The sequence below is a fragment of the Polaromonas vacuolata genome (assembly GCF_012584515.1).
Lineage (GTDB): Bacteria > Pseudomonadota > Gammaproteobacteria > Burkholderiales > Burkholderiaceae_C > Polaromonas > Polaromonas vacuolata.
On sequence record NZ_CP051461.1, the window covers coordinates 1721711 to 1952396 of the forward strand.

Genomic DNA, 230686 nt, shown 5'->3' on the forward strand with positions numbered 1-230686 from the left:
CCCAATACTTAACTATCAACATTGGGTCAGCTTAACTTTAGCGTTAAAGCATCAAGCTCGCCGGCCAGCGGGATCTAGCGATAAGCGGCGATTTCAAATTTCAGTCTTTAGCAACTTGTAAGACCAGTTTTCCAAAGTTCTCGCCGTTAAAAAGTTTTAGCAATGCGTCCGGAAATGATTCAAGCCCCATGACGATGTCTTCTCGACTCTTCATGCGTCCCTCTTTAAGGTAGCCGGACATTTCAGCGATAGCTACGGGGTAATTTTCTGCATAGTCAAACACCACAATGCCTTGCATGCGTGCGCGGTTCACCAGCAAGGAGAGATAGTTGGCAGGGCCTTTAATAGCCGTTGTATTGTTGTATTGGCTGATAGCACCGCAGATGATGATGCGTGCACCACGTGTGATTTTTGTCAGCACTAGGTCAAGAATTTCACCGCCTACATTGTCAAAATAAATATCTACGCCATCTGGACAATGCTGCTTAAGACCTTCGCGGACATCTTCATTTTTGTAGTCTATACAGGCATCAAAACCTAGCTCTTTAACTACCCAGTCACATTTGGCTTTGCCACCAGCGATACCGACCACGCGGCAGCCTTTTAACATCGCCATTTGACCCACTGTTTGGCCGACAGCTCCTGCTGCACCTGAGACTACGACGGTCTCGCCTGGCTTTGGTTGGCCGACTTCGAGTAAGCCAAAATAGCCCGTCATGCCGGGCATGCCCAGCACATTAAGCCAAGTCGTCAAGCCTAGACTGGGGTCTATCTTGAAGATGCCGCTGCGCTTGATATTGGCTTTTTCAATCAAGCAGTATTCCTGCGCGCCCAGACCTGCATTGACGTAATCGCCAACTGCAAAAAGCGGATTTTCAGAAGCGATGACTCGACCGACTCCGCCGGCGCGCATCACCTCGCCAATCTGCACCGGTTCAATATAGCTTTTGCCGGCATTCATCCAACCGCGCATAGCCGGGTCCATAGACAGACATAAAGTCTTGATCAGCAAACCGCCGGCTTGGATATTGCCTACGGGCTCGCTTGCAAAATGCCAGTTCTCTTGTGTCGGCATGCCGCTAGGGCGGCTGGCTAGCCGGACTTGATGATTCATCAAGGCTTTTATTTCACTCATGTTTTGTCTCCAATATTTGTTTGCCTCAATCCTAATGCCGTGGGCTGGCTTTGACAGTCTCTTAAGCGATTGCTCTTTAGCTCTCCTCGACGTTTGAGTGTTTAATTTCGGTTTATGCTTGATTGATGATTTTTAAAATTAATCGTCTTTGCTTCGCAGCGAGTGCCTCAACCAAGATCGCTGCGCGCAGCTTGCCAACATGCTAGGCGAAGATTGGCTAAGACCCGAATGGCCAGCGCCGAAACAGGTCAAAGCTCTTTTTACCAGCCGTCATGAAGGCGCATCAGCGCCTCCATTTGATAGTCTTAACTTGGCAGAGCATGTTGGTGATGACCCGCACAGCGTTGCCATTAACCGCAATCGCTTGGCACAAGTGGTGGGTGCCAAGCCGGTTTTTTTGCATCAAGTGCACGGCATTACTGCGTTGGCTTTAAATCAACACACGCCGCACGGCCAACACGCTGACGCTTGCTTTACCGCTGAGCGCCAGCTCGCTTGCACCATCATGGTGGCTGACTGTTTGCCAGTGCTGCTGTGCCGAATGGATGGCTCTTTGGTGGCTGCAGCGCATGCGGGTTGGCGTGGGCTAGCCAATGGCGTGTTGACTGCGGCAGTTGAGTGTTTTAATGCTAAACCCTACGCGTTAAAAGCGCGTGAAAATAATCTACTCAGTGTGCCAAGTTCAGAGCGAATCATTGCTTGGCTGGGTCCTTGTATAGGCCCAGCAGAATTCGAAGTTGGCCCCGAGGTCAAAGCCGCATTTGCCGCAATGACTTTTTTAGGTTCACAGACCGCTAGTTGCTTTAAGGCCGGCGTTAGCGGGAAATATTTGGCCGATTTGCAAAGTCTTGCGCGTTTGCAACTCGCAGCCTTAGGTGTTGAGCAGGTGTATGGAAATGATGGCAGCGATAGCTGGTGTACGGTTAAGCAGGCCTCAAGGTATTTTTCCCACCGGCGCGATACGGGTGTCAAAAAGCTTGCCAGCACTGGGCGTATGGCCGCTTGCATCTGGATTGACTAAGGCAGTTGCTTGCTTATTAGAACGCGGATTCAAGTCTGAAGTGCAACTTTGAAATTAACCGTACGGGTGGGTGAGATGTGAGAGCATCCAAGCTTCCCGACTACCAAGTCAAAGTTGCCCAGAATGATTTACACACACCTCACCCGTGACGAACGTTACCAGATTGCAATCCTCGTCAAAGCAAACTTCAATCAAAGTGAAATTGCAAAAATGATGGACCGTGATAAATCGAGCATCAGCCGTGAGTTGCGTCGTAACCGCGGTCTACGAGGCTATCGCCCTAAGCAGGCAAATGACAAAGCCCAAGAACGTAGACTTGCCTGCGCCAATAGTCCTAGAGTTGCTGACTCGACATGGGCTGTAGTGGAGGAAAAGTTGGCTGAGGCTTGGAGCCCCGAGCAAATCAGCGGCCACCTCGAAGCTAGCCACCAACCCGGTGTTAGCTATGAGAGCATTTACCAGTACATCTACGCTGACAAACGCGCGGGCGGCACCTTGCATAAAACACTGCGTTGCCAGAAGACGCGAAAAAAACGCAGCAGTGGCCGTGAACGGCGCGGCACCATCTCTCGCCAGGTCTCAATAGAACTGCGACCCGACATCGTGCTTGAGCGTGCGCGCTTTGGCGACTGGGAGGCTGATCTGGTGATTGGTGCCGGGCAGAAGCAAGCACTAGTGACGATTAATGAGCGTGTCTCTCGCTATTCAATAATTTTCCACGTGCCATTCAAAACAGCGCAAGCCGTAGGGGACGCGTTAATCACTTTACTCAAACCGTTCGCTCATTGCGTGCACACTCTCACGACTGATAACGGCAAGGAATTTGCCCAGCATGAACGAATAGCTTCTGCGCTGAGTGCAGATTTCTTTTTCGCCCATCCATACGCCTCGTGGGAGCGTGGGGCGAACGAGAATATGAACGGTTTGATTCGCCAGTTTTTCCCAAAGGGGATGCGCTTTAATTGCATCACCGACGATGACATTGCTTTAGCGATGCACAGGCTCAATCATCGTCCTAGAAAATGTTTAGGGTATCGAACGCCGCATCAGGTTTTTATGGAACAGTTAGAGTCCTATCAGCATACGGTTGCACTTCAAGCTTGAATCCGCCGAAGCAAAAATGCGTTCTATTTTTTTGTTATGTCATTTTTTATAATCAGCGCCTTGCGCACTTTTATTTGGCTCAGCTTGAATTTTTAGCGCTAAAGCTTGATTTTGCGCATGCTCCGCTGCCGCTCGCGCTTTGATGGCTTTATTACGCGCTGGCGCTCGCATTAAATAAACCACGATTGAAATCGGCAGCATGCCATAGAGAATAAAAGTAACCAAAGCACCGAGCACGGTGCCGGTGCTGTTAGTCGCTTCAGCCACGCTCATCATCAACACGACATATAGCCAAGCAATTACAACCAAATACATAAAAATACTCTGATTAAGTCCGATACCCATAAAGTGGGTCAGTATGGTGAAAATGTTAAATAGCGTATTTTTTTTATACGCTATTTGTTCAAATTTCGACAACTTGCTGTGTATCGGGTTAGTGTTGGTAAATCTCTACGATACTGTTACTGCAATTAAACAGAATCATCTAGGGAGACAATGTGAATTCTGACGCAAACTGGACTAAAGCCGCCCAACAAATGCAAGAGACCTTTGCTGCCGGTATGCGACAAGCTTTGGATGCTATGGGCGCTACAGGATCGTCGGCAAACAAAGTAGTGCCGGCTACTGCGGGTTCAATTGATGCAAGCCACGCATCCACGCTCTCGCATGATCCGTCCCACACTCCCTTAAGCTTTTATCCGCAAATGTTGCAACGAATCCAGCAGGACTACTTGCAAAAATCGGTGCAGCTGTGGAATCAAAGTCTGCCCACCAGTGATTCACCAGCGCCAACCGCAGATAAAGTCGATAAGCGCTTTGCGGCCCCGGCGTGGAATGAAAACCCTGTCTCCAAGTTTGCTGCCGCAGCCTATCTGCTCAATTCCAGTGCACTAATGGGTATGGCTGATGCTGCGCAAGGCGATGAGAAAACCCGTGCCCGCTTGCGCTTTGCTGTCGAGCAATGGATGGCGGCTTCTGCCCCGAGTAATTTTCTGGCTCTGAATGCTGATGCGCAGAAAAAAGCCATAGAAACACAGGGACAAAGCATTGGCCAAGGCATGCAAAACTTGCTCCATGATATGCAGCAAGGCCATGTGTCTATGACCGATGAAAGTTTGTTCGAGGTAGGGAAAAACGTCGCCACAACAGAGGGCGCGGTGGTATTTGAAAATGAATATTTCCAACTCTTGGAATATCGTCCGCTGACCGCAAAAGTTTATGCCAAGCCCTTCTTATTGGTCCCGCCCTGTATTAATAAATTTTATATTCTTGACTTGCAGCCAGAAAACTTGGACCTAGTCAAAAAAGTAGACAAAGAGTTCCTCTAAAGGTTTAAATCAAACCTTGAAAAGGAAATTCATGAGCAAACATCACAGTGAACAGTTCAGGCAGCAAGCAGTCGAACACGTTTTAAATCACCCAGGGCAGTCCGTTGCGAACACAGCCAAGCTGCTTGGCGTTGGCTACTCCACGTTAGACAAGTGGATGCGTGTACACCGCACTAGCATCGGCGTTACCGCCAGCGCGGCCTTATCGATAGATCAACAACGACTTCGTACGCTTGAGCGTGAGAACGCGCACTTACGAGAGGTCAACGACATACTAAAAAAAGCGCACGTGTACTTCGTGAAAAATCCAAGTCTGCCAAGTACACGTTTATGAAATCTCACTTGGACGCCTACCGCATGGCCGCTCTGTGCGCGGCTTTGTCGGTTAGCCGCTCGGGCTACTACGCATGGCTTGCCCGCCCACAGCGAGCAACTGATCTGCACGATGCCATTCGTGCCTGCCACACAGCGCATAAAGCAAGAGTGGGCGCACCCAGCATCCACGCCGAGCTCGTTGGTAGCGGCTTAAACGCTTGCGCGCGCACCGTCGGTAGGCATATGCATTATTTGGGATTACGCGCTAAAGGAAGTCAGAAATTTAAACGCACCACTGACTCTAATCACGGCAAATTAGCCTCGCCTAACTTGCTGGAGCGCCAGTTCGAAGTGTGCGCACCTAATCAGGTTTGGGTTGGAGACATTACTTATATACGCACTGCGCAGGGTTGGCTGTATTTGGCCACGGTGATCGACTTGTACAGTCGCGCTGTTGTAGGCTGGCAGATGAGCGGGCGAATTGATAGCAAGTTAGTGTGCGATGCATTGCAAGCGGCCATTCTCACCAGAGGAAAACCTACTGGCGTGATGGTTCACACCGATCAGGGATCGCAATACGTGTCGAACGCGTACCGCAAAATGCTCAGGGAAAGTTTACTTATTCAAAGCATGAGTAGGCGCGGAAATTGTTGGGATAACGCCGTAGCAGAATCGTTCTTCGCCACACTGAAAAAGCAAGCTATTCACGGTGAATACTTTGCAACCCGAGAGCTAGCTAAGCAGGCAGTCTTTGAATACATAGAGGCTTATTACAATCGCATTCGCAGGCATTCAACCGTTGGCTGGCTAAGCCCACTTAACTTTGAAAATCTGTATTACCAATCTTTAGAGGACTCTGCTGTCCATTAATCTGACTAGGTTCAACTCCCTGATTCGTTACGCCGCAGCACAAGGCCATCGAACTTTTGTCCTGAGTTGGCGCAACCCGGATCAATCCATGGCGGATAAAACTTGGGACGATTACATAGAGCATACGGTGATTAAAGCCATTGCCGTGGTGCAAGACTTGACTGGCGCGAAGACACTGAACACGCTGGGTTTTTGTGTCGGTGGCACGTTATTGGCGACGGCTTTGTCGGTTCTCGCTGCTAGAGGCGAAAAGCCTGCTGCTAGCATGACCTTGCTGACCTCCTTTTTAGACTTTAGCGACACCGGTATTCTTGACATCTTTATTGATGAAGAAACCGTCACCAAGCGCGAGCAAGAAATGGGCAAAGGTGGCTTGCTCAAAGGCCAAGAATTAGCCTCAACCTTTAGTTTTTTACGTCCCAACGATTTAGTTTGGAATTACGTAGTCGGCAACTACCTCAAAGGTGAGACACCACCGCCTTTTGATTTGCTCTACTGGAACAGCGACTCGACCAACTTACCCGGCCCTTTTTATGCTTGGTATTTGCGCAACACTTATTTTGAAAACCGTCTGATCCAGCCAGACCAAGCCCAAGTTTGCGGTCAAGGCATTGATTTGCGCCGGCTCGATATGCCGGTCTACCTCTACGGTTCGCGTGAAGACCACATCGTGCCGATTGGCGGCGCTTATGCATCAACCCATTACCTGCCGGGCCCTAAACGCTTTGTGATGGGCGCATCCGGTCACATCGCCGGTGTGATCAATCCACCGGCTAAAAATAAGCGTAGTTTTTGGACGCACGATGGTTTGCTCGATCAGCCTTTTCCTGCTACCCAGCCCGAGTGGTTGCAAGGCGCAACCGAGCGGCCTGGCAGCTGGTGGACTGATTGGTCAGACTGGCTCAAAACACATGCCGGTAAACAGATAGCCGCACCTTCCAATTACGGTAGTGCTAAGTATCCGGCGATTGAACCAGCACCTGGGCGATATGTTTTAGCCAAGGCTTGAGGGTTAATTTTTTAGTTTGGTAACCACAGAAAGAGATTGCATTATGGAAGACATCGTTATCGTTGCAGCTGGCCGTACAGCAGTCGGAAAATTTGGCGGCGCGCTCGCAAAAACACCTGCTACTGAACTAGGCGCTGCTGTTGTCAAGGCTGTACTAGAGCGCTCAGGTCTGCCGGTAGACCTGATTGGCGAGATCATCATGGGTCAGGTATTGACCGCCGGTGTGGGCCAGAATCCAGCGCGTCAGACGGTGCTGAAAGCCGGCTTTCCCCATGGCATTCCGGGTTTGACGATTAACGCGGTTTGCGGCTCTGGCTTAAAGGCCGTGATGCTGGCCGCGCAAGCCGTTGCCACTGGTGACAGTGAAGTGGTGATCGCCGGTGGTCAAGAGAGCATGAGCTTGTCACCTCACGTGCTTAACGGTTCACGCGACGGCCAGCGCATGGGTGACTGGAAGATGGTCGATTCCATGATTGTCGACGGTTTATTGGATGTCTATAACCAGTACCACATGGGCATTACCGCTGAGAACGTGGCGAAAAAGTATGGCATCAGTCGCGAGGCCCAGGACGCGCTGGCGTTAGCTAGTCAGACCAAAGCTGCTGCGGCGCAAGATGCTGGTAAGTTCAAAGACGAGATCGTGCCTTTCTCTATTGCCCAGAAAAAAGGCGATCCGATTATTTTCTCTAACGACGAATTCATTAACCGTAAATCGACTGCCGAAATTCTCGCCGGTCTACGTCCTGCGTTTGACAAAGCTGGTGGTGTGACTGCTGGCAATGCTTCAGGCCTGAATGACGGCGCTGCCGCGGTGATGGTGATGACGGCTAAAAAAGCTGCCGCACTGGGTTTGACACCACTGGCGCGGATTGCGAGCTACGCAACTTCTGGCCTAGATCCTGCATACATGGGTATGGGCCCAGTTCCTGCTTCGACCAAAGCCTTAGCCCGTGCGGGTTGGAAGGCTCAAGATTTGGACTTGTTAGAAATTAACGAAGCCTTTGCAGCCCAAGCGTGTGCGGTGAATCAGGAAATGGGCTGGGACACCAGCAAAGTTAACGTCAACGGCGGCGCGATTGCGATTGGTCACCCGATAGGCGCGTCTGGTTGCCGAATTTTAGTTACCTTACTGCATGAGATGGTGCGCCGCGATGCTAAAAAAGGGATTGCTAGCTTGTGCATTGGTGGCGGAATGGGCGTTGCGCTTACTTTAGAGCGTTAAATTGCAGTTAATATTTAATCGCTGATTTAAAACAAAACATATTAAAAAATAACTTGGTTTATTGCTAAGTAGCTATTAATTTAATACTACTCAGTGGTCGATTTTCATAGTTTTCAAGCGCGTAAAAACGATTTTTTTATAATTAACGGAGATAAGAAAATGATTGGAAAAGTAGCTTATGTGACCGGCGGTATGGGCGGCATTGGAACGGCCATTTGTCAGCGATTGTCAAAAGACGGTTTCACTGTAGTGGCTGGTTGTGGCCCAACACGCAACTTCGCTAAATGGATTGATGAGCAAAAAGAGTTGGGCTACAGTTTTCACGCTTCGGCTGGAAACGTGGGTGAGTGGGATTCGACGGTGGCTGCGTTTGACAAGGTCAAGGCCGAGATCGGCCCAGTCAGCGTGTTGGTCAATAACGCCGGCATCACCCGCGACGGTCAGTTCCGCAAGATGAGCAAGGCCGATTGGGATGCCGTGATCTCGACCAATTTAGACAGTATGTTTAATGTGACCAAACAAGTCATTGAAGACATGGTTCAAGCCGGTTTTGGCCGAATTATCAACATCTCATCTGTGAACGGTCAAAAAGGCCAATTTGGTCAAGTGAACTACTCAACTGCCAAGGCTGGTCTGCATGGCTTTACTATGGCTTTGGCACAAGAAGTTGCGTCCAAAGGTGTGACTGTCAACACCGTCAGTCCTGGTTATATTGGGACTGACATGGTCAAGGCGATTCGTCCCGATGTATTAGAGAAAATTGTCTCTGGTGTGCCGGCTAAGCGGCTTGGTCAACCAGAAGAAATCGCTTCCATTATTTCTTGGATTGCGTCGTCTGAAGGCGGTTACGCAACCGGCGCAGATTTCTCGCTCAATGGTGGCCTGCACATGGGTTGAGCTTGATTAAAGATTGACTAGTCATTTAGTTGTCATCGATTTTCAAAACCCCGCTTTGGCGGGGTTTTTTTATGGGCGACGATTAGGTTTTCTAAGCATGCTTATCATTAGCCTGGATTTATCCCCATCTTTAATCGGCAAACTTCTCTGATAACGCATGAAACGCTGGCTACTACTTACCTCTATCGCCTTAACCGCCGCCATCATGGCCGGTTGTGCCACGCTTGATGAACAGCAGCGCAGTTGGATTTTTCAACCAAGTGCTAAAAGCTGGGGCGGCAGCTCACAACTGGCGAGCAGTATGACGGACACGTGGATTGAGTTTGACTCCACTATTACTGATGAGTCGGTCAAACTGCATGGGCTTTGGTGGCCAGCAGATAAAGAGGCTGCTTTTTTACCGACCCTGCAAACTGCTTTACCAAACAATTCTTTGCCGCCCTTGCTGCTTTATCTGCATGGTGCGCGCTGGAATGTTGAAGGCTCTGCCGCCCGAATTGCCCGCATGCAGAGTTTGGGCTTTTCAGTGCTGGCCATTGATTACCGGGGTTTTGGCAAAAGTTCAGCCGGCCTTCCATCTGAAAAAATCGCTCTGGAAGACGCTCGCGCTGCTTGGGATTGGTTGGCCAAACAGTACCCGGGACGACCACGCTACATTTTTGGTCATTCGCTAGGCGGCGCCATTGCAATAGAGCTGGCTGCCAGTGTTGATGATGAAGCCGGCACCATCGTCGAAGGAACATTCACGTCTATTGCGGATGTGCTTGGCACGACAAAGTGGGGTTGGTTGCCGCTAAAGCTGCTTATTACCCAGCCTTTTGACTCTATCGACAAAGTTGCCAATATTGGCTCACCGTTATTGGTGGTTCATGGCTCGAATGACCAACTCATCTTGCCGTCTTTAGGTCGCAAGTTGTACGATGCAGCGGCTCAGCCAAAGGCTTTTGTTTTGGTAGAAGGCGGCTCTCACCACAACACCAACGCACTGGGTATGAACCAGTACCGACAAGCATTGACCAGTCTTTTTGGCGGCGCTACGTCAAGCGCTTATCCAGAGGTTGCGGCAGGACCGGTGGCGACTCAATAAAAATAGCCGACTTTCGGCTCAAACCTTTAAACCCAGCCAAACCAACCCAGCAAGGCGCCTGCGCCTAGCAGCCACAGTAGATGAATTCGCGTCTGCCAGAGCACCAAGCTTGTTGTGACAGTGAGCAGCCACAATGGCCAGTCTTGAAAAGTAGTTTTGGCTGCACTGCTGTTGCTGCTAGCGAGTATCCAGCCGGTGGCAATTAGCAGAGCCACTACCAGCGGTGCCATGCCTTGTTTAAAAGCACGTACCGCCAATTTTTCACGATTGCTGTAACACCATTGGGCGGCTACATAAGTCAACACAGTGCTGGGTAGCAAGCTGCCCAGCAGGCTTAAGCTCAAACCCAAATAAGGCGCAACTATGCTGCCGGTGTTGAGTCCTACATTCCAACCTAAAAGCGCGACAAACAATACGTTGGGACCCGGCGCGGCTTGAGCGATGGCGATGGATGCATTGAACTGTGCATCGCTAAGCCAATGCTGTTCAGTGACTAAAAATCGGTGCATTTCAGGTGCTGTCGCAATCGCCCCGCCTATCGATAGCAACGAGAGCGACAGGAAATGAAAAAACAGCGACAGCCATTGCGTGAGGCCAAATAAAAGCTCGGGTGTGTTGATCATGGCCTTGGTTTTCTGGCCAACTTGGCATACGCCAGTAAAACCGCTAGCGGCCCTAAAACTAACAACACATACACCAACGGCCAGCGCAAAAGCGCAATGCTGACAAAGCAAACTACGGCTAAGGTTGCGGCCAAGCCAATGCCGAGAATGTTTGTTTTCAACGCTGGTAATAGCTTTATTCCGGTTGCAGCGATCAGCCCCGCTGCCACTGCGCCCATGCCTTTGAGCGCGCCGATTACACCCGCATGACTTGAGAATTTTGCGTAAATTAAGGCTAACAAAAGCACAATGAACAGTGGCGCTGCTAACAGGCCGGTCATTGCTGCCAAAGCGCCCTTTAGACCAAAGTAACGGCTGCCTATGATGAGAGATAAATTGATCACGTTTGGGCCGGGCATGATTTGCGCCACGGTCCAATCCTCTATGAACTCATCGCGCGTGAGCCAGCGTTTTTTCTCGACCAATTCACGCTGCACTACACCGACTACGCCGCCAAACCCTTGTAACGCCAGCAGCGTAAAAGATATAAATAAGTCCGTCGGTGATTCGGGTGGCGGATAAGCTTTGTCTGTTGGAGCGGTCATTTTTTGAGATTATCGCTTTGATCGCTGCGTCGTTGCAGAGCCATATTGCCTTTGGCTGCGCAGGTCTTCGCATGTAGGCAAAATGAAATCTATTAGTGACTGATTTCGCTTCTCAATTATTAAAGGACAAAAACTTTGCGCACTAAACTCAAAATCGATTTTGTCTCTGACGTTTCCTGCCCTTGGTGCGTGATTGGTCTTAGAGCACTTGATCAGGCATTGGCGAATGTATCTGATGATATTGAGGTTGAGCTGTACTTCCAGCCCTTTGAGCTCAATCCAAAAATGGCGCCTGAAGGTCAAGAAATTACTGAGCACATTACTCAAAAATATGGCATCACACCGGCGCAAGCACATGACAACCGAGAAAATATACGCCTGCGTGGCGAAGCCCTAGGCTTTAAGTTTAGTCGTGCAGAAGAGCCGGGCGGTGGTCGCGGCCGCATCTACAATACCTTCGATGCACATCGACTTCTGCACTGGGCGCAGACACAAGGGCAAAGCCAGCAACGCGCACTCAAGGAAGCCTTGTTCACGGCTTATTTCACTGAGGGGAAAAATCCTGGCTCACATGAATTGCTAGTACGACTTGCCGGACTTGCAGGACTTGACGTAGTCGAGGCCGATGCTATTTTGGCTTCTGACCGTTATGCGCAAGAGGTGCGTGAGCAAGAGAATTTTTACCTAGAGCAGGGCGTGCATGCCGTGCCAGCTGTCATCATTAATGACAAGCATTTGATCTCGGGAGGCCAACCGGTTGAGACCTTTGAGCAGGCGCTGCGCCAGATTGCCGCGGCTACTTAATGAGCCGTGCTTGCAGCTTGACTTGATCTCAAGGGTTTTTAATTGACCTTGGCGGTGATTTTTATTCGCCGCAGTTAATATCTTGATTTGTTACTACTCACAAGCCAGCATCTTCTGGCGTGTAGTGGCAATCAAAATTTTTACACCAAGGAAAATTAATATGTTGACTCGCCCCCAAGCTTCTCGTCTTTCCCTTGCCGCTTTAAGTCTTGCTGCCGTCGCTGCCCTCAGCGCCTGCGGCGTGATGAGTCCTACCGACTCCAATATGGTGGCGCTCAACACCCAGTTGCGCGGTGCTAATGAAATACCTGCTATTACCGGTTCAGGCTACGGCACTGTCGACGCTGCTTTTAACAAAACCACCAACGTACTGAGCTGGAAAGTGAATTACTCCGCACTGACCGGCCCCGCAAAAGCAGGTCACTTTCACGGTCCTGCCGCGAACGGTGCGAATGCTGGCGTAGCACTGGGTTGGACCAATCCTATCAGCAGCCCAATGGAAGGCAGTGCGACCTTGACAGCCGCTCAAGCGGCTGATCTGTTGGCGGGCCGTTGGTATGCCAACATTCATACCGCTGCTAATCCGGGCGGCGAGATTCGTGGCCAAATGATGGTTGTGTCTAAATAAGCTGAGTCTCCTATTTCGCTGATGTCTAAGTCGCTATGTTTAGGCATCTGCATTGAAATTTATGTAGCACTCAAATGACTGATTCATCAGACGGTCTTTGGGTGTGTTTCCCATAACGCCATGGCGGCCATGTTCAATGGGTTGGTTGACCGCACCAGCCGTATCGCTACATCAACACGCCACTTTTCTGTGCCTGCCATTTGCAAGCGGCCTAGCGCCAGTTCTTCTTGAACCAAACTTTGTGGCAGCCAAGCAATACCGCGACCTTCAAGTGCTAATGTTTTTAGCAACACGGCATGGTGAGCTGTAAACACCCGTTTAAACCTTGCGGCGCTCAGCGCTATACCCAACTGCGCCTGCACAATCTGCCCAAGTCCCGATTCCAAGCTGTAAGCCAGTATTGAAACTTGCTCTGACTCAAGCTGATGAAGCAGATGACCTTGGCTGTTAGTTGCGCTGACTGGCACTAGTTTGTCATCGCCCAAGTGAAGAAATTCAAACTCCGGCCCACGTAGCTTTGAAGGCAGAGCAGGGTGATCGTGATAGAGCAAAAACTGCACGCCTTGCTGCAAAAATAAATCTTCGCAAGCCCGGTAACTGTCCGAGACCATAAAGATGGCACCGAGTTTTAATTTTTGCTCTATGCCTTGCAGCCAACGCGGGAAAAAATTCAGTGACAAAGCATGCGTAGCTGCAAATTGCAAACGGCTATTGGATTGCGATTGCGCTTCATGGGCTTGGGTTCGCGCCAGCACTAGGCTAGCCAGCACAGTTTTAGCGCTGAGCAAAAACACTTCGCCAGCTGGCGTTGTCGTCGCTGGATGACGGCTACGGTCAACCAGTTCTACACCCACCCATTCTTCGAGCGCCCGAATATGTCGGCTCAATGCGGGTTGCGCAATTGAGCGCGCCTGCGCAGCACGTGAGAAGTTGCCGCTGTCGACCAAGGCTAAAAAATCCTCTAACCATTCGAGCTCTAGCGGTCGGTTTATCGGGCCCATCTTTCTCCTTGCAAATACATGTATGTGATTCGGGTATTGGACTGTGTGCGACCCAACGCCGATGATGGCGCATGTTAACTTGCTCACTTACCCTATTTGTCCTATGAAAATTATTGACATCATTGAATCGACTCGGCCGATTAAGTCCGACATCCGTAACGCCTACATAGATTTCTCTAAGATGACGCTCAGCCTTGTAGCGGTTGTCACTGATGTGATCCGGGACGGTAAACCCGTCGTTGGTTACGGCTTTAACTCCAACGGCCGTTATGGCCAAGGTCAGTTAATTCGTGAACGCTTTCGTCCACGTTTGCTGGCAGCTACTCCCGATTCTCTGGTCGACGCGAGTGGCGAGAACCTCGATCCGCACAAGATTTGGGATTGCATGATGACTAACGAAAAACCGGGCGGTCATGGCGAGCGCTCGGTTGCCGTTGGCACCATAGACATGGCGGTGTGGGATGCGGTGGCCAAAATAGCCGACCAGCCACTGCACGATTTGCTGGCCTGCCGTTACGGCAACGGCGTGGCCAATCCTAAAGTGTTTGTCTATGCCGCTGGTGGTTACTATCATCCTGGCAAAGGCCTACAAGGCTTATTGGGCGAGATGCAAAGCTATCTTGACCGCGGTTATTCGGTTGTCAAAATGAAAATTGGTGGCGCTAGTTTGGCTGAGGATCAGGCACGCATTGAAGCGGTGCTCAAAATGTTAAAGCCCGGCCAGCAATTAGCGGTGGACGCCAACGGCCGTTTTGATCTGGCCACCGCTGTGGCTTATGGCAAAGCGATGGCACAGTATCCACTGTTTTGGTATGAGGAAGCCGGAGACCCGCTTGACTACGAACTGCAAGCTCGGCTTAGCGAAAGCTATAGCGGCCCTATGGCCACGGGCGAGAATTTGTTTTCCATGCAAGACGCGCGCAATTTAATTCGCTACGGCGGCATGAATCCTGAGCGCGATTATTTGCAGTTTGATTGCGCGCTGAGTTACGGTTTGGTCGAGTATTTGCGCACGCTAGAAATGCTCAAAGCCCACGGCTGGTCACCGACGCGCTGCGTGCCCCACGGCGGCCATCAGATGTCGCTGGCGATAGCAGCGGGCCTGGGTTTGGGTGGCAACGAGTCTTATCCTGACTTATTCCAGCCCTACGGCGGTTTCCCCGACGGTGTGCGCGTCGAAAATGGTTATGTCTCGCTACCGTCTCTGCCCGGCATAGGCTTTGAAGGCAAAGCTGATTTGTTTGCCGAGATGAAGGCTTTGAGCGAGTGAGCCTGTAAAAAGTAGTCGATTACTTTTATAGCGACTGCGCATCGTCTCAGAAAACAAGAAAAAACATTGGCTAGTTATCTGATGCTTTTTGCACGCTAAGGTCTGCAAAAAGCTCTGGTGAGTAGTCGAATTTGTTCAGCCCTTATCTGCGCTTAGATGCGTTCAACTACTTTTCCATGGGCTCAATAGGACACGGAAAAAGTCTGCTCTTTGAATTTGAGTAAGGCCGAATTTTGCCGTATTTGTTCCAGTCTTAAACCCGGTGCAGGTTGGCTGCCTTCCCGGAAAATCTCATCATTAATGATGAGCATTCGCAGAACCGGATTGTCTGAATAAGTTGAGCCGTTAATCATTAGATTTGGAAACGCGATTTTTAAATCCATGGGCAGTTGAACCGTCGTGGCTTTGGTTAAGCCGCTGGGCGCAGCCTGAACCGGCTCAATTGGCTTTGCTGCGTCAATGACAGCGGGCGCCAAAACACCTTTTTCGCTCGGTTGCTTGGGTGCTGCTTGCAGCGCTGCTGGCTGGCTTGCTCTACCCGTAGCCGCGCTACTAGTCGTTTGGCTTGACGTTGCAGTCTGTGTGTTTTCCGCTGCGTCGGCTCTAGGGGCAGTCGCTGCAATACTGGCTTTTGTGTCGTTGTTTGTTGCGGTGTTGACAGGGGCAGTACTGATTGGCCTGGCGAGAACGACTGGTGCTTGCAACCAGCGCCAGAGCAGCGCGCAAAGCACAAGCAGTGCAACGCCGGCAAGCGACCAAACGATTTTGTTCGTCGCGCCTTTGGCTGATGGGGCTGCTACAACAGGAGTGTGCAGGCCCGGTAAGTTACCACGGGCGCGTTCGATTTCAGCTTTTTTGAGCGCTTCAAGAATGTATGACATTTACGGCTGTGGTTTGTTGTGGCTTAGCTGTGGCTCTTTTAGGCCTGTCGCGCGGTTTAGTTGCATCAGTGTTAATGCACCGACCTGACCATCGGACTTCAGACCTTGTAGTACTTGGAATGTTTGTATGGCTTCACGCAGTCGAGGCGTTTGCTGCGTTAAGTTTGCGGTCAAGCCTATCTCTGCGAGTGAGTCAATGCCCGCAACTTGGCTCAGTTGTGCGATTAGCCAAGCGTTGTTTAGTCTGGCGCCAACCTTGTTTTCACCAGACGCACTGGGCGCGCGGCGCAGGGTTGAGTAGTCTCCTCGCCACGACTTAGCCAGCACTGCCAGTGGCAGTTTGTAGCTAGCGCCGCTCAGCACTAACGTAGCGTTTTGGGCATCAAGCCCGGTTAGCAAGGCGTAGTTGCTGCGTCGGTCTGGGCCAATCAGCGTGAGTATGCCGGGCCGGTCCAGCTGGCGTATCAAAGTCAGACTGGTTTGTTCATTGCTAAAGCAGTGTGTTTGCTGGCGCGAAGCCGACTCGCAAGGCTGAGCCGCGTCTAGCTCTAAATCCCAAGCCAAACCCAAGGCCTGCCAAGCTTGGTTCTCGCTTAGTTGATTGGCTTGCATTAGATTTTTAAAATCTGCTTCTGACAGCAACTTGTCGTTGCCGCTGTTTGCGATATTTGACTTTAACGCTGAAGCCTCAATGGACGATATTTGAGCCGTCTCCGGTGAGGGCTGCGTCTGCTCGGATTGAGTTCTTGTCGTCGATATTGACCATGCCCAAAGTCCAGCGCCTAGCAACGCAGCGCTGAGTAAAACCCCCGGTAGTCGAGTTTGTAGCGATGTACTTATGGAATTTTTGTCTGAATTTTGATAAGTGTTTGATTTAACGGTTGGGCCAAAAACTTCTGCTGCTGCGCGCACGACTGTGCGTTTGTCCACCACCGCCAAGCCTTGCGCATAAGCGCCTAGCAATGCGCGGCCACAGAGTAGGTTAATGCGCCGCGGTACGCCGCGTGATAAATGATGTATGCGGCGCAGGACTTTGGCATTAAAGGGTGAGGTAGTTTTTGCATTTGACTGACTGGCTACTGCCAGCCTATGGGCAATGTATTGGCTAGTTTCTGATTCACTTAAAGCGGCTAGATGAAAGCGTGCAATCACGCGTTGGGCTAATTGCTCAAGTTCAGGTCGCGCCAATATATGCCGCAACTCGCTTTGGCCAATCAAGACTATTTGCAGTAACTTGCGCTCGTTGGTTTCTAAGTTGGTTAAAAGGCGTAGCTGCTCCAGTACGTCGACTGACAGGTTTTGCGCTTCGTCAATGATGAGCACATTGTTTTTACCTTCTGCATGGGCATTGAGTAAAAAAGTGTTCAGACTGTCTGTGTAGTTTTTGGAACTGCTAGAGCCATCGAGGGTTGGAATGTGAAACTCATCACAAATAGACGCTAGTAACTCAGGCACTGTGAGCTTTGGGTTAAAAATGTAAGCGACGTTGCAGTTATCTGGTATTTGTTCTAAAAAGCAGCGGCAGACCGTGGTCTTACCTGTTCCAACCTCACCGCTAAGTAATACAAAACCGCCGCCACCGTCCAAACCATAGAGCAGATGAGCCAGCGCTTCGCGATGACGCTCGCTCATGAAAAGGTAGTGGGGATCGGGCGCGATGGAAAAAGGGTCTTGGCTCAAGCCGAAGAATTGGGCATACATAGGCGTCTAGGATACGGGCAAACTAGCTGAGCTTATGCTTTGCTTGCTGACAGGATTTTGAAATGTCCCGCTTAAAAGGCGTGCATTGTATAAAACCGTACACTAGAGCGTTAGGCAGAAACCCATGAACGCACCTCTAGACGTATCCTTTTTCAATCGTGCCGCCAAGCCGATCTCCAGTTACCGCAAATACTGGGCCGCCCGCTTCGGCACCGCCAAATTTTTACCCACCACCCGCGCCGAAATGGATGCGTTGGGTTGGGATAGCTGCGACATCATCATAGTCACCGGCGATGCCTACGTGGACCACCCTAGCTTTGGCATGGCTGTGATTGGCCGTATGCTGGAAGTGCAGGGTTTTAGGGTCGGCATCATCGCCCAACCAGATTGGCAAAGTGCAGACCCTTTCAAGGTTCTGGGTAAACCTAATTTGTTTTATGGCGTCACCGCTGGCAATATGGATTCCATGATCAACCGCTATACGGCTGATCACAAAATTCGTCACGACGATGCCTACACACCCGGCGACTTGGGCGGTAAACGGCCAGACCGCGCGGCCTTGGTGTATTCGCAGCGCTGCCGCGAAGCCTATAAAGAAGTACCAATTATTTTAGGTGGCATCGAAGGCTCGCTGCGCCGCATTGCGCATTACGACTACTGGTCTGACAAAGTCAGGCGCTCAGTGGTGGTCGACTCCAAGTGCGATTTACTGCTGTATGGCAATGCCGAGCGTGCGATTGTTGAAATCGCGCACCGTCTTGCCGCTCGTGAGCCAATCGCCAACATGACGGATATACGCGGCACAGCCTTCATACGTCGCAGTGGTGACGAGACTGCCAACGGTTGGTTTGAGATTGACTCGACCAGCGTTGACGAAGTCGGCCGCGTCGAGGCCCATGTGAATCCGTATTTAATGATTTCCGACGTTGCCAAAGAGCAGGGCGTTACTTGCGCCCGCGAAGACGAGGCAGAAGCGACGGCCACTGCGGCTGAGCAAGCCAGTGGCGCAATTAACATTGTTGTGCAGAAAATGCCCGCCAAGGCAGCGCTTGCCGCCGTCGATTTAGGCAAGAACATCAAGCCTTTGACTTTTGTGCCAAACCCTAGTTTGCCGTCTATGCAAGGCCGCATCAAAGTACCGCCGCGCGACCGTTCTGTGATTCGTTTGCCGTCTTATGAACAGGTCAAAAGCGACCCTGTGCTGTATGCCCACGCCAACCGTGTGCTGCACCTTGAGACCAATCCTGGCAACGCACGTGCACTGGTTCAAGCCCACGGCACTGGCGTGACAGCACGTGATGTGTGGATCACCCCACCACCGATTCCACTGACCACAGCCGAGATGGATTACGTGTTTGACCTGCCTTATGCCAGATCACCACATCCAAGCTACGCAGACGAAAACGGTAGCCACGACCACAGCACCAAAATTCCGGCTTGGGAGATGATTCGCTTTAGCGTGAACATCATGCGCGGCTGTTTTGGTGGTTGTACTTTCTGCTCTATTACCGAGCATGAAGGCCGCATTATTCAAAGCCGTTCAGAAGACTCGGTGATTCGTGAGATTGAAGCCATACGCGATACCGTCAAAGGTTTTACCGGTGCCATTTCTGATCTAGGTGGACCAACTGCCAATATGTACCGCATAGGTTGTAAGTCGCCAGAGATAGAAGCGGCTTGCCGCAAACCGTCTTGTGTTTATCCGGGTATTTGCTCTAATCTCAACACCGACCACAATCCGCTGATCAAGATGTACCGACGGGCGCGTGCGCTCAAAGGTGTGAAAAAGATATTGATCAGTTCTGGTCTGCGCTATGACTTAGCGGTGCAAAGCCCTGAGTACGTCAAAGAACTGGTGACCCATCATGTGGGCGGTTATCTCAAAATTGCACCAGAGCATACCGAGCAAGGCCCGCTGACAAAGATGATGAAGCCGGGTATTGGCAGCTACGACAAGTTCAAACAGCTGTTTGAAAAGTTCAGCTTAGAAGCCGGTAAGAAACAATATTTGATTCCATACTTCATCGCCGCCCATCCAGGCACTAGCGATGATGACATGATGAATTTGGCGATTTGGCTAAAGAAAAATGGTTTTCGTGCCGATCAAGTCCAGACCTTTTACCCTAGCCCAATGGCTTCTGCCACGGCCATGTATCACAGCAACAAAAACCCGCTGCGCAAAGTCACGCGCGACAGCGAAACGGTTGATATTGTGCGCGGTGAACGTCGTCGCCGGTTGCATAAAGCATTTTTGCGTTATCACGATTCCAAGAATTGGCCGTTGCTGCGCGAAGCCCTAAAAGCTATGGGCCGAGCTGATTTGATTGGCAATGGAAAACACCATTTAATACCCACGTTTCAGCCCATCGCTGACGGTGGTTATCAAAGTGCAAGACGCAAGAACTCGACTACAACTGCCTCAAGCCCAGTGACTAAAGGCCGTTTGTTGACCCAGCATACCGGTTTGCCGCCGCGTGATAACGGATCAGCTAAGCCGGCTAAACCGGTTGCAGCATCTGGCAAGCCTGCATCAAACCAAGTGCGAAAAAGTGTCAAACCGGTGCTTGGACAGCGTTAAATTTTGAATTAAGTGGGTCGGGTAAAACGAGTGGTTTTGTAGTCAAAACGCGTTTATTTCGAACTTTAAACGGGCTGCACAATCATTTTGTTCAGCTCGTTTTGCTGTGAGGTGTATTAAAAATTTTTCATATAAGACGCTGTGGCTTACAACGTGTGATTCGCGTCACGCGGGGCCATCAATATTAGCTAAGAAATCCGCTAAGTTATTGGCTGAATCTCCAAAGTGCTCATCGAACAGATCTAATTCTGGGTGGGTAAAGTAGTCTTGCAACTTATTCTCAAGCCTTACTCTGTGAGAGATTCTGTGCACGTCTGCTCGCTCTTTTTGCGAGATAAGCAGGTAACCGCGCTCGGCATCGATCAAGGTATCAATTTTTTTTGCTGGTAGCAAAGAAAGAGCCCTGCCTATATTGGGCAAAATATGTTCTGTTGAGCGCTCGATAACTGGGATTATTCTTTTGGCTTCTTTCACTTGCGCAGGAAAAACGATGATCAGCATATCTTTGATCAGACTGTCTCTGATGTGCCTATATTCTTGAAAGATTGATTTTCTAAATGATTCAGAAATAGAAAATTTATTTGTCCCGAGTGAAGAATGCTTTTGAACAAAGCGTAACGCAGCTTTTTCTATGTCTTCAAACCTGTTTGTTGCATCCTGTGATTTGACTGATTTTGCAAACGATTCCAGCATTGGGTGCAGATCATAAATAGCATTTTCACGGAGTAATTTTTTGTAGTCGATTATTTTTTTAAGCTCTTCGACGGAACTGATAATTTGCGGTATTTCTTTTGGTAATTCAGTATTCCATCTGACTACTCTAGCGGCCTTAATTTCTTTTTTCAAATTTTGATGCACTATCACCGTATATGCATTTTTATAAACTAACGCTTTTCTGTCTTTAAATTGGTCGTAGGTAGGTTTAATTTTTAAACTTGATGTTGATACGGATATCGTTTTAAAAATTGAAACAGAACTATCGATTACTTTTGCAGACTCGTCGATAAGAGATAAAACTTGATATTTCGTCACCACATTTTTTCTCATATCTTTCATCCTGTCTTGATGGTTTAGTGAGACGCGGATTCAAGTCTGAAGTGCAACTTTGAAATTAACCGTACGGGTGGGTGAGATGTGAGAGCATCCAAGCTTCCCGACTACCAAGTCAAAGTTGCCCAGAATGATTTACACACACCTCACCCGTGACGAACGTTACCAGATTGCAATCCTCGTCAAAGCAAACTTCAATCAAAGTGAAATTGCAAAAATGATGGACCGTGATAAATCGAGCATCAGCCGTGAGTTGCGTCGTAACCGCGGTCTACGAGGCTATCGCCCTAAGCAGGCAAATGACAAAGCCCAAGAACGTAGACTTGCCTGCGCCAATAGTCCTAGAGTTGCTGACTCGACATGGGCTGTAGTGGAGGAAAAGTTGGCTGAGGCTTGGAGCCCCGAGCAAATCAGCGGCCACCTCGAAGCTAGCCACCAACCCGGTGTTAGCTATGAGAGCATTTACCAGTACATCTACGCTGACAAACGCGCGGGCGGCACCTTGCATAAAACACTGCGTTGCCAGAAGACGCGAAAAAAACGCAGCAGTGGCCGTGAACGGCGCGGCACCATCTCTCACCAGGTCTCAATAGAACTGCGACCCGACATCGTGCTTGAGCGTGCGCGCTTTGGCGACTGGGAGGCTGATCTGGTGATTGGTGCCGGGCAGAAGCAAGCACTAGTGACGATTAATGAGCGTGTCTCTCGCTATTCAATAATTTTCCACGTGCCATTCAAAACAGCGCAAGCCGTAGGGGACGCGTTAATCACTTTACTCAAACCGTTCGCTCATTGCGTGCACACTCTCACGACTGATAACGGCAAGGAATTTGCCCAGCATGAACGAATAGCTTCTGCGCTGAGTGCAGATTTCTTTTTCGCCCATCCATACGCCTCGTGGGAGCGTGGGGCGAACGAGAATATGAACGGTTTGATTCGCCAGTTTTTCCCAAAGGGGATGCGCTTTAATTGCATCACCGACGATGACATTGCTTTAGCGATGCACAGGCTCAATCATCGTCCTAGAAAATGTTTAGGGTATCGAACGCCGCATCAGGTTTTTATGGAACAGTTAGAGTCCTATCAGCATACGGTTGCACTTCAAGCTTGAATCCGCCAGATTATTTTTTCTAGTACTGGCCCTAGTTTTTTGAGTTGCTCTTGCGCTATTTTTTGACCGTTTACATGGCTAAGCGCCCGAAGTTGCGTTGCTGATACAGACTCAACCTTATAGTCGGCTTGTGCTAACTCCTGCCGCTTTAATTGGCTTAAGTAAGATAATTTAAGCCGCAATTGTTGCAGCGGGTTGATTTTTTCACTGCTTTGTATGAATAAGCTCAAGCTGTGCTTACACATCATTTCCTTAATGAAGCTCATACTAATATTTTGCTGATTAATTTTTACCGGCAAGCCTTCAAGAAAAGTCTCGGTCTTTTCAAAGTATTTGGCATTAAGCAGTAGGTTTTGTATTTTTTTTTCTAATATGGAAAACTTTTTTTCAGCACTTGGAGGATTTGTACTTTGTAAAAATTCTTTCAAGCTGGCTAAACATTTATCGTCGTTTATAAGGCTTCTACCCAGAAGAACTTTTGCTGAACTTAGCACCAGAGCTGGACGCTGCTTCAGGCTCGTTAATGCTTCGTTGATGACTTGAAGATTAAAACGTAGTTCATCAGATAAATCCTTATTACCCAGCATTTTTTGTGCACCGAGTAAGGCATTGCTGCTTTACTTTTGTTCCAGTGGCATTGTGCCAATGCGTGCACGAAGAATCTCATCGAAATTGATTTCGCCATATTTCATCAATGGTGCGGCTGCTGTTTGTGCACGATCTATGGCTTCAATGAGATCGTCTTTGTTGTCTGTTTCCAGAGTTTGAAGATTTTCGATCAAGCTATGCACATGCTCGCTGCTGCGTTGCAAACTTTGTCTAGAGATGGCGATAGCTCTGGCTGGAGTGGGGTAGATGCTTAGCGCAGTACGCAGCGCTAACAATTTAATTCCGTGATTTGCGTTGCTGACTAATTGAGAGACTGGATCGTAACAATTAGTTTGAATGGTTGAGCAGCAGCGGGCACTTAAATTTGTGTGCGCTTGTTGAACTTCTCTGGAGTTGAGTGTGCCAGTTGCTGTAGTGGTTCTGAAGACGGTATCTAGTTGTACGTATTTATTAACGTCAGCGCTATAGCGTGAATTCATGACCTGCCAAAATAAAATATTGTGCTTTTTATTCGTAACTTTGGCCTCGCTGATGTTCCGCTTTACTGCCTTCAGTTGTGTGCAGAAGTAACGGGCTCGGCACTCGATTTTTGATTTTTAAATCCGTATCGGATGAGCGTCGATATTTATCTTTTCGATGGCGTTATCGTGCCATTACTACTTTGGCAAAGTTTGCAGCGGTATGTCGTGCTCAATCGCTAATGCGTTGAGCATCTCGCAGGTTTTTTGCAGTAACCACTTAGCAATCGCTTGGTGCGTAGAGGCTTCAAACATAGTGTTGACGTGGGGCCTCTCCAAACCTGCAACCTTGCACAGTCTAGCGGCGAAATGCGGCTCTAACGCTGCAAGCGCAACCCGTCCGTCTTTGCAGGCATAGAGCTTGTAACCTGCATGGCCACCGCCCACAGGCGCGCCGGTCGCGCTCAAACCCCAGGCCCGTGGCAGTGCTAAATAGCTTGCGGCGTCAGCAAGTGCCACCTCCATAAAGACGGCTTTACCTCCCCGCTGCATCAGCGCGAGCAGCATGGCTTCGCTGGCCATGAGTGAGCCTGCCATGTCTGCATACAAGGTGGCTGGTAAGTTAAGACCGGTGAGTAAATCGGTTTGCGCAAGGTAAGTCAGGTCATGACCTGGCTCTTCTGCGCCAGCGCCAGGCGCGCCCACGATTGCGACCTGGCTTAGCTGAGGATGGGTTTTGTGTAGCGATTTCCAGTCCAGACCGAGCTTGCGCAAGGCCGACGGTCTAAAGGATGTGAGCAGCAAGTCGGCCTTGCTCAGTTCGCGGTGCAATCGTTGCTGGCCCTTGTCACTTTTTAAATCGGCAGTGAGTACGCGCACGCCAAGATGAAGTTGTGTGTAAGCCTGCGGGTTGTAGCTGCTCATTGGGTCACCACTGATGCCGGGTGTTGCGCCAGTTGGTGTAGGTGGTTCAATTTTGATACAGCTGGCGCCCATGGCTTGGCAGCGCATTAGCGCGGCTGGTCCGGGTAGGTTGAGCGCAAGGCTCACTATACGCATGCCTTTTAGGAACTTTATTTGTCTCTTTGAGGTCACGGGCAAAGAGGAGGGGGTCTGGCTAGGTTTGGATGGCATGTATTGGATCATGCCGGGTTTTTTCACTGAGCTAGTGCTTTACTACTTTCTAGTAATTATATTTTGCGCGGTAATAATTTTTAATTAGCGCTACTCACGGTGAAGAAAAATGTGGCCCCACAGTCAGGTTTTGACTCAGCCCAGATTCTTCCACCGTGTCGGCTAATCACACGCGCAGCAGATGCAAGACCCACACCAAAGCCTGCATAACCTTGGGCTGAAGGCAGACGCTCAAAATCAGTGAACAACTCCCGAGCATGCAGCATGTCAAAACCAACGCCGTTATCTTTGACAAAGAACGCTTGTTGCTTGTCACAAAAGCCGATTTCGATATGGCTGCTCTCCTGTTTTTCGCTGAATTTCCAGGCATTTTCAATCAGGTTTTGCATTACCGATTGCAGTAGCCGGCTGTCGCCTCGAACAATTAAATTGTCTTTTACTTTTAATCTGACTTGTCGTTGGGGACTTTGTCTTTGCAGGCTTTCTAGTATGGCGTTGCTGATTTGGCTAAGGTCAGTCGTTTCAGTATGTAGTTGTGTTGGTGTGTGCATGGCCAAGGACAGCATGCCATCGATCAAGCCACTCATCTGTGTCACGCCAGAATGTATACGCGCAAGACACTGCTGAACTTTGTTGTTTTGCTCACCTGTTATCTCTTTAGCTAACAGCCGACTAAAGCCGTCTATTACGTTTAGGGGAGAGCGTAAATCGTGGGATACGGAGTGCGAAAATGTTTTAAGTGCTACGTTCGATAGATTCAACTCACGCATTTGTGACAACAAATTAAAGTTATTTAACGCGCCGGCGGCGAGTTGTGCTAATTCAATTGCGAAATACTCATCTTTGGTGTTAAATTCGCCATCCAACTTTTCTGAAAGTTGTAGCAAGCCAATATTGACGCCGTCTTTATCTAGGACTGGCACACCCAACCAGCCGAGTTCGCAATGACTGCTCTTGTCATCTGCCGGCACGTCAACGTAAGTATCATTTCTGCCCAAACGTATTGGCCTTCCATACTGAGCAACACTCATCTCCAAGTCATGATGAGTCTTTAGGCTTGAGCTTGATGACGATTTATCAGAATTTTCAGGCGAATCAGTAGCAATAGCGTTGAAATGGCGTATGCCATCGAAATCTAAAGTCAAACTCAGCTGAGACATTTGCGCGCCAATGATGCTAAGGGCTTGATTGACAACTTCTTGCATCATGCTGGTCAAGGTTTTTTGACCAATGATGGAGACTGCAGCTTCGGAGGTGATGAGTAAATGATGCAGCTGCGTTTGATCTTCTTTTTTCGCCGTGGCGCGCAAACTGCTGCTCACATCGGTTTGTAACTGCCAACCGGTTTGCGCTTGTTTGAGCGCATCAATGTCAGTTAGCGTGCCATACCAAGAAACGATGTTGCCTTGCGTATCGTGATTCGGTACTGCACGTGCGAGTTGCCAGCGGTAAACGCCTGGTTTGCAGAAAAGTCTATATTCCTCAGAGAAAATTACACCGGCTAAATATCTTTTACTTTGAAAAGCAAGTATTTTTGCCTGTCATCCGGATGCACCAGATCAGCCAGCCCATGCTTTAGAGCCAGAACCACCGGTTGGCCTGTGATGTTCGTCCATTGCTCGTTGATGAAATTAATGCTGCCATTCGCGTTAGCCACATACACGATGTGCGGCATGGCTTGCGCTAACTGTTCGAAATCAAGATGGGACGGATAGGTTAGTTTCAGCGGCCACATTTTCAAGGTGACACTGCTGCGCCGAAAATGTTTGAACATACAAGCCTTTGACGGGATTTCCGAGGCCTTCACTTTGTTTCTAGGCCTTTTCCATCCTTGATTATTTGTAACAAAACTGCAACGAATATTTGTAATTTGTAGTTACATTCTGCACAAATATTTGTCAAATATCTATTCAACGAAAGTACTCAAACACCTAAATATTGCTGCAATATTTCAGGCTTTGCGTTGATTTCTTGCGAGCTGCCTTGAAAAACGATCTCGCCCCTGATCAGTATCAGGTTGTGGTCAGTAATGCGGCTGACATGTTTCCAGTTCTTATCCACGATGATGCTGCTAATGCCACTTTGCTTGACTAGCTCGCAAATGCGCCAGATGTCGTGCGCAATCAGAGGCGCCAGCCCTTCAGTGGCTTCGTCTAGGATTAATACATCGGGATTCGTCATCAGCGCCCGGCCTATGGTGAGCATTTGCTGTTCACCGCCGCTGAGTTGCTGGCCACCATGCTTTAGCCTTTGTGCGAGACGCGGAAAAGTTTCAAGCACGCGCTCATAAGTCCAGTCGCGTTGCCCTTGCGTGCCAGCACGGGCCGCCATTTTGAGGTTTTCCATCACATTCAGATTGCCAAATATCCCGCGACCTTCGGGGACATAGGCTAGCCCGCGTCGGGCAATTTCAAACGGCGCAGCACCGGTCATATCGCGTCCCGCAATCGCCACCGAGCCATGCCTTGGTTTAACCAAACCCATAATGCTTTTAAGCAAGGTGCTTTTGCCCATGCCATTGCGACCCATCAACCCTATGGTCTGGCCACGAGTTACCGAAAAATCGATGCCATGCAAGATATGACTGGCGCCGTAGTAGCTGTGCAGGCCGCGCACGTCTATCAAAAAATCTTCGCTGGTAGATAGACTCATCAGGAATCCTCTCCCAAATAGGCTGCTTGCACGCGTGCATCGGCGCGAATTTCTGTTGGCGTGCCGCTGGCAATTACCTGACCGTTGACCATGACGGTGAGTTTGTCTGCTAGGGCAAACACAGCGTCCATATCGTGCTCGACTAACAGCATGGCGTGGTCTCTTTTTATCTTTAGCAGTAATGCCACCATAGTTTGCGCTTCCGCCGCGCCCATGCCCGCGAGCGGCTCATCGAGTAATAGCACCTGCGGCTCGGTGGCTAAGGTCATGGCGATTTCTAATTGGCGTTGCTCACCGTGGCTCATGGTGCTGGCAATGCTTGAGCGGCGGTATGCCAGTCCTGTCATTTCAAGTGCTTGTTCGGCGCGTTCGTTGATAGCGGAAAAATCTTGGGCGCGGCTAAGCCGTGAGTCGTGTTGTTGGCGTGATTGGGCCGCCAGTCGGATATTTTCCCAAACACTGAAAGACAAAAATATATTTGTTTTTTGATAGCTGCGGCCTAGGCCTTTAGCCGATATTTTCTCGGGTTTCCAGCCCGTCACATCACGCCCGCCAAGCATTACCGTGCCAGAGGTGGGCGGGGTATCGCCCGAGAGCAAATTGGTCAGTGTCGATTTACCCGCACCGTTAGGGCCAATCACCGCGTGAATTTGGTTGCGTACTAAGTCAATCGAGACATCCTCAACCGCCGCCAACCCACCAAAGCGTTTAGTCAGATTTTTTGCGCTAAGCAACACATCACTCATGGCTGGCTTTCATTGCTTAGCTTCTTTTTACTTGAGAATTTCTCTACCAAGCCGAGAATGCCGCGCGGCGCAAACAGCACCAACAAGACAATAAAAAGCCCCATCCACAGCTGCCAATGCTTGCCTAAATTGACGCTACCGATTTGCGGTAAATCTTTAAATACATGGAGCAAATATTCAAATGCGAACGCGCCCACTATTGCACCTGCAAAATTACCCATACCGCCCAAAATCACCATCATGATGGCGTGTGCGCTCATCTGAAAACCCATAAGTTCTGGGTTCATATAGCCGCTTTGCGCCGCCCACAAATAGCCTGCCAAGCCGGCTAATGCGCCGGCCAGTGTGAAGGCGCGCAGCTTATAACTCAAGCTGGCAAAGCCCATGGCGCGCATGCGGTGCTCGTTCACGCGAATGCCGGCCATGGCACGACCAAACGGACTCCAGAGCAAGCGGCGCAAAAATGCGTAGACGCCCAGCATGGCAGCGAGGGTAAAGAAATACATGCTGCGTTTGTTGTCGAGATCAAACGGCACCCAATTAAATACAGCGGCGCTGGGTTTGAAGTTGATATAAAGCCCGTCCGAGCCGCCTAACAACTTGTTATCAAAAAACAGATAAAACACCATTTGCGAAAACGCCAAGGTCACCATAATGAAATAAATTCCGTGCGTTCTGACGACGAAAAAACCAATGATGAATGCCGCTAAGCCAGAGGCTATGACTGCTGTTGGCAGCGTCCACCAAAGGCTAATCACTTCGCTTTGAGGTGTCATAAAAGCCAGTGCATAACCGGCTAGACCAAAGTAAGCGGAATGACCTAACGAGACCATGCCGCTCACGCCTTGGAGCAAGTCCAAGCTCATCGCAAAAATCGCCATGATCATCATGCGTGTCAGCATGTCGGTGTAGTAGCTGCTGCTGACAAAGGGAAAGGCCAGCAAGGCCAATAGCGCTAGCGTGAGCGCTATTTGGATGCCGCGCGGCAGTATTTCGAGGTTGGCTTTCATTGCTTAAACAATCCTTCGGGTTTGAACAGCAGCACAGCAGCCATTAGCATGTAGACCAACATGCCAGACACACTGGGCAGCAAAACCTTGCCAAAGGTATCGACCAAACCAACCATCAAGGCGGCAATCATTGCGCCGCGTACCGAACCTATGCCGCCAATGACAACCACGACAAAACACATGATTAGCACTTGTGAGCCCATGTTCGGGTAGACGCTGGCAACCGGTGCGGCAAGCATGCCGGCGACTGCTGCAAGACCTACGCCGAGTGCAAAAACTAGTGAGTGGATCAGTTTGATATTGACGCCCAGCGATTCAGCCATATCGCGATTAAATGCACCCGCGCGAATTTTCATGCCTAACCGAGTTTTAGAAATCAATAGATAAAGCCCGCAAGCTAGCGCAATACAAACTACCGACATGAAGATTCGATAAATCGGATAAGACAGCGTATCGGTTAGTGGAATCGAGCCTTTAAGCAGCGCAGGGATCACCACCCCGTGCACATCATCGCCCCAAATGATGGAGCGCATTTCTTCAAAGATATAAATCAGCCCAAAGGTAAGCAATACCTGATCGAGGTGATCGCGTTGATAAAAATGCCTAAACAGTAGCCACTCCAACGCCAAGCCAAATGCAATGGAAAGGGCTGCACCAACCACAATAGCCAGCGCCAAGCTGTCAAATTGCACGCTTAACGACCATGCCAGATAAGCGCCCAACATGTAAAAACTACCATGCGCTAAATTGACTACGCCCATGATGCCGAAGATCAAGGTAAGACCTGCGGCGAGCATAAATAACAACAATCCGTATTGGACGCTGTTGAGAAGTTGAATCAGGAAATTGGCCAAGTCCATAAGATCTGGACCTTTTGAAGGTCGCTTTTAAAAGTAGCAAAGGTGGTTTAAAACGGCCGTGCGCTTAGGCACTGGCCGATTAAAGTCAAACAGAGTTAATTTAGATCTAGGCTTAAACCATCTTGCAGCCAGCACCGCTGTCGGCCAGCGCTTTGGCCGCTATACCAATCACCTTGTTCTCGTTTTTCTCGACGACGCGCAGATAAATATCTTGCACTGGGTTGTGCGCCGGGCTCATAGTCCACTTGCCGCGTGGGCTGTCGATAGTGGCAGTTTCCATGGCTTTATAGAGTGCGGGCTTGCTGCTTAAATCACCTTTGACAGCGTTCGCGCCGTGGATCAGCAGCAGGCCGGTGTCGTAGCCTTGAACCGCATAGACGTCAGGTTGCGTACGAAAATTTTTCGCGTAGGCTAAACGAAATTGAGTGTTGCGCGGCGTAGCCAAAGCGTCGCTGTAATGCAAAGCCGTCGTGATGCCGTTAGCCGCTGGCCCCGCAGCGTCCAGCACTCCTTCGGTCAGAAAGCCGGATCCATACAGCGGTATCTTGTCTTTCAAACCCGCAGCGGCATAGTCACGAATAAATTTCGCCGCACCGCCACCGGCAAAAAAGCAAGCCACTGCATCGGGTTTAAGGGCTGCGATTTCAGTCAGTAAAGCTTGAAACTCAACTTGCGGAAACGGCAGGCTTAACTCTTTGATGATGTTGCCGCCGCCAGCGGTATAGCTTTGCTTAAAGCCTTCAAATGATTCATCGCCGGCCGCGTATTTCCAGCTGATCCAGACGGTTTTTTTGACGCCGCGTTCAGCCATCACTTTGCCCAGTGCTTGTGTTGCCTGCGCATTGCTAAACGAGGTGCGAAACACATTCGGCGCGCAAAGCGCGCGGGTTGCTGTATTCACGCCGGCATTCGGTATCAAGCAGAGCACACCACTGTCACGTGCGACTTTTTGTATGCCCATTTGAACGCCCGAGTGAACCGTGCCGACCAACACGTCGACCTTGTCACGCTGCACCAGTTTGCTGGCGTTTTCGATTGCTTTGGATGGATCGGACTCATCGTCGACTTTAAAAAACTCTATCTCTCTGCCGCCTAGCTTTCCGCCTTGCTCGTTAATCGCCATGCGAAAACCATTTTCAATCGCCACGCCGAGCTGTGCATAAGTTCCGGTATAGGGCAACATCAAGCCGACCTTTAGTTTTGCGGCTTGCGCATTAGCCAATTGCGGCAAATAAAGACCGGTGGAAGCCGCGCCAAAAAGGGCGGCGCTGCGGGTCAGAACGAGGCGGCGTGAGGTCATTAAAAACTCCAATAATGCATAGGTGCGTTGCGCAGAAATAGTACCCTAGCCAGAGCGGCTGTGAACTAGTGAGTAACCCGAAATCTGAATTGAAAAAAACCGTTGAAATCTAAATTAAATTTGACCTAAAGGCGGTGTGATTTTCAAGCTTATATGGGCTACTTTTGATCTGACTGTCGCAGTTTGAAACGTTGAATTTTCCCCGTTGCCGTTTTCGGTAACTTACTTAAAAACTCAATCCAGCGCGGATATTTATACGGCGCGAGTTGCTGTTTAACGTGCAGCTTGAGTTCTTCTTGGCTGGCGCTATGACCAGACTTTAAAACCACATAAGCCTTAGGTTTGATTAATTGGTCTTTATCCATCACTCCGATCACCGCAGCTTCTAAAATTGCGCTGTGTGTCATTAAGCAGGCTTCAACTTCAAACGGCGAGACATAAATGCCGCCAACTTTAAGCATGTCATCACTGCGCCCGCCATAGGTGTAGTAGCCGTCTGCGCTGCGCGTGTATTTATCGCCACTGCGAGTCCATTCGCCAGCAAATGTGGTCTTGGTTTTTTCGCGGTTATTCCAATACATCAAGGCCGCGCTGGGTCCATTAATTTGCAATTCACCAATCTCGCCATCGGCGCATTCCAAACCATCATCACCAACTATTCGCAAGCGATAACCTGGCACGGCTTGGCCGGTACTGCCGTAGCGTACTCGGCCGGGGGTATTGCTTAAAAAGATATGCAGCATCTCTGTCGAGCCAATGCCGTCAAGAATGTCGCAGTCAAATTGAGCGCGCCATTTTTTGCCTATTTCTGCTGGTAAGGGCTCACCGGCGCTGGCGCAAAGTCGCAGCTTGAGCTGATTGCTTAGGGGTTTATTCGGCTCGGCCAGCAAACTGGCGTAAAGCGTGGGAACACCGTAGAAAATACTCGGTTGGTATTTCTCTAGCAACTGAAAAACTTGCTGCGCCGTAGGCCGGCCCGGTAGCAGCAGGGTTGTTGCGCCCACGCTCATGGGAAAGCTCAAACCATTTCCCAGTCCATAGGCAAAAAACAGTTTGGCAGCTGAATAGGTGACATCGCTCTCGCCTATGCCCAGCACTCCGCGTCCATAAAGTTCTGCTGTTTGCAACATGTGGCTGTGCAGATGCAGTGTGCCCTTGGGCGCGCCGGTCGAGCCGCTGGAGTAAAGCCAAAAGCAGACGTCGTCAGCGCAACTGTCGTTGACCAGTTTTTCGCCAGATGGACTTTTTAAGATAGTTTCTAAGCTGCTGTGCGCGTCATTTCGGTCGGCTTCAACGTTGTCCGCGACTATCACGGCACGCAGTGGCGGCAAATTTTTCATGGGTATTTCAAACGCTGCAAGCAAGCTGTTTGAAACCACCAGTCCTTGTGCGCGGGAGTCGCGCAGCATGTACTCGAACTCTGAGCTGGTGAGCATGGTGTTGACTGCTACGGGCACAACACCGGCGAGTATGCAGCCGAGAAAAACGACAGGCCACTGCGGCGTGTCCAGCATGGCCAGCATGACTCGGCTCTCGGGCATAAAGCCGTGACTGCGCAAGTAAGTGGCAAAAATATGGGCTTGTTGGTCTAACTCTGAAAAGCTTAGTTTGTCGCCGTTGCTGGCATTGATGAATGCAGTTTTATTCGGTCTATCCAGATTCCGCATGAGTAAATCATGGGCCGCGTTGTAGTGGCGCGGTATGGTAACTAGAGGCGGCTTGACGCTATGGTCTGCTGTGCTTGTTTGCATTGGCTTGTCTCCAACTATTTATTTTGTAGGATCGGTTGCAATGTTTGCTGCGGTTTTTTTTGTTTTTTTGCCAGCCGCTTTTACCGAGTTAAATTTTTTATCAGGTGGCGGATTGCGGCTGCGCTTGCAAGGCCAGTTGCAACCACTCCCGGCACCAGTCAGTGCCTAGTGACTCTGGCATGGTGCCTTCACTCGCATCATGGCACCAGACTTCGCCGATCCGCTTGGCGCCCAAGTCTTGCAGGCGCTCATCAAATTTTTTGCCACCAAAACAATAGGTTTGCAAATAGGTACGGTCACCCAAAGCAATCACGCCATAGCGTACATGGCCTAGGAATTGGGGTTGGCTGTCCATTGAGTCATATAAAGCTCTGGCATTGTCAGGTACATCCCCAGAGCCATAGGTAGAGGTGCATATGAGATAAAGTGCATCTTCTGCTTTGTCCGTGTTAAACACGTTGATGTCCAGATCATCCATCTGCAAGATGGCTATTTCGTCAACTAAATCGCTGCAATCCATCTGAATAGCTTGAGCAACATAGTCGGCTGTACTAGTCATAGTGCCGACTAGGATAGTGAGCTTCATAAATAAATCCCTTGAGATAAGATGCAGTAAACTGCTTGACAACTAAGTTTAGTGAAGCATACTTCAATTAATTTCAGATTCAACGCTAATCAGCGTGCCATGAGATTAAACCGCGTAATCACCTAGACCTTTGGAGCTGTAGTCAGTGAAAACCTTGTCAGATCAAGAGAGTAAAGAAACCTTGGCCGAGATGGGTAGCCGTATCCGCGCTTGGCGTGCGCGCCGCGGTATGACGCGTAAAACGCTAGCCTCCGATTCCGGTTTAAGCGAGCGTTTTCTGGCGGATGTCGAGTCTGGCAAAGGCAATGCGTCAGTCAATTCCTTAGCCGCTATTGCGCATGCTCTAAACATTTCTTTTTTGGAGTTGCTGCAAGACTCCGCAAGACCCGCTCTGGCTAGAGTTCAAGGATTGCTAGGGCGGCTGAGCGACCAAGAACTCGATAAGGCGTATCTTCTTTTTGCTGACAGCTTTGGTTTGGCAAATTCTCTCGGGCGGGATCAACGTATTGCTTTAATCGGTTTACGCGGCGCTGGTAAATCAAGTCTTGGCCTTAAGTTGGCTGCTGATCGCGGTCTGCCGTTTGTCGAGTTAGACCGAGAAATCGAACGCGAAGCCGGCACCAGCATGAACGAGATTTTGTTGCTGCACGGCCAAGCCGGCTACCGTCGTTACGAGCGCCGCGCACTGAGTCGGATTGCGCAAGAACACGCCAATGGCGTGGTCATGACCACCGGCGGCAGCATCGTCAGCGAGCGCGAAACCTTTGATTTACTGCAAAGCCATTTTTACTGTGTTTGGATTAAAGCCAGCCCCGAAGAGCATATGGCGCGCGTCGTCGCCCAAGGCGATATGCGTCCATTTGCGGCCGGCCGCGATCCAAGTGCTAATAAATCGCCTCTGGCTACCAACGGCGCTATGGTCCAAGCGATGGAAGATATACGTCGGATCTTGGCCAGTCGGCAAGCTCTTTACGCCAGTGCCGATGCGGTGGTTGACACTGCTGCGCGCAGTCTTTCGCAAAGCTTCTTAGACCTCAAAAAAGCCGTGCCAGCGCTTGAAAATACCATGGAGACAATGCAATGAACGCTATGACTGAGACACTTTTGTTCACTCAAATGTTGGACGGCGAGGCCCGCGAGTTAGTGCGTTTTTCTACCCATCCCGATCAATACCAGCATTGGACTTTATCGGTAGATGGCGATGTTGCCCGCTTATTGCTAAATATCAACGAGGACGGCGGTATCAAGCCGGGCTACAAGCTAAAGCTCAACAGCTATGACTTGGGTGTGGATATTGAGCTGCATGACGCGCTCAATAGAATTCGTTTTGAACATCCTGCTGTCAAGGTGGTGGTGTTTGAGTCGGGTAAAGAAAAAATTTGGTGCTCGGGCGCAAACATTTATATGTTGGGTTTGTCCACCCACGGCTGGAAAGTAAACTTTTGCAAGTTCACAAACGAGACGCGTAACGGATTAGAAGACTCCTCGCGCCATGACGGCTTAAAGTCTATTGCCTCTGTGACCGGCGCTTGCGCGGGCGGTGGTTATGAGTTGGCGCTGGCCTGCGACCGCATCATCATGGTGGACGACAGAAGCTCAACTGTCAGCTTGCCAGAAGTGCCACTACTCGGTGTCTTGCCCGGCACGGGCGGCTTGACCCGTTTGAGCGACAAGCGAAAAGTTAGGCGTGACTTGGCGGATATTTTTTGTACCACTGCCGAAGGCGTGCGTGCAGACCGCGCCAAAGATTGGAAGCTAATCGATGCACATGCCAAGCCGCAACAATTTTCTGCACTGCTCACGTCTGAGATAGACGCCTTGCGCCAGACCTCTTGCCGCGAAGCAAATGCGCAAGGTATTGCGCTCACCGCCATCAAGCCGTTGATAGACGCCAGCGGTTATCACTACAGCCTTGTCGATGTACAGATTGACAGAACTAGCCGGATTGCCACTTTTACAGTCAACGCGCCAGCGACTGAAATTGAATCCTTGCTAGACGCAATAGTCGCTGCCGGTGCAAATTGGTATCCACTCAAGCTGCAACGCGAGCTTGACGACGCGATTTTGAACCTGCGCAGCAATGAGGCCGAGATCGGCACTTGGGTGATTAAAACGGCTGGTGATGCAGCGCAAATCCTCAAGATGGATGAGATTTTGACTCTGCATGCCGAGCATTGGTTGGTCAAAGAAACCACCGGTGCACTGCGCCGCACGCTAGCCCGCCTAGACGTGACCAGCCGTTCATTGATAGCGTTAATCGACAGTGGCTCATGCTTTGCAGGTAGTTTTTTCGAGTTGGCTTTGGCCTGCGATCGCATTTATATGTTGGATTTACCAGACGCACCGGAGCTGGCGCCAACGCTGCAGTTGACGGCTGCAAACTTTGGTCGCTTTCCGGCGGTTAATGGTTTGAGTCGTTTGCAGACCCGTTTTTGTGAAGACGCTCAAAGCATGGCGGAACTCGAAAAAGTAGTCGGCACTGCACTACACGCCGCTCAAGCTTTGGCGCTGGGTTTGGTGACCGTCGCGCCCGACGATATCGACTGGGAGGGCGAAATCCGCATCATGCTTGAAGAGCGTGCCAGTATGTCGCCGGATGCCATGACGGGGCTTGAGGCGTCGCTTCGTTTTCCCGGCCGGGAGACCATGGAGACAAGAATTTTTGCACGTCTGTCTGCTTGGCAAAACTGGATTTTCATCCGGCCCAATGCGGTGGGTGAAGACGGCGCATTAAAGCTTTTTGGCAGCGGTAAAAAAGCCAAGTTCGACTGGAAAAGAATTTAAAACTAGTTTTAATTAAAAGAGTATTTGATCTCAACCCAAGGAAATCGCATGAGCAATATAGACCTGCAAGCCCTGATTCCGAACAACGTCAATCTGGGCGAAAACCGTCAACTACAACGCGCGCTAGAGCATTGGCAGCCGGCTTTTTTGAACTGGTGGGACGAGATGGGACCGAGCGATTTCAAGGCCAAAGAAGTCTATCTGCGCACGGCTGTTGGCGTTGATGCTTCGGGTTGGGCCAGCTACGGCTACACGCCTATGCCAGACTACCGTTGGGGTATTTTTCTGGCTGATCAGCAAGCCAATCGCAAGATTGGTTTTGGCGACCATATGGGTGAGGATGTTTGGCAAGAAGTGCCGGGCGAGTATCGCTCTAGCTTTCGCCGTTTGATTGTGACTCAGGGCGATACCGAGCCAGCCTCGGTCGAGCAGCAGCGCATGTTGGGCCACACCGCACCGTCGCTGTACGACTTGCGCAATCTGTTTCAAGTCAATGTAGAAGAGGGCCGCCACCTCTGGGCCATGGTTTATTTGTTGCATGCACACTTTGGCCGTGATGGTCGTGAAGAAGCTGAAGAGCTACTCATGCGCCACAGCGGGGACGCGGATAAGCCGCGTATCTTGGGCACATTTAACGAGCCTATGGATAACTGGTTGAGCTTTTTCATGTTCACTTATTTCACCGACCGCGATGGTAAGTTTCAGCTCAAGAGTTTTGCCGAATCCGCTTTTGATCCACTGGCCCGCACCACGCGTTTTATGTTGACTGAAGAAGCGCACCACATGTTTGTTGGTGAAACCGGGATTGGCCGGGTGATTCGCCGCACCTTGGAGGTGATGAAAGAGTTGGACACGCAAGATGTGGCGACGCTGCGCAATGCGGGCGTGATTGATTTGCCAACGGTGCAAAAATTCATGAATTTTTGGTTCACTTCTTCACTCGATTTGTTCGGTTCTGAGTCATCGAGCAATGCGGCGAGTTATTTTGCCAATGGCATCAAGGGCCGACCAGATGAAAGCAAGTTTGCCGACCATTTAGAACTCGACAGCGAGATCAATATTCAAGTGCCAGACGGCAAAGGCGGAATGACTTCCGAGAATATCGCCACGCGTATTGGTATGAATGAAATCACCCGTCTTGAATACGTCAAGGACTGCAATATCGGCCTGGTGCGCTGGAATATGGGCATTAAACGCGCCGGTGTTGCGTTTGAATTTGTACTGCCATCGACACGCTTTCGCCGCAGCGTAGGTGTCTGGTCTGGCGCACATACCAACCCCCAAGGTCACCCGATTTCAGCGGCTGAGTTTGAGGCAAAAAAAGACGATTGGCTGCCAACAGCTGCCGACACCGCTTTTGTTAAAAGCCTAATGCACCGCGTGACAGAACCCGGCAAGATGGCGGGCTGGATTGCGCCGCCAGAGCGTGGCATCAATGCCAACCCGGTGCAGTACGAATACGTGGTGCTTTGATTTTGCCGCAGCAATGCTTGGCATCTTATTGAGCGGTGGGTTAGGGTGCTGACATCTCTCGCATTTGGCGTTCAACCTCTGCGTCGGTCATGGGCTCTAGGTTGCTGTTAGTTGTGGGCGCAGCATCTAGCCAATGCACGGTTTGCGGAAATGCAAACACTGCCGTGGTGATCACTATTTGCGCCAATAGCATAGGCCATAACTCATAGATAAGTTGGCGTGTCGTCAGCGCCGGAAAGCGCCCGCGTGCCATCATCACGGCGTAACCCATAGGCGGCACTAAAAAACTCAGCTGCAGCATGAGTAGCAGCAGCACAGCGGCCTGCTGCGCGTCGCCAAGATGCACGATTAATACGGGCGCGACCAGTGGAATGATGACGAAAATCATCTCAAAAGCGTCCAGCACCCAAGCACACAGTCCAACCAAAACAAGTACAATCGCCGCGCCCATAATCGGCGTGAGGCTGGAACCGAGTAGCCAACTGTTAAGCAGTCTGTCCGTGCCAAAGAGTCGAAACACCAGGCTAAAAGTGGTTGCGCCAACAAGTAGGGCGAACAATGCGCCGCTAAGGCTTAAGGCCTGCATGCAGACCTCACGCCAGGCAGCAAAATTCAAGGCGCGCGTCGCAAAACTAAACAGCAGCATCAATACAGCGCCAGTCGCAGCGGCTTCTACCGCATACAGCCTGCCTGTGAAGACGCCTGCGAGCAGCAGCACAATGGTGCTGGCTGTTATCAAGCCAGTGATGCACTGGCCGTTGGAGACTTTTACTTTGGTTTGCAGAGTTTTTAAGCGCCGACTTTTCACGCATGCAATGACGGCCCAAAGGAGTAGTACGCCAACGGCTGGCAACAAGGCGGCGTGCATCACGTCCCGAGTGTTGATGATGGTTTGGCTGGTTTGCACATAGCCCGGTAATCGGCTAGCTTCTAAATGGGCCGATAACATGGCGTCGCCCAGCAGCAGTAAAACCAGTGAGGGCGGCACCACCACGCCAATCGTGGCGGCAACGCTCATCACAGACACGGACTGCGCAGCACCCAGATGTGCCAGTCGCGGCGCTATTAGCCTTGAGAGCAGAGCCGAACTAGCTGCAACCGAGCCGTTGGTAGGTGCTAATAGGGTGCCGAGTCCAAAGGCGGCCAGCACCGGCGCTCCAGCAAAGGGGCTGAGCAACCGCAACAAGCAAGCGTACAAAGCATCGGCTAGAGTCAGTCGCTGCAGCAGCACACCCATGAGCACGTATAAGGGCATGGCTTGAAGTAAATCGTTTTCAAGCAGGCCTATCGTTCGCACGGGCAAGGCTTGTAATATTCGACTATCGAACAAGCCTGCGGCCAGACCTGCCGCTGCGAAAAAACTCGAAACGCCGAGTAATAAAGCCCAGACTGGCAAGCCGCTGCGTAAAACTAAAAATCCTAATAAAAGCAACATCCACAAGCCGCCCAGTTGGCTGACTACGGTCATGATTTATCGCTCAGTTTGGGTATGTAACTTGTCGCGACTTCAAGCAGTGCTTGGAGTAAAACTAACAGCAGTAATACCGGTAAGGCCAGTTTGACTAAAAAATATCCCGGTGTATTGGTCTCGGCAAAGTGTTCTAGTCCAGCGACAGAATTCATCAGCAGCGGCCAGCTAGCCCAAAGCATAAAGAGTGCCCAAGGCGCGGTGCAAAGCAGTAAAGCCCAGCTTCGCCAGCGCGTTGTTGACGAGTCCATGGCATTTGTTTGTGGCCTGCAAGCCAAGTGAGATTGACTACGGCTAGCCGCCGTGACGGCGACCGCTACATAAATTGCAAAAACGATTTGCGCCATGTCATTAACCTGTCTTGACCAAGCCTGAATCAGGTCGCGCAGCGGCCACTGTGCGAATAGCAAAAAAGCTAGCGGCAGGGTTAGAAAACTGATGCCTATCAGCAGGTAATAAAGGCTTTGACTGAGTAATTTATGTGGACTGGCAAGTAAATGGTGAGTCATGCGCGGCATGCAATTCTTTCGAGGTATTGACAAATACTTTGGCTTGTTTTGAGGAAGTGTATCCGGGCTGCTATATACTATGAGACTAGTCGGAGTGTGGCGCAGCCTGGTAGCGCACCTGGTTTGGGACCAGGGGGTCCAAGGTTCGAATCCTTGTACTCCGACCACTTGAATTTATTCAAGCCCCATTATTAGAAGCTCAAAAAAATTGAGCTTTTCTAGTTTTTGATTGATTGCTTTAGATTTATTTATAAATTTATTTCAGTTTCTCATGAGTTTTTCGGAGTGTGGCGCAGCCTGGTAGCGCACCTGGTTTGGGACCAGGGGGTCCAAGGTTCGAATCCTTGTACTCCGACCAAAAGCAAAAAAAAGCCCGCTGATGTGGGCTTTTTTTTCGTCTCTCTAGGTTAATATTGAGAGTCACCGCCTGTCGTTCAACGGATAGGACTTCGCTCTTCTAAAGCGACCATGGGGGTTCGATTCCCTCCGGGCGGACCAATTTTATAAAATCTGTATGCATTTTTTGCGTACAGATTTTTTTTCGTTTTGCGATCGAGCTTTAAGACTCCCAAACATCAGGACGCGTTTGGTTGTTAATGCTGGGCGGCACTGACTTTTCCATTTGACGCGCGCGGAACAAGCTGGCGCGCATTAAAAAGATGGTTGAAATCGGTACTGTGATGCTCATGAAGATGGCTATCACTATTGGAAAGATAGTTAAGCTGCCTTCCTTGACCGAGAAAAACACAATGCTTGCCAACACCATGCACCAGCATCCCAACGTGCCGGTGATGGCTGGCAAGTGAACGCGTTCGAAAAAATGGCGTAATCGCATCAAGCCTGCAGAGCACACCAAGGCAATGCTTGCGCTTAGAAATACCAGTGTGCCAACCGTAATTTCTGCCCAAAGGGGTAGCTCGACAACTGTCATTCAATCACCTCGCCGCGAAGTAAAAATTTAGCCATGGCCGCTGTGCCCACAAATCCAAGCAGTGCAATTAAAAGCGCAGCTTCAAAATATAGACTGTCTGCATAGATAAGACTGAGCACCATCATGGCCAACATGGCGTTGAGATACATGCAGTCAAGCGCCAACACACGGTCTTGCGCAGTCGGCCCTTTGATAAGTCTTGGCAAGGTGCACGCCATGGCCAATACCAAGATAAAAAGGGCTAAGGACAAAGCCAAAAAAAAAATGCTCATGATTGAAAAATCTCCATCAGCGGCACTTCGTATCTGGCTTTGATAGCAGCCGCCAAACTCGTGCCATCGCTCACTTCCATCGCATGCAGCAATAAGGTACTGCTGTCCAACGAGAGTTCAATCCAAGCGGTGCCCGGTGTAAGACAGACGATGAGGGCCAGCATGGCCAATGCGTTAGGGTCGCGCATCTCTAGGTGCACGTAAATAAATCCAGCGCTGTGTTTGCGCCGGCTTGGTTGAATTAAAAGCACTAGAACCGAGAGGCTAGAAATGATCGAGTCGATAGTCACACAGCCGATTAGGCGCAGCACAGTCAACGGTTTTCGAATGCACACCCGTACCGGTCTAAGTCCAGCCGTCATCACTGGTATTGCCAATGCCAGCAGCAGTGCCAATAGCAGTTGGTCAATTCCGAGGCTGCGGTTAAGTAGCAGCCAAAACAAAAACAGCGCCACCGAAAGCAAGGGGGAGGGCAGTAGTTTTTTCATAACGTTGGCTTTTGCGTTGCTTGCTTAGCCGGCATGGACGGTATTGGTTTAGCGGTCAGAACGAACTGTACATACTCACTGGGGTTGTGCAGTGAAAACGCCGTATTTTGCATGAACCGCATCACTGGCCCGGCTTGCACCGTCATGATGACGCAAAGCATTAACAGGCCGGCAATCGGTAAGCCCTCCATGACTCTTACCTGTATGGAGGCACGGTCGTAAGTGGCCCAGAAATGCAAAATACCAATTCGTGTCAGCGCGATCAAAGCGACTATGCCCGAGCCAATTAACAAGCCTACCAACAGCCAGACCATCAGCCCCGGTATTTGCCCAGCAGATGCGCCCAATCCGAGTGGGTTTAATAAGGCCGATAGCATGGCAAACTTACCAATAAAGCCTGAGAGCGGCGGCATGCCGGTGATGACCAAGGTGCAGGCCATAAACGCCAAGCCAAGTAGGGCGACTGCGGCTGGAATCACTCTGCCAGTGACGGCTTCTTGATCGTCATCTAAGTTCATGCCTTTGACGGGTCTGAGGTCTGGACTTAGAAAAGGTGCGGCATCTTTGTTGTAAGACGCTAGTGTCGCACCGTCATTGCGCCAGCGTTCCACCAAGTCGGCGATTAAAAATAGCGCGCAAATCGCAAGTGTTGAACTAGGCAGGTAGTAAAGAAGACCTGCGGTCAGACTGGTTTGACCAAAACCAATGGCAGCTAAGACACTGCCAGAAGACAAAATAGCAGCAAACCCAGCCAGATAAGCCAGCCGCTGTGAACCCAGCATGCCGATGGCGCCAAACACCATGGTCAGCAAGCCACCCACAATCAGCCATAAACCACCAAAACTAGCTGAAGGCCCGGCTAGCACGCCAAACAGCAGCAGCCACAGGCGCAAAATAACGTAAATACCAACTTTAGTCATGATGGCGAACAGCGCGCCGACTGGCGCAGTTGCAGAACTGTAGGCCGGCACCAGCCAGAAGTTGAGCGGCCAGACCGCTGCCTTGATTAAAAACGCAGTTGCCAATATGCCGGCGGCAGCGTGCAGCAGGCCACGGTTTACATCTATCACTAGTGGTATGCGCTGCGCTAAGTCAGCCATATTCAGCGTGCCGGTAATGCCGTAAAGCATGGAAGCACCGATCAGAAACAGTGAAGACGCAGCCAAGTTAATCGCAATAAAGTGCAGACCTGCTTGCACCCTAGCGCGGCCAGAGCCGTGTAGTAAAAGGCCGTAGGAAGCGGCCAGCATAATCTCGAAAAATACGAAGAGGCTGAATAAATCACCGGTTAAAAAAGCGCCGCATAAACCCATAAGCTGGAGCTGAAACAGCGGATGAAAGTGAATTCCCGCACGATGCCAGCGGGCGGCTGCAAATAACGCCGCTGCCATGGCCACGCAGCTGGTGAGCACCAGCATCATGGCCGAGAGTCGGTCTAGTACCAGCACAATACCCCAAGGCGCGGACCAGTTTCCCGCTAAATAGACGGCCATGTTGTTAGGCGCGGTATCTACCCACAGCAGCAAATTGACAGAGATAATTAACCCGAGCAGCGTCGAGACCAAATTGGCAAAGAGTTTGATGTGCAGCTTGTCCTCACCGATTAGCAGCATCAGCGCAGCCGTTAGCAGCGGCAGCAAAATCGGCGCAATCATCAGGTGCGGCATCAGGGACGCCATGAGTTGACTAAGGCTCATACTCATAGTGGTCCCGCAACGTCATCGTTTTTACTGCCGTCAACATGGTCGGTTCCCGTCATGCCGCGAGAAGCCAGTAACACCACTAAAAACAACGCTGTCATCGCAAAACCAATCACGATAGCGGTGAGTGTGAGGGCTTGCGGCATGGGGTCTGAGTAGTTAACCAAGGTTTGCTCAACACCGGCTTTGAGTACTGGCGAGCGGCCTAGCGCTAGGCCGAGTCTGCCCATGCTAAAAATGAATAAATTGACTGAGTAAGACAGCAGAGCCAGTCCAATAATGACTTGAAAACTGCGTGGTCGCAGCATCAGCCAGACCCCAGAGCCGGCTAGCACGCCTATGGCTAAAGCCAAAATTATTTCCATTACGTGCCCAGCTTAGATTTTGCCGCTAGTTCTTCGGCCATTCTTGCGTGATAACGATGGCCGCGCACCGATTGGTGGGCAATTGAGGTCAGTATCAACAGCGTAGAGCCGATCACCAAGATAAAAACGCCGAAGTCAAAAAACGTCGCGCTGGCCAGATGAATAGTGCCTATCAACGGCAGATCTAAAGCGGCTGTGTGACTGGTTAAAAACGGGTAACCCCAGAACAGCGGTGCTAAGCCGGTGACCAAGACGGTGAGCAAACCCATGGAGATCCATTTTCTGAGCTTGAGCGGCATATGCGACTCCACCCACTGCGTGCCCGAGATCATGTACTGCACTATCAGTCCAATCGACAACACCAAGCCAGCCACAAAGCCACCGCCGGGTTGGTTATGACCGCGTAAAAACAAAAAGATGGCGGTCATCACGAAAAACGGTAGCAGCAGTCGCGCCAGCACGGCGGGCACCATAAGGTAGCCGACTGCCGTGTCTTTGGACAGGCGCGGGTTTAGCAAGTCGGTGGCAATTTCCGGTGCAATGACGCGCTGTTGCTCAGGCAAGTCCATAGTCTCTAGCGCTGGGCGAAACCGCCGCAGCAGGGCGTAGACCGTCAACGCCACAATGCCCAACACGACGATTTCACCAAAGGTATCGAACCCACGAAAGTCCACCAGCATCACATTGACCACATTGGTGCCGCCGCCTTCGCTCAATGCGCGTTCCAGGAAAAAGGTTGAGGTGCTTTCAGGAAACGGTCGACTCATCATGGCCCAAGCCAGCGCCGACATGCCGCCGCCCGCCAGTATGGCGAGTATCAAATCGCGTAGACGACGAACGCGCTTGCTATTGCGCCAGTATTTACCGGGCGGGCTAAGGCTTTCTTGACGCTTTGGCAGCCAGCGCAGGCCAAGCAATATCAGCACTGTCGTGACGCTTTCTACGACTAGCTGAGTCAAGGCAAGATCTGGCGCTGAAAACCATAAAAAAGTCACACAAGTGCACAGGCCGGCACCGCCCATTAGCGCTAACGAAGCCATGCGGTGGTATTTGGCCTGCCAAGCAGCGCTCATAGCGCAGAAGCCACCCACCAGCCACATCAGCGCAAAGCTAGGTGAGAACGGCAGACCGGTACGCACGCCTACGTTTAAGCCTTGATTCCAAAGTGGCAGTGCGCCAGCCAGAAGTGCAGCACACACCAACCACAAAATTTGCCATTGCAAGCGGCTGGTATCGAGCAAGTTGCGGCCGATTCTTCCGATGCGGGTAATCACAGTCATAGAGGCTTCGAATAAGCGCTTGGCGTTGATATGCCGCATCAAAATCGGTTTGTCTATGCGTCCGTGCGCGCGCAAGTAGCGCAGCAATAGGTAAATACCAATGCCGCCCAGCATGGCCACAATACTCATCACAAACGGCGTGTTAAAGCCATGCCACAAGGACAAGCTGTATTCCGGTAACGCACCACCCACTACGGGAAGAGCGGCAGCGTTAAGAAATTTGCCGACGGTCCAGCTAGGAGCAACACCAACCACCAAGCAGGCCAGCACCAGTAGCTCGACGGGCACCCGCATCCAGTGGGGTGGCTCGTGGGGTTTGCTGGGTAAGTCGGTAGGGGCAGGGCCAAAAAATACATCGACCGTCAAGCGCAGTGCATAGGCGACGCTAAACATGCCTGCTAGCGTTGCAGCGACTGGCAACAGCATTGACATGATGGGCGTACTGTCTATAAAAACGGTTTCCGCAAAAAACATTTCTTTGGATAAAAATCCGTTTAAAAGAGGCACGCCTGCCATCGCCGCACTGGCCACCATAGCCAGTGTGGCGGTCACCGGCATCATCTTTCGCATGCCGGACAGCCAGCGTATATCGCGTGTACCGCTCTCATGGTCAACAATGCCTGCCGCCATAAAGAGCGACGCCTTAAACGTAGCGTGGTTGATGATGTGGAAAACCGCCGCTACAGCAGCCAGTGGACTATTTAAACCCAGTAGCAATGTGATCAGGCCTAGATGGGAAATAGTTGAATAGGCCAGCAAACCCTTTAAGTCATTTTGGAACATGGCGGCATAGCCGCCAATCAGTAGTGTTAACAGTCCTGAGCCGCCGACTAACCAAAACCAAGCCTCAGTACCACCCATGACTGGCCACATGCGGGCGAGCAAAAAGACACCGGCTTTGACCATAGTGGCCGAGTGCAAATAAGCCGATACCGGCGTGGGCGCAGACATGGCGTGTGGCAGCCAAAAGTGGAAGGGAAACTGCACGCTCTTTGTCAGCGCACCGAGTAGCACCAGCACTAAAGCGGTGAGGTAAAGCGGCGAGGCGCGAATCACATCGCCTGCGCCCAGCACCACATCGAGGTCATAACTGCCCACAATATGGCCAATAATTAGCATGCCTACCAGCATGCAAAGTCCACCCGTGCCGGTCACCGTTAGCGCCATACGAGCACCGCGCCGCGCATCTTTGCGGTGGTGCCAGTACCCAATTAACAGAAAAGAAAAAAGGCTGGTGAGTTCCCAGAAAAAGGCCAACTGAATGATATTGCCGGACAACACAATACCCATCATGGAGCCCATAAAGGCTAAGAAGAAGGCGAAAAAGCGCGGTACTGGGTCGCTTGGAGACATGTAGTAGCGGGCATATAAAACTACTAAGGAGCCTATCCCTAAGACCAGCATGCAAAACATCCAGGCAAATCCGTCTAGCCGAATTACTAAATTCAGACTCAGCGCGGGTAACCACTCAATGTCTTGACGCAACACGCCACCGTCAGCAATCTGCGGGAAATAAAGTGCGGCTTGAACCGTACAAAAAAGTGCAATCAAACCAGCCAGCGTGGACTCTGCATTGCGCGCGTTAGCGGGCAACAAGGCAGCCAGAAGGCTACCAAGTAAGGGGAGGAGTATGAGAAAAAGCAATTGCATGCGCGAATTATTTTACTGTTTGTGCATCGCCTAATTGGCCACCTTTTCCTTGTTTTTCTGGCTTTTACGAATTTATTTACTCTGATTTTTAAGTCTTTTGAACAGGGCTATTTGTATCAATAGCAATGCTTAATAAACGCCCTTTAATCTTAAAGCTGCGTAACTTGGCGCATACAGGGTTTAATTAAAGAAGGCGGATTCAAGCTTGAAGTGCAACCGTATGCTGATAGGACTCTAACTGTTCCATAAAAACCTGATGCGGCGTTCGATACCCTAAACATTTTCTAGGACGATGATTGAGCCTGTGCATCGCTAAAGCAATGTCATCGTCGGTGATGCAATTAAAGCGCATCCCCTTTGGGAAAAACTGGCGAATCAAACCGTTCATATTCTCGTTCGCCCCACGCTCCCACGAGGCGTATGGATGGGCGAAAAAGAAATCTGCACTCAGCGCAGAAGCTATTCGTTCATGCTGGGCAAATTCCTTGCCGTTATCAGTCGTGAGAGTGTGCACGCAATGAGCGAACGGTTTGAGTAAAGTGATTAACGCGTCCCCTACGGCTTGCGCTGTTTTGAATGGCACGTGGAAAATTATTGAATAGCGAGAGACACGCTCATTAATCGTCACTAGTGCTTGCTTCTGCCCGGCACCAATCACCAGATCAGCCTCCCAGTCGCCAAAGCGCGCACGCTCAAGCACGATGTCGGGTCGCAGTTCTATTGAGACCTGGTGAGAGATGGTGCCGCGCCGTTCACGGCCACTGCTGCGTTTTTTTCGCGTCTTCTGGCAACGCAGTGTTTTATGCAAGGTGCCGCCCGCGCGTTTGTCAGCGTAGATGTACTGGTAAATGCTCTCATAGCTAACACCGGGTTGGTGGCTAGCTTCGAGGTGGCCGCTGATTTGCTCGGGGCTCCAAGCCTCAGCCAACTTTTCCTCCACTACAGCCCATGTCGAGTCAGCAACTCTAGGACTATTGGCGCAGGCAAGTCTACGTTCTTGGGCTTTGTCATTTGCCTGCTTAGGGCGATAGCCTCGTAGACCGCGGTTACGACGCAACTCACGGCTGATGCTCGATTTATCACGGTCCATCATTTTTGCAATTTCACTTTGATTGAAGTTTGCTTTGACGAGGATTGCAATCTGGTAACGTTCGTCACGGGTGAGGTGTGTGTAAATCATTCTGGGCAACTTTGACTTGGTAGTCGGGAAGCTTGGATGCTCTCACATCTCACCCACCCGTACGGTTAATTTCAAAGTTGCACTTCAGACTTGAATCCGCGGAAGTAAAAAAAACAATCGAAACCTAAAAAGGAGCTTCATGAGCTTGATCCAAGCCTTGCCTGAGGGCCCACTCGATATCGTGGGCGATATACACGGCGAGTTGCAGGCGCTTTGCGACCTTTTAAAACATCTCGGATACGACTCCTTAGGGTTTCATCCCGAAGGCCGTACCTTGGTGTTTGTTGGCGACTTTTGTGACCGTGGACCTGATAGTCCGGGGGTGTTGGCGTTGGTGCAGTCGCTGGTTCAGTCCAAGCGTGCAGTGGCGATTCTGGGTAATCACGAAATCAATTTATTGCGCGGTGATGTCAAAGACGGTTCGGGCTGGTTTTTTGATGATCGTGTGGCACAAGACAACGAGAAATACGCGCCCTATCAAAGGCCGGATGCAACGGCACGCACCCGCATCGTGGATTTTTTATCCCTTTTGCCTATCGGTCTCGAAAGGGCGGATCTTCGAGTCATCCACGCAGCGTGGCAACCAGAGCAGGTCGCTGCGGCCAGGCGACTGCCCATGGGCAGCGTGCGCCAGCATTACGATGCTTGGGAGAGCGCTGCGTTTGAAGAGGCCGCTAGAAGCGAGCTAGAGCAAGGCATCGCTGCAGAACTGGAGAGTTGGACACATAGCCTAGAAAATCAGAGCCATATGCCACCCTTTTTCGAGGCCCATGCCGAAATGGAGACGGTTAAGCAAATGCACAACCCGCTTAAAGTTTTGACCTCAGGTGTCGAGAGTCGGGGCGAGGTACCTTTTTACGCCAGCGGTAAATGGCGTTTTGTGAACCGGGTGCAGTGGTGGGACGACTACGCCGACAGCATACCGGTGGTGATAGGTCATTACTGGCGCCGCTTTCATCACAATTCGTTAGCGCAGCCGGCTCGTGGAATAGTGAACTTATTTGAGAACACCTCGCCACTAGAGTGGCATGGCAAGTTGAGCAATGTGTTTTGTATTGATTTTTCAGTCGGTGGGCGATGGAGTGCACGCAAAAATGGTTCTGGCTTAGAGCAACAGTTCAAGCTCGCTGCTTTGCGCTGGCCAGAGCGCACGCTACAGTTTGATGACGGTCATACGGCTAGCACTTACTAGAAAATTTTTCACCTTAGATTTTTCTCTAATTTTCACTTTATCGGATTTTTAATGCTTTTAGATAGTTTGACAGGACCCTTGGATTACTTGCAGCGCATGACTCGCCATGTAGATGATTATTTTCAGACCGTGATTGATTTCCCCGAGGTGCGGGCTAATGAATTTTTGCAATTGCGCGACTTTGCGCGTCTACCTAGTGCGACATCGACGACCTTGCAGGTATTGGAAGTTCCCGCCGAAGGACCAATTTTAGAGCGGCTCTTACCGGATGCAAAAATAAGCCGCGCTGATTTTCTTAAAGTACGTCTGCCCGAGTATGTCGACAAAATCAGTGTGACCGATTGGGATTTAAACGGCATTGACGCTAATTCTTTTGATGCGGTTCTCTCTATAGTACCCATACATCACGCCAGCACAGAGCAAAAACAGGCTTATATTGACGCCGCTTTTAGGGTCTTAAAGCCGGGTGGTCGGCTGGCATTTGCAGAAGTCGAAATGGGCAGTCGGGTGCAAATTTTTCTCGATGAATTCGTAGACCGAAATACTGTGACTGGCCACCGCGGCGAGTACCCGGGTGAGACTTTTTGCGATAACTTTGCGCGGTCTGGTTTTGTAGATGTACAAAGTCAAATGCTGGCCTGTCCTTGGCGTTTTGAAAGCCGGCAGATGGCGCAAGACTATGTGCCGCGATTGTTTGCACTCAATCCTATGCCGGCCGATGTCCTGCACGCTGCGCTTGATCGCTATTTAGGCTTTAACGAGAGCAGCGGCCAGTTGTGGATGAACTGGTCGCTGCGTTACTTTTGCGGCACCAAGCCTGCATGTCTCAGCTAAGCAGAGGTGGAATGATTACCCGCGCGTGACCGGCATCTCGACTTCACCGGGCATGAGTAAATGCTTGGCAAATTCGAGCTTGGCAATCGAAGCACGGTGCACTTCGTCCGGGCCATCGGCCAAACGCAAGGTACGCTGATGCGCGTAGGCGTAAGCCAGTGGGAAGTCGCCCGACACACCACCGCCACCATGGGCTTGGATTGCCCAGTCAATAATTTGGCAAGCCATATTCGGCGCGACAACTTTAATCATGGCAATCTCGGCTTTGGCGACTTTGTTGCCAACCGTGTCCATCATGAAAGCGGCTCTGAGCGTGAGCAGGCGGGCTTGTTCAATCATGCAGCGTGACTCAGCAATGCGTTCTTGCCAGACCGACTGGCGCGCAATCGGTTTGCCAAACGCCACGCGGGTGTTCAGGCGTTTGCACATCAATTCCAGCGCCCGTTCTGCGACGCCAATCGAGCGCATGCAGTGGTGTATGCGTCCGGGGCCAAGCCGACCTTGGGCGATTTCAAAGCCGCGGCCTTCGCCAAGCAGCATGTTCGTGACTGGCACGCGCACATTGGTGAGCCTAACTTCCATGTGGCCGTGCGGTGCATCGTCGTAACCAAATACGCTAAGCGGACGTATTACTTCTATACCTGGCGTATTGGCCGGTACCAAAATCATCGATTGCTGCTCGTGGCGACTCGCATCGGGATTGGTTTTACCCATCACGATATAGATGGCGCAGCGTGGATCGCCCGCACCTGAGGACCACCATTTCAAACCGTTGATGACGTACTCGTCGCCATCACGCTCTATTCGGCAAGCAATATTGGTGGCGTCTGAAGATGCCACTTCTGGCTCGGTCATCAAAAATGCTGAGCGTATCTCGCCTTTGAGCAAGGGCTCTAGCCAATAGTCTTTGTTTTCTTCTGAACCATAGCGGGCAATAGTTTCCATATTGCCAGTGTCGGGTGCGGAGCAGTTAAAGACTTCGGCGGCAAAGGGAACACGACCCATGATCTCGCACAGCGGTGCGTATTCCAGGTTCGACAGGCCTTGCGGCGCACGCGGTGAATGCGGCAAAAATAAATTCCATAAGCCTGCGGCTTGGGCTTTAGGTTTTAATTCTTCGACTATTTTTGTTGGTATCCAGGCATTACCCTTAGCCCTGTTCTCAGCGATTTCGCTAAAAAAACGTGCTTCATTTGGATAGATGTGCTCGTCCATAAAGCTGAGCAGGCGAGCCTGAAGCTCGATTACTTTTGGGGTGAAATTAAAGTCCATGTCATCTCCTTTTGGGTTTTAGATTGGTTACTCAGTCTGGCAGCTGCTGAGCTGCACGGTGCTGACTTTTTTGTACGAAGTCCCAGGCCATTTTTGCCAATATGGGTGCGCCTGCGGCGGATTTGACCGCCTGCTCGCTAGACGCAGTTCCGGCTTGTACGCGCTTTGCAATGCCTTGCAAAATCGCGGCCAAGCGAAATAAGTTGTAGGCTATGTAGAAGTCCCAGTCGGGCAACAACGCCTCAGGCGTGGTTAAGCCGGTACGCTCGCAGTAGAGCCGTATGTATTCGGCTTCGCTGGGTATGCCAGTGCCGTTAAGGTCTAGTCCACCCAGACCGCGAAAAGCACCTGGCGCAATGTGCCATGCCATGCAGTGGTAACTAAAGTCAGCCAGGGCGTGACCGAGTGTGGAGAGTTCCCAATCGAGTATGGCCAGAACGCGCGGCTCTGTCGGATGGAACATTAAATTGTCTAAGCGGAAGTCCCCGTGGACTATCGACACCATGCTGTCATCTCTGGCGCTGGCGGGAATATTCGCCGGCAGCCATTCAATGAGCCAGTCCATCTCGGGAATTGGTGTGGTGATGGATGCCGCGTATTGCTTGCTCCAGCGGCCAATTTGGCGCTCAAAGTAATTACCCGGTTTGCCATAATCAGCCAAACCACATTCGGCGAATTTGACTTTGTGCAACGTCGAGATGACGCGGTTCATCTCATCGTAAATTTCTGCGCGTTGCTCGCTAGTCATGCCGGGTAGAGACTGGTCCCAAAGCACACGGCCTTGGACAAACTCCATGATGTAGAAGGCGCGGCCAATAATCGATTCGTCTTCGCACAAGCAGTGCATCTTGGCGACTGGAACGCCGCTTCCGGCGAGTCCCTTCATGACTTTAAACTCGCGCTCAACAGCGTGTGCTGAAGGCAGCAACTTAGCGACTGGGCCGGGCTTGGCGCGCATCACATAAGAAGCTTGAGGGGTAATCAGTTTATAGGTTGGGTTGGATTGACCACCATTAAAAATCTCAACCGTTAGCGGTCCAACAAAACCGGGCATTTCACGGCTTAGGTAAGTGACTAGGGCGTTGGTGTCAAAGCTGTGTTGACCGGTGACTTCTCTAGTGCCTATAAAGTGATCGAAATTGCTCATTGTGCGTTTGTCTCTCTGATTTAATTTTTCTGGCAATCGGTGCGCTGCTTATGGGCTTATGGGCTTATGGGCTTATTTTTCTACTTCAGCCTCGGAGATACGCAGCAGTGATTCACGGCTTCGTACCACCAGGCCGCCCGGCTCTATGCGAATAGCGTTCTCGCGCTCCATGGACTTGAGTTCTTGGTTTACACGTTGCCGCGACGCACCCAGCAGCTGTGCCAGTTCTTCCTGCGCCAGTTGCAGACCAATTCGCACCTCGGTGCTGCACGACAAACTTGGCACGCCGTAGCTACGCGAGAGATGGAGTAATTGCTTGGCTAAGCGGGCACGCAGCGGCAAAGTATTCAGGTCTTCGACCAGCCCAAACAGCTGCCGTAGACGGCGCGCATGCAGCCTGAGTAGGGCTTCATAGAGCTCAACATGCAGGTTGAGTATTTTGCGTAAATCTATACGCGAGACGCAAACAATCGTGGTCTGCCCGTGTGAGTAAGAGTCATGGGTGCGGCGTTCACCGTCAAAAATTGACACGTCGCCCATCCATATTCCTGGCTCTACATAGGTCAGAGTGACTAACTTGCCGGTAATTGACGTTGAACTCACCCGAACCGCACCGCGTGCGCAGCAGATCCATTCTTCCGACGCGTCGCCGCGTGCAGAGATGAGTTCGCCGTCTTTGTAACGTTTGACGTAAGCGCATCGAAATATGTCATGCCTCAGAGACGGGGACAGTGAAGAGAACCAGCGACCTCCGTTGATTGCTGAGCGTTCTTCTATCGTAAGAATTGGATCGTCCATAGCCTGTCTTTTGTGTGACTAACAAGTCAAACATTGTCACCTAAGCGACGAGTTAGCTTTTGTAACACTGTCGCTTGGGCGTCGTTTCACACTTTTTAGGCGGGACGGTAGCTGGGTTTGCGTTTTTCCAAAAATGCGCTGATGCCTTCTGCGCCGTTGACATGGTGCAAGTTGCGCACGAAGTGCTGGCGCTCACTGGTCAATTGTTGATCAAGGCTGTTGTTGGCTGATTCATTAATCAATTCTTTGATGCTCTCCAAAGCGTTGGGTGCGCGAGCATTCAGGCCTTGGGCCATCTCAATGGCCGCAGCCAGTGCACTACCCGCAGGCACTAGCCGATTGATAACGCCTAGCGCAAACAGGCGCTCTGCTGGCACACGATCACCGCACATCAACAGTTCGGTGACCAACTGGCGCGGTAAGGCGCGGCTTAGGTGCCAGCTTGCGCCGCCATCAGGAGACAGTGCGATGTTGCTATATGCCATTACGAAAACGGCATTGTTGGCAGAAACAATCATGTCGCAGGCCAGCGCCAGCGAAAAACCAGCACCGGCAGCAGCACCTTCAACGGCGGCAATAATCGGTTTCGGAAAGGCGCGCAGTGAGTCAATCCAGTTGTGTAACTCGTCAATACTTTGGGCTTGAACCGCATGCTCTTGACTGCGGTTAGCTTGTAGTCTTTGCAAATTGCCACCAGCACAAAACATGCTGCCTTCACCGGTCAGAATAACGCTGCGTATTTCTGGATTATTTTCGGCCGCATTGAGCGCTTCGACACCGGCGCTGTAGATGTCTGGGCTGAGCGCATTCCTAAATTCAGGGTTGCTCAATGTCAGCACCATTGAGCTGCCTTCAGTAGTACTTTTAAGAGTGCCGGCCATTAAGGGGTGCTCCGTGTTTGACAGTCTGGACTGAAGTGGCTACTAAGTTTTTGCATATCAGCTCTCAACATGCGTCAGGCTTAGGCCGATAGCACCACGGCGGCGCAGCCACGGCGAGGGACGATAGCGCTGATCACCATAGACGGTCTGCATATTAAACAGCACTTCTAAAATATTGGTGGGTCCGTAACGGTCACCCATGGCCAGCGGGCCGGCTGGATAGCCCAAGCCTAGCGTGACTGCAAGCTCTAAATCTTTGGGGCTGCAAATGCCTTGCTGGCATATATCGCTGGCGATATTAATGATGGTGGCCACTACGCGTTGACTCACAAAGCCACCGCTGTCGCGTATCACGCTGACGGCTTTGCCATCGCGTGCAAACAATGCGTGCGCAGCATCGCGCATGTCTATGCGGGTCGCAGGATTGGTAGCGAGTACACGGCGCTTGGTTGTGGCATCGTCCATCAGCATGTCAATACCTATGGTGCGCGCCGGGTCTAGCCGTTCGACCACCGCTACCGTGGTGATGTCAAAGCCTAGTGGTGCGACCAGCATCAGGGCTTGAGGAGAGGCTGAGGCGCCGGTCTCTATAACTGCGCCGAGATTTTTTAATAATTGCAACAACTCTGAGCGACGTGACGCCCGCGGCGAGACCCATACTGGCGGCATAACCAATACTTCAGGCACCGCAGCTTCAGTCGGCACTTGCATAACACCGTCCACATAAGCGTAAAAACCAGCACCGCTTTTTTTACCCAGCAATCCGCCGGCCAAGCGCTGTGCGGTGATGACGCTAGGGCGGTAGCGCGCTTCCTCGTAATATTGTTTGTAAATCGCTTCCATAACCGGATGCGAGACGTCTAGTGCGGTCAGATCCATTAGCTCGAAGGGGCCGAGTTTAAAACCTAGTTGGTCGCGCAAAATGCGGTCTATGGTGGCGAAGTCTGCAATGCCTTCGCTGATGATTCGTAGCGCTTCTGTGCCGTAGCCTCGTCCGGCATGGTTGACGATAAAGCCCGGTGTGTCCTGTGCTAATACGGCCGTGTGTCCGATTTGACGCGCGTAGTCTGAAAGTTTGTGGCAAACATCAGCGTCTGTGCGAATGCCGGCAATGACTTCTACCACTTTCATCAACGGGACTGGGTTAAAAAAGTGAAAACCGGCAAAGCGTTCTGGACACTTCAATACAGAAGCAATAGCGGTGATCGAGAGAGAAGATGTATTGCTAGCAAAAACGGTTTCTTCAGATACCAGTGCCTCGAGCTCAGTGAACAGTGACTGTTTGACATCTAGACGTTCGACCACAGCCTCAATAATTAGGTCACAGTCAGACAGGTCGAACAGGTTTTCCACACACACTACCCGCTCTTTATTGGCCTGAGCTGTCTCTAACGTTATTCTGTCTTTCGCCAGCAATTTGTCCCACTGATCGGCGAGTGCCGCTTTGGCCTTGGTGCTGGCTTGGGGCTGCATGTCAAAGAGTTTGACAATGCTGCCACTTTGAGCAGCTATTTGCGCAATTCCGCGCCCCATGGCGCCAGCGCCAACGATTCCTGTAGTTTTAAAAATTGGTTTCATGAAATGTATTATTGCGTAGCATTCGATGCGCGGTGTCAGAGAAAAGTGATTTAAGCAACTACGGGCAAAAAGCACACTATTTCCATGCACTTGCAGCGCAAAATTCTGCGCGTAGTAATTTCAAGTAAGGCTATTCGCCAGAGATATTACAGATGCATTTGTTTTGATTTTCGAGGCCGTATTTGACCTAATCGGGCGAAGTGTGTCGGTCTCAAACGATTCGCTAAATTGCAGCACTAATAAGTCTCAAAAGCCCTTGATAGCTATTGATAGCGGTAAATAGCGTTTACAGCCACCAAAATGGCTAACTCATAAAAATGTTGTCTGATTTTTTGGTGTCTGTCGCAAACGCTTAAGGATGACACATCAAAAACGCTAGTTTTGTGAGTACTTGAATGCTGCGCTTAGGATCACATAAGGCTTAGTTTGGCGCGTATCTGCGCTTGCGAAAAATGAATTTTGAATCTAATGTCAACTCAACTTAAGCGCTGGACTTGCAGGGCACTGGGGTTAACGATGTTGGTCGGCTTGCCATTGATGAAATTAAGCACATTATCAAATGCAGAGCTAAAGTACATTTCGTAGCTGTCTTGCTCCACGTAGCCTATGTGAGGCGTGCAAATGCAATTTTCTAGCCTCAGTAATGCGTGGCCTTGCATGATGGGTTCGGTCTCAAATACGTCGACAGCAGCAAGACCTGGACGTCCTCGATTGAGTGCGGAAATCAAACTCTCGGCTTCTATGAGCTCAGCACGTGAGGTGTTCACTAGCAAAGCAGTTGATTTCATCAGCGAGAGGTCTTCTAGTTTGATGATGGCGCGGGTTTCATTGCTCAGACGCAGATGTAGGCTTAGCACATCACATTGCTCAAAAAATTCAGCTTTTGTTGCAGCAACTTCAAAGCCGTCGTCCTGAGCGCGCGCGCGCGTGGATTCACTGCCCCAGACAACAACGCGCATCCCAAATGCACGGCCATACCCAGCTACGAGTTGGCCGATTTTGCCGTAACTCCAAATCCCCAGTGTTTTGCCCTTAAGGGTTGAACCTATGCCGAAATTAGTTGGCATTGACGCAGCCTTAAGTCCCGCTTGCTGCCAAGCACCATGTTTGAGGTTTGAAATGTAATGCGGCAGGCGGCGCATCGCAGCCATGATCAATGCCCAGGTTAGTTCTGCGGCTGCTGTAGGTGAGCCTGTGCCTTCAGACACGGCTATGCCACGTTCTGTGCAGGCTGCAATATCAACGTGACTGCCCAGTTTGCCGGTCTGAGCAATCATTTTAAGTTTCGGTAACTTTTCGATTAGCTGTCGATTGAGTTGAGTGCGTTCCCGAATCAACACTATGACATCAGCATCCTTGAGCCTGACCGACAATTGACCAATGCCTTTGATGGTGTTGGTGTAGACCTTGGCAGGGAAAGCATCGAGTTTTGCGGCGCAGTCTAATTTACGAACTGCATCTTGATAATCGTCCAGTATCACTATATTCATCACTATATTGTGCCTGCAACTCTTTGATCCTTTGTTTCACACAAGTGCCATAACGTAATTAATTGACCAAGAGTTTTTGTCTATGACCTGCACTGCGTTTCTCCATTCGATCTAGTTCGGCGCAGACATCTGCCATTCTTCCAGATATCAGCATGCGTCCTGCGCATGAGGCGCTATCGCCGGGTTCAAGCAAGCGGACTATTTTCAGTCGGCTTTGCTTAGTTGTGTTGCCGCAAACAATGCTTTGCCCGCTTGCTACCGGCTCAAAAGTTATTGGTGCATGATAAGCTGGCTTGATCTCTTTTGAAGATTCCCGCAAAAGTTGACTGTTGGAGCTCGCCACCAATGATTTGGTGTGTTTATGAATTTCCAACGATTCGAGGTTGGCTGAGCTGGACGCAGCTATCAAAGATGATAGTTGCGGCATAAAGGCAAGACGAAATGAAAAACTGAGAATTCCCATGATGAACTTCCTTATCAAGAGGTTTACATAGGTAGGATTTTTAAAGACGCCAAGGCCACTGCTGCAGGGTGTTGATCATTGACTGACCAAACGCCCACCACCTGTTGCAGTACCATTTTTTACATGAAAACGCTGCTGCGTATTAGTCCAACTGCCAAGCCTTCGATTTCGAAAGACTCGCCTGGCTGCACAACTATGATTTGAAAATCGGGATTTTCTGGCAGCAGCTCAATCATTCCTTTGGTACGGCGAAAGCGTTTGACTGTGACTTCATCGCCAATACGGGCCACGACAATTTGACCGTTAACCGCTTCTTTAGCCTGTTTGACCGCCAGTAAATCACCATCCAAGATGCCGACGTCTCGCATACTCATGCCGCGCACTTTAAGGAGGTAGTCGGGTTGTTTGGCGAACAGACTGCTTTCAAGGTGATAGGTCTGTTCAATATGCTCTTGTGCCAGTATGGGGCTGCCAGCAGCCACACGACCTATTAGCGGCAACACCATCTGGGCCAAGCTTTGCAGTGGGAGAGTAAATTGCTGCATGCGCGACTCATTGACTGAGCGCAGGGTGTCTCCGCGCAAGCGGATGCCACGAGATGTACCACTGATCAGATCTATGACCCCTTTGCGGGCCAAGGCTTGAAGATGTTCTTCGGCGGCGTTAGCGGATTTAAATCCGAGCGTAACGGCGATTTCTGCTCGCGTGGGAGGCGCGCCTGTGTTGGCGATAGCGGCTTTAATCAGTTCGAGAATTTGCTGCTGACGCGCTGTGAGCTTTGGGCTGACCGTGACCGAGTTTGTGCTCATGTTGCTGAGCTTGTTGAAAGTATTCATGGTGCTAACTCCTAGGCGATATTGGCGTTGTGGGCAGTAAATACGGTCTTACGAATGTCATGTCTCTGGCAAAAAGCTGCGGGCAAAAGGATTAAAAATGCTGGCAGTAACAATGATTGAACTATTGCGATTAGTTACTTGGCACTAAAGTGCTTGGATTGCCAATTCGCACACAATTGAAAAATCAAATTTGTGTTCATCCAGTCAGTTGTTATTCTTCCATTCGCTTACAGGACTGTTTTAATAAACAGTAGCTGTATTTTTATCCAGTTCTTTTTTAAAAGCAAGTTAATTCACCATGCAGACAAAGAAAATCGTCATCTTGGGCACCGGCGGCACTATCGCGGGCACGGCGGCTAGTAGTTCGGACAACATTGGCTACACAGCAGCAGAACTCGGTGTAGATCAATTGGTGCAAGCGATTCCAAGTTTGAGCAGCCTTGCCAACATACACACAGAACAGGTCGCCCAACTCGACAGCAAGGACATGAGTTTTACGGTTTGGGCCAAGCTGGCGGATCGGATTCAGCACTACTTGGATGATTCGACTGTTGACGGTATTGTTATCACCCACGGAACCGATACGCTTGAGGAGACCGCTTACTTTCTTCAAGTTCTCCTCAATCCAGGTAAGCCGGTAGTTATGACATGCGCCATGCGTCCGGCTAGCTCTTTAGCGCCTGATGGACCGCAAAATGTGCTCGACGCTGCGTCAGTTGCACTGCACACGGGTGCGTTTGGCGTCATGGTGGTTTGTTCCGGTGTGGTCCACAGTGCATTAGAGGTGCAAAAAGTACATACCTACCAGCTCGACGCCTTTAGTTCTGGCGATGCTGGGCCGCTGGGCTATGTAGAGGAGGGCGCTGTGCGGCAGCTGCGCGCTTGGCCTTTAAGCCAGCGTAGTAACAGCACCGCGTTGAGAGAAAATATCAGCGCAGCAGCTTTAACTAGCGTCTGGCCCAGAATTGAAATTTTGATGAATTACACCGGTGCCGATGGTCTATTGGTGCAGGCTTTGTGTCAGCTTGGTGTGGCTGGACTGGTGATTGCTGGCACTGGTAATGGAACCATACACCATGCGTTGGAAGCGGCTTTGCTGAATGCCCGGGATCAGGGCGTATTGATCATGCGAGCAACGCGCTGTGTGAATGGTCGGGTTCTGGCGAGAGCCGATGATGCGCTGGAAGACTCGCACGGCCTGAGTCCAGTAAAAGCCAGGATAGAACTCTGGTTACGCCTGCTGAGCTAAAACGCAACAGACAGCGATTTTGCGGCGAACATAAAAAAACCGCCACGGTGTTGCGACCGCGGCGGTTTTTATTGCGCTATTTGCTGCTAAAGCTAATTTTTAGGCTTTAGCTTCAAGCGCCATGAATGCCCTGCTGGTGATGTCTTCGACACTGCCCATACCGCTGATGACGCGGTAAGCCGGCGCATCAGTTGAGGATTGCTCGGCCCATTTTGCGTAATAGTCGACCAGTGGTCGAGTCTGTGCGTCATACACCTCAAGCCGGGTGCGCACGGTTTCTTCTTTGTCGTCGGCGCGCTGTATCAGTGGCTCACCAGTGACATCGTCCAGTCCTTCAACTTTTGGCGCGTTGTACTTGAGGTGGTAGGTTCTACCTGACGCGGCGTGTGAACGGCGACCACTCATGCGTTCGATGATGGCCTCAAAAGGGACATCGATTTCCAAAACGTAATCGATCTTGACGCCTGCCGCTTTCATTGCATCGGCTTGGGGAATAGTGCGTGGGAAACCATCAAATAAAAATCCCTGTTCGCAGTCGAGATGAGTGATGCGATCTTTCACAAGATTAATGATCAATTCATCACTGACCAAACCGCCGGCATCCATGATTTTTTTTGCTTCTAAGCCCAGCGGTGTTCCAGCTTTAACCGCCGCACGCAACATATCACCAGTGGATATTTGGGGAATCTTGTATTTATGGCAAATAAAAGTCGCTTGCGTACCTTTGCCTGCACCGGGTGCACCTAACAAAATCAGTCTCATTAATATCCTCGAATTTTTGTTATTTCAGTTATTTATCGCCCGGCTCTCCAATTGGCGGCCGGTTAGTTCGGTGTTGCTTTACAGCGCCGCTATGCATGCTTTTGACTGATACGGCAGGTCCGTTCGAGCATTTGTCCGACCCAGAGGATAGCATGCAGGCCCTTGCGTCAACTTACATAGCGTTTCGGGGGTGTCGCTACTGCTTTTTCAGTGCGTTTTGATGACTCGACAATCAGGAGAAATATTGCCGCGCCAGCGCTAAATCTTCGGGCGTATCCACACCCGGACCCGGATTTCCCTGACTGATGTGCACGGCAATTCGATAGCCATGCCACAAGGCGCGCAATTGCTCAAGCGCTTCCAGTTGTTCAAGAGGGGCTTGGTCAAGCTTGGGAAACAGCCTGAGGAAACCGACGCGGTAAGCATATAAGCCCACATGCCGCAACGGTCTTGGCAAAGTGCTGTCAGTCCACCACGGTTGAGCGCCAAAATCCCGCGCGGCAGGAATCGGCGAGCGGCTGAAATAAAGTGCCGTTTGCCGCGCATCTAAAACGGTTTTGACAATATTGGGATTGAGTAAATCTTCGTATTTATCAATCGGATAGGCGGCCGTGCTCATGTCGCAATCAGGCCGATTGGCCAGCAAGCTGGCGACCGAATTAATTAGGTCAGGGTCAATCAAAGGCTCATCGCCTTGAACGTTGAGGACGACTTCGTTGTCCTTTAAGCCTAGCAATATGCAAGCTTCAGCCAGACGGTCGCTGCCGCTGGGGTGATTGCTTTGTGTCAAAACACTGCGTACGGAGAACTCAGTGCAGCGCTCTATTACCTCGCGACTGTCGGTCGCTACAACAACCGCGCTGGCTTGGCTTTTAAGGGCTTGCTGTGCGACACGCACAACCATTGGTATGCCGCCTAAATCAGCCAGCGGTTTGTTGGGCAATCGGGTGGAAGCGAGACGGGCGGGAATGAGGACGGTAAAAGACATGCAGGACTAGGGTTTAAATACCCAGCTCTTTGTCGCTCATGGTGCGAGCTTCGCTTTCCAGCATTACCGGCAAACCATCTCGTACCGGGTAGGCTAGGCGCGCACTATGTGAGGTCAGTTCCTGCTTTTCGCGGTCATATTCCAATGGGCCCTTGGTGACCGGGCAAACCAATAATTCGAGAAGTTTTATATCCATAGCTTGATGTTAATTGAGAAAGTGTGAATGCTTAACGCCCTAGCTGTTTGTCCAGTAAGGCGTCAAAGGCTTGCATGAAAGCCGGCTCGGGTTCAAACACCAGCGCCACCGATAACAGGCGAAAATTAGCTGATTGCGGCAATTCAAAAAGTTTAATGGCGTCTTTTTCAGTGCAAAGCACCGTGCTGCCTGCCGCTATAAACGGCAGTCCAGCAGAAAAATCGTGGTGATCATCCAGTGGAATGCGGTGTTCTAGCTTGAGACCGGTTTGCTCTAACATTTCAAAAAAAGCACTCGGATTAGCAATTCCAGCCAGTGCAACCAATCGCTCGCCCCTTAGGCTTTGCAGCGTGACACAGCTACCGTCCTGCGCAACAGCTTGGTCTGCCAGTTGGCGAGTCGATCTGTAGCCCGCAAAAGCGGGATGACGACCGGTGTGCAGCACTAGGTTAGCTTGGCGCGGCCAATGCTCGCGTAGCGGACCGGCGGGTATTAGCCAGCCGTTGCCAAGACCGCCGTCGTCGAACACAACAATTTCTATATCGCGCTGGAGTGCATAGTGTTGCAGGCCGTCATCGCAAATTATTAACTCGGTGCGTGGATAAGCTGCAAGCAATGCACGGGCTGCTGCTAAGCGGTTTTGTGCAACAAAAACCGGTACATCTCGGTTTTTTTTAATCAACGCCGGTTCGTCGCCAGCTTGTGCTGCTGGGGTGTCTGCAAACACCTCACGGCAATCTTTATCTGATCGGCCATAGCCGCGACTTATGACACCAACGCGAATGCCGCGCGAATTAAAATGTGTCAGCAAAGCCATGACTAAAGGCGTTTTCCCGGCACCACCAGCAACAACATTACCGATGACCAAGGTAGCGACGCCAGCGTGGTCAGAGTGCAGCCAACCTAAGCGGTAAAGTAGTGTTCTAAGACTAATCAAAACAGCATAAATTAACGACAACGGCCACAGCATATAAGCCACTGCACTTTTAGAACGCCAAGCATCTTGCAAACTAGCTTTCATGCCTTAATGCCAGTTACTTAAGGATTTGAGTCGCAAAAGTAATTTGCGTTAAATTAATTCTTCGCGCCGCTTCCATGACGGTTATGACGGATTGGTGAGTTGCACTCGCATCGGCACTGATGATGACAACACTGTCCTTCCCAGCTTTGGCTGAGTCCCGCATGGCTAGCACCAAAGCGTCTAAGCTGCGCCCCTCAACGGCAGTCTTGTTGACCATGTACTGGCCATCGCTGCTGACCGAGACAATAACCTCTTTAGGATAGTCTCGTTGCTGCTCGGCATCGGCCGCTGGTAGCTTGATCTGCAACTCGCTGAACTTGCTGTAAGTCGTCGATAGCATGAGGAAAATGACCACGACGAGCAGCACATCAATAAACGCTATGAGATTGATTTCAGGCTCATCGCGAGCGGATCTGCGGAAATTCATGCTGATTTTGTCAATGTAATCAGATGACGTACAAAGCGTTCTGAAGCCAATTCTAGAGTCAGCAAAAAGCCGTCAACCCGGGCTTTAAAGTAGCGCCAAAAAATCAAAGCCGGTAAGGCCACCATTAAGCCAAAAGCGGTGTTGTAAAGTGCAATTGATATGCCGTGTGCGAGTTGCGCCGGATTCCCCATGCCGCCGCTTGATCCCGACTGTGCGCCAAAAATTTCTATCATGCCGATCACGGTACCCAACAAACCTAGCAAGGGCGCTGCCGAAGCGATAGTTGCTAACGTTGCTAAATAGCGTTCTAGCTTGTGAGCCGCTTGCCGGCCCGCGCCCTCTATTGACGAGCGCAAGTCGTCTTCGCTAATGCGCGGATTGTTGCTGATTGCGTGAAAGCCACTGGCAAGAATCTCACCTAACAGTGAGTTTTGCTCTAGCTGAATGACAACATTGGGCGAAGGTATTGAGTTTCTTGAAACCGCTATGGCTTCTTCCAATAGTTTTGCAGGTGCTATTTTTCTCGTTTTGAGGCTGCTAAAACGTTCAATAACCAGTGCTAGGGCTAGGATTGAGCAGGCAAGCAAGGGCCAAATTGGCCATCCTGCGGCTTGTATGATGGAAAACACTGCATCTCCTAGCGTATAAATTGTGTTGAATTATGACTGAGGTGCAACTCCTTATCGGGTCAAATATCAGTCAGGGCCTTTTGATCGCTTGAACAGTTGCTTGGTTTAAATAATGCTTGGACCACGCGCACCAGCGGCATGACCAATCGCTATTGCTTGCCAAACGCCGTTACCAGTGTGAATCAGAAGTCTGCTTTTTTAAAGCAGTTACGAGTTACGACTTAAAAATCAAGCGCCCATGAAATGCATCTTGGCTACCAAGCGATTGATGAGTAACGCCGAGTTGTATCGACGGCCTGATAAAAAGATTGGACGCAGTGATTGAAAATTTAGCAGCAAGGACTGCCATACACGTTTCAAACGATAGATTTTGCTGAGCTGCATTGCGGACGTTTAAAACCTTGGCCCGGTTCAACCCTGCTGTGCATGCTACCCTTAGATTCAAGTGGTCGATTAAAGCTGTAACAGCACAAAAGCATTTAGTTTTTACAATAATATTTCACCACTACTTTGTGCAGTTGCTTTTTAACTAGCTTCACAATGAAATTTTTTTTAGTTCAAAAAAAGGAAAAATTATGGAACATCAACTACCCCCACTTCCCTACGCAATCGACGCATTAGCCCCGCAGTACAGCCAAGAAGCCTTTGAGTATCACTACGGTAAGCACCATAACGCCTATGTCGTGAACCTCAATAACTTGCAAAAAGGCACTGAGTTCGAAGCCATGTCGCTCGAAGAGATCGTTAAAAAATCCAGCGGTGGTGTCTACAACAACGCAGCCCAAGTGTGGAACCACACTTTCTTTTGGAATTGCATGAAGCCAAAGGGCGGCGGCGAGCCAACCGGTGCATTGGCAACCGCCATCAATGCGAAGTTTGGCTCATACGCTGCTTTCAAAGAAGCGTTCGTCAAATCCGCTGTTGGTAATTTCGGTTCCGGCTGGACCTGGCTGGTGAAAAAACCAGACGGCACAGTCGACATCGTCAATACCGGCCCAGCCGGCACGCCACTGACTAGCGCTGACAAGGCTTTGCTAACGGTTGACGTGTGGGAACACGCTTACTACATCGATTTTCGCAACATGCGTCCAAAATATGTTGAGACTTTCCTGGCTGACTTGGTCAACTGGAATTTCGCAGAAGCTAACTTTGCTTAATGCGTCCTAATGCAGCTTAATTGCTGAATTGAAAAAACCGGCTTTTGCCGGTTTTTTTTGTCGCTACAACTTAGCTTTTAGCGGCTAACTTGAAACGGTGGCCCTTGCAGCTTGGCGCCAGCCTTAATGCCTTTTTTGGCAAACCAGCCTAAGTTCATTTCTAGGACATAACGTACGGGTTTTTCTGAACAGTGCGAGTCTAGGGTTTGAGGCTTCATATCAACCACGTTAACTATAGTTCCGTCATCGGCTACAAATGCTGCGCTTAGTGGCAACACAGTGTTTTTCATCCAAAAGCACTGTTGATTGGGTTGATCAAACACAAAAATCATGCCTTCTTGCTGAGGCATATCTTTGCGAAACATCAGTCCTATTTCACGTTGCTGCGGCGTTGCTGCAATCTGTGCGTCAATTCTGTGAATACCCGCCGTTAATGCCACGCGCTCAAGCTTTGTTTGCGCCATATTGTCCTGGGCAGCGGCGGACAGAGGTGCGGCTATAGATAAAAGCGTAGCAATTAATGCTAAGCATGATGAGAAAAGAGGTGCTGGCTTGGAAATCATAGTGATGCAAGTTTGAATGGAAAACAAAGCATAAACCAATCGTGCTGATTATTTGGTATGTATACAAATCATTACCCTACTTTAGGACGGACGATCTAGGTATTTATGGACTGGTCTAAATTTTTTGGCGATAGTCAATTCTCAAGATACTGCTTGATATTGATGAAAAGGTGGCCCATGGCCTAGACGGCTGACAGGGCAAGACCACCTTCGCCGTCCGTACATCTAGCTTGTCTACTCTGCTTCGGTTTATTGCCTAGAAAGCTTGCTTAAGGCCTGTGCTTTTGAACATGCTTGACTAGAAAAAGCAGACAGTGAATTTTGAAAATATGGCTTTAACTTGGATGGAAATTAACTAAAAAGTTAGCTAAAGTCGTTTTTATTTGAAAGCAATATCCCTTGTTAGACGTGATGCACGTTGATTCGTTAAATTGATGTTATGCGTTCAAATAAAAGTAATACTGCCAAGCCTATTGAGCTAAAGCTTTCCGAAATCATTGCGGCTCTCAGTCAGGCTCTGGATATGACTGAGGGCCAACCCGAGGGGCATTGCGTGAGATGCTGCTGGATAGGCATGCACGTTGCTCGCGAAATCGGTATGTCTGAGGCTGAGCAATGGGAGCTTTATTACACGCTGCTTCTTAAAGACTTGGGTTGCAGCAGCAATGCCGCTCGAATTTGTGCGCTCTACCTGACCGATGACTTGGCTTTTAAGCGCGATTTCAAGTTTGTGGGGGACAGCTTTCCTCAAGTTGTGCGCTTTGTTTTAAAGCACACCGGCTTGCAAGCGGGTTTGTCTGAGCGTTTTCGCAGTGTGTTAAATATTTTTAAAAATGGTTCTGAATATTCTCAAGAATTGATACAAACGCGATGCCAAAGAGGCGCTGATATTGCGCGACTGCTGCGTTTTCCAGAGGCAGTCGCTAATGGAATTTATAGCCTAGACGAGCATTGGAATGGTCAAGGCAAACCGGATCAATTGGCTGGCCAAGCCATCCCGATTTATTCACGCATAGCACTACTGGCCCAAGTCGTGGATGTGTTTAATGTCTCCGGAGGACAAAGCGCTGCAATCGATGAAGTGCGCCGTCGCAGTGGTCAATGGTTTTCTCCAGAATTAGTCACTGCTATGGAAAACCTCACAACAAATACTTCTTTTTGGACCATGCTTAGCAGCACTGCGCTCAATGACGCTGTGGAAGCGCTGGAACCTGCCAGTTTTATTGTGCCTTTAGATGAAGATTATCTAGATGACATTGCCACAGCGTTTGGACAGGTGGTCGACTCCAAGAGTCCCTTTACCAGCGGGCACAGCTCAAGAGTTGCTTTGTACACAGACTTAATTTCTGAGGAACTTGGTTTGGATCCGGATCGCCGCCGCTGGCTAAAACGTGCAGCACTTTTGCATGATGTTGGCAAGCTAGGTGTTAGCAATAGTGTCTTAGATAAAGCCGGAAAACTTGATAAGGACGAATGGGCTGCAGTCAAAGAACATGCGGCGTTAACAGAGAAAATTCTTTCTAAAATTAAAGCCTTTGGTGAGTTGGCAAAGGTGGCCGGTGCACACCATGAACGGTTGGATGGTAATGGTTATCCAAATGGCTTGAGTGCAGTTGATATAAGTTTGGAGACACGCATCATCACGATTGCAGATATTTTTGATGCCATTACTGCTGACCGTCCCTATCGAGGTGCAATTCCGATTCCCGTCACCCTGACAATGATGGAAAAAACAGTCGGTACAGCGATAGATGCAGATTGTTTTGAGGCTTTGAAAAGAGCCATTACACGGATTGATTTGACCGGTGAATTTAAAACCTTGGCAGACGAAAATATTAAAAAAATATCGGAAACTGCGGCTTTAGAAAGCCTTAGTTCGGCGCCTTAAATATTCATTTCCTTAAAGACTTCTTTAGCGCCTCTAAAGCTGTCAATAGCTGCTGGCACGCCGCAATAAATGGCTGATTGCAGAAGTATCTCGCTGATTTCTTCCTTGCTCACACCGTTGTTAATAGCGCCGCGTACGTGGAGCTTTAACTCGTGTGGACGGTTCAATGCGGTGAGCATAGCAAGGTTGATGATGCTGCGCGTTTTCCGGTCTAGGCCGGGTCGGTTCCAGATTTCATTCCAGCAATATTCGGTGACCAATTCTTGCATTGGCATATTGAAAGCGTCTGCACTTTTGAGGGACGCGTCAACATAGTCAGCGCCCAACACGTCGCGTCGTGTTTGAAGGCCTTTTTCAAAGGATTCTTGGTTCATAGTTTGTTTCTTTCTTAAAGGTAACGATCAAGTTGATTGGGATTGATATTGAAAAAAAAGTAGAGCTTGAGCTTTTCTATTTTTCTACTTTGCCAAAATTCAAAGGCGCGACATTGGTAACTTCGGCCTTAACTGCCAAGTGACTGTAGATCAGACAGCATGGGCGCTTGTTGCAATGTTTTTTCGATCACTTCAAATAGCGCTTGCAGGGTTTCTACACGGTTATCACGATCAAAGCGAGGGCCTGTTAACCAGTCTTCCAGAAAGGCCAAAACTTGCCATTTATCGATAGCGCCGTCTACGTTCGCGCAAGCTATGCTGAGCCTGTAGGGCTTGATATTGACCGGTATGAACCAGCCTAAATCCTCGGCGATTGGGTAATTAGCTTGAATGCCTCGTTGCTTTAGTTCAGCGGCAAGCCATATTGCCAAAGCCTTACCAAAAACGTCTGGGCTTGTCATGTCATCTTCACCCGACTCGACTTTAAAAGCGGTGGATGTAAATTGGAGTAATGGGCTTTGTCGCATAGTTGCTGAGTAAATAATGGATTGAACAATTACTTGCAAAAATATCGATATTAAAGCTTTCAGCTAGCCGCTCAATTCGCGCTTTACTCGATTGACTTGATGGTCGATTCAGGTTTCGAGTATCCCAATTGCGGCAATAGCAGTTCAGCTTTTTGTGCCACGCGAATGCAGTCTTTCATATGCTCTTCACCAAAATATCGAATAGCAGCATAACCGACTGAGGCCGCCAGCAACTGGCCGGCAAATGGAATGTATTTAGACAGCTGCTTAGTACCCATACGCATACCTAAGTTGGCGATGACTTTAATAACTAAATCTTTGGTGATCAGCTTGCCGATCAACGCTGAGCCAACCAATGAGGTGGCTTTATGCACCTGTTCGCGTTTCTCGGGATTGAGCTGGCTGAGCTGATTAGGCGTAAGACCAAAGACCTTGTTGATCTCTGGTATCAGCTTAGCCAAGAGTGCCGCATCTACAGCCATATCCAGACCAGGAATAGGCACTGCGCTGGCAACCGCTGAGGCTAAAGCGCGTTTATTGAGTAACTTACGGCTGTGTATGACAGCCGCTTTGAGGTCCTCATCATCGCCTGCCATTTGCAGTGCACTGAGCATGGTTTGAATCCCTAAGTTAAGGTCGCTATAGAACCGCTGCAGCACGGTATGTGCTACGGCAGTCACGGCGATCTGGTGCGTGGTTAGGCTGCGGCAGTTTCAATTTGCTCAGTCAGTTCCAACCAGCGTTCTTCGAGTTGACCAGTTTCAGTTTCAATGACTTTGAGACGTTTACCAGTTTGGGCGATTTCAGCCGGCAGTTTGCTACGCGTCAGCAAGGCCTGCAGGCTGTCTTTTTCAGTACCCAAAGACTTCATGCGCAGATCAACTTTATCGAGTTCTTTGCGCAGCGGTTTGGTCAGCTCTGACTGGTCTTGACGACGTTGGGCTTGGGCTTTTTTTTGCTCAGCATTGGGTTGCTGACTATCGTTTTTTTTTGACTCAGTGAGTTTTGCTGGCGCGGCTTGTGCGGGGCTAGTTTTAGCCGCGCTAGTGCCCGATTTCTTGGCGTCTTCACGTTGACGCTTGGCGTAGTCCAGCAGGTATTTCTGGTAGTCATCCAAGTCGCCGTCGAAGGGTTCGACACCGCCTTTTGAGACCATCCAAAACTCATCGCAAACGGCACGCAGCAATGCGCGGTCGTGGCTGACCAGCATCACAGTGCCTTCGAATTCATTCAGCGCCATTGATAAGGCTTCACGGGTGGCCAAGTCCAAGTGATTGGTTGGCTCATCGAGCAGCAATAAGTTGGGGCGTTGCCAGACAATCATGCACAGCACTAAGCGGGCTTTTTCGCCACCACTCATGCTGCCCACGGCCTGCTTGACCATGTCGCCACCGAAGTTGAAGTTGCCCAGGAAAGAGCGCAAGTCCTGCTCGCGTGTGGCTTGATTGCCCATCTTGCCGGCGGCGCTGACTTCCTTGACCAAACGAATCATGTGGTCTAGTGGGTTGTCTTCTAGGCGCAAAACGTCGAGTTCTTGTTGCGCGAAGTAGCCAATGTTTAAGCCCTTGCCTTCAATCAATTCGCCGTCGATAGGCATTAAAGCCCGTGCGACGGTTTTGACCAAGGTCGATTTACCTTGACCGTTGGCGCCCAAAATACCAATTCGCTGACCGGCCAACACCGACTTGCTGACGTTTTGCACGATCACCGTAGGCGGTGTGCCTTCTGGTGCGTCTTCCGGCGCAGGGTAGCCAAAATAGGCGTGTTGCATGGACAGCATGGGGTTGGGCAGATTGGCCGGCTCTTTGAATTCAAAGGTGAAGTCAGCTTCGGCCAGCAGCGGCGCAATTTTCTCCATGCGGTCAAGTGCTTTAACCCGGCTTTGGGCCTGCTTGGCTTTACTGGCCTTGGCTTTAAAGCGGGCGATAAACTTTTGCAGGTGGGCAATTTTGTCTTGCTGTTTAGAAAACGCGGTTTGTTGCAGCGCCATCTGCTCAGAGCGCAAGTCTTCGAACTTGCTGTAGTTGCCGCCGTAACGAATCAGCTTTGAGCTTTCAATGTGCACGGTGACATCGGTCACCGCATCCAAAAATTCGCGGTCGTGGCTAATCACCAGCATGGTGCCTTGGTAGCGTTTGAGCCAAGCTTCTAGCCAGACTAGCGCGTCAAGGTCTAAGTGATTGGTTGGCTCGTCTAGCAGCAGCAAATCAGACGGGCACATCAAGGCTCGGGCGAGCTGTAAACGCATGCGCCAACCGCCGGAAAAACTATTCACCGGATTGTCGAGTTCGCTAAGCTTGAAACCCAGACCCAGAATCAAGGCTTGCGCGCGCGACGGGGCGTCGTGTGCGCCGCTGTCGTAGAGATTCATATAAGCGTGTGCCATGCGGTCGCCGTCGCCGCTGATTTCTGAGGCATCGACTTCGGCTTGGGCTTCGAGCAGCACTACATCGCCTTCGATCACATAGTCGGTGGCGCTTTGTTCGGTCTCAGGCATGTCCTGAGCGACCTGAGCCATGCGCCATAGGCTGGGAATGCTGTATTCGCCGCCGTCTTCATTTAACGAGCCGTTGAGCATGGCAAACAGCGTGGATTTTCCCGCACCATTACGCCCAACCAAACCGACTTTTTCGCCAGGGTTTAGGGTCACGGACGCAGCGTCCAATATGAGTTTGGCGCCGCGACGCAGCACCACATTTTTAAGGGTAATCATTTAAAACAGACAGACTCGGAATAGAAATGGTTTTTAGACACGCCAAAATAAATCGGCATTAACCGCTTAGGTTTGGCGGCCAAAAGGGCCATGAAAGACAGAAAAAACTCTAGGGGGTTGCAGGAAAAGTCTCAGAGCTTAGTCATGAAAATACCAACTCTAATTGTTCCCGCGTGAGCAGTAGCACTTGGTCGGCACCGGCGCTGGTCTCGAACCACAAGGGCTCAAGTCCTGGAAAGGCGTGCTCGAAATTCGCGCGCTCATTGCCTATTTCCAACACCAAGACAGCATTTTCGCTCATCTTTGCGGCCACCGTACGAAAAAGGCCGCGAATGAAATCCATACCGTCTTTGCCACCGGCTAAAGCCAAGTTGGGTTCGGCTTTAAATTCAGCCGGCAAAGCGGCCATAGTGGCGGCGTTGACATAAGGCGGATTGCACAAAATCAAATCATAAGGGCCGCTGCAAGCGGTTAATCCATCAGACGTAATCAGCGTGATGCGGCTTTGCAATTCGTGTTTATCTACATTGATACGGGCCACAGCCAGCGCGTCTTGACTGATGTCGGCGGCGTCTACGTTGACATCGGGCCAAACCATGGCCGCAATCACCGCTAGGCTGGCGTTGCCGGTGCACAAGTCGAGCACGCGATGCGTGTCCTCATCGAGCCAGTCGTCTATGCTTTCGTCGGCGAGTAATTCGGCAATCAAGGAGCGCGGAATAATGCAGCGCTCGTCGACATAAAAGGCCACGCCTTGCAGATAAGCCTCTTGAGTCAGATAGGCCAGTGGCTTGCGCGTAGTAATACGCTGCTGCAGCAGCTTGGTCACTTGTATCAAGTCTTCTGGTGAGACTGCTTTTTCTTCAACCGACGCTAGACTATCAATCGGCAAGGCCAGACGCCACAGGACTAACCAAGCCGCTTCGTCAAAGGCGTTGAGTGTGCCCTGACCAAAACCGTTTTCTAAGCTCAGACCCGCAGCGGCGAGTTGCTCGGCAACTTCCTCTATCAGCGATAGGACGGAATTTGATTTGAGTTGCAATTGCTCGCTCATGCGCGGCTCACATTGGCTAGATTTTCCAGCGTGCCTTTGTAAATATTTTTCAGTGGATCAAGGCTGCTGACCAACACATGCTCATCAATTTTGTGGATAGACGCATTGATGGGGCCAAACTCAATCAATTGTTTGCAGATTTTGGCGATAAAGCGGCCGTCGCTAGTGCCGCCCGTGGTCGATAGTTCGGTTTGTACGCCGGTTTCTTGTGCAATCGCAGCTTTAACTGCTTGCACCAACTCGGCTGGTGTGGTCAGAAAGGGTTGACCACCGACGGTCCACTTCAGCTCGTACTTTAGTTGGTGGCGGTCGAGCAATTCGACGACGCGCTGTTGCAAGCCTTCGGCGGTGGATTCAGTGCAAAAGCGAAAATTAAAATCCACCACCAAGTCGCCGGGGATTACATTGCCAGCGCCAGTGCCCGCGTGCATATTCGAGACTTGCCAGCTAGTAGCTGGGAAAAATTCATTGCCTTTATCCCACTCAGTGCTGACCAGTTCGGCCAGTGCTGGTGCAAATAAATGGACCGGATTTTTAGCTAAATGCGGATACGCAATATGGCCTTGCACGCCCTTGATCGTGAGCTTGCCGCTCATGCTGCCGCGCCTACCGTTTTTAATCATGTCGCCCAGCACGCTCACCGATGTGGGCTCGCCGACTATGCAGTAATCGAGGACTTCGCCTCTGGCTTGCAACTGTTGGCAAACCACGGCTGTGCCGTCAACCGATGGGCCTTCTTCATCGCTGGTGATTAAAAAAGCAATCGATAAAGCCGGCTTTGGGTGCTGTGCCAAAAATTCCTCACAAGCCACTACCATGGCGGCGATCGAGGTTTTCATGTCAGCGGCGCCGCGTCCGTATAGCTTGCCGTCTCTATGGCTAGGTGTAAAAGGCGGGCTTGACCACTGCGCTAGCGGGCCGGTCGGCACGACATCCGTATGGCCTGCAAACACCAACGTGCGGGGGCTGCCGGTTTGTCCTGCGGACAGACTGCCGTGAAATTTTGCCCATAAATTGGTGACCCGAAAATTCTCTGGACCGCTGCAAATGGTCTCGCAGACAAAGCCTAGTGGGATCAAGCGGTCCATCAGCATTTGTTGGCAACCGGCGTCGTTGGGCGTGAGGGATTCGCGCGAGATCAGTTGTTCGGTGAGGATTAAGGTTTTGCTCATCAGTATTAGGCGTCCAGTGGGATTTTGGTTTTCAAAGCTTTGCGGCTAGTTGCTTGACTTGAGATGGGCTCAAAAGTTTGCGAATCTATAGTCAATACAAACTGGCCACTGAGTTTTAACTGGCCCTTGAGCGCAAGACACGAGGTTTGCGCTGACGTCTGTCTAGACAATTAAGAAAAAAAAACCAAGATCAGCTCGCAGGCCTTGGTTTTATCTCGTTTTAGTGGGACTTAGTCGCGCAGCAAATCATTCAAGCTGGTGGTGGCGCGGGTTTTGGCATCGACTTTTTTCACGATGACAGCGCAGTAAAGACTGTATTTACCGCCGGCCTTTGGCAAGTTGCCGGAAACAACCACTGAGCCTGCTGGGATGCGGCCGTAGCTGATGGTGTCGAGTTCACGGTCATAAATCGGTGTGCTCTGACCGATGTAGACGCCCATGGAAATGACTGAGTTTTCTTCGACGATCACGCCTTCGACGATTTCAGAACGCGCGCCGATAAAGCAGTTGTCTTCAATAATCGTTGGGTTCGCTTGCAGGGGCTCAAGCACACCGCCAAGGCCTACGCCGCCAGACAAATGCACATTCGCGCCGACTTGTGCGCAACTGCCGACAGTTGCCCAAGCATCGACCATAGTGCCTTCACCCACCCACGCGCCAATGTTCACGTAGCTAGGCATGAGGATGGCGCCTTTGGCGATAAAGCTGCCGTGACGGGCAACGGCTGGTGGCACGACGCGAACACCGGTGGCGCGCATTTCTTCTTCGCTCAGATGGGCGAATTTGGTTTTGACTTTGTCAAAAAAGGCTAGGTCGCCGGCGCGCATGAGTTCGTTGTCTTTCAGGCGGAACGACAACAGCACGGCTTTTTTAATCCACTGGTGTGTGGTCCAAACACCTACGGATTCGCGGGTCGCGACACGCAGCGTGCCGTTATTGAGTTGGGCCAAAGTGCTGTCGACTGCGTCAATGATTTCTTTGGCTGCAGATTTTGGTGACAAGCTAGCCCGGGCTTCCCAAGCGGCGTCAATAATGGTTTGCAGGGCACTGTTGGCGTTTGATACGGTCATGTGGGTCTTTTTATGGCTAAGGGTTTACTGAAAATCGGATTGAATAAATTGCACTATGCGCTGCGCAGCTTCCATGCATTCGGCGGTTTCTGCGACTAAAGCCATACGTATGCGACCGGCGCCGGGATTGGCTTTTGCCTGACCGGGATTGCCGTCGCGGGCAAGATAGCTGCCCGGCAACACCACCACATTGTAGGCAGCGAGCAATTGCTTCGAGAAATCGCTGTCTGTTCCTTTAAATGAGGGCGGCAGACCGGCCCACAGGTAAAAGCCGGCATCTGGCAATGCCACGTCCATCACGCTGGCCAATAGCGGCGTGACGCTGTTAAATTTCTCGCGGTACAAGGCGCGATTGAGTACGACGTGTTCCTCATCATTCCAAGCGGCGATGCTGGCTGCTTGAACAATTGGGCTCATGGCGCTGCCGTGATAGGTGCGGTAAAGCAAAAACGGTTTGATCAGCTCTGCGCTGCCGGCCACAAAGCCGCTGCGCAGGCCGGGTACGTTGCTGCGTTTGGACAGACTGGTCATACAGAGCAGGTTTTTAAAATCATGGCGACCGAGTTTTGCTGCCGCTTCTAGTCCGCCTAGCGGCGGCTCATCGCGAAAGTAAATTTCGCTATAGCACTCGTCAGAGGCAATCACAAAACCGTATTTATCGCTCAGATCAAAAAGCAGTTTCCACTCCTCCAAACGCATGACTGAGCCGGTAGGGTTGCCGGGTGAACAAACAAAAAGTAATTGCGTTTTAGCCCAGACCGACTCCGGCACGCTTTGCCAGTCAATCGCAAAGTTGCGTGCCGGGTCAGTGTTGGCAAACCAAACAGCCGCGCCGCCAAGCAAAGCTGCGCCTTCGTAGATTTGATAAAAAGGGTTGGGGCAAACTACCGTCGCACCCGGCTGGCTAGGGTCGAGCACGGCTTGAGCCAGCGAAAACAAAGCTTCTCGCGAGCCATTGACCGGCATGATTTGCGTGGCTGGGTCAATCTTTAAATCGTAGCGGCGTTTTAGCCAGTCGCTTATCGACTGACGCAATTGCGGAGTGCCGGTTGTAGCTGGATAGGCCGACAAACTAGACAAGTTCGCGCTGAGTGCATCTTTAACCAATTGCGGTGTCGCGTGGCGTGGCTCGCCTATGCCCAAGCTAATGGCCTTGTAAGCGGGGTTTGGGTTAATCCCGGCATGCAGTTGGCGCAGTCGCTCAAAGGGGTAGGGCTGAAGTTGGGAGAGCAGGGGATTCATAACTTGATTATCGGGCCATTGACTGACAGCGATCTGATTTTGGGGGTAAAACAAAAGCTGAAACAAATTCTGTTCAGGATCAATACACATTGATCACGGCTAACTCGCGCTTGGCTCGGGTAACATGAGTGCCGATAAGCTTTTAGTCTGTGCAAGCTGCACAGGGCTAGCCATTAAGCAATGCAAGCTTGGCTCACCTTGCCAAATTGCCTTATCAATCCATCATTGCAAGCCGTCTCGAGAGAGCTTGCTAGGCATAGCAGCTCAAGGCTTTAATACAGGTTTAGTCGTGCGTCTTAATTCAATCAAGTTAGCTGGGTTCAAGTCATTTGCAGAACCCACCACGTTTATATTGCCCGGCCAATTGGTCGGTGTGGTGGGGCCTAACGGCTGCGGTAAATCAAACATCATGGATGCGGTGCGCTGGGTTCTGGGCGAGAGCAAGGCTTCCGAGCTGCGCGGCGAATCTATGCAGGACGTGATTTTCAACGGCACTAACACCCGTAAGCCTGCCAGCCGCTCTAGCGTTGAGTTGGTGTTTGATAACGCCGACCACCGCGCCGGCGGCCAGTGGGGCCAGTTTGTTGAGATCGCCGTTAAACGAGTATTGACTCGGGATGGCAATTCGAGCTATTTCATCAACAACCAACCAGTGCGTAGGCGCGACGTCCAAGACGTTTTTCTCGGCACCGGTCTGGGCCCACGTGCTTACGCCATCATTGGTCAGGGCACGATTAGCCGAATTATTGAATCTAAGCCTGAAGAATTACGTCTGTTTTTGGAAGAGGCCGCGGGTGTCTCCAAATACAAAGAGCGGCGCCGGGAAACCGCTAACCGACTCTCGGACACGCGTGAGAACCTGACTCGGGTGGAAGACATTCTGCGCGAACTCAATGCCAATTTAGACCGGCTTGAAAAGCAAGCGGCTGTCGCGCTACGCTACAACCAGCTCAACGCTGACGGCACGCTCAAGCTACACCAGTTGTGGTTTCTCAAACGCGGCGAGAGTCAAGCCGATCAGGCCAAGGTCAAGCTAGAAGCGGATAAATCTGTCAATGCCTTAGAGAGCCGAATTGCCGACTTGCGTCACATAGAGGCCGACTTAGAAACAATTCGCCAAGCCCACTACGCCGCCGGTGACCATGTCAACCAAGCCCAGGGCAAGCTCTATGAAGCCAGTGCTGAAGTCGGCCGTTTAGAAGCAGAAATTCGCTTTGTGGTCGATGGCCGCATTCGCGTCGAGCAGCGACTAATTCAGCTTAAAGAGCAAACCGAGCAATGGGCGACGCGCAGCGAAGACGCCGCGATTGAGGCTGAAACCTTGTCCGAACAAGCCATGGAGGCAGAAGAAAAGTCCGAACTACTCGCCGCCCAAAGCCAGGAGCAGCAAAGCGAATTGCCAGCATTGGAAGACAGCTTGCGCAGCGCGCAAACCAAGGCTAACGAGCAACGCGCCAGCGTGGTTCAGGTGCAGCAGCAAATTCAGGTGTTGGCTGCGGATCAACGAAATATCGAAGAGCAGTCACGCAGTCTGTCACTCAGGATGGAGCGTTTGGGCGCGGATAAAAACGCCCTCAACGCACCCGACGAGGCGCGGCTAGTCAATCTCAAAACCCAATTTAGCGTGGCCCAAGAAAGCCAGCAAGAAGCGCAAGGCCGACTCGATGAATTGAGCGACAGCGTGCCCCAGTTAGATGAAGACAGGCGTTTTCGCCAGCAAGCGGTTAATACCGAGTCCGCTAAGCGCACCGAGTATTCAGCGCGCATGGAAGCGCTCAAAGCGCTACAAGAAAAAGTCAAAACCGATGGCAAGCTCAAACCTTGGTTAGCCAAGCATGGACTGGACTCTTTGCAAGGTCTGTGGAGCCGCTTGCACATTGAGCAAGGTTGGGAAAACGCTCTCGAAGCGGCCTTGCGTGAGCGTCTTGGCGCTTTAGAAGTAAGCCGTCTCGACATGGTGCGCGGCTTTGCCGGCACCGACGGACGCGATGCGCCACCGGCGAAACTGGCTTTTTACGCCGCACCGCAAGCCGCAGCCCCTGCGCGCACAAATAGCGCGCTCAATCTCAAACCCTTGGCGGATTTGCTTCGCCTCAATGATGCAGGTTTGGCCGCACTACTGGGCGACTGGCTACACGGCTGCTATACCGCCGAAAAACTTGACGATGCCTTGGCTGCACGCGAACGCCTGCAAACTGGCGAGGTGGTCTACGTCATGAGCGGCCATGCAGTCACCGCCCATAGCGTGAGTTTTTACGCCCAAGACTCTGAGCAATCTGGCCTTTTAGCACGCGCTCAAGAAATCGAAAACCTAGAAAAACAGCTGCGCGCCCAGACGCTAATTAGTGATGAAGCACGCAACGCCTCGGCTCGCGCTGAATCGGTTTATGCCGATGCTTCTCAGCGTCTAGCACTGGCCCGCCGCGAAGCCGCAGAATATCAAAGCCGTGCCTATGAGTTGCAAGTCGAATTACTGCGCCTGAGTCAACTGGCCGAACAAACCCGTGCGCGCAGCGAGCAAATTCAGTCGGATATGACGGAGACGGGTGATCAATTAGAGCAACTGCAAGAGCGCAAAGCTACAGCAGAAGGGCGCTTTGACGAGCTCGATATGCAGCTAGCGGACACCCAAGAGCGCCACGCTCAGCTCGACGACAAAGTGATCCAAACCGAGCGCAAGCTGACCGAGTCACGCGAACAACAACGCTCATTAGAACGCCAATTGCAAGAAGCCCAGTTCGCGCTGCGCAGCCTTGCCGCACGGCGCCAAGAATTGGCCAGGTCGATTGACATTGCCGCCCAACAAGCCGGCACCATAGCCGCTGAAGAGCAGCGCGCGAGTGAAGAACTTTCGCGCCTGAGTGATGCAGCGGCCAAGGCCGGCTTGCAATCCGCACTCGACATCAAGCTAGAACGTGAAACCGATATGGCCGCCAAGCGCAGTCAGTACGATGATTTAACAACCAAGCTACGCGCCAGCGATGAGCGGCGTTTGCAGCTAGAGCGCGAACTCGACCCACTGCGCCAGCGCATCACCGAGTTCCAATTAAAAGAGCAAGCCGCACGTTTGGGTTTTGAGCAATACGAGCAGTTGCTGCAAGAGGCACAGGCCGATTTACCCGCCATAGAGTTATCGATTCAAAACGGGAATGTTCGGCTGACTGGCTTGCAAAGTGAAATAGACCGTATCAACCGCGAGATTCAAGCGCTGGGTGCTGTCAATTTGGCAGCGCTCGACGAGCTCAGTTCAGCCCGCGAGCGCAAGCAGTTTCTTGACGCGCAATCGGCTGACTTGAACGAAGCCATGAACACCTTAGAAGATGCGATTAAAAAAATCGACATGGAAACTCGAGAGTTGCTATCCGCCACCTTTGCCAGCGTCAACGAGCATTTTGGCAAAATGTTTCCAGAGCTTTTTGGCGGCGGTAACGCACGCTTGATGATGACTGGCGAGGAAATTCTAGACGCCGGTGTGCAAGTCATGGCCCAGCCGCCGGGTAAGAAAAACCAGACGATTCACCTGCTGTCTGGTGGTGAAAAAGCCCTGACTGCAATTGCCTTGGTGTTTGCAATTTTTCAGCTCAATCCCGCGCCATTTTGTTTGCTCGATGAGGTTGATGCGCCGCTAGACGACGCTAATACTGAGCGTTATGCCAAACTGGTGGCAAGCATGAGCAAATCGACCCAATTTTTATTTATCAGCCACAATAAAATCGCTATGGAGATGGCCGAACAACTCATAGGTGTGACCATGCAAGAGCAAGGTGTCTCTAGAATTGTCGCAGTTGATATGGAGGCCGCCCTAGGCTTTGTTGAGTCTCCGGCATAAACCGTTTTTGCAGCGATGCGCGCAACCCAAAAAAACCAATATTTATATGAGTAGTCTTCAAATCAGTTTGATCGTAGCGGGAGCCTTGTTGCTTCTAGGCGTTATCGTCCACAGTGCTTGGTCGGCCTTCAAAAATCGCCCCAAACGCCCAACCCAGTCGCCGATTCCTGCCTCGGCCGATTCGGCTGCAGCAGTTTTAAACCAGACCGCAACTGACTCTGGGCAAGACCCGCGATCTGAATCTGAACGCCAAGAGCCGCAATTCGATGTTGCTAGTGACGCATCCGCGGACTTTGGCGCAGCATCTTTGATCGCTTTAAACACCTTGACATCAACGGCAAAAAAACCTGGCCTAGACGCGCTTATCGACGTTATCGCACAAGTTCAGATTGAATCCTTAGTCTCTGGAGACGCAGCACTCGCCGCCATGCCTGGTACGCGCCGTGTGGGCAGCAAAGCATTTGGTGTCGAAGGCCTGAACAGCCTTAACGGTTTGTGGGAAATGCCCTTGCCCGGCCAGCGCTACAGCGCCTTGCAATGCGGCGTGCAAATGGCTAACCGTATGGGTGCACTAAACCAGATTGAATACTCAGAATTTGTGATTAAAACCCAAGCTTTTGCCGACGCAGTAGGCGGCGAGCCTGAGTTCCCAGAAATGATGGACGAAGTCGCCAGGGCCAGAGAGTTAGACCAATTCGCCAGTGCCCATGATGCGCAACTGAGTTTTACATTACGGGCTAAAAGTACGGCTTGGAGTTTGGGCTACGTACAGCAAAGTGCGGCCCGTTTAGGCTTTATCGCCGGATCCATTCCCGGCCGCATGGTGTTGCCAAGTAGTCAAGTTGGCGCACCCTTGTTAGGTCTGGTCTTTGATACCCAAGCCGCATTAGCTGAAGACCCCGAGCAAACCGCGCTGCGTGAAATCACCTTGTCGCTAGACGTGCCGCAAGTACCGCGGGAAGAGCAGCCTTTCCCCCGCATGCGCGAAGCTGCCAGTGCATTGGCACAAAGCATGGAAGGCGTCGTCATTGATGACAATGGCAACCCGATTAACCCACAAGCAATGGACCAAATTGGCAGCGAGCTCGAGCAGCTTTATGACATGCTTGACCAGCGCGAGTTGTCCGCTGGCTCAGCGCTAGGTCGGCGTCTTTTTTCCTGAAAAACAGTGACATCTTCTTTTATTGACCCGGCTCAGAATTTGGTTGACGTGATAGCTGATGAAGCAAAAATGCAAACCTTGCGTCAGCAATTACACCTGCATTCGCACGCCTACTACACCCTCGATCAGCCAGAAATTCCGGATGCTGATTACGACAAGCTGTTTCAAGCGCTACAAAGCCTTGAGGAAAAATACCCAGACAGTATTCCCCCAGACTCGCCAACCCGGCGCGTAGGTGCTAAGCCGCTAGACTTTTTTGCTAATGTGCGCCATCGTGTGCCCATGCTGAGCATTCGTACAGAAACTGACAACCAAGCCAGCGGTGCAGAAAACTTTGACGCCAGAGTCAGGCGCGAACTCGGTCTTAGCCAATCAGACCCAGCCGTGGAATATGTGGCCGAACTCAAGTTCGATGGCTTGGCCATGAATCTGCGCTATGAAGCCGGCGTGCTGGTGCAAGCGGCGACACGCGGCGACGGCGAGATGGGTGAAGACGTGACGCAAAATATGCGCACCGTCAGGCAAATTCCCTTGCAGCTTCCATTAGACGCACCGTCTGTGCTTGAAGTGCGCGGCGAGGTGTATATGGCCAGAGCCGATTTTGAAGCCCTCAACGCCAGACAGCGCGAAAAAATTGCCCAAGGCGCCAAGGGCGAAAAAACTTTTGTCAATCCACGCAATGCCGCTGCCGGCGCAGTGCGCCAACTTGACCCGGCAATTGCAGCCAGCCGACGTTTGAGTTTTTTTGCTTACGGCTTAGGTGAGATCACGCCGTCAGACCAAGGCGGACCGCAGTTCGCAAGCCATATGGCGTTACTCATGCAGCTCAAGGCTTGGGGCTTTCCGGTAGCCGAGCAAACGCAAGTGGCAAAAGGCGCAGATCAGCTAGTGGCTTTTCACCAAAGCATTGGCAAGATGCGTGATAGTTTGCCTTTTGATATCGATGGCGTGGTCTACAAAGTCAACCCATTGACGCTGCAACGTGAACTGGGTTTTGTCACGCGTGAGCCGCGCTGGGCGGTGGCCCACAAATACCCGGCCCAAGAGCAACTCACCACCGTGCTGGCCATAGACGTGCAAGTCGGTCGGACCGGAAAACTCACCCCGGTAGCCAAGCTAGCACCGGTGTTTGTTGGCGGCGTGACAGTCACTAACGCAACCTTGCACAACGAAGACGAGGCCAGACGCAAAGATGTGCGAATTGGCGACACCGTCATAGTGCGGCGCGCCGGCGATGTAATCCCTGAAGTCGTTAGCGTAATGTTGGATAAACGCGATCACCAAGCCCCCGTCTTTAGTATGCCCAGCCATTGCCCGGTGTGCGGCTCAGATGCAGTGCGCGAAGAAGATGAGGCCGATTACCGCTGCACCGGTGGCTTGTTTTGTAGCGCTCAACGCAAGCAAGCAATATTTCATTTCGCCCACAGACGCGCTGTCGAAGTGGATGGGCTGGGCGAAAAAGTTATCGATCAGTTAGTCGACGCGGGTTTAATTCGCACACTACCAGACCTCTATAAACTTGGGTTTACAGCGCTGGCTGAACTAGAGCGCATGGCGGATAAATCAGCCAACAATTTACTTCTAGCATTAGAGCAATCTAAGCAAACCACACTGCCACGTTTTGTTTTTGGATTAGGCATACGCCATGTAGGTCAAGCCACAGCAAAAGCCCTGGCGCAATCTATGGGCACGCTTGACGCCATCATGAACGCAAGCGAAGAGCGACTGCTGGCGGTTGACGATGTGGGTCCGATAGTGGCGAAAAGCATAAGACTGTTTTTCGACCAAGCGCATAACCGCGAGGTGGTCGAGCAATTGCGTGCTTGCGGTTTGACGTGGACCGAAGGCGAACCGCAAGTTCTTGCTCTAAAAGCATTGTCGGGAAAAACTTTTGTCATCACCGGCAGTTTGCCCAGTTTGAGTCGCGATCAGGCCAAAGATATGGTCGAAGCCGCAGGCGGCAAAGTCGCCGGATCGGTGAGCAAAAAAAACCAATTACGTGATCGCTGGCGAAGACGCCGGCAGCAAACTGACCAAGGCACAAGAACTCGGTATTACCGTGCTTGATGAAGCCGGCTTGCTGGCGCTGATTGCGCATGCCGATGAGTAACAACAAACACCCAAAACACTATTGGAGACACTATGACGGTTAGAGAAATTCTCAAGATGGGTGATGCCCGTTTACTGCGTGTGGCTCAAGCAGTAAGCCCGGATCAGTTCGACAGCGATGCACTGCATTTGTTGGTCGCCGATATGTTTGAGACCATGCGCGCAGTCAACGGTGCCGGCCTAGCCGCACCGCAAATTGGCGTCGATTTACAACTGGTTATTTTTGGCACTGATCAACCCAATCCGCGCTACCCCGACTCGCCGTTAGTACCACGCACTGTCTTACTCAACCCTGTCATTACGCCACTGGCTACTGATGAAGTTGACGGCTGGGAAGGCTGTTTATCCGTGCCCGGTTTGCGCGGCTTGGTGCCGCGTTTTTCAAGTATTCGCTATACCGGTTTTGATCTTTACGGTGACCCTATAGACCGCACGGTTGACGGCTTTCATGCGCGTGTTGTGCAACACGAATGCGATCACCTGATTGGCATGCTTTACCCCATGCGAATTCGCGACTTCTCGCAGTTTGGTTTTACTGAGATTTTGTTCCCTGATTTAAAAGACGCTGAGGACGATTAAAAGGCTTTAATCCGCTGCGCTTTCGCCGCGGTCGGAACCAGAAAGGTTTACGGGTTGCTAAACAGAGATACGGCACTGGATATGTGGTTACATATTCAGAAAATCTCTTTAATGCAATTACCGGAAAAATCTTCATGCCTGAAATCAATGTAACGCGTTTTCACGTACTTCCAAGATCAGTTGTCGATGAAGTTGGAAAAACAAAAAATAAAAGCGACAAGCCGCTCTTGCCACTAACGCAGAGACCTACGGGAGAGATTGGATCTCCAAAAAGTCATTCTGCAAAAGCAATAATGGTTAAGGTTGCTAAGCCTTCTGACATCAACGCAGCTGATAACCCCCTAGCGGCTAAAAAAGAAAAAATTGAGGCGCAAATTCAGTCGCTACAAGATAGCGGTAACCGTACGTTAGGGGCTGAGTTTAAACATATCTTGTCGGGAATTACGCGGGCTCACGACTTAGTTAATGACGATACATACCTGACCAATGAGGAACAAATCGGACTATTAAAAAGCAAGGTTGCTGAGCTTGAACGAAAAATTTCTGACCTCAAGCAAACTGCTGACATAAATTTCCAAGTACCAGATGAGCAATCGAAAGAAACTCAGGGTATCAAAAACGAATTAATAGCCTGGGCAACTGACACTATTGCTAAGCTCAATGCAAATATTCAATATCTCAATACTAATCAAAGTTCTAGCGTTTATACAAAAGAAAATCTTTTTAAAAGTAAGGCAATTATTTCTGAGGCAGCAATACAAGTCTTAGACGCACAAATAAAAATACAAGAACAGAAAGCCAGTACTGTTTTAGAAAGTTGTAAAGGTGGGGAAAATGCAAGCAAGCTACCTCAAAATGTCGCTGATGAACTGAAAACTATCTTCTCTGGAATAGAAAAACTTAAAGAAGCTAAAGAAAAATTCAAAAAACGAATTGATTATTTAAATAATGGTGGAGGCGTCAATTCAGCCAACTTAAAATCTATTGTCCTCAATCCAAAAACTATTTTGGGTGCGGAAAAAAGTATTGGTAAATGGGATAAATTTAAAGATTTTCTTCATGATAAATCTAGTTATTTTTCTAATACAAAAACATCGGCGGCTTTAGCTCAATATAGAAAAAATCTGCTTGAAGGTACAAGTTTTAACTGCGCAACACCTGAAATAACCGAGCAAACAATAGTCACCAAAGCCCTTGAATCTATTTTTAAATCGGCTGGCATTAAAAACGGGAAAAAGATAGTCAAACACGAGCTCCATGCCAAGGAAGTAAGCGTTATTAATAGCCGAGAAGCAATGACCATAACCAAGAGTCTGTCACTGAAATTCGGTGATAAGTTTGTAAGCTGCACCAGCACTATTTCACACGCAGCCAATCTTTCCGAAGGCTTTAAAAAGAAATATAACGGTCAGGTTGTTTGTTCACATTCAATCCACGAACATCAAAAAGCTGCTGCTCTGGCTCAAACTCAAATAAAGATTCCTAATGCAGAAGGTATAGAAGAAGTTGCATTTTCTGGACTAAGGCACGGCGCACTTTGTGCATTCGGATGGACGAAAGAGGGTGTCGCTGGAATGACGGATAAAGAGCTAGGTGGAGAGCTCAGATCATTAGCCGGACAAATGAAACAATCATCAAAGCAAGGGGGAATTGGTTTTAAGTTGTCAGAAAAATATGCAAAATGCTCGGATGAAGTGATTGGTAAAAAACTTCGTAGCGATATCTTTGCAATGTCAATGCTGAGGAAACAAGCCAATATTAATCGCGCGCGTGACCTCCTTGAAGCGGCGATTACTACAAATCCAAAATTAATGGCTCAAATAAATAAGATTAAACAGAGTCCAAGCTCGAGCGAAAGTAAGTCTGGCCAGATACAGTTACCGACAAAGATAAATCTCGGTGAATTAAATATTAATTCAATCTCGTTGCTCACACCTGACGGCCTAAGAAGCGGCGTTAACGACAACGAAAAAATGATGTCAAAAGAGCAGACTGAAGCACTTAAATTTCTAGAACAAAATCCAGGTCAAATATTTTTAATCGATGGCGTCGAAGTTAGCGTGAGCCCCAAGGTTTCCGCATTTAGTTTTGCTGTTAATGCAGGCGGTGTGGGTACAGGTTCACATCTAAATTTAGTATCAGGTCATGCAGATACCAGGGCTCAAAATGACGAAGGCTTTACTAATTTAATGGGTAAAGATTTCTCTAAAATTCCACGCGATAGTCAAAAAGATAATTTTAACTTTTTAGGTCAAGTTGGATACTTTATCAAGGCTCAGAATACTGAAATAACAAGACTTAGAAATTTACTCGATTCCACGGATTTTCAAAAGAAACCTTCCGAGGATGAAAGAAATAAAGTAATAAATGATCTTGTAAAAATAGCACAAGACATATCGGCGGTAAAAAAACTTTCTTTGCAATGTGCCGAAATCTACACCTCAAAAGGATTTCTTGATGCGGGAACTGAGCCGTATAAATTAGTCTCACGCCTTGCGCTACTTAGTTATATGGTCAGCGGTCAGCCATTTTTTAATTGCAAAAGCGGTAAGGACAGAACTGGCATGCTAGATGTTCAAGCCAAGTTTTTAGCTGTGCAATATAAGACTACTGGCGAGATACCTGATTACGATAGAGAGCGTTCCACTTCAGAAAAAACCCAGTTAAGAGCCATGATGGCTGAAGGTGGGAACCATGAGGTGCAACAAGCTTATACCGGCTATCCTGGATTTAAACTTTATCTGAACTTATTGCAGAAAAATAAAAAAGCAGATGCCTTACACGCTGAATTAGGTGGCGGGCCTGCGCTGACAAGAAGTCAAAAATTAGCCGTAGAAAACAGAGCAACAGCAGACATTCGGAAAAAAAATCCTCTTGCTACTCAAGCCCATATACGAACAGCAGTTGCAGCTGCACTCAGAAATGAGCTCTTAGCCGTGAAAAATAGGACTGCAATATTAGTCGGTGCATCCGCTTTTACGGCTTCCTAAACCGGAGCTAATAATGGACAAATTCCATACCGCTGAAATATTGATTCATGACTTTTCTACTCGACATGGTATTGAAGTTTCATTTTCAGAAAATGGTATTTTCGGAATTTTATTAGACGAAAAAGTTCATATCACTTTGCGTTTTGAGCCTGAATATGGCGCTTTGCTACTGCATGCACCGGTTGGCCGAATGCCGGCAAGTGACTCGCCTGGTTACTGTGAATTTTTGACCGACATACTGACTGCTAATTACTTGTGGAAGGGGGGCGATGGCTTGACGCTGTCGCTTGCTCTGGATGTTTTGTATGCTCAGAAGTTATTAATCATTAGCAATTTGGCAGTCAATGATCTGGATAATCATTTGTTTAGTGCAGCCAAGACTGTGCTGACTTGGCGGGATAAGTTAATGCCTGACGATACGCTTGATGTGGCTCCGCCCTCTGAGTGGAAAGGCGTGATTAATTACGGTTGAGGTTTTAGCGCTGACAAGCTCAGAATAAAAGTTTTTATCCTTTGAGCGTTGTGCGGCTAATTTATGACGCCCTAGATTTTTTGAGGACCGCTTAAGAAAAATCGCCGAGACGGTTTGATTTTGAAAGTCAAGTCTAGAGTTTTTATTAAGTAAAGGCCGGCACTAGTCGACTCGTCTAGCTGCCTAGCCTTACCTAGTTTTAAGATTACATCAGCGGATCACTCACACCCAGTACGTAAACCGAGATCATGGCGATTAAACCAGCCATCAGTAAGTAATAGATGGTGGGAATAATCGTCATACGCAGCACTCGGCCTTCGCGTCCCAGCAAACCAACCGTAGCTGATGCGGCCACAATATTGTGAATGGCAATCATATTGCCGGCGGCAGCGCCCACCGCTTGTGAAGCGACCAGCATGGCGGTCGATACGCCCAACAGGTGTGCAGTATCAAACTGAAATTGCGCCATCATCAAATTTGACACGGTGTTTGAGCCCGCAATGAAGGCGCCCAGTGCGCCGACTGAGGCCGCAAAAAATGGGTAAACACCACCCACACTATGTGCCACTAGTTCAGCCATAGCCCTAGGCATAGACGGCAAATCGCCCATATTCACGCCTGAATTAATCAAAATTCTCACCATAGGAATGGTGAAAATAAGCACAAAACCGGTACCTAGCAAGGTTCGTGAGGATTCTGTGACGGCTGCCGTGAATTTGAGCATAGAAACGCGTTGCAGCAGGACGGTGGCTAACACCACCATCACCATGATGCCGCCTGGCAGATAGAGAAACTGAATATTGCCGGAAACGCCGGTCTCACCCATGATGTTGCTCCAGCCCAGCACCAGGTGCGAGGTAAAGAAGGCTTTAACGTCTGCATTGACGCGCGAGAGCACCAGTATTGCTGCCAGTAGCAAATACGGTAGCCAAGCCAGTCCTATAGACATGGGTAACTTATCCGTCAGTTTTTCAAGCTTAATTTCAATGCTGCCCATCCATTCCACCGGCCAGTCTTTGGCATCGGCAAAATCCCAGATTTTCTTAGGCATTAAAAAGCCTGCTTTAGCTGCTGGCACAACAATTAAAAGGCCGACTAAAGCACCCAATAAGGATGGAAATTCAGGGCCTAAGAAAACGCCTGCCGCCGCATAAGGCAGCACAAATGCCAAGCCGGCGAAGATAGCAAATGGGGCGACTGCAAAGCCTTCAGCCCAAGACTTGTTACGACCAAAAAATCGCGTCAGCATCACGCACATGAACAGTGGCATCAAGATACCAATAATCGCGTGAGTGATGGCTACTTGGGATGTGATCAAGTGATAAAAAGTATTCCAGTCTGAACCGTTAGCAAGCAAGGTCTCACTAATGCCAGATTTATTCAGTCCGCCAGACACGCCCACCACAATCGGTGTGCCGACGGCGCCAAAGGAGACTGGCGTGGACTGCACCATCATGCCAATCAGGACCGCGCCCATGGCGGGAAAGCCCAACGCCACCAACAAGGGTGCGGCCACAGCTGCTGGAGTACCAAAGCCAGACGCACCTTCAATAAAGCAACCAAACAGCCACGCCACAATAATGGCTTGGATCCTACGATCCGGACTGATGTTTGAGAAACCACTGCGCATCGATGTGATCGCACCAGAGTGCTTGAGGGTATTGAGCAGCAAAATAGCGCCGAAAATAATCCAGAGAATTCCGCCCGTCAGAATCAAGCCTTGCAGGCTAGACGCTATCACGCGGTTGGCGGTCATATCCCAAGCTGTTAGTGCGATCACTATCGTCACACCAAGGCAAACCGGCATGGCGTATTTCGCTGGCCAATTAAATCCGACAAGCAAAATAGCGGCCAGAACAAGCGGCGCGAAGGCCAAAAGGGAAAGCAAGGTTTGGTCCAACATCAACTCCATTTTTTAGTCTCTTTATTTTTAGCGCGCTTATCTGGACGATAGACATGAGGAGGTCTATCACTGCGTAGCGAATTAATCGCTTCGGCTAACCGCTATTTAATGTTCCCAAATCACCATAGCATGCGGATTTGCGTGAATCGCTAGGTTGTCTTTTTTACAGATGCATTTCTGAATGAAAAAATAGTCTGATTTTTCTAATCAGCTTGCACTTTTTAATGACTAACGCCACCAATAGCCTTAGTCAAATCAAAATTTTTTGTCTGATTACAAATATGTTTTTCTAAAACGTTGTTTTGCTTTTACTTACAAAAATACCTATTGATTTCATCGAAACGGGTAGTTTCTATACAGTTATAGTTATTTTTAATGCTCGATATTTCAATCTGCTTTTAAACGAGTTCAGATTTTTTTTAATCTAGCATTCGTGCGCTTTTATGCGGCCTTGTGAATACTTATGTGTTCTTAACTACTCTTAAGTGCGCTGGTTTTTTAGTCAATAACTCGATTAAAAATGTTGCACATAATCATTTGACGAAAGTAGACGGGTATTAATCAAATTGTCAAAATTTGAAGCCTGCCCGTTTAAGATCCACTGGCTATTTTGCCAATCAATCCCAACACACTGGAACTCACTATGAACAGCCGCCGCCAATTCATTACCCAAATCAGCCTTGGAGGCACAGCACTGCTGGCCGGTAACGCTTTTTCCCAAGGTGCCATGGTTTCAGAGACCGACGCCCAAGCCAAAGGCCTAGGTTACGCCGCTGATACGACCAAGGTCGATGCCAAAAAATATCCAAAACACGTCGCTACCCAGAACTGCGCTAACTGCCAGTTGTATCAAGGTAAAGCGGGTGAAAAAGCCGGTGGTTGCCCGCTGTTCGCCGGTAAGCAAGTCACTGCCATCGGCTGGTGCAGCGCTCACGTTAACAAAGCATAAATGCTGACCTAATATTTATCTGAGCGTCTTGCCTGTCAAGGCGGCGCCATTTAATACAAAAACCCCGCAACTATTTCTAGTTGCGGGGTTTTTGCTTTTTTATCGCTTGCCGACTGTTTTATTCGGTTAAAGATTTATGCTTTTAATACAGAACACGTGCGCGCAGTGTTCCCGTCACTTCAAGTAACTTTGTTAAAGCGACTTCTGAACAAGCGGCATCTATATCAATCACCACGTAGCCCACGTCTTCGTTGGTTTGCAGATATTGCGCGGCAACGTTGATGTGATTGGTGGCAAAAATTTGATTGATTTCATACAAAACGCCTGGCACGTTGCTGTGTATGTGCAGCAAGCGGTGTTTACCAGGATGTGAGGGAAGAGCCATTTCGGGGAAATTAACGGACGAAATAGAGGTGCCGTTATCGCTGTACTTGACCAGTTTTTCAGCCACTTCAATACCAATATTTTCTTGTGCTTCTACTGTCGATCCACCCACATGCGGCGACAAAATGACATTGTCCATACCGCGCAATGGCGACTCAAACATGTCTTTATTACTGCGCGGCTCGGTTGGGAAGACATCGACTGCCGCGCCCAAAAGTTTTTTCTCGCGCAAAGCTTGTGCCAGAGGCTCTATTTCAACCACTGAGCCGCGTGATGCGTTGATGAATATACTGCCAGGCTTCATGGCCGCGATTTGCTCTGCGCCTATCATCCATTGGGTCGCATCTGTTTCTGGCACATGCATGCTGATGACGTCAGATTGCGCCAGCAACTCTTTCAAACTACCTAACTGACGTGCGTTGCCTAGTGCGAGTTTGGTAACAATATCAAAAAACACCACTTTCATGCCTAAGGCTTCGGCCAGCACTGAAAACTGTGTGCCTATAGAGCCGTAACCCACAATACCCAGAGTTTTACCGCGTATTTCAAAGGAGTTATCAGCCGATTTGAGCCAGCCGCCGCGGTGTGCAACCGCATTTTTTTCGGGTATGCCGCGCAGCAAAAGAATGGCTTCGGCCAGAACCAACTCGGCTACCGAGCGGGTATTGGAAAAAGGTGCGTTGAATACTGCAATACCGAGCTTGCGCGCTGCTTGTAAATCGACTTGGTTGGTGCCAATGCAAAAGCAGCCAACGGCGATGAGCTTGTGCGCGTGAGAGAAAACCTCGGCAGTTAATTGCGTACGTGAACGAATGCCGACGAAATGTACGTCTGCAATTTTAATTTTGAGTTCTTCGTCACTAAGTGCGCCGGATAAGGTTTCTATCTGGCTATAGCCTGCGTCGCGCAGTACTTGGACAGCGGAAGGATGAACACCCTCGAGAAGTAAAAACTTTAATTTAGCTTTGTCGGTAGAAGTTTTTTTCATGTGATGCCGGGCATTCTTGGTGTTTGGAAGTAAATTATTAAGCAAACCGCTGCTGGCGCGCAGGCTGAACTGCGTTGACCTTTTGTACAAGCGGGCATGTAGAAATGAAATGGCGCATTACTTTAATGCTTGAACGAAGGGTTAAAACGGTCTGTCTAACGCCTATTTCTTTGGCAGTTAAGGCTAAGCTTTTATTGTCTCTTTAGCCAGATGTTGGCCTCAGCGTCAGTGATGACCACTACCTATTAAAAGCATAAATGTTTATCGCTTTAAATCTTTTCTAAAGATGAGGTTTATTAAATTTTCATCTGGGGGTGGGCTGTAAAAATGTCGACCTTTAAGCGTATTGCAGTTTAAAAGTTGACCATTCTTTCCTTAGAGCTTGACTGCTAGGCTACCGTTAGTTTCAAGTCTGTCTTGTAATTGACCAATGTATGCAGCGGTTGCATTATCCGATTGCTCAATGCGTTGGGACAGATTAAGTTGGGTTTTGGCCAAGCTTTCGGTAAACGCTAAAACATTGGCCGCGTCGCGTTCTGCCACCGCTAAGTCTGACGCTTTCATCGCACGTTGCAATTCTATAAAGCGTGATGACTCGGCTTTATCAGCCAAATTGCGTTGAACTTCTAAGTCACGCGCATATTTGCGTGTTTGGATTAGGTTGGCGCTTTCTATATAAACCGTACTGATCAAAAAGCCGACCAAGGCCACCACTAGTAATCCCAGCAAAATAAGACCTAAAGGCAGTTGTACTGTGGACACCCCGACACTGAGTACGCTGACGCGCGTGAATTCATCGATATTGAGGGCAGTAAATGCCGCTACTAGAGCGATGCCAATGATTAAAAGAGTGGTTTTGATTCGCATGGTTTGAGTCCTTCTTGTGGGGCTGTTTAGCTTGAAAAATCTGTCTAATTGGCTTCCTAGAGTGTCACTCAATGTTAGGTTTTTCGCTGTGGGACAATAACTTTTTTTCGCGTCGGAAGCTAAAATTTTTGCTAAAACCATGCCTAAAATCATGCCAAAAATTACGTCTATTGAGTAGCTCCGACGCGCCCGTAGCTAAAGCCATCATCTTATATGCCTCAAATGCAAAAAATAATTCGCCAAATAGCCGCAGAAATTAAAGTTCAAGAGCACCAAGTCAAGACGGCTGTAGAACTTCTCGACGGCGGTGCTACCGTGCCTTTTATCGCGCGTTACCGCAAGGAAGCCACTGGTGGTCTGGATGACATTCAACTGCGTGAACTCGAACAGCGTCTGGTTTATCTGCGCGAACTTGCCGATAGGCGCGAGTCGGTGCTCAGCAGCATTAACGAGCAAGGCAAGCTCACACCAGAGCTGCGCGCGGCTATTGAGTTAGCGGCCACCAAACAAGACCTTGAAGATATTTACCTGCCCTTTAAGCAAAAGCGCCGTACAAAAGGCCAAATGGCGCGCGAAGCCGGTATTGAACCGCTGGCCGACAGTCTATTTGCCGACCCCGGCTTGGTGCCGCAGGACGAGGCATTGGCTTATGTTCAGCCTGAGAAAAACGCTGCTGGCGACGACTTCACCACGACGGCGGCTGTGCTCGACGGCGTACGCGATATTCTCAGCGAACGTTGGGCAGAAGATGCGGCCTTGGTCCAAACGCTGCGACATTGGCTGTGGAGCGAAGGTTTATTCGCTGCCAAGCTGCAATCGGGCAAAGACGAAAACAATGCCGATCACGCCAAATTCCGTGATTACTTTGATTACAGCGAACCTATAGTGCGCGTGCCATCACACCGCGCGCTGGCAGTTTTTCGCGGACGAGCGCTGGATATTTTGGATGCAAAACTGGTGTTACCAGAGCCACCCGAACAGTTGCTGGCAGCGGGTAGCAGGCCTGGTCCTGTGGTATCGCTGGCTGAAGGAAAAATTGCAATTCACTTGGGTTGGAGCCACAAAGCCAGACCGGCAGATGATTTACTGCGCAAGGCGGTAGCGTGGACTTGGCGTGTCAAGCTCAATTTATCGTTAGAGCGCGACTTATTTACCCGACTGCGTGAAGATGCAGAAAAAGTCGCGATTAAAGTTTTTGCCGATAACTTGCGCGATTTATTACTTGCTGCACCGGCTGGCCCGCGTGTAGTCATGGGGCTTGATCCCGGCATACGCACTGGTGTGAAGGTGGCAGTGGTCGACACAACTGGCAAGCTGGTCGAGACCGCAACCGTGTTCCCACACGAGCCGCGCAAGGACTGGGAAGGCTCGCTGCATACGCTTGCCAAGCTGTGCGAGAAACACGGCGTTAATCTAATTGCCATAGGCAACGGAACTGCCAGTCGCGAAACCGACAAACTCGCTGCCGATCTGATGAAGCGTATTGACGGCATGCAACGCGTCGTGGTCAGCGAAGCTGGTGCTTCGGTGTATTCCGCCAGCGAATTTGCCTCACAAGAAATGCCCGATGTTGACGTCAGTCTGCGCGGCGCGGCCAGCATTGCACGCCGCTTGCAAGACCCACTTGCTGAGTTGGTCAAAATTGATCCTAAGTCGATCGGTGTTGGTCAATACCAGCACGACGTGAGCCAAAGCGATTTGGCTCGCAGTTTAGATACTGTGGTGGAAGATTGCGTGAACAGCGTAGGCGTTGATCTGAATACTGCTAGCGTGCCCTTGCTGGCGCGGGTTTCTGGCTTGAGTCAAACCGTCGCCAAATCAGTCGTGCGTTGGCGCGATGCCAACGGCGCTTTTGCTTGCCGCGCTGATCTGCTGAAAGTCACTGGCCTAGGCCCCAAGACATTCGAGCAAAGTGCAGGTTTTCTACGCCTTTATGCCAGCAGCAACCCGCTGGACATGACCGGCGTGCACCCCGAGACCTATGCAGTGGTTGAGCAAATCATGTTGTATACCGGCAAGCCAGTGAGCGAAATTATGGGTCGTGCTGAGGTATTAAAACCCCTTAAACCAGAACTTTTTGCGAATGAAAAGTTTGGCGTCATTACCATCAAAGACATCTTGGCCGAGTTGGAAAAGCCGGGCCGCGATCCACGGCCAGACTTCAAAGTCGCCCGCTTTAACGATGGCGTAGAAGACATACGCGACTTAAAAGAAGGCATGGAGCTTGAAGGCACGGTTAGCAATGTCGCCGCTTTTGGCGCTTTTATAGATTTAGGTGTGCATCAAGACGGGTTAGTCCACGTCAGCCAGCTAAGCCACAAGTTTGTGACCGATGCACGTGAGGTGGTCAAAACCGGCGACATCGTCAAGGTGCGGGTAACTGAGGTCGATGTGGCGCGTAAACGGATTGCTCTGTCTATGAAGCTAGGTGAAGCGCCTAGCCGCAGGGATGCGCCGCGTGATAACCGCTTTGAAGGCGCAAAACCGGGTTTTAATCAAAGCCAGCAAGGACGTAACAACCGTGCTGATTTGGGCCGTTCAGCGCCTACATCGACAGCGATGGAATCGGCGTTTAGCAAACTCGCCGCCTTGAAAAAATAATCTCAAGTCGCGCCTGTTGTGCCGCGTCAAGCATGCGGCACATTTCTGCTTCAGCGCATGATTTGTCAGGCGACATTTCACTATAAATTTTTATGACCGCTCACAAAATCGCCGCTAAGTTGCTCACCCCCGCTATGCAAGCGGTGATTAACAGCATGCTGCGCGCTCAGCGACCGCGGCTTAATTCATTGACCCCGGCGCAAGCCCGCGCAGCTTATGCCGCCGGTGCGCAGGTGCTTGAAATTCCCAAGGCAGTTTTAGCGCGGGTTTACGATTTCAGTATCCCAACGCGGGACGGTCATGCCATGGCTGCGCGGCTTTACTCACCGCATGCCGCAGGCAGTCCAATACTTCCCGCTCTGCTGTATTTTCATGGTGGCGGTTTTACTATTGGCAGTGTGGAGACGCATGATGTGCTGTGCCGAGAGCTCAGCTTATTGGCCGGCTGTGCGGTAGTCGCCGTCGATTACCGACTCGCACCTGAGCATCAGTTTCCAGTTGCCGCTAATGACGCTTGGGACAGTTTGCAATGGCTGGCGGTCAATGCAGCAAGCTTAGGTTTTGATGCCAGCCGGTTGGCAGTCGGCGGTGACAGCGCTGGTGGCACGCTGGCGGCAATCTGCGCGATATTGGCCAGAGGTGCTGGACTGGCGCTGCAATTGCAGCTGCTGTTTTATCCCGGCGTTACAGCCCATCAAGACACGCCTTCACATGAAAAATTTGCCTCAGGTTTTGTGCTGGATCAGGCGCAAATTAATTGGTTTTTTGATCTCTACATTCCCAATCGTGTTGAGCGCGATGACTGGCGTTTTGCGCCCCTGAATGCGCTCGATGTCGATGGCGTAGCACCGGCTTGGCTGGGCTTGGCTGAATGTGATCCGCTGGTCGATGAAGGCACTATGTACGGCGACAAACTGCGTGCGGCTGGTGTGAGGGTAGAGCTTGAAATTTATCGCGGTGTAACCCATGAATTTATCAAAATGGGCCGTGTAATTCCTGAGGCTAGGCAAGCGCATCAGCATGCGGCAGAGGCACTCAGGCAGGCGTTTGAAATTTGATGGCCTAGTTTTGCCAGTGCAAGTTGCACCGCGCTAAGGCTGGTTTACCGTGCAAGACATGGGTTTTTTCTTCCATCACCACATCCCAATTGCCAGCTTGTTGGCTAGATTGCACGCTCAGCAGTGTGCTGACGCGCGTGCCGTAGCCTTCAGTGCCGTGAGTGGCTTGCTCGATAAACGCACTGGAGAGGGCGAGTTCTAGCTCAGGACTCAAACCGGTGTTTGGCAACTCCTTTGTCGGCGCTGGTTTTCGGTCGGCTAACGCAGCCCACAGCTGGGCTTTCATTGGCTCATCTTCATGCGCTGTAGTCTCTAAATTGAGGCCGTGCTTAAGTGCTTTGTGCAGACTATTTTTTAAGGCGATGGTTTTTGGCCATGGCGTGTCTAAGGCCGCGTTTGATAGACCGTAAATACCGGGAGTGAGTGCTTGGGATGTCCAGCCGGTGTTGTTTTTTTCAGGCATTGCCAGCGTTTTACGATTGCTAATCCAGTGCCAGCTACTACTTTCAAAGTCGCCCACCAACAAGTTAAAACCGGCATAGGCGGCGCTGTTAGTCGCCGCCATGAATTCGTTTGCACTCATAGCGCCTTCAAGCCAGTCCATCACCAGGGCGCCGCGAGACAGCAAGCCATTTTTGGGTGCTAGCGCCTGCGGTTCGCGGACATTGGTTAATAAAGCCACGCGGCCTTTAGGTGTTAGACCAAACCAGCTACCACCAGCCCGCTGATCGCGTCCAGAGATCATGGTTTGCCCAGATTTGCTTTGCCATTGCGACAGGGGCAAAGCCGGTCGGTCAAAAAATTCATCTCGGTTACTGGCAATCACCAGCGGCCAGCGCTTTGACTGTCCTATGGCTATGGCGGCAAGACACATTAAAAGTCCTTTTGGGCGTGCAGATTAAAGGTCCTCAAGCAACTCGTAAGGCAGTGGCAACAAGCTCAGCGACTGGCCATTTGCGCTGCCTAGACGCAGCTGGCTGGTCAAGCCATCCGCTGCTGCTGAGGTTTGCATAGAGACGATGGCGTCAAAGCCTTCATCAGCTGACGGGCAAGCAGCCCAAGCCACCACAGTACCGCAAGCTTGCTCTGCGTCGTCTGGTTTGAATACCTCTTGCCCAACCACCAGTTCAGTTTGTCCATGGATTAAATAGGCACGGCGTTTGAGTGTGCCGCGAAACTGACTGCGGGCGATAATTTCTTGACCCGGGTAACAGCCTTTTTTGAAACTCACACCGCCTACTGATTCGTAGTTCAGCATTTGCGGGACGAAGGCTTCAAATACCGGTTGCGTAAGCGTAGCGACGCCGGCGTTCACTTCTAGCCAGTTCCAGACTGCCAGCGGCAAGTCGCCAAGATCTGGCATAGCGCTGCCAGATGGCGCGCACCAAAGCGCGCGCGCATGACCTTTGGCGGGATAAAGCCGCACCAAACTGGCTAAATCATGGTCTACCTTAGACCAAGGTAGGCCTTCACTCCCGGCCAAAACTTGCACGGCCTGACCCGCCACGCCCAGCAGCAGAAAATCTTCGCTGGCATCACTGAGTTTGGCTTTGGCCCGCATCACGAACATTGACAGGCGTTTGAGTGTCTGGGCAAGTAAGTCACGACTGCAAACAAGCAGTATCTCGGTTTGGCTGCGGCGAAAAATCACAAAGCTAGCCTGCATACGGCCTTTGGCGTTGCAAAATGCAGCCAGTCTTGAATCCGTCATGCCCATTAACATCACGTCTTGGGTGAGTTGGCCTTGCAAAAACTTGGCGCCTTCTTCACCTTCGACGCGAATCACGCCAAGATGCTTTAAAGCTGTTGTGCCGGAAAATTGTGGGGGAAAGTTAAGACTATCCAGCGTCGTTTTAGCGGCAATGTCTGATGAAGATGTATGCATAGAGTGAATTATCATAGCCATGGTCTCGCCTGTCGCGATGCCTTTAAGGTAACTGGAAAGGTAACCGGGTTTTGTTCCGCATTCTTAAACGACTGTTTACATTTTTTTTACTCTTGGCTCTACTTACGGGTGCCGCATCGCTATGGTGGTTAAACCAGCCTATGCCGCTCAAGTTACCTGCTGGAAGTCAATCCCTTGATCTTGAAATTGAACCCGGTACCCGCGCCAATGCTGCGGCTTCGGCGGTTGTTACGAGTGGTGCTGATGTCTCAGCTCTTTTGCTGCGCAGCTGGTTTCGCCTCTCCGGCGATGCTAGGCAAATAAAGGCGGGTAGCTACGAAATTGCTCAGGGCACAACACCGCGCAGGCTGCTGCGCATGTTGGTAAACGGTGAGGAAAGCCTGCAAAATATTACCTTGGTCGAAGGTTGGAATTTCACCCAGTTACGCGCTGCGCTGTTAAAGGCCGAGTCGCTCAAGCCCCATTCACAAAACTTGAGTCAAGAAGCCATTATGGAAAAAATTGGCCGACCGGGTGTATTTCCAGAAGGTCGTTTTTTCCCGGATACCTATAGCTATGCAAAAGGCTCTAGCGACATTGCATTGCTAAAACGTGCCGCTCAAGCCATGGATAAGCGCGCTGCGGCCGCATGGGCTTTGCGCAAACCGGATACACCGCTTAAAAGCGTTGACCAGTTGATAGTGCTAGCCAGCATTGTTGAGAAGGAAACCGGCAAACCGAGTGACCGTGCAGAAATCGCAGGCGTCTTCACCAACCGGCTGCGCATTGGCATGCTGCTGCAAACCGACCCCACGGTCATTTACGGTTTAGGCACTACCTTTGATGGGAATTTACGCAAACATCATCTGCAAACCGACAACCCTTACAACACTTATACCCGTGGTGGTCTACCGCCTACGCCAATTGCGATGCCGGGTCGAGCTTCTTTATTGGCGGCGGCACAACCTGCCCAGACCAAGGCCATCTATTTTGTCGCGCGAGGAGACGGCAGCAGCCAGTTCAGTGCAAACCTCGAAGAGCACAACCGTGCAGTTAACAAATTCATCAGGGGTCAATAAAGTAATGCAAGGCCTTTTCATCAGCTTTGAGGGAATCGACGGCGCTGGAAAATCCAGCCACATCGAGGCACTGGCGCAAGCGTTTAAAGCCAGCGGCCGTAATGTGACCCTGAGCCGCGAGCCGGGCGGCACGCCATTAGCCGAAAAAATTCGTGCGATGGTGCTGAACGACAACATGGATCCGCTGACCGAGGCGCTGCTGATGTTTGCGGCCAGACGTGACCATGTGTTGACTGTCATAGTGCCGGCCTTAGCGCGCGGTGACGTCTTGCTGTGTGATCGTTTCACTGACTCTAGTTTTGCCTATCAAGGCGGCGGTCGTGGATTTGATACGGCTGTTTTATCAACCTTGGAGCAGTGGGTGCAAGGTGAGCAAAGTGATTCGTCTGGCCTGTTGCAACCCGATTTAACCGTCTGGTTTGATCTGGCGCCTGAGCAAGCGGCTCAACGCCTGCTAGCCTCACGTACGCCGGATAATTTTGAATCCCAGTCGCTAGAGTTTTTTACCCGCGTCGCTCAGGCCTACGAGAAGCGCTTGATACAAGACCCACAACGTTTCGCCCGTATCAATGCAGATCAAGTACGCGAAGCGGTTTGGACGGATGTGAAAGCAGTCTTTGTCGCCAAACGGTGGTTGTCATGAATCAGCGCACTTTGGCGCCTTGGCTGCAAACGCAGCTCACGAGTTTGCTCAGTCAACGCGGTCATGCGTGGCTACTCAGTGGTCCATCTGGTCTGGGTCAGTTTGATTTGGCGCTGGCATTGGCACGCGCTCATCTGTGTGAGAAAGCTACGCCGCAAGGCGCTTGCGGGGTTTGCGCCAGCTGCCACGCGGTTGATGTGCACACGCATGCAGATTTATGCATGCTCATGCCCGAGGCTTTGTCCCTAGAGCTGGGTTGGCCACTGGATGAAAAAACCCAGAGCGATCTAGACAGCAAGAAACGTAAACCGAGCAAAGAAATTAAAGTCGATGCAGCGCGTGAAGCGGTCAGTTTTACGCAGTACACGCGGTCCCGCGGTGCGACCAAAGTGGTGTTGGTTTTTCCTTCTGAACGCATGAATGGCATCACCGCCAACACCTTGCTGAAAACCCTAGAAGAGCCGCCAGGCGCAGTGCAATTTATTTTGGCGACAGAAGCGGCGCATCAATTACTGCCGACGATTCGCAGCCGTTGCCAGACTCACACCATGCTGTGGCCAGATACCGCGCAAGGCTTGGCTTGGTTGGCCGAAATCAGTCTGGCTCAGCGCGGTGATGATGGTCCTGCGAACAAAAAAGCCGGCAAACTACCCACACAAGACGATTTGCAAACCTTGCTGGCTGCCGCCGGTGGTAGGCCTGCCGACGCGCTGGCTTGGGTGCTCAGTGGTCAGGCAGAGCAAATCGCTCAAGGCTGGCAGGCACTGCCCAAAGCCATGGCCAAGGGAGACGTATCAGCGCTGTCAGATTTATTACCGTCTCAAGCCGTCGATGCACTACAAAAACTTTGTCATGATGTGTGGGCAGTCAGAAGCGGTTCAGAGCCGAGGTTTTTCCGTCGACAAGACTTGCCGCCTTCAGATAAAACCGGTCTTACCAGTCACTACGCCTTGTCCGCTTGGGCGCGAGAGTTGTCTACAACTGCGCGCACCGTGGAGCACCCTTACAACGCCGGGCTGATGCTGGAGTATTTGGCGAGTCGAGCCAAACTCGCACTCGCAGCCTCCTAAGCGCAAGCTGGAAAACCTTATTCATTTGCAGATTTTGAGCACCTGTTGCGGCTGGGCAAATCTACAACTGAAAGGCTACCCATCGCACCATGGCTTCGAGCAACTCACGCGGTAAACGCGGCGGGTGAGGGCGGTAAATTCTTGCGTCTGTGCGCTGCAAATCTATCCAAGCTTCGAAGTCTCTGACCACGCTTTCGTCGTTGAACGCCACCATGATTTCGTAGTTTAAAAACAGACTACGGCTATCCAGATTGGCCGATCCAGCTAATGCTAATTTGTCATCAATAACAATAGCTTTTGCATGCACCATATGCGGACTGAGCCAGATATTGGCACCCGCTGCTGCTAGCTCACGAAAGGCATAAAGCCTGGCGATGTCGGCCAGCCTGTGATTCGATTGGCGCGGCAACAGCAAGTCAACTCTAACGCCGCGCCTAGCCGCTAGAGCTAAACCCATGAGTAACGGCGGATCCGGCACAAAGTAGGGACTGACGGCCAGGATGCGGTGGCGTGCGGTAAAGCAGCTTGATACCAGCAAGGTGTAGATAGTGTCGTCTGACTGGTCTGGCCCGCTAGGCACTAGACGGCCGCGATGTTGATCGCGACTGACCGGCAGAATGCTTGCAAGGGCTGCGCGCTGGATTGGTTTTTGGCGCGTTGCAAAAGCCCAGTCCAAATCAAAACGCTGCTGTGCTTGGGCTGCCAATGCGCCTTGCAAGTCAAAGCTCAGGTCTATCCAAGGTTTTGCTTGCTTGGACGAAGTGGGGTCGCCAACAAAATATTGAGCCGCGATATTGCGCCCGCCGCACCACAGCCAATGGTTATCAACCACCACTAACTTGCGGTGATTGCGCAAGTTCATACGGCCTTTGAGCGCAGATTTATAGGGCGAGACGAATAGCTCTACCTTCACACCGGCTTTTTTGAGCGCTTTGATGTCGGGCCATCCGCCCATGTAAACGCCAACGCCGTCTAACAGCAGTCTTATCTTCAAGCCTTGCTTAGCGCGAGTTATTAAAAGCTGTGCAATTTCGTCACCCAGCACATCGCGGCCAAAAATAAAGGTCGATAAGTCTAGGCTTTGCTTGGCCTGCGCAATCATGGCGCGCAGAACGTTCAAGGATTGTTGCCCGTCCGCATGAATCGACATGTGCTCAAAAGTTGCCAGCGAGGGAAGCCCAAGTGCGGCTGGCAAATGTTCATCAATTTCAGACCCGTCATCGCGCTTTTCAACGTAGTTGTCCAGCATTAACGCTCTGGGGATGATTGAGCGTTTAACGTGTTTACGTTTACTCAGCATCAGGTAGATCGGCAAGGCGAGATAAGGAATTAACACCAACGCGATTAGCCAAGCGATAGCCGCTGATGGGTGGCGGCGCTGATTGAGCGTGTGTGAGCCGACGGCATAAATGGTCAAGCCGGTTGCGACAACAACGCCATGCAGTGTGATCCAGTCTCCGGACAAAATGTGAGTCATCAAATTCGGTTTAATCCATTCTTAAGTTTATTGAGTCCACTTTAGGCAGACCGGTGTTTGAGATTTAAATCTAAGCTGGTCTAGTTTGATTGCTCAAGCTAACGACGTAAATAGGACATTAGCCCGTCTTTTAAGTTGCACTATTCGGCACGACTTGCAATGTCTTTTTAAATTGAGGGGCTGTCAAAATTGAATTGCTTTTACCGGCAGTCTTTAAAACCAAGGCTTTATGCGTGCTGCGGTAATGAAAACTATTATTTAAACCGTGCTGCGTTGAGTTTTCTAACCCTAGATGCGTTGAGCGGGACCGGTTTTGTGTTGGGTAATTGCACTTTTTCATTCTTATTTATTTGTTCTTTTAATTCAGCACGCAGTTGCTCAACTTTCTTGTCAAGTTCAGTATTAATGAGCAGTACAGCGTGAGACTGCTTTTGAACCTCGTCGAATTTTTGGCGTTGCAACTCTGATTGAACGCTTGAATCGCTACGTGTTTGCGCTAGCTCTTTTTGCAGCCTTGCGCCTGCCAAGCGTTCTCGGTCTATATCTAACAGGACTCGGCGCATGTCTGCTGCGCTGTTTTCTTGGGCTACCATGCTGGCTCGGCGCTGCTGTTCTAGCTCTGCCTGCCAACTTTGTTGATTGAGTTTGTGTGACTCCTGCAACTCTCTGCGCTGTTCAATCCCTGCAGTAATCTGTGCTTGAAGGGCACTGGATTCGCCTTGAGTTCTGGCTAGCGCTGACTTTAAGTCGACTAGATTTTCTGCAAGCGACTGCAACTGGCTTTGCGCAGCATTCAAGCGCTTTTCTGTTATTGCCGCTAAATCTTCGGCTTGCGATGCCTTTGCTTGAGCTTGCAAGCTAGCCGCCGACGCATCATCTCGCAACTGTTGATAACCCCGCTCAGACACGCTTTGAGCCTGCTGCCAAAGCGCACCCACCATTTCCCCAGCGGCGTCTTGTAACGATTGCGGCAGGTCTGGATGCTCGATTCGAATACGGCTTTTATCCCTGAGATTTTCCCAGAACCGATTTAAGGCTTCAGCTGGCGCACTCATGCTGCCTTTTTTGACAAGCTGATAGAGCTTATTTGCCGTGGGCGTTATGCCATATCGAAAAAACAAAAGCACGCAGACCTCGCGGTACAAGTCCTGAGTTTCGGGATGTTTAGACCTCAATCCATCAATTTCAGGCTGTAAATGGTGATCTGAGATGGGTAACTGTTCCATAAAGAGGTTTCTTTTGTCTAAAATTTAATAATACAACATATTATGTTGTATTTCATAATATGTTAGTTAATCTTTGGACATAATCAATCTAATGTCCAAAGATTTAACTAATCACTCCTTATCTGTTCTCCAATCTGCCAATCTCATCGTGCCCTTGGATAAATTACTGATACCGGTCTCAATAGACGGAAGTTTGGGTAGAAATCGGGCCACGCTGCGCTCTCAATTGACGGCAAATGATGACCGTTCAGCCGTTCTTGCTTGGTTGGCTCGTTACGCTGATTCACCGGCCACGCTAGCGAGTTACCGAAAAGAGTCAGAACGTCTGATGTTGTGGTCTACGCTTCAAAGAGGCTTAGCGCTCTCAGACCTCACCCACGAAGATCTGTTGCTATATCAACGCTTTCTTACCGACCCACAGCCGGCCGAGCGCTGGGTTATGGCGGCTGGACAAAAACAGGGCAGGGCATCTTCATCATGGCGGCCATTTGCAGGGCCGCTCGGGCCATCAAGTCAACGCCAAGCTTTGTCCATCCTCAATGCGATGTTTTCTTGGCTGGTAGAAGCCGGTTACTTGGCGGGTAATCCATTGGCTTTAAGCCGGCGCAAACGCAAGTTGAATTCGCCTAGGGTTATCCGCTTTTTGCCTATGGAGTACTGGGAAGTGGTTAAAAACAGCATCGAGTCGATGCCAAGAAACAGCTTGCGCGAGCAGCACCAAGCGGCGCGTTGTCGTTGGCTATTTTCTTTGCTTTATATTGGCGGTTTACGCGTCTCTGAGGTCTGCGATGCGACTATGGGCTCTTTGTTTAGCCGTCGCGGTATGGATTTACAAGAGCGCTGGTGGCTAGAGGTCACCGGTAAAGGGGATAAGACACGGCTTGTTCCCGCCACTAGCGAGCTAATGGCTGAACTTGCTCGTTACCGCCAAGCTAATGGACTGAGTGCGAGACCAACGGCGGGCGATGATTCGCCGCTGCTAAGGCCATTGATTGACACGGGCAAAGGCATGGCTCGCAGCGCGATTCACGAGATAGTCAAAGCGGTGTTCAGGCAAAGCGCCGCCGATTTACGTTTGCGCGGTCCAGACTTTGAAGCGGCTGCCGCACATTTAGAGCAGGCTTCTACTCATTGGATGCGCCATACCGCTGGCAGCCATTTAAGTGACAAAGCCGACCTCAAAGTGGTGCGCGACAATCTGGGCCACGCCAACATCAGCACCACCAGCATCTACCTGCATTCAGAGGACGATGCTAGGCATGACGCTACCTCTGCTGTGCACAGTGTGGGATGGACACGCGCTTAAGCAATCTACTTAAGCAATGCGCTTGAGCTAGGTTTTTGCCAGCATTTCTCGGATTAACCAACTACCGGCGCGTCCTAGTTTTTGTTGCCGACACCAGACCGCATCTATAGGTACGCGCTGAGGCCAGCCGCGTGCGTCTATCTCATGCAAGCTTGTAGACGCAAACCTAGCCACCATCCAACGCGGAATCGCCGCCCAGCCAAAACCTTGCAAGGCCATTTCCATCAACATCATGTAGCTAGGCGCTGACCAAGCGCGGTGCAGAGAAGGCAGGGAGCTGATCATGCTGTCTCTATCGGTTTGCAGCCGTAATTCACGGTAGTTACCCAACATCTCATGGGTTACTGCTTTGACGCTCACTAATTCATGAGTTTTCGCAACAAAAAGCGCTATTTCAGATTCGTCTGCGATTCTTGACCAGCCGATGTCGGGTGGATAGGCGTTTTGAGCCGAAACCACGCCAATCTGTGCACGCCCTGTCTGCACAAGCGATACCAGGTCGCCATTCTCGGCAATCAGGCATTCAAATTTAATATCCGGAAATGCTTTTTCAAAAGCGATCAAGACTTCGCCAAAGCGGTTGGACTGGTAACTGTCTGTCCAGACCACACTGAGTCTGGCTTCCAGACCCGCACCAAGCTCGGCTGCTGCGCGCTCCATCAGATCGCTAGCCGCGAGAATGCCTTGGGCTTTTTCCAACATTAATTGGCCATGGACGGTGAGGGTGGGTTTGCGGCTACGCCGGTCAAACAAACTCAGACCCAGATCAATTTCAAGATTTGCAATTGCACTGCTAATGCTGGATTGGCTTTTACCTAGTTTGCGAGCGGCAGCAGAAAACGAGCCCAAAGCAGCAGCTTCAGAGAAGGCTGTCAAAGCTTCTGGTGAATAAAGCACAGGTAAACCCTTTAACTATCGATTTTTTAGATGGTTATTGATTTTAACTAATGAAAAAATGCGATAAAAATGCATTTGTTATTAAATTTATTGAAAGCTCAATTGTGATTCTTCAGAAGTCAGTCAAAGAGCGCTTTTTTCAGGCTCTGGGTTTTGAAGCATTGGCCCTTGCTATCTGCGCTCCATTAGGCGCTTGGTTACTTGATTACTCACTTGCCCATATGGGCTTACTCACGTTAATGGTGTCCTTGGTTGCGATGTTTTGGAATATGGTTTTCAACGCCTTGTTTGATAAATCGCAGCAAAAACTAGGTTTTAAGCGCACAATAGGCGCACGCGTTGTTCACGCGATGTTGTTCGAAGCTGGTTTAGTCGCTATGGTTGTGCCACTTGCTGCTTGGTGGCTGAACATTAGTTTTTGGGAAGCTTTCATTCTGGACATTGCAATAGTCTTGTTTTTCTTGCCGTACACCTTTTGCTTTAATTGGGTTTACGACTTTGTCCGTGCTAAAACTATGGTGAACCGTGTAGCTGTGTAGCTGTGTAGCTGTGTAGCTGTGTAGCTGTGTAGCTGTGTAGCTGTGTAGCTGTGTAGCTGTGTAGCTGTGTAGCTTTGTGGCTGTATAGCTGTATAGCTGTATAGCTTTGTGGCTGCGTTGCTGTGTAGCTGTATAGCTTTGTGGCTGCGTTGCTGCGTTGCTGAAATTTGAATATGTTGGTTAGATGTTTTGTTTATTTCGTCAAATGCTTTTGCCAGAAAAATAATGATCATATTCAAACCTTGACGTTCACATCCAAACCTAAAGTGCCTTCAAATTTCTTAGCTAAATCAACTGAATATGCTCATAAGTTGATTCGAATACGAAAGCAGGCGGATAAGTCTTAGTTTTAAGTCCAACTCAAAGAGTGCTGAATTTCTCTTAAAGAGTTGGGTTTTTTATCATTCTAAGGACTTTTATACCTGTTTGACTTAACATAATATACATCGTGGAATGTTCTGAAATAAAGTGTTAAATCGACTCTAAAAACAGCGAATCCTGACCTCTTTGAGTCGATTTAAACGGGAAATTAAGTCTCAAAATGAATACTCACCAGCTTCCAGCTGGTTTGACAAAATCTGTCTGCTTTTTTAGCGCGCTCAGCAAACTGATTGCGTCTGGACGCACACCCGTTTGAGCAAACTGCAAAGCCGTCAACCCCTGCATGTTTTTAAGTGAGGCATCTGCACCTTGGTCGAGTAAAAGTTTGACCGACTCGATTGATCCGTACCGACTGGCCATCATCAAGGGCGTGGTGCCGTTTGGCGAAGCTGCATCAATATACGCGTGGTTTTCGAGTAAAAAACTTATTACGTCTAAATGTCCCTTGCTCGCCGCGTAATGCAGTGCGGTCCAGCCGGTCTTATTAATGTCAGCATCTTTAGCAACCATAATGCGGACGAGTTTTAAGTCACCAGTAAGCGACGCAATCATCAAAGCACTTTCGCCAGCGGAATTGAGTAAATTGAGCTTGATCTGAGCTGAGTTAATTAACACGGCAGCTACTTTTAACGACGGCTCGCGCAGCGCTATGACTATTGGCAATTGACCTAATGGGTCAGGTGTATTGGGATCAAAACCTAGTTGCAACAGATTTTCAATTCGTTGGACATCGTCATATTTGACTGCTTTGAAAAAATCTTCGTAAAACCCAGCATGTACAGAAAAAGAAATCAAAAATGCATATGAAACAATTGTCTTTACAATTATCTTCATGTGCTTTGTAAGATTAATTTTCATGCCTTAACGCCCGTAAACAAGGTTTCGAAGTTATGGCTGGTGCTGTGCGCAATGCTTTCCACAGACTGTTGTTTTATCTCGGCGATGAGCTTGGCAACATAAGGCACGTAAGAGGGATTGTTAGTCTTACCGCGAAACGGCACAGGTGCTAGATAAGGACTGTCGGTCTCTATAAGCATTCTGTCCAGAGGAACAAATCGAGCTACTTCGCGCAGATCAGCAGCCGTTTTAAAGGTCAAAATACCAGAAAAGGAGATGTAAAACCCAAGATCAAGGGCCGCACGTGCAACGGCTTGGCTCTCGGTAAAACAATGAAAAACACCACCTGCGCGATTCGCAGTGTCGGCGCCCTCGCCCTCCTCGCGCAAAATGGCTAGCGTGTCATCTGAAGCATTGCGCGTATGAATCACCAAGGGCTTGGCAACTTGTCGGGCGGCCCGAATGTGGACTCTAAAGCGCTCGCGTTGCCATTCCATGTCGGCAATGCTGCGCTCGCCAAGCCGAAAATAATCCAATCCTGTCTCACCAATAGCAACGACTTTGGCTAAGGCTGAGCGGCTGACTAAGTCGGCCACAGAGGGTTCTGTTACGCCCTCGTTATCTGGGTGTACGCCTACGCTAGACCAAAAATTATCGTACTCAACCGCTAATGAATGCACGTCCTCGAACTCTTCTAAGGTCGTGCAAATGCACAGTGCACGCTCAACTTGGGCGTCACGCATCGCTTGACGTATTTGCGGCATTTGTGCCTTGAGTTCGGGATAGCTCAAATGGCAGTGGGAGTCGGTAAACATGAAGTCCTGTTTGAAAAAGTTGAGGTATTTGTTGCTGTTAGCTTGTGCTGGCGGCGTGTGAGTCAAACACGGGGCGGAAAGCTAGATATAGACAGACTGTTGAAAGTTAGCATTGTCCGCCCTACTTTCACGCTTCGCTTGGGCAGGATTTATATGGTTTGAGTGGATCTGTCCGACGCCAAGTGGGCACCCAAAATTTCTTCAATTCGTAGCTTTAGTAGGCGGGATTTTTCATCATCGGGAAAGCGCACGCCCACGCCTTGGGTTCTGTGGCCAGCCGCTTTTGCAGGTGTGACCCAGGCGACCTTACCAGCAACCGGATAACGTTGGGTATCTTCGGGCAAAGTCAAAAGTACGTAGACGTCTGCGCCGAGCTGGTACTCACGTGTCGTTGGAATGAAAACGCCACCTTCTTTAAACAGTGGAATATAAGCCGCATAAAGCGCTGCTTTTTCCTTAATCGCGAGTTGTACGACGCTGGGCCGGGCTGCTGAGGCGGGTACTGACGTTTGATTCATCCGGCCAGTTTAAAGGTTTGTCGACAACATCGCTTGGAAAAATCACTCTGTATGGGGGCGGGGTTTTTTGACATATGCTCAATCTATGTACCTACCCCCTCAGTTCAAAGGTCAGGATGCGCAAGCCGCTCTTTTGATCCAGCAATACCCATTTGCCAGCTTAATTAGCTCGGACAACGATGGTTTGCCGTTTGTGACGCATTTACCGCTGCATTTAGAGCTGCGTGACGACTCGTTTGTATTGCTCGGTCACGTCGCAAAGGCCAATCTGCATTGGCGACATCTGCAAGCTAGACCGCAAGCCGTCGTGACGTTTCTCGGCCCCCACGCGTATATGTCGCCCAAGGTATATCCGGACTTGGTGCATGTGCCAACTTGGAACTATTTGGCGGTGCACTGCAGCGTCAGTGCCAGTTTGATTCATGATGCGCCAGCCAAAGACGACTTGCTGAAAAAACTGATTGCGGACAACGAACCCGGCTTTGCAGCTCAATGGCAGGGTATGACGCAAGACTATGCTGAAAAAATGCTCTCTGGTATTGTTGCTTTTGAACTAAAAGTGACTGGCTTGCAATGCAAAATAAAGCTCAATCAACACAGACCTGAAGCTTTTGAGGCTATGCACGCTGTTTATGCCAAAGGCAGTGATGACGAACGTGCCTTGGCGCTGTGGATGGATAAAGTGCGTCAATAAAAATCATTTTTGATAGCTATTTTCTGGAGTTGCTATGCGGTCGATTTTTTCGCTACTGGCTTTGTTAGTCACGCTGGCTTTAGTCTTTTTACTGGTTAAAAAACAATTGCTTATTGAACCTTTATCTCTGCCATTACCCACATCACCGCAATCTACGCCGGCTTTTAACCCTAGGCAGACGGCGTCTTCACCCACGAATACAAACCCACCTTCAGAGCTGCTACAGCAGCAGTACAAGCAAGCGATTGATGCTGCTATTCAGGTGAGGCCAATGCCTGCCGATTCTCCGTAAACCAAAGCTTCAAAGACCCAAGTCTGTGCCACATGTCTGATGCCTTTTTTATGCAGCAAGCCTTAAGTCTTGCTGCCCAAGCTGCTCTCTTAGGTGAGGTGCCGGTAGCCGCGCTAGTGGTGCACAAAGGCAAGATAATTGCCAGCGCTAGCAACGCGCCGATTAGTGCGCATGACCCGACGGCCCATGCAGAAATTCTCGCGCTTCGCGCTGCAGCCAGCTTAATGGGTAATTACCGTCTAGATGAATGCGAGCTCTACGTCACCTTAGAGCCTTGTGCGATGTGTAGCGGCGCAATGCTCCATGCCCGGCTAAAGCGCGTAGTCTTTGGCGCGCCAGAGCCTAAAACCGGTGCGGCCGGCTCGGTTCTGAACTTGTTTACTCAGCCTCAGCTCAACCATCAGACGGCGCTTTTAGGTGGTGTGTTGGCGGATCAAAGCGTAGCCTTGATGCAGAATTTTTTCCGTCAGCGCCGCAGCGAAAAACGCTTGTTGGCGTTGGTTAATCATCCCCTGCGTGAGGACGCACTGCGAACGCCAGACTCAGCTTTTGAAAATCTGCCCGACTACCCTTGGCTGCCGCATTACATCAGCGACATGCCGTCGCTCGCGGGCCTACGCATGCACTATCTCGATGAAGGCCCGAAACACCGAGACGATTCGGCATTAACCTATTTATGCCTGCACGGAAACCCGGCTTGGAGTTATCTCTACCGCAAAATGCTGCCGACCTGGCTAGCCGCAGGCCAACGCATAGTCGCGCCCGACTTAATTGGCTTTGGCAAAAGTGATAAACCCAAAAAAGACAGCCATCACAGCTTTAGCCAGCAACGCCAATCTTTAATTGAACTGGTCGAGCGCTTAGACCTGACAAATGTGGTGTTGGTAGTGCAAGGCTGGGGCGGTATGCTGGGCTTGACTTTACCCATGGCAGCGCCTGAGCGTTATCGCGGCCTGCTGGTGATGAATACTTATTTAGCTTGCGGTGATCAACCTTTGCCAGCCGGTCTTTTAGCTTGGCGTGATATGTGTAGAAAAAATTCTAACTTTGATGTCGCAGAGCTGTTTGCGCGCGCCGAACCATTGATGAGCGGCGCCGAACGCATGGCATATGCCGCAGCCTTTCCGGATCGTGGTCATCGTGCTGCGCTGCGCGCATTTCCCGCACTAGTGCCCTCATCTTTGTATTCAGACGGCGCAACCGTCTCACGCCAAGCCCGTGAATTTTGGCGCGAGCAATGGACGGGTCAAGTCCTAATGGCTATTGGTGAACAGGACCCAGTGTTTGGGACATCGGTGATGGCACAACTCAGGCAAGACTTGCGTGGTTGCGATCAACCCATGCTGCTGCCCTATGCTGGACATTTCGTGCCAGAAGACGGTGAGCCATTAGCCCACGCCGCATTGAAATTTTTTCAGCCGCCTAGGCAATGAGATACTTGGCACCGTGAAAAAACATATCTACATCTACTCACCCTCCAGCGCCGTGCGCGATAAAGCTGGCTTTAAACGCGGCATTAAGCGCTTACAGGCCATGGGCCATGAAGTCGAGATCGACGCTGCGGCGCTCAGCAGTCACCAGCGATTTGCTGGCGACGATCAAACGCGTCTTGCAGCTATACACCGCGCTGCCGCTAGTGGCGCTGACATGGCATTGATCTCACGCGGCGGCTACGGTATTAGCCGCCTGCTTCCAGACATCAATTACAAATTAGTTGCGAAAGCAATCTCTAGTGGCACCCAGTTTGTAGGTCTGAGCGACTTCACTGCATTTCAGCTCGCTTTGCTGGCTAAGACCGGCGCTAAAAGCTGGGCCGGCCCAACGCTGGGCGCTGACTTCGGTACGGTCGATGAACCCGACGACATCACGCAAGCTTGCTTTGAAGACTTGATTAGCGGACAAGGCGAAGGCTGCGGTTGGCAATTACCCAAGCCAGCTAAGCCAGCACACGCAGCGCTGGACACCGATGCAAAGCCACTTACAGACAAGCCCTACACCATCAAAGACGCAACCCTTTGGGGCGGCAATTTGGCTATGTTCACATCCCTTGTCGGCACGCCTTATATGCCAGCCATTAAAGGTGGTATTTTATTTTTAGAGGATGTGGGTGAGCACCCATACCGTATCGAGCGCATGCTTACCCAGCTTCTTTACGCCGGGATTTTGGGTCAACAAAAAGCCATCGTGTTGGCCCAGTTCAGCGACTACAAACTCGTGCCGCATGACAAGGGTTTTAAGTTTGCGTCGGTTGTGAGTTGGCTACAAGAAAAAGTGAAAGCCAAAGTGCTGACTGGCCTGCCATTTGGCCATGTTCAAACCAAGGTGTTGTTGCCAGTTGGCGCAAACGTCACGCTAGCGGTTGAAGGCCGTGACGCATTTATTCTTTGGGGCCACCAGCACTAAAACGATGAAGTGTTTCTGCCCCAACAGACGCTTCAATCGAATCACACCAATCTGACTAAGTTTTTTTCTGCGATACCTACATTGGATATAACCATGACAAGCAATAGCCGCACACAACACTACTCTGACCATTACATCAATGGCCAATGGGTTAAGGCCAAGTCAGAGCAGACTCTGCCAGTTTTCGACTCCAGCACAGAAGAGTTAATGGCCAGCGTGCCGTCTGGTACGAAAGCGGAAGCTGAATCTGCAGTACTGGCAGCACGAGCCGCTTTTGCGTCGTGGTCCGCCTTGCCAGTTGAGAGTCGCGCTGCTTATCTGGACAAAATTGTCGCCGGTATTAAGGAAAGAGCGGATGACTTGTCATTAGTGATAGCCCGCGAAGTGGGCATGCCGCTCAAACTCACACGCATGGTGCAAGTGGGTGGGCCAACATGGCATTGGGGAAATTTTGCCAAAGTCGCAAGACAGTTTGAGTGGGAAGAAAAAGTCGGCAACTCTTTAGTGGTACGCGAAGCCATTGGTGTGGTGGGCTGCATTACACCGTGGAATTTTCCACTAAGCCAAATCACATTAAAAATAGCACCAGCACTGGTTGCGGGCTGTACCGTGGTGCTAAAACCCAGCGAGATTGCACCCGTTAATGCTTTGATTTTGGCGGAAATTATTCACGCTGCAGGTCTTCCGCCAGGTGTGTTTAATTTGGTTAACGGCACAGGTCCAGAAGTCGGTGAAGTACTGGCTACTCATCCTGAAGTTGATATGGTGAGCTTCACCGGTTCTACCCGTGCAGGCAAGCGGGTCAGTGCTCTGGCAAGTGAATCTGTTAAGCGAGTGGCATTGGAGTTAGGTGGCAAGTCTGCCAGCGTGATACTCGATGATGCAAATTTCGAAGCCGCGGTAAAAGGCACGATCGCTGCCTGCATGCTCAACAGCGGTCAAACCTGCTCTGCCCACACCCGCATGCTGGTGCCAGCTAGCCGCTATGAAGAAGTGAAAAAAATCGCCCAAACAGTCATTGCAAAATATACTGTCGGCCCGAGTTTGGATGAAAACACTAGAATAGGACCGCTGGTTAGCAGCGCGCAACGTGACCGCGTGTTGGCATTTATTAAAACTGGAATAACTGAAGGTGCTGAAGTGATTGCCGGTGGTGCGTCAACGCCAGTTTTTGATACTGGCTACTACGTTCAGCCAACAATTTTGGGTATTAAAGCCAGTGATACATTGGCACAAGACGAAATCTTTGGCCCGGTACTGGTTGTGATTTGCTATGAGGGCGAAGACCAAGCCGTAGCGATTGCCAACGACAGTATTTACGGTTTGGGTGGTGCTGTTTGGGCCGGTAGCGACGAGCGTGCGATTGCGCTAGCGCGTCGAATTAAAACCGGACAGATCGATATTAATGGTGGTGCTTTTAATGCTAAAGCGCCATTCGGTGGCTATAAGCAATCCGGTAACGGGCGTGAAAATGGGACTTATGGATTCGAAGAATTTCTTGAATTTAAGTCTTTGCAACTTAAGGCCTAAAGGGGATTGACTTTGCGCTGCGGGCTATGAGTAATCATGGCTCGTTGTCTTAGTGCACTAAGAATTTGCGCAACTAGATATTTAATAAGAGAAATTATTCAGTCTGAAAAATTACTAAAAGTTAAAATCTAAACGAGTAATTTTTTAGAAAATATTTTTTTTAAATTTTGTGCGCCATAAAGTATTTTTAAGAAAATAGTGAATGGCGTTCCAAGTAAAGCGACTATTTTTTACCCAGTATTACTGACGGTAAGAGAAATTTAAAAAGGTCGCGATCGTTATTAAGTAACATTTGTTTATTACTCCGACTGGATTTTCCGCGTTAACAACAAAATCCAATCGCAGTAATTAACCTGTCAAAAAACTCGCCCAAGAAACCGCTTGCAAATTATTCCCACTCGATCGTCGCTGGCGGCTTGCTGCTCACGTCGTAAGTCACTCGGTTAATACCGCGCACTTCGTTGATGATTCTGCTGGAAACTTTTTTCAGTAATGCATACGGCAACTCAGCCCAATCAGCTGTCATAAAGTCACTGGTTTGAACCGCACGCAGCGCAACTACGTAATCGTAAGTTCTGCCGTCGCCCATCACACCAACACTTTTAACTGGCAAGAATACGGCAAAGGCTTGACTGGTTAACTCATACCAAGTTTTGCCAGTCTCTGCATCTTTAAAGTTATGCAGTTCTGCGATAAAAATGGCATCTGCTTGGCGCAGTAAATCCGTGTATTCTTTTTTCACTTCACCCAAAATACGAACGCCCAGTCCCGGACCTGGGAACGGATGACGGTAAACCATGTCGTGCGGTAAGCCTAGGGCTTCGCCTAGTTCGCGCACTTCGTCTTTGAATAATTCACGCAGTGGCTCTAGCAATTTAAGCCCTAATTGCTCGGGTAAGCCGCCTACATTGTGGTGGCTCTTAATCGTCACCGCTTTTTTACCTTTACCGCCGCCGGACTCAATTACATCGGGGTAAATTGTGCCTTGTGCCAGCCATTTCGCGCCGTTTTTGCTCGCGCCTGAAGCGGTTAGTTTGCCGGCTTCAGATTTAAAAACTTCAACAAATTCACGGCCTATGATTTTGCGCTTGGCTTCAGGATCGCTGACACCGGCAAGGTGGCCTAGGAACTGGTCAGCTGCATCAACACGAATCACCTTGGCGTGTAACTTGCCGACAAACATGTCCATCACCATATCGCCTTCATTCAGACGAAGCAGGCCATGGTCAACAAAAACGCAGGTCAGTTGATCGCCAATAGCGCGATGAATAAGTGCTGCTGCGACGGACGAATCAACGCCACCGGATAGACCTAAAATCACTTCTTCTGTGCCCACTTGCGCTTGGATTTTTGCCACTGCTTCGGCGATGTAGTCGCCCATTACCCAATCTTGGCGTGTGCCGCAAATACCCAAAACAAAGCGTTCGATAATCGCTGTGCCCTGTTTGGTGTGCGTGACTTCTGGGTGAAACTGTAAGGCGTAAAAACCACGCGCTTCGTCGGCCATGCCGGCAATCGGGCAGCTCTCTGTGCTGGCCATTAATTTAAAACCTGGCGGCAGTTCGGTGACTTTGTCGCCGTGACTCATCCAAGCTTTGAGCATGCCTTCGCCAGCATCGGTGACGTAGTCTTGAATGTTTTCTAGCAGTTTGGTGTGACCGCGTGCTCGCACATCGGCGTGGCCGAATTCGCGCTTGTGGCCGCCTTCAACTTTGCCGCCCAATTGCCAAGCCATGGCCTGCATGCCGTAGCAAATACCCAATACAGGCAGACCCAACTCAAACACCGCTTGCGGCGCTTTGTCGGTCGCTTCTTCGTAAATACTGGCATGGCTGCCGGACAAAATCACGCCTTTTAGCGTGCCGTCTTTGGCGTAGTCGCGAATCCATTCATCGCTGACGTCACAGGGATGAACTTCGCAAAATACATGCGCATCGCGCACACGGCGGGCGATTAGCTGGGTCACTTGTGAGCCGAAATCGAGAATGAGAATTTTTTGGTGTTGCATCAAAAAAGCAGGCAAATTGGATTGGCAAAAAAGAAAAGGCCAGCAAACAGCCGGCCTACAGAAAAAGAGAGCTTAGCGTCAAGCAAAAACTCATCTCTTAATGGGCTTGGAGATTATTCAGCGCGGTAATTCGGCGCTTCTTTGGTGATCTGCACGTCATGCACGTGGCTTTCACGAATACCAGCAGAGGTGATTTCCACGAACTCGGCTTTGTTTTGCATTTCTTCGATAGATGCGCAACCACAGTAACCCATAGAGGCGCGCAAGCCGCCAGCCATTTGATACATGATGGAAACCATTGAGCCTTTGTAAGGCACACGGCCTTCAATGCCTTCAGGTACTAGCTTGTCAGCATTCGCATTACCGGTGCTGGACTCTTGAAAATAGCGGTCCGCACTGCCTTGTTGCATAGCGCCAATACTGCCCATGCCGCGGTAGCTTTTGTAACTGCGGCCTTGAAACAAAATCACTTCACCGGGTGCTTCTTCAGTACCGGCAAACATGCCGCCCATCATCACAGTGCTAGCGCCCGCCGCAATCGCTTTGGCGATGTCACCGCTATAGCGAATACCACCGTCTCCAATCAAAGGCACACCGGTGCCGCGCAGCGCAATAGCCACATTGTCAATGGCCATGATTTGCGGCACGCCCACACCGGCGACTATGCGCGTGGTGCAAATACTGCCAGGGCCAATGCCGACTTTTACGCCGTCAGCGCCGGCTTCAACCAAGGCCAGTGCGGCAGCGCCAGTGGCAATATTGCCGCCAATAACTTCGATATGTGGGTAATTTTGTTTAACCCAACGCACCCGATCAATCACGCCTTTGCTGTGACCGTGGGCGGTGTCGACGACGATGGCGTCAACGCCAGCACGCACCAGCGCTTCGACGCGCTCTTCAGTGCCAGCACCGACACCAACAGCAGCACCAACCCGAAGTTGGCCGTGTGAGTCGCGTGCAGCGTTAGGAAACGTGGTTTGTTTTGTGATGTCTTTGACCGTAATCAAGCCCTTTAGCTCGAAGTTGTCATTGACTAACAAAACGCGTTCAAGGCGATGCTTATTGAGCAAGGACTTGGCCTCATCGAGGGTTGCGGTCTCAGAAATAGTAATCAAGCGTTCGCGCGGCGTCATGATGGACGTGACGGGCTCATCGAGACGGGTCTCAAAACGCATATCGCGGCTGGTCACAATGCCGACCACACGACCCGCGTCTATTACCGGAAAACCAGATATGCCCAATTGCTCGCTGAGTGCCAACACTTGGCGCACTGTGTGCTGAGGTGTAATTACAACCGGATCACGCAGCACGCCGCTTTCGTAGCGTTTGACACGAGAAACTTCAGCAGCCTGTTGCTGCGGCGTGAGGTTTTTATGCACAATGCCAATGCCGCCCTCTTGAGCGATGGCAATGGCCAGTCTGGCTTCCGTCACGGTATCCATTGCGGCGGACACCAACGGAATGTTCAGGCGGATGTTGCGCGAAAATTGGGTTGCAAGAGAAGTGTCCTTTGGAAGGACTTGGGAGAACGCTGGCACCAACAATACGTCGTCGAAGGTGAGCGCTTTGCCGAGTAGGCGCATAGGTAGAGCTCCAAAAACGCGATTGTACCCGCGCCAATGCGCAATCTTGGTTTGAGCTGAAAATTCCAGCTTGAATAACACTTCAAAGTGGATTACCTTGCAAAATATGTTTTAAAAAGAAACATTAATTAATTCGGAAGTATTTACTCAACATTGCTGGCCCGATCTGCCGGTGCACAGATACATTGGAGAAATGAACTTGAATACGACGATCAAACCTAAATGTCTAGCGTTAGTTCTTATCGCAGCTGCATTCATGGCATTTCCGGCTTGGGCGCAGTGGCAATGGCTGGATGGTTATGGCCACAAGGTGTTTAGTGATCGTTCGCCACCGCCCGAGATCGCTGAAAAAGATATTTTGCAACGCCCCTCAACCAGCACAAGAATAATTCTAGAACCCGACGCTGCAGCCGCTACGGCTCCAAAGTCCAACGGTGTTAAACCTGTTGCCAAATCAAGTGACAAAGATACAGAACTACTCGCTAAGAAAAAACAAGCGCAAGCACAAGAAGCGGAAGCCAAAAAAGCTGAGGAAGAAAAAAATACAAAAGCTAAGATTAGTAATTGTGAACGCGCAAAAACCAGTTTGACGACGCTTCAATCTGGTATTCGTATTGCGACGGTCAATGCCAAGGGCGAGCGCGAATTTTTAGACGAAACAAAGCTAGCGCAAGAAACAAAACGCGTTCAGGAAACCATTGAAAGCAACTGCAAATGAGCTTGGCGCTTTACTCGCTCATCAAAGCTTCGGTCTAATATCCCGCTTTTGCACCGACTCTACGGTCAGCAAAAAGGCCAGCGCTTTTAATCCCCTGCCCTTTAAATCGTTCACGCCTAGCCACCATTGGATCAACGCGTAGCGGGCGCAAAATCTCTAAGCGGTCCCCGTCACACAGCAAATAATCCAAGCTTGCACGACGGCCCCAAACAGCTAGCAAAAGGGCTTCTGGAATTACGCTTTTGAGTTCAGCACAATCAGAAAATAAATCGGCTGTTGCCAAAGCCTGACCTACAGTAGTCTTATCCGGCAAAGTTAGCTTCCATTGCCGGACTTGGCGTGGCGCTGGTGAAAACAGCAGTAATACTTGCATACGCATCAAAATTAATCGGTGCCATAAACTTGGTCTGCACGCTTAACAAAAGCATCAACCAAACTGCCGGCAATTTTCTCAAACACCGGCCCGACTAAAGCGGCCAATGCAAAATTACTGAAGTTGTAATGCAGAGCAAAGTCGATTCTGCAAGCGCGCTCGCCATCCTTACCAACCGGCGTAAATTGCCAGTCACCATCGAGCATGGAGAACGGACCTTTAATTAGTTTTAAAGAGACCTTGCTGTCCGCAATATGGGTGTTGCGGGTGGTAAAGCTTTGTCTAATGCCCGCCATAGCCAGGCCGACCTCGGCGACCACGTTGTCAGGGTTGGTTTCAAGGACTTTTGCATGGTCACACCATGGCAAAAATTCGGGGTAGCTGGCCACATCAGTCACCAAAGTAAACATTTCTGCGGCGCTATGCCAGATAAGGACGGTCTTGTTAACGGTTTTCATACAATCAGGAGTTAAGCTTAGATTGTATTAGTCGATCGCGTCCACATATAAAGTCATGGTTACCAAAGAAGCTTCCTCCTCCAAAAAGTCGGCATCCGCACCGGCGTCCAACCTCAGCCCCAAAGCGGCGGCTGCGGCCATTCGTATTGCAGACAACAAAAAAGCTAATTTCAATTACCACATTGAAGAGCGTTTTGAAGCCGGCATGGTGCTCGAAGGCTGGGAAGTCAAATCGGTGCGCGAAGGCAAAGTGCAATTAACCGATGGCTATGTGGTGATACGGCATGGCGAGATTTTCATCATCGGATGCCAAATTAACCCGTTGGGCACGGCTTCTAGCCACATCAGCCCAGACAAAGTTCGGACCAAAAAACTCTTGCTGCACAAGGAAGAAATTAAGCGTTTAACCGGCAAGATTGATCAAAAAGGTTTCACCCTAGTGCCACTCAATATGCACTGGAAAAATGGCCGGGTTAAATGTGAAATTGGTCTAGCCAAAGGCAAAGCTGAGCACGATAAACGCGACACCATTAAGGACCGCGAAGGCAAACGTGAAGTCGAGCGCGTGATGAAGTCGCGCAATCGTTAATTCGAAATGACTTCGAATTAACGTCAGATTCCAGGCTTGAAAGTCCGGGTTTAGTACCCGGACAATTATTAAATTAAAGCCCGCGCAGTGGATGCGTTTCTGCGGTCCAAGGACTGACAAAGAACTCATCCGCCATGCCTGGCTTGATGTCTTCAATGCGCTCCGGCGACCAGCGTGGACTGTAGTCTTTATCAATGGCCAACGCACGAATACCTTCAACCGTTTCACTGTCAGCGCCTGGCCGCAAATGAAAACATTGATAAACCATATCGCGTTCCATGCGCAGCACGTCGGCCAGTGGCAGTCCACGGGCTTTGCGAATCTGCTCAAGCGTGACATGCAGCATCAACGGTGAACGCTTGCGAAGCACAACACCAAGTTTGCGTGCCCAAGGCTGTTTAGATGCTTCTAAGGCATCGACGATGTGCTTGACGCGCAGCAAAGAGAAGTAAGCGTTTAGCCCTTCGGTTTCGTATTCTTCTATGTCTTCACCTTGAACAAAATCATTGGCGACCCAAGCCTTAGCCGCATCAATTGACGCAAAACTTTGTTGACCGAGCTTGGCCCACAGCGCCGGCATATCCGCAGCCGGACATTTCACATCCGCAAGCTGGTAGCTAATGGCTTCATCAGCGCCAATGACTTCACCCGTTAAGGCTAAATATTCACCCACACTGCCAGGGCATTGGCTGAGGAAATAACCACCGCCCACGTCCGGGAACAGGCCAATATTCGTTTCAGGCATGGCCATTTTGGTGTGCTCAGTGACAAGGCGCATTGCAGCGCCTTGGCTCAAACCCATACCGCCACCCATAACCACACCGTCCATGAAAGCGATATAGGGTTTTGGGTAGTTTTGGATTAAGTAATTGAGGCTGTATTCCTCAGTGAAAAAATCTTCTAGTGTGCTGTCCCTTGACAGTGCGGCTTGGTGGAAAAAACGAATATCACCACCCGCACAAAAGCCACCAAACAGCGCTTCTTTACTGCCGGGACGGCCGATTTTGTTACTGCCACGAATGGCGACTAGCATGACCTCTGGGTCATCGCGCCAAGCAATTAAGGCGGCGGAGAGATCGCGCACCATTTGCAGACTTAGTGCGTTGAGCGCTTTGGGCCGGTTTAGCGTGATCAAGCCGGCGTTGCCGACGCGCTCTAAAACTATCTCGGGTTTTGCCACAGGGGCGTTGGTGTCTTCAGTCATAACTTTTGTCTCCATCCAATCAATTCATTTATCAACAATGCAGAAATAACCAGCGTACCGCCAGCCAATACATTTGGGCCTGGCACTTCACCAGCGCCTAACCAGGCCAACAAAATACCAAAAATTACTTCTAGCAAACCTAGCAAAGCGACTTCTGGCGCTTTAAGAACACCGGCACACATCACGGCCAATACGCAAGGAATAGCCAATTGCACCAAACCTAACATTGCCAGCAGGCTGACATCGTGCAATGTCGCATTAAAAGGCGTGGCCAAAGGCAGTGTAAGCAAGCAGGAAATCAAGGCGCCCAGCAGTACGGCTGGCACTAAATCTATTTTTGTTCCGAGCGCACGGCTGTTTTGAACCACAGTCCAATTAGCCGCACTAGCCAAAGGCACACACAAAGCGACTAAAGTGCCCGACATATCTTTGCCCAAAGCCAGCTGACCACCATACATCCAAGCAATACCCGCCCCCGCCAACGCAATCGCTAGCCAGGTACGTGTAGCCAATCTATGGCCGATAAAAAGAGTCGCTAACAAGGCGGTAGCTAGCGGGCTAATGGCTAAGGTCACCAGCACGTTGGCAACCGTCGTCATGGTCAAGGCCAGCATAAAGGCGGTAAACATTACCGCCCAGCAAACACCAGAAAGCCAAAGTGAAAAGCCGCCACGGCGTATCTTGACGAACACCGAACGACCTTGAAACAGCGGCAAAATAATTAACAGTGAAATAGCGGTAAAAAAACTACGCCAAAAAGTCACTTCAAAGCTATGAGCAGATTCAAGTTGACGCGTGACAACACCTGCAATCGACCACATAAAAGTCACTGCCAACATCAATAGCACCGCACGGCTGTGCGTCAAAAATGGGACTGAATTCAATCTATGGCTTTAATGTTGGGCAGGGTTTGATAAAAACCGTATGTAATTTGTTGCGCTTTAGCAGAGCAAAGATCAGCAAAAAAAATGGCTGGATATTTCACTATCCAGCCAGCATGCACTTACTGCAGGCGCAGAAGTTTAACGGCCTGAGCGCTTGCGCTCGCTTTCGCTGAGGTAGCGCTTACGCAGGCGAATCGACTTAGGTGTGATTTCAACCAACTCGTCGTCCTCAATGAATTCAACGCCGTATTCCAGCGTCAAGTCCACAGGTGGCGTGATCTTGATAGCGTCTTCCTTGCCGCTGACGCGGAAGTTGGTCAGCTGCTTGGTACGGGTGGCGTTAACCACCAAATCGTTTTCGCGGCTGTGAATACCGACGATCATGCCTTCATAGACTGGATCGTTAGGACGCACAAACATGCGGCCGCGGTCATCGAGCTTGCCCAGTGCGTAAGTGAAAATCTCACCCGCATCCATAGAAATCAGCACACCGTTTTTACGGCCACCGATGTCACCTTTATGCGGCTCGTAGCTGTCATAAATGTTGGAAATCAGGCCAGAACCGCGGGTCAAGTTCAAGAACTCATTAGTGAAACCGATCAGACCACGTGCTGGAATGCGGTATTCAAGGCGAACGCGGCCACGGCCGTCGGACTCCATATTGCTCAGGTCACCTTTGCGCTCGCCCAGGGCTTGCATAACGCCGCCTTGGTGCTGCTCTTCGATGTCGGCTGTGACCAACTCGATTGGCTCATGGCGCACGCCGTTGATGTCTTTCATCACCACGCGCGGCTTGGAAACGGCCAGCTCGTAGCCTTCGCGACGCATGTTTTCCAGCAAAATAGTCAGGTGCAATTCGCCGCGACCCATGACTTCGAAAATACCTTCTTCGTCGGTTTCTTTAACGCGCAGTGCAACGTTGTGCTGCAATTCTTTTTGCAGACGATCCCAGATTTGACGGCTGGTCACGAACTTGCCTTCACGGCCAGCCAATGGGCTGGTGTTGACGCAAAAGTTCATGGTCAGTGTCGGCTCATCGACCTTTAGCATAGGCATAGGTGCAGGATTGACCGGATCGGTAATCGTCACACCAATACCGATTTCAGCCAAACCGTTGATCAAAACGATCTCGCCTGGGCCGGCTTCTAAGGTTTGTACGCGCTCTAAACCTTGGAAGGTCAGAATCTGGTTGATCCGGCCTTTAACCGGTTTGCCGTCAACGCCTTCCATGACCACAACGTCCATCATCGGACGGATAGTGCCGGAAGAAATACGGCCAACGCCAATACGGCCGACAAAGGTTGAGAAATCAAGTGCAGAAATTTGCAACTGCAATGGCGCATCAGGATCACCCTTTTGCGATGGAACATGTTTGAGAACGGTGTCGAACAAAGCCGACATGTCAGGGCCCCACTGCTCGCCTGCAGCGCCTTCTTCCATTGAAGACCAGCCGTTAATACCGGAGGCATACACCACTGGGAAGTCGAGCTGCTCGTCGGTAGCGCCTAGCTTGTCGAACAAGTCAAATGCAGCGTTGACCACGAAGTCAGGACGCGCGCCTGGCTTGTCAACTTTGTTCACGACCAAAATCGGTTTGAGACCCAGAGCCAAGGCTTTCTTAGTCACAAAACGAGTTTGTGGCATTGGGCCTTCTTGTGCATCGATGAGCAAAACAACGCCGTCAACCATTGACAGAGCACGCTCAACTTCGCCACCAAAGTCGGCGTGACCCGGGGTGTCGACGATGTTGATGTGCGTGCCTTTCCAGGTCACTGCGCAGTTTTTGGCCAGAATCGTAATGCCGCGTTCTTTTTCGATGGCGTTGTTGTCCATCACGGTGTCGACGACTTTTTCGTGGTCGGCAAAAGTGCCGGATTGGCGCAGCAACTGGTCGACCATGGTGGTTTTACCATGGTCAACGTGGGCGATGATGGCGATATTACGTATCTGTTTAATACTCATAGTTGGCTTTCTGATAACTTCTGGAAACTTAAAATTAAAGGAGGCTTAAAAATCAATGCATCAAATCGGCTTGCGGCTCAGAACTTGCCGTGAGCATGTTCTTGACCTCCAGTGGGCTGAGCAGTCGCTGGGGTATCAGTTCATCGGCTGTGACATGAGCTGAACCTAAAAAGGCATTCGGCTCAGTTCCGTAAACTTGGACCAGTGCCGCATCCGGCCCCCACTGGCCTGGCGTTCCACGGCGGCGTAAACCACTGAGGAAACGTCCTGAATTTTCTGCGTCTAATGTGACAGATGGAAAGGCAGCGACCAGCGACTGCGGCGCGAGCAAGCAGTCCATACGTTGGTCTTCGCTCATGGCTTCAAGCGCGGCTAGCGTGATGCACTGGCTGGCGACGAAGCCACCGGTCTCAATTCGGCGCAAAAAGCCTAGATGCGCTCCGCAGCCTATTGCCTCGCCAATGTCTTCGCCAAGTGTGCGTATATACGTGCCTTTGCTGCAACTAACAATAATGCGAATCGCAGCATCAGCACGGTCATCTTCAGCGACTGACATTTCAAGGCTAAAAATAGTGATGTGGCGCGCTTCGCGTTCTATTTCTTGGCCTTGACGCGCGTATTCATAAAGTGCTTTACCGTCTTTTTTCAGCGCTGAATACATGGGCGGAATTTGCGCTAATGGGCCGGTGAACTGCGCGGTTAGAGACTGCAACATCTCGGGCGTGATGGCAGGCACAGGCCGGGTTTGAATGACTTCACCTTCGGCGTCCGCGGTAGTGGTTTTCTGACCCAGTAACAACACGGCTTCGTAAGTCTTATTCGCTTCAAGCTGGACTTGACTGAACTTGGTGGCCGCACCAAAGCACAGCGGCAACACGCCAGTCGCTAAAGGATCTAGCGTGCCAGTGTGACCAGCTTTTTCCGCGCGCAGCAACCACTTAGCTTTTTGCAAAGCTTGGTTGCTGGACAAACCCAAAGGCTTGTCGAGCAGCAACACGCCGTGAACGGGACGTCGCAAAACTTTAGGGCGTGGATTGGAAATTTTAGGCATAGGCTTTTTGATCAAACTCAAAGCTGCGCATAAAGCGCAGGCTGAGGCTAATGTTCGCCCCGAGCTTGATCAAAAAGGGGAGAACGAGAGCGTTACTCTTCTTGAGCGCGGGACGACACGGCCTTGGCAATCAAGGCATTCATGTCAGCCGCATGCTCTGTGGTGCGGTCGTAGTGAAAGTGCAACGTAGGCACGGTATGCGTCATAAGACGCTTGAACAAGCCATTACGCAGAAAACCTGCGGCTTGATTAAGCGCTTCTTCGCAAGCAGCTGGGTCGCCCACTAACACGCTAAAAAATATTTTCGCGTGTGCGTAGTCGGCCGTTACCTCGACGGCTTGCACCGTCACCATGCCAACCCGCGGGTCTTTGAGTTCGCGCGCAATCAGCTCGGTCAGATCGCGTTGGATCTGATCGGCCACGCGGAAACCGCGGTTGGGTGCAGATGATTTTCTCTTCTTTGCCATTTAAATCATTCGCCCCGCTTACAGCGTACGAGCCACTTCGCGGATTTCGAAGAATTCCAAAACGTCACCCTGTTGGATGTCGTTGTAGTTCTTGATGTTAAGACCACATTCAAAGCCTTCTTTGACTTCGCGTGCATCGTCCTTGAAACGCTTGAGTGAATCGAGTTCACCCGTGAAGATGACGATGTTCTGGCGTAGCAAACGCAGTCTTGCGGTACGGCGAACCATACCTGCGGTGACCATACAACCGGCGATAGAGCCGATTTTGCTGACCTTGAAGACTTCGCGAATCTCGGCCGTACCGATGATTTCTTCTTTCTTGTCCGGCGTGAGCATGCCAGACATAGCCGCTTTGAGTTCGTCCACAGCGTCATAAATGATGTTGTAGTAGCGAATATCTACGCCGTTGTTCTCGGCTTGCTTACGTGCCTGAGCATCAGCTCGGGTGTTAAAGCCAATCAGCACGGCTTTGGAAGCAATCGCCAAGTTCACGTCGGATTCAGAAATTCCACCCACAGCGGAGTAAACCAATTGAACTTTGACTTCGTCGGTCGAGAGCTTGAGCAGCGATTGAGCCAAAGCTTCTTGCGAACCCTGCACGTCGGCCTTGATGATGATGGGAAGCAACTTGACTTCGCCAGCACTGATATCGGCAAACATGTTCTCTAACTTGGCCGCCTGCATTTTGGCCAGCTTGGTGTTGCGGAACTTGCCAGCACGGTAGGTTGATATTTCACGCGCTCTACGCTCATCGAGCATGACGATGAAGTCATCACCCGCTTGTGGCACTTCGGTCAGACCTTGGATTTCGACCGGAATCGAAGGACCTGCGGTCTTAATCGTTTTGCCGTTTTCGTCCAGCATGGCTCTGACCTTACCGTAGGTAGAGCCGGCCAACACCACGTCACCAGCCTTCAGCGTTCCGGACTGAACCAAAACGGTTGCAACTGGGCCGCGACCTTTATCAAGACGCGCTTCGATCACCAGACCTTTGGCCAATGCATCGACTGGAGCACGCAATTCAAGTATTTCAGCTTGCAACAAAATTTGTTCTAGCAATTGCTCAACACCCGCACCGGTACGTGCAGAGACTGGTACGAACGGTGAATCACCGCCGAACTCTTCTGGCACAACGGATTCTGTGACCAACTCACCACGAACGCGGTCTAAATTGGCATCGGGTTTGTCAACCTTGTTAATCGCCACAACAATCGGCACACCAGCAGCACGGGCGTGCTTGATAGCTTCCCGAGTTTGCGGCATCACACCGTCGTCAGCAGCAACCACTAGCACCACAATGTCGGTCGCTTTAGCACCACGGGCACGCATGGCGGTAAACGCCTCGTGACCTGGTGTGTCAAGGAAAGAGACCATGCCGCGCGGAGTTTCCACGTGATAAGCGCCAATATGCTGAGTAATACCACCGGCTTCGCTAGTGGCAACCTTGGCACGACGAATGTAGTCGAGCAATGATGTTTTACCGTGGTCAACGTGACCCATGACGGTCACAACTGGTGCACGTGGCAATGCTTCGGCCAATTGGCCTTGGACATCCAAATCAGTAAAGGCTTCTGGATCATCCAGCGCAGCGGTAATGGCTTTGTGGCCCATTTCCTCGACCACAATCATGGCCGTGTCTTGGTCTAATGGCTGATTGATGGTGACCATCTGACCGAGTTTCATCAAATGCTTGATGACCTCGGAGGACTTCACACTCATCTTGTGGGCGAGTTCACCAACCGTAATCGTCTCTGGCACGTGAACTTCAATAACTTTGAATTCAGTCGGTGCTACAAAGTTTGACTCAGGGCGCGCATCACGGTCATTGCCACGACGTCCGCCGCGTTGACCACCACGGAAATTACCACGTCCAGGCAAAGAAGGTGCACCACGTGCGGGTGGACCTTTCTTCTTGGCTGCGTCATCTTTCCAGGTAGAAGACAAATTCTCAGATTTAACTTCCTTCTTGCCTGCAACGCCAGGAGCTGCCGGTGCAGCGGCTGCTGGTTTGGCCGCACCAGGTGCAACTGCGGGTTTGTGCAGCGTGCCCTTCATGACAGTTTTTGGATCGACGTGCGGCACTAAAACGCGCTTAGGCGCACTCATCATGGCGCGAATACCTGCGGCTTCGGCTTCTGCTTTGCGGCGTCTATCTTGCAGATCTTGTGCCTTGACAGCATCAGCTTGGAACTCTGCGGTCGCTTTAGCTTTGGCTAATGCTGTAGCGTTAGCTTTAGCAGTGACAACTGCCGCGGCAGCATCCGCTATCTTGGCTGCAGCCACATCAGCAGCAGCCACTTTAGCTAAAGCAATTGCCGGGTCTACAACCGGTTCTGGTGTTTTAAATATGCGACCAATTTGGGGCTTCGGTTTTGCGCTAGCTGCGGCTGCTTCAGCTGCCTGTGTTGCGGCAACGAGAGCATCGGATTTCTTTTGCTCTGCAATTTCCAAGGCTGCTACGCGTTCGTTTTCACGCGTTATGGCAGCTAATTCTTGTGCTTCTGCGGCTTCTTTTTCTTCGTGCAATCGGCGCTTTTCAGTTAACTCTTGTTCTTGTGCCAATAGCAATTGTGCATTGCGATGGGCTTCTTCTGCGCGACGTGTCCATTCGGTATCGTCGACTTCAGGTGCTTGGGCTACACCTTCGGCATTGGCTTCGTCAGTCGATGCATCACTACCGTCTTCACGTTTGACGAATGTGCGTTTTTTACGCACCTCAACTTGAATGGTGCGTGCACGGCCGGTAGCATCGGCTTGTTTGATTTCGCTGGTGGATTTTTTTACCAGCGTTATTTTTTTACGCTCTGCTGCAACAGTGCCATGACTGGCCTGTAGATAGCCCAGCAGTTTTTGCTTGTCAGCCTCGGACAGGTTGTCGTCGGCTTTGACCTCGACGACTCCTGCGCTGGTCAATTGCTCGATCAGTGTGGCGGTAGATTTATTCAACTCAGCTGCGAATTGCGCGACGGTAGTGGTACTGGACATATTTGGTTTTCCTGACTGGCCTTCATGATCACTGCTCTGAGGCGGCTGCGGGTGCAGCTGCCGGAGCGACGGCTGGCTCATCGGTAAACCAATGTGCGCGCGCTGTCATGATGAGGGCCTTGGCTTCGTCCGCAGACTGGCCGGTAATATCGGTAAGCTCGTCCACGGCTAGATCAGCCAAGTCATCACGAGTGTTGACACCCGCTTGGCTTAGTTTTTCAATCAGCTCGGGGGTAAGGCCTTGAACGTCGCGCAGATGCTGCGAAACGCCTTCGGCATTTTCTTCCAATGCGATTTCCATGGTGAGAAGAGCGTCTTTGGCGCGTGTGCGCAACTCGGTGACGGTGCCTTCATCAAATGATTCAATCTCCAACATCTCCTGAATTGGGACGTAGGCGACTTCTTCAAGACTTGTGAATCCTTCACTGATCAAAATATCAGCGATTTCCTCGTCCACATCGAGTTTTTCCATGAACAGTTTGCGGCTGGTATCGGTCTCAGTCGCTTGCTTTTCGGCTGATTCATCAGCCGTCATGATGTTGATTTTCCAGCCGGTTAACTCAGCTGCCAAACGCACGTTCTGACCACCGCGGCCAATAGAGATGGCGAGGTTTTCCTCATCCACCACAACGTCCATTGCATGGCGTTCTTCGTCCACCACAATCGATGTGACGTTAGCAGGTGCCAAAGCACCAATCACAAATTGCGCTGGGTCTTCACTCCACAACACAATGTCGACGCGCTCGCCGGCTAGTTCATTGGTCACACCATTGACGCGGGTACCACGAACACCAACGCAGGTACCGATTGGATCAACCCGTTTGTCGTGTGAGAAGACAGCAATCTTTGCGCGTGAACCAGGGTCTCGTGCGCAAGATTTAATCTCTAGCAATCCTTGTTCAATTTCTGGCACTTCTTGGCGGAACAATTCGATCATGTACTCAGGCGCTGAGCGCGAGAGAATAATTGGCGCGCCGCGCAGTGTGGTGTCGACTTCCATGATCATGGCGCGAACGCGATCACCAGAGCGCAAATTTTCTTTTGGAATCATGTCGCTGCGGCGCAGACGGCCTTCGACCCGGCCGGACTCGACAATGATGTCGCCTTTGTCCATGCGTTTGACTGTGCCTACAAAAATTTTGTCGCCACGCGACATGAATTCATTGAGCAACATTTCGCGCTCAGCATCACGGATTTTTTGCAAGATAACTTGCTTGGCAGCTTGCGCGCCAATCCGGCCAATCGGCATGCTTTCCACGGGTTTTTCGATGAAGTCACCTTCTTCGATATCTGGAATTTCGTCGCGCGCGTCGCTAACTAACTCTTCTGCCTCTGGGTTTTGCAGACCAGCAGCGTCTGGCACGACCAGCCAGCGGCGGAAGGTTTCGTAGTTACCACTGTCGCGGTCAACCGCCACACGGATATCGACTTCACCGGTGTAAATTTTCTTAGTGGCTTGGGCCAGCGCTAACTCGACTGCGCCGAAAACAACGTCGCGTTCAACGTTCTTTTCGCGCGAGATGGCATCTACCAACATCAACATTTCGCGGTTCATTTCACAAGCCTTTCGCTCTCATTTTTTAACTGATCGGGTGTTTGAGTCTGCTCATCTGCAGACACGGCGCCTGCGGCAGCCTTTGGCTTTCGCCCTTTGAAATCTACAACTGGAGCCAATCGGGCTTGGGCTACTTCATCTAGCGTAAAGCCTAGAGCTTGTAGCGGCGGGAGCACACGATTCTTTCCAATTTTCTGGCCGGGCTTGGTGATGATTTCATCACTCCAGACGATTTGCCAAATTGTCGCAGCACCCTCGGCAGGCGTTTGGCCGTGCTCAAGAGTTCCTCTGAATTTTTTCTGATTTGCGGAAACCGTGGTTCCTGCGCTAGCTTCAATGCCAACAGCGTACTTGAGGGTGATATCAATTAATTCACCAGCAAAACGATCAAAATCTTTTTCTGTACGAAGCGGTCTGTCTATACCGGGCGAGCTAACCTCAAGCCGGGAATATTCAGTGCCTTCAACTTCCAGTACAAACTGCAGTTGACGGGTAATTTTTTCGCAATCTTCTGCATTGATGAACTGCTCGGCTTCTTTCACGTAAGGCATGTCTATCGTCACCCGTAGCAGTCCGCCCGTGGTGCGTTCGATGTCAACTAGGTCGTAACCCAATCCTGTGACGGTTTGCTCAATCGTGTCGTGTAGTGCCATTCAAAAATCTAAAAAAAGCAGCGTGTTTAATGCAAAAGTTAGTCGAAAAACCCATGGGCGTAAAAACAAACGCCCAAAAAAAATGAGCGGTGAAAACCCGCCCATTTGGTCGTGAAGAACATATTGTAACCCAGCTAAAGCTCAGCGCCGCGCATTATGCATGGATTTGTCGCGAGGCTGATAACTAAAGACCTGAAGAAGACTTTAGTCTATTCATATGCAATTTAACGCTTGCGCTAATGTGACTATAAATCACCCATCAATGTTCTGGTGTATGCATGCTTTGGCTTGGTTATTACGTTTTCAAGACTACCCTGCTCTATAACCTGACCGTCTTTCATGACAAGGACTTGATGGGCCATGGCTTTGATTACGTCAACATCGTGCGTAATGAGTAGATAGCTCAAGCCGTATTCACGCTGAAGGCCTTGCAGCAGTTGCAAAACTTGTTTTTGAATCGTGACATCTAACGCACTGGTTGGTTCATCCAGTACCAATAGCTGTGGCCGTAATATCAAGGCCCGCGCAATTGCTAATCGCTGCCGTTGCCCGCCTGAAAATTCGTGCGGATAACGCTCCAGTAAGCCTGGAAACTGCGCCGGATGCAGGCCAACCTCATGCAGCGCATCGACTACTTTTTCCTGTCTTTGTGCCGCACTTAGATGTGGGTGATGTACCCGCAGACCTTCGCCAACAATGTCATGCACCGTCATACGCGGCGACAGTGAAGAAAACGGATCTTGAAATACCACCTGCACAATGCGTCTGAGTTCTTTGTTGTTGGCCGACTGCTCGCTCCAAGCCCTGCCTGCAACTTGTAATTGCCCACCATGCGGGTGCAAACCTAGGGCTGCCAAAGCCAAGCTGGACTTGCCCGAACCCGACTCGCCAATCACGCCCAAGGTCTGCCCAGCTGAGATCTCAAAGTTGGCGCCTTGCACCGCAACAAACTCAGCTTTTTTAAACCAGCCGCGTATACCCGGCGTAGTGATGGGGTAACTGACCTTTAAATCTTTTGCCAACATCACGCGCGGCAAACTTAAATCTGGCGCGGTTTGAGCGGCATCACGCTCAGGCCGACTGGCCAGTAGTTTGCGGGTGTAGGCGTGTTGCGGATTAGAAAAAACTTCTTCTACCGTGCCTTGTTCCACAATTCTCCCTAGCTCCATCACAGCAATGCGGTCGGCAAAGCGTTTAACTAAATTCAGATCGTGGGTAATTAGCAATACCGCCATGCCGTTGGCCACTTGTAGTCCTGCTAGCAAGTCCAAAATTTGCCCGCGGACTGTCACGTCTAGTGCGGTAGTCGGTTCATCGGCCAATAACAGCTTGGGCTGACACGCTAAAGCCATGGCAATCATGGCGCGTTGGCGTTGACCACCTGAGAGTTGGTGCGGAAAAGAATTTGTCCGCCTTTCAGCGTCTTGAATGCCGGTGTCAGCAAGCAGTTTGATCGCCGCTTTTGTCGCCTCTGCTGGACTCAAGCCTTTTTTCAGTTGCAGCACTTCAGCAATCTGGCTGCCGATTGAGTAGAGTGGATTGAGCGCAGTCATAGGCTCTTGGAAAATCATGGCAATGTCTTGGCCACGTATGCCGCGTAATGCGTGCTCGTTCAAAGCCAGCAAATCACGGCGCTTACCGTCGATGTCAAAATGTGCTTGGCCTGTCACAGCGGCGTTTTGCACTAGTCGCAATAAGCTTAATGCGGTGACGGTTTTCCCCGACCCTGACTCACCGACTAAGGCTAGTTTTTCGCCCGGTGCAATCGAGAAATCAATGCCATGAACCACCGCTTTTCCGGCAAACGATAGGTGTAGATTTTTAACCTCTAAGAGTGGCATCTGGCTCATGTATTCGCCTTTCTGGGGTCTAGCGCATCGCGCAGCGCGTCACCCATAAACGTCAGTAGCAACAATGTAATGACGAGAACCGCGAAGGTTGAAAGCGATATCCACCAAGCATCAATATTGGCTTTGCCTTGGCTGAGCAGCTCACCCAATGACGGCGTGCCTGGCGGCACACCAAGGCCTAAAAAGTCCAGCGATGTCAGCGCCAAAATAGCAGCGCTCATGCGAAACGGTAAAAACGTCACTACCGGCGTCATGCTGTTGGGCAGTATGTGACGCCACATTATGTGCAGATTACTCACGCCCAAAGCGCGTGCGGCGCGCACATAGTCCATTTGACGGTTGCGTAAAAACTCGGCTCGCACGTAATCAGATAAACCCATCCAGCCAAATAAACTGAGTAAAAAAAGCAGTAAAGCTACGCTGGGCGCAAATATGGCGCTAAAAATAATCAGTAAATACAGCTCCGGCATAGAGCCCCAAATTTCCATAAAGCGCTGAAACACAAGATCAGTCTTGCCACCAGCATAGCCCTGTAGAGCACCTGTGATCACGCCAATCACCACGCCGGTAAAAGTCAGCGCCAAGCCAAACAACACACTCAGCCTAAAGCCGTAAATAAGCTGGGCGAGTAAGTCGCGACCTCTGTCGTCTGTGCCTAGCCAGTTGTCGCGCGATGGTGCGGATGGGTTGGGCTCTTTTGCAAAATAATTGATAGTGCGCGGCCCGTAAGGGTTGGGTGGATAGACCGCCCAATTACCGTTTTGCGTGAGTTTGTCCCGAATAAAAGGGTCTAGGTAATCAGTCGGTGTTTCAAAGTCTCCGGCAAAAGTTTTTTCGGAATAGGTTTTAACCAAGGGAAAATAAAGCTCGCCCTGATAACTCACAAGCAGCGGTTTATCGTTGGATAAAACCTCGGCAAACAAACTCATCAGCACCAATACCGAGAACAACACCAAGCTGTATAAACCCAGTTTATTTTGCCGAAAGCGTCGCCAAGCATGGCGTCCCGGCGAGACAGAAAGTACTGCCGGCTTAATCGAATTTGACACGTGGGTCCACCCAGACATAGCAAAGGTCGCTGATTAATTTTGTCGCCAAACCAATCAACGTGAATAAATAAAGCGTGCCCAACACCACAGGATAGTCGCGGCGAATCACGCTTTCATAACTTAAAAGGCCTAGACCATCGAGAGAAAATAACGTCTCTATCAGCAATGAGCCGGTAAAAAATGCGCCTATGAAAGCCGCCGGGAAACCGGTGATGATGGGAATTAAGGCATTGCGAAACACATGCTTCCACAGCACTTGACGCTCACTCAAGCCCTTGGCTCTGGCGGTCAACACATACTGCTTGCGTATTTCTTCAAGAAATGAATTTTTTGTTAGCACGGCAGTCACGGCAAAACTGCCCAACACCATGGCCGTCACAGGCAACGCGATATGCCACAAATAGTCGACAACCTTGGCGCCCACACTGAGCGACTCCCAATTCGACGAAGTCAGTCCGCGCAGCGGAAACCACTGCAACTGCCCGCCAAAAATCACCAGTAGCGCCACACCCAAGACGAAGCCAGGAATGGCGTAACCGATCAGCACAATTAAGGTGGTAAAAAAATCAAACCGGCTACCCGCGCGCACCGCCTTGGCAACACCCAAGGGCACGGCGACTAAATAGCTGATGAAAAAAGTCCATAGCCCTAAGCTGACGGAGACTGGCATTTTTTCTTTGACCAACTCCCACACATCTTTGCGTTGGTAAAAGCTTTGCCCCAAATCAAAACGTGCGAACTGACCTAGCATTTGAAAAAAGCGCTCATGCACCGGCTTGTCGAAACCGTAAAGCGTTTTGATTTCTTCAATTCGCTGGGCATCTAAGCCCTGACGGCCGCGGTAACCTGCGCCGCTAACGGCTGCGCGCTCACCACCTGAGTCCCGGCCTTGCAGTTGCGAGACCATTTGTTCGACCGGCCCGCCCGGCACAAACTGCACCATGGTGAAAGTCAATATCAGCACACCCAGCAATGTGGGAATCATGAGAAGCAGGCGCTTGAGTATGTAGCTAGCCATATTTAAGGTTTCTTTACAGCTTGATTCGCCGCGATGTTGGACGGCGATGCCCACCAAGCACTCAATGCCCAGGTATCGGCTTGGTAGTAAGGCGGAATAGTCGCTGGTAGTTCAAATTGACCGGGGCGGTAACCTATAAAAAAGGCGTCGCCATAAAACTGCGGCACTGAGTAGTAACCATGGCTTAGCACGCGGTCCAGTGCGCGCATGGCGGCAGACAAGTCTGGCCTAGTGGTCGCGCGCACAACTTTTTGTAGCAATGCATCGACTGCTAGGTCAGCCAATCCCCAAATATTCGCCGAGCCCGGCGTCGCCGCCGCAGCTGAGCCAAAATACTCTAGCAACTCACCACCAGGCGCCGTGCTGCCAGAAATTCGCGTGGTGGTCATTTCAAAATCAAAGTTATCCATTTTTTGCTTGGCCAAAGAAAAATCCACCACTCGGTAATTGAGCTGTATGCCAAGCTTTTCCAATGCGTTCTGAAACGGACCGACTATGCGTATCAACGAAGGCTGATCGTTTAAAAAGTCTATGCTGAACGCTTCACCTTTAGCATTGCGCAAAGCGCCATCCACATAGTGCCAGCCTGCCTCATTCAATAAGGCCTTGGCTTGACGTAAATTGCCGCGCAAACTGTTTGGCGGCGCGGTACTCGGCGAGACCGGTGCTAGGCCAAATACTTCTGGCCTGAGCTGGGCGCGTAGTGGCTCTAGCAGGGCTAGTTCATCTGGCTGAGGCAATCCCTCTGCATGGAACTCACTGTTGGGGAAGTAGCCATTTACGCGTTTATAAAGCCCGTAAAAAAGTTGGCGATTCATCCATTCAAAATCCATCGCCAAACCTATGGCTTGGCGTACCCGTACGTCCTGAAATTTGGCTTTGCGCAGGTTCAGTACATAGCCTTGAAAGTCGCCTGGGTTGTGGTTTTCAAACGCGCGCTTTTTAAGCTCGCCCGAATCGAACTGTTTGCCTGTGTATTGCCTAGCCCAGTTGCGTGAGATGAACTCGCGCAAAAAATCAAATTCACCGGCTTTTAAGCCTTCAAAACGTGAGGTCTCATCCAGATAAATCTTAAACGTCACCTTGTCAAAATTGAACTGACCTTTGCGGCTGGGTAAATCGCGCCCCCAATAGAGTGGATCACGCACATAACTCACGTCGCGCTTCATCTCGTTGGAGGTAAGTTTGTATGGGCCAGAGCCTATAGGGACATCGACCACTATCTGATCAAAAGCTTTGACCACCCCATCGGACTGCCCCCAGTCCCGGCTAAACACGGGCATCCCTCCTACCATTAGCGGTAGTTCAGGATTGGGCGTAGCAAAGTCAAAGCGGACCACGCGCTCTGACAGGACTGTGGCATTTTTTACTTCAGCATAAAGCGTGCGAAATTGCGGCGCGGCAAGTTTGCTAGTGAGTTGCTTGAAGGAATACACGACATCCGCAGCCAGCACCGGCTTGCCGTTGTGAAAACGCGCTTTATCGTTCAGATGAAACGTCGCTGAGAGTTTGTTGGGTGCCACTACTACCGTGTCAGCCAGCAAGCCATAAGCAGTAGTCGGCTCTTCAGAGTTGCCAACTAAAAGGCTTTCAATCATCAACAGGCCAATGCCGTAAGGCGCAGTGCCGCGCAAAGTGTAGGGGTTGAACTTATCAAAATTAGTCGGCCGCGTGGGCGGTACCATGCGTATCTCACCGCCCTTGGGTGCATTCGGATTGAGATAGGAAAAGTGATCAAAGCCGGCGGGATACTTAACATCGCCGAACTGGGCGTAAGCGTGTTGCGCTGAGGCTGACGACGAAAAAATGCACAAAGCCAAGGCCATGAAGGCAACGCCGGCGTCACTGGTCAGGCCGCTTAAAAAAAGGAATTTCCGCATGCGACAATTCTGCCTTATTTGGGTGTCCACAAACGGGCCGGCAACTTGCAGACCGGCTACCCGCTTTTCTATCAAAAACTGGAGCACAGCACATGGGTTTTCTTACTGGCAAAAAACTGTTGATTACTGGCGTCTTGTCAAATCGCTCGATTGCTTATGGCATCGCCAAAGCCTGTCATGCACAAGGCGCAGAACTGGCTTTTGGCTATGTGGGTGAGCGTTTTAAAGACCGTATTACCGAGTTTGCCGCCGACTTTGACTCAAAACTGATTTTTGACTGCGATGTGGGCAGCGACGAGCAAATCGAAAAAATGTTCAAGGACTTGTCCGCAACTTGGCCAACTTTTGACGGCTTTGTGCACAGTATTGGCTACGCACCACGCGAAGCGATTGCTGGCGATTTCTTAGAAGGTTTGTCGCGCGAAGGCTACCGTATTGCGCACGATATCAGCGCCTACAGCTTTCCGGCCATGGCAAAAGCTGCCCTTCCCTATCTCAACCAAAAGTCAGCGTTGCTAACGCTGACCTATTTAGGCGCGATACGCACAGTTCCGAACTACAACACCATGGGACTGGCAAAAGCCAGTTTAGAAGCCTCAGTGCGTTACCTCGCCGAATCCTTGGGCCCCAAGGGCATGCGGGTTAACGGTATTAGCGCCGGCCCCATCAAAACGCTGGCCGCTAGCGGCATCAAAGGTTTTGGAAAAATTCTTAGCGTGGTAGCAGAAGCAGCACCGATTCGCCGCAATGTGACGGTTGACGACGTGGGCAATGTAGCCGCATTTTTACTCAGCGACTTGGCTGCTGGTGTGAGCGCTGAAATTACTTATGTGGATGGCGGTTTTAGCCATGTGGTGGGTGGGATTGCAGAGGCTTAAATTTTGAATTAAAGCTTTGACTCTTGAGAACGCTCTTTATGCCACCACAAGATTAAAAGAGACGCAGACTCATGAAATCTACGCCGCACCCCAGCTAAGTTAGATGTTTTCTTCAAAGTCTGCAGAAATAAATGTCTGCAGACTTCGTTAACCAAGCTTATTCTGGCCGCACACAATCCGCAAAATAATGAATCTTGCCAGCGGCATCAACCTCAGTTACCAATCCATGAATATCGGTGCCAAAACCTGGGCAAGCAGCGTTAAATTCGCGTGAAAACTTCAGGTAATCGACTATTTTCTTGTTGAAAACTTCGCCTGGAATTAACAACGGAATACCCGGTGGGTAAGGCGTGAGCAGACCGACTGTGATTCGGCCTTCAAGCTTGTCAATTTCAACTCTGTCGGTTTTTCTGTGCGCGATATGGGCATAGGCGTCACTTGGCTTCATAGCTGGCGTGAGGTCACTTAAATAGATGTCAGTGGTCAAGCGTGCAATGTCGTGCTTGGCATATTGCTCGTGAACGTAGTGGCATAAATCAGCCAAACCCATTTGTTCGTACTTGGGATTATTTTTGCAAAACTCCGGCAAGATGCGGTACATACGCTGGTTCTTGGCGTAGTCGTCTTTGAACTGTTGCAAAGCCGTCAGCAAAGTGTTCCATCGGCCTTTGGTAATACCAATAGTGAACATGATGAAAAAACTATACAGACCGGTTTTCTCAACTATCACGCCATGCTCAGCTAAGAATTTGGTGACGATAGAAGCCGGTATGCCGGTTTTGGCAAACTTACCGCTCAAGTCCATACCCGGCGTGACGATAGTTGACTTGATAGGGTCCAGCATATTAAAGCCAGTTGCCATCTTGCCAAAGCCGTGCCACTTGGAGTTGCGACCATCGGTTTTGATAACCCAATCGTCTGAGTGGCCTATGCCCTCATCGACGAGTTTTTCTGGGCCCCAAACTTTAAACCACCAGTCGTCTTTGCCGAATTCGTCTTCGATCTTGCGCATCGCGCGGCGAAAGTCCAGCGCTTCCAAAATACTTTCTTCGACCAGAGCAGTACCGCCGGGCGGCTCCATCATGGCTGCTGCCACATCGCAGCTGGCAATGATGGCGTACTGCGGACTTGTCGACGTGTGCATTAAATAGGCCTCGTTAAATAACGGCCTATCGAGTTTGACAGTTTGTGAGTCTTGCACCAACACGTGACTGGCTTGGCTAATGCCAGCAAGCAACTTGTGAATCGACTGGGTTGCATAGACCACTGCTTTTTTCGGCCGAATGCGGTTCTTGCCCATGGCATGGTAACTGCCATAAAAGGGATGAAACGCTGCATGCGGCAACCAAGCTTCATCAAAATGCAAGTTGTCTATGTAGCCGTCCAACATGCCTTTAATTGTTTCGGTGTTGTAGAGCACGCCGTCGTAAGTCGACTGGGTCAATGTCATCACGCGCGGCTTTAGATCTTTTACATCCATGCCTTTGAGTAGAGGGTTGGCCTTGATCTTGGCCTTAATAGCTGCCGGCTCAAACTCGCTCTTTGGAATCGGTCCAATGATGCCGAAATGGTTGCGCGTAGGCTTGAGAAACACCGGAATTGAGCCGGTCATGATGATGGCATGCAGCACGGACTTGTGACAGTTGCGATCGACAACGACGACATCGCCAGGCGCGACCGTATGGTGCCAAACAATTTTATTACTCGTCGATGTGCCATTGGTTACAAAAAAGCAATGGTCGGCATTGAAGATGCGCGCGGCGTTGCGCTCGCTCGCCGCAATCGGACCAGTGTGGTCGAGTAACTGGCCCAATTCTTCGACGGCATTGCAGACGTCTGCACGCAGCATATTTTCACCAAAAAACTGGTGGAACATTTGTCCCACTGGGCTTTTCAAAAAGGCTACGCCGCCAGAGTGACCCGGGCAATGCCAAGAGTAAGAGCCGTCTTCTGCGTAATCAAGCAAGGCTTTAAAAAACGGTGGCTTGACGCCTTCGAGATAGCTTTTGGCTTCACGAATGATGTGACGCGCAACGAACTCGGGCGTGTCTTCAAACATGTGAATGAAGCCGTGAAGTTCACGCAGGATGTCATTGGGAATATGCCGCGAAGTTTTGGTCTCGCCATAGACATAAATAGGAACATCCAAATTTTTACGCCGTACTTCAGCAATGAAGTTACGCAGATTGACAACTGCTGGATCCAAATCTGGGCCGGGCGTGAATTCTTCATCGTCAATTGAGAGAATAAACGCGCTAGCTCGGCTTTGCTGCTGGGCGAACTGCGACAAATCACCGTATGTGGTCACGCCCAAAACTTCCAGACCTTCTGTTTCTATGGCTTGAGCCAGTGCACGAATACCCAGGCCGGATGTATTCTCAGAACGAAAGTCTTCATCAATAATGACGATGGGGAAGCGAAATTTCATAATCGTTTAACGCTGCGCATGAACGCAGAATAAAGGTGTATCGGTTGGTATTAATCTAGCAGAAGCAGACTAGTTATTAGTAAAGTGTACGAAAATTAAATGTCAATTTGCAGACACGGTTATCTAGAAACCCACAAAATAGAAGTTCACCACTTATAAAGGAGTAAGCAATGGAGCAATCGACCATTTGGTGGCTACTGACTGGAACCCTCATCGTAGTAGAACTGGCAACTGGCACGTTTTACTTGCTGATGATGGCCGTCGGTATCGCCGCCGCCGCTATCGCCGCCCACTTGGGTTTGTCCGTAATTGAACAGATTATCACCGCTGCCGTTGTCGGTGGCGGTGCGGTAGCACTATGGCACTGGCGCAGGCTACAAGAACCTAAGCCAATCCACGCCAGTAGCAATCCAGACACGATCATAGATATAGGCCAAAGTGTGCATGTTGAACGTTGGCATGCAGACGGCACGGCAACTGTCAAATACCGCGGCGCCAATTGGACGGCTATTTTGCCCGCATCTGAATCAACCAACACTACCGGTGCTGACACCGAAAACGGTCATAAGACCGGCAACTTTCGAATCAAGGCTTTGCAAGGCAGTCGCTTGGTTCTGGAAAAAATCTAAACCTTGGCATTTCGTCACGTATTAGATAGTTTTAATTTAAGGAGATAGTTTATGGAAATTGCAATTGTCATCTTGGTCATTGCCTTTATTTTTATTGTGCGAAGCATCAAGGTAGTTCCTCAGCAAAACTCTTGGGTCGTAGAGCGTTTGGGAAAATACCATTCCTCACTCACACCAGGCCTGAACTTTCTGGTTCCCTTTATTGATAGCGTTGCCTATAAGCACAGCCTCAAAGAGATTCCGCTGGACGTTCCCAGCCAAGTCTGTATCACCAAAGACAACACGCAGTTGCAAGTCGATGGCATTTTGTATTTTCAAGTCACTGACCCAATGCGTGCTAGCTATGGCTCATCAAACTACCTTATCGCTGTCACGCAGCTAGCCCAGACATCGCTGCGCTCTGTGATCGGTAAACTCGAACTGGATAAAACCTTTGAAGAGCGCAACTTGATCAATGCCCAAGTAGTCGCCGCGATTGACGAGGCTGCGCTCAATTGGGGTGTGAAAGTTCTGCGCTACGAGATCAAAGACTTGACCCCGCCAAAAGAAATTTTGTTGGCAATGCAGTCGCAAATTACAGCTGAGCGTGAAAAACGCGCCCTGATTGCAGCTTCTGAAGGTCGCCGCCAAGAGCAAATCAATATTGCAACTGGCGAGCGCGAAGCATTCATTGCCCGCTCAGAAGGTGAAAAACTAGCCGCTATTAACAATGCAGAAGGTGAAGCCGCGGCGATTCTTGCAGTTGCAACCGCCAACGCACAAGCCATAGAACTGATCGCCTCTGCGATTAGCCAGCCAGGTGGTGAAAAAGCGGTGCAATTAAAGGTCGCAGAGCAAGCTGTCGAGGCCTACTCCAAAGTAGCCAAGGATGCCAAGACCACCTTGATAATACCGGGCAATATGACTGAAGTTTCCGCACTGGTCACCTCCGCCATGACCATGATAGGCAGCGTTGGCGGCAAGGCATAAATCTTTAAACGATAAGTTCGAATGACAACACTCAATGTTTTAGGCACAGAACTTGTGCCCTGCTCTTACGATCCGCTAACAGGCTATTTTCGGGACGGCTGTTGCACCACAGATGAAACAGACCAAGGTTCGCACTTGGTTTGCGTGCGGGTGACACAAGCGTTTTTAGAATTTTCTGCAGGACGCGGTAATGACCTCGTTACACCCAGGCCCGCTCACCGTTTTGCAGGACTTAAAGCCGGCGACCGCTGGTGCCTTTGCGCCAATCGCTGGATTGAAGCTTTGCAAGCGGGCATTGCGCCGCCTGTGGTGTTAGAGAGCACGCATCAAAAAACGCTGGAGTTCGTGGGTTTATCTGAGCTTGAAAAAAATCGATTTCAAGGTGTTGCTCAATAAGTAAGAGAAATTGGCAGATGTGAAGATTCTCACTGCTATACTTAGAGGCTAAGCGGAAGGGTGGATGAGCGGTTTAAGTCATACGCCTGGAAAGCGTACGTAGGGTTATACCTACCGCGGGTTCGAATCCCGCCTCTTCCGCCAAAAGTTAATAACTTCACGAGTTTTCCATGTGAGACTAAAAAACGCAAATTAGCCCAGAATTTCTGGGCTTTTTTGTGCCTGTTTGAAACGTGGTGGCACTGGTAAGCGTGTATAGGGTGATGCCTAGCACGGACTCAAACCCCGCCTCTTCCGCCAAATGTCAATAACCTCGCGAGTTTTCCACGTGAGACTAGAAAACGCAAATTAGCCCAGAATTTCTGGGCTAATTTGTGCCTGTTTGAAACGTGGTGGCACTGGTAAGCGTGCATAGGGTGATGCCTAGCACGGGTTAGAGTCCCGCCTCTTCCGCCAAAAGTTAATAACTTCACGAGTTTTCCATGTGAGACTAAAAACGCAAATTAGTCCAGAATTTCTGGGCTTTTTTGTGCCTGTTTGAAACCTAGTAGCACTGGTAAGCGTGCATAGGGTGATGCCTAGCACGGGCTCAAACCCCGCCTCTTCCGCCAAAAGTCAATGAATACATGAGATTCCACATGTAATCAAAAACGCAAATTAGCACAAAATCTCTGGGTTAATTTGTGCTCGCATCAAAAGAGATCGCACTAATAAGTGTGCATAGGGTTATTCCTAGGACGAGTTCGAACCCCACCTCTTCCGCCAAAAGTCAATGAATCTATGAGTCATCCACATGCATTCAAAAACGCAAACTAGCCCTGATGTGTTGAAGTGCTTCTCGTATTAATCCACCAACGCCGCATAAACCAAACTACGGAACAGCGGCCTGTAATACTCCCGCTGATTGGGGGCTTGGATCATCATCAGAGCAAATAAGTCTTGTGCTGGATCGACAAAGAAAGTGGTGCCAGCAATGCCGCCCCAGTAATACAAGCCTTGACTGCCTGGCACTGCAGCTAGGCCGCTGGCTAAACGTACTGCAAATCCTAAGCCAAATCCGTGTCCGGCTGGTAGCAACAGAGGTGATGCGCCGTGCGGATAAATTGGTAAGTTGCCTAGATGGTCGGCTGTCATAAAGTCCACCGTTTGCGGGCTTAATAGGCGTACTCCGCCCAACTCGCCGCGGTTGAGCATAAATTGTAAAAAGCGTGCGTAATCCATGGCCGTTGAGACCAATCCGCCGCCGCCAGACTCTAACAAAGTTCCGCTTGCGACGTCTTTGCGTACGTCAATTAGCATAGGTGGCGGGCCGCCATCTGGATCGCTTGCAAATGGTTCTGCAATACGGTGCTGCTGAGCCTGTGGCACTGAAAATGCGGTATCCACCATGCCCAATGGCATCAAAATTTGATGGCGCAAAAATGAACCCAATGTTTGTCCGCTGATGACTTCTACTAAACGCCCCAACACATCAGTGGCGCGGCTGTACTCCCAAGCCGTACCGGGTTCTAACTGCAAAGGCAATGATGCCAAGGTCTCAGAAAATTCGGCATTGGTGCGTTGGCGCGAACCGATGCGCGCCTCAGCGTACTGTTTTTGCACCGTTGAAGTTCCTAAAAACTCATAGGTTAAACCGGCAGTATGGCGCAGTAAGTCGTGCACAGTAGCTGGCTTGGCTACTGCGTGTAATTTAACTTTTTTCTTGCCTTCTTCGGTGCGAGCTACTTTTTGTTCGGCGTACTCCGGTAAATACTTTTCTATCGGGTCGGCCAGCAACACACGACCCTGTTCCATCAACATCATGATGGCCAACGAGACCAAGGGTTTAGTCATTGAGTAGATACGGAAAATCGATGCCTTATCCATGGGCTGCGCCGTCTGCGGATCTTGCTCACCCAGACTTTCAAACAGCGCGATCTTGCCGCGCCGTGACACCAGCACCACCGCGCCAGGCAATCGTTGATTGTCAATTTCGCCTTGCAGCGTGGTTAGCAAATCTGCGGCACGCTGTGGGCATATGCCGACTGTTGCTGGGTTTGCAGTGGGCAGCTTTTTGACGTTGGCGATTTTGTTCATCTTAGATGTGGCGGTTGTGAATGAATGATTTGTCATGATAGGCGGATATTCAAACTAAGTTTTGTCGCGCAAGTTGGGCCTATAGCTTTTCACTTTGCATCGGCACGCAATAGTCATAAGTAATGCGCTTTTCATCTGTTTGATATAGCGCGTTAATTGAGCGCGGAATCTCAATGCGCAAACCATGCGCCTTCAGTTGGCTGACTCGCCACTTGCGCAAGTAGCTTGTGCATTGCCGTTTCTGTGGGCTAAGGCTTGAGCGCTTAAAGACGACTCAAGCCGTCAGCGGTTTCAAATTCCCCAGCAAGGTGGGAATAAGTTCTGACACCGTGGGGTGGATATGCACGGCGCGTTGAATCACCGTGTAGGGCGCACCTGCTGTCATCACGTCGACAATGCAGTGGATCACCTCATCTGCCTCAATGCCTAGCAAAGCGGCACCCAAGATTTTTTTACTCTCAGCATCAACGATGACGCTCATCTCTCCTTGGGTTTCGCTGCGTTCACGGGCGCGCCCGACACGGGCCATGGACATTCGCCCCACCAAAGCGGGCTTGCCGGAAGCCAGTACTTCGCGTTCCGTCAATCCCACACGCGCTAGTGGTGGATCAATGAATAAAGCGTAAGTGGCAATCCGGTCATTGACTAAGCGCGGGTCTTTATCCAACAAGTTGGCCGCGACTATTTCAAAGTCGTTCCAAGCGGTATGGGTAAAAGCACCACGGCCATTGGCGTCGCCCATGGTCCAAATACCTTGGACGTTGGTGCGCAGTTGGTCATCAACCTCGATAAACCCGCGATCGTTGCTTTTCACACCGGCTAGGTCTAGCCCAAGGTCATCAGTATTTGGCTGGCGACCGACGGCTAACAATAAATGAGAGCCTGTCAGCTCTATCGGCTGGGCGTCAACATTTGCTGAGACAAAAACACCGTTAGCGTGCTTAGCAATGTGTAAGTCAGCGACATTGAGGTGAACCGCTATGCCTTCGTTTTGAAGAACTTCTTGCACCGCTAATGAGACCGCCGCATCTTCCCGAGCAATTAAGCGCGGACCCATTTCAAGTACTGTGACTTGGCTACCAAAACGCCGATACATCTGGGCGAACTCCAAGCCGATATAGCTGCCGCCAATAATGATGAGGTGTCTTGGCAGGTAATCTATATCCAATATGCTGGAGCTGGTGAAAAATTTCACATCGGCCAAGCCGTCTATCTTGGGCACCGATGGCCGCCCGCCTACATTGATAAAAATTTCTTTAGCTTGCAGTAGTGCTTGGTTTACCTTGATGGTGTTTGCGGATTCAAAGCGCGCATGACCTTCGATGATTTCGAGGTTGGGTGTGCTTTTTAACCAATCCGTTAGACCTTGGTTGGACTGCTTGACGACAGCATCTTTGCGCGCTTTGACGCGTTGCATATCGACTTCAATCGGGCCTGAAATCATGACGCCAAATTCGCTCGCATGTCGGGCGACGTGGGCGGCCCGTGCACTGGCGATCAATGTTTTAGTCGGTGTGCAACCGACATTAACGCAAGTTCCACCCATCAGTTTTCGTTCAATAATGGCAGTTTTACGACCACTTTGAGCCAGTCGAACGGCCAACGCAGGGCCGGCTTGGCCAGCGCCAATCACCACAGAGTCAAAGTTTTGCATCGTACACCTCACGGTAAAACTCGACTCTACATCAACTTTTTATCCAGACGGTGCACTGAATTTTTGTCTTGCAGTGCTAAAAATAGTCCCTGTTAATTAGGTTGAACGCCTCAAAAAAATCCCGGTATCTGCTTTGTAAACAGCGTTTTACAAGCTGTTTTTATGGGTCGAAAAAATCTTGATATTCTTAATTTAGCCACTACAAACGCTTACACATTTACGCAAATAATTTTTAATAGTGTTGTGAAATATCGTTTTACGGTGCGGTTGCTCGCCGCACAGCATGCTCCCACTCACCCATACGCTCTTGAGCTTTGCTGCGTGCCATAGTGGGCAAAAAAGTACGTTGAACCCGCCACTTAGCGCTCAACTCGTCTGTCCCAGCATATAAACCGGTACCCAAACCCGCCAAATAAGCCGCGCCCAGTGCTGTAGTTTCAATTACCGCTGGTCGCACGACAGGTATGCCTAACAAATCGGCTTGAATCTGCAGCAACAAGTCGTTGGCACAAGCGCCGCCGTCGACGCGTAATTCATTGACCGGACGGCTGCCGTTAGCCACTGCATCACGGCTCATGGCGTTGAGTAAGGCTGCACTTTGAAAAGCGATGCTTTCAAGCGCTGCGCGCGCAATGTGTGCCATGGTGGTGCCGCGCGTGATGCCAGTAATAGTGCCTCTGGCCTCGGGGTTCCAGTAAGGCGCGCCCAAGCCGGTAAAAGCCGGCACCATCATCACGCCACCGGAGTCCGGCACACTTTGGGCTAAAGCTTGTACTTCACCACTCGCTTGTATGGCTTGCAGGCCATCGCGCAACCACTGCACAACGGCACCGCCCACAAAAACGCTGCCTTCGATTGCATAAGCTTGTGCCCGAGTGGGCTGGGCGGCGCTGGTGGTGAGCAAGCCGTTGGTTGAAGTCTGAAACTGATCACCCGTGTGCATCAGCATAAAGCAGCCCGTACCATAGGTATTTTTAGCCATGCCGGCTTTAAAACAGGCTTGACCGAACAAGGCGCTTTGCTGATCACCCGCGACGCCGCCAATGCGAATCGCGCCGCCTAACAAAGCGCTGGAAACGCTGCCAAAGTCGGCGCTGGAGGCTTTTACCTTTGGCATTAAGTTGGCGGGGATGTCTAGCAAGGCCAGTAATTCTTCATCCCACTGATTGGTACGCACGTTAAACAGCATGGTGCGTGAAGCATTGCTCACATCGGTTAAGTGCAGCGCTTGTGATCGCGTACTGCTATCGCTGCCGCCTGTGAGTTGCCACATCAGCCAGCTGTCGACGGTACCAAAAGCTAACTCTCCAGCCTCGGCCTGCTTGCGTGCATCAGGCACATTTTTTAACAGCCATTGCAGCTTGGTGCCGGAAAAATAAGCATCAACCAGCAAGCCAGTTTTAGCTTGAATCATGTCCGCCTTGCCTTGGGCACGCAGTTCAGCACAAACCGGTTCAGCCCGTCGATCTTGCCAGACGATGGCGTTGTGGATCGGCTGGCCAGTCTTGAGGTTCCAGACCACTGTGGTTTCGCGCTGGTTGGTAATGCCCACCGCATGAATGTCTTTGGCGGTTAAGCCGGCCTTGGCCATGACACGTTGGGCGGTGGCTAATTGGCTGCGCCAAATCACCATAGGGTCATGCTCTACCCAACCGGGTTGAGGATAGATTTGCGGCATTTCCTCTTGCGCCATGGCCACAATATGGCCGGCGTGGTCAAAAATTATGCTGCGCGAACTAGAAGTGCCTTGGTCAAGGGCCAATAAATAAGTCATGGATGCATCTCTGGTGTTGGGTAGGCGTGCTCAGTTAAGACAGACGTCTAAGCGGACATCGGCTTCTTTGAGTAAGGCAGGAAATGGATCTGGCGGCATGGCCTCAGTGAAGATTCTGTCTATCTGCGACAGTGTGGTCACTTCAACCATTGCGGGGCGGTTAAATTTGCTGACGTCGGTGGCTACCCAAACCTCGCGCGCCTGAGTAATGATGGTTTGTGTGACTTTTACTTCTCGGTAGTCGTAGTCACGCAGCGAGCCATCGGATTCAATGCCAGAAATTCCTATGACTGCGATATCCACTTTGAATTGGCGTATGAAGTCGACGGCAGACTCACCGACGATTCCGCGGTCGCGAGAGCGCACTACCCCGCCAGTCACTATCACTTCAAAGTCGACATTACGACTCAAAATAGCCGCCACATTCAAATTATTAGTGATCACACGCAGACCGCGGTGATTTAGCAGCGCTTCGGCTATGGCCTCGGTAGTCGTGCCGATGTTGAGGATAAGCGAGCAATTATTCGGCACCTGACTGGCAACGCTGCGGGCAATGCGTTTTTTGCCATCCGTATTGAGACTTTGACGTTGCAGGTGGGCAATGTTCTCTGTGGTCGAGCTAGGCACACGAACACCGCCGTGAAAACGCGTCAATGTACCGGCTTCTGCCAAACGCTGTACATCTCGGCGAACGGTTTGCAAAGTCACTGAAAGTTCGTCCGAAAGTTGCTCAACGGTTGTAGAGCCTTTGGCTTGCACGACAGCGATTAGTTTGAGTTGGCGGGGATTTAGATTCATTGCGAGTGCTTGGAAAAAAAGCGAATGACTTACTTTAAAAGGAAACTAAAAGAATCCTCTAAGGGGAAACCATTATCAAATAAGAAAAAAAAGGAACAATAATCGAAACATTACGAACATAGCTGGGCATTTTAAAAAATCTGCCCGTATCAGCTGAGCCAACATAAGTGAAAGGCATGCGTCATGCAGATGGTATTAGAAGGTATCCGTAAGAACGTGGGGAGAGAAACCTGGCTACACCCCATGAGTCTTGCGCTGCAAAGTGGTGCTGTCACGGTATTACTAGGCGCAACACAAGCGGGGAAAACCAGCTTGATGCGCATCATGGCCGGACTGGACAAACCCAGCCGCGGCAAGGTTCTGGTGGACGGTAAAGACGTCACTGAGGTATCGGTTCGCGAACGCGACATCTCCATGGTTTACCAACAATTCATTAACTACCCATCGTTGACAGTGGCGCGCAATATTGCATCGCCGCTACGTCTGCGAAAGGAAGAGAACATAGACGAACGTGTACGCGAAGTTGCTGAGCGTTTGCACATAGAAATGTTTTTAGACCGCTTGCCCGCTGAACTCTCGGGTGGACAACAGCAACGCGTGGCGCTGGCACGTGCTTTGATCAAAAAAGCACCGTTAATGTTGCTGGACGAGCCGCTTGTAAACCTAGATTACAAACTGCGCGAAGAATTGCGCTTAGAGCTTTCCGCTTTATTTGCCACCGGCGAGTCGACAGTGGTTTACGCTACGACCGAGCCCGGTGAAGCTTTGCTGTTGGGCGGCTACACAGCGGTACTCGATTGCGGCGAATTGCTGCAATACGGTCCAACCGCAGAGGTTTTTCACCAACCGATTTCACTTCGTGTCGCGCGCGCTTTTAGTGACCCACCCATGAATTTATTGCTCGCAGATGCTTCAGCGCAGGGCGTGCAACTACGTGGTGGGCCCGAGTGCCCGTTAGACAACGCATCAATACCGGCTAAAAAAGCGACTGATATCACCATGGGTTTGCGCGCGATTGCACTACGTGTAACCCCACGCCCAGGCGATGTGGCATTGACCGGTACTGTCGATCTGGCCGAAATTTCTGGCTCTGACACTTTTGTTCACGTACACAGCTCGGTTGGTGACTTGGTTGCGCAGTTAACCGGTGTTCATTATTTTCAACTCGGCGCACCCATCACACTGCACTTTAGCCCGCAAGAGGCTTATTTGTTCGACGCGACTGGCGCGTTACAGCTCGCCCCTAAGCGCGCGAAAGGAGAATAAATATGGCTCGTATAGAACTTGATTTGGCTCACGCTTACGCACCGAATCCGCAGCAAGACAGTGATTACGCCTTATTGCCGTTAAAAATGACATTTGAAGATGGCGGCGCTTACGCCTTGTTGGGGCCATCGGGCTGCGGCAAGACGACCATGCTCAACGTCATGTCGGGCTTGCTGGTACCGTCACACGGCAAAGTACTTTTTGATGGCAAAGATGTCACTAGCAAAAGTCCACAGGAACGCAATATCGCCCAGGTGTTTCAGTTCCCGGTGATTTACGACACCATGACGGTGGCTGAAAACTTGGCCTTTCCCCTGCGTAACCGCAAGATGCCGGAAGACCAAATTCGCAAACGCGTAGGCGTGATCGCCGAGATGTTGGATATGAGCGCAGAGCTCGATAAACGCGCAGCTGGTTTGGCCGCTGATGCGAAACAAAAAATATCGCTGGGTCGAGGCTTGGTAAGAGCCGACGTATCTGCAGTGTTATTTGACGAGCCTTTGACAGTGATTGATCCTTTGCTCAAGTGGCAACTGCGCAGAAAACTCAAGCAAATTCACCAAGAACTCAAACTCACTTTCATCTATGTCACCCATGATCAGGTAGAAGCGTTGACATTTGCCGAACAAGTACTGGTGATGATGCGTGGGCGCGCCGTACAGGTAGGCCCAGCAGACGCGCTGTTTGAGCGGCCAGAGCACACTTTTGTCGGGCATTTTATCGGCTCACCCGGCATGAATTTTTTACTCGCCGATGTCACCGCGCAAGGTCTGGAAGTAGCGGGTCAAGTCTTGCCCTTACCGGCTGAACCGCAATTGCCGCTCGGACCACTCAAACTCGGCATTCGTCCAGAGTACATCGATCTGGCGCCTGAAAACACCCTTGGCTCAGTACGCGGCACAGTCAAACAATTGCAAGACGTTGGCACTTATTTAATGCTGACCGTGCTAATTGATGGACAACAGGTCAAGGTGCGTCAGAGCCCACAAGCGGATCGCCTAACGCCAGGCGATACGGTGTACGTACAGCTACTGAGCGAGCACAGCTGTTTTTATATTAACGAGGAGCGGGTGTCATGAGCGCCATTAATAAACCGGTGAACCAGAAAGCCTGGTTCTTAATTTTGCCCGTCATCTTGTGCGTGGCTTTTTCAGCCATTATTCCTTTGATGACGGTGGTCAACTATTCCGTGCAAGACATCATCTCGCCCGAGCGTCATGTGTTTGTTGGCACTGAATGGTTCACTTCTGTTATGCGTGATGAAGAGCTACACAGTGCTTTGATACGTCAGATATTGTTCTCTTTATCGGTCTTGGCAGTTGAAATCCCTCTAGGCGTTTTACTGGCTTTGTCCATGCCAGCTCAGGGCTGGAAATCTTCCGCCGTGCTGGTATTGGTGTCGCTCTCATTACTAATTCCATGGAACGTGGTTGGCACGATTTGGCAGATTTTTGGTCGCAGCGATATTGGTTTATTTGGTGTCATGCTGCACCGAATGGGTTTTGAATACAGCTACACCGGTAATGCCACCCATGCGTGGTTAACGGTATTGCTGATGGATGTGTGGCACTGGACGCCACTGGTTGCGTTGCTGGCTTTTGCCGGTCTGCGCAGTATTCCAGACGCTTATTACCAAGCGGCCAGAATTGACGGCGCATCTAAGTTTGCGGTGTTTCGCTACATTCAGTTGCCGAAAATGCGCGGCGTATTAGTCATTGGTGTGCTGCTGCGTTTTATGGACAGCTTCATGATTTACACCGAACCGTTTGTACTAACTGGCGGTGGCCCCGGCAATGCCACCACTTTTTTAAGCCAGTACCTGACACAAAAAGCCGTCGGTCAGTTTGACCTAGGCCCAGCGGCCGCATTCTCACTGATTTATTTTCTGATCATTTTGCTGATTTGCTTCATTCTCTATAACTGGATGCAAAGCGTCGGCAACCAAACTACCAAGGAGTCTGGTCATGCATGAAAATCGTTTTCATAAACGCAGCATTTTCTTAATGCTGTATCTGGTATTTGCTTTGTTGCCCATCTACTGGATGATCAATATGAGCTTTAAAACCAATGAAGAAATTGTCTCGGTGTTTTCGTTCTTTCCGCAGAACTTCACTTGGGACAACTACCACACGATTTTCACTGATCCGTCTTGGTACATGGGCTACGTCAATTCAATGATTTATGTGGCAATGAACACGGTCATATCAGTCGCAGTTGCCCTACCCGCTGCGTATGCGTTTTCACGCTACCGTTTTTTGGGTGATAAGCATGTGTTTTTCTGGTTGCTGACCAATCGCATGACACCGCCGGCGGTGTTTTTGCTGCCCTTTTTTCAGCTCTATTCAACCGTCGGTTTGATGGACACCCATATTGCAGTAGCGCTGGCGCACTTACTTTTTAACGTGCCCTTGGCGGTCTGGATTTTGGAAGGTTTTATGGGCGGTATACCGCGCGAAATTGACGAGACAGCTTATATCGACGGCTATTCTTTTCCACGTTTTTTCATGACAGTTTTCTTGCCATTGATTAAAGCCGGTGTCGGCGTAGCCGCATTCTTTTGCTTTATGTTTAGTTGGGTGGAGTTACTGCTGGCACGCACTTTAACCAGTGTCGATGCAAAGCCGATTGTGGCCACGATGACGCGTACCGTGTCTGCATCCGGTATGGATTGGGCGACGCTGGCCGCCGCCGGCGCACTGACCATAGTGCCCGGCGCCATCGTGATTTGGTTTGTTCGTAACTACATCGCCAAAGGTTTCGCGATGGGTCGCGTTTAAGGAGAAAAATATGCTGGGATGGATGGCTTGGACCTTACCGGTCGCTGTATTTTTTATTTCTATTGCGCTGATGCTAGTCGGTATGACGATCTGGGAGATCCGCTCGCCTACGGTGGAGCGGCGCGGCTTTCTACCTATGAAAACCACTCGTGGTGACCGCTTATTTATTGGTCTACTCGCGGCGGCATATTTAAATCTACTGTTCTTGGGCTTTGGCTCTCGAATCGAAGCCTTGCTTAATCTTCAAGCCGAACCATCGATTTGGATTAGCTTTGTGCTTTCTATGGGACTGTTAGGCCTGATCATGAATAAGGGCTAACAGGCATGCAAGCATTTGGTTCAATCTATCCCCGGAGCCAGATTACTTTTATTAAAAATGGGGATGTGAATTCGAGGAGACATGTTATGAGATTTCGATATTCGGCAATTGCGTTCACAGTGGCTCTGGCTACTGGTCAGCTCGCACATGCGGGTGAAGCAGAGGCTAAAAAATGGATAGACAGCGAGTTCCAGCCTTCTACGTTAAGCAAAGACAAACAACTCGCTGAAATGAAGTGGTTTATTGACGCGGCGAAAAAACTCAAAGCCAAAGGCGTGACTGAGATTTCCACCGTATCGGAAACACTGACGGTGCACGAGTACGAATCTAAAACGCTGGCCAAAGCGTTTGAAGAAATTACCGGCATCAAGGTCAAGCACGACATCATCCAAGAAGGCGATGTGATTGAAAAACTGCAAACTTCTATGCAGTCGGGCAAAAGTATTTACGACGGTTGGGTCACTGACTCAGACCTGATTGGTACCCACTACCGCTACGGCGATATCATGTCGCTGACCAAATACATGAAAGAAGCTGGCAAGCCCTACACCAGTCCAACGCTGGATTTAAAAGACTTCATCGGCACCAGCTTTACCACCGCTCCAGATGGTCAGCTCTACCAATTACCAACGCAGCAGTTTGCTAACCTGTACTGGTTCCGCGCCGATCTTTTTGCGCGCAAAGACTTGCAAGAAAAATTTAAAGCTAAGTATGGGTACGAATTAGGCGTTCCACAAAACTGGTCAGCCTATGAAGACATCGCCGCATTCTTTACGGATGACGTCAAAAGCATAGACGGCAAGCCAATTTATGGTCACATGGATTACGGCAAAAAAGACCCATCGCTGGGCTGGCGCTTTACCGATGCATGGCTGTCTATGGCCGGTGCTGCCGATATCGGCATTCCAAACGGCATGCCAGTAGACGAATGGGGCATCAAAGTTGGCGCTGACAAGTGCACACCGGTTGGCGCATCTGTCTCGCGCGGTGGTGCAACCAATTCGCCAGCTTCTGTTTACGCATTGACCAAGTACATCGAATGGATGAAAAAGTACGCACCTAAAGAAGCCATGGGTATGACTTTCGGCGAGTCTGGTCCTGTGCCAGCGCAAGGCCAAATCGCTCAGCAGATTTTTTGGTACACAGCATTTACTGCTGACATGGTCAAAAAAGGTTTGCCAGTTGTGAACGACGACGGCACACCGAAGTGGCGCATGGCCCCCGGCCCTAACGGCCCGTACTGGAAGCAAGGCATGCAAAACGGCTACCAAGACGTAGGTTCATGGACTTTCTTTAAAAACCATGATGCCGACAAAACTGCTGCTGCTTGGTTGTACGCGCAGTTTGTCACCAGCAAAACTGTCTCGCTTAAAAAATCGATTGTCGGTCTGACCTTTATTCGCGACAGCGACATTCGCGCTGACTACTTCACCAAAAATGCCAACAAGTACGGCGGTTTGATTGAGTTCTACCGTAGCCCAGCGCGCGTCGCATGGACACCTACTGGTACCAACGTGCCTGACTATCCAAAGCTGGCTCAGCTGTGGTGGAAAAACGTGGCTGTAGCGGTAACTGGCGAGAAGACACCGCAAGCTGCGATGGATAACTTGGCTGAAGAAATGGATGCTGTGATGGCACGTCTGGAACGCGCAGGCATGGCGCATTGCGCACCAAAACTTGCTGCTAAACAAGATCCAGCCAAAATGCTGAGCGACACACATGCGCCTTGGAAGAAGTTAGCCAATGAAAAAGTCAAGGGTGAAACCGTTGCCTATGACAAGTTATTACAAGCATGGAAAGACGGCAAAGTTCGTTAAGTTTTAGACTTGTAAAAAAGCTCCGGCGGCTAGATTTTTTAGCAGTCGGATTCAAACAATACGGTGCGTTGACTCAACGCACCCCATAACGGTACTGGATACTTCAGAGCTTGGCTCTGAAGTATCAGTCTGAAGATATGCGCGACAACTCTCAACCTTTTCTTACTGAACGCGCCACATTAATAGCGCAGTTGGCGCAGCCGCGTCAATATGATTTAGCCATTATTGGCGGCGGCGCCACGGGTCTGGGCGTGGCGCTTGACGCGGCCCTGCGCGGTTTGAGCGTGGTACTAATTGAGTCGCATGACTTTGCCAAGGGCACGTCGTCACGCTCAACAAAATTAGTACACGGCGGCGTACGTTACTTGGCGCAAGGCAATATTTCTCTGGTGCGTGAGGCGTTGCACGAACGCTCTAGCTTGCTGCACAATGCACCGCATTTGGCCCAACCCCTGCCCTTTGTGATGCCAGCTTACCGCTGGTGGGAAGCGCCGTTTTATGGCATTGGCCTTAAAGCCTACGACGTCTTGGCCGGTAAATCTGGACTCGGTCCTACAGAATTTTTAGGCCGCGCACAAACCCGCACTTGTTTGCCATCGGTGAGTGAGAAAAATTTATGGGGTGGCGTTAAATACTGGGATGGTCAGTTTGACGACGCGCGTTTGGCGTTGGCTCTTGCGCGCACCGCAGCTGCGAAAGGCGCACTTTTAATTAATTACTGTGAAGCCGTTGGCCTGATTCATACCGACGGAAAAGTCGCTGGCCTACATTGCCGCGATACTGAAACTGGGCAAGCCATAGAGATCAAAGCTAAATGCGTGGTCAACGCTACTGGTGTTTGGGTGGATGCTTTGCGCGCACTCGACGGTCAAGCCGTAGGGCAAGTCAGCGCGCCAATGGTTGCGCCCAGCCAAGGCGTTCACCTAGTCGTTGATCGCGAATTTTTCCCTGGCGACCACGCCTTGCTAGTGCCCAAAACAGCCGACGGCCGCGTTTTATTTGCCGTGCCCTGGCTAGGCAAAGTCATACTCGGCACAACCGATACCCCGCGAAATGATTTGTCACGCGAGCCGGATCCGTTTGCACAAGAAGTCGCTTTTATTCTTGGCGAATCTGCCCGCTATTTAAAACGTGCACCGCGCCGCGAAGATGTGCGCAGCGTTTGGGTAGGTTTAAGGCCTTTGGTCAAACCGCCAGAAGAAGATGGCGGCAATACAAAAGGCATTAGCCGTGAACACACAGTAGCCGTGAGTCAAACTGGTTTGGTCACCGTGACGGGTGGCAAGTGGACGACTTACCGCGCAATGGCTGAGGACGTGTTGGAAAAATGCCAGACCTCGGGCTTGCTGCCTGCACTGCCCGCCTCTACCACCTCTGACTGCCTGTTGGTTGGTGCACCGCCTAAAGGCTCAACAACAACGCGCATCAGCGAGGAGCCGGGCGCCCACCTCTACGGTCAAGAGCAAGATGCCTTAAGCAAATTACCTGGCGCAGAAGTAATGGTGGCACCCAATTTAAGCGAAGCCATGGTGCGTTTTGCAGCGCGTTTTGAATATGCGCGCACGGTTGAAGATGTGTTGGCGCGGCGCAGCCGACTGCTGTTTCTCGATGCTCGCGCTGCAGCGACAGCCGCCCCAGCAGTTGCGGCCATATTGGCGGATGAGTTGGGCGCACCTATAACCACTAGCGAATTTTTAGCCTTGACTGAGCGTTACCTCAGCTTGCCTTGATGGTTAAATCGCTAAATTTTCAAGCAATGGCAAGACGCTTTAAGCGCTGAAAAGCCGTGAAAATTTAGCGCTGATTTTTTGGCGGCTGATAAAAAAAACGTCTCAGCGCTAGTTCATCGCCAGTTCATCGCCATCAGGAAAACCAAGTAACTTTTCCGCTTGAAATGTCGTGCATTGCACCGACAACCTTAACCTTTCCCTGTGCCACCAAATTTTTAATTAGCGGACTATTCTGCGTTACATTCATCACCGCATCCTCAACGTTTTGAGCAGCGAGTTTTTGTACTAAATCTTTGTTTTTAGAACTGACAACGCCTTTGTAATTGAGCTTGTCTAAGGAGGGTCGAATGTTCTCCAGCAAGGCTGTCAAGTTGCCGAGTTTGGCGTTATCTGCAGCGCCTTTGATGGCGCCACATTCGGTATGGCCCAACACTACAACAAGCTTAGCGCCGGCGAGTTGCGTCGCAAACTCTAAGCTTCCCAGAATGTCCTCATTGACAAAATTACCGGCGATACGCGCAGCGAAGATATCACCCAACCGCTGGTCAAATATCAATTCCGGAGGAACTCGGCTATCGATACAACCTACCACTACCGCAAATGGAGACTGCTGATTGGCAGTGTCCTTAACTTGTTTAAGCATGTCGCAATTGCGCATGGTTCCTGCAAGAAAACGGTCGTTACCAGTCTTGAGAAATTCCAAAGCTTCATCGGGTGTGGTGGCTTTTTGTGTGGTGGCGGTAAATGCCTCACAGCTTTGTGCAGCATTGGCGCGGCCAACTAAGCTTGCAGCGGATAACGCAAAAAGTGATTGCAAAGCAAAACGTCTGGGTAACATGGATTGACCTTTTTTAGATAGTTTTGTATCAGTAATTAAAAAAATATTGGCTCCTTAAAAATAAATTTAATTTAAAGCTGTGAAGATTCAAATTTGAATCATCGTGTACGACTAAGTGCAGGAACTTTGATTCCTCAGCACGTTATTTAAAATTGTAAAAATTAACCTAAATACAGAATTGTGTAGAAGTCATTAATTTTTTTAGACCAAAAATCGACTCTTATAGTCCTCTGGCGGCACAGCACAAGTGGTTAAGCTGCCGAACAATTTATAGCGATTGCGCGCCCCTAATCGATAGGCTGCATCTCTAAGAGGTGCGGGAACAATCCAGCCAATCCACGCAAGTCGCCAAGGCCAACCAAGCTTATGCAGCACACGAAAAATGGCGGCTGTGTGCTGCCACGATTGCTGACCGTCAACTAGTAATATGGTCTCTAACTTATCGACTCTTAGTCCTGCTTGGAGTAGTAGCGCCTTACCACTTTCGCTTTGAATTGAAGCGAACTGAAAAACCTTTTGATGGTCGTGCTTGAGCAAAAATTTCACCGAACCATTGCATAACAGACATTGGGCGTCGAATACAAGAATCATGTGAATTCCTTTATATAAATAAATAAATAAAAAAAAGAGCCATTTGTAATGGCTCTTTTTTTACTCAAATCAAACCGGTCTAAATCTTTAAAGGCCTAAATTATATTTTCTTAAAGTATCAAAGCAAGAGCTACTCAGCTCAAACGGTTATTGCTATTGGCCAGAGTTACTTGGATTTCAATCTCACACTTGAAATCCAAGAACTGTACTGAGTCTTCTTAAACTGACAACAGTTCTGTTTCAACTGCCTGGTGTTTTTTCACCATGCTGGCAGATGGTTGGCCAAAACGGCTGACCACAACAGTTACTAGCCAGGAAAGAATAAAACCAGGAACGATTTCATACAATCCAAACCAGCCGTTTTGCTTCCAAACTAACACCGTGATGGCGCCCACTAAAATGCCCGCCAATGCGCCGTTACGCGTCATGCGTGACCAGAACAATGACAAGATGATGACTGAGCCAAAGGCCGCACCAAAACCGGCCCATGCATAGCTAACCATGCCCAAAACTTTGGCCTCAGGATCGCTGGCAATGCCTATTGCAATCAGTGACACAGACAAGACCATCGCCCGACCAATCCAGACCAGTTCTTTTTGCGTGGCGTTTTTGCGTATGAAGGTGTGATAAATATCTTCAGTTAAAGCACTAGAGCAAACCAGCAACTGGCAAGACAAAGTGCTCATCACAGCGCCCAAGATAGCGGCGAGCAAGACACCGGCTACCCACGGATTAAACAACTGTTTAGCCAGCTCGATAAACACGGTTTCTGAGTTGGCCTTTACAGCAACGGCTGCATCAGCGTTAGCTAGAAAATAAGGAATACCAACAAATCCGACCCCCACCGCACCGGCTAAACACAAGATCATCCAAGTCATGCTGATGCGGCGCGCTGTTGGAATAATTGACACCGATTCGGCCGCCATAAAACGCACCAAGATATGCGGTTGACCAAAATAACCAAGGCCCCAAGCAATTAGCGAGACAATGCCGACAAACGAGGCGCCTTGCATCATGTCTAGCTGCGCTGGCTTCATCAATTCAACGATTGTCTGAGCTGGCTGTAAATCTCCGCTCACAGCGAAGTACGCGACTACCGGCGTGACGATTAAAGCAGTGATCATCAATGATGCTTGGATAGTGTCCGTCCAACTGACAGCCAGAAAGCCACCAATAAACACGTATGCAATTGTGCAAGCTGCACCGACCCATAAAGCGGTGTCATAAGGCAGGCCAAACATATTTTCAAACAGTCTTGCACCAGCGACTACGCCGGAGGCGCAATAAACGGTGAAAAACACCAAAATCACCAACGTCGTGAGTATGCGCAGCAAATTAGCCTTGTCCTCAAAACGGTTGGCGAAGTAGTCGGGCAGCGTTAACGCGTTACCGGCTCGTTCGGTGTAAAGCCGTAACCGTGCGGCGACAAAACGCCAATTGAGGTATGCGCCAATGATTAAACCCACACCAATCCAAGCTTCGCTTAGCCCGGATAAATAAATTGCACCTGGTAGACCCAGAAGCAGCCAGCCGCTCATGTCAGAAGCCCCGGCTGACAGCGCAGTGACAAAGCTGCCAAGACTTCGGCCGCCCAAAATGTAGTCGTCTAAGTTTTGAGTGCCGCGATAGCCTAAAAAGCCTATGCCAAGCATTGCAAGCAAATAGATGCCGAAGGTGATTAGGGTGGGATCCGTTAAGTTCATGAAGGTCTCCTCTAGGTGGGAAGTGATGGCTCAAAAAATTGAGTCTTATGACTGCGGCAAAGCAGTTAGTGTCAAGCCATCCCTTGCTATGAGGATGGCTGTTGTTGGGAATGCTGATTAGCCAAAGCCAATATTAAATATCTACCCCATGGTCATGAGTTGCGCATTACCACCTGCCGCTGCAGTGTTGGTACTGATGCTTTGCTCGTGCATTAAGGCACTTACGTCGTATACGCCGCCCGAAGCCAGTTGTGCCGAGGTCAAGTTTTCAACCCGCACGATGGCACCAGAGCGCTCGGCAATGCGCGGTAACAAGGCATGCAGCGTATCGCTATCGCCTTCAAATAAGAGTGCGCTCAAATGTTGCTGCTCTAAAAGTTGTCCCACTTTATGAGCCCGCACAAAGGCTTGCACATCAGCTGGAAATATCGCCAACGCTAGCGCGACTGGACTACCGGCAATAGGTGTTTCTAACCAGCACGGGTTGCCACTGGCCAATGCTGCTGCGACTTGTTGCACCAAACCTAGCGCGGTTTGTGGCATGGCCCAGACAGCGCCGCGGGGCAGTAGCTGGTAACGATTCGCCTCCCCCGTTGGGCCTGGCATGGTAAAGATTTGGCCTAGTACGTTGCTTGCTGTGTAAGCATCGCAAGCGGTCACGGCTTTAGCCATATCGCCGCTGGTTTGCCAGCCGTCTAGCGCCAAAAATGCGGGACTCACTAACGCTGAGTTCAAACTTTGCAAGGCCTTTAAGGCTAGCGTAGCTGCTGGGTTAGGCAGCTTAATCAGCGCTGCACTAGGACTAACTGGCATGGTTGGCAGAGCGGTGAGTGCTTGGTTGCCTTGTGAGGGATTGGCTTGCAGCAAGCGGTACAGATAAAGCGGGCCGCCCGCCTTGGGACCAGTACCCGACAAACCCATGCCGCCAAAAGGCTGGACGCCGACCACAGCGCCAATTACGTTGCGGTTAACGTACACGTTGCCGGCTTGGACTTTTTGCGTCACTTGAGCAATCGTCTCGTCGATACGGCTGTGCACCCCAAAGGTCAGGCCGTAGCCGGTTGCGTTCAGCGCGTCCAACACTTCACCCAGTTGATCACGGCGGTAACGCAGCACATGCAGCACTGGCCCAAAGACTTCGCGCTGCAAGCGTTTTATGTCATCAATTTCGATCAGTGCTGGCATCACAAAATGCCCTTGCACCGCGCTTTCATTGCGCCCCACACGGGTCACGCTTTGACCTTCGGATTGCATACGTGCAATGTGCGCTTCAATTTGGATACGGGCGTCCTCATCTATCACTGGGCCGACGTCAGTTTGCATGCGGTCTGGGTTACCCATAACCCATTCGCGCATGGCATGTTTGATCATCTCCACTACTCTATCCGCTCCGTCTTCTTGCAGGCACAACAAGCGCAGTGCAGAGCAACGTTGACCAGCTGAATCAAAAGCCGATGACAACACGTCACCTACCAATTGTTCTGCCAATGCCGACGAATCCGCCACCAGTGCATTTTGGCCACCGGTCTCCGCAATCAATGTAATCGGTCTGCCTTGAGGACTCAGACGTTTGGCCAAGGTTTGCGCAATCATGCGCGACACTTCGGTCGAACCGGTGAACATCACACCCGCTATTTGGCGGTGTGCAACCAGTGCTGCACCGACTGTCTCGCCAGTGCCGGGCACTAATTGCACGGCATCAACAGGAACACCGGCTTCGTGCAAAATTTTGACCATCACGTCAGCAATCAGTGAGGTCTGCTCGGCCGGTTTGGCCAAAGCGCAATTACCACTGGCTAAGGCAGCGGCGACTTGGCCGGTAAAAATTGCCAGCGGAAAATTCCACGGACTGATGCACAGCACCACGCCTAGTGGTCGGTGCGTAGCGTTATCAAACGTAGCGGATACCTGAGCAGCGTAGTAGCGCAAAAAGTCCACTGCTTCGCGTATTTCGGCTATCGCGTTTGGTATCGACTTGCCAGCCTCACGCACGATGAGACCGAGTAAGCTTTGCGTGCGCTGCTCCAACAAGTCGGCGGCGCGACTCAAACAGGCGGCACGCTCTTCTTGTGGCGTACCCTGCCAAATTTGTGCGGCGCGGGCGGCGCGGCTAATGGCCAGTTCGACATCTTCTGCGCTAGCCGGTCGCATCCAACCGACTTGATCACGCGTATCCGCTGGATTCAAAACCGCGTGCCAGCCGCCATCAGTATTGGGCGCATCCGTTGCGGCTATGTCAGCCACCGTACTAGAGGCGGTGTATAAATTCTGCGTACTGCGCAGTAAGCCAGCGGACAAGGACGCCAGTTGTTGCTCGTTGGCTAAATTTAAACCGGTCGAATTTTGCCGTGATTGCTCACCTAAATCGGCAAACATCTGGCGCGGCAGAGGAATTTTGTCGTGTGGAGCACCTAAGCGACCAGTCTCAAATTCAGTTTGCTGAACTTGGAACACGGGATCCACCACCAATTCAGCCACCGGAATATTGGCATCGCCAATGCGGTTAACAAATGAGGTGTTAGCGCCGTTTTCTAATAAACGCCGCACCAAGTAGGCCAACAGCGTTTCGTGCGTGCCAACCGGCGCATAAATGCGGCAAGGCCGGGCAAGTTTTCCGTTGGCGACACTGCCTGTGACTTGGTCATAGAGTGGCTCGCCCATGCCGTGCAGGCATTGGAATTCATACTGCCCGCTGTAGTAATTGCCGCCAGCCATGTGGTAGATAGTGGCGAGCGTCTGCGCATTGTGGGTAGCGAATTGTGGATAGATCGCATCTGGCGCATCCAGCAGTTTTCTTGCACAGGCCAAAAAGGCGACATCGGTGTGCACCTTTCGGGTGTAGACCGGATAGCCTTCATGGCCATCGAGTTGGGCGCGTTTGATTTCACTGTCCCAGTAAGCGCCTTTGACCAGTCGAATCATTAACCGGTGGCCGCTGCGTCTAGCCAAATCGATGGCGTAATCAATCACAAATGGGCAGCGTTTTTGATACGCTTGCACCACAAAACCGATACCGTTCCAGCCTTTTAGCGCGGGCTCAAAACACAGGCATTCGAGTAAATCAAGCGACAACTCTAAGCGGTCGGCTTCTTCAGCATCAATGTTCAATCCAATGTCGTATTTGCGCGCTAACAGAGTTAGATGCAGTAGCCGCGGCAGCAACTCCGTCATGACACGGTCGCGCTGAGCGCGGCTGTAGCGGGGGTGTAGCGCCGAGAGTTTGACCGATATACCAGGTCCTTCATGAATGCCGCGTCCGTTAGAAGCCTTGCCGATAGCGTGAATAGCCTGCTCGTAAGACACCATATAACCCTCAGCATCCTGCTCTGTCACAGCCGCTTCACCCAGCATGTCGTAGGAATAACGAAAGCCCGATTTCTCTAATGTCCGGCTGTTGGCCAGCGCTTCGGAAATGGTCTGACCGGTCACGAACTGCTCACCCATGAGTTTCATCGCACGGTGCACACCTTGACGAATCAAGGGTTCACCGCCTTTGCCAATCAAACGTGTGAGTGACGCACCCAGGCTTTTTTCGCTACTACTAGACGTCAACTTGCCGGTCAACATCAGGCCCCAAACAGCTGCATTAACGAACATTGAAGGCGAGTTGCCTAAATGCGAATGCCAGTCGCCATGACTAATTTTGTCGCGAATCAATGCGTCGCGGGTGGCGTTATCGGGAATTCGCAGCAGCGCTTCGGCTAAACACATCAGCGCCACGCCTTCTTGGCTGGAAAGCGAAAACTCTTGCACCAGTGCTTCAACGCCACCGCTGTCTTTTTTACCGCGCAAACCTTCGACCAGTTTTGTTGCCTGTGTTTCTATCGCAGTGCGCTGTACGGCGTCTGATGTATGCGCCAGTTGCACTAGCAGCGGCAGGCATTCTTCTTCGGGTCTGTGCCAAGCGGCGGTAATAGCCGCTCTAAGGTCAGTCTGCGGCAATACATTTTGAGCCCAATCGAGAAACGGCTGCGGCTGCGGCAACGGCATCAAACTGCTAGTTGGCTCATCGCTTTCATCGATCTCATTTATTTCCGGCATCTCGCCGAGAGCGGTTGCACCTAAATTAGCGCCCAAAGGTGAAAGACCGCGTTCAAGACTTTCAACATAATGCAAAACAGCTTGCTTGATCAGCCAATGTGGTGTTCGACCTTGTTGTGTAGCCGCTTCGCGAATGCGGGCTCGCAGCGCCTCATCGACCTTAAGACCTAGCGTGACTGTAGACATGGGTTGCACCTTTTGACTGAGTTAGTGCAACCCATTTTATAGATAGTGCAACCAAATCAAAATCCGGGTTAACCCTCAACCCATAAATCCATAAGCGATTGCAAATAATGGTTTGGCGTCTGTGCTTATATGGGTGCAGATTTAGAATAAAAAAAGCCACCGAAAGGTGGCTTTTTAAATCAATCTAAAAGATCAATTCATGAATTAATTCAGCGGTGTTTTCTTACCGTCTTTGTAGACGTAAAGAGTAATCGCTGGGTTCTTCAATTCGCCGTTAGGCTCAAAAGCGATGGTGGTGGTCACGCCCTTGTAGTTAGTCTTCATCAACTCTGGCAAATAGACTTTTGGATCGCTAGACTTTGCACGTTTCATCGCGTCGACCAAAACGAAAGTAGCGTCATAGGTGTATGGGCTGTAGACCTGGAACTGGTTTGGATACTTGGCGTCGTAACGCTTTTTCCATGCTTCGCCGCCTGGCATTTTTGCCAGCGATGCACCGCCTTCAGCGCAAACAATGTTCTCAACTGTTTTAGCGCCGGCTGCGAGCTTGGCGACTTCTGTCGTGCAGATGCCGTCACCACCGAAAAACTTGACGTTGCTCATGCCGAGTTGTTCCATCTGACGCAGCATTGGTCCAGCTTGTGGATCCATACCGCCGAAGAAAATCGCATCGGGCTTCTTGGCTTTGACGGCTGTCAAAATGGCCATGAAGTCAGTGGCTTTATCGGTGGTGAACTGCTCGTCAACAACCTTCATGCCTTTGGACAAAGCGGTGCGTTTGAACACTTCAGCAACGCCTTGGCCATAAGCTGTACGGTCATCAATGACGGCGACAGTTTTGAGCTTGAGTCCATCAATCGCGTAGAAAGCCAGACCAGCGCCAAGAGCGTTGTCGTTGGCAATGATACGGAAGGTGGTGTTGTAGCCTGGCTTGGTCAGATTAGGGTTGGTTGCAGCGCCGGTGATATGGGGAATACCGCAGTCGTTGTAAATCTTAGAAGCAGGAATCGTGGTGCCGGAATTGAGGTGACCGACTACGCCAGCGACTTTTGCATCGCACAACTTTTGTGCAGCAGCCGTGCCTTGTTTTGGATCGGCGGCATCATCTTCAGCCACGATTTCAAACTTGGCTTTCTTGCCGCCAATCATGATGTTCTGAGCGTTCAGATCTTCAATGGCCATGCGGACGCCATTTTCATTATCTTTTCCGTAGTGGGCTTGCGAGCCGGAAAGCGGGGCAACATGGCCGATTTTTACGATCAGGTCCTCAGCCGAAGCCATGCCAGCCAAGCTAGCCAGTGCCGCAATCACTGTCAGTTTAAATTTCATCTGCATAAAAACACTCCGATTAGGAAATTACCGTTAAAGGTTGAGAACAAAATTTTTGCTCAACGGCACGTAACATAACGCAATTTTCGCGCCTGCCGTATAGCAATATCCCTAGGTTTAATCGATTGGATTAAAACATCCGATGTAAATTAACCTGGAAGTATTGTGTCATCAAATAAAGTTAAAAAACTTTTGGATACAACTCTTGTGAAACCGCTTGCATGACCGTCTCGCGGACCACAGATTCGATCTCTTCGCGCAAGCGTGGTGCCAGTGTTTGGGTATGCGCCAGAACGATTTGTGAAACGGCATCTTGCAAGCGCGATTCAAGCGCGCTGTCGACGCGCTGCATCACGCGGTGGAGAATTTCATTTTCAAGTTTTAGCTGGGTCTCAAATGTCATTGCTTGCGACATTTGAGGCAGCTCTTGCTCTTGCGCTTGCTCTGAATTAATGATCGGCGGCTGAATTGGCTGGGCTGCCGTCAATACCGCAGACTGCTTGAGGCCTGTTAATGCAGGAATAGCCACCCCGAGTTGAACCACATCTGTGAGCGTGGGCACAAAACGCGGCGGCATGGGTGAGTCGCTCATGCGTTAGTTCCTGCGGCAGATGTTTCGTGTTTTTTCAGCGGATAGCCTCTGTCGGCGTAATGCTTCCAGCGGCGGCGCGCGGCCGAGAGTTCTGGAGGTGCTTGACCCACTAACTCGATGAGACGCTCGAAGCGTTCGAAATTCTCAGGTATTTCTTCTCCGAGATTGACCAACACCTGCCAGTGTTGACTGCTAGCCGTCGATTGCGCCAGCACTATGGGGCTGGCTGCAAGTGTGATGGCGTGCAGTTCAGGATTGGCAGATGAGGCCGCTGTTGCCGCGCAATGCGGCACAAAATCTGTACTGGAAAACTGCCAGAGTAAGCGGTCTAACTCATGCAATTGATCAGGCTGCCCTGTCACCAGCACTTTTGCGCCCCCGGCGTAAGCCTTGCGCAACAAGCGGCAGGCGTAGCCTAGCTTGTCGGCCAGATTGACGTGGAAGGCTACCTCAGTCATGCCGAGCGGATCAGACTTGCTTGACGAGGTTTGGCGACGCGCTTAACCGGTGCTTTCGGCACTTTCAGCGCGGTCGTCTGGGCGCTATTTGCTGCTGATTTAGCGCTGGCTTTAGTCGCGGCTTTAGGTAATTGCTGCGCAGGAAGTGCCGCAGTTGCCAACAAAAATTCAACCAATAAACCGACTGGGCGACCGGTAGAGCCTTTGACCTTACCGCTTTTCCAAGCGGTGCCGGCTATATCCAAATGTGCCCAAGGGTACTTAGTCGTAAAACGTTGCAAAAATTTTGCCGCTGTCACTGCACCGCCAGCACGCCCGGCGACATTCGCAACGTCAGCAAAATTGCTTTTCAAGCCTTCAGCGTAATCGTCATCTAGCGGCATGCGCCAGCACAAATCTAATGCGCTATCACCTGCATCTAACAGGCGTTTAACCAATTGCTCGTCCGCAGAGAAAACACCGCTGCGCACACCACCAAGAGCGACTACGCAAGCACCGGTTAGGGTGGCAATATCGACTACAGCAGCGGGTTTAAAGCGTTCGGCATAAGTCAGTGCGTCGCATAAAACCAGTCGGCCTTCGGCATCGGTATTGAGGTTTTCAATCGTCTGTCCGCTCATGCTGGTGACCACATCACCAGGTTTGACTGCGTTGCCATCTGGCATGTTCTCGCAAGCAGGTATCAAACCGACCACATTGATGGCAGGCTTGAGATCGGCGAGTGTGCGAAAGGTGCCCAACACGCTGGCAGCACCGCACATATCAAACTTCATCTCATCCATATCGGCCGAAGGCTTAATAGAAATGCCGCCAGTATCAAAGGTAATACCTTTACCGACCAACACCACTGGTGCTGCTGTTTTTGCCGCACCGTTGTAATGCAGAACAATAAAGCGTAGTTCTTCGCGTGAGCCTTTGGCCACAGACATAAAGCTACCCATACCTAGCTTGGCAACTTCTTTAGGGCCCAGCACTTCAACTTTGATACCGGGTAATTTTCCTAATTCTTTAGCTGCATTTGCCAGCATAGTGGGCGTTGCATGATTGGCAGGACGGTTGCCCCACTCTTTGGCTAAGTCAATACCTTTAGCGAGCGCAATACCGGCCTCAAAACCAGCTTTCATCGCTGTCACGGCTGGCGCAGTGGCGGCTGTGAAAACTATGCGCTCAATTGCACTGACGCTGGCTTTTGGTTTGGTAGTAGTAAAGACGTAGCAAGCATCTGCGCAAGCCAAAACAGCTGCACTGGCTTGGGCGTTAGCCGCAGTGCTGAGAAAATTTAGATCTAACAACACGCGTTTAGCGTTGCTTCCCTTAAGGCTGGAGATGGCGGCATTAACTGCTGAGCGCACGCTTTTGGCGCTGCCGTCGCCGGCACCGACCAGAACCAAGCGAGTAGCCGCCATGTCCGTGGGTCGGTAGGTTGTGAGCAACTGACCGGTTTTAGCCTGAAGGTCGCCAGACTTTAAGGCCAAGCTTGCAAGCGCTGATACGGCATCTTCTCCCGCTTGAAAGTTATGCGGCAACAAAACCACCAGAGCATCACATTTTTCAGCGCACACACGCTCATTACTTAAAGGTTTAATTTCAAAGTTCATAATTGGGGGTTTGTCAGTCTATATTTTTAAGTAAAGCGCTAAGCGCAAAAACACGCCACGTGTCAATGTTATTCCAATCTTCGATCCGCAAAGAATTAGCCCGCAGTTTCGGTGCCACGTTGGTGGTTTTAATCACTATCGTGATGACTATTGTGCTTATCCGCACGCTTGGCCAAGCCTCGCGCGGTTCAATAGACCCACAAGACGTGATGCTGTTCATGGCCTATTCGGCTATGGGACGGCTGCCGACCATACTCTCGCTGTCTCTTTTTATCGCCATGGTGAGCACACTCTCGCGCATGTATAGGGACAGCGAAATGGTGGTCTGGTTCACCAGCGGCCAGGGCTTATGGGGATTTTTACGGCCACTGTACCGCTTTGCTTGGCCGGTTTTACTCATCATTACCCTGATGTCAATGTTCGTTTGGCCTTGGGCCAACCAGCAAACCCAAGACATGCGTGAACGTTACGAAAGTCGCAGTGATTTAGACCGTATCGCGCCTGGGCAATTCCAAGAATCATCCAACGGAAGTAGGGTGTTTTTTATTGATGCGGGAACCGAGTCAGCAAAAAAAACCAGTAACAATGTTTTTATTTCGGCAAACACCAACGGCAAGAACACTGTAATCACAGCCAACTCCGGACGCATTGAAATGCGTGGGAAAGACCAACTGCTGCTTTTAGAAAACGGTCAGAGAGTCGAACGTATTGAAGGCAAAAATGCACTAAAAATCAGTGAGTTTCAAGAATATGGCACGAATACTGGCACGACAAACACCTTGGCAGCGGAAGCTACTGAAGCCAAGCTTTTGTCTACGCGCGATCTGCTCAAGGCGCCGTCTCTGGTTAACCGAAGTGAATTAGCTTGGCGACTAGGTCTTTTGCTTTCAGCCCTCAATCTTGTGGTTTTGGCCGTAGCACTCGCTAGCGTCAACCCGCGCGGCGGTCGCAGTGGCAACATGATATTTGTACTTCTGACTTTTATCGTCTACAACAATTTACTCAACCTCGGCCAAAATTGGATTTATAGCGGCTTGGTGAGTTTTGGTGGATTTCTAATCACGCTACATGGCGGTGTGTTGCTGCTTGGCTTGGCATGGCTGGCTAAGCGCCATAGCAACTGGACACTCAAATCAATGCTGCGCATGAACAGTCGCAACCCAGTCACCGAGAAAACTTCAGTATGAAAACCATAAGACGTCTGATTTATGGTGAAGTTATTAGCTCTATCGCCCTAGTGGCATTGGGTTTTTTATCACTGTTTTATTTTTTTGATCTAGTTGACGAGTTGCAATACATTGGCAAAAACAATGGCTTAGCGGGCTTGGGCGAAATCTATCAAATCAAGCACGCGCTGCTTTACGTGACTTTGCTAGTACCCAATCACCTCTACGAGTTACTCCCGATCTCAGTATTGATAGGCACAATCTTCGTGATGGCTAGACTGGCACAAAGTTCTGAATTCACGATTTTGCGCACCAGCGGTTTAGGGCCTTGGCGTGCACTGCGGTTGCTGCTGGGCATTGGTTTATTTTTTGTTGTCTTTAGTTTTGTCGTGGGTGATTACCTTGCGCCGCTTTCAGACCGCACAGCGCAATTGCTGAAGGGTCGCTACCAAAACAGCATCACGGTAGGTCAAACAGGCGCTTGGCTGCGTGAGAAAAAGGCCTACAACAGTTACGTCGCCAATATCAAAATCCTCACACCCAATAATGAAATGCAAGGTGTTCAGATTCTGGAATTCAACAACCAGGGCTTTATGGTCTCCATCACCAAAGCACCTAAAGCTGTTTTCTCAGACGGCAACGCGTGGATACTTGAACAAGCTACTCGCACCGAGCTAGCCATACCCAAACAAAGTGCTGGCGAGGTCAGCAGCAGCAAAGCGCCGCCGCGGGTGAACAATAGTGAAATCGCAAATTACCGCTGGGCCACTGACTTGACCGAAGAAATGGTCTCAGTTGCCCTGCTCAAACCTGATCGCATGGCTACGCTGGACTTGCTTAACTACATTCGACATCTAGATGCTAATGGTCAAACCGCTCAGCGCTATGAGATTGAATTTTGGAAAAAAGTTTTCTACCCGCTTAGCTGTCTTGTGATGGTGATACTTGCCCTACCGTTTGCTTACCTGCACTTTCGCTCGGGTGGAATAGCCGGCTATGTCTTTGCCGGTGTGATGTTGGGTATCAGCTTCTTTTTGCTTAACAATGTTTTTGGTTATGTCGGCAATTTGCGCAACTGGCAGCCATGGATTGCGGCGGCAGCGCCAGGCCTACTTTATATGGCCGCATCGCTGGGTGCGTTCAGTGTTTTAGTGCTCAGACGATAATACGAACACACATGAATAGCCTTACCTCAAATCCACAAATAAAGCCTGCTTCACAGCTGGGCATAGTACTTTTCGGTCACGGCTCGCGTGACCCCAACTGGCGCTTACCCATGGAAGCCGTGGCGGCGCAAATTCGCAGTCGTGAGCCAGCCACACCGGTTGTTTGTGCTTATCTCGAACTGTGTGAACCTAGTCTGCCAGCTGCTGCTGCGGCCTTAATTAAAGACGGCGCTGAACGGGTAAAGATATTTCCGCTGTTTTTAGGCGTTGGCAAACATGCGCGTGAGGATTTACCACTGCTGGTTAGTGAAATCCGCGCCACCCATCCGCAAACCGAGGTTGAATTAATGGCCACAGCGGGCGAAAACCCCGCCTTAATCGCGTTAATGGCGGATTTAGCACTGGCTTAATTAGAATTTAAGAGCTACAAGGACTAGATCAACGCTTGTGTGAGAAATGCGAAAAGGCATAATGAAATCAAACATTAGCCTACTTTTGATATGAACCTCCATCAATTTCGATTCGTCCAAGAAGCCGTTAGGCGAAACCTCAATCTGACCGAAACGGCCAGAGCACTGCACACCTCACAGCCCGGGGTTTCAAAAGCCATTATTGAGCTGGAGGAAGAACTTGGTGTCGAGATTTTTGCGCGTCACGGCAAACGCCTTAAAAGAGTCACAGAGCCCGGCGAGCATGTGCTCAAAAGCATAGCCCTGATCATGCGCGAGGTAGGTAATTTACGCCGTATCGGCGAGCAATATTCAGCCCAAGACACGGGTACGCTTTCAATCGCCACCACCCACACTCAAGCGCGCTATGTGTTGCCGCAACCAGTAGCACGCTTGCGCGAAGCCTTTCCCAAAGTCAATGTCAGCCTGCATCAAGGCTCGCCCGATCAAGTCGCACGCATGGTGATAGATGAAGTTGCAGAAATCGGTATCGCCACCGAGTCACTCACCCAATACGACGAGCTCATCACTCTACCCTGTTACGAATGGCAGCATGTATTGGTCATGCCTTTAGCGCATCCGCTGGCGGGTAAAACCGACATCACGCTAGAAGAATTAGCGCTTGAGCCGCTAATCACCTACCACCCTTCTTTTACTGGCCGCACCAAGATTGACTTAGCGTTTGCTGCCGCTCGCTTGCAGCCGCGTATAGCGTTGGAAGCCATTGATTCCGACGTGATTAAAACTTATGTACGGCTGGGCTTGGGCGTGGGAATAGTCGCTGAAATGGCCATGCACGATGACGGCACTAACGCTGACTTGGTGGCTATTCCTGTGGGCACATTGTTTGGCGTGAACGTGGCCCGCATTGCCTTTAAGCGCAGCGCTTACTTGAGAAATTTTGTCTATAAATTTGCCGAGTTGCTCAGTGATAAGTTAGACAGAAAATTAGTTACCCGAGCCATGGCCGGTCATTTGACCGAAGACGATTTTTAAATCTTTGTCATCTAAAAGTCACTGAGTAAATCAATCAATAAGCGAACTTATGCAAACGCAAAACACGCAGCAAAACACATCGCCAAGAACACCGTTGTTGACCACCAAGCTTCCGGCCGTGGGCACAACTATTTTTACGGTAATGTCCAGCTTGGCCCAGGAAAGTGGTGCGGTCAATCTAGGTCAAGGTTTTCCTGATTTCAATTGCGATCCCAAGCTGGTCGCAGATGTCACACAGGCTATGACACAAGGTCTGAATCAATACCCGCCCATGGCTGGTGTTCCGGTTTTGCGCCAAGCGATTTCAGACAAGCTGCAGTTGCTGTACGGCGGAAAATACAGTGCAGACAGTGAAATAACCGTCACCGCGGGTGCGACCCAAGCCATCATCACCATCATATTGGCCGTCGTGCATGCCGGTGACGAAGTCATAGTGTTAGAGCCCTGCTACGACAGCTATGTACCGAATATCGAACTGGCCGGTGGTGTGGTTGTGCGCGTGCCGTTAGTACCGGGTAGTTTCAGGCCAGACTTTGACAAGATCAGTGCCGCCATCACGCCCAAAACACGCGCCATCATCATCAACTCACCGCACAACCCCAGCGCCACTGTCTGGACTAAAGCGGACATGCTTAGATTAGAAGAAATCCTCGCGCCGACTGAAGTTTTATTAATCAGCGACGAGGTCTATGAGCACATGGTTTTTGACGCCGACAAGGGCTGTGCACACCAAAGTGCGATTCTTTTTTCAAGGCTCGCTGCACGTGCTTTTATTGTCAGCAGCTTTGGTAAAACCTATCACGTCACTGGCTGGAAAGTCGGCTATGTTGCAGCCCCCGCTGCTTTAACGGCCGAGTTTCGCAAGGTCCACCAATTCAATGTTTTCACCGTCAATACGCCCGTGCAGTATGCGCTGGCGGCCTATATGGCGGACGCAAAACCTTATCTAGACTTACCGGCTTTTTATCAACGCAAACGAGACCTTTTTCGCAGTGGATTGGCCGGCTCACGTTTTAAATTACTGCCTAGTGAGGGAACATACTTTCAGTGCGTAGACATCTCAGCTGTGAGTAGTTTGAACGAGGCTGATTTTTGCAAATGGCTGACCACAGAAATCGGTGTGGCAGCCATTCCGCTATCGGCTTTTTATGGCGACGGTTTCGATCAGCGTGTGGTGCGCTTTTGCTTTGCCAAAAAAGACCAAACGTTAGAAGCTGCACTAGCGCGCTTAGCCAAACTGTAGGATTGCTGCAAAGATTCAAACTACAAAAGTAGCAATTTTTTTAGTTAAAGTTATGGCCGCATAACTTGCGATACCGTCACAATAATTTCCAGTATTTGATCTTGGTTAGATGTATTTTTTTTCACGGTGACGAAGCGAATAGGCATTCCCGGCTTGAGATCGGAAAGCCCTAGGGTCGACTCAAATTGGCTTGTCTTTAATCCATTCGAAGCCGACGCAATGCCTTTGACGGATGCGTCCGCCAGCGACCAACTTACGCCGTCAACCAGTATTAATTTTTTCTTTAAATCTATGCTGTTAATCGTGCCGCCTCTTTCAATTTTAATAACTGCAAGCGCAGAAGGTGAGCTAGCTTGAGACGAACTCGGCCCTGTCGTCACGGCATGAGCCGGTAATTGAATCCAGTTAAATACTGATATGACAGCGAGCAGTGAAATTTTAGTCATAGACATATTCCTTAGAATTTCAAACGGCCAAAGCGAGTAATCAATTAAATAATTCGCGCCAAGAGGTTCTTTTTGGGATGAAAGCAATGCTTGAGACAGGCACATCTTGCTTAATAGTCTGGGCGTCTGATGTTCTAACCAGCGAGACAATTTTTCCGCTGGGTAGTTGAATTAACACCGGTCGACTGGCCAAAGCATTACCCAAAAATACACCAGACCAGCTCAGCGTTGAATTCTCAACCAAGCCGCCAGTTCTAATATTAAGAAAATATGCCCAACTACTACCGCCAGGCTGGCAGACGGTTAGGTTAGGGATATTGCTGCTAAAGACCAGCGTCTTACCCGCTAGTGCAGGATTAGTATTTATACGCTCACCGCTACTGGGTAAGTCTATAAACCAGCCTTTTTTAACTGCGTAATCGACGCTGTTGTTAGAGCTGACACGGTTGTTGCCGCTAGTCGTAAAAGTCTGTTGCTGCAATACCGAACGCACCGGGTCTGTCAGTGCCACAAATGAGTCCTTCAAACCATAAATCGTTTGCGTCTGGCTGGCGTTACTGTTCGCACCGATTGAACCGGCAATATCAGTTGAACCTAAATATTGACCCGTTCCCACATAAACCATACGACCGTCGCTGGTCAATGTCAGCTCAGGCGCAGTGGTGATGGGCTGCGCAACTGCATTGCCGTCTTTCAGAGTCGCAAATTTAGCGACTTGCCATTGATTGACGGTGTTTCCACTTAAGTCAAAGCGCCACAGATTGCCTTTAAGGTCTCCGCCATAAACATAGTCAGTGGTATTGTCGATGTCACCGTTGGAGACGTAAGCACTGAGCTCCGACAAACCGCAGGGATTAATGTTTGGACTAGTGGTACAGCCTGTAGTTGGAATGTCAGCGATCAAATCCCCTGTTTTAGGATTGAGCACATACAAATGTCCCAAGCCGTCCCCGCCACTTTCTCCGCTATTTGTACCGTTGTTATAGCCAGAACTCACGAGGACTACCCAACCCTTGGCCAGCGTTTTGACAATCACCGGTCTACCAAATGAGTAGCCCATATTGAGCTTGGCAGTGCTGCGAATACCCGCATTCGATACGCTGTTGGGAAACTCCCAAAGCACTTTTCCGCTTACCGCGGCTTCACTTGCCGCATTGGCGTTAGTGACATCAAGGGCATAGTAACCACGTCCACCTTTGGCCAATCCACCCACCAAAATTGTTCGCCAATCAACCGTGTTGTTGTTACCGCCTACGTTATTGAAATCAACATCGCCAGACACTGGCGTGCCATCGACTGTGTATTGGTGTGAAAAGCCGCTGCTTCGGCTGAGATTGTTAAGACTTGAGAGTACTAAATTTGGCACGAAAGCCCAAAGTTCAGCGCCGCTAGCCGCAGCAAACGCGTGCAGCATACCGTCGTTAGCGGCCTGGTAAAGCACGCGGCTTCTTGCGCTATTGGTTTGCTTGAAACTGGTGTAGCCGGTGTCTGAATAACTGGCGCTTGGCTCGCGCACCAGCAGTGGTTCAGCATTAATGATGTCGCCTAACAAATGCGCGCGAGCGCGGTAAGTTAGCGCGGTCTCACCGCTGCGGTCTCCACGTAAATAAGCCAGCACTGCCGCACCGTCAATGCTGGCCGTTGTATTTAACAAGGTCTGCTGTGAAGCGCTTAATTTAGTCGTGCTCAATGCATTGCTGGGTTGAAACTGTATGCCGCCTATAGCGCCCGCAGCGTCTGGAGATGAAACTATGTATCGGCTGGAGGCTTGGCGAAGATCGAGTTGCGTAGCCGCTGAACCTGCACTCCAAAGAGAAACAGTAGACGGCAGACCTGTCGTTAAATCAATCGAGTAGGCATTGACATCTCCGCTCCACGTTCCAGAGTTGTAGCTAGACGCATAAGATGCGTTATCCGTGGAAGTAACGTGCGCATTGGCTACGGCTACTGCAGACGCTGCACCTACTTTGGCAATTATGTCTTCAGTCACGCTGGTAATGGCGGCTTGAAATGTAGCCGAATCCGACGCCGCAATAGAAGCATCTGTACCGCCACCATAGGCCATCGCATCCATGACCGATAAAGCATTGGGGTTTGCCAGAGTATCGCCCAACGCCACGACATAAGTTTGCACATCGAATTTACCGGTTACCAATCCGGTACCGTCTTTCCTAGTCGAACTCAAACTACCCGCTATAAGGGTGCGTAAATCTTGTACGGATTGAATCGCATCATTTGCCGCCACACCCAACACGCCACCGGTGCAAGAGTTGGTCACCTTACTCCATAGACAAGTGTTGGTTCTATCGCTCTCTGAGTAGAGTGCACCACTGGCATTGCCTGTGGGTAGGCCGTCGGTCACTAGCATGACGAAATTTTGCTGGCAACTTTGTGTGATGGGTGAAAAATTCGGGCTACCCAGGCCGCTAGAAAAATAAGTCTTTGCTGAATTTAGTGTGCCTTTAAGCGTGGTGAAGATTGCGCTATTTTTAATTTCACCGGTCGCACTACTGGTCTCATTGCCAAGCAGCGATTGGAGTTTATTGAAATGAGTTGTTGAGTCCGTCATCACCGCCTCATTAAGCGTTCCACCACCACTAACGTTAGCGAGATAACCCCAACCCCTGGGCAGATACAGTGAGCGTGAAATATTGTTTGGTGAACTTGCACCAGAGTTACTGGGAACAAAACCAGCATCGGTGGGGGTGAGAGTAGACGAAAAAATAGGATTATTAAAATCCGCAGGAACATTCCAAGTCGACACATTGCTAGTGTGATTTTCATACCAGCTATAAGTCGTCGGATTGGATGAATTAATCGCTGGTGCCCACAGTTGCGCGTATGTGGGCAAACCTGAATAGCTGCCGTAATACAAAACGTCGACGATATTTGAATCATCCGAGCTGAGATTAAAAGTGACGAACTCACGCCCTGTTGAGGGCTGAGGGTTGGCGATACATTTACCGCCGCCAGAAGTTGACGTGCCTGCTTGTGCCGGCACACCGTTGAAAACACCGGCGCTATAACCGGTGCAGTTACTGGTAAAAACCATCCCTAACGTACTGCCCAAATAGTATGCATAGGTGCTGTAAGGGCCGTTATTACTGGTTACTGCGTATGTCATCAAACCCCAGTTAAAAGCATTTCGATAAGTCAAAAATGCATTGCGCATAACAGCACGACCAATATTGCCACGCGTGTTGGGATTGTTGCCAGAGACCATAACGCCATTCATAAAGGCATCCATGGATTGAGAGTTATCGTAAATCACCAGCACATTTGGCGTCACCATGGTGGTGGTGGCCATAGGTGTGTTGGCAATGTCAGTCGTTGCGGCAAGGGCTAATTTCACATCACCCGCGCAGATTAGGAAAAGACACAGCACAAGGTTGAACGGATGGGGTTTAAATAAGTTCTTATTCATGATTTTTCTTCTTCATTGAATTTGAAATTTGCCTTTAGAGCAGCTATAGAAAAAATAGCTTAAAAAAATTTAAAAATAATAAAAAATAATAAAAAATAATTAAGAGTTTTGCCTAAGTTTTAAACCGCATAAATAACTTGCACAAAACTATTCGTATTGCGCGGTCCGGTAACGCGAACAGTGGCCCGATAAAAAACCTGATTTGCTGAGCTAAAAGTCACGGCACCGGCTTTTTTACTACCTACCGCTTGACTGGCGTTATTCATACATTTACTGGCAATATCGGTAACTGGTGTAGGGCCATCACACAGCCTATCAATCACGTATTGCACGCTATAACTTTGATTCAACGTTGCCTTGGGCACTAGGCTCCAGTCGATTAATGTCGGTATACCTGAGGTACTTAAACTATCGAGTCGGGTCGAATAATAATTGCAAGTACCCAACACACAATTAACTGGGAAATTGGCATCTGGCGCAGTGATAGCTAGGCCGGATAACAAGGTAAATGCTGCTTCAACGCCAACATCAGTGGCTTGCAATGTTGCTTGCCGGAAAGCTAAGTTTCCAGAAATTACATTGCCAGTGTTTACCGATCGCATTAAGGCCAAGCCAGCTAGCGTCATGGCGATTAATGCGATCAAGGAAATTACCAGCGCTACGCCGTGTTGTGCGCTTTTAAAAAAGGGTAAATGTTTGTGCAAGGTTTTCATCAGCTGGCCCAGATGATGTTGCGAATCGGAATAATGGTTTGGTAAACCCGGTAGCGATATTGCTGCCAATCAGTACTGCCGCTCAGATTAATTAAAGGCTCGCTATCGGACCAAGCACATGGCCCGTTTGCATTGAGCACTGTGCCGGTGCTGTTGGTACAGGGAAAACTAACGTTAGTCGCTTCTTTTTTCGTACTTCTGGAAACCACTACGAGACGAATGGCCTTGATGCGCATGACCTTGTCAGCGTTAAGCACATTCCAGCCGCTAGCGGCATCGGCCTTGACCCAAGCGCTGACATTTTGACTACCCGTATTGGCCACGCCATACTGGGCCTTGATAGTGACAATATCGGGTGCAAGTGCCGATGTAGTCGCGACCAAAGCATCGGTATAGTCCACCAAAGACAATTCATTCTTGATGTTCACGGCATAGACATGGGAGAGCAATTCACCGACCTTAAACAGTTGCGCACCACTAGGATATGCCGGCCAACCGTTAGTGTTTTGAAACGAGTTAGACGGGTTGTTAGAAGGTGTTCCACCAGGATTGTGTTGCAGTTTAGACGCTGAGGCCTGCACTTGCGTGAGCTTCATAACAGTGCAAACTCCGCTGCTACTGTCAACTGCCACAACTACATCATCGACAAAGAAACCGGCTGTTGAACTAACATTGAGTTCTGACGAAGACGACGGCATGGTGGTCGTAATCGTCGTGGCGATAGAGCCGAGAAAATCAGCGCCACGCTTGACAATTAAAGTGTCAGAACTATTAGCGCCGCTGCCACCGTCCGTGATCTGCACCGGAATCAAACCCAGAGCACCTGCATAGGCGGGTATGGGTGAGACAGAAACATTACCATTTTGAAAGTAGCTATAAACATTGGCACAGGAAAATGCCAATGAATTATTAAGTCCCGCACCAGCACTGCGAATATCTTGTTCAAGCTCAGTCATTGCCAGCAAACCGCTAGACTGAGCCGACGTGCTGCTAATGCTGCGTTGTTTTTGGCTTTCAAATAAACCCCAGACTTGGGTGATGACTAATGTGACCAAAATACCCAGCACTAACCCAACCATGGTCTCTATCAAGCTAACGCCGTTTTGGTTCGAAGCGGTAAATTTTTTCATGGATTAATTTGCGCAGTCGCTACTTGGTTGTGGGTAGTCGTTTCCTGCGGTCCTTTCCAACAAATAGTCACCGAAACTTGCTTGGTGCTGCCAGAGTTACTAACCAATATCTGCGTTGTATTCACAGCACTTCCCGGCAGTGCCAGATTTACTTGGGTAAGCCAAGCGGTCACAGGTGAGGTCCATCCCGATACGTTTGCCGAGGCCGAACCCGTAAAGCCACAAACTGGGCCGGTTTGGTAGTGGCCGTAGTTATCAATATTGGAGCGATCTACCCACATCTGCGCAATGATTTGGTTAATCAGTAAAGACGCATCGGCACGGTATTTGGCATCAATGCTGTTCTTGATAGAAACCACTTGCAGGGCGATCAGTGCCAACAAGCCAATAGAGAAAATCAAAACCGCAAATAAAGCCTCTAGCAACGCACTACCGGTTTGCGGCTTTAGATTAGTTTTTATCTTGGTAAGGTAATTCATAAGCAAGCCGTCCCCGCACCGACAGGTGCATTCGGATCACACAACCTAATCGCACCACCGCTGTTGGTAGTGATGCGCAAAGGTCGCGCATCAGCAGCAGCAATAAGCGTGATGGGTACACTGATGTCCAACTGCGTCAGCGTGCTGCTTAAATCTGTGTTGGTTTTGACTCGCCCCAAACCGTCGAAAGTCATTTGGGTTGCAGCACTGGGCGTAACGGTAACCAGTGCGGCACTTGATCCTTCTGTGAAAACACGGCTCTGCACGATTACAAGTAGTGCGCTTTCAACCTTCACCGTCCATCCGCTCTGAGTGTCTTTAGTGAAAATCACCCGTTCATTGAGCCGTATCGCTTGAACCCTTGCCAGTTGCATACCATCTAGCAAACCTTGACCTGCCGTGCGTATCTGAGCGTTGGCCAGCATGATTTTGAAAGACGGTACGGCCAAGGCTATCAAGATAGCAACAATTGAGATGCTAATCATCATCTCAATCATCGTAAAACCGTGACGTCGTGGATTGATTAGCATTCGTTGCCTTTAACTAGCCAGCAATTTTTACTCAGCGTCGCACCTTCAAAACGGTTGCTGGTCTTGGCGTTGGACTGATTAATCGTGTAGCGGTAGTCAGCAGCCGTTGTACCCAAAGCGCCGGCAATGCTGCTCGCGGTGGCGATATAAGAATCGCTAGGTGTTGTTGCACCAACTTGGCACGAATAAACAAAGTAAAGGCTGTTGGCCGCCGTCACAGGGCAGGCGGTATTGGCGCTGCCGTAGTTGCGATTGTCCTGAAAGTATTGCTCCATCTTGACGCTGTAATCGGCCAGCGCGGCCATTGCGTCAGTGATTTTTCCACGCGCGATATAGCGTGAGTAAGACGGCAATGCGATGGATGTCAAAATTCCAACCACTGCCACTGTGATTAACAGCTCTATGAGCGTGAACCCATTGATGTACTTAGTTTTCATCACGTATCTAAGCCTTTGCGAAGCCATTTAGTTGCGCCCAATTAAATTGGGAGAACTAAGCAATTTAAACGCGTCTTTGTGCAATCATGTTACACAAAATAGTTTAGTGCAAATTTATAAGACGGTTTTAAATTCAGGCTATCTGGGTTGCCAGACAAACGGCTTAAAAGCAGCGATCAACGGCAAATCTACGCGTACTAACTATTGAGTTGCACCCACAATTTTTCCAATCGCTTAATACTGACTGGCTGCGGTGTGCGTAATTCTTGGGCGAAAAAACTCACCCTAATTTCTTCAAGCAACCAGCGAAACTCTTGCATACGCGCATCCAATGCGCCTTTGCGCTCGGCCACTAAACGCCAATAGCGTTGCTCTTGCGGCTTTAGTTCTGCCATCCTGGCAGTATCTCTTGCTGGGTCTGCGCGCCATTTTTCAAGCCGTGCAGTAATCGCTTTAAGGTAACGCGGAAAGTGCTGCAATTGCAAATAAGGGCTGGTTGTTAAAAAGCGCTTAGGCATTAGGCGTTGCAATTGGGCGGCTGCGTCGGCTGCGGCATCGACTGCGTTTTTACTGTCTTTGATTTTTCGCTGTGCGGCAGAAAATTCAGTCAATATGCCAGCGGCCATGCGTGAGACTTCGCTGGCGATCAAAGTCAGACGCCCTCGCCCTTCATCCACGCGCTTTTTAAACTCTAGCTCAGTAGTCGGCAAGGGCTCTAGCAAAAAGGCCCGGTCTAGCGCGACTTCTAGAATTTGCACGCGCAACTCCTCTATCGTGCCGCCGCCTGAATTATCTGCATGGCGACCAACCAGCATGTAAGCCGCTGCCATTTTTTGTAAATCCGGCAGATTTTTTTCAAGATATTTAAGCGCGTCTTTAATTTGCAAAGAAAATAATCGTCGCAGACCGGCGCGGTGCCGCTGCATGGCGATATCGGGTTCGTCAAACACTTCAATCGTAACGGCGTCTTGCAGATCAATAAGAGCCGGAAAGCCAATCAAGGTTTGCTTGCCTTTGCGGATTTCCATGAGTTCTGGCAACTCACCAAAAGTCCAATTGGTGTAGCGCTCTGCGACTTTTGCGACTACTGGCTCAGGCTGCGCTCTAGCGGAACTTTTGGGAACGCCTTGCGCTGCTATCGCTGTCGAGTTTACGGCCGAAGTTGCAGGCATTTTTTGCACGGCAAGGTTTAAGTTTTTAAGCCCGGCCAAAGCCTGAAATGCACCCCGCGCTTGGCTACCCAACTCGCCCTTTAGTCCTGCGAGAGAGCGACCCGAGCCCAGTTGCCGACCATGCTCATCGACGACCCTAAAGTTCATGAACAAATGTGGCGCCAGCATTTCGAGTTTTAAGTCGCCGCGTTTGATCTCTACCGCAGTCGCTTCCCGCACTAACTTCAGTACCGCATCGGTCAAAGAACCGCTGCCAAACAGCTCCGGTGTATTGAGCTGGGCAGCCATGCGCGTGGCCGTGTCCGGCAAGGGCACTAAGCGCGAGCGCGGCCGTTGATGCAAGGTTTTGATCAAGGCTTGGATTTTGTCTTTGAGCATGCCTGGCACAAGCCATTCACAGCGGTCTTCGTTGACTTGATTCAGTGCAAACAGCGGCACTTCTACCGTCACACCATCTTTTGCGTCGCCCGGCTCATGCAGATAAGTGGCGCTGCAATCAACGCCGCCCAAGCGCATGGTTTTGGGAAAAGAATCGGTGGTTATGCCAGCCGCTTCATGGCGCATCAGCTCTTCTTGGGTCAGCAGCAAGAGCTTAGGCTGCTTTTTCACCTCATCTTTAAACCAGCTCTCACAGCCCGCGCCGGTGCAAATGTCATGCGGCAATTGTTGGTCGTAGAACGCATAAATCAGCTCTTCGTCAACCAGCACGTCTTGGCGTCTAGCCTTGTGCTCTATGTCTTGGACTTTTTCGACTAGACGCTGGTTGGCGGTTAAAAATGCCAGTTTGGTTTCCCAGTTGCCAGCGACCAAGGCTTCGCGTATGAAAATCTCGCGTGCTGTAACCGGATCAACCCGGCCAAAATTAACCCGTCTGCCGTTATAGACCACCAAACCGTATAGCGTGGCGCGCTCAAGTGCGGTGACTTGCGCCGCTTTTTTCTCCCAGTGCGGGTCTAGTAGTTGCTTGCGCAGCAAATGACCGCCGACTTGTTCCATCCAAGCGGGGTCAATATTGGCTAAACCCCGACCGAACACGCGAGTAGTTTCAACCAATTCAGCAGCGACCAACCAGCGACCGGGTTTTTTGCTTAATTTGGCGCCCGGGTGCCGATAAAACTTAATCCCGCGCGCGCCCAAATACCAATCGTCTTCATCGCTTTTGCAACCGATATTGCCGAGCAAACCGCAGAGCATTGACAGGTGTAATTGCTCATAGCTGGCCGGTCTGTCGTTGATAACCCAGCCCTGCTCTGCCACCACGCTGAGCAGTTGGGAATGGATGTCGCGCCACTCGCGCAAGCGCCTGACGTTGATGAAGTTCTCGCGCAATAAGTTTTCATGCTGGCGGTTGCTGAGCTTGTGCTCTGCATCATGGCCACCTCGGGAATCACCCAGCCACTTCCACAGCTTTAAGTAGCCAGAGAATTCACTTTTTTCATCTTCAAACTTGGCATGCGCTTGATCGGCTTGGGACTGTTTATCCATTGGGCGGTCGCGCACATCTTGCACGCTCAGCGCGCTGGCAATCACCAAGACTTCATCTAGCGCTTGTCGGTCTTTGGCTTCCAAAATCATGCGGCCCACTCTAGGGTCTAGCGGCAATTTGGCCAAGGTCCAACCGGTTGGGGTCAGCACGTTGTCGTCGTTGACAGCACCTAATTCATTGAGCAATTGATAGCCATCAGTAATCGCTCGGCGCTGCGGCATGTCTATGAATTGAAAGTCTTCAATCGCCCCTAAGTGGAGTGACTTCATGCGCAAAATCACGCCCGCTAAAGAGCTACGCAAAATCTCAGGATCAGAAAAACGCGGCCGGCCTAAATAGTCTTGCTCGTCAAACAGGCGTATACAAATACCGTCAGCAACACGGCCGCAGCGGCCCGCGCGCTGGTTCGCAGCCGCTTGCGAGACTGGCTCGACCATGAGTTGCTCGACCTTGCTTCTAAAGCTGTAGCGCTTGACGCGGGCAGTCCCCGCATCGACCACATAGCGTATGCCGGGTACGGTGAGCGAGGTCTCGGCTACGTTGGTGGCCAGCACAATGCGTCTGCCGGTGTGGCCGTCAAAAATCCGGTCTTGCTCGGCCGGGCTTAAACGCGCGAACAAGGGTAAGACTTCGGCGTTGCGGTTCAGCGGTTGATGCGACAAATGCTTGCGCAAATGGTCTGCAGCTTCGCGAATTTCGCGCTCGCCGGGCAAAAACACCAAGATATCACCGGCGCTGTGCGGGCTAAGCCACAACTCATCGACCGCATCGGCAATCGCATTGTTAAGGTCATAGTCACGCGACTCCTCAAACGGCCGATAACGCTGCTCGACCGGAAACATGCGGCCAGACACCATGATGGTGGGCGCAGGCCCTTTGCTAGAGGCAAAGTAGTCGGCAAAGCGCTGCGCATCAATGGTGGCCGATGTAATCACGACTTTAAGATCCGGCCGACGCGGCAACAACTGGCGCAGGTAGCCGAGTAAAAAATCGATGTTTAGGCTGCGCTCATGGGCCTCGTCGATGATGATGGTGTCATACGCTTGCAGCAAAGGGTCAGTCTGTGTCTCGGCCAGCAAGATACCGTCTGTCATCAGCTTGACTGAGGCGTCGCGGCTTAACCTGTCTGCAAATCGCACTTTGTAGCCCACCACATCGCCGAGTGGGGTTTTAAGTTCTTCTGCGATTCGTTTGGCAACGCTAGACGCGGCAATCCGTCGTGGCTGGGTGTGGCCAATCATGCGGGCACGCTGACCGGCCGGGTAATTGAGTTTGCCACGCCCCATGGATAAGGCTATTTTGGGCAGTTGGGTGGTCTTACCCGAGCCCGTTTCGCCGCACACGATGATGACTTGATGGGCCGCCATGGCGGCCATGATTTCTTCGCGTTTGCCAGAGACGGGGAGTGATTCGGGGAACTCAATAATCATTGCGGCGGGGCTGACTCAATACGGGGATAAAAAAAGATGGTTGAGCTCACGCTCACCGTAACGCTTGATTATCGGCTCTGGGCGCATGCAAGCCCGGCAGCGGTAAGCAATGTCAGTAAGAAAAAGCCTTGAATCGAGTTGCCAGCCAGTCGCTAAACGCTAAGCTTTATTAAATGCTGCTGGGACTAAAGGCCTCTGACAACTCAACGATTTGTGCACTACCGTGGTCAAACCAAGCAATCCGGCTGGCGTAACTCGCCGCTGTGTGCGAATTGCCGGGCCATTCCAATAGCGCTAGCGCCGCGTACCGCAGGATTAGAAATTAACAGCAAACCCGTGCCAATATCCGCAACCCAGGGTTTGCCGCTGGACTCAATCTGACTAGCATGACTATTGGTTTTAAGTTCAATGACTAGGCGTAATTGATGAATCAAAAATTGCGCCAAACCTATGAGTTGGCCGCTATTACGGCAGTTGGGCATGATGAGCGCAAAACTATCGGCGGATAGCCGACCCATCTCAATCGAGTCAGGCACTTAACGCTTTAAACGCCCTGCACAAACAAATAGCGCATGATTGACCGCCGCTTTTCCGTAAAGTTTTTCAAGTGAAAGCAAGTTCCCTATGCTCAAAACAATAATGCCCATGGGTGCGGGGTTGAGCTCAAACTGTTTGAAAATCTCATCAACCAGCCAGCGGGTTTGTTTCGGGGAACGCATGCGAATCACAGGATTCGTAACATGAGCCGTAGCTCATGATGCGGCGCAGCTCAATCAGAGCGAAGTAGCGAGCCATCATTTCGGCTGCAATGCAAAGTAGGCTAAGCGTGGCCACTAGCGCACTGAGCGCATGCATAGCAGCAGGTACCAACGCGGCAAATTTTGTCTCCGTGATGAAACGCAGCCTTGACTTACACTTATTGCTGGTAATTCGTTTGATCTGCGGCATAAGGTCCTCACCTGTGCTATCGCCCGTTCAATCTTTACAGCCTCTGGCGTTCAAGGCCATATGTCTTTTTTCTAATCTGCCCGCACCCGAAAGCGCCCGCATGTCAGCCGTCTTTAATTTCACCTTTGTGCCCTGGTTCCGTTCAGTTGCACCGTATATACATTTGCACCGCGGCAAAACTGTAGTCATAGGTATGGCTGGCGAGGCGGTTGCAGCCGGCAAACTTCAGCACATTGCACAAGACTTGGCCTTAATTCAAAGCATGGGCGTGAAAATTGTTCTGGTGCATGGCTTTAGGCCCCAGGCCAATGAGCAGTTGCTAGCCAAAGGTCATCACGCAAGATACTCGCACGGCATACGTATTACTGATGAAGTGGCACTCGACTGCGCCCAAGAAGCGGCTGGCCAACTCCGCTACGAAATTGAAGCCGCGTTTAGCCAAGGTCTTCCCAACACACCCATGTCAGGCGCCACAGTGCGCGTGATATCGGGCAACTTCATCACCGCAAGGCCTATAGGCATACTTGATGGCGTTGACTTTATGCACTCGGGCATGGTGCGCAAAGTCGACGTGGCTGGCATCATGCAGACGCTGGACATGGGAGCCATGGTGTTAATTTCACCGTTTGGCTTTTCACCGACAGGCGAGGCTTTCAACCTAGGCATGGAGGAAGTGGCAACCTCGGTCGCATTGGCGATACAGGCCGACAAACTGATGTTTCTCACAGAAGTTGCCGGCATACGCAATGATCCCATGCAGCCAGAAAGTGATGACAATCCGATTGACACCGAGTTGCCGCTAGCCGCTGCAGAAAAACTGCTTTCAACTTTGGCACCAGCGAGCATCCCGACCGACACCGCTTTTTACCTGCAGCACTGTGTCAAAGCCTGCAAGGGCGGCGTAGAGCGGAGCCACATATTGCCGTTTGCCGTCGATGGCTCAGTGCTGTTAGAAATTTATATGCACGACGGCATAGGCACCATGGTGATTGACGAAAAGCTCGAAAGCCTGCGCGAAGCCACCTCCGACGATGTGGGCGGAATTTTGCAGCTGATCGAGCCGTTTGAGAAAGACGGCACCTTAGTCAAACGCAGCCCAACCGAAATCGAGCGTGACGCCGACCACTACACCGTGGTTGAACACGATGGTGTGATTTTTGCCTGCGCCGCGCTCTACCCCTACCCGGAAGCGAAAACAGCAGAGATGGCCGCACTCACCGTCTCGCCGCAAAGCCAAGGCCAAGGCGATGGCGAGAAAATCTTAAAACGCATAGAACAGCGCGCCCGCGCCAGCGGCCTGCAAAGCATATTTGTGCTGACAACCCGCACCCGGCATTGGTTTATCAAACGCGGCTTTGTGCAAGTTGACCCGGACTGGTTGCCTGAAGCACGTAAACGCAAATACAACTGGGATCGAAAGAGCCAGGTATTGGTTAAGAAGCTGAACTAAGCCATGACTAAACGCTTATGAATCTTAGGTTTGTCGAAGCCTTTTACTGGGTGGCCGCTCTTAAAAGCATATCCCGCGCCGCTGAAAAACTGTTTTTAACCCAGTCAGCCATGTCTAGCCGGATTGCCAAGTTAGAAGAAGAACTTGGCGTGCTGCTGCTAGACCGCAACGACAAACAATTCAAGCTCACCACAGCCGGTACGCGGTTTTTAGTCCACGCCAACAAGTTGCTAGAGCTGCAACGTGATGCCAAGGCCGAAATGGGCTCGGGTGAATCTGCCGCTATATCTTTGCGCATAGGCGCGATTGAATCGGTGCTGCATTCTTGGCTGATACCGTGGTTAGAGCAGCTAAGACTAGACCATCCCAGTCTAGAGCTGGATTTGACCGTTGAGACCACACCGATTCTCAATGAGCAAATTCAGCGCGGCACGCTGGACTTGGCATTTGCTGTACTGCCTTCTTCTGCGGATGGTGTACGGAATAAGGAGCTAACGCCGATGGAAATGGCTTTCGTCGGCCATCCCGAGCGTCATCCGAAAGTAAAATATCTGCTCGATGACTTGGCCAGCATGGATCTTTTGACCTTTCAAAAAGGCTCACAACCCAACCTCACTTTGTTAGATCTGTTTCGCCAGCACCGCTTGCAAGCCAAAAAAGTGCATGCGATTTCATCCATCTCAGCCATGGTTCAACTGGTTCAAGGCGGCTTTGGTGTGGCCTTGTTGCCAGTCGCGGCGGTCGAGCGCTTAACCGGCTTTACCAGCCTGAGAATACTGCCCTGTGAGGTCACCGTGCAGTCACTTCCCATCCATGCCAGTTACCGTACAAACCCAAGCAGTAACTTACTAGAGACGGTTGTGCAATCGGCGCTTATGTTCGCTGAAGGTGCACGCAATGCACCAAAAAAATTAATGAAGGGTAAACCCTAGTCATCGAAAAAATCGATGCTGAAACCAGTATATTTTGAGTTTGCTCAAGCAGCGAACGGCCAACACAATCCGTGCACTGTCAAACAAATGACTCACTCAATCCAAGGAAACCCGTGCTGGCTACATCGATGACTGCTTCTACTGTTTTTGGCGCTCAGGGCATAGCTGATGTCAACCATGTTCGCCAGCTCATTCGCCAAGGCGTTTGGCAATCACACACCAGTGGTCTAGCGGGCGATCATGTACAAGGCAATCTGGTGATTCTTCCTGAGGCAGAGGCGAATGACTTTCTGCGCTTTTGCCAACGCAATCCCAAACCATGCCCAGTGCTTGCAGTGTCTGAGCCGGGTCAGCCGCAATTGCCCACGCTGGGTCAAGATATTGACATTCGCACAGACCTGCCCAAGTACCACGTCTGGCGCAATGGCGAGATGGTTGGCGCGATCAGCGACATCACCGACTTATGGCGTGACGATTTGGTGAGCTTTGTACTGGGTTGCTCGTTTTCGTTTGAGTTTGCCTTGCTAGAAGCTGGCCTGCGGCTTAGGCATATCGACGAAGGTAAAAACGTAGCCATGTACCGCACGAATATTCCAACCCAGGCCGCCGGCCTTTTCCACGGCCCCATGGTTGTATCTATGCGCCCGATGTTGGCCAAAGATGCGATTCGCGCAATTCAGGTCACATCGCGCTTTCCAAATGTGCACGGCGCACCGGTGCATTTGGGTGACCCATCCCTGATCGGCATTGCCGACCTACAACAACCCGATTACGGCGATGCAGTGAGCATAAAAGCGGGTGAGATCCCGGTTTTTTGGGCTTGTGGCGTCACACCGCAAGCGGCGATTGTTCAAGCACGACCCGCGTTCTGCATTACCCACGCCCCAGGCGCAATGCTGATCACAGACCTTTTAAATCAACAACTCGCCTCGTTTTGAGCGAGTAAAACCCCGGGGCTCCCATGAAATTACTGTCCATGACTCTCGCCTGTGCGGCCACTTTGGCCACACCTTTTGCGCACGCTCAAGCCAATTGGGATTTGCCCACGGGTTACGCCAGCAATACGTTTCAGACCGAAAACGTGCAGCAGTTTGCTGACGACGTGGCCAAAGCCACTGGCGGCAAGCTGAAAATTACCGTGCATTCGGGTGCGTCCCTATACAAAATGCCGGAGATCAAACGCGCAGTGCAAACCGGCCAAACTCAAGCCGGTGAATTTATTTTGTCAGGCCTGTCAAATGAGAATCCTTTGTTTGGCATTGACTCCATTCCCTTTCTAGCGACTAGTTACGACCAAGCGCAAAAGCTTTACACCGCCGCAAAACCTGCTACCGAAAAGCTACTGGCTGACCAAGGCATGAAGCTTTTGTTCTCAGTGCCATGGCCTGGTCAGTCGCTCTACTCAGTCAAGCCAATTACCACTATGGATGACTTTAAAGGCACAAAAATGCGTGCTTACAATCCTGCGACCACCAAAATTGCACAGTTGGCTAAAGCCCAACCCGTGACGATTCAGTTGGCTGAATTAGGTCAAGCCTTAGCCACTGGCGCAGCGGAGAACTTCTTGACCTCTAGCGCTAGCGGCATGGACAGCAAGCTGTATGAGCAAACCAAATACTTTTATATCGTCAACGCTTGGTTGCCGCGCAACGCCACAGTGGTGAACAAAAAAGTTTTTGAAGCGCTGGATAAAACCACTCAAGACGCCGTGTTGGCTGCAGCCAAGGCCGCCGAAGCTCGCGGTTGGGCCGCTAGCCGCAGCAAAGACGCGGCTTATGTCAAAGATCTGACAAAAAATGGCATGACTGTTGCTCAACCTACTGAGGCGGTACGTGCTGGTCTAAGCAAAATCGGTGACACCATGATTCAAGACTGGTTGAAGTCAGCCGGTAGCGAAGGCAAAACCATTATTGACGCCTACAAAAAGATGTAAGTCTTGCGGTGCTGCGTGTGAGTCAGATCACTTTCAGCACCGTTATTTCAACTTCTTTATTTCACCAGCATGCGTAAGCTGGCCCATGATTTTTTGTCTCCACCCAAAACCTAGTGTTTCATGAACAAACTCGTCAACAATATTTACAAAATGCTGATGCTCGGTGCCTGCCTGTCCATGGTCTCGGCTTTTGGCATTATCTTGCTGGGTATTGCCGCGCGTGAGTTCGTCTGGGATATTCCCGGCCTGGATGCCTATGCAGGCTACGCAATCGCCGGTACTTTATTTTTAGCCCTGCCCAGCACGCTGCGCCAAGGCGACCATATTCGAGTCAGCATGGTGTTGCAAAAATTGTCACCACGCGCTCAATCCATTCTTGAATACTGGTGCCTAGGCGCAGGTACTGTTTTAAGTAGCTATTTCGCTTGGTACGCGATTCGCATGGCGTGGATTTCCTATACCTTTCACGACGTTTCCCCAGCTGCTGACGCTAGCCCGCTGTGGATACCGCAAATTTTGATGGTGTTGGGCAGTCTTGGCTTTGTGGTGGCGTTTGCTGACGCCTTCATCAGCCATGTTCTGGGCCGCCCTTTCTTTCAAGTGCAAGACGGCGAAGCCGCTCGCACAGAATAAATCACCGCCACTTACTGAAAGACCGATATGGATATTTGGATTGCTGGCGCGCTGATCGTCACGCTGTTTGTTGTTTTAGGTTCAGGCCTGTGGATTGGCTTGTCCTTGTTAGGCGTCGCCATCATCGCCATGGAGTTGTTTACTCAGCGCCCTGTAGGCGATGCGATGTCACTGACGATTTGGGGAACGACATCGAGTTGGACATTGACGGCATTACCATTGTTTCTCTGGATGGGAGAAATTCTTTTTCGCAGCAAACTCTCGGATGGTTTGTTCAAGGGCTTGGCGCCTTGGCTGAACCACTTGCCGGGTCGAGTGCTACACGTCAATGTAGTCGGTAGTGCGATTTTTGCGGTCGTTTCAGGCTCGTCCGCCGCCACCTGCGCGACGATTGGAAAAATCGCTCTGCCAGAGCTTAAAAAACGCGGCTACCCCGACAACATGGCCATCGGTACGCTGGCTGGCGCCAGCACACTCGGACTGTTAATTCCACCCTCCATCATCATGATTGTGTATGGGGTTGCGGCCAACGTTTCTATTGCCAAGTTATTCGTTGCCGGAGTCATTCCAGGCATTGTTCTGGCCTGTCTTTTTAGCGGCTACATAGTGATTTGGTCTTTGCTCAACAAAGACAAAATACCGGCGCCAGATGCACCCACTAGTTTTGCTCAAAAGCTCTATGCTTCGCGTCACCTGATTCCAGTGGTCTCGCTGATTGCCTTGGTTTTAGGTTCCATTTATTCCGGTATTGCTACCGCTACAGAGGCCGCAGCGTTGGGTGTGGGCGGCTCATTACTGCTGTCTTTGATTGAACGCACGTTAACTTGGGCGTCGTTTAAATCTGGCCTTCAAGCGGCATGCCGGGTTTATTGCATGATTGGTTTGATTCTGGCCGGCGCTGCATTCTTAACGCTGGCCATGGGCTTTATTGGCTTGCCGCGCCATCTGGCTGAGTATGTCGGCTCACTTGCGTTGTCGCCTTTCATGCTGATGGTTTTGTTGGTGGGATTTTTCATCGTATTGGGCTGCTTTTTAGACGGTATCTCTATGGTGGTGCTAACCATGTCGGTCTTGTTGCCGACGGTTGAAGCCGCTGGCTTTGACCTGATTTGGTTTGGTATCTTCATCGTCATAGTGGTTGAGATGGCGCAAATCACGCCGCCGGTAGGCTTTAACTTATTTGTTTTGCAAGGCTTGACCAAACGCCAGTTGAGTTACCTTGGATGGGTAGCTTTTCCATTTTTCATGGTCATGGTTTTGATGGTGTTGCTGACTTACTTTGTGCCCGATGTCGTGCTGTGGTTGCCTAGAAACATGCGCTAACGCGCTTAAACAAAAAACCAACGCCTCGCTGCGAATTAACCAATTGCCAAACAAAGACGGCTGCCTCACACGTAGCCAAGGCTTATTCACGCCTCTTGTTAAGCCATCGCTTCGCATAGCTTTTCTTTCCTACAACAGACGCTTACGTCTTTTCATGAATTGACTCACACCATGCCAAACACCCCCCACACCCTAGACAGCAAACTCTGGCAATTCTGGATTGACCGCGGCGGCACTTTCACCGACGTGGTCGGTAAACGGCCAGATGGCTCGCTGGTCACGCATAAGCTACTCAGCGAAAACCCAGAACAATACAAAGACGCAGCCGTCGCAGGTATTCGCCATTTGCTAGGTCTTAAAAAAGGCGAGCCCGTCACACCCGATCTAGTCGCCTGCGTCAAGATGGGCACGACGGTCGCCACCAACGCTTTACTAGAGCGTAAAGGAGAGCCAACCCTGCTGGTGACCACCAAAGGTTTTAGAGATGCTTTGCGAATTGCCTACCAAAATCGCCCACGTATTTTTGACCGCAATATTCAACTGCCAGAGCTGCTTTATTCAGCCGTCATAGAAGCACAAGAACGCGTTGGCGCGCATGGCGATGTGATTGAGCCGCTAGACGAGGCGCTGTTAAAAAAAGCCCTACAGGACCAGTACCAACAAGGACTTAGAAGCCTAGCGATTGTCTTCATGCACGGCTACCGTTACACCGACCACGAGTTGGCGGCCAAGCGTTTGGCGCAAGAAATCGGTTTCACGCAAATCAGTACCTCGCACGAAACCAGCCCGATGATGAAGTTTGTTAGCCGCGGCGACACCACGGTGGTGGACGCCTACTTGTCACCGATATTGCGCCGCTACGTCGCGCAAGTTGCTAGTGAAATGCCAGGCGTTAAGTTGTTTTTTATGCAGTCTTCTGGCGGCTTGAGCGACGCCCGTGTGTTCCAAGGCAAAGATGCAATTTTGAGCGGCCCGGCAGGCGGCATTGTCGGCATGGCGCGTACCGCAGCGATTGCTGGCATTGAAAAAATCATTGGCTTTGACATGGGCGGCACTTCTACCGATGTGTCGCACTATGCGGGTGAATTCGAGCGTGAATTTGAAACCCAAGTCGCAGGTGTGCGTATGCGCGCACCGATGATGAGTATTCACACTGTAGCGGCCGGCGGTGGCTCATTGCTAGCGTTTGACGGCGCCCGCTTTAGGGTCGGCCCACAAAGCGCTGGCGCCAATCCTGGCCCAGCCAGTTACCGCCGCGGCGGCTCCTTGGCCGTCACCGATGCCAACGTGATGCTGGGCAAGATTCAACCTCACTTTTTTCCTAAAGTATTTGGCCCGAATGCGGATGAAGCGCTCAGCATAGAAGCGGTCGAGCAGCAGTTTGAAGCACTGGCTCAGCAATCGCAGCGCACGGCCGAAGATGTCGCTGAAGGCTTTATCAACATCGCAGTGCAGCAAATGGCTAACGCGATCAAAAAAATCTCTGTGGCCCGCGGCTACGACGTCACCAACTACACCTTGCAATGCTTTGGAGGTGCCGGCGGTCAACACGCGTGTTTGGTGGCTGATGCGCTGGGCATGAGCCGGGTTTTTGTCCATCCACTGGCCGGTGTACTGAGTGCCTACGGCATGGGGCTGGCGGATCAAACCGTCATTCGTGAACAAGCCGTTGAAGTCACATTAACGCCTGCCGCCTTGGCAGACGTCAGCGCTGCGCTGGACGCCTTAGCCAGCCAAGCAGAAGAAGAACTCATGGGCCAGCAGGTCAACCAAGGCAGTATGACAACGCAGCGGCGCGTTCATGTGCGCTACCAAGGCAGCGACGCCGCATTGGTCGTAGCCTTCCCGACTGAGGCTAGCGATGCGCAAGCCGCAATCGATTTAATTACCAGTCGTTTTGAAGCGGCTTATCGCCAGCGCTTTGCGTTCTTAATGCAAGGCAAGGGTTTGACCGTCGAAGCCGTGTCGGTGGAAGCGGCTATTGCCGGTGATGCACCGCAAGAGCCCAAGCACACACTTCACCCAGTTCGTGATTTGAAGCAAGCTCAACTGATACGCGAGAGTGTGCGCATGTATACCGGAGGAAAATGGTTGCAAGCGGCCTTAGTGGTGCGCGAAGACTTGCGCCCCGGAGACGTCATCCCCGGTCCCGCCATCATTGCCGAGAAAAATGCCACCACTGTGGTGGAGCCGGGCTGGCAAGCCACGCTGACCGAGTTTGATCACCTTAATTTAGTCCGTACCGAAAAACGTGTCGTTCATTTCGCCGTCGGCACAAGCGTAGACCCGGTGTTGTTAGAAGTCTTTAACAACCTCTTCATGAATATCGCCGAGCAGATGGGCTTGCAACTGCAAAATACCGCCTACTCAGTCAACATCAAGGAGCGCCTTGACTTTAGTTGCGCCCTCTTCGACGCTGCCGGCCACTTAATTGCCAATGCGCCGCATATGCCGGTTCACTTGGGTTCAATGGGTGAGAGCATTAAAACCGTGGTGCGTGAAAACGCTGCCAGCATGAAACCCGGCGATGTATATGTCTTAAATGACCCCTACCACGGCGGCACGCATTTGCCCGACATAACAGTGATCACACCGGTCTATCTCAACGGCAAAGCTACTTTTTACGTCGGCTCACGCGGACACCATGCCGATGTAGGTGGCACTACACCCGGTTCTATGCCACCGTTTTCTACCAGGATTGAAGAAGAAGGCGTGCAAATTAATAACTTCAAGCTAGTGGATCAAGGCCATTTACGCGAAGCCGAAATGGTGGCACTACTCAGCAGCGGCGCCTACCCATCGCGCAACACACAGCAAAACATGGCCGACCTCAAAGCCCAAATTGCGGCGAATGAAAAAGGCGTGCAAGAGCTAGGCAAGATGGTGGCGCATTACGGTTTGGAGGTTGTAGAGGCTTATATGAGCCACGTCCAAGCCAACGCAGAAGAATCAGTGCGTCGAGTGATTACGCGTTTAAAAGACGGTGAATTCACCTTAGCTCTAGACAATGGTGCGCAGATTAAAGTGGCGATTCGGGTTAATCGAGATGCGCGCAGCGCAGTAGTTGATTTCACCGGCACATCAGCCCAGCAGCTGAATAATTTCAATGCCCCGACGGCGGTGTGTATGGCCGCTGTGCTGTATGTTTTCCGTAGTTTGGTCGATGACGACATTCCGCTTAACGCCGGTTGTCTGAAACCGCTGGAAGTCATCATCCCTGCCGGCTCTATGCTGAACCCAAATCCACCGGCATCCGTCGTAGCAGGCAATGTGGAGACCTCAAGCTGCATCACGAATGCTCTTTTTGGCGCGCTAGGTGCGATGGCCGCTAGCCAATGCACCATGAATAACTTCACCTTTGGCAATGCTAATTATCAGTATTACGAAACCATTTCTGGCGGCTCAGGCGCAGGCATTAACACCGACGCAGCAGGCCAACAAAGCGGTGGCTTTAATGGCACTAGCGTGGTGCAAACGCATATGACTAACTCACGTTTGACTGATCCTGAAATACTCGAGTTTAGATTTCCCGTGCGTTTGGAAAATTACGAAATCCGGCAAAACTCTGGCGGTGCCGGTCAGTGGCATGGCGGCAATGGCGGTGTGCGGCGAATTCGATTTTTAGAAGCGATGACGGCCAGCATTTTGTCAAACGGAAGAGTCCATGGCGCTTTTGGTTTAGCCGGCGGCGCGCCCGGTCAAGTCGGCTCTAACCGGGTGCTTCGCAGCGATGGCAGTGTTGAGGAGTTGGGCCACATTGGTCAGGCCGAGATGCAGGCCGGCGACATATTTGAAATCACAACCCCGGGTGGTGGTGGCTACGGAGCGTCGACTTCACCTAACCTGACCTGAAGTGATAGCGGCCAAATAAAAAGCCTAGAGATGAAACGCGTCACCTGCCTAGGTGGCCTTATCATGCAAGCTGATCCCGATTGATTGGGCGCACCTTTTGGCGGTGCGTGATCGGCTACGAATTCATCCATTTATTTCAGGGCAAACATGGCATCTATCAACTTCATTGGCGGCGAAAAAGGTGGCGTTGGCAAGTCAGTCACCGCGCGCGTGCTGGCCCAGTACTTCATCGACAAGGGCCTCGCGTTCACCGGCTTTGACACTGACCGCTCACACCATTCTTTCAACCGCTTTTATGCCGACTACGCCTCACCCGTGATGGTCGATAACTACGAAGGTCTAGACCTGATTGTCTCGGCGTTTGAAGACAATCCCCAGCAAAACGTGATCGTCGACTTGGCCGCGCAAACTTCATCGCCTTTGGCTAAATGGATAGGCGACGCCAGCTTGTTAGAGTTGTTTGTTGAAATGGGTATTCGCGTGAACTTCTGGCACGTCATGGACGATGGCCGCGATGCAGTTGATCTGCTGGGTAAACTCATAGACACCTATGGCAAGGGGCCTAACTATATAGTGGTCAAAAATCAAGGCCGCGGCACAGATTTCGTTTTACTAAAAAATTCTTATGCGCTGCAAAAAGCCGAATCAGTAGGCGCACAAGTCATAGAGTTGCCGCGTTTGCACGACGCCAGCATGCGCAAAATTGACCAGCACAACACCAGTTTTTGGAAAGCCGTCAACGACAGGGAAAGTCCGCATTCGCTGGGTATTTTAGAGCGCCAACGGGTTAAGACTTGGCTGAAAAACTGCTACCAAGTTTTTGATCAAATACCGGGTTTGAAATAAAAAAAAGCGCTCTTAAACGCAGAACTACGATTAAGAGCGCTGAGCATCGCGTGAATGATTCTTTAGACTTTGCGCAAAGCCGTTTTAAGTTGCTCGCCAATCTCTGGCTTATCGGCAAACGGACTGGTTGGGTTTCGTGCTTGCAAAATATCTTCCATACGGGTTTGCACTGAGCGTATGGCTTTGGGGTGGCTGTAAATATAAAAGCGGTTTTGTTCCACCGCTTCAAAAACCATAGCCGCCACATCGGCCGCACTAACCTTACCTGAATCTACTGCTTTACCGGTCATAGCTTGCTGGATTTTCTGACTCGCCGTTGGTTTATCGGATGCCATTGAAGAGGGCCGGTTTCTGTGGCTTTTGCTAATGCCAGTGGCCACAAAAAATGGGCATAAAACCGAAGCACCAACTTGGTCGCTGACTAAGGACAAGTCTTGGTACAAGGTTTCACTCAAAGCCACGACCGCGTGCTTGCTGACGTTGTAAATCCCCATATTGGGAGGGCTAAGCAAACCCGCCATGCTGGCGGTATTGACGATGTGGCCTTGCCATGTGGGATCGTTTTTTGCGGCCTCTAGCATCATGGGCGTGAACAGGCGAATGCCATGCACCACACCCATCACGTTAACGCCCAAAACCCATTCCCAATCTTTAACCGAGTTTTCCCAGATCAGTCCACCCGAGCCAACACCGGCATTGTTAAACACCAAATGCGGTGCGCCAAAGCGCTGTTTAACTTCTTCGGCGAGTGCTTGCATTTGCACAGCATCAGACACATCAACTTGGCGCGCAAGGACTTGAACACCGGCCGCCTGCATTTCAGCTGACGCCATCTCTAGCGCATCTTTTTGCACATCAATAAGCACTAAGTTCATGCCGAGTTTGGCGCCTATACGCGCACACTCCAAACCAAAACCGGAACCTGCGCCCGTTAAAACCGCCGTCTTACCTTTGAAATCAGTGATCATTTTTTGTCTCTCCTGTTATTAGTTCTTGGGCGGGCGCAACATTTCGACATGCATTATTCCGTCCTCAAGATAGGGCTCACCGGTTTTAACAAACCCGTGGGCAGCATAAAAATTGTCTAAATGCATTTGCGCACCAATGCGAATGCTTTGCTTACCCCACCTGGCCTCAAGAGCGCAGATAGCCTGACGCATTAACGCATGGCCTTGACCAACGCCAACAGCACTGCCTCTTATGCTGGGATGTGCGACCACCCGGCCAATGCTGGCTTCAAGATATTTAATTCCTGGGCCAAAACAACGCGCACTGGCGACTAGTTGACCTGCGCGCCGGCCCAGTACATGCAGGGCTTGGGCGTCACTGCCGTCTAAGTCAAGAAAAACGCAGTTTTGTTCGACGACAAACACCTCAGAGCGCAATTGCAGCAAGGCATACAGTTCGGCTACCGTCAGCGCATCAAAGGCTTTACACGTCCAGTCAAGTGCTAATGCAATCGGATTAGCAATTGCACTCAATCGACGACCTTGAGTTGAAAACCGATGCGCGGAAAATGCACATTGACAAGGCCGGCGCGCTCGTCGGTGCGGGCAATCGTGAAATGCATGCGGGTAGCTGCGAGCAATACACCTTCAGTCGGCTCAAGGCCAAAACTCTCGCTGCAAATACTTACCTTGCTGCCCAATGCAATGCCGTGATCATCTTGAAAAATCTCATCTTTAAGCGGTGCTGGTGAATAAGCGGCGGCCACTTCAATGGCTTGGCTGGCGCTAAATTTCTCCATCTTTCCGTGCCCTAGCTCGTGCATGCGGTCCATCCACTCCAGCACTGCTGGCGTGGCTTGCAAAATATCGGCCACGATAGGTGTGCGGGTGCGGGTAAACCAAAGCGGGTGATAGGTTGAAAAGTCTGCAATCGAAGGCTGCTCGCCGAGTAAAAACGGCCAGTCATCCAGCATGTCAGAAAAACGCCTAAGGTAAGACTTATAGGCTGCTGTCGCATCGGCTGGGCGCAATCTAGCGGCGCCAGAAAACATCGCTTTGCGGTCTGCACCGAACGCTTGTGCGGCTTCGGGTGGCAGCTGATCGAACATCTGCGCCAAGCCTTTTGGCTGGGTGTTGTAGGCCATAGCAGTCCAGAACAGTGTCGAGTCAGCCCACTGCGCCAAGGTTCTAGCCATTCCCTTGCTGGGCTCGGGATAGAGACTAGCTTCGGGTTGAATATGCTCAAGCACATCACAGATTAAGGCGGAGTCACAGTAAATGTCCGCGCCTATTTGCAGCACCGGCGTTTTACGATAGCCGCCCGTCAGGCTGAGTAAATCAGGCTTGGGGCTGATGCTAGGGATCAGCACAGACTTCCACGCAAGTTGTTTATAGCCCAACACCAAGCGCACTTTTTCAGAAAAAGGCGAATTAGGATAGTGGTGAAAAATCAAGTCTTGCATATCAGTCCTTTTTAAACAAAGTGAAAATTACCCGAGTTTGACCAGTTGTTTGCCAAAGTTTTTACCTTTGAGCAGGCCTAAGAATGCCTCTGGCGCTGACGCCAAACCCATAGCGACAGTCTCGCGCGGTTTGAGTTTTCCGGTCGCGACCAGCTGGCCTAATTCAGCCAAAGCTTCTGGCCAAATATCCATATGCTCACTGACAATAAAGCCTTGAATTTTCAAGCGGCTCAGCAACATCAATGAAGGGTTGCTCATGGGCACTGGCTTGCCGTCGTAGCCAGCAATCATGCCGCACAGCGCAATACTGGCAAACGCATTCAAGCAAGGCATGACAGCGTTAAGCACCATGCTGCCTACGTTTTCGTAGTAACCGTCAACGCCATCTGGGCAAGCCAGTTTGATGGCGGCGCTGAGCGATGCAGCATCCTGATAAAGCTTGTAATCGACGCAGGCATCAAAGCCCAATTCATTAACCGCATAAGCGCATTTTTCGGGGCCGCCTGCAATACCAACTGTGCGGCAACCGCGGGCTTTGGAAAGCGCTGCAAACGCACTACCAACAGCACCAGTCGCAGCGCTCACCAGCAAGGTTTGTCCAGCTTTGGGATCAATGATTTTGACCAGTCCATACCATGCGGTGACGCCCGGCATACCGACAGCGCCTAAGTAATGCGACAAAGCCACGTGGGTGGTGTCGACCTTGCGCAGTGCGCCTACTTGGGTTGCGTCAACTATGCTGTATTCCTGCCAGCCACCCATGCCAACGACTTTATCGCCGGGGTGAAATTTATCTGAGCGACTATCCAAAACTTGGCCAACCGTACCGCCACCCATGACTTGGCCTAGGGCCTGCGGCACGGCGTAACTTTTGCTGTCATTCATACGGCCGCGCATGTACGGGTCAAGACTTAAAAAGTCATGCCGTACCAACACCTGATTGGCTTTGAGTTCTGGCAATTCGTTTTTAACCAGCTTGAAGTTGCTAGTAGATGCCTCGCCGGTTGGGCGGTTATCCAGAAGAATTTGGTGATTGATTGGCATAGTATTTCCTTGAAAATTTAATCAGTGGATAACTGTGGATTGGCGGGTACTTGCGCTGGTGTCGTCCCATTAGCCGTATCTGCGACTAAGCGTTTGACGTATTTAAACGTGCCGGTCGAGTGTGTGCAGGCTTGACCCTGGCTGTTGTAAATCGTGGCTTCAGTAAAAGCCAAACTAGCCGTTCTGTGCATCAGTCGGCCTTTGGCGATCAATGCGCTGCCGTCGCCGGGCGCTGGCCGCATAAAACTGGTTTTCATTTCAATCGTGACCACACCCATGTCTTTTTGTACGCTGCGCGCAGCCGTTGCCATGCTCACGTCTAGCAAAGTCATGCAAGCACCACCGTGGGTGACAGCAAAAGAATTAAGGTGCTCTGCTAGTGGCGTGTAGCTAATGACGGATTCGCCGGCATCGAACTCTACAAGCGTAAAACCAAGATGCGTGACGAAGGGAATCTCAGCACCAAAACCAAAGTCCAGCGCAGTTGAATCGTTCTGCATTTAGCCGCCCGTCACAACCGACACACCGCCATCGACAGCCATCCACTGACCAGTGATGTGCTTGCCGGCACCGGACGCGAACAGCACGCAAAGGCCTTTGAGGTCTTCGTCATCGCCGAGTCGGCCCAATGGCGAATTCGCCGCGAGCTTTTCTTCGCCCATGGCTTTGAGCGTGCCCATGGTCATTTTGCTGGGGAAAAATCCTGGGCAAATAGCGTTAACCGTGATGTTGTGGTCACCCCATTCGCAGGCCAATGCACGTGTGAAATTAATCACCGCACCTTTAGACGTGTTGTAGGCCAAAGTTGTCATGCCGCGCGGATTGCCGCCCAAGCCAGCGATGGACGCTAAGTTGATGATGCGGCCGGACTTACGCGGAATCATGCTCAATTTGGCAATTTGTTGCGACAAAATAAAGTAACCGCGCACATTGAGATTCATGACCTTATCCCAGGCTTCTACCGGGTGATCTTCCGCAGGCGCGCCCCAAGCAGCGCCAGCGTTATTCACCAAAATATCGACATGGCCTAAGCGCTTAATGGATTCAACGGCAAGCGCGCGGATTTCATCTTCTTTTGCGCAGTCTGCAGCAATCCAGTCAGCGTCAATGCCAGCGGCTTTGAGTTCAGCGACTGCCTGCTCAAGGTCTTCTGCCTTGCGCGAAGTGACGATGATTTTTGCACCCGCCTCGCCAAGCGCTTGCGCCATTTGCAGACCGAGTCCGCGTGATCCGCCGGTGACTAATGCGGTCTGACCCGTCAGGTCAAACAATTGTTTAATGGTGCGGGGAGTTTTGTTAGTCATAGCATGGCCTTTGTCTTTGTGATTATTTTGTATTTATTTATCGCCCATCAACACGCTGCAACTGAAAAGCCAAAGCGCATGAAGAACGACCCAGAACCGAATGCTATTGCGGGTGCAATAAAGCAGTCATTTGCAAAGCCTGCGCAATCAATACAAGCTCTTTTTAAGTCGCTTGTATTGACTAAAACCCAGCTTATTTATTTCATCCGTGCTCGCACGTAAATCAGTGCTGTGCCCACGACAGTCAAGACACCACCAGCGCCCACTAGATACCAGCCAAGCTCTTCGTCAAAGCGCTGCATGACAACGCCAAACACCAGAGCAAGAAGGCCGCCGTAGATCAACACCCAAATCGTCGTATGCAAACGCACGATGGAGTTATTGGGGTCACGTTCGGTGGAAGACTTGAAAAAACTCATTAAAAAGACTCTTCTGGAAAATCAGCGCAAGTCATCTCGCGCGTCTCAACTACCCGTAACCAAGCAGCGGTTTTGGGTAGTTCATATTGGTAAAAATAGGCGGCAGCGCCCAGTTTACCAGTCAGAAATGCGCCTGAATGAGCGGCAGATTTCGCGTCAATGGCTGCTTTTGTAGCCAGTGCAACATCCAACCAAATCCAAGCTAAAACAGTATGGCCAAAGCCTTGTAAATACGGTACGGCATTTGCCAGCGCCGGGCCAGTCTCGCCAGTTGACCAAGCCGCTTGGGTTGCCGATTGCAAATGCGCCAACGCTTTTGCAAGTTGCTCGCCATGTTGTGCCAGCTCGGCCGTCTGCGCCGCGCGGAGCACTGTGGCTTGCATTCTGTCAGCTAAAAGCAGCAATCCCCTGCCCTCTTCCATTAAAACTTTGCGCCCTAACAAGTCCAGACCCTGAATGCCGTGCGTGCCTTCATGAATCATGTTCAGACGGTTGTCACGCCAATATTGCTCGACCGGAAAATCGCGCGTGTAACCGTAGCCACCATGCACTTGTATGGCTAAGGAATTGGCTTCTAAGCACCACTCGCTAGGCCAGCTTTTGGCAATCGGGGTGAGTACTTCCAGCAGCAAGCGCGCGTCGTCTGCGGCTTTGGCTTGACCGGTGTGTTGCTCATCGACAAGTTTCGCGCAGTAAAGCTCTAACGCTAGCGCACCTTCGCAATAAGACTTTTGTGCCAACAACATGCGTTTGACATCGGCGTGTTCAATGATACGAACTTGAGGCCGCGAAGCATCTTTGCCGCCCACGCCCATTAGCCGGCCTTGTGGGCGGTTTTTGGCGTAGTCCAAACTGGCGTAGTAACCGGCCATGCCTAGCATGGTGGCCGCCATACCAACGCCAATGCGTGCTTCATTCATCATATGAAACATGCAGCGCAAGCCTTGGTGTGGTTGACCGACTAAATAGCCAATCGCTCCGGCTTTGCCGTCTACTGGGTATTTGCCCTCACCAAAATTGAGCAAGGTATTGGTCGTGCCGCGCCAGCCGAGTTTGTGGTTTAAGCCAGCCAGCGCTACGTCATTGCGTACACCGGTTAACTTGCCTTCAATGTCGACTAATTTCTTAGGGACTATGAAAAGTGAAATGCCGCGTGTGCCAGCTATCAATTTTCCGTCTGGCCCGGGTATTTTCGCCAATACCAAGTGGATGATGTTTTCGGTCAACTCATGCTCACCCGACGAGATCCACATCTTGTTGCCGCTCAAGCGGTAGCGTGCACCCAGCAAATCGGATTCAAAGTCATCGCCATCGGGCACAGCGCGGGTGATCACATCACTCAGCGATGAACCGGCTTGCGGCTCAGACAAACACATGGTGCCGGAAAAACGTCCGGAGAATTCATTTTTGGCAAAGACTTCTTTTTGCGTCTCGCTGCCATGCACCATTAACAAATTAGCATTGCCGGTGGTGAGCATGCCAGATCCAATGCTCACCGATGCCATGGCAAAAAAAGCATTCGCAGAAGCTTCTACCGTGTAGGGCAATTGCATGCCGCCCATCTCGTAGTCTTGCGCAGCGCTGAGCATGCCAGAGGCTGCATAGGCTTTTTGCGCATCATGCGTGGCTTGCGGCAGCGTGACCTTTTCACCGTCAAAGTGCGGCTCTTGGGTGTCGACCAAGCGATTAAAAGGCGCGTATTTTTCACGCGCAATTTTCTCGCAAATGTCGAACACCGCGTCAAAAGTCTCGCGAGAATGATCGGCAAAACGCGGGCGTTGGTTGAGCGACTCAGCGCCCAGCCAGTCGTAGAGTAAAAAGTCTAGGGTTGGGCGCAATTGCATTACAGAACCTCGAACACCCCAGCGGCACCCATGCCGCCGCCAATACACATACTCACGCAAACCCGCTTGGCACCGCGGCGCTTGCCTTCTATCAACGCATGACCGGTCAGGCGTTGGCCGCTCACACCGTAAGGGTGACCGACTGCAATCGCGCCGCCGTTGACATTGAGTTTGTCCATTGGAATACCGAGCTTGTCGGCACAGTACAGCACTTGCACTGCAAAAGCTTCGTTGATTTCCCACAAGTCAATGTCGGCAACCGTCAAACCGAGACGGGCTAGCACTTTAGGAATGGCATAGACCGGGCCAATACCCATCTCATCAGGCTCTAGGCCAGCGACTGCAAAACCCAGAAAACGACCGAGTGGGCTCAAGCCTTTTTTCTCTGCGGTTTTCTCATCCATCATGACCACGGCACCGCCACCGTCCGAAAACTGACTGGCATTGCCGGCTGAAATTACGCCGCCAGGAATAGCCGGCTTGATGCCGCTAATGCCTTCTTTAGTCGTGCCAGCACGAATGCCTTCGTCGTTGCTAACAGTGACTTGACGGGTGCTCAGACCCATGACTGGATCGGCTATACCCATAGTCACAGTAATCGGTGCGATCTCGGCTTGGAAAACGCCAGCGGCAAGTCCTGCCGTGGCTTTTTGTTGACTGAGTGCGCCGTACTCGTCCATGCGTTCACGGCTGATGCTGTAGCGCTTGGCCACTTGCTCTGCGGTTTGCAGCATGTTCCAGTAAATTTCTGGCTTGTTTTTAAGCAGCCAATCTTCGCGCAACATATGTGTGTTGGCTTCTTGCTGAACGCAAGAAATACTTTCCACACCGCCAGCGACATAGATGTCTGCCTCGCCCGCAATAATGCGCTGGGCCGCTAAAGCGATGGTTTGCAAACCTGACGAGCAAAAGCGATTCACCGTCATGCCTGAAACCGTCACTGGGCAACCAGCACGCAATGCAATTTGGCGCGCAATGTTGGATCCCGTCGCGCCTTCTGGCGTGGCGCAACCCATGATCACATCATCAACTTCGGCGGCATCAATGCCGGCGCGCTTAATCGCGTGTTCGACGGCATGGCCGCCCAAAGTAGCGCCGTGCGTCATGTTGAAAGAACCCTTCCAGCTTTTGGCTAAAGGTGTGCGGGCGGTGGAAACAATGACTGCTGAACTCATGATTTTTTCCTAAAAATTGTTGCTGGGTTAAGTGCCAAAAGTGTGGCTGTAAAAAGCGCTTTAGTTAAAGGTCTTGCCTTCAGCCACTAGGCGCGCAAGCAAAGGTGCTGGCTGCCAGAACTTGGCATCATCCAGCGGATTAAGCGCAAAACGCTTCATGCTCTGCACCACATTAAACAAGCCCACTTGGTCTGCATACAACATCGGGCCGCCGCGGTAAATCGGAAAACCGTAGCCCATCAGGTAGACCATGTCGATATCGCTGGCCTTGGACGCAATGCCTTCTTCCAAAATATGCGCTGCCTCATTAATCAGCGAATAGACCAAGCGTTGAACGATTTCTTCGTCAGAAATTTGGCGTGCTGTGATGCCCAGATTGCGGCGGTTTTCTTCAATCATGGCAACCACTTCTTGGTTGACAATCGCGTCACGTTTACCGGCAACATAGTCGTACCAGCCAGCGCCAGTTTTTTGGCCGTAACGGCCTTTCTCGCAGAGCAAGTCAGCGGTCTTGCTGTATTTCATGTCTGGCTTTTCGGTGTAGCGACGCTTGCGAATCGCCCAACCAATGTCATTACCCGCCAAGTCACCCATACGGAACGGGCCCATGGCAAAACCAAATTTCTCAATCGCTTTGTCGACTTGGGCTGGCGTGCAACCTTCGTCAAGCAAAAAGCCACCTTGACGGCCATATTGCTCAATCATGCGGTTGCCGATAAAGCCATCGCAAACGCCAGAAACCACCGACGTTTTACGAATCTTTTTACCCAGTGCCATCACGGTAGCCAGCACGTCTTTAGCGGTTTTTTCACCGCGCACGACTTCTAACAACTTCATGATATTGGCAGGGCTGAAAAAGTGCGTGCCGATCACGTCTTGCGGGCGCTTGGTGAAGGCCGCAATTCGGTTCATGTCCAACGTTGAGGTGTTGGACGCGAGAATCGCGCCCGGCTTCATCACGCGGTCCAGTTCAGAAAAGACTTTTTCTTTCACACCGATTTCTTCAAACACGGCTTCAATCACCATGTCTGCATCGCTCAAGTCGTCATAGCTCAGCGTTGTGCTAAGCATGGCCATACGGGCTTCGTACTTGTCTTGTTTGAGCTTGCCTTTTTTGACTTGTGATTCGTAGTTTTTACGGATGGTGGCAATGCCGCGATCCAGCGCTTCTTGCTTCATTTCCAACATCTTCACGGGTATGCCGGCATTGAGGAAATTCATCGCAATACCGCCGCCCATGGTGCCAGCACCAATCACGGCCAGCAGCTTGATGTCGCGCAGCGGTGTGTCTGCTGGCACGTCTGGAATCTTTGATGCGGCGCGCTCGGCCATGAAAATATGGCGCAGTGCGCGGCTCTCAGGCGTCCACATCAAGTTGATGAAAATCTCGCGTTCAAACAGCAAACCGTCTTCGAATTTTTTCTGTGTGGCGGCTTGAACTGCATCCACGCATTTAAGTGGCGCAGGATAGTTTTTAGCCATGCCTTTAACCATATTGCGCGTGAACTGAAAATAGGCATCACCATTTTTATGCTTGCAAGGCAAATTGCGCACCAGCGGCAATGGCCGAGTGTCGGCAATGCTTTGCGCGAATGCCAAGGCTTCTTCAAGCAGTGAATCGGCTGAGGCAGAGAGTTTGTCAAACAATTTTTGACCTGGCAGTTGGACCAGCATTTCACTTTTAACCGGCTCGCCGCTGACAATCATATTGAGTGCCGCTTCAACCCCGATGACGCGCGGCAAACGCTGCGTGCCGCCAGCACCCGGAAGCAAACCCAACTTGACTTCTGGTAAGGCCACGCTGACGCCCGGTGAGGCGATGCGGTAGTTGCAACCAAGAGCGAGTTCCAAACCACCGCCCATGCAGACCGAATGGATGGCAGCAACTACGGGTTTACCAGAGTTCTCCAGCATGCGGATGACGCTATGCAGATTCGGTTCAGCCATGGCTTTATCAGTGCCAAACTCTTTGATGTCCGCACCACCCGAGAAGGCCTTGCCGGCGCCCGTGATGATGATGGACTTCACCAAAGCATCCGCATTGGCTTGCTCTAAATGACCGGCCAGACTTAGACGACTGGCGTGGCCCAAACCATTAACCGGCGGATTGCTCAGCGTGATGACAGCTACTGAGCCGTTAACTTTATAAAGCGTTGTCATGAAGATTTACTTTCCTAATAAGAGTTTTTCATCCTGTTGCAATCACCGGTAAGCGAATGCAACAAGTCGTTAAAAATAGTACGACCGTTCTTTTTCCATTGTAGGGTGGCTTTTTCGGGCTGCGTTTTTTTAGCTCTTTTTTTACCCTGATTTTTGTCCCTATCGCGACATCGAAGTCGTCAGACTTCCAGCCACTCTTTGCGAATATCAACGTCAGCCCTGAGACTATCGGGCGTGCCCTCGAACACTATACTGCCGTGGCCCATCACCATAACGCGGTCTGAAATTGCCATGGCAATCGTTAATTTTTGCTCAATCAGCAGCACCGAAATACCCCTGGCCTTGAGAGTTTGTAAATACTGACCAACCAGTTCGACTATTTTTGGTGCCAAGCCTTCTGTGGGCTCGTCAATAATGATCAGGTCTGGGTCGCCCATGAGGGTTCGGCACAGCGTCAACATTTGCTGCTCACCGCCCGAAAGTACGCCGGCTTCGGTATGCTGGCGCTCTAATAAACGCGGAAACATGGCGTACATATCGTCAAAGCTCCAGCGCGATCCTTTGCCCTTGCCTTTTTGACCCAGTAGCAAGTTTTGATGCACCGTGAGTTTGGGGAAAATGTCCCGGTTCTCAGGCACATAACCCAAACCTAGATGCGCAATTTCATAGGCTTTTTTACCCACAATTTCGACGCCATCCCAGTCAATAGAACCGTTGCAATCGACCAAACCCATGATGGCTTTGGCAGTGGTGGAGCGGCCAGAACCGTTACGCCCCAATAGCGCTACGATTTCGCCTTTACCAATCGCAAAAGACACGCCATGCAGCACATGGCTCTTGCCGTAAAAAGCATGCAGGTTTTCAAGTTTTAGCATTTCAATGTCCCCCGGCCTGCTGGTCTGCAACTGATGAGCCTAAATAGGCTTCTTGCACGCGTTGATCGGCACGCACGGCTTGTGGCTCGTCATAAGCGATCACCTCGCCATAAACGATAACGGCAATTTTGTCGGCCAAGCCAAACACCACGCCCATGTCGTGTTCGACCGTGAGCAGCGTTTTGCCAACCGTGACTTCTTTAATCAAGGTGATGAAGCGGCTGGTCTCAGAACGGCTCATACCTGCTGTTGGTTCGTCCAACAAAATCACGCTGGCACCGCCGGCAATAGTGATGCCAATTTCCAGTGCGCGTTGTTCGGCATAGGTCAAATTGGTGGCTAACACGTCGCGTTTTTTGTCCAGCTTAATCATTTGCATGAGCTCTTCAGTGCGCGCGTTGGCGTCGGTCAAATCAGCCAAAAATTTAAAAATCGTGTATTTGTAACCCAAGCTCCAAAGCACACCGCAACGCAGATTTTCAAAGACACTGAGTTTAGGAAAAATATTCGTGATTTGAAAACTACGCGACAAACCCATGCGATTTATCTCAAACGGTTTTTTGCCGCCAATGCTTTGTCCATTGAGCAGCACCTCTCCACTAGTGGGCGCTAAGCGGCCACTGATGAGGTTAAACAGCGTGGACTTACCCGCGCCGTTAGGCCCAATAATGCCGACTCGTTCACCCGCTGCCACCTTCAAACTGGCACCGCGAATAATCTCGGTCTTACCAAAGCTCTTACGCAAATCTTTAAGCTCAAGCGAGCAGGTCTGGCTATTCATGACGACTCTCTTTGCTTGATTTGATTTTCTATGTCGTTTTGAATCACGCCCCATTGCAAGGCAAAGCGGCGGCGCAGCAACTCAAATAGGCTAAAACCTATGATGCCCAACAGACCCGCGTACAACCAAGTCATAAGACTTTGGGTGTTCAACGCCATGCCTAAAAATTCAAGCTCAGCGCCCAAGGCGGATTTAAGTTGCAGGTGATAAAGCATCTCTAGCGCAGCAAACGCGCCCAACAGACCAATGATTGCGGTGACGCTCAAACCTAGATAAAGCCAGGCTAATTCTTTAAGCCGACCGAATTGGACTAGCCGCAAATTCATCATGATTAAGCTGGCCACGCCGCCGGGCGCAAACATAACCATAAACATAAAGATTAAGCCCACATACAGCAACCAAGCCATGGTTAGCTCAGACAACCAAACCAGCGCTAACACCAAGAGGCCAGCGCCAATAATTGGCCCGAAAAAGAAGGTTGCACCGCCAAGAAAAGTAAACAATAAAAAGCTGCCAGAGCGCAGCCCACTGACGACTTCTGCGGTCACTATTTCAGAATTAATTGCCGCTAATCCACCGCCAATACCAGCGAAAAAACCGGCCACTATAAAGGCGTAATAGCGCACGCGCTGAGTGTCATAACCGATGAACTCTACGCGTTCTGGATTGTCCCGCACCGCGTTAAGAATACGGCCCAATGGCGTGCGGGTGAAGGCAAACATTGCAGCGGTGCAGACAAAGCAATAAACCGCAATCAAGTAATAAACCTGTATTTGCGGCCCAAAGCTAATCCCAAAAAAAGTTGTGCCATATGTGCGGTTGGTAGTGATACCACCCTCGCCGCCAAAGAACTCAGGAAACATCAAAGACATGGCAAACACCAATTCGCCAACACCTAGGGTAATCATGGCAAAGGTAGTACCGGCTTTTTTAGTGGTGACATAGCCAAAAAGAATCGCAAAAACCAAACCAGCCAAACCACCCACTAGCGGTATCAATGGCAAAGGAATGTAGAGCGTGCCCTTTGAGGCCAGATTCATTGCATGAATCGACATAAAAGCACCCAAGCCGGAATACACCGCGTGGCCAAAACTAAGCATGCCGCCCTGGCCTAGCAAGATGTTGTAGCTCAAGCAAATGATGACCAAAAACCCGGCCTGCGACAGCATGGTGAGCGACAAACTACTGCTTAAAAGTAAAGGCGCTGCCAGAAGCAACAAGGCATAAGCGCCCCAAAGTGTCCAGCGGCCGGTATTACGCTTTTTCAAATTAATCACAAGTGCGTTCATGAATCAGCCCTCCCGCGTGCCGAGTAAGCCCTTGGGCCGAAAAATCAACATCATCACCAGCAGTAAATAAGGCAGTATTGGCGCGACTTGTGCGATGGTGAGTTTGAGCAGCGGGTAACCAAAAGTAGCCGGCCCAACCGCCACACCCATTTGTGCCAGCACACTCATGGCGGAATGGTCTAGAGCGATCGCAAAGGTTTGCAGCAAACCAATTAAAAGCGAGGCTAAAAAAGCACCACTCAGTGAGCCCATACCACCCACGACCACCACCACAAAGATAATGGCGCCAATTGAGCCAGCCATTGACGGCTCAGTGATAAAGGTATTGCCGCCAATCACGCCAGCAAGACCGGCTAAGGCCGCACCACCGCCGAACACCAACATAAAAACGCGCGGCACATTGTGGCCAAGTGACTGCACGGTCTCCGGATGCGTTAACGCAGCTTGGATCACCAATCCAATACGAGTGCGGGTAATTAGCAGCCATATGCTTAGCAGCATCAGCATGGCTAGCAACATGATGAAGGCGCGGGACTTTGGAAAGTCAGTGCCGTAAATGGTAAAAAAAGCGCCTTGCAAGCCAGACGGTAGCGGGTATTGCACCGCCGACCTGCCCCAGACCAATTGCACCAACTCCAACAACAAATAAGAAAGGCCAAAGGTAATCAATAACTCTGGTACGTGACCAAATTTATGCACACGGCGCAGGCAAAAACGTTCAAACGCCGCGCCCATGGCAAACACCAACATAGGCGCAATTAATAAGGCCCACCAAAACCCCACCACTTGCGAGATGCTGTAGGCAAAATAAGCGCCCACCATGTAAAACGAAGTGTGGGCAAAATTGAGCACGCCCATCATGCTAAAGATAAGCGTCAAACCAGCGCTAAGCATGAATAACAGCAAGCCGTAACTCAAGCCGTTGAGCAGCGAGATGGTGAAAAATTCCATATTCATTGAGCGCCCTGATAAAAATTGATTGTCATGACTTCAGGACATTAAAAGGCCCGGGATTCTTGATTAAGACCCGGGCCGATGAGCAGCAATACAGGATTTTAAAAAGGCCGCTTCATCTGGCAAGACGTTGGTGTGCTCGCAACATAGGGCTCGTAATACTTCACAGGCACAAAGGTGTAGCCGGTGTTTTCTTCATCTAAGGGGAATTTACCGCCGGCTTTTTCCCAACGTGTCACGAACAGACCTTGCTGCAACTGGTGATCCGTTTTACGCATTTGAACTTCGCCGTTAAAGCTGTTAAAGCGCAAGCCTTCCATGGCTTTAGCAACTTGCAAAGCGTCTGTTGATTTGGCTTTGGCCATACCTTCAATCAGCATGGTGTAGGCGTGAAAGATGGCGAAAGTATAAAAATCGTCGTTAAAACGTTTGTCGTACTCTTTGCTCAATGCTTCGATTTCACCGCCCATATTCATGTGACCATAACCGACCATATAAACGCGGCCAGCAGAACCTGCGCCCAATGTAGTCGGTGTGCCCGTCACGCTGCCGTAGTAGGTGTAGAACTTCACGTTAGACAAACCAGCTTCATTCGCCGCCTTAATTAGCAGCGACAAGTCAGAACCCCAATTGCCAGTAATCACAGTGTCGGCACCAGACTGCTTAATTTTAGCGATGTAGGGGGCGAAATCACGTACCTGAGCCAGCGGGTGCAGGTCTTCGCCAACGATTTGAATGTCAGGTCTTTTAGTCGCTAAGTTAGCCTTGGCGAATTTAGCGACTTGCTGACCATGCGAGTAATTTTGATTAATCAGGTAGACCTTTTTAATCGTCGGCTGGTCTTTCATATAAGTGGTCAGTGCTTCCATTTTCATGGAGGTATCTGCATCCAACCTAAAGTGCCAGAAATCGCATTTGCTATTTGTCAGATCAGGGTCAACCGCGGCGTAATTGAGAAACACCACCTGCTTGGTCGGATTGCGTTCGTTGTGCTTTGACAGCGCATCAATAATCGCCAGTGCGGGGCCAGAACCGTTGCCCTGCACGACGTAACGAGCTCCCTGATCAATCGCAGATTTGAGAGCCACAATAGTTTCTTGCGGGCTGAGTTTGTTGTCGATACCAATCACATCAAACTTAACGCCAGCTTTGTTTTTAAGGTTGAATTTCTCGGCTAAAAACTGAAAACCATGCAGCTGATTCGTACCCACAGCAGCCATCAGGCCAGAGAGCGGATCAAGCCAAGCGATCTTCACCGTCTGGTTCAGATTGACCGCCGCTACTGCGGGTACAGTCTTGTCGGCAGTGGCGGCAGGCTTGGCCGTTTGCGCATTCGCAATGCCCATGCAAAGCAAGCTACTGACAGCCAGCGCAATACCGGCTAGACGAATGGGTAAAAGATGCGGGCTAACTGACTTGATCATGACTTGTCTCCATTTATTGGCTAATACTGGTTTGACTCGATTGCGACATCAAGCCTTGAGATTAGGTGATAAATAAAATTTTTAGGGGAGGGATTGCCCTAAAACTTGTCACTAAAGAGACTGGTTAGCCAACGCCCAAGGCATTCCCGCGTCAGGGTGAATGCCTTGTGCCGATTAAAGGGTTTTATTAAGCACTTGGAAGCTTGTAGTCCTTGAGCATTTCACGCAATTTTGTCTTCAGGATCTTGCCGGTAGCGCCTAGCGGTATGGCATCGACAAACACCACATCGTCTGGGATTTGCCACTTCGCAGTTTTGCCTTCATAAAAGCTCAAGAGCTCTTCACGTGTGACCTGCATGCCTGGCCTTACCAGTACCGCCACAATCGGCCGCTCGTCCCATTTTGGATGGACAACACCGATGCAGGCAGCCATAGCTACGGCTGGGTGGGCAACGGCAATATTTTCGATATCAATAGAGCTAATCCATTCACCACCAGACTTAATCACGTCCTTGCTGCGATCAGTAATTTGCAGATAGCCATCGGCGTCTATAGTGCCCACGTCGCCAGTCGGGAACCAGCCGTCAACTAAAGGACTTTGACCTTCGCTTTTGTAATAGTCATGCACTACCCAAGGGCCTTTGACGTACAAGTCGCCGTAGGTTTTACCGTCCCACGGCAGCTCGGATCCGTTATCGCCAACTATCTTCATATCGACGCCGTAAATCGAGCGTCCTTGCTTAAGCAAAATTGCCATGCGTTCTTCTTCGCTGAGTGCATCGTGCTTGTTTTTAAGCGTGCAAAGCGTGCCCAGCGGGCTCATTTCTGTCATACCCCAAGCGTGTAATACCTCTATCCCGTAATCATCTTTAAAAGCCCGAATCATGGCGGGCGGGCAGGCGGAACCGCCAATCACCGTGCGGCGTAAAGTAGAGAACTTCAGACCTGCCGGTTTAAGGTGACCGAGCAACATCTGCCACACGGTAGGCACGCCAGCGGCGTAAGTGACTTTTTCAGACTCGATCAATTCGTAAATTGATTTGCCATCCATTGCCGGGCCAGGAAAGACTAATTTCGCGCCGGTTAAGGCGGCAGAATATGGAATGCCCCACGCGTTGACGTGGAACATGGGCACGACTGGCAGTATTGCGTCGCGCGCAGAAATACACATCACGTCCGGTAGCGCTGCGGCAAATGCATGCAGCGTACTAGAGCGGTGGCTATACAAAGCTGCCTTAGGATTGCCGGTAGTGCCGCTGGTGTAGCACATGCTTGAGGCGGTGTTCTCATCAAAGCTAGGCCAGACGTAGTCGTCGGTTTGTGCGTTGATTAAGGCCTCGTAGCTGATTAGGTTTGGAATACCGCTGTCTGTAGGCAGCTTGTCTTCATCGCACAGCGCGACGAAATGTTTAATCGTGTGGCATTTCGCATGCACTGCTTGCACCAAAGGCAAAAAGCTCATGTCAAAGCACAGTACTTGGTCCTCAGCGTGGTTGGCAATCCAAGCAATTTGATCCGGATGTAGGCGTGGATTTACGGTGTGCAGAACGCGGCCAGAGCCACTCACGCCGTAGTAAAGCTCGAAGTGTCGATAACCATTCCAAGCCAAAGTGGCGACACGATCGCTGAACGCCAAATTCAAACCGTCAAGTGCATTGGCCAGTTGACGCGCACGTTTAGCACTGGCTTTGTAGGTGTAGCGGTGAATATCGCCTTCGACTCTGCGCGAAACTATTTCAGCATCGCCGTGGTGGCGCTCTGCAAACTCTATCAGCCCTGAAATCAGCAGCGGTTGGCTTTGCATTAGACCTAGCATGGGTATCGTTCCTATAGTCATAGTGTTAAATAAGTAAACAAGTTATTTGTTTCAACCCCGATCATGCCCCAGAGTTACGCGCTGTCTGCGCGGGAATCCCCGTGAATCCGCAAGCTTTAGTCCAGTAAGAGACAATATTTTGATGAGCAACACCATTTCCGTCGCCACTTTTCCGGCCCAAGCTTGGCGTAATAGCTTCGCTAATTTAGGCGATGCATTCTTTACCCGGTTACAACCCCAAGCATTACCAGACCCGTATTGGGTTAGTCGCAACCATTCCTTAGCCCGAGAATTAGGCTTAGAAGAAAACTGGTTTGCATCACAAGAAGCGCTAGACAGTTTGAGCGGCAATTGTGTATTGCCTGGCTCTGAGCCAATGGCTAGTGTCTACAGTGGACATCAATTTGGCCAATGGGCCGGTCAGCTCGGCGATGGACGAGCGATCCTATTAGGTGAGCTGCTAACCCCCCAAGGTCAGCGTGAAATTCAACTCAAGGGGGCGGGACGAACCCCATACTCCCGCATGGGCGACGGCCGCGCTGTTTTGCGCAGCTCGATTCGCGAATACTTATGCTCAGAAGCCATGCACGGCTTAGGCATAGCCACCACACGCGCACTTGGTGTGAGTGGCTCGGACGCAGCGGTACGGCGCGAAACGATTGAGACCGCCGCAGTGGTCACACGCACAGCACCCAGTTTTATTCGCTTTGGCCACTTCGAACACTTTAGCTACACCGAGCAGCACGAGTCGCTCAAAGTCTTGGCGGATTACGTCATCGATAATTTTTACCCCGACTGCCGTGATGCCAGCCAGCCGTATGCGGCGCTGCTGCAAGCGGTGAGTGAGCGCACCGCATACCTAATGGCAGACTGGCAATCGGTCGGCTTTTGTCATGGGGTGATGAATACCGACAATATGAGTATTTTGGGCCTGACAGTCGATTACGGCCCGTTCCAGTTTTTAGATGTGTTTGATCCTTCACATGTCTGCAACCACTCCGACAACCAAGGCCGCTACGCCTATAACAAACAACCCAATATGGCTTATTGGAACTTGTTTTGCTTGGGCCAAGCCCTACTCCCGTTGATAGACGACCAAGAACTAGCTTTGGCGGCATTAGAGCCTTTCAAGACTATTTTTCCTGAAGCCTTAGAGAACAAAATGCGCGCCAAGCTCGGTCTGCCTGACTCGCTAGTCGAAGACAAAGAACTGATTGAGCAAACTTTTTCCCTATTGGCTAACAACAAGGTGGACTACACAATTTTTTGGCGCAAACTGGCTAGCTTTACCCCGCAAAGCGGTCACGAAGGCTTGCGTGATTTGTTCTATGACCGGGAGTCTTTCAACGCCTGGGCCACCACTTACTCACAACGCATCAGTCCTTTAGATGCGTCAGCACGCGTTAAGCTGATGCAAAAAACAAACCCTAAGTTTGTTCTGCGAAATCATTTGGGCGAAGAAGCCATTCGCGCGGCAAAACTTAAAGACTACTCCAAAGTAGAGACCTTGCTGATGCTGATGCAGTCCCCATTTGATGAGCATCCCGAGCACGAAAAAATGGCTGGTTTACCGCCAGACTGGGCCGCCAGCATAGAAATTAGCTGCAGCTCTTGAACTAGTTGGGATTGGCTTCATACAGCCATCCGATTCATTTGGCACCTCTTATTACTCACAAGGAATACGGACATGAACAAAAAAATCGAAAAAACTGAAGCCGAGTGGAAAGCTGTCTTAACTGAAAAAGGCGCTGAAGCCAACGCATTCGAAGTCACAAGACACGCCGCCACAGAAAGGCCTTTTACCGGTAAATTTGATGCAGTCTGGGCCGATGGCAGCTACCACTGCATTTGCTGCGGCAATAAGTTGTTTGACGCGTCGAGCAAGTTTGACGCAGGTTGCGGTTGGCCCAGTTTTTCCGAAGCCGCCTTACCCGGCGCAATCCGCGAAATCGTTGACCGCCAGTACGGCATGACGCGTACCGAAACAGTTTGCGCAAACTGTGACGCGCATCTAGGCCATGTTTTTCCTGATGGTCCGACCGATACCGGTCTGCGCTACTGCATGAACTCAGCGTCGCTAGACTTTAAGCCGCAGTAAGCACTTCTCAGAAGTAGCGCAATGCCCGTACTTTTTTGCGGGCATTTGTTTGTTATTGATCTGCCATTTTTGACGTCACAAGAAAAGCCATAATCTGTCCATGAAAATTTTGTTTGACTTCCTTCCCATCATGCTTTTTTTCGGCATGTTCAAGTACGCCGAAGGCAATAAAGAGTGGGCTGCATCAGCCGCCACCGACTGGCTGGGCTTTATAGTGGCCGGCGGCGTGGTCGGCCAGACCGAAGCGCCGGTACTACTTGCGACTGTGGTGGTGATAGTCGCCACGCTGGCGCAAATACTCTGGCTTAAATCACGCGGCCAAAAAGTTGACACCATGCTCTGGATCAGCCTAGGCTTAGTTACTGTGTTGGGTGCAGCGACGATTTATTTCCATAGCGAAAGCTTTATTAAATGGAAGCCCACCGTGCTGTATTGGGTGATGGGCGTCGCCTTGTTATTTGGTCAAGTGGTGTTGAAAAAGAACGGCATTCAAAAACTAATGGGTGCGCAGATGAAACTGCCAGACCCGGTTTGGGCCCGCGTTAATCTTGCATGGGTTGGTTTTTTCGCCGCCATGGGCGCACTCAACTTGTGGGTTGCGTTTAACTTTTCAACCGTTGCTTGGGTGAACTTCAAACTCTTTGGTGGCTTGGGTTTAATGATTGCCTTTGTACTGGCGCAAGCCGTTGTACTTAACAAATACCTTCAAGACCCGGAGAAACCTTTATGAGCCAAGCAATAAACGGCGCCGTCAGCGGTATTTTGCCAATTAATCAAGCGACTATAGAGCAGCAATTAATTGCTAATTTGGCACCCACACAATTACAAGTCATAGATGAAAGCGCTGCCCACGCCGGTCACATGGGCGCGAACGCAGAAGGTTTTGGGACGCACTTCAGGGTACGTATTGCCAGCCCTTTATTTGCCGGTAAGAATCGGCTGGCCTGCCACAGGCTTGTGTATGATTCGATGCAAAAATTCATAGATCAAGGCCTGCATGCGCTGGCGATTGAGATTATTCAATAACTGACATTTATTTATTTTTCAAGCTTAACTTTAAGGCCGGACAACTCATGAAAAAACATTTACTACTGACAACCGCAGCAGCTGTCTTGATGACTCTAGGTGCCCAAAGCGCTATGGCGCAAAACCTCGCCATTGTCAACGGTAAGGCCGTGCCTAAAGCTAGGCTCGAGTTATTGACGCAGCAGGTAGCCAAATCCGGTAAGCCCATCACCCCAGAAATGCAAGCGCAAATTCGCGAAGAAGTCATTACTCGCGAAGTGTTTGTTCAAGAAGCCGAGAAGCAAGGCTTGGCCACCACAGATGACTTCAAAGGTCAGATGGAATTGGCCCGCCAGTCCATCATGATCCGTGCTTTGTTTGCAGACTATCAAGCAAAAAATCCGGTCACCGATGCAGATATGAAGGTTGAGTACGATAAATTTGCAGCAGCCAACGGCGGCAAAGAATATAAAGTCAGCCACATTCTGGTCGACAAAGAAGCCGACGCCATAGCGATTATTGCCAGCCTTAAAAAGGGTGGGAAATTTGCAGACATCGCAAAAAAACAATCTAAAGATACGGGTTCAGGCGCTAAGGGCGGTGAACTTGACTGGGCCAATCCCAGTAGCTACGTGCCAGAGTTCAGCGAAGCCCTGCTCAAACTAAGCAAAGGCCAAACCTCAGACACACCGGTCAAGTCACAGTTTGGTTTTCACATCATTCGTATTGACGACATTCGCAATGCAGAACTACCAGCTTATGAGCAGGTCAAGCCACAAATCGCACAACAAATGGAACAGCAAAAACTCGCTACATTCCAACAAGAACTGCGCGCCAAAGCCAAGGTTGAATAAAGTCTTGTGACCGCTTGATATTGACAAACTTCTTTAGCGCTTATGCGTAAAAGAAGTTTGTCGGTAAGAACTTATTTTTTGAGACGGTATTTACTACAAGTCTTGAGTCACTGTTTGGCAGAGTCAAGCGATACAAATACCCGAACACATAAGCCGCTTTGCTTGAGCGGGTCTGTAAAATCAAGCATGACCCGAGCGCCTACCCTGTCAAGTATTGTTTTGACTATGGACAGCCCTAAACCAGAGCCAATACTATCGCTGCCAAGCGTGCGATAAAAAGGGTCGAACACGCGCCCTCGCTCAGTTAATGCAATGCCTGGGCCATTATCCTCAATGCTCAAAACTGCATAGCCATTGTCTGTGTTGACAGACAAATCAATCCGGCCACCTAAGGGTGTGTAGGCTATAGCGTTATCGACCAAGTTCTTCACGACGGCGATCAAATCTAACTCACTCATAGCTAAATGCGCGTCTTGCTCACCTTCAACACCTATGTCGATTCTTTTGGCTTCAGCCAAGGGCAAAAGGTCTTCCAAAACACGGCGGAAAATGCCTTGCACCGAGACGCGTGAATTGAGTTGCTCCGGCATAGCTTGGGCTTTCGCCAAGCTTAGAAGTTGATCCAATAAATTTCGACCACGTTCAATTCCACGTTGCAGCACATTCAGCCGCTGACGCGCTAGGTCTGACATCTCTGCATCCGCCAAACGCTCGGCTTGCAAGGACATGGCGGTCAGTGGAGAGCGCAGTTCGTGCGCTGCATCAGCAACAAATCTGCGTTGCCCGTCCATGGCTTGTGCCACCCGGTTGAGCAAACGATTAATAGCCACTACAAAGGGTCTGACTTCAACCGGCAAGTTGCCTTCGCCCACTGGGTGCAGTTCTTGCTCAGCGCGCTGGTCAATTTCCATGGACAAAGTAGCGATAGGCCTAAACATTTTTCGCACCAAGTCAGCAACAATCAAAAGTAAAACCGGAACCAAAATCAAAAACGGCATCAAGGTGCGCACCGCACTATCGCGCGCAATTTCGTCGCGCACACTGGTTTCTTGCGCCACTGCAATTCTTTCCCCACTGCTTGTTGTTTTAACTAAAACGCGAAATTGTTCGCTGCCCACTTCTAATGTGTGAAAGCCGTCAATCAAAGTAGTGGGCAACTTGAGCGGCGCTGCGACACCAAACTTATCGACGGCTTTGTCACCATCGACTAAATACTGAACAATGACGAGGTTATCGTCATCGCTATCTTTGGCTTTTCCGTCTTCACCAGGATAGGTTAATGTCAGGTGTTGCCTGTCAAACAAAGACGCTACTTGATGCAGCGTATTGTCTTGCAGCTCATGCGCCTTATCAAAAGCGGAGACAAATGAAAAAACACCTGCCACTACCGCAATAAGAAAAATAGCCAGCGATAAAGAAAAAGACAGTTTGAACTGGATTGACTCGCTTAAGCGTCTTTTGAAACCTGCCATCCAACCCCCCTGATATTTTTGATCACACCACTGCCAAGCTTGCGCCGCAGCGCATGAATTAAAAACTCCACAGCATTGCTTTCGACCTCTTGGCCCCAAGCATAAATACGGTCCTCTAAATCACTGCGCGACAAAATGGCGCCGGGTCTAAGCAGCAAGGCTTGCAATAGTGAAAACTCTCTGTTGGAGAGCTGAACAGAGGAGCCGTTAGCAACCGTAGCCAGCCGAGTTGCCGGGTCTAAGGACAGCACGCCATTACTCAGTACGGGTGTTGACTGTCCGCCTTTGCGGCGCAACACCGCACGCATACGAGCGAGAAGTTCCGCCATATCAAATGGCTTGAGCAAGTAGTCATCAGCACCACCATCTAAGCCACGCAGCCTATCGTTAAGTCCATCGCGGGCGGTGATGATGAGTAGTGCAACAGGATTATTTTTAGCGCGAATGCTGGCCAGAACTTCTTGCCCATCTTTTCCAGGTAACCCAAGGTCGAGCAACACCAAGTCATAGTGCTGACATTCGAGAGTTGTCAGAGCAGTCAGTCCGTTTTTGACCCAGTCAGTCGCATAGGCTGCATCTTTTAACGCGCCTTGGATGGCCTCCCCAATCATTGGGTCATCTTCGACCAGTAATATTCGCATTGACTCTCCTTCACCGCCCAACCTAATGGGCTCTCAGAACAACTATTTTTTTCCCACCCACATACGCTGAAACACCGCATCTTTATTGATGAAAAGATGTTTCAGTGCAGCTAAGAGATGCAGTGGTATTAAACCCACAAAGACCCAAGCAATAATTGAGTGGACGGAAAAAAACAGCTCTGACAAATCGTGATTACTAGACACTAAAGGCAGTTGCAAACCAAAAAATGCTAGACCATCTTTGCTAAAGAGTGCGCCCAACAAGCCGGCAATCGGCATTGCAAACATAGTGCCATAGAGCAAGTAATGTGAGACTTTTGAGGCAATAACTTGCCAACGCGGTATATGCGTTGGTAGTAATCCCGGCTTATTTGCCCAGCGCCATAGCAGGCGAAGAACAACCAGTAAAAGCAAAGTAATTCCGATTAATTTATGCAGACTGAAATACCAATCACTACCGGGTTCATCTTCAATCGACATCATGTACCAGCCCAAAGCGAGCATGCCAACGATAAGAACACTCATCAGCCAATGAAGGCCTCGCGCAGTCGCTGTATAAGCCGCTTTAGGTTTTTGCGTCTGGGTTAAATTATTAGAAGTTAAATGATTCATATAAATTTATCTGATTTGATTTAAAAATTTTCTCTTGTAGTTGCGCGAATATTTCGAGTGGTTATGCCTCAAATAGGCCTCCATTTTTTTATTCCGCGATACAAAGAGTTATGGCTAGTGATTCGGTCAAGACAGCAAAAAGCATAATTGCTGCCAATTGAAAAAACACTTTATATAAAGGGCGGTTTTGCTGCGCTTATCGAGTGACAAGCGTACTTTTGTCGTTTGAACCAAGCTGAGCTACAGCTACCAGCAACACAATCACCGTTAAAAATAAAGCGCTAGTCCACATAGCGCCCATGCCCAGACCGCCAATACTTTTAGCTTGCGTCAGCATGTCGCCCAGCGCTGCGCCAAATGGGCGAGTCAAGATGTAGCCAATCCAAAAGGTCAACACGGCATTGCCTCCCACGCGCCATACAAGATAAGACGCTGCAATCGCAGCACCAAACCCTATCGCACCCCAAACAAAACCAAGACCCAAAGCTTCAGTAGCCAAGTCACCTGCTGCCGTACCCAGTGCAAAGGTGCAGAGTATGGCGGCCCAATAAAATAATTCGCGCTTTCGCGTAAAAATATCGTGGATAGACAAGCTGCGTTCCACCGCATACCAAACTGCGAAAATCAAGGCCAGCAGTACGGCAAACACTGAGGTGCTAACGTAGAGACTCACACCTAAACCATCGGTGAGTAAATCGGTTATTTGGGTGCCGACCACGCTCACCAGCACAACTGTTAGCCAGTAAATCCAAGGTGTGTGGCGCTCAGTGCGCAATTGCACCAATAGAGCTGCTGCGAACAAGGTCGCCATAACCGTACGGGTAATGCCGTGACCCCAGCCGGCGTTAACTGCCAAAAAGTCAGCGCCGGTTTCACCTACCGTCGTTGACATGATTTTAATAATCCAAAATGAGAGGGTGACTTCGGGGACTTTGTTAAGCCAGTTTGAAGTCTCGGGTTTTATCAGCGTATTCATAGTATTGCGACCTATCTTATTAATGAGGGGTTGCAATGAATTTAAACCGCCAAACTTAGCGCAGACATAGGCCACGCGTTCCTCTTATGCGGCTTATTGACTAACCCAGCCCATGGCAATTAATTTACCGAAAAGTCTTCGGTGAATACTGCTGGCAATACTAAAGACAGTCGGCAAATAAAAACCTGCAGTGCGCAGTGATAGCCAAGCACTAAACGCAGCAACTACTAACGCGCCCAGCATATCGGCAGGATAGTGAACGCCCAGATAAATACGCGCCCAAGCAACAGGCAGGCCGAGCACGACCATACTCAACCCTAGTTTGACTAACTTGCGTTGGCTTAAAAAGCTAAAAGCTACCGACAACCAAATTGTCAAATGATCACTCGGAAACGATGAGTCAGCGGCGTGCAAAAGAAAGTTATGACCAAGGCCTATGACAAAAGGTCTAGGATGCGGCCAGATCATTCCAATTAACTGGTTGATAACAAGTCCTAATAAGACTGCAGCAGACGCGACGAGTAAGCACTTTCGAGTCGTCTCTTGACCGCGCAACCAAGCTAAGCCAAAGAAAATAGGAATTGCCAAAATAAGGTACTGAGCAAAAAAAGTGGCGCTAGTTAGCACCAAATTATTGGGATCTGCTGGCGCATTAAGCCAGAGAAAAAGAGTGTGGTTTAGGTTTTCCATAGAATTCTTTGAAGCCGAATTTAGCGAGTAATTTTATCTAACAATCGCAATTCGGCTGGGCTATTTAATCAGTAATTAGTCGTTTGTGTCGTGCTCATCATCGCGGTCAGACGAGTCTTGAGCGGATGAAATGACAATACCCTTATCCGCATCTACCTTGACATCAAAGACCTTGGTGCCACTCACTACCTCAATGTCATAGGCCCAACCTTGTTTTGAGTTTTCATACTCTGCACGTGTGGCTTTGCCATTGGCATGTTGCTCAGCCACAGCGACAGCTTGAGACAAAGATATGTTTGCCTTTAAAAGGCTAGCAGCATCATTTTCAGTATTGTTAGCGGCAAAAACAGCCGTACCGACAGCGGCAAGTGAAGCGGCAAGCAAAGCTGCTGTTAATGAAATTTTGTTAAAACGGGTCAAAATAGTTTCTCCTAATAAACGCAAAATGTTTGCGTATAAGAGAGATTAAAGAAGCAGACTTAGCGCTTACTGAGCCAGCTAATATTTTCTGCAAATGTCATCACCACAATTTCAACCCATGGCTTTGATATATCCCACTACCATCAGTAGGCCAATCATTACAGGTTGATGCAGCAAATACCAAGAAAGGCTTTTGCGCCCCAACCAAACCAGAGGCCGAGTAAAGGCAGGCAGCGTCATCACCGCCCACTTAGGCTGGCGCTGCATCAACCAAAAACCTGAAGCCATACCGGCCCACATCGCGCCAAGCCATGGAAAAATCGGCACATAGTCTTCTGTCACTGGCAAACGGCTGATCAGTCCTAACCAGTTAAACGCTGGCTGGTTTAAAAAATCAATACCAAGTCCCTGGGTGTGCAGCCAAGCAGCTATAAATTTAAGTCCGATTGCCAAAGCCGCAGCAAACCACAGCCAACGCCCCCAAGAAGCGGTGTAGCGAGTGATGATGAGCATTAACGCTATGCCGTGAAGTACGCCAAAGTAAATGAAGCTTTGCGGATACATCAGGTAAGAGCCGACGGTGACTAACAGCGCCGCGCCCGCAATTTGTAGCCATCGCCGCCAAAAGCGGCTGGCGGTTTGCGCATTCTTAAGCGCAATTGCCTGGCCCACACCTGCACAAAATAAAAACAAGCTGACTATGCATACGCGCTGCAAAGTCCAAAAACTGTCGGTATAGAAATTGGCTTTTAAATAAGCAAATTGATTGAGGTCGAAACAAAAATGATAGACAGTCATCCATACAACAGCGATGCCGCGCAAGGCATCAATACAAAGCAATCGGGGTTGGTTCATGGGCTTAAGTTTAGATTCAAAACAAACTTAAGCTTTAGGCATTTACTAGATGAAGAAATACAGCGCAAGTTAGTGAAAACACCTGTTTATTTTTGCGACAGTAAAAATAATACTTCGGTTCAATTTACAGGAGCCAACGCATGATTTTTAAAAAACTTTTCGCGCTTGTTATTTTTAGCTTCAATAGCGCTGCATTCGCACAAAACACAATTCAACTAGGGATGGTCAATATCGCGCCGCATTCAAGCTCTAGCGACATCACCGGACCTTTCACACCGCCTGGACTTAGCCTGAATGTTGGCCGCGCCACAACCTTAGACATTGCCTACATACGCGAACTAAACCCGCACTGGAGTGTTGAGCTAGCACTGGGTTTGCCGCCCAAACACGATGTGACACTGAAAGTTAACAACCCAAGTTTGCCAGTCGGCGTTAAAGGCTTGAATGGTCAAGTAGTCGCACAGGTCAAGCAACTCTCACCCTCTGTCATTGTCAATTACAGCTTTAGAGACAAAGACAGTGACTGGCGCCCTTTTATGGGTTTAGGTATCGTGCATACGCGCTTTAGCGATGCCACTAGCAGCGTCGTTGGAGACGCGTTAAACGGTGGTCCTACCGCTATTTCTTTGACTAATTCGACCGGCTTAGTGACACAATTTGGTGTGGTCTATCGCATCAATGAAATGTGGTCGTTGCGCGCCGCAATAGCAGGTTTGAAAATCAAAACCAAAATGACTAGCAACACACAAGGTGTGATTCGTCAAGCCGACCTTGAAATGCGGCCTATCGTCAGTTACCTGACATTAGGCTACTCCTTTTAGCTTTTAGCAGCGCACCTCGCCTCACATCTCAAGCGACATTAATCGACCCACTTACGCGCATTAATCCACATCTGCATCCACGGGCTGAGCGCACTTTTATCCAGCGGGCTAAAGCTCATTTGGATGTTGCGAAACACGCGTTCAGGGTGCGGCATCATGGCGGTGAAACGGCCATCGGCAGTGGTCACTGCCGTCAATCCGTCAGGGCTACCGTTTGGATTAGCCGGATAGTTTTGCGCTGGCTTGCCAAAGTTATCTGTGAAACGCATGGCCGCAATCGCCAAAGCCGGGTCACCACAACCACCCAAACTCTGATCGAAATTAGCAAAACCTTCACCGTGAGCAACTGCAATTGGCAGACGCGTGCCAGCCATGCCAGCGAAAAACAAGCTCGGCGAATCCAACACTTCAACTTGACTCAAACGCGCTTCAAAGCGCTCGCTGCGATTGGTCGTGAAACGCGGCCAAGCGGTGGCACCCGGAATGATGTCGGTGAGCTCGGCAAACATTTGGCAGCCATTGCAAACACCCAAACCAAAGGTGTCGTCACGGCCAAAAAATGCGTTGAATTGGTCTAACAGCAAAGGGTTAAAAGTAATCGATCTGGCCCAGCCAATGCCTGCGCCCAAGGTGTCGCCATAACTAAAACCACCGCAAGCGACCACGCCTTTAAAGTCAGCCAGTTGGACTCGGCTGGTTTGCAAGTCTGTCATATGCACATCGACCGCCTCAAAGCCCGCTTGGGTAAAGGCATAGGCCATTTCCAAATGAGAATTAACGCCCTGTTCCCTGAGCACGGCCACCCGCGGCCTAGACAAATTCAGCATGGGCGCGGACAAGGTTTTGACCGGCTCAAACGTCAGGTGCGCATGCAGACCAGGATCGGTGGGATCGCCCAAGGCAGCGTGTTCTGTATCTGCGCCCAGTGGGTTATCACGCTGTTGGCAAATCTTCCAACTCACACTGTCCCACACTTGATGCAAGTCTTGCAGCTTGGCTTTAAAGACGGCTTTGGTATCGCGCCAAACTTGAATCTCACCTTTACCAACTTCAAGCGATGCGTGCGCTGGCCGCGTTTTGCCGATGAAGTGGCTGAACTTGGACAGGTCGTGCTCACGCAGCGTTTGCATGACTTCATTACGCAGTGCGGTAGGCACTTGTATGACCGCGCCTAATTCTTCGTTAAACAAGGCTTTGAGCGTGAGCTCATCACGCCTAGCGCCAACTTGAGTAGCCCAATTTTTGCTGTCGCCGGTATCCATACGGCTGTCGGTAATACCGTCGCCTTCGACCAGCAACATGTCTATATTCATGGCCACACCGACATTGCCGGCAAACGCCATCTCGCAAACCGCCGCAAACAAACCGCCATCACTGCGGTCATGGTAGGCCAGAATACGGCCCTGGCTGCGCAAAGCATTGATCGCAATGACCAAATTAATCAAGTCTTGAGGATCGTCAAGATCAGGCACTTCGCCACCTTCAAGATGCAACGTCTGCGCCAGTATGGACGCACCCATGCGGCACTTGCCCCAGCCCAGATCAATCAATATCAAAGTGCTGTCGGCCTCAACCGCATCAAGCTGAGGCGTTAGCGTGCCGCGCACATCAGCCAAAGTCGCAAAAGCGGTGACTATGAGTGACACCGGTGAGGTGACTTTTTTAGTCTCGCCCGCTTCTGTCCAGACGGTGCGCATGGACAAGGAATCTTTACCAACCGGGATCGAAATCCCCAGCGCTGGGCAGAGTTCCATGCCAACCGCTTTAACCGTTTCATAAAGGGCTGCGTCTTGACCCGGCTCGCCGCAAGCGGCCATCCAGTTCGCCGATAACTTCACGCTTGATAACTCAATCGGTGCGGCTAATAAATTGGTAATCGCTTCTGCCACCGCCATACGGCCGGATGCGGGCGCATTGAGGACGGCCAACGGCGTGCGCTCGCCCATGCTCATGGCCTCACCGGCAAAACCTTGGTAGTCGGCCAATGTCACTGCGCAATCGGCAACAGGCACTTGCCAAGGACCAACCATTTGATCACGGTGCGTCAAGCCGCCCACGGTGCGGTCGCCAATGGTGATCAAAAAGCGCTTGGAAGCAACGCTTGGGTGACTCAGCACATCGATGCAAGCCTTTTGCAATTCAACGCCGGTCAACTCTAGTGGCAATGGATTAGCCGCGACTGAAGTAACGTCGCGATGCATTTTGGGCGGTTTGCCGAGCAGCACATTCATGGGCATGTCTACCGGTGTTGGGCTGTCGCCGTCAACCAGTAACAATTGCTTTTCTTCAGTCGTCACGCCGATAACCGCAAACGGGCAGCGTTCGCGCTCGCAAAAACTTTGGAATAAAGCCAACGACTCAGGCGCTATTGCCATCACGTAGCGCTCTTGGCTTTCGTTACTCCAGATTTCTTTTGGTGACAGACCGCTTTCTTCGAGTTGAATGGCGCGCAAATCAAAGCGGGCGCCACGGCCAGCATCGTTGACCAGCTCGGGAAAGGCGTTGGATAGACCGCCTGCGCCTACATCATGAATCGCCAAAATTGGATTCGCCAAGCCGAGCTGGGCGCACTGGTTAATGACTTCTTGGGCGCGTCTTTCGATCTCAGGATTGCCGCGTTGCACCGAATCAAAATCGAGTGCCGCCGCGTTAGTGCCCGAGGCCATAGAACTGGCCGCACTACCGCCCATGCCAATTCGCATGCCGGGGCCGCCGAGTTGAATCAGCAGCGAGCCGGCGGGGAACAAAATCTTTTTCGTCAGTTCCGCGTCAATCGTGCCAAGACCGCCGGCAATCATGATGGGCTTGTGATAACCCCAAGTTTGACCACCCACAGTTTGCTCATACTCACGAAAGTAACCGGCTAAGTTTGGCCGACCAAATTCGTTATTAAATGCCGCACCACCCAGTGGGCCTGCGGTCATGATCTCAAGCGCACTTGCGATGTGATCAGGTTTGCTGAGCTGCTGGCCGTCAGCAAACAATTTAGATACCGTGAAACCGGTCAGTGCGGCCTTGGGCTTGGAGCCGCGACCGGTCGCGCCCTCATCCCGAATCTCACCGCCCGCACCGGTTGCTGCGCCAGAGAACGGCGAGATAGCAGTCGGGTGATTGTGGGTTTCTACCTTCATCAAAACATGGGTTAACAGCGCATCGCTGGCGGCATAGCTTTGACGGCCATCCGCATTAACGCTGGCATTAAAGCGCTGAAGCACATGGCCTTGCATCACAGAAGCGTTGTCCGAGTAGGCAACTACCGTGCCTTGCGGGTTGAGTTTTTCAGTGTTTCGAATCATCGCAAACAAGGATTTTTCTTGCGCAACGCCATCAATCGTGAACTCAGCGTTAAAGATTTTGTGACGGCAATGCTCGCTATTGGCTTGCGCAAACATCATCAATTCGACATCCGTTGGATTGCGCTTTAGCTGCTGAAAAGCTTTGACTAAATAATCGATTTCATCTTCAGCCAGCGCCAGTCCAAACTCTGCATTGGCTGACTCAAGGGCGGCTTGGCCACCGACTAAAACATCAATCATTTGCAGTGGCTCAGCCGGCATTTCAGCAAACAAGCCTTTGGCCTGCTCGCAGCTATCGACCATGCTTTCGGTCATGCGGTCATGCAGCAAGGCTGAAATTTGTTCGCGCTGGGTTGCTGTCAATACTGTTGCTTTGCCCAAGAGTGGGTTTTTAAGGCTTAAGCGGTATTCCACAATGCGCTCGACCCGGCGTACTGCCAAGCCGCAGTTGCGCGCAATGTCGGTAGCTTTTGACGCAAACGGCGAGACCGTACCAAAGCGCGGCGTTATCCAAAAAGTAGCATGGCTTAAATTGCCGGACGGCTCTACTTTGCAAGGCTCGCCGTAGGTAAGCAGCTCGGTGAGCTTGTCAAACTCAACCGTTTCAATCGGGCTGGTGGTTGCGACTAGGTGCACAAAGCGAGCGTGGACTGCAATGATTTTTTCATTCACAGCCGCTAGCTGGGGAAGTAACAAACCGGCGCGGAACTCGCTAAGGGCACTAATACCGCGAGGCAAAGCCTCAAATGTCGTCAGGTGGTGGGTCACGGGGACTGGCCTTGTCAGGTAATGAGTAAGTACAAACCAAGGCTTGGCCGTTGGTAGGGTGGCAACCCAGCGCCAGTGTTAGCGAGGAGTAGACAAAGAAATAAATTTTACCAGCGCCAGCACGCCCACTGAGATATTCAGGCCTTCTTGATGAATTGGGACTTGAGCTACATCGCGCCTATGCCTTCGATCTTGCAGTCAATGTCATGGTCGCCGTCTATCAGGCGAATGTTTTTTGATCTTTGTGCCGACCTTGACAACCGAGGATGAGGCTTTGATTTTTAAGTCCTTGGCTAAGCTAGTAGTGTCACCGTCTTGCAGCACGTTACCGTTAGCGTCTTTCCAGACACGCATATCGGCGACAGGCGCGGCGTCTTGTGCCCACTCATGGGCGCACTCTGGGAAGACCATCTGCTTGCCGTCTTCGTAAGTGAATGCAGATTTGCATTTAGGGCATAAGTGAGTGAATTCTTCACGCAATTGTCCTCCACGATCTGAAACGCATAGACACCATCTGCTAATCGCATGGACCAAAATTAGCAAGGCCATAGTTGAGGTGGGATAATCTAAAAATGACTATTACCTACAAAGATGCAGCCGGCATAGCTGGTATGCGCGTGGCTGGCCGCTTGGCCTCCGAGGTGCTGGATTACCTGACACCATTTATTAAACCGGGTCTCACGACCAACGACATCGACCGCTTGGCGCACGACTACATGACCCAAGTTCAGGGCACGATTCCCGCGACTTTGGGCTATCAGCCCGCCGGTTACGGCGCCTACCCCAAGTCTCTGTGTACCTCGGTCAACCACCAAGTCTGCCACGGCATACCCAATGACAAACCGCTTAAAAAAGGCGACATTGTTAACGTCGACGTGACCGTCATCAAAGACACTTGGCACGGAGACACCAGCCGCATGTATTTGGTTGGCGAAGCATCGATTGCAGCCAAAAGGCTTTGCGCTGTGACTTATGAAGCCATGTGGCAAGGCATCATGCGCGTCAAACCTGGGGTCAGACTCGGTGACCTCGGTTTTGCGATTCAAACTTTTTCTGAAAAACAAGGCTTTACCGTTGTACGAGAATTTTGCGGACACGGCGTGGGTCAGAAATTTCATGAAGACCCACAAGTTCTGCATTACGGCAGACCAGGCACGCTTGAAGTTCTCAAGCCCGGCATGACTTTCACGATTGAGCCCATGATTAACGCCGGCAAGCGTGAAATCAAGGACGGCCCAGAAAAAGACGGCTGGAGCATTGTTACCCGCGATCACTCACTCTCGGCGCAGTGGGAACACACCATCTTGGTCACTGAGACCGGCTACGAAGTCATGACAGTCTCTGCCGGCAGCCCAGCCATACCGGCTTTTGTGGCCGAGTACGAAGCAAAAATGGCAGCAGCGGCACAAAGCCCAATCGCTGCCTGAACTCAAGGGGCGGGCAAACCGCCCCTTGAGAAAAATTAGTCTCTGACCGGCCGCTGGCCAAGGTGGCAAAAAGTGACAACTGATTTAGCAATCGTCAAAGACCGGTATCGCGCCGGCAAACAGGCTTTGTTTGCCTCACTAGCCGGCAGTGGATCGTCTATTCGCGGTATTAAAAGTAGGCTGCAAAGTCTATCCAAACACACTGACGAGACCCTAGCCATACTTTGGGAAAACTCAGGGTTCACTGATGCAACTTGCCTGATCGCAGTGGGTGGCTACGGCAGAGGTGAGCTTTATCCGCATTCAGATCTAGATGTGCTGCTACTGCTGCCGGCCCACACCAGACTAGACCAAGACCCAGAATTCAAAACCAAGGTCGAAAACTTCATCAGCGACTGCTGGGACAGTGGCTTAGAAATTGGCTCAAGCGTGCGCACCACCGATGAATGCCTAGAAGAATCCGCCAAAGATGTGACGGTGCAAACTTCACTTTTAGAAGCGCGCTTGCTAATGGGCTCCAAGTCAGCCTTTCTACAGCTGCAAGAAAAGCTCGCTAGCGATATGGACGCTTATGCTTTTTTCGTGGCAAAAACACTAGAGCAACGCCAGCGCCACAACAAATTTGACGACACACCCTATTCACTAGAACCCAACTGCAAGGAGTCACCCGGTGGCTTGCGCGATTTACAAGTCGTGTTGTGGGTAGCTCAAGCAGCTGGTCTGGGTAAAACTTGGGACGAATTAGCTAAAAACGGTTTAGCTACTGCGTTCGAGTTACGCCAACTCAAAAGCAACCTCGCCCAACTCAGTTTAATTCGTGCACGTCTGCATTTAATTGCCGGCCGGCGCGAAGACCGCTTGGTGTTTGATCTGCAAACCTCATTGGCCGAGTCTTTTGGCTACCGCAGCAAAGCCGAAGACGGCAGCAAAATGCAGCGCCGCCCAAGCGAAGAGTTGATGCGACGCTACTACTGGGCAGCCAAAGCAGTCAGTCAGTTAAACCAAGTTTTACTGCTCAATATTGAGGAGCGTTTAAACCCTTCGATCTGGCCAATGCCTGCGATTAATGAGCGTTTCTTCGACAAAGCCGGCATGCTTGAAGTGGCCACTGACGACCTCTATCTGCGTGAACCGCACGCCATCTTAGAGACCTTTAGGTTGTACGAGCAAACTGTTGGCATCAAAGGTTTGTCGGCACGAACGCTGCGTGCGCTTTACAACGCCAGAAGCATTATGAATGCCCAGTTTCGCAGTGACCCGGTCAACCATGAAACCTTCCGCCAAATACTCATGGCACCAGAAGGCATTACCCACGCTATCCGTTTGATGAATCAGACCTCAGTGTTGGGTCGCTATCTTTGGGTATTTCGAAAAATCGTTGGCCAAATGCAGCATGACTTGTTTCATGTCTACACCGTTGACCAGCACATTCTCATGGTGCTGCGTAACGTGAGGCGCTTTTTCATGGCCGAGCATTCGCATGAATATCCGGCCTGCTCACAGCTCGCTGCGGGCTGGGACAAGCCTTGGATCTTGATTGTTGCAGCACTGTTTCATGACATTGCAAAAGGCCGTGGTGGCGATCATTCCGAGCTGGGGAAAAAAGACGTTCGCGTATTTTGTCGTCAACACGGCATAGAAGCTGAAGACACCAAACTGATCGAATTCTTAGTCGGTGAACATTTAAGTATGAGCAGAATCGCTCAAAAAGAAGATCTGAGTAATCCAGACGTGATACTGGCTTTCGCCGCCCGCGTGGGCAACGAGCGCTATCTGACCGCGCTCTATCTGCTCACAGTAGCGGATATACGTGGCACCAGTCCAAAGGTCTGGAACGCGTGGAAGGGAAAACTATTAGAAGACTTGTATCGCTACACCTTACGCGTACTTGGCGGTAGAGCACCAGACGCAGCGGCTGTGATTGAAGGACGAAAACGTGAAGCGCTGATAGAGCTTGCCTTGTTTGCCGAGCCATTCGAGTCGCATATAAAACTCTGGGAGACGCTGGACGTCAGCTACTTTATTCGCCACGATGCTAGCGATATTGCTTGGCACGCACGCCAACTTTCGCGCCATGTCAACAAAGGAAAAGCGATTGTGCGCGCACGCCGATCATCGGCTGGCGAAGGCATGCAAGTACTGGTCTATACGCCCGATGTACCCGACTTGTTCGCACGAATTTGTGGCTATTTTCATCAGGCCGGTTTCAGTATTTTGGATGCCAAAATCCACACCACCAAAAACGGCTATGCGATTGACACCTTTCAGGTCAGCAGCCCTGATTTAGACGAGCATTACCGCGAACTCGCCGCCATTGTTGAGGCAGAAATGGGCCGCGCAGTAGAAGACAAACAACCACTGCCAGAACAAGGCATGGGCAGAGTTTCGCGGCGCGGAAAAAGCTTTCCGATTGCACCAAGAGTTGATTTACAGCCCGACGATAAAGCCCAGCGCTGGCTGCTAACTGTCTCTGCCAGCGACCGTGTTGGCCTGCTCTACCTAATCGCACGTGTGCTGGCCAAACATCACATTAATTTGCTACTGGCAAAAGTCACCACACTGGGGGAACGTGTCGAAGATACTTTCTTGATAGATGGGCCTGAGCTACAGCAAAATAAAGCACAAATCGCTATAGAAACCGAATTGCTGCAAGCTTTAGATACCTAGGACGGCTAGATAAATTTTCAGCTGTTGAATTTGCTCTGACGGCTGAAAATATAAATTTATAGTTCAACGGCGAAGGCGAATAAGCAGAGCCAAGCCAGCCGCGCCAATGATGGCAAAACAAACAAACGACCAATTGGCAATTGATCCACCCAAGAAAGTCCAGTCCACCACGCTACAGTCGCCGCTGCCTTTAAAAATCATGGGGATAACGCGCTGCAGTGGGAAGGTTTCAATCATGCCGTAGAAGTCGCGACCGCATGACGCTTCAGCCGGTGGAAACCATTGCAAAAAGCTTTGCCGCGCAGCGACAAAAGCGCCCAGCACACAGAACAAAAGCATAAAGATAATGCCTGTGATTTGAAGCGACTTGGTGCGACTTAAAGCCGTGAGGCCAGAGACAATTGCGACCAAAATTAAGGCGTAACGCTGAACTATGCACATCGGGCAAGGCTCGAGTCCCACAACGTGTTGGAGATACAAACCAAAGCCCAGCATTGCCACGCAAGCGGCGCAGATCAACGCCAATATTCGGCTAGGCGCAGTGTCTGAGTAAGTCGAAAAGATAGTCATTTTTTCACTTCTCCAAAAATAGCTGCATCGTTTTTGTTAGGCGCCGAATTGGCCCGTGATGAGGTGCGCATGCAGTCCCCGTTATTTCGTTAAATTTTAAAATCATTGTCTGTAGGAATCGCACATTCACAAAGCGCTATTACAAAGAAAAAATGCCATGTGAGTGTTTTAACACCAATCCATCTCACCAGAGAAAAAGTCAAGTTTGCGTCAGCAGACTTTTATCTAAATTTGTTCGCGGTATTACAAGCGTTAAACAACATTTTTAAA

The 230686-nt window shown here is 50.5% G+C and carries 201 protein-coding genes, 4 tRNA genes and 4 pseudogenes (1 of these 209 only partly in view); 80 read left to right on the top strand and 129 right to left on the bottom strand.

The window, feature by feature from the left end:
- Positions 1-100: 100 nt before the first annotated feature.
- Positions 101-1135, bottom strand: a complete 1035-nt coding sequence (locus HC248_RS07870) for an NADP-dependent oxidoreductase (protein ID WP_168922015.1) — start codon at positions 1133-1135, stop codon at positions 101-103.
- Positions 1136-1334: 199 nt separating this feature from the next.
- On the opposite strand from HC248_RS07870, the gene pgeF reads away from it, so the two are divergent.
- Positions 1335-2156: a peptidoglycan editing factor PgeF gene (pgeF, locus tag HC248_RS07875; protein ID WP_168922016.1), complete on the top strand. Its 822-nt coding sequence runs from the start codon at positions 1335-1337 to the stop codon at positions 2154-2156.
- Positions 2157-2279: 123 nt separating this feature from the next.
- A complete protein-coding gene (locus HC248_RS07880) occupies positions 2280-3260 on the top strand; it encodes an IS30 family transposase (protein WP_168921224.1) in 981 nt (326 codons plus the stop codon).
- A gap of 39 nt (positions 3261-3299) precedes the next feature.
- Here the strand turns inward: HC248_RS07880 and HC248_RS07885 are convergent, their stop codons facing one another.
- Positions 3300-3575, bottom strand: a complete 276-nt coding sequence (locus HC248_RS07885; RefSeq protein ID WP_238342760.1) for a hypothetical protein — start codon at positions 3573-3575, stop codon at positions 3300-3302.
- 182 nt (positions 3576-3757) lie between these two features.
- On the opposite strand from HC248_RS07885, the pseudogene HC248_RS07890 reads away from it, so the two are divergent.
- The 6 genes and pseudogenes from HC248_RS07890 to HC248_RS07915 form a co-directional block, all read left to right on the top strand.
- Positions 3758-4549: pseudogene (locus HC248_RS07890) on the top strand (class I poly(R)-hydroxyalkanoic acid synthase); the annotation flags it as partial.
- 70 nt (positions 4550-4619) lie between these two features.
- Positions 4620-5773, top strand: a protein-coding gene (locus HC248_RS07895; protein ID WP_168921018.1) for an IS3 family transposase whose coding sequence is annotated in 2 segments (ribosomal slippage) — positions 4620-4863 and positions 4863-5773 — 1155 coding nt in all. Because the reading frame shifts where the segments join, the coding sequence is not laid out codon by codon here.
- A gap of 7 nt (positions 5774-5780) precedes the next feature.
- Positions 5781-6782, top strand: a pseudogene (locus HC248_RS07900) (alpha/beta fold hydrolase); the annotation flags it as partial.
- A gap of 43 nt (positions 6783-6825) precedes the next feature.
- Positions 6826-8004, top strand: coding sequence for an acetyl-CoA C-acetyltransferase (locus HC248_RS07905; protein WP_168922018.1), 1179 nt, complete (start codon positions 6826-6828; stop codon positions 8002-8004).
- Positions 8005-8163: 159 nt separating this feature from the next.
- A complete protein-coding gene (gene phbB / locus HC248_RS07910; protein WP_168922019.1) occupies positions 8164-8901 on the top strand; it encodes an acetoacetyl-CoA reductase in 738 nt (245 codons plus the stop codon).
- Between the two features lie 157 nt (positions 8902-9058).
- Positions 9059-9988: an alpha/beta hydrolase gene (locus HC248_RS07915; protein WP_168922020.1), complete on the top strand. Its 930-nt coding sequence runs from the start codon at positions 9059-9061 to the stop codon at positions 9986-9988.
- Between the two features lie 26 nt (positions 9989-10014).
- Here HC248_RS07915 and HC248_RS07920 read toward each other — a convergent pair whose 3' ends face one another.
- Together HC248_RS07920 and HC248_RS07925 are read right to left on the bottom strand one after the other, a co-directional pair.
- Positions 10015-10611, bottom strand: a complete 597-nt coding sequence (locus HC248_RS07920; RefSeq protein WP_168922021.1) for a chromate transporter — start codon at positions 10609-10611, stop codon at positions 10015-10017.
- Positions 10608-11195, bottom strand: a complete 588-nt coding sequence (locus HC248_RS07925) for a chromate transporter (protein ID WP_168922022.1) — start codon at positions 11193-11195, stop codon at positions 10608-10610. The genes HC248_RS07920 and HC248_RS07925 overlap by 4 nt, the downstream gene beginning before the upstream one ends.
- A gap of 135 nt (positions 11196-11330) precedes the next feature.
- Here HC248_RS07925 and HC248_RS07930 point away from each other — a divergent pair, with 135 nt between their 5' ends.
- A complete protein-coding gene (locus HC248_RS07930; RefSeq protein WP_168922023.1) occupies positions 11331-11999 on the top strand; it encodes a DsbA family oxidoreductase in 669 nt (222 codons plus the stop codon).
- Positions 12000-12159: 160 nt separating this feature from the next.
- Entirely contained in the window at positions 12160-12627 is a 468-nt protein-coding gene (locus tag HC248_RS07935; protein ID WP_168922024.1) for a CHRD domain-containing protein, read from the top strand.
- Between the two features lie 86 nt (positions 12628-12713).
- On the opposite strand, the gene HC248_RS07940 is transcribed toward HC248_RS07935, so the two are convergent.
- Positions 12714-13628 carry a LysR family transcriptional regulator gene (locus tag HC248_RS07940; RefSeq protein ID WP_168922025.1) on the bottom strand — a complete coding sequence of 305 codons (915 nt, stop codon included), beginning with the start codon at positions 13626-13628 and terminating at the stop codon, positions 12714-12716.
- A gap of 103 nt (positions 13629-13731) precedes the next feature.
- Between HC248_RS07940 and HC248_RS07945 the strand changes: the two genes are divergently transcribed.
- Positions 13732-14898, top strand: a complete 1167-nt coding sequence (locus HC248_RS07945; RefSeq protein WP_168922026.1) for a mandelate racemase/muconate lactonizing enzyme family protein — start codon at positions 13732-13734, stop codon at positions 14896-14898.
- A 182-nt stretch (positions 14899-15080) separates the two neighbouring features.
- On the opposite strand, the gene HC248_RS07950 is transcribed toward HC248_RS07945, so the two are convergent.
- Positions 15081-15779, bottom strand: a complete 699-nt coding sequence (locus HC248_RS07950; protein WP_168922027.1) for a general secretion pathway protein GspB — start codon at positions 15777-15779, stop codon at positions 15081-15083.
- On the bottom strand, positions 15780-17480 hold the full coding sequence (locus tag HC248_RS07955) for an ExeA family protein (RefSeq protein ID WP_168922028.1): 1701 nt from the start codon (positions 17478-17480) through the stop codon (positions 15780-15782).
- Between the two features lie 124 nt (positions 17481-17604).
- Between HC248_RS07955 and HC248_RS07960 the strand changes: the two genes are divergently transcribed.
- Positions 17605-20058: a YgiQ family radical SAM protein gene (locus HC248_RS07960; protein WP_168922029.1), complete on the top strand. Its 2454-nt coding sequence runs from the start codon at positions 17605-17607 to the stop codon at positions 20056-20058.
- Positions 20059-20223: 165 nt separating this feature from the next.
- Here the strand turns inward: HC248_RS07960 and HC248_RS07965 are convergent, their stop codons facing one another.
- The gene (locus HC248_RS07965; protein ID WP_168922030.1) at positions 20224-21105 is read right to left on the bottom strand and encodes a hypothetical protein; all 882 of its coding nucleotides are present in this window, start codon (positions 21103-21105) and stop codon (positions 20224-20226) included.
- 133 nt (positions 21106-21238) lie between these two features.
- On the opposite strand from HC248_RS07965, the gene HC248_RS07970 reads away from it, so the two are divergent.
- Positions 21239-22219 carry an IS30 family transposase gene (locus tag HC248_RS07970; RefSeq protein ID WP_168920864.1) on the top strand — a complete coding sequence of 327 codons (981 nt, stop codon included), beginning with the start codon at positions 21239-21241 and terminating at the stop codon, positions 22217-22219.
- Here the strand turns inward: HC248_RS07970 and HC248_RS07975 are convergent.
- The 12 genes from HC248_RS07975 to HC248_RS08030 all read right to left on the bottom strand — a co-directional run bounded on the left by HC248_RS07975 (position 22210) and on the right by HC248_RS08030 (position 33325).
- A complete protein-coding gene (locus tag HC248_RS07975; protein ID WP_168922031.1) occupies positions 22210-22806 on the bottom strand; it encodes a hypothetical protein in 597 nt (198 codons plus the stop codon). The genes HC248_RS07970 and HC248_RS07975 overlap by 10 nt on opposite strands.
- Positions 22807-22836: 30 nt before the next feature.
- A complete protein-coding gene (locus HC248_RS07980; RefSeq protein ID WP_168922032.1) occupies positions 22837-23307 on the bottom strand; it encodes a hypothetical protein in 471 nt (156 codons plus the stop codon).
- Positions 23308-23484: 177 nt separating this feature from the next.
- On the bottom strand, positions 23485-24345 hold the full coding sequence (locus tag HC248_RS07985) for a CoA transferase (protein ID WP_238342761.1): 861 nt from the start codon (positions 24343-24345) through the stop codon (positions 23485-23487).
- 155 nt (positions 24346-24500) lie between these two features.
- A complete protein-coding gene (locus HC248_RS07990; protein WP_168922033.1) occupies positions 24501-25742 on the bottom strand; it encodes a sensor histidine kinase in 1242 nt (413 codons plus the stop codon).
- A gap of 179 nt (positions 25743-25921) precedes the next feature.
- Positions 25922-26194: a PAS domain-containing protein gene (locus tag HC248_RS07995; protein ID WP_168922034.1), complete on the bottom strand. Its 273-nt coding sequence runs from the start codon at positions 26192-26194 to the stop codon at positions 25922-25924.
- Positions 26195-26343: 149 nt separating this feature from the next.
- Entirely contained in the window at positions 26344-27072 is a 729-nt protein-coding gene (locus tag HC248_RS08000) for an ABC transporter ATP-binding protein (protein WP_168922035.1), read from the bottom strand.
- Positions 27072-27818, bottom strand: coding sequence for an ABC transporter ATP-binding protein (locus HC248_RS08005; RefSeq protein WP_168922036.1), 747 nt, complete (start codon positions 27816-27818; stop codon positions 27072-27074). The genes HC248_RS08000 and HC248_RS08005 overlap by 1 nt, the downstream gene beginning before the upstream one ends.
- Positions 27815-28828 (bottom strand): branched-chain amino acid ABC transporter permease, encoded by a 1014-nt coding sequence (locus HC248_RS08010; protein WP_168922037.1) that lies wholly within the window; start codon positions 28826-28828, stop codon positions 27815-27817. Before HC248_RS08010 ends, HC248_RS08005 begins: the two co-directional genes overlap by 4 nt.
- Positions 28825-29688 (bottom strand): branched-chain amino acid ABC transporter permease, encoded by an 864-nt coding sequence (locus HC248_RS08015; RefSeq protein WP_168922038.1) that lies wholly within the window; start codon positions 29686-29688, stop codon positions 28825-28827. The genes HC248_RS08010 and HC248_RS08015 overlap by 4 nt, the downstream gene beginning before the upstream one ends.
- A 112-nt stretch (positions 29689-29800) precedes the next feature.
- On the bottom strand, positions 29801-30988 hold the full coding sequence (locus tag HC248_RS08020; RefSeq protein WP_168922039.1) for an ABC transporter substrate-binding protein: 1188 nt from the start codon (positions 30986-30988) through the stop codon (positions 29801-29803).
- A 158-nt stretch (positions 30989-31146) separates the two neighbouring features.
- Complete coding sequence (locus HC248_RS08025; protein ID WP_168922040.1) at positions 31147-32739, bottom strand: benzoate-CoA ligase family protein; 1593 nt, start codon at positions 32737-32739, stop codon at positions 31147-31149.
- Positions 32740-32839: 100 nt separating this feature from the next.
- Positions 32840-33325, bottom strand: a complete 486-nt coding sequence (locus HC248_RS08030) for a flavodoxin domain-containing protein (RefSeq protein ID WP_168922041.1) — start codon at positions 33323-33325, stop codon at positions 32840-32842.
- A 145-nt stretch (positions 33326-33470) separates the two neighbouring features.
- Between HC248_RS08030 and HC248_RS08035 the strand changes: the two genes are divergently transcribed.
- From HC248_RS08035 to boxB, 3 genes are read left to right on the top strand one after another with little or no spacing between them, the layout of a single operon-like run.
- A complete protein-coding gene (locus HC248_RS08035; RefSeq protein ID WP_238342762.1) occupies positions 33471-34409 on the top strand; it encodes a helix-turn-helix transcriptional regulator in 939 nt (312 codons plus the stop codon).
- Between the two features lie 5 nt (positions 34410-34414).
- Entirely contained in the window at positions 34415-36109 is a 1695-nt protein-coding gene (gene boxC, locus HC248_RS08040; RefSeq protein WP_420372004.1) for a 2,3-epoxybenzoyl-CoA dihydrolase, read from the top strand.
- Between the two features lie 48 nt (positions 36110-36157).
- Complete coding sequence (gene boxB / locus HC248_RS08045; RefSeq protein ID WP_168922043.1) at positions 36158-37582, top strand: benzoyl-CoA 2,3-epoxidase subunit BoxB; 1425 nt, start codon at positions 36158-36160, stop codon at positions 37580-37582.
- A 40-nt stretch (positions 37583-37622) separates the two neighbouring features.
- Here boxB and HC248_RS08050 read toward each other — a convergent pair whose 3' ends face one another.
- Both HC248_RS08050 and HC248_RS08055 read right to left on the bottom strand, forming a co-directional pair.
- Entirely contained in the window at positions 37623-39050 is a 1428-nt protein-coding gene (locus HC248_RS08050; protein WP_168922044.1) for a TRAP transporter large permease subunit, read from the bottom strand.
- Positions 39047-39568 (bottom strand): TRAP transporter small permease subunit, encoded by a 522-nt coding sequence (locus tag HC248_RS08055; RefSeq protein ID WP_168922045.1) that lies wholly within the window; start codon positions 39566-39568, stop codon positions 39047-39049. The genes HC248_RS08050 and HC248_RS08055 overlap by 4 nt, the downstream gene beginning before the upstream one ends.
- A gap of 81 nt (positions 39569-39649) precedes the next feature.
- Here HC248_RS08055 and HC248_RS08060 point away from each other — a divergent pair.
- From HC248_RS08060 to HC248_RS08070, 3 genes are all read left to right on the top strand, one after another.
- Positions 39650-39726: transfer RNA gene (locus tag HC248_RS08060), tRNA-Pro, on the top strand.
- 114 nt (positions 39727-39840) lie between these two features.
- Positions 39841-39917 (top strand) — tRNA-Pro (locus tag HC248_RS08065).
- Positions 39918-39982: 65 nt separating this feature from the next.
- Positions 39983-40057 (top strand) — tRNA-Arg (locus tag HC248_RS08070).
- Positions 40058-40118: 61 nt separating this feature from the next.
- Here the strand turns inward: HC248_RS08070 and HC248_RS08075 are convergent.
- From HC248_RS08075 to HC248_RS08105, 7 genes are all read right to left on the bottom strand, one after another.
- Positions 40119-40490, bottom strand: coding sequence for a monovalent cation/H(+) antiporter subunit G (locus tag HC248_RS08075; RefSeq protein WP_168922046.1), 372 nt, complete (start codon positions 40488-40490; stop codon positions 40119-40121).
- Positions 40487-40762 carry a K+/H+ antiporter subunit F gene (locus HC248_RS08080; protein WP_168922047.1) on the bottom strand — a complete coding sequence of 92 codons (276 nt, stop codon included), beginning with the start codon at positions 40760-40762 and terminating at the stop codon, positions 40487-40489. Before HC248_RS08080 ends, HC248_RS08075 begins: the two co-directional genes overlap by 4 nt.
- The gene (locus tag HC248_RS08085; protein WP_168922048.1) at positions 40759-41250 is read right to left on the bottom strand and encodes a Na+/H+ antiporter subunit E; all 492 of its coding nucleotides are present in this window, start codon (positions 41248-41250) and stop codon (positions 40759-40761) included. The genes HC248_RS08080 and HC248_RS08085 overlap by 4 nt, the downstream gene beginning before the upstream one ends.
- On the bottom strand, positions 41247-42953 hold the full coding sequence (locus HC248_RS08090) for a monovalent cation/H+ antiporter subunit D (protein WP_420372005.1): 1707 nt from the start codon (positions 42951-42953) through the stop codon (positions 41247-41249). Before HC248_RS08090 ends, HC248_RS08085 begins: the two co-directional genes overlap by 4 nt.
- Positions 42950-43315 carry a Na+/H+ antiporter subunit C gene (locus HC248_RS08095; RefSeq protein WP_168922049.1) on the bottom strand — a complete coding sequence of 122 codons (366 nt, stop codon included), beginning with the start codon at positions 43313-43315 and terminating at the stop codon, positions 42950-42952. Before HC248_RS08095 ends, HC248_RS08090 begins: the two co-directional genes overlap by 4 nt.
- Positions 43315-46245 carry a monovalent cation/H+ antiporter subunit A gene (locus HC248_RS08100; protein ID WP_168922050.1) on the bottom strand — a complete coding sequence of 977 codons (2931 nt, stop codon included), beginning with the start codon at positions 46243-46245 and terminating at the stop codon, positions 43315-43317. The genes HC248_RS08095 and HC248_RS08100 overlap by 1 nt, the downstream gene beginning before the upstream one ends.
- Positions 46246-46444: 199 nt before the next feature.
- A complete protein-coding gene (locus HC248_RS08105; RefSeq protein ID WP_168920864.1) occupies positions 46445-47425 on the bottom strand; it encodes an IS30 family transposase in 981 nt (326 codons plus the stop codon).
- 139 nt (positions 47426-47564) lie between these two features.
- Here HC248_RS08105 and HC248_RS08110 point away from each other — a divergent pair, with 139 nt between their 5' ends.
- On the top strand, positions 47565-48617 hold the full coding sequence (locus HC248_RS08110) for a metallophosphoesterase (protein ID WP_168922051.1): 1053 nt from the start codon (positions 47565-47567) through the stop codon (positions 48615-48617).
- 96 nt (positions 48618-48713) lie between these two features.
- Entirely contained in the window at positions 48714-49451 is a 738-nt protein-coding gene (locus HC248_RS08115; RefSeq protein WP_238342797.1) for a class I SAM-dependent methyltransferase, read from the top strand.
- 15 nt (positions 49452-49466) lie between these two features.
- Here HC248_RS08115 and HC248_RS08120 read toward each other — a convergent pair whose 3' ends face one another.
- The 8 genes from HC248_RS08120 to lexA all read right to left on the bottom strand — a co-directional run bounded on the left by HC248_RS08120 (position 49467) and on the right by lexA (position 57916).
- Positions 49467-50723 (bottom strand): acyl-CoA dehydrogenase family protein, encoded by a 1257-nt coding sequence (locus HC248_RS08120; RefSeq protein WP_168922053.1) that lies wholly within the window; start codon positions 50721-50723, stop codon positions 49467-49469.
- A gap of 31 nt (positions 50724-50754) precedes the next feature.
- Positions 50755-51870, bottom strand: coding sequence for a phosphotransferase (locus HC248_RS08125; RefSeq protein WP_168922054.1), 1116 nt, complete (start codon positions 51868-51870; stop codon positions 50755-50757).
- Between the two features lie 72 nt (positions 51871-51942).
- Positions 51943-52668, bottom strand: coding sequence for a Crp/Fnr family transcriptional regulator (locus HC248_RS08130; RefSeq protein WP_168922055.1), 726 nt, complete (start codon positions 52666-52668; stop codon positions 51943-51945).
- A 95-nt stretch (positions 52669-52763) separates the two neighbouring features.
- Positions 52764-53549 carry an oxepin-CoA hydrolase, alternative type gene (locus HC248_RS08135; RefSeq protein WP_168922056.1) on the bottom strand — a complete coding sequence of 262 codons (786 nt, stop codon included), beginning with the start codon at positions 53547-53549 and terminating at the stop codon, positions 52764-52766.
- Positions 53550-53606: 57 nt separating this feature from the next.
- On the bottom strand, positions 53607-55127 hold the full coding sequence (locus tag HC248_RS08140; RefSeq protein WP_168922057.1) for a 3-hydroxyacyl-CoA dehydrogenase: 1521 nt from the start codon (positions 55125-55127) through the stop codon (positions 53607-53609).
- A gap of 476 nt (positions 55128-55603) precedes the next feature.
- Complete coding sequence (locus tag HC248_RS08145; RefSeq protein WP_168922058.1) at positions 55604-56617, bottom strand: D-2-hydroxyacid dehydrogenase family protein; 1014 nt, start codon at positions 56615-56617, stop codon at positions 55604-55606.
- A 58-nt stretch (positions 56618-56675) separates the two neighbouring features.
- Complete coding sequence (locus HC248_RS08150) at positions 56676-57080, bottom strand: hypothetical protein (RefSeq protein ID WP_168922059.1); 405 nt, start codon at positions 57078-57080, stop codon at positions 56676-56678.
- A gap of 119 nt (positions 57081-57199) precedes the next feature.
- Positions 57200-57916, bottom strand: coding sequence for a transcriptional repressor LexA (gene lexA / locus HC248_RS08155; protein ID WP_202882436.1), 717 nt, complete (start codon positions 57914-57916; stop codon positions 57200-57202).
- Between the two features lie 298 nt (positions 57917-58214).
- Between lexA and HC248_RS08160 the strand changes: the two genes are divergently transcribed.
- Entirely contained in the window at positions 58215-59165 is a 951-nt protein-coding gene (locus tag HC248_RS08160; RefSeq protein ID WP_168922060.1) for an asparaginase, read from the top strand.
- A 99-nt stretch (positions 59166-59264) separates the two neighbouring features.
- Here HC248_RS08160 and adk read toward each other — a convergent pair whose 3' ends face one another.
- The 6 genes from adk to HC248_RS08190 form a co-directional block, all read right to left on the bottom strand.
- Positions 59265-59927, bottom strand: a complete 663-nt coding sequence (gene adk / locus HC248_RS08165) for an adenylate kinase (RefSeq protein ID WP_168922061.1) — start codon at positions 59925-59927, stop codon at positions 59265-59267.
- Between the two features lie 232 nt (positions 59928-60159).
- Positions 60160-60915: a 3-deoxy-manno-octulosonate cytidylyltransferase gene (gene kdsB, locus HC248_RS08170; protein WP_168922062.1), complete on the bottom strand. Its 756-nt coding sequence runs from the start codon at positions 60913-60915 to the stop codon at positions 60160-60162.
- Between the two features lie 13 nt (positions 60916-60928).
- Complete coding sequence (locus HC248_RS08175; protein ID WP_168922063.1) at positions 60929-61111, bottom strand: Trm112 family protein; 183 nt, start codon at positions 61109-61111, stop codon at positions 60929-60931.
- A 31-nt stretch (positions 61112-61142) separates the two neighbouring features.
- On the bottom strand, positions 61143-62132 hold the full coding sequence (lpxK, locus tag HC248_RS08180; protein ID WP_168922064.1) for a tetraacyldisaccharide 4'-kinase: 990 nt from the start codon (positions 62130-62132) through the stop codon (positions 61143-61145).
- Between the two features lie 13 nt (positions 62133-62145).
- Complete coding sequence (locus HC248_RS08185; protein WP_168922065.1) at positions 62146-62559, bottom strand: ExbD/TolR family protein; 414 nt, start codon at positions 62557-62559, stop codon at positions 62146-62148.
- Positions 62556-63188, bottom strand: a complete 633-nt coding sequence (locus HC248_RS08190; RefSeq protein ID WP_168922066.1) for a MotA/TolQ/ExbB proton channel family protein — start codon at positions 63186-63188, stop codon at positions 62556-62558. The genes HC248_RS08185 and HC248_RS08190 overlap by 4 nt, the downstream gene beginning before the upstream one ends.
- Before the next feature lie 575 nt (positions 63189-63763).
- On the opposite strand from HC248_RS08190, the gene HC248_RS08195 reads away from it, so the two are divergent.
- On the top strand, positions 63764-64345 hold the full coding sequence (locus tag HC248_RS08195) for a Fe-Mn family superoxide dismutase (RefSeq protein ID WP_168922067.1): 582 nt from the start codon (positions 63764-63766) through the stop codon (positions 64343-64345).
- A 77-nt stretch (positions 64346-64422) separates the two neighbouring features.
- Here the strand turns inward: HC248_RS08195 and HC248_RS08200 are convergent, their stop codons facing one another.
- Positions 64423-64908, bottom strand: a complete 486-nt coding sequence (locus tag HC248_RS08200; RefSeq protein ID WP_168922068.1) for a DUF192 domain-containing protein — start codon at positions 64906-64908, stop codon at positions 64423-64425.
- Between the two features lie 439 nt (positions 64909-65347).
- Here HC248_RS08200 and HC248_RS08205 point away from each other — a divergent pair, with 439 nt between their 5' ends.
- On the top strand, positions 65348-66796 hold the full coding sequence (locus tag HC248_RS08205; RefSeq protein ID WP_168922069.1) for an HD-GYP domain-containing protein: 1449 nt from the start codon (positions 65348-65350) through the stop codon (positions 66794-66796).
- Here HC248_RS08205 and HC248_RS08210 read toward each other — a convergent pair.
- From HC248_RS08210 to dapC, 8 genes are all read right to left on the bottom strand, one after another.
- Positions 66793-67170, bottom strand: a complete 378-nt coding sequence (locus HC248_RS08210) for a carboxymuconolactone decarboxylase family protein (RefSeq protein WP_168922070.1) — start codon at positions 67168-67170, stop codon at positions 66793-66795. The two genes, HC248_RS08205 and HC248_RS08210, sit on opposite strands and share 4 nt — an antisense overlap.
- A gap of 128 nt (positions 67171-67298) precedes the next feature.
- Positions 67299-67631, bottom strand: coding sequence for a hypothetical protein (locus HC248_RS08215; RefSeq protein ID WP_168922071.1), 333 nt, complete (start codon positions 67629-67631; stop codon positions 67299-67301).
- A gap of 149 nt (positions 67632-67780) precedes the next feature.
- Positions 67781-68377 carry a hypothetical protein gene (locus HC248_RS08220; RefSeq protein WP_337778970.1) on the bottom strand — a complete coding sequence of 199 codons (597 nt, stop codon included), beginning with the start codon at positions 68375-68377 and terminating at the stop codon, positions 67781-67783.
- 17 nt (positions 68378-68394) lie between these two features.
- Positions 68395-70410, bottom strand: a complete 2016-nt coding sequence (locus HC248_RS08225; protein WP_168922072.1) for an ABC-F family ATP-binding cassette domain-containing protein — start codon at positions 70408-70410, stop codon at positions 68395-68397.
- Between the two features lie 142 nt (positions 70411-70552).
- The gene (gene prmB / locus HC248_RS08230; RefSeq protein ID WP_168922073.1) at positions 70553-71464 is read right to left on the bottom strand and encodes a 50S ribosomal protein L3 N(5)-glutamine methyltransferase; all 912 of its coding nucleotides are present in this window, start codon (positions 71462-71464) and stop codon (positions 70553-70555) included.
- Positions 71461-72636, bottom strand: coding sequence for a succinyl-diaminopimelate desuccinylase (gene dapE / locus HC248_RS08235; RefSeq protein WP_168922074.1), 1176 nt, complete (start codon positions 72634-72636; stop codon positions 71461-71463). Before dapE ends, prmB begins: the two co-directional genes overlap by 4 nt.
- Before the next feature lie 230 nt (positions 72637-72866).
- Positions 72867-73706, bottom strand: a complete 840-nt coding sequence (gene dapD, locus HC248_RS08240; RefSeq protein ID WP_168922075.1) for a 2,3,4,5-tetrahydropyridine-2,6-dicarboxylate N-succinyltransferase — start codon at positions 73704-73706, stop codon at positions 72867-72869.
- 24 nt (positions 73707-73730) lie between these two features.
- Positions 73731-74948, bottom strand: coding sequence for a succinyldiaminopimelate transaminase (gene dapC, locus HC248_RS08245; RefSeq protein ID WP_168922076.1), 1218 nt, complete (start codon positions 74946-74948; stop codon positions 73731-73733).
- 289 nt (positions 74949-75237) lie between these two features.
- On the opposite strand from dapC, the gene smc reads away from it, so the two are divergent.
- The 6 genes and pseudogenes from smc (at position 75238) to HC248_RS08275 (ending at position 86089) form a co-directional block, all read left to right on the top strand.
- Positions 75238-78777, top strand: coding sequence for a chromosome segregation protein SMC (gene smc / locus HC248_RS08250; RefSeq protein WP_168922077.1), 3540 nt, complete (start codon positions 75238-75240; stop codon positions 78775-78777).
- A 46-nt stretch (positions 78778-78823) separates the two neighbouring features.
- Positions 78824-79939, top strand: coding sequence for a cell division protein ZipA C-terminal FtsZ-binding domain-containing protein (locus tag HC248_RS08255; protein ID WP_168922078.1), 1116 nt, complete (start codon positions 78824-78826; stop codon positions 79937-79939).
- A 69-nt stretch (positions 79940-80008) separates the two neighbouring features.
- Positions 80009-82049, top strand: a pseudogene (gene ligA / locus HC248_RS08260) (NAD-dependent DNA ligase LigA).
- A 32-nt stretch (positions 82050-82081) separates the two neighbouring features.
- Positions 82082-82627 carry a peptide deformylase gene (gene def / locus HC248_RS08265; protein WP_168922079.1) on the top strand — a complete coding sequence of 182 codons (546 nt, stop codon included), beginning with the start codon at positions 82082-82084 and terminating at the stop codon, positions 82625-82627.
- A gap of 134 nt (positions 82628-82761) precedes the next feature.
- Positions 82762-85617 carry an inositol phosphate phosphatase SopB gene (locus HC248_RS08270; RefSeq protein ID WP_168922080.1) on the top strand — a complete coding sequence of 952 codons (2856 nt, stop codon included), beginning with the start codon at positions 82762-82764 and terminating at the stop codon, positions 85615-85617.
- Between the two features lie 13 nt (positions 85618-85630).
- Complete coding sequence (locus HC248_RS08275; RefSeq protein WP_168922081.1) at positions 85631-86089, top strand: CesT family type III secretion system chaperone; 459 nt, start codon at positions 85631-85633, stop codon at positions 86087-86089.
- A gap of 205 nt (positions 86090-86294) precedes the next feature.
- Here the strand turns inward: HC248_RS08275 and HC248_RS08280 are convergent, their stop codons facing one another.
- On the bottom strand, positions 86295-88001 hold the full coding sequence (locus HC248_RS08280; protein ID WP_202882437.1) for an L-lactate permease: 1707 nt from the start codon (positions 87999-88001) through the stop codon (positions 86295-86297).
- Positions 88002-88635: 634 nt separating this feature from the next.
- Here HC248_RS08280 and HC248_RS08285 point away from each other — a divergent pair.
- Positions 88636-88941 (top strand): high-potential iron-sulfur protein, encoded by a 306-nt coding sequence (locus tag HC248_RS08285; protein WP_168922082.1) that lies wholly within the window; start codon positions 88636-88638, stop codon positions 88939-88941.
- Between the two features lie 142 nt (positions 88942-89083).
- Here HC248_RS08285 and serA read toward each other — a convergent pair whose 3' ends face one another.
- Together serA and HC248_RS08295 are read right to left on the bottom strand one after the other, a co-directional pair.
- Positions 89084-90313, bottom strand: coding sequence for a phosphoglycerate dehydrogenase (gene serA / locus HC248_RS08290; protein WP_168922083.1), 1230 nt, complete (start codon positions 90311-90313; stop codon positions 89084-89086).
- 375 nt (positions 90314-90688) lie between these two features.
- On the bottom strand, positions 90689-91180 hold the full coding sequence (locus tag HC248_RS08295) for a hypothetical protein (protein ID WP_168922084.1): 492 nt from the start codon (positions 91178-91180) through the stop codon (positions 90689-90691).
- 222 nt (positions 91181-91402) lie between these two features.
- Here HC248_RS08295 and HC248_RS08300 point away from each other — a divergent pair, with 222 nt between their 5' ends.
- Together HC248_RS08300 and HC248_RS08305 are read left to right on the top strand one after the other, a co-directional pair.
- Positions 91403-93781, top strand: a complete 2379-nt coding sequence (locus tag HC248_RS08300; protein WP_168923748.1) for a Tex family protein — start codon at positions 91403-91405, stop codon at positions 93779-93781.
- Positions 93782-93873: 92 nt separating this feature from the next.
- Positions 93874-94839 (top strand): alpha/beta hydrolase, encoded by a 966-nt coding sequence (locus HC248_RS08305; RefSeq protein WP_238342763.1) that lies wholly within the window; start codon positions 93874-93876, stop codon positions 94837-94839.
- A 4-nt stretch (positions 94840-94843) separates the two neighbouring features.
- Here HC248_RS08305 and HC248_RS08310 read toward each other — a convergent pair whose 3' ends face one another.
- Positions 94844-95713, bottom strand: coding sequence for an NRDE family protein (locus tag HC248_RS08310; RefSeq protein WP_168922085.1), 870 nt, complete (start codon positions 95711-95713; stop codon positions 94844-94846).
- Positions 95714-95737: 24 nt separating this feature from the next.
- Positions 95738-96739, bottom strand: a complete 1002-nt coding sequence (ygfZ, locus tag HC248_RS08315) for a CAF17-like 4Fe-4S cluster assembly/insertion protein YgfZ (RefSeq protein WP_420372016.1) — start codon at positions 96737-96739, stop codon at positions 95738-95740.
- Between the two features lie 65 nt (positions 96740-96804).
- On the opposite strand from ygfZ, the gene mltG reads away from it, so the two are divergent.
- From mltG to HC248_RS08330, 3 genes are read left to right on the top strand one after another with little or no spacing between them, the layout of a single operon-like run.
- On the top strand, positions 96805-97803 hold the full coding sequence (gene mltG / locus HC248_RS08320) for an endolytic transglycosylase MltG (RefSeq protein WP_202882457.1): 999 nt from the start codon (positions 96805-96807) through the stop codon (positions 97801-97803).
- A 4-nt stretch (positions 97804-97807) separates the two neighbouring features.
- The gene (gene tmk, locus HC248_RS08325) at positions 97808-98446 is read left to right on the top strand and encodes a dTMP kinase (RefSeq protein ID WP_168922086.1); all 639 of its coding nucleotides are present in this window, start codon (positions 97808-97810) and stop codon (positions 98444-98446) included.
- Positions 98443-99516 carry a DNA polymerase III subunit delta' gene (locus HC248_RS08330; protein WP_168922087.1) on the top strand — a complete coding sequence of 358 codons (1074 nt, stop codon included), beginning with the start codon at positions 98443-98445 and terminating at the stop codon, positions 99514-99516. The genes tmk and HC248_RS08330 overlap by 4 nt, the downstream gene beginning before the upstream one ends.
- A 61-nt stretch (positions 99517-99577) precedes the next feature.
- On the opposite strand, the gene HC248_RS08335 is transcribed toward HC248_RS08330, so the two are convergent.
- Both HC248_RS08335 and HC248_RS08340 read right to left on the bottom strand, forming a co-directional pair.
- Positions 99578-100993 carry a phospholipase D-like domain-containing protein gene (locus HC248_RS08335; protein WP_168922088.1) on the bottom strand — a complete coding sequence of 472 codons (1416 nt, stop codon included), beginning with the start codon at positions 100991-100993 and terminating at the stop codon, positions 99578-99580.
- A 254-nt stretch (positions 100994-101247) separates the two neighbouring features.
- Positions 101248-102219, bottom strand: coding sequence for a DNA-binding protein (locus HC248_RS08340; protein ID WP_168922089.1), 972 nt, complete (start codon positions 102217-102219; stop codon positions 101248-101250).
- A gap of 91 nt (positions 102220-102310) precedes the next feature.
- On the opposite strand from HC248_RS08340, the gene HC248_RS08345 reads away from it, so the two are divergent.
- Positions 102311-103525 (top strand): tyrosine-type recombinase/integrase, encoded by a 1215-nt coding sequence (locus tag HC248_RS08345; RefSeq protein WP_168922090.1) that lies wholly within the window; start codon positions 102311-102313, stop codon positions 103523-103525.
- A 27-nt stretch (positions 103526-103552) separates the two neighbouring features.
- On the opposite strand, the gene HC248_RS08350 is transcribed toward HC248_RS08345, so the two are convergent.
- A complete protein-coding gene (locus HC248_RS08350; protein WP_168922091.1) occupies positions 103553-104422 on the bottom strand; it encodes a LysR family transcriptional regulator in 870 nt (289 codons plus the stop codon).
- Positions 104423-104526: 104 nt separating this feature from the next.
- Between HC248_RS08350 and HC248_RS08355 the strand changes: the two genes are divergently transcribed.
- On the top strand, positions 104527-104961 hold the full coding sequence (locus tag HC248_RS08355; protein WP_420372006.1) for a multidrug/biocide efflux PACE transporter: 435 nt from the start codon (positions 104527-104529) through the stop codon (positions 104959-104961).
- 549 nt (positions 104962-105510) lie between these two features.
- Here HC248_RS08355 and HC248_RS08360 read toward each other — a convergent pair.
- From HC248_RS08360 to HC248_RS08370, 3 genes are all read right to left on the bottom strand, one after another.
- On the bottom strand, positions 105511-106200 hold the full coding sequence (locus HC248_RS08360; protein WP_238342765.1) for an ankyrin repeat domain-containing protein: 690 nt from the start codon (positions 106198-106200) through the stop codon (positions 105511-105513).
- Positions 106197-106994: a TatD family hydrolase gene (locus HC248_RS08365; RefSeq protein ID WP_168922092.1), complete on the bottom strand. Its 798-nt coding sequence runs from the start codon at positions 106992-106994 to the stop codon at positions 106197-106199. The genes HC248_RS08360 and HC248_RS08365 overlap by 4 nt, the downstream gene beginning before the upstream one ends.
- A 149-nt stretch (positions 106995-107143) precedes the next feature.
- Complete coding sequence (locus HC248_RS08370) at positions 107144-107512, bottom strand: PilZ domain-containing protein (RefSeq protein WP_168922093.1); 369 nt, start codon at positions 107510-107512, stop codon at positions 107144-107146.
- A gap of 85 nt (positions 107513-107597) precedes the next feature.
- Between HC248_RS08370 and HC248_RS08375 the strand changes: the two genes are divergently transcribed.
- A complete protein-coding gene (locus HC248_RS08375) occupies positions 107598-108206 on the top strand; it encodes an FMN-binding negative transcriptional regulator (RefSeq protein ID WP_168922094.1) in 609 nt (202 codons plus the stop codon).
- Between the two features lie 3 nt (positions 108207-108209).
- On the opposite strand, the gene HC248_RS08380 is transcribed toward HC248_RS08375, so the two are convergent.
- Positions 108210-108401 carry a hypothetical protein gene (locus HC248_RS08380; RefSeq protein ID WP_168922095.1) on the bottom strand — a complete coding sequence of 64 codons (192 nt, stop codon included), beginning with the start codon at positions 108399-108401 and terminating at the stop codon, positions 108210-108212.
- 129 nt (positions 108402-108530) lie between these two features.
- Here HC248_RS08380 and tadA point away from each other — a divergent pair, with 129 nt between their 5' ends.
- The 3 genes from tadA (at position 108531) to HC248_RS08395 (ending at position 112431) form a co-directional block, all read left to right on the top strand.
- The gene (gene tadA, locus HC248_RS08385) at positions 108531-109931 is read left to right on the top strand and encodes a tRNA adenosine(34) deaminase TadA (RefSeq protein WP_202882438.1); all 1401 of its coding nucleotides are present in this window, start codon (positions 108531-108533) and stop codon (positions 109929-109931) included.
- Between the two features lie 13 nt (positions 109932-109944).
- Positions 109945-110901, top strand: coding sequence for an LD-carboxypeptidase (locus HC248_RS08390; protein WP_168922096.1), 957 nt, complete (start codon positions 109945-109947; stop codon positions 110899-110901).
- Positions 110902-110994: 93 nt separating this feature from the next.
- Positions 110995-112431: an aldehyde dehydrogenase family protein gene (locus HC248_RS08395; protein WP_168922097.1), complete on the top strand. Its 1437-nt coding sequence runs from the start codon at positions 110995-110997 to the stop codon at positions 112429-112431.
- Positions 112432-112819: 388 nt separating this feature from the next.
- Here HC248_RS08395 and guaA read toward each other — a convergent pair whose 3' ends face one another.
- Together guaA and guaB are read right to left on the bottom strand one after the other, a co-directional pair.
- Entirely contained in the window at positions 112820-114439 is a 1620-nt protein-coding gene (guaA, locus tag HC248_RS08400) for a glutamine-hydrolyzing GMP synthase (RefSeq protein ID WP_168922098.1), read from the bottom strand.
- A gap of 113 nt (positions 114440-114552) precedes the next feature.
- Positions 114553-116022, bottom strand: a complete 1470-nt coding sequence (guaB, locus tag HC248_RS08405; protein ID WP_168922099.1) for an IMP dehydrogenase — start codon at positions 116020-116022, stop codon at positions 114553-114555.
- A 193-nt stretch (positions 116023-116215) separates the two neighbouring features.
- Between guaB and HC248_RS08410 the strand changes: the two genes are divergently transcribed.
- Positions 116216-116740 (top strand): DUF4124 domain-containing protein, encoded by a 525-nt coding sequence (locus tag HC248_RS08410; RefSeq protein ID WP_238342766.1) that lies wholly within the window; start codon positions 116216-116218, stop codon positions 116738-116740.
- A gap of 34 nt (positions 116741-116774) precedes the next feature.
- Here the strand turns inward: HC248_RS08410 and HC248_RS08415 are convergent, their stop codons facing one another.
- Both HC248_RS08415 and HC248_RS08420 read right to left on the bottom strand, forming a co-directional pair.
- Complete coding sequence (locus HC248_RS08415) at positions 116775-117113, bottom strand: RnfH family protein (protein WP_168922100.1); 339 nt, start codon at positions 117111-117113, stop codon at positions 116775-116777.
- 11 nt (positions 117114-117124) lie between these two features.
- Positions 117125-117571 (bottom strand): type II toxin-antitoxin system RatA family toxin, encoded by a 447-nt coding sequence (locus HC248_RS08420; RefSeq protein ID WP_168922101.1) that lies wholly within the window; start codon positions 117569-117571, stop codon positions 117125-117127.
- Positions 117572-117626: 55 nt separating this feature from the next.
- Between HC248_RS08420 and smpB the strand changes: the two genes are divergently transcribed.
- Entirely contained in the window at positions 117627-118160 is a 534-nt protein-coding gene (gene smpB / locus HC248_RS08425) for an SsrA-binding protein SmpB (RefSeq protein WP_168922102.1), read from the top strand.
- Positions 118161-118233: 73 nt separating this feature from the next.
- Here the strand turns inward: smpB and HC248_RS08430 are convergent, their stop codons facing one another.
- From HC248_RS08430 to HC248_RS08485, 12 genes are all read right to left on the bottom strand, one after another.
- The gene (locus HC248_RS08430) at positions 118234-119364 is read right to left on the bottom strand and encodes an enoyl-CoA hydratase/isomerase family protein (RefSeq protein WP_168922103.1); all 1131 of its coding nucleotides are present in this window, start codon (positions 119362-119364) and stop codon (positions 118234-118236) included.
- Positions 119361-120203, bottom strand: a complete 843-nt coding sequence (locus HC248_RS08435; protein WP_168923756.1) for a DMT family transporter — start codon at positions 120201-120203, stop codon at positions 119361-119363. The genes HC248_RS08430 and HC248_RS08435 overlap by 4 nt, the downstream gene beginning before the upstream one ends.
- Before the next feature lie 183 nt (positions 120204-120386).
- Positions 120387-122210 (bottom strand): translational GTPase TypA, encoded by a 1824-nt coding sequence (gene typA / locus HC248_RS08440; protein WP_168922104.1) that lies wholly within the window; start codon positions 122208-122210, stop codon positions 120387-120389.
- A 52-nt stretch (positions 122211-122262) separates the two neighbouring features.
- Positions 122263-123252 (bottom strand): tRNA pseudouridine(55) synthase TruB, encoded by a 990-nt coding sequence (gene truB / locus HC248_RS08445; protein ID WP_168923757.1) that lies wholly within the window; start codon positions 123250-123252, stop codon positions 122263-122265.
- A 101-nt stretch (positions 123253-123353) separates the two neighbouring features.
- Positions 123354-123728: a 30S ribosome-binding factor RbfA gene (gene rbfA / locus HC248_RS08450; RefSeq protein WP_168922105.1), complete on the bottom strand. Its 375-nt coding sequence runs from the start codon at positions 123726-123728 to the stop codon at positions 123354-123356.
- A gap of 18 nt (positions 123729-123746) precedes the next feature.
- Complete coding sequence (gene infB / locus HC248_RS08455; protein ID WP_168922106.1) at positions 123747-126713, bottom strand: translation initiation factor IF-2; 2967 nt, start codon at positions 126711-126713, stop codon at positions 123747-123749.
- A 28-nt stretch (positions 126714-126741) separates the two neighbouring features.
- Positions 126742-128268 carry a transcription termination factor NusA gene (gene nusA / locus HC248_RS08460; RefSeq protein ID WP_168922107.1) on the bottom strand — a complete coding sequence of 509 codons (1527 nt, stop codon included), beginning with the start codon at positions 128266-128268 and terminating at the stop codon, positions 126742-126744.
- A complete protein-coding gene (gene rimP / locus HC248_RS08465) occupies positions 128265-128921 on the bottom strand; it encodes a ribosome maturation factor RimP (protein WP_168922108.1) in 657 nt (218 codons plus the stop codon). Before rimP ends, nusA begins: the two co-directional genes overlap by 4 nt.
- A 245-nt stretch (positions 128922-129166) precedes the next feature.
- A complete protein-coding gene (locus HC248_RS08470) occupies positions 129167-130771 on the bottom strand; it encodes an ABC transporter ATP-binding protein (protein WP_168922109.1) in 1605 nt (534 codons plus the stop codon).
- On the bottom strand, positions 130768-131838 hold the full coding sequence (locus HC248_RS08475) for an ABC transporter permease (RefSeq protein ID WP_168922110.1): 1071 nt from the start codon (positions 131836-131838) through the stop codon (positions 130768-130770). The genes HC248_RS08470 and HC248_RS08475 overlap by 4 nt, the downstream gene beginning before the upstream one ends.
- Positions 131804-132838 (bottom strand): microcin C ABC transporter permease YejB, encoded by a 1035-nt coding sequence (locus tag HC248_RS08480; RefSeq protein WP_168922111.1) that lies wholly within the window; start codon positions 132836-132838, stop codon positions 131804-131806. The genes HC248_RS08475 and HC248_RS08480 overlap by 35 nt, the downstream gene beginning before the upstream one ends.
- Before the next feature lie 2 nt (positions 132839-132840).
- Entirely contained in the window at positions 132841-134664 is a 1824-nt protein-coding gene (locus HC248_RS08485) for an extracellular solute-binding protein (RefSeq protein ID WP_420372017.1), read from the bottom strand.
- A gap of 146 nt (positions 134665-134810) precedes the next feature.
- Here HC248_RS08485 and fabI point away from each other — a divergent pair, with 146 nt between their 5' ends.
- On the top strand, positions 134811-135596 hold the full coding sequence (gene fabI, locus HC248_RS08490; protein ID WP_168922113.1) for an enoyl-ACP reductase FabI: 786 nt from the start codon (positions 134811-134813) through the stop codon (positions 135594-135596).
- Between the two features lie 157 nt (positions 135597-135753).
- Here the strand turns inward: fabI and HC248_RS08495 are convergent, their stop codons facing one another.
- Positions 135754-138024 (bottom strand): arginine/lysine/ornithine decarboxylase, encoded by a 2271-nt coding sequence (locus HC248_RS08495; protein WP_168922114.1) that lies wholly within the window; start codon positions 138022-138024, stop codon positions 135754-135756.
- Between the two features lie 170 nt (positions 138025-138194).
- Between HC248_RS08495 and HC248_RS08500 the strand changes: the two genes are divergently transcribed.
- The 4 genes from HC248_RS08500 to HC248_RS08515 all read left to right on the top strand — a co-directional run bounded on the left by HC248_RS08500 (position 138195) and on the right by HC248_RS08515 (position 140162).
- A complete protein-coding gene (locus HC248_RS08500; RefSeq protein WP_168922115.1) occupies positions 138195-138653 on the top strand; it encodes an NfeD family protein in 459 nt (152 codons plus the stop codon).
- A 51-nt stretch (positions 138654-138704) separates the two neighbouring features.
- Positions 138705-139622, top strand: coding sequence for an SPFH domain-containing protein (locus HC248_RS08505; RefSeq protein ID WP_168922116.1), 918 nt, complete (start codon positions 138705-138707; stop codon positions 139620-139622).
- A gap of 21 nt (positions 139623-139643) precedes the next feature.
- Complete coding sequence (locus HC248_RS08510) at positions 139644-140018, top strand: DUF2237 family protein (RefSeq protein ID WP_168922117.1); 375 nt, start codon at positions 139644-139646, stop codon at positions 140016-140018.
- A 54-nt stretch (positions 140019-140072) separates the two neighbouring features.
- Positions 140073-140162 (top strand) — tRNA-Ser (locus HC248_RS08515).
- Between the two features lie 699 nt (positions 140163-140861).
- On the opposite strand, the gene HC248_RS08520 is transcribed toward HC248_RS08515, so the two are convergent.
- From HC248_RS08520 to HC248_RS08535, 4 genes are all read right to left on the bottom strand, one after another.
- Positions 140862-142130, bottom strand: a complete 1269-nt coding sequence (locus HC248_RS08520; RefSeq protein ID WP_238342767.1) for a serine hydrolase domain-containing protein — start codon at positions 142128-142130, stop codon at positions 140862-140864.
- A 238-nt stretch (positions 142131-142368) separates the two neighbouring features.
- Entirely contained in the window at positions 142369-143748 is a 1380-nt protein-coding gene (locus tag HC248_RS08525; protein WP_168922118.1) for an FAD-containing oxidoreductase, read from the bottom strand.
- A 256-nt stretch (positions 143749-144004) separates the two neighbouring features.
- The gene (gene glpK, locus HC248_RS08530; protein WP_168922119.1) at positions 144005-145522 is read right to left on the bottom strand and encodes a glycerol kinase GlpK; all 1518 of its coding nucleotides are present in this window, start codon (positions 145520-145522) and stop codon (positions 144005-144007) included.
- Between the two features lie 30 nt (positions 145523-145552).
- The gene (locus tag HC248_RS08535) at positions 145553-146320 is read right to left on the bottom strand and encodes a DeoR/GlpR family DNA-binding transcription regulator (protein ID WP_168922120.1); all 768 of its coding nucleotides are present in this window, start codon (positions 146318-146320) and stop codon (positions 145553-145555) included.
- Positions 146321-146503: 183 nt separating this feature from the next.
- Between HC248_RS08535 and HC248_RS08540 the strand changes: the two genes are divergently transcribed.
- The 7 genes from HC248_RS08540 (at position 146504) to HC248_RS08570 (ending at position 154229) form a co-directional block, all read left to right on the top strand.
- Entirely contained in the window at positions 146504-147586 is a 1083-nt protein-coding gene (locus HC248_RS08540; protein WP_168922121.1) for an ABC transporter ATP-binding protein, read from the top strand.
- Between the two features lie 2 nt (positions 147587-147588).
- Positions 147589-148665 carry an ABC transporter ATP-binding protein gene (locus tag HC248_RS08545; RefSeq protein WP_168922122.1) on the top strand — a complete coding sequence of 359 codons (1077 nt, stop codon included), beginning with the start codon at positions 147589-147591 and terminating at the stop codon, positions 148663-148665.
- The gene (locus HC248_RS08550) at positions 148662-149558 is read left to right on the top strand and encodes a carbohydrate ABC transporter permease (protein WP_168922123.1); all 897 of its coding nucleotides are present in this window, start codon (positions 148662-148664) and stop codon (positions 149556-149558) included. The genes HC248_RS08545 and HC248_RS08550 overlap by 4 nt, the downstream gene beginning before the upstream one ends.
- Positions 149551-150363, top strand: a complete 813-nt coding sequence (locus HC248_RS08555) for a carbohydrate ABC transporter permease (protein ID WP_168922124.1) — start codon at positions 149551-149553, stop codon at positions 150361-150363. The genes HC248_RS08550 and HC248_RS08555 overlap by 8 nt, the downstream gene beginning before the upstream one ends.
- Positions 150364-150373: 10 nt before the next feature.
- A complete protein-coding gene (locus HC248_RS08560; protein ID WP_168922125.1) occupies positions 150374-150682 on the top strand; it encodes a DUF2160 domain-containing protein in 309 nt (102 codons plus the stop codon).
- Between the two features lie 86 nt (positions 150683-150768).
- On the top strand, positions 150769-152499 hold the full coding sequence (locus tag HC248_RS08565) for an ABC transporter substrate-binding protein (protein WP_168922126.1): 1731 nt from the start codon (positions 150769-150771) through the stop codon (positions 152497-152499).
- A 137-nt stretch (positions 152500-152636) separates the two neighbouring features.
- Entirely contained in the window at positions 152637-154229 is a 1593-nt protein-coding gene (locus HC248_RS08570) for a glycerol-3-phosphate dehydrogenase/oxidase (RefSeq protein ID WP_168922127.1), read from the top strand.
- A gap of 133 nt (positions 154230-154362) precedes the next feature.
- Here HC248_RS08570 and HC248_RS08575 read toward each other — a convergent pair whose 3' ends face one another.
- The 8 genes from HC248_RS08575 to HC248_RS08610 all read right to left on the bottom strand — a co-directional run bounded on the left by HC248_RS08575 (position 154363) and on the right by HC248_RS08610 (position 165565).
- Complete coding sequence (locus HC248_RS08575) at positions 154363-155067, bottom strand: carbonic anhydrase family protein (RefSeq protein ID WP_168922128.1); 705 nt, start codon at positions 155065-155067, stop codon at positions 154363-154365.
- 201 nt (positions 155068-155268) lie between these two features.
- Entirely contained in the window at positions 155269-155658 is a 390-nt protein-coding gene (locus HC248_RS08580) for a thiol-disulfide oxidoreductase DCC family protein (protein ID WP_168922129.1), read from the bottom strand.
- A gap of 218 nt (positions 155659-155876) precedes the next feature.
- Positions 155877-157361, bottom strand: coding sequence for a sodium/proline symporter PutP (putP, locus tag HC248_RS08585; RefSeq protein WP_168922130.1), 1485 nt, complete (start codon positions 157359-157361; stop codon positions 155877-155879).
- A 141-nt stretch (positions 157362-157502) separates the two neighbouring features.
- The gene (gene putA / locus HC248_RS08590; protein WP_168922131.1) at positions 157503-161588 is read right to left on the bottom strand and encodes a trifunctional transcriptional regulator/proline dehydrogenase/L-glutamate gamma-semialdehyde dehydrogenase; all 4086 of its coding nucleotides are present in this window, start codon (positions 161586-161588) and stop codon (positions 157503-157505) included.
- 204 nt (positions 161589-161792) lie between these two features.
- Positions 161793-162923 (bottom strand): branched-chain amino acid ABC transporter substrate-binding protein, encoded by a 1131-nt coding sequence (locus tag HC248_RS08595; protein WP_168922132.1) that lies wholly within the window; start codon positions 162921-162923, stop codon positions 161793-161795.
- 175 nt (positions 162924-163098) lie between these two features.
- Entirely contained in the window at positions 163099-163509 is a 411-nt protein-coding gene (locus tag HC248_RS08600; RefSeq protein ID WP_168922133.1) for a hypothetical protein, read from the bottom strand.
- Entirely contained in the window at positions 163506-163967 is a 462-nt protein-coding gene (locus HC248_RS08605) for a DNA polymerase III subunit chi (protein WP_168922134.1), read from the bottom strand. Before HC248_RS08605 ends, HC248_RS08600 begins: the two co-directional genes overlap by 4 nt.
- Positions 163964-165565, bottom strand: a complete 1602-nt coding sequence (locus HC248_RS08610; RefSeq protein WP_168922135.1) for a leucyl aminopeptidase — start codon at positions 165563-165565, stop codon at positions 163964-163966. Before HC248_RS08610 ends, HC248_RS08605 begins: the two co-directional genes overlap by 4 nt.
- Before the next feature lie 65 nt (positions 165566-165630).
- Between HC248_RS08610 and lptF the strand changes: the two genes are divergently transcribed.
- From lptF to HC248_RS08635, 5 genes are all read left to right on the top strand, one after another.
- Entirely contained in the window at positions 165631-166752 is a 1122-nt protein-coding gene (gene lptF, locus HC248_RS08615; RefSeq protein ID WP_168923759.1) for an LPS export ABC transporter permease LptF, read from the top strand.
- Positions 166749-167897 carry an LPS export ABC transporter permease LptG gene (gene lptG, locus HC248_RS08620; protein WP_168922136.1) on the top strand — a complete coding sequence of 383 codons (1149 nt, stop codon included), beginning with the start codon at positions 166749-166751 and terminating at the stop codon, positions 167895-167897. The genes lptF and lptG overlap by 4 nt, the downstream gene beginning before the upstream one ends.
- Positions 167898-167908: 11 nt before the next feature.
- A complete protein-coding gene (locus HC248_RS08625; RefSeq protein WP_168922137.1) occupies positions 167909-168307 on the top strand; it encodes a sirohydrochlorin chelatase in 399 nt (132 codons plus the stop codon).
- 90 nt (positions 168308-168397) lie between these two features.
- Positions 168398-169342 carry a CysB family HTH-type transcriptional regulator gene (locus tag HC248_RS08630; protein WP_168922138.1) on the top strand — a complete coding sequence of 315 codons (945 nt, stop codon included), beginning with the start codon at positions 168398-168400 and terminating at the stop codon, positions 169340-169342.
- A 49-nt stretch (positions 169343-169391) separates the two neighbouring features.
- Entirely contained in the window at positions 169392-170585 is a 1194-nt protein-coding gene (locus HC248_RS08635; RefSeq protein ID WP_168922139.1) for a pyridoxal phosphate-dependent aminotransferase, read from the top strand.
- Between the two features lie 50 nt (positions 170586-170635).
- Here HC248_RS08635 and HC248_RS08640 read toward each other — a convergent pair whose 3' ends face one another.
- From HC248_RS08640 to HC248_RS08685, 10 genes are all read right to left on the bottom strand, one after another.
- Positions 170636-171031: a hypothetical protein gene (locus HC248_RS08640; RefSeq protein WP_168922140.1), complete on the bottom strand. Its 396-nt coding sequence runs from the start codon at positions 171029-171031 to the stop codon at positions 170636-170638.
- Between the two features lie 40 nt (positions 171032-171071).
- Positions 171072-174455, bottom strand: coding sequence for a pilus assembly protein (locus tag HC248_RS08645; RefSeq protein WP_168922141.1), 3384 nt, complete (start codon positions 174453-174455; stop codon positions 171072-171074).
- 119 nt (positions 174456-174574) lie between these two features.
- Positions 174575-175168, bottom strand: a complete 594-nt coding sequence (locus HC248_RS08650; protein ID WP_168922142.1) for a pilus assembly PilX family protein — start codon at positions 175166-175168, stop codon at positions 174575-174577.
- Entirely contained in the window at positions 175168-176298 is a 1131-nt protein-coding gene (locus tag HC248_RS08655; protein WP_168922143.1) for a PilW family protein, read from the bottom strand. The genes HC248_RS08650 and HC248_RS08655 overlap by 1 nt, the downstream gene beginning before the upstream one ends.
- The gene (locus HC248_RS08660) at positions 176295-176777 is read right to left on the bottom strand and encodes a type IV pilus modification PilV family protein (protein WP_168922144.1); all 483 of its coding nucleotides are present in this window, start codon (positions 176775-176777) and stop codon (positions 176295-176297) included. Before HC248_RS08660 ends, HC248_RS08655 begins: the two co-directional genes overlap by 4 nt.
- Positions 176774-177307: a GspH/FimT family pseudopilin gene (locus HC248_RS08665; protein WP_168923760.1), complete on the bottom strand. Its 534-nt coding sequence runs from the start codon at positions 177305-177307 to the stop codon at positions 176774-176776. Before HC248_RS08665 ends, HC248_RS08660 begins: the two co-directional genes overlap by 4 nt.
- The gene (locus HC248_RS08670) at positions 177301-177744 is read right to left on the bottom strand and encodes a type IV pilin protein (RefSeq protein WP_238342798.1); all 444 of its coding nucleotides are present in this window, start codon (positions 177742-177744) and stop codon (positions 177301-177303) included. Before HC248_RS08670 ends, HC248_RS08665 begins: the two co-directional genes overlap by 7 nt.
- A 197-nt stretch (positions 177745-177941) precedes the next feature.
- Positions 177942-181832, bottom strand: a complete 3891-nt coding sequence (gene hrpA, locus HC248_RS08675; RefSeq protein WP_168922146.1) for an ATP-dependent RNA helicase HrpA — start codon at positions 181830-181832, stop codon at positions 177942-177944.
- A 227-nt stretch (positions 181833-182059) separates the two neighbouring features.
- The gene (locus tag HC248_RS08680) at positions 182060-182368 is read right to left on the bottom strand and encodes a hypothetical protein (protein ID WP_168922147.1); all 309 of its coding nucleotides are present in this window, start codon (positions 182366-182368) and stop codon (positions 182060-182062) included.
- A gap of 148 nt (positions 182369-182516) precedes the next feature.
- Entirely contained in the window at positions 182517-182780 is a 264-nt protein-coding gene (locus HC248_RS08685) for a hypothetical protein (protein ID WP_168922148.1), read from the bottom strand.
- A 100-nt stretch (positions 182781-182880) separates the two neighbouring features.
- Here HC248_RS08685 and argA point away from each other — a divergent pair, with 100 nt between their 5' ends.
- The 8 genes from argA (at position 182881) to HC248_RS08725 (ending at position 193749) form a co-directional block, all read left to right on the top strand.
- Complete coding sequence (gene argA, locus HC248_RS08690) at positions 182881-184230, top strand: amino-acid N-acetyltransferase (protein WP_168922149.1); 1350 nt, start codon at positions 182881-182883, stop codon at positions 184228-184230.
- A gap of 17 nt (positions 184231-184247) precedes the next feature.
- Positions 184248-185162 carry a LysR family transcriptional regulator gene (locus tag HC248_RS08695; protein ID WP_168922150.1) on the top strand — a complete coding sequence of 305 codons (915 nt, stop codon included), beginning with the start codon at positions 184248-184250 and terminating at the stop codon, positions 185160-185162.
- 128 nt (positions 185163-185290) lie between these two features.
- Positions 185291-186100: a putative hydro-lyase gene (locus HC248_RS08700; RefSeq protein ID WP_168922151.1), complete on the top strand. Its 810-nt coding sequence runs from the start codon at positions 185291-185293 to the stop codon at positions 186098-186100.
- 23 nt (positions 186101-186123) lie between these two features.
- Complete coding sequence (locus HC248_RS08705) at positions 186124-187095, top strand: TRAP transporter substrate-binding protein (RefSeq protein WP_168922152.1); 972 nt, start codon at positions 186124-186126, stop codon at positions 187093-187095.
- A 120-nt stretch (positions 187096-187215) separates the two neighbouring features.
- Positions 187216-187728: a TRAP transporter small permease gene (locus tag HC248_RS08710; protein ID WP_168922153.1), complete on the top strand. Its 513-nt coding sequence runs from the start codon at positions 187216-187218 to the stop codon at positions 187726-187728.
- 27 nt (positions 187729-187755) lie between these two features.
- Entirely contained in the window at positions 187756-189051 is a 1296-nt protein-coding gene (locus HC248_RS08715) for a TRAP transporter large permease (RefSeq protein WP_168922154.1), read from the top strand.
- Positions 189052-189222: 171 nt separating this feature from the next.
- The gene (locus HC248_RS08720; RefSeq protein WP_168922155.1) at positions 189223-192903 is read left to right on the top strand and encodes a hydantoinase B/oxoprolinase family protein; all 3681 of its coding nucleotides are present in this window, start codon (positions 189223-189225) and stop codon (positions 192901-192903) included.
- Positions 192904-193050: 147 nt separating this feature from the next.
- Positions 193051-193749 carry a P-loop NTPase family protein gene (locus tag HC248_RS08725; protein ID WP_168922156.1) on the top strand — a complete coding sequence of 233 codons (699 nt, stop codon included), beginning with the start codon at positions 193051-193053 and terminating at the stop codon, positions 193747-193749.
- A gap of 62 nt (positions 193750-193811) precedes the next feature.
- Here the strand turns inward: HC248_RS08725 and HC248_RS08730 are convergent, their stop codons facing one another.
- The 6 genes from HC248_RS08730 to HC248_RS08755 are packed head-to-tail and all read right to left on the bottom strand — an operon-like array spanning position 193812 to position 198507.
- Complete coding sequence (locus HC248_RS08730; RefSeq protein WP_168922157.1) at positions 193812-194717, bottom strand: SDR family oxidoreductase; 906 nt, start codon at positions 194715-194717, stop codon at positions 193812-193814.
- Between the two features lie 18 nt (positions 194718-194735).
- Positions 194736-195230 (bottom strand): GNAT family N-acetyltransferase, encoded by a 495-nt coding sequence (locus HC248_RS08735; RefSeq protein WP_337778972.1) that lies wholly within the window; start codon positions 195228-195230, stop codon positions 194736-194738.
- Positions 195227-196159: a glutathione S-transferase family protein gene (locus tag HC248_RS08740; protein ID WP_168922158.1), complete on the bottom strand. Its 933-nt coding sequence runs from the start codon at positions 196157-196159 to the stop codon at positions 195227-195229. Before HC248_RS08740 ends, HC248_RS08735 begins: the two co-directional genes overlap by 4 nt.
- A 27-nt stretch (positions 196160-196186) precedes the next feature.
- A complete protein-coding gene (locus HC248_RS08745; RefSeq protein WP_168922159.1) occupies positions 196187-197203 on the bottom strand; it encodes an NADP-dependent oxidoreductase in 1017 nt (338 codons plus the stop codon).
- 17 nt (positions 197204-197220) lie between these two features.
- Positions 197221-197703, bottom strand: coding sequence for a PaaI family thioesterase (locus HC248_RS08750; protein ID WP_168922160.1), 483 nt, complete (start codon positions 197701-197703; stop codon positions 197221-197223).
- On the bottom strand, positions 197704-198507 hold the full coding sequence (locus HC248_RS08755) for an SDR family oxidoreductase (RefSeq protein WP_168922161.1): 804 nt from the start codon (positions 198505-198507) through the stop codon (positions 197704-197706).
- Between the two features lie 3 nt (positions 198508-198510).
- Between HC248_RS08755 and HC248_RS08760 the strand changes: the two genes are divergently transcribed.
- Entirely contained in the window at positions 198511-198729 is a 219-nt protein-coding gene (locus tag HC248_RS08760; RefSeq protein ID WP_168922162.1) for a hypothetical protein, read from the top strand.
- Here HC248_RS08760 and HC248_RS08765 read toward each other — a convergent pair.
- From HC248_RS08765 to HC248_RS08810, 10 genes are all read right to left on the bottom strand, one after another.
- Positions 198705-198926: a hypothetical protein gene (locus HC248_RS08765; protein ID WP_168922163.1), complete on the bottom strand. Its 222-nt coding sequence runs from the start codon at positions 198924-198926 to the stop codon at positions 198705-198707. The two genes, HC248_RS08760 and HC248_RS08765, sit on opposite strands and share 25 nt — an antisense overlap.
- Positions 198926-200770 (bottom strand): acyl-CoA dehydrogenase, encoded by a 1845-nt coding sequence (locus tag HC248_RS08770; RefSeq protein ID WP_168922164.1) that lies wholly within the window; start codon positions 200768-200770, stop codon positions 198926-198928. The genes HC248_RS08765 and HC248_RS08770 overlap by 1 nt, the downstream gene beginning before the upstream one ends.
- Positions 200770-201945 carry an acetyl-CoA C-acyltransferase gene (locus tag HC248_RS08775; protein ID WP_168922165.1) on the bottom strand — a complete coding sequence of 392 codons (1176 nt, stop codon included), beginning with the start codon at positions 201943-201945 and terminating at the stop codon, positions 200770-200772. Before HC248_RS08775 ends, HC248_RS08770 begins: the two co-directional genes overlap by 1 nt.
- Before the next feature lie 60 nt (positions 201946-202005).
- A complete protein-coding gene (locus HC248_RS08780) occupies positions 202006-204105 on the bottom strand; it encodes a 3-hydroxyacyl-CoA dehydrogenase NAD-binding domain-containing protein (protein WP_168922166.1) in 2100 nt (699 codons plus the stop codon).
- 179 nt (positions 204106-204284) lie between these two features.
- Positions 204285-204980, bottom strand: coding sequence for an ABC transporter ATP-binding protein (locus HC248_RS08785; protein WP_168922167.1), 696 nt, complete (start codon positions 204978-204980; stop codon positions 204285-204287).
- A 1-nt stretch (position 204981) separates the two neighbouring features.
- A complete protein-coding gene (locus tag HC248_RS08790) occupies positions 204982-205761 on the bottom strand; it encodes an ABC transporter ATP-binding protein (RefSeq protein WP_168922168.1) in 780 nt (259 codons plus the stop codon).
- The gene (locus tag HC248_RS08795) at positions 205758-207050 is read right to left on the bottom strand and encodes a branched-chain amino acid ABC transporter permease (RefSeq protein ID WP_168922169.1); all 1293 of its coding nucleotides are present in this window, start codon (positions 207048-207050) and stop codon (positions 205758-205760) included. Before HC248_RS08795 ends, HC248_RS08790 begins: the two co-directional genes overlap by 4 nt.
- A 3-nt stretch (positions 207051-207053) precedes the next feature.
- Positions 207054-208007 carry a branched-chain amino acid ABC transporter permease gene (locus HC248_RS08800; RefSeq protein WP_168922170.1) on the bottom strand — a complete coding sequence of 318 codons (954 nt, stop codon included), beginning with the start codon at positions 208005-208007 and terminating at the stop codon, positions 207054-207056.
- A gap of 98 nt (positions 208008-208105) precedes the next feature.
- On the bottom strand, positions 208106-209428 hold the full coding sequence (locus tag HC248_RS08805) for a branched-chain amino acid ABC transporter substrate-binding protein (RefSeq protein ID WP_238342581.1): 1323 nt from the start codon (positions 209426-209428) through the stop codon (positions 208106-208108).
- Positions 209429-209615: 187 nt separating this feature from the next.
- Positions 209616-211244, bottom strand: coding sequence for a 3-(methylthio)propionyl-CoA ligase (locus tag HC248_RS08810; protein WP_168922171.1), 1629 nt, complete (start codon positions 211242-211244; stop codon positions 209616-209618).
- Between the two features lie 142 nt (positions 211245-211386).
- On the opposite strand from HC248_RS08810, the gene HC248_RS08815 reads away from it, so the two are divergent.
- The 5 genes from HC248_RS08815 to HC248_RS08835 all read left to right on the top strand — a co-directional run bounded on the left by HC248_RS08815 (position 211387) and on the right by HC248_RS08835 (position 215201).
- A complete protein-coding gene (locus HC248_RS08815) occupies positions 211387-212859 on the top strand; it encodes a protein adenylyltransferase SelO (RefSeq protein WP_168922172.1) in 1473 nt (490 codons plus the stop codon).
- A 72-nt stretch (positions 212860-212931) separates the two neighbouring features.
- Entirely contained in the window at positions 212932-213342 is a 411-nt protein-coding gene (gene msrB / locus HC248_RS08820) for a peptide-methionine (R)-S-oxide reductase MsrB (RefSeq protein WP_168922173.1), read from the top strand.
- A 100-nt stretch (positions 213343-213442) separates the two neighbouring features.
- Complete coding sequence (locus tag HC248_RS08825; RefSeq protein WP_168922174.1) at positions 213443-214072, top strand: septation protein A; 630 nt, start codon at positions 213443-213445, stop codon at positions 214070-214072.
- Entirely contained in the window at positions 214069-214368 is a 300-nt protein-coding gene (locus HC248_RS08830; RefSeq protein ID WP_168922175.1) for a BolA family protein, read from the top strand. The genes HC248_RS08825 and HC248_RS08830 overlap by 4 nt, the downstream gene beginning before the upstream one ends.
- A gap of 47 nt (positions 214369-214415) precedes the next feature.
- Complete coding sequence (locus HC248_RS08835; protein WP_168922176.1) at positions 214416-215201, top strand: peptidylprolyl isomerase; 786 nt, start codon at positions 214416-214418, stop codon at positions 215199-215201.
- A 107-nt stretch (positions 215202-215308) separates the two neighbouring features.
- Here HC248_RS08835 and HC248_RS08840 read toward each other — a convergent pair whose 3' ends face one another.
- The 6 genes from HC248_RS08840 to HC248_RS17650 all read right to left on the bottom strand — a co-directional run bounded on the left by HC248_RS08840 (position 215309) and on the right by HC248_RS17650 (position 219880).
- The gene (locus HC248_RS08840; RefSeq protein WP_168922177.1) at positions 215309-216673 is read right to left on the bottom strand and encodes a sensor histidine kinase; all 1365 of its coding nucleotides are present in this window, start codon (positions 216671-216673) and stop codon (positions 215309-215311) included.
- Entirely contained in the window at positions 216649-217314 is a 666-nt protein-coding gene (locus HC248_RS08845) for a response regulator (protein WP_168922178.1), read from the bottom strand. Before HC248_RS08845 ends, HC248_RS08840 begins: the two co-directional genes overlap by 25 nt.
- Before the next feature lie 42 nt (positions 217315-217356).
- Positions 217357-217926 (bottom strand): cytochrome b, encoded by a 570-nt coding sequence (locus HC248_RS08850; protein ID WP_168922179.1) that lies wholly within the window; start codon positions 217924-217926, stop codon positions 217357-217359.
- A gap of 196 nt (positions 217927-218122) precedes the next feature.
- Positions 218123-218902, bottom strand: a complete 780-nt coding sequence (locus HC248_RS08855) for a COG4705 family protein (RefSeq protein WP_168922180.1) — start codon at positions 218900-218902, stop codon at positions 218123-218125.
- A 93-nt stretch (positions 218903-218995) separates the two neighbouring features.
- Positions 218996-219592, bottom strand: coding sequence for an undecaprenyl-diphosphatase (locus HC248_RS08860; protein WP_168922181.1), 597 nt, complete (start codon positions 219590-219592; stop codon positions 218996-218998).
- 75 nt (positions 219593-219667) lie between these two features.
- Positions 219668-219880 (bottom strand): PepSY domain-containing protein, encoded by a 213-nt coding sequence (locus tag HC248_RS17650; RefSeq protein ID WP_238342583.1) that lies wholly within the window; start codon positions 219878-219880, stop codon positions 219668-219670.
- A 4-nt stretch (positions 219881-219884) separates the two neighbouring features.
- Here HC248_RS17650 and HC248_RS17655 point away from each other — a divergent pair, with 4 nt between their 5' ends.
- Complete coding sequence (locus HC248_RS17655; RefSeq protein ID WP_238342584.1) at positions 219885-220061, top strand: hypothetical protein; 177 nt, start codon at positions 219885-219887, stop codon at positions 220059-220061.
- 62 nt (positions 220062-220123) lie between these two features.
- Here HC248_RS17655 and HC248_RS08870 read toward each other — a convergent pair whose 3' ends face one another.
- A complete protein-coding gene (locus HC248_RS08870) occupies positions 220124-220867 on the bottom strand; it encodes an acetyltransferase domain-containing protein (protein ID WP_168922183.1) in 744 nt (247 codons plus the stop codon).
- A 140-nt stretch (positions 220868-221007) separates the two neighbouring features.
- Here HC248_RS08870 and HC248_RS08875 point away from each other — a divergent pair, with 140 nt between their 5' ends.
- Positions 221008-221688 (top strand): OmpW/AlkL family protein, encoded by a 681-nt coding sequence (locus tag HC248_RS08875; RefSeq protein ID WP_168922184.1) that lies wholly within the window; start codon positions 221008-221010, stop codon positions 221686-221688.
- A 38-nt stretch (positions 221689-221726) separates the two neighbouring features.
- Here HC248_RS08875 and purL read toward each other — a convergent pair whose 3' ends face one another.
- On the bottom strand, positions 221727-225752 hold the full coding sequence (gene purL, locus HC248_RS08880; protein ID WP_168922185.1) for a phosphoribosylformylglycinamidine synthase: 4026 nt from the start codon (positions 225750-225752) through the stop codon (positions 221727-221729).
- A 167-nt stretch (positions 225753-225919) separates the two neighbouring features.
- A pseudogene (locus HC248_RS08885) lies at positions 225920-226232 on the bottom strand (zinc ribbon domain-containing protein YjdM).
- A gap of 92 nt (positions 226233-226324) precedes the next feature.
- On the opposite strand from HC248_RS08885, the gene map reads away from it, so the two are divergent.
- Both map and HC248_RS08895 read left to right on the top strand, forming a co-directional pair.
- Positions 226325-227179: a type I methionyl aminopeptidase gene (map, locus tag HC248_RS08890; RefSeq protein ID WP_168922186.1), complete on the top strand. Its 855-nt coding sequence runs from the start codon at positions 226325-226327 to the stop codon at positions 227177-227179.
- Positions 227180-227251: 72 nt separating this feature from the next.
- Positions 227252-229846, top strand: coding sequence for a [protein-PII] uridylyltransferase (locus HC248_RS08895; RefSeq protein ID WP_168922187.1), 2595 nt, complete (start codon positions 227252-227254; stop codon positions 229844-229846).
- Positions 229847-229909: 63 nt separating this feature from the next.
- On the opposite strand, the gene HC248_RS08900 is transcribed toward HC248_RS08895, so the two are convergent.
- Positions 229910-230410: a disulfide bond formation protein B gene (locus tag HC248_RS08900; protein WP_168923763.1), complete on the bottom strand. Its 501-nt coding sequence runs from the start codon at positions 230408-230410 to the stop codon at positions 229910-229912.
- A gap of 111 nt (positions 230411-230521) precedes the next feature.
- Here HC248_RS08900 and HC248_RS08905 point away from each other — a divergent pair, with 111 nt between their 5' ends.
- Positions 230522-230686 carry the 5' end (the start) of a hypothetical protein gene (locus HC248_RS08905; protein ID WP_168922188.1) on the top strand. The gene runs 219 nt beyond the window's last position, so 165 of the gene's 384 nt are visible here — the first part of the coding sequence; the start codon lies at positions 230522-230524; its stop codon lies beyond the right edge, outside the window.

What these genes read in the sequence shown, in the direction of transcription:
- HC248_RS07870 (WP_168922015.1), bottom strand. Translation starts at nt 1,135, where the DNA reads ATGAGTGAAATAAAAGCCTTGATGAATCATCAAGTCCGGCTAGCCAGC.
- pgeF (WP_168922016.1), top strand. Translation starts at nt 1,335, where the DNA reads ATGCTAGGCGAAGATTGGCTAAGACCCGAATGGCCAGCGCCGAAACAG.
- HC248_RS07880 (WP_168921224.1), top strand. Translation starts at nt 2,280, where the DNA reads ATGATTTACACACACCTCACCCGTGACGAACGTTACCAGATTGCAATC.
- HC248_RS07885 (WP_238342760.1), bottom strand. Translation starts at nt 3,575, where the DNA reads ATGTATTTGGTTGTAATTGCTTGGCTATATGTCGTGTTGATGATGAGC.
- HC248_RS07905 (WP_168922018.1), top strand. Translation starts at nt 6,826, where the DNA reads ATGGAAGACATCGTTATCGTTGCAGCTGGCCGTACAGCAGTCGGAAAA.
- phbB (WP_168922019.1), top strand. Translation starts at nt 8,164, where the DNA reads ATGATTGGAAAAGTAGCTTATGTGACCGGCGGTATGGGCGGCATTGGA.
- HC248_RS07915 (WP_168922020.1), top strand. Translation starts at nt 9,059, where the DNA reads ATGAAACGCTGGCTACTACTTACCTCTATCGCCTTAACCGCCGCCATC.
- HC248_RS07920 (WP_168922021.1), bottom strand. Translation starts at nt 10,611, where the DNA reads ATGATCAACACACCCGAGCTTTTATTTGGCCTCACGCAATGGCTGTCG.
- HC248_RS07925 (WP_168922022.1), bottom strand. Translation starts at nt 11,195, where the DNA reads ATGACCGCTCCAACAGACAAAGCTTATCCGCCACCCGAATCACCGACG.
- HC248_RS07935 (WP_168922024.1), top strand. Translation starts at nt 12,160, where the DNA reads ATGTTGACTCGCCCCCAAGCTTCTCGTCTTTCCCTTGCCGCTTTAAGT.
- HC248_RS07940 (WP_168922025.1), bottom strand. Translation starts at nt 13,628, where the DNA reads ATGGGCCCGATAAACCGACCGCTAGAGCTCGAATGGTTAGAGGATTTT.
- HC248_RS07945 (WP_168922026.1), top strand. Translation starts at nt 13,732, where the DNA reads ATGAAAATTATTGACATCATTGAATCGACTCGGCCGATTAAGTCCGAC.
- HC248_RS07950 (WP_168922027.1), bottom strand. Translation starts at nt 15,779, where the DNA reads ATGTCATACATTCTTGAAGCGCTCAAAAAAGCTGAAATCGAACGCGCC.
- HC248_RS07955 (WP_168922028.1), bottom strand. Translation starts at nt 17,480, where the DNA reads ATGTATGCCCAATTCTTCGGCTTGAGCCAAGACCCTTTTTCCATCGCG.
- HC248_RS07960 (WP_168922029.1), top strand. Translation starts at nt 17,605, where the DNA reads ATGAACGCACCTCTAGACGTATCCTTTTTCAATCGTGCCGCCAAGCCG.
- HC248_RS07965 (WP_168922030.1), bottom strand. Translation starts at nt 21,105, where the DNA reads ATGAGAAAAAATGTGGTGACGAAATATCAAGTTTTATCTCTTATCGAC.
- HC248_RS07970 (WP_168920864.1), top strand. Translation starts at nt 21,239, where the DNA reads ATGATTTACACACACCTCACCCGTGACGAACGTTACCAGATTGCAATC.
- HC248_RS07975 (WP_168922031.1), bottom strand. Translation starts at nt 22,806, where the DNA reads ATGCTGGGTAATAAGGATTTATCTGATGAACTACGTTTTAATCTTCAA.
- HC248_RS07980 (WP_168922032.1), bottom strand. Translation starts at nt 23,307, where the DNA reads ATGAATTCACGCTATAGCGCTGACGTTAATAAATACGTACAACTAGAT.
- HC248_RS07985 (WP_238342761.1), bottom strand. Translation starts at nt 24,345, where the DNA reads ATGCGTATAGTGAGCCTTGCGCTCAACCTACCCGGACCAGCCGCGCTA.
- HC248_RS07995 (WP_168922034.1), bottom strand. Translation starts at nt 26,194, where the DNA reads ATGTTCAAACATTTTCGGCGCAGCAGTGTCACCTTGAAAATGTGGCCG.
- HC248_RS08000 (WP_168922035.1), bottom strand. Translation starts at nt 27,072, where the DNA reads ATGAGTCTATCTACCAGCGAAGATTTTTTGATAGACGTGCGCGGCCTG.
- HC248_RS08005 (WP_168922036.1), bottom strand. Translation starts at nt 27,818, where the DNA reads ATGAGTGATGTGTTGCTTAGCGCAAAAAATCTGACTAAACGCTTTGGT.
- HC248_RS08010 (WP_168922037.1), bottom strand. Translation starts at nt 28,828, where the DNA reads ATGAAAGCCAACCTCGAAATACTGCCGCGCGGCATCCAAATAGCGCTC.
- HC248_RS08015 (WP_168922038.1), bottom strand. Translation starts at nt 29,688, where the DNA reads ATGGACTTGGCCAATTTCCTGATTCAACTTCTCAACAGCGTCCAATAC.
- HC248_RS08020 (WP_168922039.1), bottom strand. Translation starts at nt 30,988, where the DNA reads ATGACCTCACGCCGCCTCGTTCTGACCCGCAGCGCCGCCCTTTTTGGC.
- HC248_RS08025 (WP_168922040.1), bottom strand. Translation starts at nt 32,739, where the DNA reads ATGCAAACAAGCACAGCAGACCATAGCGTCAAGCCGCCTCTAGTTACC.
- HC248_RS08030 (WP_168922041.1), bottom strand. Translation starts at nt 33,325, where the DNA reads ATGAAGCTCACTATCCTAGTCGGCACTATGACTAGTACAGCCGACTAT.
- boxC (WP_420372004.1), top strand. Translation starts at nt 34,415, where the DNA reads ATGACTGAGACACTTTTGTTCACTCAAATGTTGGACGGCGAGGCCCGC.
- boxB (WP_168922043.1), top strand. Translation starts at nt 36,158, where the DNA reads ATGAGCAATATAGACCTGCAAGCCCTGATTCCGAACAACGTCAATCTG.
- HC248_RS08050 (WP_168922044.1), bottom strand. Translation starts at nt 39,050, where the DNA reads ATGACCGTAGTCAGCCAACTGGGCGGCTTGTGGATGTTGCTTTTATTA.
- HC248_RS08055 (WP_168922045.1), bottom strand. Translation starts at nt 39,568, where the DNA reads ATGCCGCGCATGACTCACCATTTACTTGCCAGTCCACATAAATTACTC.
- HC248_RS08075 (WP_168922046.1), bottom strand. Translation starts at nt 40,490, where the DNA reads ATGACAGTTGTCGAGCTACCCCTTTGGGCAGAAATTACGGTTGGCACA.
- HC248_RS08080 (WP_168922047.1), bottom strand. Translation starts at nt 40,762, where the DNA reads ATGAGCATTTTTTTTTTGGCTTTGTCCTTAGCCCTTTTTATCTTGGTA.
- HC248_RS08085 (WP_168922048.1), bottom strand. Translation starts at nt 41,250, where the DNA reads ATGAAAAAACTACTGCCCTCCCCCTTGCTTTCGGTGGCGCTGTTTTTG.
- HC248_RS08090 (WP_420372005.1), bottom strand. Translation starts at nt 42,953, where the DNA reads ATGAGTATGAGCCTTAGTCAACTCATGGCGTCCCTGATGCCGCACCTG.
- HC248_RS08095 (WP_168922049.1), bottom strand. Translation starts at nt 43,315, where the DNA reads ATGGAAATAATTTTGGCTTTAGCCATAGGCGTGCTAGCCGGCTCTGGG.
- HC248_RS08100 (WP_168922050.1), bottom strand. Translation starts at nt 46,245, where the DNA reads ATGCAATTGCTTTTTCTCATACTCCTCCCCTTACTTGGTAGCCTTCTG.
- HC248_RS08105 (WP_168920864.1), bottom strand. Translation starts at nt 47,425, where the DNA reads ATGATTTACACACACCTCACCCGTGACGAACGTTACCAGATTGCAATC.
- HC248_RS08110 (WP_168922051.1), top strand. Translation starts at nt 47,565, where the DNA reads ATGAGCTTGATCCAAGCCTTGCCTGAGGGCCCACTCGATATCGTGGGC.
- HC248_RS08115 (WP_238342797.1), top strand. Translation starts at nt 48,714, where the DNA reads ATGACTCGCCATGTAGATGATTATTTTCAGACCGTGATTGATTTCCCC.
- HC248_RS08120 (WP_168922053.1), bottom strand. Translation starts at nt 50,723, where the DNA reads ATGGACTTTAATTTCACCCCAAAAGTAATCGAGCTTCAGGCTCGCCTG.
- HC248_RS08125 (WP_168922054.1), bottom strand. Translation starts at nt 51,870, where the DNA reads ATGAGCAATTTCGATCACTTTATAGGCACTAGAGAAGTCACCGGTCAA.
- HC248_RS08130 (WP_168922055.1), bottom strand. Translation starts at nt 52,668, where the DNA reads ATGGACGATCCAATTCTTACGATAGAAGAACGCTCAGCAATCAACGGA.
- HC248_RS08135 (WP_168922056.1), bottom strand. Translation starts at nt 53,549, where the DNA reads ATGGCCGGCACTCTTAAAAGTACTACTGAAGGCAGCTCAATGGTGCTG.
- HC248_RS08140 (WP_168922057.1), bottom strand. Translation starts at nt 55,127, where the DNA reads ATGAAACCAATTTTTAAAACTACAGGAATCGTTGGCGCTGGCGCCATG.
- HC248_RS08145 (WP_168922058.1), bottom strand. Translation starts at nt 56,617, where the DNA reads ATGAATATAGTGATACTGGACGATTATCAAGATGCAGTTCGTAAATTA.
- HC248_RS08150 (WP_168922059.1), bottom strand. Translation starts at nt 57,080, where the DNA reads ATGGGAATTCTCAGTTTTTCATTTCGTCTTGCCTTTATGCCGCAACTA.
- lexA (WP_202882436.1), bottom strand. Translation starts at nt 57,916, where the DNA reads ATGAATACTTTCAACAAGCTCAGCAACATGAGCACAAACTCGGTCACG.
- HC248_RS08160 (WP_168922060.1), top strand. Translation starts at nt 58,215, where the DNA reads ATGCAGACAAAGAAAATCGTCATCTTGGGCACCGGCGGCACTATCGCG.
- adk (WP_168922061.1), bottom strand. Translation starts at nt 59,927, where the DNA reads ATGAGACTGATTTTGTTAGGTGCACCCGGTGCAGGCAAAGGTACGCAA.
- kdsB (WP_168922062.1), bottom strand. Translation starts at nt 60,915, where the DNA reads ATGTCTTTTACCGTCCTCATTCCCGCCCGTCTCGCTTCCACCCGATTG.
- HC248_RS08175 (WP_168922063.1), bottom strand. Translation starts at nt 61,111, where the DNA reads ATGGATATAAAACTTCTCGAATTATTGGTTTGCCCGGTCACCAAGGGC.
- lpxK (WP_168922064.1), bottom strand. Translation starts at nt 62,132, where the DNA reads ATGAAAGCTAGTTTGCAAGATGCTTGGCGTTCTAAAAGTGCAGTGGCT.
- HC248_RS08185 (WP_168922065.1), bottom strand. Translation starts at nt 62,559, where the DNA reads ATGAATTTCCGCAGATCCGCTCGCGATGAGCCTGAAATCAATCTCATA.
- HC248_RS08195 (WP_168922067.1), top strand. Translation starts at nt 63,764, where the DNA reads ATGGAACATCAACTACCCCCACTTCCCTACGCAATCGACGCATTAGCC.
- HC248_RS08200 (WP_168922068.1), bottom strand. Translation starts at nt 64,908, where the DNA reads ATGATTTCCAAGCCAGCACCTCTTTTCTCATCATGCTTAGCATTAATT.
- HC248_RS08205 (WP_168922069.1), top strand. Translation starts at nt 65,348, where the DNA reads ATGCGTTCAAATAAAAGTAATACTGCCAAGCCTATTGAGCTAAAGCTT.
- HC248_RS08210 (WP_168922070.1), bottom strand. Translation starts at nt 67,170, where the DNA reads ATGAACCAAGAATCCTTTGAAAAAGGCCTTCAAACACGACGCGACGTG.
- HC248_RS08215 (WP_168922071.1), bottom strand. Translation starts at nt 67,631, where the DNA reads ATGACAAGCCCAGACGTTTTTGGTAAGGCTTTGGCAATATGGCTTGCC.
- HC248_RS08225 (WP_168922072.1), bottom strand. Translation starts at nt 70,410, where the DNA reads ATGATTACCCTTAAAAATGTGGTGCTGCGTCGCGGCGCCAAACTCATA.
- prmB (WP_168922073.1), bottom strand. Translation starts at nt 71,464, where the DNA reads ATGAGCGAGCAATTGCAACTCAAATCAAATTCCGTCCTATCGCTGATA.
- dapE (WP_168922074.1), bottom strand. Translation starts at nt 72,636, where the DNA reads ATGAGCAAAACCTTAATCCTCACCGAACAACTGATCTCGCGCGAATCC.
- dapD (WP_168922075.1), bottom strand. Translation starts at nt 73,706, where the DNA reads ATGACCGTATCAAACGCCAACAGTGCCCTGCAAACCATTATTGACGCC.
- dapC (WP_168922076.1), bottom strand. Translation starts at nt 74,948, where the DNA reads ATGAATCCCCTGCTCTCCCAACTTCAGCCCTACCCCTTTGAGCGACTG.
- HC248_RS08255 (WP_168922078.1), top strand. Translation starts at nt 78,824, where the DNA reads ATGAGTAGTCTTCAAATCAGTTTGATCGTAGCGGGAGCCTTGTTGCTT.
- def (WP_168922079.1), top strand. Translation starts at nt 82,082, where the DNA reads ATGACGGTTAGAGAAATTCTCAAGATGGGTGATGCCCGTTTACTGCGT.
- HC248_RS08270 (WP_168922080.1), top strand. Translation starts at nt 82,762, where the DNA reads ATGCCTGAAATCAATGTAACGCGTTTTCACGTACTTCCAAGATCAGTT.
- HC248_RS08275 (WP_168922081.1), top strand. Translation starts at nt 85,631, where the DNA reads ATGGACAAATTCCATACCGCTGAAATATTGATTCATGACTTTTCTACT.
- HC248_RS08280 (WP_202882437.1), bottom strand. Translation starts at nt 88,001, where the DNA reads ATGGAGTTGATGTTGGACCAAACCTTGCTTTCCCTTTTGGCCTTCGCG.
- HC248_RS08285 (WP_168922082.1), top strand. Translation starts at nt 88,636, where the DNA reads ATGAACAGCCGCCGCCAATTCATTACCCAAATCAGCCTTGGAGGCACA.
- serA (WP_168922083.1), bottom strand. Translation starts at nt 90,313, where the DNA reads ATGAAAAAAACTTCTACCGACAAAGCTAAATTAAAGTTTTTACTTCTC.
- HC248_RS08295 (WP_168922084.1), bottom strand. Translation starts at nt 91,180, where the DNA reads ATGCGAATCAAAACCACTCTTTTAATCATTGGCATCGCTCTAGTAGCG.
- HC248_RS08300 (WP_168923748.1), top strand. Translation starts at nt 91,403, where the DNA reads ATGCAAAAAATAATTCGCCAAATAGCCGCAGAAATTAAAGTTCAAGAG.
- HC248_RS08305 (WP_238342763.1), top strand. Translation starts at nt 93,874, where the DNA reads ATGACCGCTCACAAAATCGCCGCTAAGTTGCTCACCCCCGCTATGCAA.
- HC248_RS08310 (WP_168922085.1), bottom strand. Translation starts at nt 95,713, where the DNA reads ATGTGTCTTGCCGCCATAGCCATAGGACAGTCAAAGCGCTGGCCGCTG.
- ygfZ (WP_420372016.1), bottom strand. Translation starts at nt 96,739, where the DNA reads ATGATAATTCACTCTATGCATACATCTTCATCAGACATTGCCGCTAAA.
- tmk (WP_168922086.1), top strand. Translation starts at nt 97,808, where the DNA reads ATGCAAGGCCTTTTCATCAGCTTTGAGGGAATCGACGGCGCTGGAAAA.
- HC248_RS08330 (WP_168922087.1), top strand. Translation starts at nt 98,443, where the DNA reads ATGAATCAGCGCACTTTGGCGCCTTGGCTGCAAACGCAGCTCACGAGT.
- HC248_RS08335 (WP_168922088.1), bottom strand. Translation starts at nt 100,993, where the DNA reads ATGACTCACATTTTGTCCGGAGACTGGATCACACTGCATGGCGTTGTT.
- HC248_RS08340 (WP_168922089.1), bottom strand. Translation starts at nt 102,219, where the DNA reads ATGGAACAGTTACCCATCTCAGATCACCATTTACAGCCTGAAATTGAT.
- HC248_RS08345 (WP_168922090.1), top strand. Translation starts at nt 102,311, where the DNA reads ATGTCCAAAGATTTAACTAATCACTCCTTATCTGTTCTCCAATCTGCC.
- HC248_RS08360 (WP_238342765.1), bottom strand. Translation starts at nt 106,200, where the DNA reads ATGAAAATTAATCTTACAAAGCACATGAAGATAATTGTAAAGACAATT.
- HC248_RS08365 (WP_168922092.1), bottom strand. Translation starts at nt 106,994, where the DNA reads ATGTTTACCGACTCCCACTGCCATTTGAGCTATCCCGAACTCAAGGCA.
- HC248_RS08370 (WP_168922093.1), bottom strand. Translation starts at nt 107,512, where the DNA reads ATGAATCAAACGTCAGTACCCGCCTCAGCAGCCCGGCCCAGCGTCGTA.
- HC248_RS08375 (WP_168922094.1), top strand. Translation starts at nt 107,598, where the DNA reads ATGTACCTACCCCCTCAGTTCAAAGGTCAGGATGCGCAAGCCGCTCTT.
- tadA (WP_202882438.1), top strand. Translation starts at nt 108,531, where the DNA reads ATGTCTGATGCCTTTTTTATGCAGCAAGCCTTAAGTCTTGCTGCCCAA.
- HC248_RS08395 (WP_168922097.1), top strand. Translation starts at nt 110,995, where the DNA reads ATGACAAGCAATAGCCGCACACAACACTACTCTGACCATTACATCAAT.
- guaA (WP_168922098.1), bottom strand. Translation starts at nt 114,439, where the DNA reads ATGCAACACCAAAAAATTCTCATTCTCGATTTCGGCTCACAAGTGACC.
- guaB (WP_168922099.1), bottom strand. Translation starts at nt 116,022, where the DNA reads ATGCGCCTACTCGGCAAAGCGCTCACCTTCGACGACGTATTGTTGGTG.
- HC248_RS08410 (WP_238342766.1), top strand. Translation starts at nt 116,216, where the DNA reads ATGAACTTGAATACGACGATCAAACCTAAATGTCTAGCGTTAGTTCTT.
- HC248_RS08415 (WP_168922100.1), bottom strand. Translation starts at nt 117,113, where the DNA reads ATGCAAGTATTACTGCTGTTTTCACCAGCGCCACGCCAAGTCCGGCAA.
- HC248_RS08420 (WP_168922101.1), bottom strand. Translation starts at nt 117,571, where the DNA reads ATGAAAACCGTTAACAAGACCGTCCTTATCTGGCATAGCGCCGCAGAA.
- smpB (WP_168922102.1), top strand. Translation starts at nt 117,627, where the DNA reads ATGGTTACCAAAGAAGCTTCCTCCTCCAAAAAGTCGGCATCCGCACCG.
- HC248_RS08430 (WP_168922103.1), bottom strand. Translation starts at nt 119,364, where the DNA reads ATGACTGAAGACACCAACGCCCCTGTGGCAAAACCCGAGATAGTTTTA.
- HC248_RS08435 (WP_168923756.1), bottom strand. Translation starts at nt 120,203, where the DNA reads ATGTTGGCAGTGACTTTTATGTGGTCGATTGCAGGTGTTGTCACGCGT.
- typA (WP_168922104.1), bottom strand. Translation starts at nt 122,210, where the DNA reads ATGAGTATTAAACAGATACGTAATATCGCCATCATCGCCCACGTTGAC.
- rbfA (WP_168922105.1), bottom strand. Translation starts at nt 123,728, where the DNA reads ATGGCAAAGAAGAGAAAATCATCTGCACCCAACCGCGGTTTCCGCGTG.
- infB (WP_168922106.1), bottom strand. Translation starts at nt 126,713, where the DNA reads ATGTCCAGTACCACTACCGTCGCGCAATTCGCAGCTGAGTTGAATAAA.
- nusA (WP_168922107.1), bottom strand. Translation starts at nt 128,268, where the DNA reads ATGAACCGCGAAATGTTGATGTTGGTAGATGCCATCTCGCGCGAAAAG.
- rimP (WP_168922108.1), bottom strand. Translation starts at nt 128,921, where the DNA reads ATGGCACTACACGACACGATTGAGCAAACCGTCACAGGATTGGGTTAC.
- HC248_RS08470 (WP_168922109.1), bottom strand. Translation starts at nt 130,771, where the DNA reads ATGAGCCAGATGCCACTCTTAGAGGTTAAAAATCTACACCTATCGTTT.
- HC248_RS08475 (WP_168922110.1), bottom strand. Translation starts at nt 131,838, where the DNA reads ATGTCTGGGTGGACCCACGTGTCAAATTCGATTAAGCCGGCAGTACTT.
- HC248_RS08480 (WP_168922111.1), bottom strand. Translation starts at nt 132,838, where the DNA reads ATGGCTAGCTACATACTCAAGCGCCTGCTTCTCATGATTCCCACATTG.
- HC248_RS08485 (WP_420372017.1), bottom strand. Translation starts at nt 134,664, where the DNA reads ATGGCCTTGGCTTTGTGCATTTTTTCGTCGTCAGCCTCAGCGCAACAC.
- fabI (WP_168922113.1), top strand. Translation starts at nt 134,811, where the DNA reads ATGGGTTTTCTTACTGGCAAAAAACTGTTGATTACTGGCGTCTTGTCA.
- HC248_RS08495 (WP_168922114.1), bottom strand. Translation starts at nt 138,024, where the DNA reads ATGAAATTTCGCTTCCCCATCGTCATTATTGATGAAGACTTTCGTTCT.
- HC248_RS08500 (WP_168922115.1), top strand. Translation starts at nt 138,195, where the DNA reads ATGGAGCAATCGACCATTTGGTGGCTACTGACTGGAACCCTCATCGTA.
- HC248_RS08505 (WP_168922116.1), top strand. Translation starts at nt 138,705, where the DNA reads ATGGAAATTGCAATTGTCATCTTGGTCATTGCCTTTATTTTTATTGTG.
- HC248_RS08510 (WP_168922117.1), top strand. Translation starts at nt 139,644, where the DNA reads ATGACAACACTCAATGTTTTAGGCACAGAACTTGTGCCCTGCTCTTAC.
- HC248_RS08520 (WP_238342767.1), bottom strand. Translation starts at nt 142,130, where the DNA reads ATGACAAATCATTCATTCACAACCGCCACATCTAAGATGAACAAAATC.
- HC248_RS08525 (WP_168922118.1), bottom strand. Translation starts at nt 143,748, where the DNA reads ATGCAAAACTTTGACTCTGTGGTGATTGGCGCTGGCCAAGCCGGCCCT.
- glpK (WP_168922119.1), bottom strand. Translation starts at nt 145,522, where the DNA reads ATGACTTATTTATTGGCCCTTGACCAAGGCACTTCTAGTTCGCGCAGC.
- HC248_RS08535 (WP_168922120.1), bottom strand. Translation starts at nt 146,320, where the DNA reads ATGAATCTAAATCCCCGCCAACTCAAACTAATCGCTGTCGTGCAAGCC.
- HC248_RS08540 (WP_168922121.1), top strand. Translation starts at nt 146,504, where the DNA reads ATGCAGATGGTATTAGAAGGTATCCGTAAGAACGTGGGGAGAGAAACC.
- HC248_RS08545 (WP_168922122.1), top strand. Translation starts at nt 147,589, where the DNA reads ATGGCTCGTATAGAACTTGATTTGGCTCACGCTTACGCACCGAATCCG.
- HC248_RS08550 (WP_168922123.1), top strand. Translation starts at nt 148,662, where the DNA reads ATGAGCGCCATTAATAAACCGGTGAACCAGAAAGCCTGGTTCTTAATT.
- HC248_RS08555 (WP_168922124.1), top strand. Translation starts at nt 149,551, where the DNA reads ATGCATGAAAATCGTTTTCATAAACGCAGCATTTTCTTAATGCTGTAT.
- HC248_RS08560 (WP_168922125.1), top strand. Translation starts at nt 150,374, where the DNA reads ATGCTGGGATGGATGGCTTGGACCTTACCGGTCGCTGTATTTTTTATT.
- HC248_RS08565 (WP_168922126.1), top strand. Translation starts at nt 150,769, where the DNA reads ATGAGATTTCGATATTCGGCAATTGCGTTCACAGTGGCTCTGGCTACT.
- HC248_RS08570 (WP_168922127.1), top strand. Translation starts at nt 152,637, where the DNA reads ATGCGCGACAACTCTCAACCTTTTCTTACTGAACGCGCCACATTAATA.
- HC248_RS08575 (WP_168922128.1), bottom strand. Translation starts at nt 155,067, where the DNA reads ATGTTACCCAGACGTTTTGCTTTGCAATCACTTTTTGCGTTATCCGCT.
- HC248_RS08580 (WP_168922129.1), bottom strand. Translation starts at nt 155,658, where the DNA reads ATGATTCTTGTATTCGACGCCCAATGTCTGTTATGCAATGGTTCGGTG.
- putP (WP_168922130.1), bottom strand. Translation starts at nt 157,361, where the DNA reads ATGAACTTAACGGATCCCACCCTAATCACCTTCGGCATCTATTTGCTT.
- putA (WP_168922131.1), bottom strand. Translation starts at nt 161,588, where the DNA reads ATGTCTACAGTCACGCTAGGTCTTAAGGTCGATGAGGCGCTGCGAGCC.
- HC248_RS08595 (WP_168922132.1), bottom strand. Translation starts at nt 162,923, where the DNA reads ATGCAGATGAAATTTAAACTGACAGTGATTGCGGCACTGGCTAGCTTG.
- HC248_RS08600 (WP_168922133.1), bottom strand. Translation starts at nt 163,509, where the DNA reads ATGAGCGACTCACCCATGCCGCCGCGTTTTGTGCCCACGCTCACAGAT.
- HC248_RS08605 (WP_168922134.1), bottom strand. Translation starts at nt 163,967, where the DNA reads ATGACTGAGGTAGCCTTCCACGTCAATCTGGCCGACAAGCTAGGCTAC.
- HC248_RS08610 (WP_168922135.1), bottom strand. Translation starts at nt 165,565, where the DNA reads ATGAACTTTGAAATTAAACCTTTAAGTAATGAGCGTGTGTGCGCTGAA.
- lptF (WP_168923759.1), top strand. Translation starts at nt 165,631, where the DNA reads ATGTTATTCCAATCTTCGATCCGCAAAGAATTAGCCCGCAGTTTCGGT.
- lptG (WP_168922136.1), top strand. Translation starts at nt 166,749, where the DNA reads ATGAAAACCATAAGACGTCTGATTTATGGTGAAGTTATTAGCTCTATC.
- HC248_RS08625 (WP_168922137.1), top strand. Translation starts at nt 167,909, where the DNA reads ATGAATAGCCTTACCTCAAATCCACAAATAAAGCCTGCTTCACAGCTG.
- HC248_RS08630 (WP_168922138.1), top strand. Translation starts at nt 168,398, where the DNA reads ATGAACCTCCATCAATTTCGATTCGTCCAAGAAGCCGTTAGGCGAAAC.
- HC248_RS08635 (WP_168922139.1), top strand. Translation starts at nt 169,392, where the DNA reads ATGCAAACGCAAAACACGCAGCAAAACACATCGCCAAGAACACCGTTG.
- HC248_RS08640 (WP_168922140.1), bottom strand. Translation starts at nt 171,031, where the DNA reads ATGACTAAAATTTCACTGCTCGCTGTCATATCAGTATTTAACTGGATT.
- HC248_RS08645 (WP_168922141.1), bottom strand. Translation starts at nt 174,455, where the DNA reads ATGAATAAGAACTTATTTAAACCCCATCCGTTCAACCTTGTGCTGTGT.
- HC248_RS08650 (WP_168922142.1), bottom strand. Translation starts at nt 175,168, where the DNA reads ATGAAAACCTTGCACAAACATTTACCCTTTTTTAAAAGCGCACAACAC.
- HC248_RS08655 (WP_168922143.1), bottom strand. Translation starts at nt 176,298, where the DNA reads ATGAAAAAATTTACCGCTTCGAACCAAAACGGCGTTAGCTTGATAGAG.
- HC248_RS08660 (WP_168922144.1), bottom strand. Translation starts at nt 176,777, where the DNA reads ATGAATTACCTTACCAAGATAAAAACTAATCTAAAGCCGCAAACCGGT.
- HC248_RS08665 (WP_168923760.1), bottom strand. Translation starts at nt 177,307, where the DNA reads ATGCTAATCAATCCACGACGTCACGGTTTTACGATGATTGAGATGATG.
- HC248_RS08670 (WP_238342798.1), bottom strand. Translation starts at nt 177,744, where the DNA reads ATGAAAACTAAGTACATCAATGGGTTCACGCTCATAGAGCTGTTAATC.
- hrpA (WP_168922146.1), bottom strand. Translation starts at nt 181,832, where the DNA reads ATGATTATTGAGTTCCCCGAATCACTCCCCGTCTCTGGCAAACGCGAA.
- HC248_RS08685 (WP_168922148.1), bottom strand. Translation starts at nt 182,780, where the DNA reads ATGCCGCAGATCAAACGAATTACCAGCAATAAGTGTAAGTCAAGGCTG.
- argA (WP_168922149.1), top strand. Translation starts at nt 182,881, where the DNA reads ATGTCAGCCGTCTTTAATTTCACCTTTGTGCCCTGGTTCCGTTCAGTT.
- HC248_RS08695 (WP_168922150.1), top strand. Translation starts at nt 184,248, where the DNA reads ATGAATCTTAGGTTTGTCGAAGCCTTTTACTGGGTGGCCGCTCTTAAA.
- HC248_RS08700 (WP_168922151.1), top strand. Translation starts at nt 185,291, where the DNA reads ATGACTGCTTCTACTGTTTTTGGCGCTCAGGGCATAGCTGATGTCAAC.
- HC248_RS08705 (WP_168922152.1), top strand. Translation starts at nt 186,124, where the DNA reads ATGAAATTACTGTCCATGACTCTCGCCTGTGCGGCCACTTTGGCCACA.
- HC248_RS08710 (WP_168922153.1), top strand. Translation starts at nt 187,216, where the DNA reads ATGAACAAACTCGTCAACAATATTTACAAAATGCTGATGCTCGGTGCC.
- HC248_RS08715 (WP_168922154.1), top strand. Translation starts at nt 187,756, where the DNA reads ATGGATATTTGGATTGCTGGCGCGCTGATCGTCACGCTGTTTGTTGTT.
- HC248_RS08720 (WP_168922155.1), top strand. Translation starts at nt 189,223, where the DNA reads ATGCCAAACACCCCCCACACCCTAGACAGCAAACTCTGGCAATTCTGG.
- HC248_RS08725 (WP_168922156.1), top strand. Translation starts at nt 193,051, where the DNA reads ATGGCATCTATCAACTTCATTGGCGGCGAAAAAGGTGGCGTTGGCAAG.
- HC248_RS08730 (WP_168922157.1), bottom strand. Translation starts at nt 194,717, where the DNA reads ATGATCACTGATTTCAAAGGTAAGACGGCGGTTTTAACGGGCGCAGGT.
- HC248_RS08740 (WP_168922158.1), bottom strand. Translation starts at nt 196,159, where the DNA reads ATGCAAGACTTGATTTTTCACCACTATCCTAATTCGCCTTTTTCTGAA.
- HC248_RS08745 (WP_168922159.1), bottom strand. Translation starts at nt 197,203, where the DNA reads ATGCCAATCAATCACCAAATTCTTCTGGATAACCGCCCAACCGGCGAG.
- HC248_RS08750 (WP_168922160.1), bottom strand. Translation starts at nt 197,703, where the DNA reads ATGCAGAACGATTCAACTGCGCTGGACTTTGGTTTTGGTGCTGAGATT.
- HC248_RS08755 (WP_168922161.1), bottom strand. Translation starts at nt 198,507, where the DNA reads ATGACTAACAAAACTCCCCGCACCATTAAACAATTGTTTGACCTGACG.
- HC248_RS08760 (WP_168922162.1), top strand. Translation starts at nt 198,511, where the DNA reads ATGGCCTTTGTCTTTGTGATTATTTTGTATTTATTTATCGCCCATCAA.
- HC248_RS08765 (WP_168922163.1), bottom strand. Translation starts at nt 198,926, where the DNA reads ATGAGTTTTTTCAAGTCTTCCACCGAACGTGACCCCAATAACTCCATC.
- HC248_RS08770 (WP_168922164.1), bottom strand. Translation starts at nt 200,770, where the DNA reads ATGCAATTGCGCCCAACCCTAGACTTTTTACTCTACGACTGGCTGGGC.
- HC248_RS08775 (WP_168922165.1), bottom strand. Translation starts at nt 201,945, where the DNA reads ATGAGTTCAGCAGTCATTGTTTCCACCGCCCGCACACCTTTAGCCAAA.
- HC248_RS08780 (WP_168922166.1), bottom strand. Translation starts at nt 204,105, where the DNA reads ATGACAACGCTTTATAAAGTTAACGGCTCAGTAGCTGTCATCACGCTG.
- HC248_RS08785 (WP_168922167.1), bottom strand. Translation starts at nt 204,980, where the DNA reads ATGCTAAAACTTGAAAACCTGCATGCTTTTTACGGCAAGAGCCATGTG.
- HC248_RS08790 (WP_168922168.1), bottom strand. Translation starts at nt 205,761, where the DNA reads ATGAATAGCCAGACCTGCTCGCTTGAGCTTAAAGATTTGCGTAAGAGC.
- HC248_RS08795 (WP_168922169.1), bottom strand. Translation starts at nt 207,050, where the DNA reads ATGAACGCACTTGTGATTAATTTGAAAAAGCGTAATACCGGCCGCTGG.
- HC248_RS08800 (WP_168922170.1), bottom strand. Translation starts at nt 208,007, where the DNA reads ATGAATATGGAATTTTTCACCATCTCGCTGCTCAACGGCTTGAGTTAC.
- HC248_RS08805 (WP_238342581.1), bottom strand. Translation starts at nt 209,428, where the DNA reads ATGATCAAGTCAGTTAGCCCGCATCTTTTACCCATTCGTCTAGCCGGT.
- HC248_RS08810 (WP_168922171.1), bottom strand. Translation starts at nt 211,244, where the DNA reads ATGCTAGGTCTAATGCAAAGCCAACCGCTGCTGATTTCAGGGCTGATA.
- HC248_RS08815 (WP_168922172.1), top strand. Translation starts at nt 211,387, where the DNA reads ATGAGCAACACCATTTCCGTCGCCACTTTTCCGGCCCAAGCTTGGCGT.
- msrB (WP_168922173.1), top strand. Translation starts at nt 212,932, where the DNA reads ATGAACAAAAAAATCGAAAAAACTGAAGCCGAGTGGAAAGCTGTCTTA.
- HC248_RS08825 (WP_168922174.1), top strand. Translation starts at nt 213,443, where the DNA reads ATGAAAATTTTGTTTGACTTCCTTCCCATCATGCTTTTTTTCGGCATG.
- HC248_RS08830 (WP_168922175.1), top strand. Translation starts at nt 214,069, where the DNA reads ATGAGCCAAGCAATAAACGGCGCCGTCAGCGGTATTTTGCCAATTAAT.
- HC248_RS08835 (WP_168922176.1), top strand. Translation starts at nt 214,416, where the DNA reads ATGAAAAAACATTTACTACTGACAACCGCAGCAGCTGTCTTGATGACT.
- HC248_RS08840 (WP_168922177.1), bottom strand. Translation starts at nt 216,673, where the DNA reads ATGGCAGGTTTCAAAAGACGCTTAAGCGAGTCAATCCAGTTCAAACTG.
- HC248_RS08845 (WP_168922178.1), bottom strand. Translation starts at nt 217,314, where the DNA reads ATGCGAATATTACTGGTCGAAGATGACCCAATGATTGGGGAGGCCATC.
- HC248_RS08850 (WP_168922179.1), bottom strand. Translation starts at nt 217,926, where the DNA reads ATGAATCATTTAACTTCTAATAATTTAACCCAGACGCAAAAACCTAAA.
- HC248_RS08855 (WP_168922180.1), bottom strand. Translation starts at nt 218,902, where the DNA reads ATGAATACGCTGATAAAACCCGAGACTTCAAACTGGCTTAACAAAGTC.
- HC248_RS08860 (WP_168922181.1), bottom strand. Translation starts at nt 219,592, where the DNA reads ATGGAAAACCTAAACCACACTCTTTTTCTCTGGCTTAATGCGCCAGCA.
- HC248_RS17655 (WP_238342584.1), top strand. Translation starts at nt 219,885, where the DNA reads ATGTTTGCCTTTAAAAGGCTAGCAGCATCATTTTCAGTATTGTTAGCG.
- HC248_RS08870 (WP_168922183.1), bottom strand. Translation starts at nt 220,867, where the DNA reads ATGAACCAACCCCGATTGCTTTGTATTGATGCCTTGCGCGGCATCGCT.
- HC248_RS08875 (WP_168922184.1), top strand. Translation starts at nt 221,008, where the DNA reads ATGATTTTTAAAAAACTTTTCGCGCTTGTTATTTTTAGCTTCAATAGC.
- map (WP_168922186.1), top strand. Translation starts at nt 226,325, where the DNA reads ATGACTATTACCTACAAAGATGCAGCCGGCATAGCTGGTATGCGCGTG.